Below are 187653 nucleotides of genomic sequence, written 5' to 3'. Positions count from 1 at the left end.
GCCCGCGGGCCGCTGCCTGAGAAGCGACAGTGCGTTTCTTCTTCATGATTGGCATATCCATGATCTTCATCCTTCATGATATGCCTCGCCCACGAAATTACGGATAGGCCCATTTATTCAACATAACTTCGCGTCAACCGTCGCCACTCAGGCAAAACTTGACGCCGCAATCGCCCGTGAGCAGCAGAGTCGCGCAGAAGGATTGCCAGTCTTTAGCCTTGTCGGTAAATACAGCCAGAATAAGCAGCCCGCGAGCCTCGGACTGGGCGAACCTCAGCTTCCTGCGTCCAGTCGCGACTGGTATGTCGGTGCACAGATACGAATTCCACTGTTCGAAGGGTTCGGCCGCAGTTACAAGACAAGCAGCGCACACGCACAGGCAGAACTCCAGCGGGACATGCTTGATGAAGCTCGCCAGCAGGTCGGACTCGATGTCTGGAAAAGCTATCAGGCATTGCAGACAGGCAAGCAGAACGTCGTCAACAGTGGCACGTTAGCGCAGGTAGCACAGCGCTCATTTGATGTCGCGCGGCACCGGTATGCAGCGGATGTCGGAAATATTCTGGAACTGCTCTCGGCACAGAGGGCGCTTGCCGAAGCGAAGCAGCAACGCATACATGCGCTCACTGACTGGCGCACGGCGCGGCTGCAACTGGCCGCGAAAATGGGATACCTTGACTCTCGGGATTTACCCGAAAGCCACTACTCTCCATAGCACAATCAGTGGCTTGGAAAGAAAGAATGCGGCCCACCGCTTGGGATAACACGCCTTCTCGACTTTCAATTAGATTTTTTGGACCTTGTGCAACGCGGGATCTTATCCACACATTTTGTTGCTAAGCCTGTGGACAACTCGCGCACAGCACTACCAAGTAGTTGATGCAACAGGCCAATCCTGCATCGGTGCGCCCAGGAGCATCCCCGGCCTCCGCACGCATTCCCTCACCCCACCCGCTCCCCCCGACGCAACGACTCCGGCATCCCAAACAACATAATCACCGCGCAAACCACACACATCGCACCGATCACATACAACGCCGGCGTCGTGCTGCCAGTCAGGTCCTTTACGCGCCCCACCATGATCGGGCTTACGATCCCACCAAGCTGTCCGAGCGTATTGATCAACGCAATCCCACCCGCCGCGCCTGCGCCCGTCAACAGCTTCGGCGGCAGCGCCCAGAACGCCGGAATCGACGCCACCACTCCGGCACCCATCACCGCCAACGCCACAACGAGCAAACCAGTCTGCTTGTCGAAGAGCCCGGCCGCAAAGAACCCCACCGCCGACATCACCAGCAATCCGAACACAAACTTGCGCCGCTCGCCGCTCGCATCGGACAGGCGTCCCACCACGACCATGCAGATCGCGCCGCACACATAAGGCACCGCCGTCAGCAAGCCGATCACAGTCGGATTGTGCGTTCCCGCCACCCGAATCAGATGCGGCGCCCAGAAATTCAATCCATACGACGCCACCTGAATCAGGAAGTACACCAGTCCCAACGTGAGAAAGCCCGGTGTCCTGATCGCCCCCATCAGCGAATGCCCGGTGTTGGGGTGACGGCTCTGCTGCGCAATCTGCCCGGCCAGAAAAGTCTTTTCCGCCGACGACAACCAGCCCGCATCCTCGATCCGGTCCTTCAGCAGTTTCAACACCAGGATCCCGAGCACGACGCAGGGCAAGCCACCGAGCAGAAACAGCCAGTGCCAGCCCGCCATGCCGAGCACGCCGTTCATATGTCCGATCACCAGCCCCGCAAGCGGCGCGCCGACCAGGCCCGAGAATGCGGAAGCGAGAAACAGCATCGACGTAATACGCCCGCGATAGCTCGGCGGAAACCACAGCGTCAGGTAATACAGCACGCCGGGGGCGAAGCCCGCTTCCATCGCGCCGATCACGAAGCGCAGTCCGTAGAACTGCCATTCGTTGTTGACGAACACCATCGCGGCGGTGGCGAGTCCCCACGAAATCATGATTCGCGCGATCCAGCGACGCGCGCCGACCTTGTAGAGGAAGAGATTGCTCGGCACTTCGAACAGCACATAGCCGATCACGAACAGACTCGCGCCGAGTCCATACGCGGTATCGGACAAGCCGAGATCGCTCTGCAACTGGAACTTCGCGAAGCTGATGTTGATCCGGTCGAAGAACGCGAACAGATAGCAGATCATGATCAGCGGCATCAACCGCCACGCGACTTTGCGGATGATCGCCGCGGCATCGTCCACGCCGTACTCACGGCGGCCGCTCTTGTCACTCGCGACTGCGCTCAGGTCACTCATGCTTGTCTCCAATGCCAGATTCGGCGTTGCCGTCCGGTCGTTTAATCGGGTTAGTGGGTTAATCGGGTTAATCGGTCAAGCTCAGGTTCGCGGTCGGGGCCGTGTCAGATCTGCAAAACGTATTCGGGCACGGGATGCAGATCGCAATTGCGACCCGCCTTCGCGAGTTGTCCTGGCACGTCGTGGCCGAGCAACCCGGGCAACGTGCGCGACAGCGCAATCACCTTTTGCAGATCAATGCCGGTGGGAATGCCCATTTCGTCGCACAGGTTCACGAGGTCTTCCGTGCAGATGTTGCCGGACGCCCCCGGCGCGAATGGGCAGCCGCCGAGGCCCCCCAACGCGGCGTCGAAGCGTCGCGCGCCGGCCTCGTAAGCCGCTAGCACATTCGCGAGACCGAGCCCGCGCGTGTTGTGAAAGTGCAGCGTGAGCGCGCTGGCAGGAAGCCGCTCGAGCACACGCGTGACCAGTCGCGTGACCTGACGCGGATTCGCCATGCCGGTCGTGTCTGCGAGCGTGACGCCCTCGATACCCATCTCACGATATGTATCGACAATGCCGATCACGCGGTCTTCATCGATCTTCCCTTCGAACGGGCAACCGAACGCCGTCGCCACCGACGCGTTCAGCAACACCCCCGTTCCTTTGACGTGCCGCACGATGTCGTCGAATGCCGCGAGCGACGACTCGCAGCTCATCCGCATGTTCGCGCGATTGTGCGTCTGACTCGCCGACATCACGAGGTTCAGCTCATCGGCCCGCGACGCGAGTGCGCGCTCGGCGCCCTTCAGGTTCGGAATCAGCGCGACGTAGATCACGCCGGGTTGTCGCTTGATCTGCTGGAATACGGCATCGCCGTCGCGTAACGCGGGAATCGCTTTCGGCGAGACGAACGAGCCGCCCTCGATACGTGTGAAGCCAAAGGTCGACAGTGCGTCGATCAGCGCGATCTTGTCGGCGGTGTCGACCCAGCTGGGTTCGATCTGCAAGCCGTCGCGTGGCGCGACTTCCTGCACGATCAGTTTGTCGAATGTCGCATTTGCTTGGTCGCTCATTGCACGGCTCCTTCGCGGCGCAGCCGCTCGATATCTTCGTCGGCAAAACCCAGTTCGCCAAGCACGCTGCTTGTATGCTCGCCGAGTGACGGCCCTTGCCAGCGCACTTCGCCCGGCGTGTCCGACAGCTTCGGCACGATCCCCGGCATTTTTACTTCCATGCCGCCAGGCAGTTGCGCCGGCAGCAACATGTCGCGCGCCTGGTAGTGCGGATCGGCGACGATATCGGCCACCGAATAGATGCGCCCCGCAGGCACTTCGGCGCGCTCGAGCGCGGCCAGCACGTCTTCAGTCGCGTGATGCGAGGTCCATGCAGTGATCGCCTGATCGAGCATCGTGGACTGCTTCGCGCGTCCGTCGTTATGCGCGAGTGCGGGATCGTCGGCGAGATCGGGGCGGCCGATCAGATGCATCAGCCGTTTGAAAATCGGATCGCTGTTGCCGGCGATGACGACGTAGCCGTCGTTCTCCGTGCAATAGGTATTGGATGGCGCGATGCCCGGCAACGCGCCGCCACTACGCTCGCGCACGTGACCGAGCAGGTCGTATTCGGGCACGAGGCTCTCCATCAGATTGAACACGCTCTCGACCAGCGACACGTCGACCACCTGGCCTTCGCCCTGTCCGGTCTTCACACGCAGCAACGACATGAGCGCGCCGATCACGCCATGCAGCGATGCGAGCGAATCGCCGAGACTCACGCCGACGCGCGCCGGTGCGCCGTCCACTTCACCGGTCGTGTAGCGGATGCCGCCCATCGCTTCGCCGATGGCGCCGAATCCCGGCCGGTCGCGATACGGTCCCGACTGGCCGTAGCCGGAGATGCGGACCATCGTCAGTTTCGGGTTGATTGCGTGCAGGACGTCCCAGCCGAGGCCGAGCTTTTCGAGCGCGCCGGGACGCAGATTTTCGATGACGACGTCGGCATCCGCAGCAAGCCGTTTGACGATCTCGACACCCTCTGCCGACTTCAGATTCACGCACACGGACTTCTTGTTGCGCGATTGCAGATACCACCAGAGCGAGGTGCCCTCATGCAGCTTGCGCCATTTGCGAAGGGGGTCGCCGGTTTCGGGGGCTTCGATCTTGATGACGTCGGCGCCGAATTCGGCCATGAGGCGCGCGGCAAACGGCGCGGCGATGAGAGTTCCGATCTCGACGACGCGGATACCCTGAAGGGGTCCACCCATGGTGCTGTCTCCCAAGCTGGTTTCGTGTTGAGAGACAGCTTATGAGCGGCGCGGTGGCGGCGTCCAACCGCAATTCGCCAACGACCGTTCGCGGATGGCGAACGCTCAACGCCTGGCGGCGGTGGACGGTGCTTGGTCTGCGGATGCCTCCGTGGCCTCGATCGAGCGCAAATGGTCGAACAAAAGGCGGCTTACCGGAGACAGCGCGTCGACATCGCGTACCACTAGTACGAGGCTGCGTTCGGACCAGTCGTCCTCCAGCGGAACACCGACCAAACCGAGCGGCTCGCCCATCAACTCGTACACCTTCCTGGGCAACACGCCGACGCCCATTCCGGCCTGCACCATCCGGCAGACCGCATCGAACCCCGGCACGTGGATCCGCAAGCGCAACGGCTTGCCAGCCTGCCGCGCAGCCATATGCGTGCGGGCGTTGATCGAACTCGCGGCGTGCAAGCCGACGTGATCGCCGTCGAGCGTCTCGGCGAAAGCCACACTCTGTCGCGCCGCCAGTTGATGATCGTCACGCATCACGACCATCAGCGAATCACGCCGGTAATGCGTGACCTGCAGTTCGTGCGTATCGGCGTCGCCGGAGCAGATGCCGAGGTCGGCGAGGCTATCGTCGACGGCTTCGACCACGCCGCCGCTCGGCCGCTCTTCGAGATCGAGCTTGACGCGCTCGTGCTGCAACTGGAACGCGCGCAAGTCTTCGGGAAGAAATTCGACGATTGCCGACAGATTGGCCATCATCCGCACGTAACCGCGCACGCCGCTCGCGTGTCCCGCCAGTTCGATGCCGATATTTTCGATGTCACGCAAGACGCGGCGCGCGTGGTGCAGCAGCGTTTCGCCGGCCGGCGTTAGTGTCATGCCGCGCGCGTTGCGCTGGAACAGCGTGGCGCCGACCGCCTGTTCGAGTTCGAGCAGGCGCTTGCTCGCGGCGGAGACGGCAATCGCCTCACGCTCGGCGGCCCGCGTGAGCGTGCCTTCTTCGTAGACGGCGAGAAAGAGTTGCAGCGTGGTGAGGTCGAGCCTTCTAAGCAGGTTTTTGAGGACCATGGCGGGCGCCGGGAGTTCTGTCAGTGGTCATCATCCCCTAGCTGATCGCGCACGGCTAGCACGGCCACGGTTTGGCTGTTCTCGATTTCGAACAGCGTGACGTAGCCGGGCATGCTAACGCGCTACCTGACTGTGCTGGGCACCGACGGCTTCGGCCCTCCTCTTCGCGTCGCACAAAAAAATTGTGGAAAGATTCAATCCTACCGCTTCCCAATGGGCAATGGCTTGGAGACTATCTGAAGCGTCGTCCAATCAGGCCCTTGCAAGTCGCCATCTCCCCACCGTAAAAATTCAAGTTCAAGTAGCCGATCGTCTGGATCAGCAAACAGTAAAACGCAGACCTCCGCGCCGTCTGCATCAACTAACCGCCCTTCAAATGGAAAAGAATGCTGGCCAACATGAGAAGGGCGCTGATAGCCATCAATGTGGAGTTCGATTAACGATCCATCCTTGAGAGTGGGCAGCGCACGTGCACGGTCCAAGTCAAAGAGAAGCTTGTGCCTGGCATCCGGATCGAGCCTGGAAGCTACTCCACGGATAAAATTTCTCTCATTGTCAGTAAGTTCTCTTAGCATCACTTCACCACAAAAATTGTTCCGACGTTCACTTGGCCGTCTCCCCGTACGAACGCACGGAACTCCACCGGACGCCCATCTACAGTAATCTGCTTAATAGTATTTGTACCTGGGAGCATATCTGTCCTGATCGCACTGATCTCGTCGGCCACTTGCGCCTCCGCGTGATCAAGATTGAGGCCGTCGCGCTGGGCGCGGTTTATATAGTGGTCGCGTTTGAATACGATGTCTGACGCGCTGTTGCCCGTCGTCGGCTTGCATTGCTTTGCCTCTATGGCTTGCGGTATGCCATTCTTACTGGCCCACGCCGGGTCTCTGGATATCTGAAACACCAGCCAAGCAAAGCGAGCGCCCGCGAGAATCGCACACTCCGGGCACACTGGCTCCAGTCCCAGTTCTTGAGCCAAACGCAGATTGCCCATCGCGGCAACCATCCCTGACAGTGGCGCGGCCGGGATGATCCCTGATTCTACGTTACCGAGCCATTTGTCAATTTCGTCGCCGCTGACGATCGTGTCCGGTCCAAGATTCGTCGACACCGTACCCGTTCGTGCAATCAGCACTCCATTTGCGGCATAAGTGTAGTTGACCTTCAGAGCGCGCTTAGTGTTCCCATTCTGCGGACTTGCCTCTTCGTAATAGTTGAAACCGATGAGACGGCCGCGCACGTCATAGTACGGATTCGCAGTAAAACCCAAGCCACTGAATTCAATCGGCCGATGTACGGAGTCTCGTGCCATAACTGCGAAGACATTGTCGCTCTTCCTGTCGACGATAGACCTGAAATTCCCGGTCACATCACGCGTAAGACTCCACTCGCCGGTCAGTTGACCATCAACGTACATCTGAGCAAATGACAACTGGTTCAATGTATCGAACACAAGTCCATAACTGCGAACCGGCAAATCTGCAAGCGTCGCGGCAAATCCCTTTTCCCCTGTCGAGTCCGTAGTCGGTCTTTCGCTAATGCCGATCGGATTCCCATTACCGTCATACACATATGTGCGCAGCTATCCAGGAGAAGCGACCATATACGGACGCAGACTCGTTGTGTCCTGGTAACGTACCGACATCGTCGCCAGGCCAGTGGAAGAATTAATTGAGGTCGCCCGGATGGGTCGATTGCTATCATCGTACGCGTACTGAACGTTTTTCCCGTACGGCGCGATATCACTGACCAGTCTGCCTGACGCATCCCAGCCAATCTGATAGCCCGCGTCGCTTCCCGTGGTGCGCGTCGCGCCTCCTATCGAAGAGAAATTAATGGTCGTCGTTCGCCGATTGCTGGTTATAGTTGACGCGTCAGCGCCGTACGCAAATGTCACGTTCTGCTGCGAATCAGGATGTGTTACCGCCGTCGCCCGCCCCATTGCGTCATAGGTCCAAGTCGCAACGCGCGTCCCTGTTTCGTCAACAACACCGGTTAGAGCGCTAGTAAATCTCGGATCTTCGTAGGCATAGCGGCGGACATTGCCATCAGGCCAAATGACGGAAAACGAGATTGTTGTACGCGTCATAGCTGTACTGCGTAACGTTTCCTGTCGAGTCAGACATCTGGGAAATGCGTGACTTCGCATCATAGGAGAGCCGAACAGTTATGTCGTAGTGAGCGTTCAATGCCTTTGCATGGTCGGACACGGCGATGAGCAGCCCAGCTCCGGGCGCAATTGACCCCGGAGTACTGGCATCACTATATGTAAGCGTGGCGACACGACCGTCGTGTTCCGAAACGGACTGTAGAATGCCCTTTGTGGAATAGGATTCCAGACTTCCATTAGTCAAGTCCTCCAGCGTCCAGGCCGACGCTGCTTGTGTCAGAGTCAGCGGTGTTCCATCCACAGGACGCCATACTGCCAACACTTTGCCGAACGTGACCGGGTTGCCATTTTCTCGGTATGCGGTGATCCGCGGCGGCGTGCTGTTCACGTTTGCCAGATTGAGTTGGCGCTGCCAATTGTGAACCCAAAGCGACCCAAAGCCAGCATCTGCTCTCGTTGTTGGGCGAGCCCGATAAGTTCGACTGAATATGAAAGGTCGATCGTCGCCGCTGTGAAAGTCAACTTCGCTGATCGTTGTTGCACCCGACGTCGCGTATACCGGATCGGCTACAGAGCAACTGTTATCGGCACTCACGTCATCCGGCGGCATGCCGCACCATCTGGTAATCCGCGACGGCTCGTTGACGCAGTAGTGGTTCGATAAATTGATCGGTGTATTACCCCACGCTGTTGCAAAGCAGGACGACGACCCTTGTATCGCTCCGGATCGCGAATAGAGCGGGGCGCACACGACGTCTCCACCTTCGGCATTTGCCCCGAATGTCGCTGCGAACAGTGCAAAGCAGGCGTGCGAATATGCCCACCGCCCCATTTCTGGATATTTTATTTTCCATCGTCCTTCCTATTGCTGTACTTGTTTAACGCTCAAGCACCATATGGAGATCTCACCGGATGAAAAATCAGATAACTCTTGTAATTATTAATTTCAACAGTTTCACAGCCAACGCTGCTCGCATCCTGACAAATCGCGCAAGAAAGCCGGCAAAAATCTGACAGACATTGCTGAATTACGGCGACGATGAATTCAACTGGAAGCGCGGCTAATACACGACTGATTTCTCACTGATATCTCTTCGTACCCGCTGTTCCATTGACAGCTAGCCTGAATTCTCCGCTTTCCTCGTCATCACTCTAATGCTCTCTTTGTCCACAAACTTTAATCGCCAGGCCTGCGGACACCTTGCGCACAGCACTATCAAGTAATTGATGCGGCTGATTAATCCGCCGCCGGCGCAGCCGCGTGCACTTCCGCTCCACGCGGCATGCGCGCCAGCATAAGGCACCGCCGTCATCACGGCTTTCCTCCTCAATCCTTCCACGCCGACCCAAGAATCATCGTGCAAAAATTCTCGCGATGGTAATGCGGGTCTTTCAACGCCAGCACGTCCGCCTTCACGTTGCCGAACGTCGTCTCCGGCTTGTGGATCGTGCCGTGCGCGAACGCGTCGATAATGCCTTCCTTGAAATGCGCGCCGCGCGGATGCGCATGAATCACTTCGTGACGCTGATGCTCGCTGAACTCGCTATAGGCCAGCCCCAGCACGTCCATTTCGACACCTGCCGTGACCAGTGCGACCACCGGTTTCATATGCTGCGGAATGCCGGGCGTCGTATGCAAGGCGATCGAATTCCACACCTGATCGATGTCATCCTCGCCAATGCCGTGACGCTGCAAGAAGGCGCGCGCCGCGTTCGCGCCGTCCACTTCGAAGCGGTCGTGTTCGCTGCTATAAGGCGCAACGAGTCCCATATCGTGAAACATCGCTCCGATGTACAGCAGTTCGGGGTCGTACTTCAACTGTTTGCGCTCGCCGGCCAGCGAGCCGAACAGAAACACGCGACGTGAGTGGTGATACAGCAATTCGGTTTCGGTGTCGCGCACCAGTTGGGTGGCTTCGCGCGCCATCATGCTGTCGGGAATCTGAATGCCTGCAATCGTGGTCATGTGATCTTCTCCGTAACGGGTTCGAGTGAACGGAACGCGCTTTGCCGCTGGTTGCTTTGTCGCCTGGAAGCGCGTTTGGTATGCTGGTCCGCGGCGCTTTTTCGTGCGTTTCACGCTGCGTGTCCGATGAAGTGCAGTATTGGCTAACGCGCTGTGACGGACAATCGCCGGGCACCGTTGAACACTGCCAACCACACGGTGTTGACTGCCGTGGCTGCTGATTCCGTCCACCGTCAAAGGAATTCTTTCGATGCCCACCGTCGCGATCGCGATCTTTCCTGGCGTGCAGGCGCTCGATGTCGCCGGTCCGGTCGACGTTTTTTCCGAAGCCAACGGCTTTATCGCGCCTGACGCTCGCTACGAGGTCAAACTGCTGAGCGCAGAACCCGCCCCGCTACGCGCATCCAACGGCATGACGCTAGTCGCCGACGCAACCTTCGACCAGGCCCCAGGCCCATTCGACCTCGCGCTGGTTGCAGGCGGCCCCGCGCTGCCTCACGACCCTGTGCCCGACGCACGGCTGCTGGACTGGCTGACCAACGTCGCGACGCGTTGCCACCGTTACGGCTCGATCTGCACAGGCGCGTTCGCGCTCGGCCATGCGGGATTGCTCGACGCCCGCAATGTCACGACCCACTGGCAGCATGCGGCGCAACTGGCCGCGCAGTTTCCCGAAGCACGCGTCGATTTCGACCGCATCTATCTGCGCGACGGACCGCTCGTCACATCGGCGGGTGTGACAGCCGGTATCGACCTGTCGCTCGCGCTGGTGGCGGAAGATCATGGGCCGCATACCGCCCTGGCGGTCGCCAAACGGCTAGTCGTGTTCGCCCAGCGGCAAGGTGGCCAATCGCAATTCAGTCCCTATCTGACAGCGCCGGCCGACGACACATCGCCCGTCGCCAAAGTCCAGGCGCACGTCATGCAAAAGATCAGCGAGAGCTTCACCGTGAAGCAACTCGCGGATGTCGCGGGGATGAGCGCACGCAACTTCGCGCGCGTGTTCGTGCAGGAAACCGGCGTGACGCCGCATGAATTCATCGAACGGGCGCGCGTGGATGCCGCGCGCAAACTGCTCGAAAGCAGCGGGGCGGTGCTGAAGGCCATTGCGTACGATTGCGGTTTCGGTACGGCCGACCGGATGCGCATTGTGTTTACCAAACGCATCGGCGTCACGCCGATGCAGTATCGCGAACGCTTTAGGACGGTGTGAGCACGGCCACCGGCAACGCAGGCCACCCGAACACGACGTGAGAAAATGGCAACCTTTGCCTCTGCAATGCCATCGATCACAAGGAACGACATGACCTCCTCTACTCCGATTCGCGCGATCGTCACCGGTCACAACCGCGGCCTCGGTGCGGCGCTCGCCGAACAACTGCTCGCGCGCGGCGTCACGGTGCTGGGCCTGTCGCGCTCGCGTCATGCCACACTCAAAACGCGCTTTCCTGCGCAACTCGAAGAAATCGAACTGGAACTCGCCGAGCCGGCGCGCGTAGCGCAATGGCTCGCGACCGACGCGTTGCGTGCTTTCGTCAGCGGTGCGCAAACGGTTCTGCTGATCAACAACGCGGGCATGGTGCAGCCGATTGGGCCGATCGAAGGGCAAGACCCGGCGGCCATCGCGAGCGCCGTGAGCCTCAACGTAGCGACACCGTTGATGCTGGCCAGCGCGCTTGCCGCAGCCGCTGTCGACGCGAACGACCGGCGCATCGTCCACATTTCCAGCGGCGCGGCGCGCAATGCCTATGCGGGCTGGAACATCTACTGTGCGACGAAAGCCGCGCTCGATCATCACGCGCGCGCGGTCGTGCTCGACGCTAACCGCGCGCTGCGCATCTGCTCGCTTGCGCCGGGTGTGATCGATACGAACATGCAGGCGGAGATTCGTGGCAGCAAAGAGGAACAGTTCCCGATGCGCGCGAAATTCGAAGACCTCAAGCGCAATGGGCAGTTGTCGTCGCCGGAGCAATGCGCAGCCCAACTGGTCGATTACGCGCTCAGCGACGCGTTCGGCCAGACGCCGGTCGCCGACATTCGCGAGATCGCCGGCGCAGCCTGACCAGCAACGCGGTAAGCTCGCCCTCGACCCCCGAAAAAGCTCACCTTTCACACGAAGCGGTGCGGGACTGGCGCGAGGTACGCGCCAGGTTGCTCCCGAAAACCCTCACCTTTGCAGCTTGGGGGCAGGACGCAAAGCCATGCTGGGCTTGATGGTGAAGGACCGAAATGGGCCACTCCCGCAAACCCTCACCTTTGGGTGCCGCGAGGCAGCCTGAATACGAAGGCTGGCGAGGGCATGCTGATAAGCGGGAAATTGCCTCGTCAGCCGCAGTGAATTTCGGATTAATTGCTCGTTTTCGCGCTGCGCAATGCCGTGCGAACCAGCAAATTCGCCCTTCTGTCGGCTATTCGTGGCGTTGTAAGCCCATCATTCGCGGCTTATGTGCGCCTGGCGGCTTGACGCGAACCTTGAAGGTTCGCCGGAGAGGGTTCCGCAAACGCCTGCCTGGCGGCGGTTCGAGCCGCACATGCAGGCACGGAGTTCAAAGGGTGAGCGAAACCATAGTGCTCAGGCTCACGGTTCGCAGCACGACGTTCGGCTCCTGAAAAACCTCACCTTTCGTCCGCGAAGCGAATCTGAATGACCCAACGCTGCTCACCGCCGGGTCATTCAAGCCACCAATCAGAACTTGTGACGGATACCGACAAGCGCGAGCGCCTGGCTGTCGGTCCCTGAGTTCACGCCCAGATCGCCAATCGACGCCTGTGCGCCCACCACTTTGCCGCTCGCGTTCAGCGTGTTGCCGCTCGCCTTCTGATAACCGGCCAGCGCATACAGATCGGTGCGCGCGGACAGCGCGTAATCCGCTCCCAGGTTGACCTGGTTGTAATGGGCGGAGCTCGGCCCCGTCAGCGACGTGTAGTTGTAGCCGACGCCCGCACGTACCGCCGGGGTGATCTGATAGTTGACGAACAGCGAACCGTTGTTGAACTTCGCGGTGTCGCGGAATGTGGAGAAGCCGTCGCTACCGTATTGCGTGTTCGAATACGCCGCACCGACGGTAGCCGCGCCAATCGCGTACTGGCCGCCCACGCGCACGATCTGGATCGACTTCGCGCTCGCGAAGCCGGAGTTGATCACCGTGTTGAACAGCGAATCCGAACTGCTGGTCCACGTCCGCACGTCAGCTGTGGTGGTGTTGCCGCCATTCGCGTAGAAGTAGCCAGCACCCAGTGACAGCGGGCCATTCGCGTAGGCGGCGCCGAAGCTATAGGTCTGTCCGCTGCCGCTCGCACCGGCGACACCGCCCACGCCGTACAGCGCCTCGACCTGGAAGCCGGAGAACGACGGGCTCACGTACTTGACGGAGTTGCTCACGCGCAAGCTGTTGTCGTAGTTGTCCAGATCGCCTGGCGAGCCGAACACGCCGCCAAAGTAGTTGTCTTCCGTGAGGCCTTGCACGAGGTCGACGATCGGGTCGTATTGACGTCCCAGCGTAACCGTACCCCACGTATTGCTCGACAGACCCACGACTGCCTTGCGGCCGAATTCGCGGCCGCCCTGGCCGAGCGCGCCGGTGCCGACGTTAAAGCCGTTCTCCAGTTGAAACACTGCCGCGAGACCGCCGCCGAGGTCTTCGGTGCCCTTCAGCCCCCAACGGCTGCCCGACATATTGCCGCTGCTGAATTTCACCAGCGTCGACTGATTCAGGCCGTTCGCGCCTTGCGCATTGTGGACATAGGCAATGCCGGCATCGACGATGCCATACAGCGTGACGCTGTTTTGCGCTTGAGCGCCAGCCGCGAAAAGAAGACCGGCCGACAAGGCGAAAAGAGAAAGGCGCTTCATTGTTAGAGTTCCCGTATCAATGCTGTAGTTGTTTAAAACCGTTGCAACGATACGAGAAGGATTTGTGTCGGCAAACTAACTAATTCTTCAATAGATATCAAAGTGCCGACGCGCCGCTTATCAGCGCGCGTGCATCCGCGAGATCACGCAGGGATGGCGGACCGTTCGGACAGCGCGTACTTCGAGCGTGCGATGACCTCAGCGGGAACCGGCACATGAGCGCGTCGTACCAGCGCGCCGCTACGGAACATCAGCAGATCGCCGGATTGGCAGGTGGTCCAGACTTCATCGGTCAGCGGAGTGGTGGCGATCACCGCCGTGCGGTCAGCGGGCGTGCCGCGTTCGGCGAAATCCACCGTCAGATCGCCGTCAACCAGGCGTGCGCTGGAAAACGGCCAGTGGCGTATTACGTACGACAATCGCGTCGAGCAAAAAGCAAACTGCGCGTTGCCGTTCGACAGCACGAAATTGAAAATACCAAAGGGGTTCAGCGTGCGGGTTGCTTGTTCGATGACATCGAACAGTGCGTCGATGTCGTCCGCGTTGGCGTCGGCATGCGCAGCGAAATGCGCGTGCAGGCGGTTCATGATGAAGCAGAACGCCTCTTCGCTATCGGTCGTGCCGACCGGCGTGAATGGCCCCGGCTCCCACTGCTGACCGAGTGCGTGCAGATCGCCGTTGTGCGCGAATACCCATTGCTGGCCGCGCAACTCGCGCATGAACGGATGGCAGTTCTCGACCCGCGCGCCGCCCTGCGTTGCCTTGCGGATATGCGCCACGACATTGCGCGACTTGATCGGATAGCTCTTCAGAAACTCGGCGACCGGCGATTGATATGCGGGCTTTTCGTCGACGAATACGCGGCATGCGCGGTCTTCGTAAAACGCCACGCCCCAACCATCGACGTGATGATCGGTCAGGCCGCCGCGCGCGGCAAAGCCTGTCAGCGAGAAACTGACGTCGGTGGGTTCGGCGCAGCTAAGGGCGAGCAACTGGCACATGTCCGGCCCCGCCTCAAGCTGCTCGTGCCGGGACGTGCATGATCGGCGCGATCGCATCCGCCGTTACGGCGCCGGTGCTTTCAGAAGGCTTCGCGGTCATTGCAGGTCATCCCAAGTCGATCATGTTCATTGGGAGACTAACGTGTTTCAACCGCCGCCGTTATAGCGAATCATGCTTTGCAAATGACGGGCGCGCGACTCCCGAAAAACCTCACCTTTGGCGATTTCAACCGAATTGCCGCCAATCGCCACCGTATCTCCGTCGCGCCGCCCCCGCTTCAGCTTGCCAGCTTGCGGAACGTTTCCAGCACAGCGTCGCCCTTGAACGGCTTGACGATCCAGCCTTTGACGCCCGCCGCCTTGCCGCGCTCCTTCATTGCGGGGCTGCTTTCGGTCGTCAGCATGATCACGTTGACGGTCTTGTTGGCGAGCTCGCCGCGAATCTTTTCGACCATCGTCAGGCCGTCCATATTCGGCATGTTGACGTCGCTGATCACCAGCTTGATGCCGGGGCTCGACTTCAACTTGGCGAGGCCGTCCTTGCCGTCCACTGCCGTATCGACATCCAGACCATTTTTCTTCAGAAAACCGGCCACTTCGTCGCGCACCGTACTCGAGTCATCTACCACCAGAATTTTCGACATGTTGTTTCCTTTAACCTTTGACACTACTCAGAACAGATCCAGCTCACCTGCTTCGACCATCTCGCCAACATCGCGCGTGACTTCCCTGAAGTCTTCCGGCGACCAGCTCAGGCTGAACACAAAACGTTGATGCAGCCGGACCGCGCGGCCCGTGTGCGGGTCCTTCAGCCAGTACATGAAGCACAGTTGCGGATTGCCGCTGCCGAACGAGATGTACTTGTGCTTGTGATTCACCAGCAGCGGCACTTGCACTTCGCTGCGCTGCCACGCATCGGCATCGCCGACATAGCGGTTCTTGAACGATCCCCAGACGAGATTCGTTACTTCACCGAGCACGCTATTCAGATCGCGAAAATCGGCTTCGCCTTCGGGCGCGTTGTCGATCATCCGGTAGCGATCGAGCAGATCGAGAATCGGCGCCTCTTCGGCCTGCATCGTCATATAGCCGCGACACCACGGGCTTTCCAGTGGAATCAGGCTGAACACTTCGCCGAAAATAATCCGGTCGCGCACGATGTACGGCGTGTCGCACGTGATGGTCAGGTCCTTGAACACGTCGCCGAGAATCGCCTGGGTCATGTCGGCGATGCCGCGCACCAGCGCATTCGGATAATCCTGGCTGAAAATGTATTCGTCGATCACGCGGCGCAACGGCGCCATGTCGTGCGCGACATAGGTTGCGCAGACTACCCGGCGCAGGCTTTCCGGCAGGTCGTCCATACCGGCGTCGTTATCGCGCCGCATGATGATCGGTAACTCGGGCCGCACCGCGTTGATCCGGATCGCGAGTTCCGCGCTGGCCTCGGGCGACCCTGCGCAGTTCTCAGCGAACAGCACCGCGCCGAGATCGATATTCGAGCGCAGCACCGACTGCAAACGGTTCTTGCCGACTTTCACGCCGACCAGATTGTGTTCATCGCAAAAGCGCTTCAGCGCGTCTTTGTGCATCGGGCAGTCGTCCACCACCAGCACCTTGCTGACCGGTTCGTTGCTATTCATTTTTTCCATTCTCTTGCTCAGAACAGTTCCAGTTCGCCGCTGGTTTCTTCAGTCGCGCTGGTGTCAGCGACGAAATCGATCGGTGCGTGCGCGCACACGCAGACGGTCGCGGCGAGCCGCACGCTGTCGTTAAGCGTCACCGAATACGACGACAGCAACCCCGGCTTCAGCTCATGCAGATGCGGCAAACACTGCGCGTTCAGCACGTAAGGCGTCGACATGCCGAGATCGGGGAAGTAGCTCAGCAATTCCTGGTTCATCGCGCCGCAACACAGGTTGCAGATTTCCAGGAAGACTTCCTGGAATGGTCGTTCGTCGTTGTCTTTCAGGTAGTAACGGTGCGTGGTGTCGTCTTCGTCGAAATGGAGAATCAGCAGCATTCGAAACACAATCGACGAGATGGTCAGTACGACCACCTGAGTGTTTTTCGTTGCACCGGCACTCGCGTTGGCGATCGGCGCGATCCCGCACAGATCGCTTGTGTCAATCGGCAGGCGGGCCTGTGCAGCCTTGCGAAAAATGCGATCGAAGCTGTTTTGCGCATCCGCCGAAATCACGCCGTCACCTCGTCGAGCCGCGCGTGAAACTGGTTGGCCAGCGACTCGACACTGGCAAGCGACGCCGCAATCATCTTGCCGCCGGCCTGAATATCCTGAAACGTTGACGTGGTGGTCAAATCGTTGCGATGCAGGCTGTCACGGTAGCTCTTCGACAACTCTTCGGAACGCGCGGCGAGCGAGCGCACTTCGCTCGCCACCACCGCGAAGCCGCGGCCGGCCGGGCCCGCGCGCGCCGCTTCAATCGACGCATTCAGCGACACGATCACCACATGCCGCACAATCGACGACAGCTCCTGATTCTTCGCGTGCATGTCGTGGTTTTGCGTCATCAGCGAGATCATCTGTTCGTGCCAGCGCTCGAAGGTTGCGCCGAGACTTTTCAGGCGTGCGGCTTCGCTCGCGATCTGCTGCGCCTGGCGCAACCACTGTTCTCTGTTTCCAGTCACTGCGTCGAGCGCCGCACGAAGTTCTTCGACACTCGCGGATTGCTGGGCCAACTCGTCACGCAATTGCGCGGTCAGCGCGTGCAACGCCTGTTCGACCTGTTCGTGTTCGTCGATCGCGCGCTGATGTGCCGACTGCCCGGCTTCGTGCGAGACGGTCAACGCGTGTGCTTCGGCACGCAGCCGCGTGCCCAGCCTGACGCTGTGCAGCTTGTGCGCGGCGTACGCCAGCACAGCGGCCACCGCGCCGCCCGCCAGCGCCCCCAATAAACACTGTTGGATCACAACCATTCCTTCGATGTCCGTCAGCCGGTGCTCAACTTGCGATCGCGTCGAGTGTCAGATCACCGGCTTCGTCGCGCGCCTGAACGCCCAATGTATCCACGGCGAAGCTGTCGGGCAGACTGACGATGGTCTGAAACTGACGGAACGACGCGCCCTTATGATCGTCGGTAAAACGCAGTTCGATGCTGCCGTTTTCGCGCCGCAGAAAATCGCGCACCGCGTCCATACCGACGCCCCGGCCCGATACTTCCGTCACCGTTTCCGCCGTCGAGAAGCCCGGACGGAAGATGAAGTCGGCGACGGCTTCGTCGCTCAGCATGTCGTCGGCACTAATCCAGCCGCGCTGCATGGCGATTCCGCGAATCCGTTCGAGTGCGAGGCCACGGCCATCGTCGCTGAGGGTGATCTGCAATGCGCCGCTGTCCACGCCTACTTCGACATTGATCGTGCCCGCCGCGCTCTTGCCTTGTGCGCTGCGCGCTTCGGCGGATTCGATGCCGTGGTCGATCGAATTGCGCAGCAGATGCACGAACACATTGCTCAACGTCCCGCCAGCCTGGCCTCGCAGACGGTAGCCGTTGTCGTCGATCTGTACGACCGGTGCGGGCTTGCCCAACTCACTGGCAAGTGAAGGCAGCGAATCCAGCACGCCGGAGAGTGCGTCGCGTACGCTTTCGCTGCCTAATGCGCGCAGCGTGCGGCGCAGCGAATCGCGCATCGATTGCAGTTCGTGCAGCTCGTCAGCATTGGTTTTGTCGAGCAGGCTCAGCGTCTGCTGGATGTCGTCCTTGCCGACCATCACGTAGCGGCCCGCGTTGCCCGCATCGTTCGGCTGCCCCTTCGCTTTGCGGCCCAGGCTCTGTTCGTTGATTCTCGCGTAGCTCTCGATTGCCTCGCGAACCCGCGTCAACTCCTGCATCAGATGTTCCTGATCCCACGAGCGATCCGCGTCCGGTTGGCGCAGTTCGTGATAGCTGCGCTCGGTTTCGTGCACGACGTTGGTCAGATGCTGAAGATTGTAGGTCCGCGCATTGCCTTTGATGGTGTGCATGTTGCGGAACAACTCGGCAATCGCCGCATGATCCGCTTCCGAATGCTTGCGGATGATCCGCTCGTTCTCGCTGACAAACCCCGCCGAGCTTTCAATGAAGTGATGAAACTTCTCTTCGCTAACCGCAAGAATCTCGCCGATCATATCGAGGCGACGACGCTGTTCGCTGGCCTCCGCCGCGAGCTTGCGCAGTTCGGTGACGTCGCGCACGCACAGCATCAAACGCACGATGACGTCGTTCTCATCCGTAATCGCCGACCACGTCAGATCGAGAATCTTCGCGCGGCCATCGGGCAGGTTCCGCGAAATCTCGCCGACCAGCAGGTGCTGATTGAACACGAAGTTGATGCTGTCTTCGCCCAGGCATGCGTGGGTTGCGGCTTCGATCTGCGACAGCGTGTCGGCACCGAGGTCGGTGTCACTGAACACGAGATCCATTAGCGCGCGGCCCGCGATATCCTTCGTCTCGAAGATGTCTTCCAGATACGCCGAGTATTCCGAGTGAATCACCGCGCCGTCGACCACCGTCAGGATGCCCTGCTGCATGTTCTGCAACATGGCCTGAATGTCGGCGGTTTTCTGCTTGAGTTGCGCGGAGCTCTCCTGAATCTTCGCGATCATGCCGTTGAAGGCGACGATCGAATGGCCGATCTCATCGAGCCGGCCTACCGGCACGCGGCGCGTGAAGTCCTGACTCGACGCGATCTCGCTCATCATGCCTTGCATGCGGCTGAGCGGACGCGTGATCTGGCGATAGAGCAGCGAGCCGATCGAGGTCAGCAGAATGATCGCGATGCCGGTGACCGCTGCAATTGCCGTGGTCGTGGTGGCGAGCGTCGCGTTCAGTGTCGTGATCGCCTCGTCTTTCTCGCGATTTTTCTCGACACGCAAGGTCTCGACAATGCCTTCGAGTTCATCACGATACTGCGCGACGTTGGCGAACAGATACGCTTGCGCGAGTTCGTTCTTGCCGTCGGCCTTCATCTTTGCCGTGTCGTCGATCGCGGAGAAGTAGTTCGCGAGGCTCTCGGTGGCCTGCGTGACGAGACCCTGCTGCGCGTGGCTCGCGGCCTCTTTCCCCTGCAACGCGAGTGCCTGTTGCAGCGTCGCCTTTTTCTTCTTCAACTCGTCCTGTGCCTGCGCCACCATATTGGCGTCGGGCGCGTAGACCAGCGTCATCGTGGCGAGCTGCACGTCCTTGACTTGCGACACGAGGTCGGCGGACGCGAGCGCGCTCGGCACGACACCCTCCGTCACCTTGCGCACTTCGGCCGCGCTGCCGCGCGTCTGGAACACGGCGTAGCCGCCGATCGCCGACAAGGCGACAAACATCAGAACAACCAATAGCGTAATGCGATGACGGATCGTCATGTGAACCCCCGAGGCTGGCCTTCGCGTCAGCCCTCGATCGGAGCAGCGCGTTTTATGCGAAATATGATTCGACTTGTAGCGCCGCGGAGTATTGCCGATGCATGTTACTAAGCGATGACTGAATTGGATTTTTTCAGACAATTAGAGGGTGAAATTTTTCTCTAAAGTTTTCCTTATAGATGCCGTTATTTATTGCCTTTTCCAATTCTTATGGCTATCGCGGTGCCAACAAATTTTAGCGTTGCCTGTGACAACCGCTTCAATACCGGCGCGGCTCTGATGGTGCTTAACGCATCAATTTGCGGAAGCGGATCGTAGCATCGGGCGATTTTTAGAAAAAATTTTCCGCTAGAGAAGCGCGGCTATCATTGAATTTCACTGTCAATTTCATTTGGCTGGAATAGAAGGTTTTTATTCCGTACAAATTGCTCTTGTATATGAGCAGGAAGAAATTCTTCCTCATGCGTCGTCCTTTTCCGCTGCGCTACTCGCCTTATCTTCGCGCTCCCGTATTCCCTCACCGAAGAAGTTAACGTGCGACCAAAGGTACGCACATTCTCACCTCATCGATTCCCGAATATCCTCACCTGTCGAACTCGAACGGCCCAGCCCATCGTAATAAACTGTAAGCGTGCATAAGAACCCGAAACCGCTGCCACCACCCGATTCGCTATATTGCGGCGTGTGACAGTGGCGGCGACGCCGTCCATCAATTGTCCTCATCGATCAGGGCCCAGCCATGTCCGACACGCCCATCCAGGTTTTGCTGGTCGACGACGACGCCGACTTGCGTGATCTCCTGCGCACCTTCTTCCAGCAACGCGGCATCGACATGTCCGTGCTGCACGACGCAAACCATCTGGCCCGCCGGCTCGAACGCGAGCGGCCTTCGATCATCGTGCTCGATCTGATGATGCCGGGCATCGACGGCCTCAGTGCGCTGCGCCAATTGCGCGCGAGCGGCGACACGATTCCCGTGATCATGCTGACCGCGCGAGCCGACGGCGTCGATCGTGTGATCGGCCTCGAACTCGGCGCCGACGATTATCTCGGCAAGCCGTTCATGCCGCAGGAACTGCTGGCGCGCATCCATGCCGTGCTGCGTCGGCATGCGCCACCCGCTGCCACAACCGCACCCGTCGAGAAACGCGATGCGTTGCGCTTCGGCCGTTTCCGGCTCGACTTCGCGAGCCGCACGCTATTTCGTGACGAGGAGCCGCTCAAGCTCACCGGCAGCGAATATGCGTTGCTCGAAGTGCTAGCCCAACATCCAATGGAAACGCTGTCGCGCTCCCGACTCGTCGATTTGCTGCACGGCCCTTATTCCGAAGTGACCGAACGCGGGATCGACGTGCCGGTGTGGCGCCTGCGCCGTCTGCTTGAAGACGATCCCGCTAACCCGCGCCGCATCCAGACCATACGCGGCACCGGCTATATGTTCGTACCCGGCAGCAGTGACGATGAAGAATCCCCTTAACACGCTGTTTGGCCGGCTCTCGTTGATGACGGTGAGCCTGATCGTGCTGGTGCACATCACCGCTGTGGTTCTCGTGGATAGCGAACGCGGCCAGCTAGACACCGGCCATGCACAGCGCGCGCTGCTGCTGGCGCTTGAAGCGGAACCGGGCAGACCGCTCGCGGCGTCGCAGGTATCGGAGACGCTGGGCGTGACCTATGTGAAGGGCGACGACGCGATCAGTCAGGGCTGCTCCGCGCCTTGCGACAACACGTCCGGTCCGTTCGAAAGAGATTTGCGCGCGAAGTTGCCGGCCGGCAGTCATGTAGTGGTCGATCCGTCCAACGGCACGATCTGGGTTCAGTATGCGGGGCATCCAGGCTGGCTAGTGCTGAGGAACAGTATCCTGCCGGCCCGGCGCTTCCTCGGGGCGCAGGCGGTCATGCTGGCGTTTGCCGTGATCGTTGCGTTGTTCGCTGCGTGGTATTTGCAGCGCCCGTTGCATCGGTTAGCGCTTGCGGCACGTGAATTTCGCATTGGACATCGCGCGCCGGTGGTCGAGGCGAGCGGGCCGCGCGAGGTCAGGGAGTTGATCGTCGACTTCAACCAGATGGTGCATGAGCTTGCGCAGGCAGACCGGGAGCGCGCGGTGATGCTGGCGGGTGTCGCACACGATCTTCGCGCGCCGATCACGCGCATGCAGGTGCGCGCGGATCTGCTGCCTGACGAAGCAAATCGGCGTGGCTTCCTGCGCGACGTCGAGTCGTTGTCGCGCATCGTCACCCAGTTTCTGGACTTCGCGCGCGAAACGGCCGACGCATCGCCCAATACCAGTGTCGATGCACATTGCCGCCGCCATTACGGCGATAGTCTCGCGGACGACGCCCTCGTGCGCGTCGATCTGCAAGCGGGCGATGGCTTCGGTTTGCCACTCGTCGACCTCGACCGGATTCTAACGAACCTGATTGAGAACGCGTTGACGTATGGCGATCCGCCAGTCGAAATTTCAACTTCGCGACACAACGGGCACTACACGCTGCAAGTCCGCGATCACGGCAGCGGCATTCCGGGAGGCCAACTCGACCGCGCGTTACAACCCTTCGTGCGACTCGACGAAGCCCGCAGCGGCGACGCGCATTGCGGGCTGGGGCTGGCAATCGTGCGACGTCTCGTGCGATATAACGGCGGGGCTTTCCACGCGGATAACGCGGCAGACGGCGGATTTGTCGTGTCGATGACGTTTCCGGCTTAAGCCGGTCCAGCGCTTGAGTGGTGAGCCGACTCACTGTAAGAAGGCCGCGTGATTGCTCACGCGGCCTTTTTATTTCAGCGCTTCGGATCTGTAGATCAGGCTTGGGCGACCTGATCCGGAACAACGATCGCGCCATGCGGGCCGTCGCCACCACCCGGACCGCCACCACCGCCAGGGCCACCACCGCCCGGCCCGCCGTGGTCATGAGCGCCGCCGCCCCAGCCTGGACCCGGTCCCCAAAAGCATCCACTCAAGGTTGCGCTCAGCGCGGCCACCACCGCGATTGCCAATAGCTTCTTCATATTTCTCCTTCGATGAGTTGATGGTTACGCAAAGTCACCGCGTTAGCCAAAACTTATCAATCGACGGACGATCATGTTTTACGAAGCCGTTACAAGCGCAGCAAAGCGTGACAGCGAAAGAGGAACAACACGACAGGTGAGGGCCACCGTGCAGCCTGTTCACGCTGGTTCGGTGGCGTGATGCAAAGCAGGTTCGTGCGCTCACGCTTTGTTTGCATATGGAAGAGGATGTAAGGGGTTGAGCGGTAGGGATCTCCGGTCATAGATAGATGGCTGTTTTGCGCACTCGCACTTCACGTCGGCGGCTATGCAAAGCATCCCCTGGAAATCCTCACCTTTGAAACAGGTGAAAAGCCAGCGTGATAATCGCTCACCTGATTCATCTCCTGGAATCGCTCACCTTTGCCGACACCCCCTGGAAATCCTCACCATTCAGCGTGACGACGCTCTCCTGGAATTCCTCACCATCCTGGAACGTCTCACCTTTGGGTATCCGGGAGATGGCTTGCCGGAAAAAAAAGCGCTGAGTTCATCGGGATCAAGCCGGAGGGCGATCGTCGGTACCCTTAGCGCGGCGACCGTCTCGCCTCAATCCATACGCGCGCATCTGCGTCACCGTTTCGACTTCTGAGAACCGAACGGTTCGCTCCCACGCGCCAGAGCAAACCGTTTCGCTACCTCTTCGAAGCAGGACAGGAAGCACTGCGCCGCAGCAGTCAATGGACGATCCCGGCGGACCACCGTCGATACGGTCGTTTCAGGAAACGCCTCGCCCACCCGCAATACCGAAATTTTGTGCTGCGCCACTTCGAGTCGGAAAGTGGGTTCGGTGACGATCCCAATCACATCGGTCGTTTTCAGCAACATGATGGTTGGGAAAAGCGACTGACAGCGCAAGATTCGCTGAGGTGCAGTGAGCCCTAATTGCTCAAAAAACTGGACGAATGCTTTGTCGACGTTGTCGCCCGGTTCGCACGGCAGAAGCCACTCCTGGTCTAGCAGACGCTTCAGCGTGCGCACACGCCCGAGCGGATGCCCGTGTCGCGCGACGGCGAAGAGGGGGATCGACAGAATGTCTTTCTGCTCCACGAAATCCGGCCACGGCGTGCCAGGCGCGCCGTTGACGACCGCAAAATCCGTCTCGCCGTTGTGGAGCGCACTCAAGGCGGCAGGCAGCGGCGACTCCCGGAAAACCACCGACGTGTTCGGCATGCTTTTGCGGAACTCGACAAACGCCTGCGGTGCCAGCGCGCCCGCCACCACCGACGACACCGTCATCGAAACCCGCCCGCCGCGACTCTCGCGCATGGCGAGCAATTCGTCCTGGGTGCGTCGCATATCGCTGACCAGCAGCGTGGCGCGACGCTGAAAGAGTGTGCCGTACTCGGTGAGTTTCACGCCGTTGACCGAACGCGTGAGCAACGGAACGCCGAGCAGTTTCTCGAGTTCGCGGATCGTCACGGTAATGGCCGGCGGCGAGAGCTTGAGCGCGCGTGCTGCGCCGTGCAGGCTGCCCTGTTCCACGACGCTTAAAAACACCTGCAACTGGTGAAGTTTCATGAGCCCACCGGGTATTAAATTAATTTTAACGAGTTTTATTTTTCCTGGCTTGCGGGTGCCGGTGGCTGCCGCCATTATCCGCCGAAGTGACGTTCAACGAGAGGCCGGATTCCCCGTCACGTCGCCCACATTCGATTGATTAAATTATTTCAGAGACCTCGACATGCCAGTAGAAAAATTTTTTTCGCAGACCTACGCCGAGGCTAGAGAAAAGTTCATTCAGGCAGCGGAATTCCGTGCGATGAAGTTGCACAGCGCAATCCATCCTGACAGGACAGGACCCGACGGCGAAGCACTTTCAATCGACTTCGCGCTGCATTCCCCGGAAAACGCCAGGGCGGTGCTCGTGCTGACATCCGGCACGCACGGCGTTGAAGGTTTCTGCGGCTCTGGCTGCCAGACAGGTCTGCTGAACGACAGCGCGTTACTCGACGAACTATCTGCAAGGAACATTGCGCTGCTGCTCGTGCACGCAGTCAATCCCTATGGATTTGCGCACTTGCGGCGAGTCAACGAAGACAACGTGGACCTGAATCGCAATGCGACAGATTTCAGCCAGGTTGCCGATGCCAATCCCCTGTACAAAGATCTGGACCCCCTGTTGCTGCCCGCCACCTGGCCGCCGGCCGATCTCGACAATGCAGCGCTCGGCGCGTACATCCAACAGCACGGCGAACGTACCTTGCGCGACGTCACGTCCAAAGGGCAATACGACGTCGCGGACGGCATGTTCTACGGCGGCAACGCTCCCTGCTGGAGCACGCGAGAACTGCGCGCGATCCTTTCGACCTATGTGTCGCGCTTCGACCGCCTGGCCTGGATCGACATTCATACCGGGCTCGGCCAGTATGGTCACGGCGAAAAGATTTTCATGAGTAAAGACACCGCCGAGTTGCAACGCGCACGTGACTGGTGGGGCTGCGACGTGAAGCCGATTTTCGAACCGGGCTCCGTCTCGGCCGACGCACAAGGCCCGCTGCTGAACCTCGTGTACGACGCATGTCCGGCCGTCGAGAAGACCACGCTCGCGCTTGAGTTCGGCACGCTGGAGCCGCTTCGCGTACTGCATGCGCTACGCGCTGAGCATTGGCTTTACCGGCACCCTGATGTATCCACCGATCAGGCGGCGCAGATCAGACAGGAGTTGAAGAACGCCTTTTACTGCGACGCCGCCGAATGGAAAGGCATGGTGTACGCACAGACCCGCGTGGTTGCGCTGCAGGCCATGAACGGGCTTGCGCGTCACGACTAACACTATCGCCATCCGCCGCAATTACCGATCTCGCGGATTCCTGCCAGATGCGATGGCACCGCAGGCGGAGATGTCAGCCGTTTTTTTCCACCAATAAAAGGATGTAGAAAATGAGGGGACGTTCGGTCTTGGGGGCCTCGGTTGTCGCGTTCGCCACGCTGGCGAGCAACGAGGCGCACGCCATCAGCTACCTGCAGTCGAAGCTCGTATCACTGCCTGAGTTCAATCCCGGCTTCACCGATGGCGTCTCGCTATATGGCTCCGTCGATATGGGCATCAACTATCAGACTGTCGGCGGGAAGTCATTAGTCCAGACGCAAAGCGGCGGGGAATGGACCTCGAAGCTGGGTTTCTTCGGTCGCGAAGACCTTGGCGGCGGATGGCGCGCGGAATTCAATCTGGAAAACGGCTTCACCGCGAACAACGGCGCTGTGCAGGACCCCACGTCGCTCTTCAATCGCGAATCGTGGGTTGGCATTGCATCGAATACGTATGGGCAGTTGCGCTTCGGCAAACAGATTGGCACCGGCTTGCCGCTGTTCACCGACGTGTTCGGCACGCTCTCCACCAATTCCGTTTTCACGTGGCTCGGCATGGGCGTGGTGCAAACCCCGAGAGGCTATGGCTTTAACGCGGACCTCGGGCCTGGCGCGTCGCAAATGCCGGCCCGCGTCGACAACGCGATCACCTACCTGTCCCCGACCTTCGCTGGCTTCAGCACCCAAATCATGTATGCGCCGAGCGGCGTAGCGGGCCAATCGCCTGTCGCAGCAGCGCAGGGCGCGTTGTTGCAGTGGTTCAACGGCACCGTCTATATCGCTGGCAGCTACAACCAGGTCTGGGCTCCCGGCGGCACCGCCACTGTCACTCAGAACGTGCGCACCGATCTGTACGGCGTCGGCGTGGTGTACGACAGCGGCAGCCTGGTGCTGTCCGCGTCGTTCAATCAGAATGCGCCAAATCTCGCGGGCGATGGCATTGCCCGCATCTATTCGCTTGGCGCCATCCTGCCGTTTGGACGCAATGCGGTGCTGGCGTCCGTGGTGTATCGCGATACATCCGGCGTGCGTGACTCGAACCAGAACCCGGCGAAAGATTCCGCGCTCGGTGTCATGCTCGGCTACGACTACACGCTGTCGAAGCGCACCGGGCTATATGCCCGCGCGGGGTTTATCCGCAACTACGGCATCTCCACGATTCTGCTCAATAACAACTTCCTGCCGACCCAACCCGGCACGACCATTCCCGAGACAGGCAAGACGCCAATCACGGCGTCACTCGGCATGTATCACAACTTCTGAACATGAGGCGACCGCGCAGCGCGCGCCCGCAGTTCGCGCAGCGCCTCGTGATCTGGCTATAGCATGGATCCGCCAACTTTTGCCCGCCCGCGTGGTACGTTACGGGTTGCAGCGCGATCAGTGTTCAGCGTGTTGCTCTGTTGAAAGAAGGCAGTGGCGAGACCGGCCACCGCCAGTAAGGTTGGGCTCAATGCGGTTGGGAAAGCGAGGTGTCCGCTGCTACGTCAGCAGCGGCACCGGCAGGTTTCCGTTCACAACATGAGGATCCTTTACCATGCAGAGCGAACCGAAAGACGGCGTCGATCGTCGCGACTTCATGAAGGCAGCCATTGCGCTAGTCGGCGCGTCATCCGCTCTTGCCGCGCAAAGCGGAACGGCGAACGCGCAGACAGCCAATGCGCCGCCCTCGGGCGCGACCACCAACGCCCATTCAGGCACGGTTTATACCGGCGACGTCATCCAGGGAAAGAAGGTTATCAGCAGGCTCGATGTCGACGATCTGGAGCGCGGCAAGAAGCACATGCTCTTCTTCCAGGGCGTGCAGATGCCGACCGGACAACACTGGTATGTGTCGGTCATCGTCGTGCGGGGCATGAAGCCGGGCAAACGCGTCGCCCTGATCGGCGGTGTGCATGGCGATGAAATCAGTCCGGTGCATACCATACAGACCGTCGTCAGCCAGCTCGACCCCGTGCAGATGTCGGGCACGGTGCTGGCGGTCCTCGACGTATCCCGTCCCGCACTGGAAGCCATGGAACGAAGATGGCCGAATTCCGGAAGAGGCATGGACCTGATCGACATCAACCGCGAATGGCCGGGGAACGAGAACGGCGCGAGCGCGCCTAGCCGCCATGCGGGGCTGGTGTTCAACCGGCTCCTGAGACCGAACGCCGACTACGCACTCGATTTTCATACTGGCACAACGGGTATGGACCTGACATCGTTCAATCTCGCCCGGATGGAACTACCGGAAGCGCGTGTGATGGCGGAGTTGTTCCCCATTCGCCAGATCTTCGACAACCCCGCCTATCCCACGCTACTCGCCAACGCGCTCATCAACGTGGGAATTCCCGCCATCACACCGGAGATCGGCCCGGCCCGCATCCTGGATCTCGAGATGATTCCGTTGTTTGTGGAAGGCACGATGAACGTGCTCAAGCACTACGGCGTCGTGCCCGGATCGATCGGGCGCACCGGGTCGAGCGTCGGCATCTTTATCGGCAACAGCGCACACACGGTGCTTTCGACACAGGGCGGATTCGTCGAGCTTCTGGTCAAAGTCAACGACAAGGTCGAGGCCGGCCAGAAACTCGCGATCCAGCGCAACACGTTCGGCGAAATCGTCGCGGAATATACCAGCGGCGTAGCGGGCCAAGTCACGGGTCTGCGCACAGACGCCACCGCCGAGCCAGGCATTCCTCTCGTGATGATTCTCTATCAGAGCCCCGCACGAGAGAACCCCGTGGATTACTCAGAGTGACTTCGAAGGTGCGCTCACAGCGGTGGATCGGGCCAAGGTGAGATTTTCCAGGAGAGGGCGCTGAAAGACTGAATCACTCGACGGCCCTCACTGACACCTTGGCCTTGGCCAGGCGGCGATAGACATTTCGTTGCCGCGCGATCGGCCACCAGTCGTAGAGGAAGATTTCCATCGGCCGCCAGTTGGCGACCCAGCCAAAAATCGTGAGCCCTTCAGCAAACAGCTTCGGAAAACGCGCGCCGGGGAGATTGTCTGCGAACTTGACCGCAATGAGACTTGCCGCCAGCACGGCCAGACCGATCAACAGCGAACGACGGCCAATGCGGAACAACGCGCTTAGCGATCGCTGCGCGGCGTCCGCGCGTGCATTGAAATAGCGGCCGATAGCCGTTTCGAGTTGGGCAGCCTCCTGCGAAGCGGCCTCTTGCTGCGGCAGATGCACGACAAGATGAATCGGCCGTCGGCGCGACAGGTTCTCCGTATGACTGAGGATATAAGCGTCTGCAGCGGGATCGAGGCTACGCTCGATGAAAGGAAAAGGATCGTGATTGTCGAAGAGTTGCGTAGCGCGCTCGACGCGTATCGCCACGATTTCGGCATCGGGAATAGCAGACATGGTAGGCAGCCCTCTCGTTGAGGTATCTGATTTGACCGGAGTGAAGAAGCAAATAGATCGTGGATAACTTCGTCGCAATATTTTTCTTAATAGAACCACGGGCCAGTGCCCAGCCATCACGCGGAGAAGTGGACTTGCGATTGACGCGCGTAGGGTGAGCCGCGTTGCGTTTTCGAATATAGACCGCCTATCATAGAAATAACAGCCAATAGGTAGCGATGCGGCGGCTCGACGAATAGTAATTCGAATGACCGGAGTAGCCTGAACAATAGCAATGGAACAACGTAATGACGACGCATAGACGCTGCATAGACGCTGCTGAACGAACTCCATGCCCGCAACTCATCTGTAAGCATATCTTGAGTGTTTAATTTGCGAACCTGAAAGTTGGCAGCCTTAACAGGATGATGATGTTGTACTAAGTTCGTTGATTCTGCACCCGGTCTATTGAGTCGGAAGCAGTGCGTACGGAGATCATTGGCAAATCGTTCGCAATACTTCCGTTGAGGAATGCGCATCATGACAAAAAGGTAAATCAACATGACTCCTGCTCTTCCTGGCATCGAACCGGCGGGTCTGAATCTGGTCGAGATAGCAGGACTGTTGCTCGGTGGTCTCGCGCTGTTCCTCCTCGGGCTCGAGTTCATGACGGCGGGTCTGAAATCCATTGCCGGTCCCAAGCTGGAGTCGCTGCTGGGCACGCTGACCGCGAACCGCTTTCGCGGCGTAATGGCTGGCGCGCTCGTCACCGCGCTGCTGAATTCGTCGACGATTACCACGGTGCTGATGGTCGGCTTCGTGTCAGCGGGGCTGATGACGCTCAGCCAGTCCGTGCCGATGATCATGGGCGCAAATATCGGCTCGACGATCACCGCCCAACTTGTCGCCTTCGATGTCTCCAGACTCACGCCGTTCATGCTCGCAGGTGGCTTTGTGCTGCATGCGTTCGGCAAGCGCGATCTGCTTCAGCAGATCGGCGGAGTGGTGCTGGGGCTTGGACTACTGTTTCTCGGCATCCAGTTGATGGGCGACGCCACGCGTCCGTTACGCACGTTCCAGCCGTTCATCGACGCCATGCAGAATATGGAGAACCCGCTGCTGGGCATCATAGTGGGAGCCGTGTTTACCGCCATCGTTCAAAGCTCCGCCGCGACCCTGGCCATTGTGATTGCACTCGGTGCACAGGGGCTGATGCCACTTGAAGCGGGCATTGCGTTGATTCTGGGCGCCAACGTCGGCACCTGTGGAACCGCGCTTCTCGCGTCTATCGGTAAGCCGGCCGAGGCGCGCCAGGTTGGCGTCGTGCATCTGATCTTCAATATTGTCGGTGTGCTGTTCTGGGTCTTCTTCATTCCGCAGATGGCGAATCTGGTGCGGTACATCTCGCCGTCGTATCCGGAATTACATGGCCTCGCGCGACTCGCGGCAGAAACGCCGCGCCAGGTTGCGAATACTCACACCATATTCAGCGTGGTCAGCACATTGATCCTGATCTGGTTCACGGGGCCGATCGCGAAACTGGCGCAGTTGATCGCACCCAGCCGGACCAAGAAGGAAAAACCATTGGGGGAGCCGGTCTATCTGGACACTTCGTCGCTGACGGTGCCATCCCTCGGACTGCAGCGAGTCCGTCTGGAACTGACGCGTTTTGGTGAACTGGTACTAGACATTGTCCGCAGCGGCACGACCATGGTCGGGACCGGCACCATCGAAGACATTCGACGGCTCCTGGAACAGGACAAGGAAGTTGAACGACTAGCCCCGCAGATTCTTCAATACATAGGCGTGTTGTCGCAGGTCGAGCACTCTGAGGTGGAGGGTCAGCAGCTTGTCGGACTCGCGCAGGTGACAACGAGTCTGGAAAGCATCAGCAGTATCGTCGCGACCAATCTGGTTTCTGTTAGTCAGCAGAGGCTGACGCACCAGGTCGATCTCACACGCTTGCGGGATGACGCGACGTTCCAGTTTGCGGATACCGTGATACGCAACCTCGAACGCGCGATTGCGACGATAGACGACGCGAATGAAAGCGAAGCGTCGGCCGTCGTCGACGCGAAAACGGAGATCGAGGCGATGGCGATGGCGGCTCGCCAGGCCGTACTGGCCAGACTTCAACTGGCCGACAAGCTGGATGTGCTGAGTTTCCGCCTGGTGATCGATCTGATCGAGCAGGGCAGACAGATAGCGCACTATTCGCGGGCAATTGCCAGAACCGCGAACGAACATCGCTGAGCAGTGGCAGTTGTACCGCTCTGCTGATAGCGCTGGGAGATGCTTCTTTTGTGCCCGAGATTAGGCGGCAACCTGAGCTTGAGCACGTCTGCGATACCGGTTTTTTCAGGTGCGGCTTGGAACCCTGGATATCCTCACCATCCCGCAATCGCTCACCGTAGACGCTTTGTCCACCACCGCGGCGCCTGGAATTCCTCACCTTTTCGGCGTTGAGAAGTGCGTTCAGTTTATGTTCCTGGATATCCTTAGCATTCAGAATAGGCCCACTGTAGCGCCTATTCTGAATTTCCCGCCCTTTATCACAAGGAAAACGCCGCCTGCCGACTGCACCTCGCGCGAGCGTCCGAACCGGACATCGGACTCGATTCGACGGCTATAAAGCCAGCCCCCGAAAACACTCACCTATCACGATCAGAACTTCACCTTGACCTGAAACCCAATCGTAAACGGCAGATTATCTGAAGGAATAGGCGGGATCACGATAAAGTTCGCGCCGACGCGTTTGTAGTCGAGCATCACGATCGGCGCGACCACCGGTCCCACCGAATGGTTATGGCCGAGCCCCCAGTTGCCGTAGTTATAGCCCGAGATAATCCCGCCCATCGCCGCAATCCGCACAATGCCCCAGTGCGCAAATTCAGGCGCCCAAACGCCGCCGCCGTAATACGAGGGCCGGCGCAGTGAATTGCGGAAGCCGCCCACCGTCACTGCCCATTGATTATTGAACCAGCATTCGACGCCGAGGCCCGGGTTGAACTCGTTGAAGTTGGTATTCGGATCGGGGTCGATGTGATACGAGCCGAGCATCGCGTCGACCCATATGCCGCCCCCGCACCAGTTGTCCGCATGGGCTGCCGATGCGCCTGCGAGGCTCACCACGAAAGCCACTGCTGTACGTCGGATATTCTTTTTGATCTGCCGAAAGTGCATGTCTTCTCCGCCACCAGTCGAGCGCTGATGTCATCTATGTTCTGGCCATGTGCGTGCCGTCCGTCGCGCACTGTACCTCAACCCGCGCCGACGATGTTGAGGTTGCACTCGGACGCGCGGGCACACGACGTGCGCCCGCAGCCTCGAACCATAACGATAACGGAGAACCGATGGCAAAGCGGTGAATACGCGGCACGCATTCACTTTGACAGCGGGAAAGAAGACTACAGGCCGAGATCCGACAAGCCTGGATGATCGTCGGGGCGGCGGCCGAGCGGCCAGTGATACAGGCGGTCGGCTTCGCGGATCGGCAGATCGTTGATGCTTGCATGACGGCGCGCCATCAACCCATGCTCGTCGAACTCCCAATTCTCGTTGCCATACGAGCGGAACCAGTTGTTCGAATCGTCGTGCCACTCGTACGCGAAGCGCACTGCGATGCGGTTATCGGTGAACGCCCACAGATCCTTGATCAGCCGATAGTCGAGCTCCTTCGCCCACTTGCGACGCAGCAAGCCGACAATCTCCGCGCGTCCATTCGTGAACTCCGCGCGGTTGCGCCACACGCTGTCTACCGTGTACGCAAGCGACACGCGTTCGGGGTCGCGGGTGTTCCAGCCGTCTTCCGCGGCGCGTACTTTCTGGATCGCGGTGTCGCGCGTGAAGGGTGGCAGCGGCGGGCGGGTTTCGATCGAATCGGCCATGATGGTTCCTTGGTCAGGTTGCGGTGCGTTTGGTAGTGAGAGGGGTGTTGGGTTTGTTTCGGGGGCGACCCTTGGCGGCTGGCGCTTCGAGCAGCATGTCGGCGGCAGCCCGCGCGTCGAGCGCGGCATCGGCATCGCCACTCACCAGCGCTACCGCAATCGCGCCGTCGAGCAGAATCAACCACTGGCGCGACAACTGCGCAGCGTGACGCGCATCCATGCCGGACTCAATGGCAAACGCATCGCACTCGGCTCGCACGAATTCGAGCAGACGCTCCTTGTGTTTGCGTGCGACGATCCGGATCGGATCTTCTGCCGATGCGATTTCACCGGCCGCATTCAGAAACGCACAGCCGTGAAAATCTTCCGATGCGAACCAGTCGCGCAGTACCTCAAACATGCCGAGCAGGCGCTTGCGTGCCGTGTTGCCGTGGCGCTGCGTGCCCGCGATGAACCAGTTCATCCAGCGTTCGTCGCGCCGGTCGAGTGCGGCCGCGACAAGTGCATCTTTCGATTCGAAATGGGTATAGAAGCTTTTGCGCGCGGTGCCGGATTGCCTGACAATCGCATCTACGCCGGTCGCGTGGATGCCGCCCGCGTAGATCAATGCTTCGGCGGCGGCCAGCAAACGGTCGCGGGCGCTGTCTCGCGTAGTCGATTCACTATCAGTTTCAGTAGCCATGAACGAAGGGTAGAATGATCGTTCTCCCTCGTCAAGTTCTTTGTATTCCGGCGAAGCGGGTACGTTAGCTGTTATCGTGATTGCGATAGGGTGGTCAAATCGGTCAACCGGAACAACTTCATGAGCTCATCTTTTGTCCGCACCATGCTGGCGCGCGCGCTGCCAGGCGCGCTGCTGCTAACGGCCATCGCCTGCACGCCCGTCCAGGTGCTCACGCATTCGGTCAGTCAGAACGAGGCGCGCGTGCCCGTTGGGCGCTATGAAGTCGATCCCGATCACACCAGCATTACCTTCGACATCGACCACTTTAAATACTCGCGCTTTACGATCCGTTTCGACCGCAAGCAGGGGCAGTTGGACTGGAGTCAAGGAGGTCTCGAGCGAAGCACCGCAGCGATCACGATCGACGCCGCAAGTATCGACACGAACGTGCCGTTGCTCGACAAAATGGTGAAAAGCGACAGCATGCTCGACGTGTCGCGCTATCCGGAGATCCGGTTTGCGAGCACGCATTTCGAGCGCACGGGCGAATCGCGCGGCACGTTGACCGGTGATCTGACGATTCGCGGCGTCACACAACCTGTGATGCTCGATGTCACGTTTAACGGCTTCGCGCCCGATCCGCTTACGAAGAAAGACACGCTCGGCTTTTCAGCGGACGGTCACTTCAGCCGTGCGAAATTCGGTCTGGCAACGTGGTATCCCGCCGTCGGCGACGATATTCATGTGCGCGTTCAGGCTGAGTTCGTCAAAACGCCCGCAGGCGGGTAAGCGCGATGCGGGCGTTTACGGACGGCATGATTTTCTTGCGCTAGCTCACGCGTCGGTCCAGTCGAGAATCACTTTGCCGCTCTCACCGGAGAGCATCGTGGCGAACGCCTGCTGATAGTCGTCCACCTTGAAATGATGCGTGAGGATCGGCGACAGATCCAGACCGCTTTGCAGCATTGCCACCATCTTGTACCAGGTCTCGAACATCTCGCGTCCGTAAATGCCCTTGATTTCGAGGCCTTTGAAGATCACCTGAGTCCAGTCGATCGCGGTTTGTGCAGGCGGAATGCCGAGCAATGCGATCTTGCCGCCGTGGTTCATCGCTTCGAGCATCGTGGTGAACGCGCTCGGCACGCCGGACATTTCCAGGCCCACGTCGAACCCTTCGGTCATGTGCAGATCGGCCATCACGTCGCGCAACGATTCACGCGATACATTCACCGCCCGCGTCGCACCCATTTTGCGTGCGAGTTCGAGACGGTAATCGTTGACGTCGGTAATCACGACGTTGCGTGCACCGACGTGTTTTGCGATCGCTACCGCCATGATGCCGATCGGCCCCGCGCCGGTAATCAGTACATCTTCGCCGACCAGATTGAACGACAGCGCCGTATGCGTCGCGTTGCCGAACGGATCGAAAATCGCGGCGAGATCGTCGGAAATCTCGGGCGGAATCTTGAAGGCGTTAAATGCGGGAATCACCAGATATTCGGCAAACGCACCCTCACGATTCACGCCGACGCCTACCGTATTGCGGCACAAATGCCGACGTCCCGCGCGACAGTTTCGGCAGAAGCCGCACGTGATATGACCTTCGCCCGACACGCGATCGCCGATCGCAAAGCCGCGCACTTCCTGTCCCATCTCGACAATTTCGCCGACGTATTCGTGCCCGACATGCATGGGTACGGGAATCGTTTTTTGTGCCCAGTCGTCCCACTTCCAGATATGGATATCGGTGCCGCAAATCGCGGTGCGCGTGATGCGGATCATCACATCGTTGTGCCCGACTTCCGGCTTCCTGACGTCGGTCAGCGTGAGGCCCGGTGCGCGTTCGAGTTTTGCCAATGCTTTCATCTGCGACTCCGTTCAGATCACGCCGAGTTCACGGCCGACGCGCGCGAACGCATCGACGGCCCGGTCGATCTGTTCGGCCGTGTGCGCGGCGCTCATTTGCGTGCGGATTCGCGCGCGGCCCTTCGGTACGACCGGGAACGAAAAGCCGATCACGTAGACGCCTTCCTTCAACAATGCGTCGGCCATCTTCGACGCGAGTTGCGCGTCGCCGAGCATCACCGGAATGATCGGATGTTCGCCCGGCACGAGCGTAAAGCCGAGAGCGCTCATCTTGCTGCGGAAATGCGCACCGTTTTCGCGGACGCGTGCGCGCAATTGCGCGCCTTCGTCACTGGCCAGCAGTTCGAGTACTTTCAGCGACGCGGCGGCAATGCTTGGCGTCAGCGTGTTCGAAAACAGATACGGGCGCGAGCGCTGGCGAAGCAGCTCGACGATCTCTTTGCGCGCAGCCACATAGCCGCCCGATGCACCGCCCAGCGCCTTACCCAACGTACCGGTGATGATGTCGATGCGCGACAGCACACCGCAATGTTCCGGCGTACCGCGCCCGTGGTCACCAACGAAGCCTACTGCGTGCGAGTCGTCGACCATTACGAGCGCGCCGTAACGGTCGGCGAGATCGCAAATTCCGGCGAGGTTGGCAATGATGCCGTCCATCGAAAACACGCCGTCGGTCGCAATCAGTTTGAAGCGCGCACCCGCCGCGTCGGCCTCTTTCAGTTTGGCTTCGAGATCGGCGAGATCGTTGTTCCTGTAGCGAAAACGCTTCGCCTTCGAGAGCCTCACGCCGTCGATAATGCTCGCGTGATTCAACTCGTCGCTAATGATCGCGTCATTGTCGTCGAGCAGGGTTTCGAACAGGCCGCCGTTTGCGTCGAAACAGCTTGAATAGAGGATGCAGTCGTCGGTTTGCAGGAACTGGGCGAGCGCCTGTTCAAGGTGCTTATGCACGGTTTGCGTGCCGCAAATGAAGCGCACTGACGCCATGCCGAAGCCGTCGTTGTCGAGGCCATGCTTTGCGGCTTCGATCAGGCGAGCGTCGTCGGCGAGGCCCAGATAGTTGTTCGCGCAGAAGTTCAGCACGTCCGTGCCGTTGGCGAGGCGGATGTCAGCCGACTGCGGGCTGTCGATCACGCGCTCGTTCTTGTAGAAACCGTCTGCGCGGATCTGTTCGAGAGTGCCGCGCAGGTGGGCGAGATATTGGTCACGCATGAACCAGACTCCTGATGGGTGGTGGCGCCCGCATCTGCGTCAGCTTGAGCTTCGGTGCGTCGGGCATGGGCGTCGAAGAAACGGCCTGTTATAGTCGGCTGTCAGTTTTATCGGATTTTTTCGTTTTTCCGAACTAAAATCCGGTATATCGAACAACTCTAAACGATGGGTCAGGAAATGGCAAGTTCGGGTATGCGCCGCGCCGCGGTCAATGCGGCGCTCACTTCAGGCGCCGCTTCGGTGTCGGCCACGGCAGCGCCGCCGCGCGTCGGCGAACAGATTCAGCGTTTGCGCGCCGAACGGCGGATGACGCTCGACGATCTGTCGCGCGCAGCGGGTGTGTCGAAATCGATGCTGTCGGAGATCGAACGCGACAAGGCCAATCCAACCATTGCGGTCGCCTGGCGGCTGACCAACGCGCTCGGTGTCAGCCTCGATTCGTTGTTCGCGCCGCCCAAGGCACCTGAAGCCATTGCTGTTTCTGGTCCGCATGACATTCCCACGTTGAGCGGGCACGACGCCAAATATCAGCTGCGGGTGTGGGGCCCGATTGAGTTGGCCGGCAAATTCGAGTGGTATGAATTGACACTGCAACCGGGCGGCGCACTGGTGTCGAACGCGCATGAGCCGGGTACGCGTGAACATTTAACCGTGTTGAACGGCTCGATTGAAATTGAAGCGGCCGGCACGACCAAGCGGCTGAAGGCAGCAGACACGGCACGTTATGTTGCCGATGAACCGCACGCGATCCGCAATGCAGGAAAGGGTGAGGCCAAGGCGCTGTTAGTGGTGATTCACGGCTAACTTCAGGGCTCACCGTGGCTCCGAGTTGTCGCGACTGGCCGTTTGGCCGAGGTTGCATCTAACACTGTATGTTTGTACAGTACTGGATATCGACTGGAGCCGATCATGAACAACCTGATATCCGACCCTACCGATCACGCTCTGGCCGCGCTGCGCTACCAAACCGCGGCGCGCGATCTTGAACGTATCGTGCGCAACATCGCTGCACGCTACATCGTTCAGCAGGTACCGCTCACATGGCGTTTGCTGCATGCCATCGAAGCGGAGGCCCTCGCAGACCTGGGTTTTGCCAGTCGGCACGACGCACTGATGTTGGGGCTGTTTCAGCGGCCCTCCGATCTGCCTTATCCTGAAACGGACGAAGGCGTGGATTTCGGCACGTCTACCGCGCTGCCGGCGGTGTTCGCGTTTGCTGTCAGCGCCTATGAAGAAGCCGCACGCCGTGCCGCGCAATCCACTTCAGTAGGCTCTGGTTTGAAGCGCCCACGCGCATGGGGCGGGTAAGACGACAGACGAAGGCTGTATTTTGATCGGTTGCCACATACAATAGGCGCAACTAACGGAAAGATAGATCATGTCACCTCCTCATTTGTCGGACCCCGTATCCCGGCCTGCGCCATCCACCGATCTCTTCGATCAGCAACGGGAAGACTGGCGTCGCGATCCTCAAATCGCCTTCGACGCATGGCTCGCGAAGCAGCACTTCAGGCGGTCGTCCGCGGAGGTCTATCAGGCGCAATGGGGTCTTTTCCTTGAGTGGCTGAGTGCTCGTCAGAAAAGTCTGGTTACCGTCGACACGCCAACCATTGCCGAATTCGTCGCTGGTCTGGATATACGGAAACCGCAGCGGGTCCGCTATTTACGACTAATTGAGCGGGTATTGGATCATGTTCGGGAAATCGAATCAGCTTCGACCAACCCGGCGCGTTTTATTGCTCAGGATGGCGAAGCAGCATGGCGAAACGCGCGTGACAACGATCCAACCGGCTTTCTCAGTCATACAGAGCGAACCGCATTAATCGCTCAACTGTTTGCTCCGTTGCCTGAGTTGTCCGCTGCGCAGCGCTGGAGAGAACGCCGAGATCGCGCATTGATTGCGGTCTTTCTCGGTGGCGGCCTGAAGACAGGCGAAGCAGCGTTGATTACGGTTAGTTGCGTGAATGTAGGATCGCCATGGGTGACGATTGAGGCGGCCAATCCGATGCTGACGCGCCGCACGCGGCTCGCGCCCTTCGCGACGGCCATTCTTGACGCATGGCTAACCGAGCGGCGTCTTTCGGAATTGCCAGGCAATCTGGTTTTCCCGGCGTCTCCGTCCGGGCGGCCGATGCACAAGGCCACGATGCTGCGCGCAGTCGACGCGCTGGTCGACTCGGCCGGCATCGCCGCGTCCCGACAATCGCGTGCGAGTCCACAAACGTTGCGGAACACCTTTGCGGCAGATCTTTTTGAGAGCGGGGTCGAGGCGGAACTGGTCGGGCAGTGGCTGGGATTCGTGCAGGCGGTGTCGGCGAATCGCCTGTACCGCGCGTGGCAAACATGGATGGATCAACAGGAATCTCCCGCAGATGACACACCCGACCCAGCGGCCCCTTCTTTGTCCGCACCCAGGCGTGACGGGCGTTTGACGAGGAAAACGGGAGCCGTCGAACCCTGAAAGTCCTCACCTTTCGGGTCCCGAATTTCCTCACCTTTACGCTAACGCGCTATCGGACTGCCTCGATTTGCCGTTCCGAAGCCGCCAGTGAGTCGTTAGACATAAATCGGCTGACGGCCGCCAGTCTTGATTCGCCGAGTCCCGACGAGTGGTCGCATTCAGGACACAGCAATTCGAACCGGTGATCGACCTGCGATAGTTCGGGCTCACCTTCGTCACATTTTGGACACCGGAGTGGCAGCGTGACATGACCGTCCGCTGCTGTGCCGACTGCGTTCAACTCCTCCTTTGTCAGCCGGCCTGCCTCGACCAGTGAACAAAGCAGACCAGCGATCGCCGGGTCGATACCTTGCTGGCCGCGCAAGACGGTGACCTCTTTGGTTAGCGCATCCACTTCATCCGATTGCTCGCGCAGTTGAGCATCAAGTCGATCACCCCGCGCCTTAGCAGCCGCGATTTGCTGAATAAATTCGAATTCCTTGCGACTCGCGTCACGAACGCCCGACTGGTAGGTCGCAGCCATGCTGCGCAACGAGTCGAGTTCCACCAGCATGGGCTTCACGCGTCGTTCGGCTTCGGCCACCGCGTCTTTGATTTGTTGCGCATAGTGTTCGGTACTTTGGCGCAATTCGACGTGTAAAGCGTCGATTCGATCCCGAAGTGTTGCGTTGGTCGCCTGCTCGTTATCCAGACGCTGACCCAGAGCCTCGTTTTCACGTTCAAGTCGGCGAACGGTGGCCTGCAATCCTTCCTGGTGAACATTTCCGTGCGTGGTCGCGTTTGATAGCTCGGTTTCCAGCGCGCGAACACGCTCCCACGCAGCGTCTGCCCTCATTTCACTACGCTTGATTGCTTCGTCCGATGCTTCACGGCGGATCTCGGCGTCTCTCGCACGTTGATCTGCGACGCTGAGTTGCGCGCGAATTTCCTCTCTTTCGCCGTCAAGCGTTGCGCGGGCATGCCCTACTGCTTCCTCGAACAATGCGCCGAGCAATTCACCGGCGCGTTCTTCAAGTGCTTTAGGGATCGCGCCAGCGCCGACCTTCACGCGGGACACAGTTCGGATGCGCTCCCAGAAATTGTCTATGTCTTTCGGGATATCGCTCGCGCTGCCCGTTTGAGTCAGATCACGAACCGCAGCCATGGAAGGGCGAACGCCCAAATCGAAGAAGAGCCTTTTGCATGCGTGGAGGGACAGATCTTGTCGTCGAACTCCTTGTGCTCGCATCGTTTCAAGCTCATCACGAATGGCTTGCCGTTCCTGGTCCAGATTCATATCAACCTCGATGTCGCTCGAATTGGATTGATCATAACAATTTACGTAGTATTTGCTACTGATTTGTTGGCGTGAGGTCGGTTTGGGTGGATTGCTGTTCTTTTAGGCTCGCAGTTAACCGATGAACTCATCCGCCTATGGTTTTTCCGTGAAACAAAACGAAGAATAGCCAATAAGTTGTTGTAAAAAAAGGGCTTTTATTCATTTGTTGCTGATCGCGCACTGTTTCACGCGCTTCCTTGGAGGCCAAGGTGTTGGGATGTCTTATCCGGAGGACTCGCGGGGTTGCGATTCTAGAGAGTAATAAAAGTAAACACCTTTGAACCCATGTTAAAAACGTTAACGCCACAGCAAACCCTTACCTGGCGGGCATTCTAGGGCAGGAAGGTGAAGCTTTACGGGAGACGTGGTGAGGTCTTGCGGGATGCTTGAGTGATGAGGTTCGGGGGCCTTGGTGAGGGGGTCCGGGACACAACGTGAGCGGGTTCAGGAGCCGCGCCCAGTAAGGGGGTTGGCGAAAGGTGAGGTTTTGCAGGACCCGAACGCCGTGAGTCGCCTGTTAACGCGGAAAACCTTGGGCGAAAGGCTGTGTTGCCCAAGGTGAGCGCTTTCGGGACCGTGTCGACGCGTAGTTTTTGACCTTATTTGGGCCCGGTAAACCCCATCGGTGAGTCAAGTCGGGAGAAAACGCGAACCGAAGGTGAGGTTTTACGGGACCGGGGCGCGTTTTTGCATCAATTTGAGGCAATCCGGCGGCTAAGGTGAGCTTTTCCGGGGGCGAAAACACGTCTGACGCAGTTTTCGTTTGCGACTCCGATGGGTGCCGAGTACATGGTGATTGGAAAGGTGAGCAAATTCGGGAGATCTAAACCGGTGCATCCAATCGCGGCTGACACGGCGTCGTTTTGACCGAAAGGTGAGGCTTTTCGGGAGACTTTGGAACGTGCAGAAAGCCTTGAGGTGAGTCAATACGGGAGTGAAACGGCTGAGATGGCCCGGAAAAGGCCAGTAGATGGTGATCGACCTTCATCCGGGCAGTGACTGCTGAATCCGACAGGTGAGGTTTTTCGGGAAGGCTTTAGCGGCGATCTGGGTTGCAAATTTTCGCCAAAAATCCGATTAAGGTGAGGAAATACGGGAGTAGTAGCCGTTCACGTGCAATTCAACCTAGATATAAGTGTTTGAAATCATTGGATTAATGTGGCGTGAATTGCAAAGGTGAGGGTTTTCAGGAGGTATCAACAGAAACACAAATTACCTACTGCGATGGCGAAAGGTGAGGCTTTTCGGGAGGATTTGTCGCTGACTTTCATGGCCTGCCGTCCTGAAACCCGCGTCTTCTCAAGGAGGGCGTCAGAGCAAAGGTGAGCTTTTTCGGGGGGTATTTGCTGCTCTGAGCAAGCCGTGCGGCTTGAAAGGATCCCGGCGTTGGGCTTTTTTATTGGCGTCTGCGCGGTTGTTGGCTGCGGTCGCCTCGCGGGGACGTCTGAAAGAGGCAAGTTATAAGCGCTGTATACCGCCACCCGATCGGCCGTCCCGATTGCCGGAGTGCCATGCGCGGTTTACTGGCTCTGGCGGGCTGTTGCAGATCAGGACGTCCCCGACGTGTTTACCGGCGCACTGGGAACGTCTCAGAGACGTTTACTGGCCTGCCGCGCTATGGCCGGACCCGTTGGCCTTTGCCGACCGCGTATTCCGCCGCCTGTGGCCTGCGGACTCGGCGCCGACTTGAGAAGCTGCCGCGTCAAGCTTCCTGACGTCGCGAGTTTTCCTGCGCCCTTTATGCGCTCCTCCACCCTTTCGACGGAATTGCCAATGCGATGTCGATCCTTCTCGACAAACCAGGCGTCGCGCCCGGAAAGCGCCAAATTTTTTAAGGTGAGAAGATTCGGGATCGAATTCCTCCCGATTGCACGCACTGGCTAAAAGTCCGAAATTTCGGGAGACCGCGATCTGCAAGGATCGGCCGAACCTGGCGGTAAACCGGTAAGGTGAGGGTTTTCGGGAGTCGCTGGAGGTGAGTCGCAGGTCGTAAACTCACTTCACCGGGAACGGTGAGATTCACGCTATAGACGGGTATCACCACAGCCGGTATGCTCTCGCGAAATCCCTCTCCGACCCGACGTATGGCCACTAAGCGCGCGAAGAAGACAGATGTAGTCAGCCCGAGCTCGGCCGAATTGCGCAAGGCCGTTGAGGCGATCGCGATTCAGCCGAAAAGCGGAAAAATCACGCTGCTCACCCGCAAGCTATTCAACGTGCTGCTTGCCGTGGCTCAGCAAGCGGATGAATCCGGCGACACATATCGGGCCCTGCTGTCCGACATCGTCGCCAATTCGGCGTTCGATTCCAACGACACGGCACTCGTCAAGGAGCACCTCCGGCGCATGGTGTCGGTGCAGGTCGAGTGGAGCACGGGCACATCCAGCCAGAAGCCCGGCCGCAAGTGGGGGATTTCCACGCTGATTGCCGACGCGGAAATTCTTGAAGACCCGACTACCCGGCGCGTCTGGGTGGAATTCTCGTTCGCGCCGAAGATCAAGAAAAAGCTGCTCGACCCGGTTCAGTACGCGCGTTTGAGTCTTCAGTTCCAAAGCCAGCTGCGCAGTAGCGCAGGCTTGGCGCTTTACGAGATTTGCGTCCGCTATCTGACCAACCCGAGTCATCTTACGATGCGTGAAACGTGGGAATGGTGGCGCCCTATTCTGTCGGGCACGCCAGACACGGAAGCGGGTGATGAAGCGAAGCGCGAATACAAGTATTTCAAGCGCGATTATTTGCGCCCGGCGATCGCCGAAGTCAACGCCGTTACGAATATCTTCGTCGAACTGATCGAGCATCGCGAAGGACGGCGTGTTGCTGAAATCCAGTTTCGCGTGACTGAGCGCAAGCAGCCTATGCTCGCGCTCGACGAGCATCCAAATGTGTTCGACAGCACGCTGGTCGACCGGATGGTGAAGATCGGCATCCCGTTGAAGGAAGCGCAAACGCTGTATGCCGACAGCGAAGAAAATCGGATTCGCGCTGCTTTGCAAATGACCGAGCAACGTATGCGCAGCACGTCGTTGCCGGCGGTGCGCAGTGCGCCCGCGTTGTTCAAAGATGCGTTGAAGAAAGGCTACGCGCCGCCGGTCGAAGCGCTGCCATCGGGTGGTACGGGTGGGAAGGCTGCAGTCGCCGCGCCGGCAGACGATCTTAAAGCCCGATTGCTAGGTGAATACTCGGCGTATCGTCGCAAGGAAGCGTACGCGCTGTACAACGAACAGGGTGAGTCCGAGCGAGAAATCGCGCGGCAGTCGTTTGAGGAAGATGAGTTGCCAGGACTCGGCACGCACATGCGGGACGACTGGCGTCGTCGTGGACTCGATTCGAAGATTGTCGAAACGGCGTTCTTCGACTGGCTGGCCCGTAAGACCTGGGGCGAGCCGACCGATGGTGATTTGCTGTCCTTCACGCTGAGCCAATCGCGCGCGGCGTAATCGCTTCATTCGGTAGGGCGGCGGTTGGCTGCCGCCCTACTCCATTTCCGTCGTTATTCCTGCGGTCTTACTTCAGCATCTTCTCGATCTGGCGCAGGATGTCATCCCGCTTCTCGCGCGAGAGTCCCTTCAAACGTAGCTCGATCCGGTCGTCCCCGTACGATTTGAGATCACCGACCGAGACGCCGCCGAGTTTGATCTCCATCCGTTGTGCGTAGCGTTGGCGCCCAACCGGTTTGACGCTTTCCTGGGCGCTTGCCCTTCCCTTCACGATGTCCGCAACTTGCCGGGTGCTCAGATCATCGGAGAGGATCTTGTTGATCAGACGCAGCGTTGCGTCGGCGCCGCGGGCTGAGTGATAGCGGCCCACTTGATACGCCATGTTGGAGCCGAAGCGATCCGGGCGCGCGACCATCTCATGCATCACCGGCTCGGGCAACTTGGCAATGGACAGCGCGACCGCGACGGTCGATTCGTCGAGCCCAAGATGTTCTGCGAGCTCCTTCTGACTCTGGAAATACCGATCGTCCAGAAAGCGTTTCCACACGACCGCGTTGTCGAACACCGTCTGAGAATCGCGCTGGACATTGAGGTCGTAGCCGAGCTTGTAGCTTTGGATGCCGATGGGCAGATCGATAACGATCGCCTTCACCAACTCCCTGTTCGCCTCTTTCAACGCGCGCACACGCCGGCCGCCGTCACTGACAAAGTAGGTGCCGGGGTTGTCGTAGTCGGGAATAACGTGGATCGCCTGCTGCTGTCCCTGCTTCGCCAGATTGACTGCGAGTTCGGCGATCGACGACTTCAGATAAAAATGCCGGGGATTAAACGGGCTCGGTTTAATGGTCTTGAGCGGCAATTCAATGACCTGGCTCGGGCGGTAGCCGTGTTCGACTCTCCACGCGCGGTATGCAGCCGATTCATTGGCGACGTCGCTTGGGTCGACTTCCGGTTCTGCTCTTGAGGCGACGGCCGCAATGGCTCGTTCTGCGGCTTCATTGCTCTTGGGATTGTTTTTGACCAGACCGTCGATTGCGTTCAGACGGTCCAGTGCGGTTCGCTTTTCACTGCTGGTCGTATCAGGACGTGCTTGAAAGCCTTTGGCAAATTGGGAGGGTTTCATTCAGGGTCCTTTATGCGCATAAATTTCACGGGAGCAGCGCGGCGATCTCGTTCGCGCATGCCCGGACTTCGAGAGCGGCCAGCTTCGCGCCGCGGTCATTCATCTGAAGCACTGTTTGTCCTAGGGCCATGGCCTGCTTGTAGGCTTCGCGTGTTGGAATCTGGGTTTTGAGCAGAGGGAATCCAAGCTCTTCCAGTGCACGCTTCAACTCACGCGTCAGCATCCGCTTCTCTTCAGTCTTATTGAGCAGGAAGACGGCGCGCAGATCTTCGTTCATGACCTGAGCTTGCTGGACGAGTTTGACCAATCCAATGCTCGACCAGTAATCGGCGGGAGAAGACGACGTGGGGATGACGGCTACGCTCGCGGCGAGAAGCACAACGCCGGATACTTTCTCTGTGATGGAAGGTGGGCAGTCAACCACGATGATGTCGTAGTCAGCCACAAACTTCTTGATCTCACGATGGATCTGGCTTCCCGCTTCCGAGAGGTTGATGACCGGAAAGGGAATGCCGGTATCGCCGTCTGATGAGGCGCTTGCCCAGTGAATCAGGGTGTTCTGCCCGTCCGCGTCAACGACGAGGACGCGTTTGCCTTTCTCATGAAATGCAGCGCCTAGGTGCATCGCGATTGTGCTCTTCCCGACCCCACCCTTTTGCTGAGTTACCGCGATGATTTCTGCTGCCAATATTCACCTCCTTTTTTAGACGCAAATGGATTTTACCTGGATGAATTCCTATTTCAATCGTTTTTATGTCAACAGAGGAAGAAGTAGCCATTTGGGTTAGGTTTATGCGCATAAAGCAGTGGCCTGGTGCTGAAGCAGAGGTGCTGGGCGTGGGCTTGCACTTGCAACCCTTCGACGGTGGTGCGGTGTGGGGCATGTCGTGGATGGGGGACGAGCGAGTGCTGCCGCGATACTTTCATTGAAGGAGTGCATTACTGCGTGCGACCAAAGCGTGGCCTGCAATCGCCTGATTGATGATGCTCTGATTGCGACGCGTCTCTATGACTGCGTTCGCGAGCCTTTCGAAGGTGATTGCCACGGTAGCTGCGGCATGCGTTGGGGGACTTTATGCGCATAAAGTCCTTCCCCAAGACGGGCTTTGGGTGGCTGTGAGGGTTAGATGGCGGTGCGAAACGAAGCCCATGATTGTCAGGTGCCGCACTCGATGGAAAGGCTATCGGCAGCGTCTAGATCGCGATGAGTGTCGCTCGCTATGTGGACTGCACGGCAAGCCAAGCGATAGCGCATAAGCAAACTGGCGACGTCTTCCATCAACGCGGACGCACTTTATGCGCATAAAGAATCCACCGGGCCCACTAGGACACCCCTCCCCTCTTCCGCTCAGCAGCTAAAATCCATCCGCAATTCCGAGCAATCCCAGAGCCCTCAATCCACGCCATCATGATCACCATCTATCACAATCCTCGCTGCTCCAAGTCACGAGCCACCTGCGAACTCATCACCACCTATAACGTCGCCAATGAAGCGACGGAGATTATCGAATACCTGAGACAGCCGCTGTCCGTCGCACAGATCGCGCAACTTCATGGACAACTAGGCTGCTCGGTCCGCGAGATGATTCGCGATACCGAAGCCGAATTCACAGAACTCGAACTGTCCGACGTCTCCCTGAGCGACTCGCAGTTATACGAAGCTCTGGCGAAGCATCCTATCCTTCTGCAACGGCCCATCGTCGTCCGTAACGGGCGAGCCGTGATTGGACGGCCGCCGGAAAATGTCGCTGCGCTATTCGAGTGACACGTGTGTCTGGCGGCAACGGTAGTCTCGCCGACCGCCGACCGCCGACCGCCGACCGCCGACCGCCGACCGCCGACCGCCGACCGCCAGACCGCCAGACCGCCAGACCGCCAGACCGCCAGACCGCCAGACCGCCAGACCGCCAGACCGCCAGACCGCCAGACCGCCAGACCGCCAGACCGCCAGACCGCCAACCCCCGAACCGAGTCAACTGCGCCAGACATCAAAGCAACAGCCGCAGCCCATTACGCCTTACCCGCGAGCGCTGCATCCTTCGTCACAATTTTCGTCGGAATGATACGGAGCTCGCTGAACGCGTCGGCTATACGTTGCTGTTCCGCAAGTACCTCTGCATCGACGGGCTTATAGATATGCGCGTAATGCCGCAAGCCCGCTTCGATGACGCCTGCATCGAGCCCTTGAATAGGCGCGAGTTGCGCAGCGGCTTCGCTATAGTGATCGCGCACCCACGCCCCCTCTTTGCCAACTTCCTCCATCGTGATCGCGAGCACATCGCCGTATTGCTGCGCAAAAGGCCGGGCGCTCAGGAAGAATTGATGGTGACTCACGATGCCGTCCGCGTCGGCGAGCAAGCGCGCGTTCGATTGACGCTTCGCCGCTTCGAGGAACGGATCCCAGATTGCCCACGCGTCGATCGCACCACGCTCAAAAGCCGCGCGCGCATCGGCAGGTGCAAGAAATACCGGCTGAATATCGCTGTACTTCACACCGCTCTTCTGTAGCGCTGCAACCAGAAACCAATGCACGTCCGAGCCCTTATTCAGCGCGATCTTTTTGCCCTTCAAGTCGGCCAACGTTTTTATCGACGAATCCTGATGCACGAGGATTCCTTCTGCGTGCGGTGTCGGAATTTCATAGGCGGTGTACACGAAGTTTGCGCCTGCCGCCTGCGCGAAAACGGGCGGCGCCTCCCCGACATAGCCGAAGTCGATGGCGCCGACATTTAACCCTTCGAGCAATTGAGGCCCGGCTGGGAACTCGGTCCATTTGACTGTGATGCCTAGCGGATTCAGTCGCTTTTCCAATGTGCCATGCGACTTCAGTAACACGAGCGTGCTCGCCGCCTTCTGATAGCCAATGCGAAATTCTTTCGGGTGCGCGTCGGCGGCAAAAACGGACGAGGAAACGAAGGGCAAAGCGGCGGCGGCCAGCGACGCGCCCACGCCGGTGAGAAATGCGCGGCGGGTGAGCTGCGAATGACGGTACATAAAAGTGCTCGTAAGAAAGACGGACGCAAAACGGACCGATTGACGCTGACGATAATTCGTCTGCTAGCCTGGACGAACCGATAAATTCGCATAAGCAAATCACGCGCACGACGCATTGCCACCGCCTAGCCGTGTCCCCTCCTCCCCCGCCGCATCAGGCCGCCGTGCCCCGCTACAATTCGTCATCCGCGCCTGCCCGCGGCTGCATCAATCGACAAAAGGGACATCGTGCATTTAACAACAACACTCGCGCCGTGGTCATCCCACGACACTCAACTGATTTTGTCGTGCGTACTCGGACTCGCACTGATCATCGTCTTCATCAGCGTTCTAAAACTTGCACCGTTTCTATCGATTCTGGTCGGCACGTTCGCCGCGGGTTTTGCTGCCGGTCTGCCGCTCGAAGCAGTCGCCGGTGCCTTCAGCAAAGGTGCGGGGGCGTTGCTGGGCGATGTCGGCATCATCATTGCGCTGGGGGCGATGCTCGGTGCGCTGATGGCCGAATCGGGCGCCGCCGACCAGCTCGTATCGACCATCCTCAAGCACTCCACGCCGCGCACGCTGCCATGGATGATGGCTCTCGTCGCGCTGATCATCGGCATGCCGCTGTTCTTCGAAGTCGGCCTGGTCATGATGGTGCCCATCATCTTCGTGATGGCGCGTCGTTCGCAGCAGCCGATTCTGCGCATTGCGATTCCCGCGTTGGCCGGTATGACGACGCTGCACGCATTGCTGCCGCCGCATCCGGGTCCGCTGATCGCGGTGAGCGCGCTGCATGCCGATCTCGGACTCACGCTCGGCCTCGGCGTGATCGTCGCGATTCCGGCGGTGATTCTCGCGGGGCCGCTCTATGGCATGTGGTTGTCCAAACGGATGCAGGTCACCGAACCGGAAGAAATGGGCAAACTTTTTTCGCCGGCACAAGACGCGGGCGTGCCGCCGAGCTTTGCGATTTCGCTCATCACGATTCTGTTACCCGTCGTCTTGATGTTGGGCCGCACGGTCGCCAAACTGCTGCTTCAGCCGGAGACGTTCCTATTCGACTCGCTGAATTTTCTCGGCGAGCCGTTGATCGCGCTTGGCCTTACCGTCCTGTTCGCGGTTGTGGCGCTCGGCTGGTCGCGCGGAATGGCGCGTGATCGCGTCGGCGGCATTTTGCGCAAAAGCTTGCCGCCGATCGCCGCGCTTTTGTTGACTATCGGCGCGGGGGGCGGGTTGAAGCAGGCGCTCGTTGTTGCTGGCATCAGCACGACAATCGGCAAGATTGCCGTCGGCGCGCACATGCCGCTGATTCTGCTCGCCTGGTTGATCGCGGTCGCGTTGCGCCAGGCAACTGGTTCGGCAACGGTCGCCACTACCACGACTGCCGGGATTGTGGCCCCGGTCGTCGCGGGTCTGAGCGCGACGCACAATTCGTTGATGGCACTCGCCATCGGTGCCGGCTCGGTGTTCTTCTGTCACGTGAACGATGCCGGCTTCTGGATGGTGCGCGAATATTTTGGGCTGCAATTGAAGCAGACTGTGTTGGTTTGGTCAGTGCTTCAAACCATTGTCTCTGTCGTCGGTCTGGCGTTGACGCTGGTGTTGTGGAGTGTGTTGACTTAACCGTGGATATCGCCAAGGCATCTCGTGCTTCTCGCGGATGATGTGGGAGAAGCACGTGAGATCAGCCGCGGTCGACGTTGGCAGGAATTGACGCCCGGCTGTCTATTTCAAGCCTCTGTTGCCGCATACACTGGCTCGCAAGTGAGGTGCGCCCGCACCTCGCGTCCTAATGCGGAATTCATAGCTATGCTTGAACTGAGACCGTCTTGCGAAGGATGCGGCAAATCGTTGCCGCCAAACGCGACCGACGCGATGATTTGCACGTACGAATGCACGTTTTGTGAGGTGTGCGCGCTCGCTACGCTGCGCAACGTGTGCCCGAATTGCGGCGGAAATTTCCAGCATCGGCCGATTCGCACGCGCGCACAGCTTCAGAAGCATCCCGCGCTAGCGGACCCCCACCCCGTTTCCGTCGATGAAGCGGCGCACGCGCGGTTTTTTGAGCGCTATCGGAACACGCCCGCTAGCGAGCGCTAACAGGCCCTCCCCCACCGGCACGGACGCCGACGAATCGGAATCGATATCGCGCAGCGGATATCACGAGCGTCGCCTACGTGCCTACCACGCGGCCAATTTAGCGCGTCAGCAGAAATCAATTATTGCGAAATCTGAAATCAATCACGATTTAAAAGAAATCGCGAACTCATCCACCACGACAAGACAAGCGGCCACGCCCAAGCACAATCGACGCCCTCTACCCTGCCCGGATTATTTCGAAAACTGAAAAAATGTCTTCTCGACTTCAGTATTTGTCGGCAGACACTCCATCGCTATTCTTCAGCCCATCGATCGCACCTGATCGCGACACCCAACGCTGAGGAGTAGCACCCATGAAACGCATTCTGTCCGCCCTGATCGCTTCCGTTGCCCTTTTTGCTGCGGCGTCGGGTGCAGCCCATGCTGCTGCTCCAGAGAAATGCAACGGTCCGGCATCGTATTGCAACGTGTTCTTCGGTAACTAATCAATCGGGTCACGTGGCGGCCGGGATACCGGTGCCAATCCGTTGTAAAGATGATTGTCGAAGTAAACAGGAAGGGCGCCCAGGAGTAATCGGCGCCCTTCTTTGCATTTGCTCCTGGCAGTCGCCAGAGCCGGTGAATGTGAAATTTTTCGCGCGACTAACGTGTTAAAGTGGATCGGCAGTTCGTCATTTCCCGCACGTCTTTTCCGCGGTCTCTGACGCAAAAACGCGTCCTCTCACTTCCTGACCCTGAACGGGTTCCCTTCTATCTGCGTGATGGTGGCGAGTGTCGCCGGCCGGCCCTGACCAAAACGGTCACGGATTGAGCACCTCATCCCCGGCTTCAGACAAAACAAATCGCTTTGTTTTCAACACGCGCAACAGAAGCCTGCCCTTTACTGGAGACAATCATCATGGCTGCGCCCACTCGACGCCATCAAGAGCGGGAAAGTTATCCGCGGCGTTATTTATGTTTGACAGCCGCTAGCGCCACACAGCAGCAACCGGTGGACGGCATGGCTTCCCGCCAGTCGCTCACCGTCCTTTGATGCGAGCCCCGATGGCAAATCAAAGCTCCCGTCGCTCGCAGAGCGCAACGCTTCCCGTCGCATCGGGCCGCGCAAATTATCAGGTCATGGCTTCGTCGCGACGTACCTCAAGCGGTACAGTTCCGACATTGAAAGTCGTGCGACTAAGTGACGAACGGGTGATTTACCCGTTCCAGGGGCACGCCGATCTGCCCTTTTGCGCAGACGCCGACACGGCCCAAGCGTACGCCGAGACTTACGGCTGGCAACTCGTCGACGGCGACATCGCGGTGCCGGAGTAGGTGCCCGATCAAACACCTCGTGGGAGGGCAACAAGCTCGACAGCCGGCCGCCTGAATGTGGCCGGGCATCGTGAAAGAGCCGGCAGGCAAATCCCCTACCCCGCCGCCGCCAACCGCCTAAGTTTTCCCGCCGCCGTCGATCCCACTTCCTTTGCGCCATACCTCCTTGCCGCGCTCAGATAGCTCGCCGCAACTGTGCGTCTTATCTGCCTCGGTGCCGTCGACAGCCATATCTCCGCCTGGTTGCACTTGCGCTGGCTGCCTTTCTTTCTTACGTGCAGCCACCGCTTCGTCATGCGATTTACCTGCATAGTCGAGACTCATGGCCAATCCTCCTGAAGATCAGTTGATTTCACTGTGAGCGCCGCTGTCCATCACAACACTACATACGCAATCGGTCATTTGTACCGAATCCGGCAATCGGCGCCCACCCTACACGCTCCTAAGCACGCATTTGCCTCAAATCGTCTTAAGCCGAAAGCATGCTTGATTGACAAGGCAAAAGTACCAGTTATCCACAAGGTTATTCAGTGATTCTGTGGATAACTTCTGGGCGTTCGAAGTTATCCACCGTCGCGAAAGGCGCTCTGCAGTGGATCACGCCCTTAAACCGCCATTCCATCGCCGTCCGCCGGGCTTTTGCCTATGATGGACAGTTCGTACCCTTTCGCGCGTCGAGCGCCTCACGTCAAGGAAACGAATCATGGCTTATCACATTGCAGTCATTGTCGGCAGTCTGCGTCGCGAGTCTTTCAACCGGCACCTGGCACAAGCGGTGATTTCGCTCGCGCCGAGTGACTTCACCTTCGAATTCATCGATATCGGCTCCTTGCCCCTCTACAGCCAGGACTATGACGCCGATTATCCCGAAGCCGGCAAACAGTTGAAGCAACGCATCGCGGCCGCCGATGGCCTGCTATTCGTCACCCCCGAATACAACCGCTCGATACCCGGTGTGTTGAAAAATGCGCTCGACTGGGGCTCACGCCCGTGGGGCACCAATTCGTGGGGCAACAAACCCGGCGCGGTGATCGGCACTTCCGTTGGCGCAACTGGCTCCGCGCTGGCCCAGCAGCACCTGCGAAACGTGTTGGCTTACCTCGACGTCGCCACCATGGGTCAGCCTGAGGTCTTTATCAAACACGACCCAGCGGTCATCAACGACAAAGGCGAGATACTCAACGACGGCACGCGCAAGTTCCTGCAGACTTTCGTCGACCGCTACGTCGGTTGGGTAAAAAGACATGGGAACGCCTGACGTCGCTTGATCATCCGCGCGAGGCTCACGACCTTCCCGCCTGACACTCCGGCAGCGGCCGCCGTTTCAACGGCACCGCTGCCGCATCTCACCCGCATCACACATGGTGATGATGGCCGGTCACCCGCTCCCACCCATGACGCACGGCAAGCTTGAAGCGCTCCCACGTGTTGTCGGGCGAGGTACGTTCCCAATGATCCCGAGCTTCCGGCTCGATCTCGTCCCACGCACGGTCGCGATTGCGCTCATCTGTTCCGATCTCTGCGCCATAGCGATACGCCGGTACGTAATCCTCATAACGGGCGTTGTCGGCCGCATATTGCGCGTCATAGTGCGAGCGGAAATCTTCCTCGTATTCCAGATATTCGTTTGGAATCTGGCCGCCCAGCGCGCCAGTGGGCTGCACTGCGCCGGGAACGACTTCCGTCGGCTGCATCACCGCGCCCGACCCGGCGATCGAACCGGCGGCAATTGCGCCGCGTCCGGCGTCGCCGATTAGCGGATCGACGACGGGTTCGTTGACCGGATCGACCAAGGGTCGCTCGCTGATCGGGGGCGGCACGAACGGCTCGGCGTCGGTGCTGCCCGGAGGCATCGCGTAATACGGTTGTTCAGCCGAGGTCGCAGGGCGCGTCGTGCCGGACGACGTGCTTACGCCCGACATTCCGGGCATCGCCGTGTCGGATGACGGTGTCGGCCTCACGACGTTGGACGTCGGCGGAGTGTTTGGTGTGACTGTGCCAATTCCCAATTCGTCGAGCACGGAATGTTCGCGTCGCGCTTCCGGCTGAGCCTCCCAATCGGGTGTGCGCTCGCCGATATCCACCGCACCTAGCCGCGTCAACGTGCTGTGAGCCAGTTCCGCATGCGATTCGCTGGTGGCATTGACGCACACCAGCACGGCGCCGCGCCGCATGGCTTCGGCATAGCGCGCGGTGTCCGGCGCGCGCGGGCCACTCGTGAACAGACTGGACAGGAAGCGTTCGATATTTGCCAGCATGCCTGCACCAGCCACTTCATCGGTGGCCGACGCAACAGTGGGCTCCGGATTTGCCTGCAATTCAATGGATTCGCGTGCGAAGCCAGTTTGCACAAGGGTGTCGCGGGCGCTTTCAGCTTGGGCGTAGGTGTCGAATAAACCAATCACGGTATGTTGCATGGCTGTCTCCCGACGTATCTAGGGCGGAACGAACGACGCTGAAACACGCCGTCCTCCATGCCCTTCTGCGCCGCAACGATCATGCCGGGGGGTGACGCCGGCCCCGCACCCTCCTCCGCACGCCTGCACGGCGTTCAGCCGGCAAAAAAGCGACGCATCACGTCACGCTTTTACAACCGTCGGTAAATGCCACTTGCGTCTGTCCCGCGCCGCCCACACTGGTCAATCCGCGGGATGCGTCGCCGGATTGGTACCGCTTTGCGCCACATCGCGCTGGATCGTCTCGAGCAGCTTTTCCAGCAGGCCGATATCGAACGGCTTGGACAGCACGCGCACGTCCACGCGTCGCGCGCGGTCGAGTTCTTCCGCGTAGCCGGTGACGAGAATGACCGGCAGTTTAGTGTCGAACGCCAGGACCTTTTCGGCCAGATCGATCCCGTTCAGCGCGCCCGGCATGTGGATATCCGATAGGACCAGGTCGAACGGCAGGGGCTCGCCCGTGCGAGCCTGCTTCGCGTGCGCATCGTCGAACAGACGCAGCGCGGTATCGGCGTTGAACACGCAGGTGACCTGGTGGCCCATCATTTGTAACAACGCTTCGGTCCCGGCGGCGACTTCTTCGTTGTCCTCGACCAGCAGAATGCGCAGACCATGGGGTGCGCTGCTTTCTTCCGTAACGGCTTCAACCGGGACCGCGGCTTCCGGTTCATCCGCCGCGCGCGGCAGATAGAGCCGCACCGACGTGCCCGCGCCGACCGCGCTGTCAATCGCAGCAAGCCCGCCCGAACTCTCGCAGAACGCGAAAACCTGCGGCAGCCCGAGGCCGGTGCCCATCCCCTTCGGCTTGGTCGTGAACAGCGGCTCAAACGCACGCGCGAGGACGTCGGACGCCATGCCGACGCCGGTATCTTCCAGCGACAGCTGCACGAACTCGCCGGTCAGCGGAAAACCGTCCTCGTGACGGAACACGATATTGCTGCCCCGCACGGTGAAGCGGCCGCCACTGACCATCGCGTCGCGAGCGTTCACCGCGACGTTGATCAGTGCCAACTCGAGTTCGGCGACATCCGCACGGATCGGCCACGTCTGCGCGCCGATATCCATCACGAGCGAAACCTTCGCGCCGAGCGACGCGCGCAGCAATTCGCGGCACGTCGGCAACCAGCGGTCGAGGAACAGTGTTTCAGTGCGCAATGGCTGTTTGCGCGCGACCCCGAGCAATTGCCGCGTGAGCGACTGGCCGCTCTTGAGCGCGCGCTCCATGGCCGACAATTCGCGGTCGAATCCGGTCACGCCGCGCCGTCTTGCGATCTGCACATTGGCGGAGAGGATCATCAGCAGGTTGTTGAAATCATGGGCGACGCTGCCCACCAGTGTGCCGAGCGCCTCCATCTTGCGCGACTGGCGATACGCCGATTCGATCGAGCGACGCATCGACGCCTCGGCCTGCCAGCGCTCCCATGCTTCCTCTTCGGCGCCGAGTCGCCGCAGCGACAGCCAGATCACGCACCACAGCGCGATGGACGGCATGAACATCGACAGAATCAGCACGCTCAGATGCCGGTACCACGCGGCCCAGATCGCCGACGTGCGATAACCGCACAGCACGTAGACGGGATACGAACCGACACGCCGGAACGCGACGATCAGATCGCCGTCGTCGACGTTCGAACGCATCCGCACGACGCCGGAACGGCGGCCTTGCGCAACGGCTTCCGCGAATGGCGTGTTCGACGCCATCACCGCGGGTTGGCGCGGGCGATTCGGGAAATGCGCGAGGAGCGCGCCGTCGGTGCGCACGAGGCTCATGATCATCGGCGTGCTGTCATTGCCGCCGAGCAGTTCGCGGTAGAACGCGTCGAAATAACTGGGCCGCAGCGCAACCGACACCATGCCGGCAAACGAACCGTCGGCCGCTTTCCGCTGCACGCCCATGTTGAACACCTGTTCGCCGGCGACGTGCCCCGTCATCACTTTCGACACGTTTTCCAGTTCGCGACCGCTGCGAATGCCGACGAAATCGTCGCGTCCGTCGATCGACACTACCGGCGATGGAAAGAACCGGCTGCTGGCCAGCAACGCGCCCTCGCGCCCGAAGATCGAGACGGCGGCGACCTGCGGATAGCCGCCGCCCATGGTGCGCAGCTTGTCGTGGATCTCGGCTTCGCGCGCGCGGATGCCGTCGTCGTCGAGACCCTCGGTCAACTCGATGATGCGGGCGTCGAGCGACTCGTTCATGTCGAACACTTTCAGCGCATGTTCTTCCGCGACGCGCACGGTGCGCAGCGTCATGTCGGTGGCATCGGCTTCACGCGTGCGCAAATCGCTGAGCGCCATGGCGGCGACGTAGACGCAAGGCAGCACGACAGCCGCGATCAGCAAGGCGATCAGCGTGATGCGCCGTACGTGGAAATTCTGTTCCGGCACAGAGGGAAACGACGCCCCACTCTGTGGGGGCGCGGAGAGGCTGTTCGCGCTAGGCGGCTCGAACCGGTCTGGTGTCATTGTTGATATTGCCAAAGTCGTTCGGGACCGGAATGCCGGAAGTCGGCTTCACGGCAGAAGCATAGCGCCGGAGCCAGCGAGAAGTCATTGCGATGAACGCCAGGTGCCGCAGATCGGTAATGGTCTGAATTGTATAAACAGTGACAAATCGGGAAGCGCAAACGAACACGAAAGTGTAAATGTATTTTAATATCGGTTTAATTGACCGGAATTTTTCTATAATCCGGATATAACGAGTAAATATAATTACTGAATGCAGTTTTGGCGAGTTGCTTCCGCGCACTTTTACTTCGAGAATTCTCGCCGTGGCAGAAAATCCGTCTGCATGCCCGCACGCATTTGCCCCGAGGGCAATCAGGCCATGCGTATCCCGCGTCTTCCTCGCGTCCGGTTACGCACGTTCCCCGCTCGCCCCATGCAACCTGCATTGCGCAGGCATCACCGCATTTTTCCGCTGATCGACCGATCGGCGCTAAAGAATTCGCTTCCACGTGCCGATAACACGTTAGAGCCAATTTCGCTTCCTACCTGCCCATGTCTTTGCCTATTGTGATCGCCGATGATTCTCTGCTTGCCCGCAAGGTGCTCACCAAGGCATTGCCGCCAGATTGGGACGTCGACGTGTCGTACGCGTCGAGCGGGCGCGAGGCGCTCGGGCTGTATCGCGAAGGCCGTGCGTCGGTGATGTTTCTCGATCTGACGATGCCGGACATGACCGGCTACCAGGTGCTGGAAGCGCTGCAGCATGAGGATCTGAACACCTTCGTGATCGTCGTCTCCGCTGATGTCCAGCCGATGGCCCAGTCGCGTGTGCGCTCGCTCGGCGCCGCTGCGTTCCTCGCCAAGCCCGTGACACCCGAGGCGCTTCTGCACACCCTCAAGGAGTACGGGTTGTATGCCTGAACCATTCCTCAACGAAGACCAGCGCGACGCGCTGCAGGAGGTCGCCAATCTGGCGATGGGGCAGGCCGCGACGCGTCTCGCGCGGCTGCTCGATTCGTTCATCGAATTGTCCGTGCCGCGCGTGAAGCTGGTGGCAGTCAGCGAGGCCGCGGACGCGCTGCGCGAGATGACCGGGATCGACGACACGGTGAGCGCAGTGCGCCAGGGCTTCCGCTCCGACATCAAGGGCGAGGCGCTCGTGATCTGCCGCAGCGACGGCGTGCAACAGTTATGCTCGCTCGTCAACGACCCGTATGCGCGGTCGAGCTACGAGTCGGTGAGCCAGAAAGAACTGATGTTCGACGTCGCAAACCTGCTGACGGGCGCATGCGTGTCGTCGATTCTCGACCAGCTTGGCCGCACGCCGGTGTTTTCCGCACCGGGCCTGCTCGGCGATGCGATGACGCTCGACGAAGTGTTCCAGCCGGGCGTGCTGCAATGGGAAGTCGCGTTGCTGGTCGAAGTGAATTTTGCGCTCGAAGACCAGAGCTTCCGCGCCCATCTCGTGATGCTGATGGCTGAAGAGTCGATCCGCCACATGAACGGAGCGCTCGACGAGTTGCTGTCCAGCCTATGACCGTGTCTGTCAATTCATTGAGCGACCTCGTCGTCGAGCGGGTCGGTTTTGGCATTTTCGTGATCGACCGCGACATGAACGTGCTCATGTGGAACCGCTTCATGCAGGATCACAGCGGCTTGCCGGCGGACCAGGTAGTCGGCAAATCGTTGTACACGCACTTTCCGGAACTGCCGCGCGTGTGGTTGTCGCGCAAGATCGAAAGCGTGTTTCAACTCGGCACGTTTGCGTTCAGCTCGTGGGAGCAGCGCCCGTATCTGTTCAGGTTCGACCACGACCGTCCTATCACGGGCGGGGTCGATTTCATGCAGCAGGACTGCACGTTCATGCCGCTGATGCGCGATCGCGAAGTCGTCGCCGTCTGCGTGACGATCTCGGACGTCACGCATGTCAGCATCGTCCAGCGCGAGCGCGAGGAAGCGGTTGCCAAACTCCAGGAATATGCGGATCGCGACGGCCTGACGGGCATTGCCAACCGGCGCTATTTCGAAGCACGCCTGCGCGATGAATTCACCCGCTGGCAGCGCTATGGCGGCGACATGTCGGTGCTGTTGTTCGATCTCGATCACTTCAAGAAGATCAACGACCAGTTCGGCCACGGCGTTGGGGATACGGTTTTGCGGCTGATGGCGCAGCGCGTCTCCGCCGTGCTCCGCGCGCAGGACTCGTTCGGGCGATTCGGCGGCGAGGAGTTCGCGCTGCTGCTGCCGTGCACGCCGCTCGCCGACGCAATGGTCGTCGCGGACAAGATCCGCAACGTGATCGCCGAAACGCCGGTCGAGGTTCAGGGCACGACCGTGCAGGTCACGGCGAGCGTCGGCGGCGCGGCCGCGCGGCAGGGCACGCCGTCGTATGAGGTGCTGATCAACGAGGCCGATGCGGCGCTTTACAGCGCGAAGCGGCAGGGGCGCAACCGCACGGTGGCGCTGAATTGACGTGACCTGGCGGCGACCGCTGGGTTTGCGGTGCTGCCTTCCGTCCCCGATTAAGCTGCAAAACTGCGTCGTCTCACAAAGGTTGATATACTTTTCGCCGTTTCCGGCATCCCTGCCGGGTGTTTCGCGCGTGTCCGCGCGCGCGGGCCGCCTGTCCGGCGGGTAGGCATAAAACCTCTTTAACGCCTTTCAGCAGGCGCCTCCAGCGGAGATCGTCTTGGCTGTTTCCAATCTTGTCGTGGACGACACAGAAATCGACGCCGCTGCCGCGACTTCCGGCAGCTCGTTTTATCTCGCCATGCGCATCCTGCCGGCTGCGCAACGCGATGCGATGTATCAGGTCTACGCTTTTTGCCGCGCTGTCGACGATATCGCCGACAACGACGACACCCCGCGCGCTGAACGAGCCGCCGCGCTCGAGCGCTGGCGCGCCGATATCGACGCGTGCTATGCCGGCGCGCCGCGCGCTTCGTTGCGTGCGCTGACGCGGCACATCCATACGTTTCATCTGCAACGCGAAGATTTCCACGCGATGATCGACGGCATGGCGATGGACGCCGCCGCCGACATCTGCGCGCCCGACGAAGCCACCCTCGACCTGTATTGCGATCGTGTCGCCAGCGCGGCGGGCCGTCTATCGGTGAGGATATTCGGGATGCAGGCCGAGCCTGGCCGTTTGCTCGCACACCATCTGGGCCGTGCACTGCAACTGACCAACATCCTGCGCGATATCGACGAAGATGCCGGTTTGAACCGCTGTTATCTCCCGCACGAATTGCTGGCGCGCGAAGGCATCGCGGTGACGAGTCCGCAGCAGATTGCCGACGACCCGTCGCTGCCGCGCGTCTGCGCCACGCTCGCCAAACGGGCGCTGCAACACTTTGCCGAGTCCGACGCGATCATGGACCGTGAGGCGCGCAATCAGGTGCGGGCACCGCGCATCATGTCGGGTGTGTATCGCCTGCTGCTCGATCGCACGCTCGAGCGCGGCTTCGACATTCCGCGCACCAAGGTCAGCAAACCGAAATTGCGCATGCTGTGGATCGTCGCGCGCTACGCGCTTTTCTGAGCTGATGCCCAAGCTCGTACATGTGGTCGGTGCGGGCCTCGCCGGCCTGGCCGCCGCAGTGCAACTGCAGCGGCGCGGCGCCCAGGTCGTGCTGCATGAAGCCGAAGCCTATGCGGGCGGCCGCTGCCGTTCGTACTACGACGCGAAGCTGGGCGCGACGCTCGACAGCGGCAATCACATGGTGTTGTCGGGCAATACGGCGACGCTCAACTACACGCGCGCGATCGGCGCCGCCGACGAACTGGTCGGCCCGACGCAACCCGAATATCCGTTCGTCGATCTGGCCACGCGGGCGCGCTGGACCGTGCGGATGTCGACGGGCACGCTGCCGTGGTGGATTTTCGACTCCAACGCACGCGTGCCGAACACCGGACCCGGCGACTATCTGGCGCTGATGCCCCTGCTGCTCGCCAAGCCTGGCCGCAGCGTCGCGCAGACCATGCGTTGCGATGGGCCGCTATGGGATCGCTTGTTGAGGCCGTTGTTTCATGCACTGCTCAATATCGAGCCGCGCGATGCGTCCGCGGAATTGACAGGTGCGATGGTGCGCGAAACGTTGCTGGCTGGCGGCCTCGCGTGCCGGCCGCTGGTGGCGCGCAACGGCCTCGGCAGTGCTTTCGTCGATCCGGCGTTGCGGCTTTTGCAGCATGGCGGCGCGGCGATCCGGTTGGGCTCGCGCCTGACGGATGTCGGATTCGCCGCGAATGGTGGCCGCGTGCAGGCGCTGAATTTCGTCGGCGAAAGCATCCCGCTCGACGCGAATCACGCAGTGATTCTTGCGTTGCCGCCGGAAAGTGCGTTGACGCTGGTGCCGGGTTTGCGCGTGCCGACCCGTTTTGCTTCGACCGCGAACGTGCATTTCGCGGTCGACACGCCGTTTGGTTTGCCGCCGGTCACCGGTTTGCTGAACTCAATGAGCGAATGGCTGTTTGCTTTCGACGGCCGTCTGTCGGTGACGCTCAACGCCGCCGAGCGTCTGCTCGACACACCGCACGAAGCGCTCGCGGCCACCGCCTGGGCCGAAGTGGCTCAAGCGGCCAATCTGCCTGTTACGCCGATGCCGGCCTGGCAGGTCGTGATGGAAAAACGCGCGACGTTTGCCGCGCTGCCCGACCAGGAAACGCTGCGTCCGGGCATGCGCACTCGCTGGAACAATTTGATGCTCGCGGGCGACTGGACGGCCACCGGCCTGCCCGCGACGATTGAAGGCGCGATCCGCTCCGGCCAGAAGGCCGCGGATACGTTGCTGAATGAACCGATGGAACGCCGATGAACGACTTATCTCAAGCCCAGCCGCTGGACGCTGTCCTGCCTGAATCCGCCGATGCCGACGCCGTGCTCGCCGCACTGGACGTGGAAATGCAAACGGCCGTAGCGCCCGCCGCATCGCTCGACGCCGCGATCACGCGCGCCACCGACGCGATTCTCGCTGCGCAGAAGCCCGACGGCCACTGGGTCTACGAACTCGAAGCCGACGCGACCATTCCCGCCGAATACGCGCTGCTGGTCCACTACCTCGGCGAAACGCCGAACGTGGAACTGGAGCAGAAGATCGCCCGCTATCTGCGCCGCATCCAGTTGCCCAACGGCGGCTGGCCGCTTTTCACCGACGGCGCGCTCGACGTCAGCGCGACCGTGAAGGCGTACTTCGCACTGAAAATGATCGGCGACCCGGTCGATGCCGAGCACATGGTCCGTGCGCGCGACGCGATTCTCGCGCACGGCGGCGCGGAGAACGTCAACGTGTTCACGCGGATTCTGCTCGCGCTGTTCGGCGTGGTGTCGTGGCGCGCGGTGCCGATGATGCCCGTCGAGATCATGCTGTTGCCGCAGTGGTTCCCGTTCCATCTGTCGAAGGTGTCGTATTGGGCACGGACCGTGATCGTGCCGTTGCTGGTGCTCAATGCGAAGCGGCCGCTCGCGCGCAATCCGCGTGGTGTACGGATCGACGAGGTATTCCGTGGCGCGCCGGTCAACGTCGGCCTGAACGAACGGGCGCCGCATCAGCATGAGGGCTGGTTTCGCCTGTTCCGTGGCGTGGACGTGATGCTGCGCGCGGTCGACGGCCTGTTCCCGAAAGCCACGCGCGAGCGCGCGGTGCGCGCGGCATTGGCCTTCGTCGACGAACGGCTGAACGGCGAAGACGGCCTTGGCGCGATTTTCCCGGCGATGGCCAATTCGGTGATGATGTACGACGTGCTCGGCTATCCGGCCGATCATCCGAATCGCGCGATTGCCCGCCAGTCGATCGAAAAGCTGCTGGTGATCAACGAAGACGAAGCGTATTGCCAGCCGTGTTTGTCGCCGGTTTGGGACACGTCGCTCGCGGCGCATGCATTGCTTGAAACCGGCGAAGCGCATGCCGAACAGGCCGCCGAACGCGGGCTTGCATGGTTGCGGCCGTTGCAGATTCTCGACGTGCGCGGCGACTGGATCTCGCGTCGGCCGAATGTGCGTCCCGGCGGCTGGGCGTTCCAGTACAACAACGCGCACTACCCCGACGTCGACGACACGGCGGTGGTCGCGATGGCCATGCAGCGCTCGGCGGCGCTCACGCGAACCGATGTCGATCGCGAAGCGATTGCGCGCGCGCGCGAATGGGTGGTCGGTATGCAAAGCAGCGACGGCGGCTGGGGTGCGTTCGAGCCGGAGAATACCCAGTACTACCTGAACAACATTCCGTTCTCCGATCACGGCGCCCTCCTCGACCCGCCGACTGCGGACGTGTCGGGCCGCTGTCTGTCGATGCTTGCGCAACTCGGCGAATTTCCGCAAGACAGCGAACCGGCGCAGCGCGCGTTCGCCTACATGCTGCAGGAGCAGGAATCGGACGGCAGCTGGTATGGCCGCTGGGGTCTGAATTACATCTACGGTACGTGGACGGCGCTGTGTTCGCTGAACGCCGCCGGCATGCCGCACGACGACCCGCGCATGAGACGCGCGGTGCAATGGCTTCTGTCGATCCAGAATCCGGACGGCGGTTGGGGCGAAGGTGGTGAGAGCTACAAGCTCGACTATCGCGGTTACGAACGTGCGCCGAGCACGGCTTCGCAAACCGCATGGGCGCTGATGGGTCTGATGGCGGCCGGCGAAGTCAATCACGAAGCCGTGGCGCGTGGTGTCGAGTATTTGCAGCGCGAACAGCGCGAGGATGGTTTGTGGGACGAAACGCGTTTTACCGCGACCGGTTTCCCGCGTGTGTTCTATCTGCGTTATCACGGTTATCGCAAATTCTTCCCGTTGTGGGCGCTGGCGCGCTTCCGTCATCTGACGCGCAATGGGCTCACGCGCGTCACGGTCGGGATGTAACGGATGGCTCTTTCTGCAATGCCGTCAGCCGATGCCGGCCACGGCCGTCTGCCGGTGATCGTGGTGACGGGCATGGCGTTCGAAGCGAAGATTGCGCGCGGCAAGGGCGTCGAGGTGGTGTTCGCAGCGCGCTCCGATCTGCTGCAACGTGCATTGGACGCAGCCGTCGCACGCGGGTGTTCCGGTATTGTGAGTTTCGGTACGGCGGGTGGATTGGCGCCGGACCTGAAGCCGGGCTCGCTGATCATCGCGGATGCCGTCGAAGGCCCGTTTGGGCGGCTCGAAACCGACCGGTCATGGTCGGACAGGCTTGCAGCGGCGATGACCGCAGGACCGCTCACAGGGCGACCACAACGCGGCGTTATGGCGGCCGTCAGCGCGCCGTTGATCTCCGCCGCAGACAAACACGCGCTGCATCGAGCAACCGGCGCTCTGGCCGTCGATATGGAGTCGCACATTGCCGGCGCGACCGCCGTAGCGCACGGCGTGCCGTTCGCCGTGTGCCGCGCGATCGTCGATCCGGCCTGGCGGACGTTGCCGTCCGCCGCGACGGCCGGTCTGCGCGACGATGGCAGCACAGCGCTCGGCCCGATTTTGCGGGAACTGATGCGGCAACCGTCGCAACTTGGCGCACTGATCCAGGTTGCCGTCGACGCCCGCGCCGCACGGATCTCGCTGGTCCGGGCGCGCCAGGCGATGACAGAAGCAGGCGCGCTGGATCTGGCGATTGCCTGAAAATGAGACGGCCCTCGCGGGCCGTTTTCTATTTTCGCGATGGTTTTTTTGGTTGTTGCACTCCACGTGCGTGTGACGGTATCAAGAGACCCGTTCGAGCTTCCGAAAATGGTCCGAGAAAGTGAAGCACCATAAAAACGTCGTACTGTCCGCGGTCAGTGCTGTCTACCTAAATGGACTGGCGCCCGTCATTTTCTAAAAGCAGCGACGCGCCCGCGTCAAACGCTGCGCCTCTGCGCGATCAGTGGCGCGGTGCGATTTAGGCCATCCAGCCCAATTCGCTTTCGTGTGAATTTTCGTCAAATTTCATATCAAAAATAGACTTCCGTTTGCGATAGCGGTGAAGATCAGATTCCCGTTAATCAAGGAGATTTGATAAAAATGGCATGAGACAAAGTGAATGCGGTGCGTTATCTTCAATCGCACGCACGGTCAAATAGCATTAGCGCGTGCGCGCAGTACACGCGAGAAGCCATTCAGGCGGGCGGTATATACCTGGCGCGCACCAACCTGGCCAAAGATTATGGTTCATCGCTTGTCAATGCCAGTTTCTATGAGGTGCAAGGCGAACCGCAAGCGGGTGATGTCGTGGTCATTCAGGCAACCGGCATGCACACGTCGGGACATATGGCGATGTTTGACGGGCAAATATGGATTTCTGATTTCAAACAAATGCGTGGCTTTTACCCAGGCCACGAATATCGGACGAACCGACCCGCGTACAAAATGTATCGTCACGACTGAAATGAAAAAATTTCTTTTGCTGGTATTCGCTACGCTGGTTATCGTATTGGGCGTGATGCAGCCTGCATCGGCAGTAGGGCCAAGCACCCCTGAAGCCGTTGTCAGGTCGTTTTACACCTGGTACATCGGAAAACAGGACGCACGAAACTCCCAATACTTTCAGCTAATGGACGATACGATTTACCGCTACGTGTCGAGAAACACTGTAAATACATTGAGAGACGACTATAGGCACAATCGCCTGCCAGGAGACACCGATTACTTCACGCGCGTCCAGGACCTCGATCCAAAGATATGGCTCAAAACTCTGACCGTGCATCCGGCGATTATGCTCGGCGGGGTAGCTGTCATACCGGTGACATTCGGAGTGACGTCACAGGACAGACAAGACCTCGTGGTGTTCGTCGTCAAGGACGCCGGTCATTGGAGAATCACCAAGGTTGAGGATACAGACGGATATCTGGGCTATCACCAGTACGACCCGAAAGACTAGCGAGTTCTCTCCGTGTGTTGCTTCCCCGTCCGCCCGTGCGACCTGTGCCCCCAAACCTCGGACACCGATCTAACCCTTTGAGGTGCAGTTCACCGCGCGCCGTTTTTTTTCGCCTTCAATTCAGCAGGTATTGAAATACTAGGGAAAACCCTTATGTTTGATACAATGTCAGTGTTAACCCTAGGTTAAGGGACGCAAAGCCCCAGCCAAGGTGCCTCGAACACGGAGTATCAAATGAATTTCCATACCAGAAAGTGGGTCAAGCCCGAAGATCTGAATCCGAACGGCACGCTGTTCGGTGGCAGTCTGCTGCGTTGGATCGACGAAGAAGCGGCTATCTACGCGATCACCCAGTTGGACAACCAGCGCGTCGTGACCAAGTTCATGTCCGAAATCAATTTTGTCAGCTCGGCGCGTCAGGGCGACATCATCGAACTCGGCATGACCGCCACGCAATTCGGCCGGACCTCGATCACGCTTCGCTGCGAAGTGCGCAACAAGATCACGCGCAAGAGCATTCTGACCGTCGAGAAGATGGTGTTCGTCAATCTCGACGAAAAGGGCGAGCCGGCACCGCACGGTCGCACGCAGATTCGCTACGCAGAGGAAGCGTTCGCGCAGTATCGCGAGAACTCACGGCCAGTGCCGCAAGGGACCGCGGCGGTTGAGGAAGAGCGAGTGGCTGCAGCATCGCGCAGCGAGGTAGACAGCCTGCATTGAGGTCAGTGAAACGGCGCTGAATCCGGTTGCTGTTCCCAGGCTTTTCCGCTTCGGCGCGCGATGTGCCGAAGCGGTATTTCAGTTCATTCCTGGCCTTCGTTCGGACTTTGAACTCGTCTTCGTGAGACATCCTGCCCGGGTGTTCCGTCTTCAGGCGCGTTGCGCGCCCTCCTTTCTCCGAATCCGAATGTTATTGCGCGGCCGGCGCTGCGGCGGGCTGTTTGCTATCCGCTGGGGCGGCCGCGGGTTGAGGCGCAGGCGCTGCGGTGTCTGACGCGCCTGCGGGTGCCGTAGCTGGTGCAGGCATGCCCGGCGTTGCGCCCGCTGCGCCGCTCGCCGGTGCGTCACCCGGATCGCTGTAGTTCGGCAAGTCAGACGGAGCGATCGTGGCGGCACCGGAGGCTGCATTCGGCGCTTGCGCCGCATCGCCTGGGTCCGCATAGTTCGGCAGAGCGCCCGCGGCTGGCGCACCTGCGGCCGGCGCTGCTGCGCCAGAACCACTCTGATCGTCGTAGTTCGGCAGCGGCGCGTTGTTATCACTCGTGCCGCGCAGACGCGTCAAGCGTTGCTGCGTGTAGGCATCGCGTACAAACGAATATTTGTCGAGCGCGGCCTGTTGCAGCAGGTCGGTCGCGCCCAGCAGGTCGGACCGCACACTGACGAACTGCAGCACGTACAGAGGGTTACGCACCGCGGGTTCCATGTAGTTCAACGGATTGAACTTCACGTCGACGATCAGGCCCATGCTGTCGCGCACCGTGCTCGGCCCGAACAGCGGCAGCACGAGGTACGGCCCCGACGGGATGCCCCAATGCCCAAGCGTCAGCCCGAAATCCTGGTGATGCTTCGGCAGACCGGCCGGCGTCGCCCAGTCGATCAGACCGCCAAGTCCAAACGTGGAGTTGAACGCAAACCGGACGATGTCTTCGGTCGCGTCGGTGATCTTCAATTGCAGCAGCGCGTTCGCGGCGTTGCTCAGGTCACCGAGGTTCGAAAAGAAGTTGCTCACGGCGGTGCGCAGCGGCTGCGGCGTCACCTTCTGATAACCCTTGGCCACCGGCACGGCGACGTACGTGTCCAGCCCATCATTGAATTTGAACACGGCGCGGTTCACCGGTTCGAACGGGTCGCCCGGCTTGCGGTCAGGACCGGTTGCACAGCCGGAAATCAGGCCGGCAGCGGCGAGCGTCAGCGCGGCGTTACGGAGTTGCATGCTTATATTCCTTTATTCTTCGCGCGACGTTGGCGCGGCTTGCCCATCAACACCGGTTGAAACACCACTGCACCGACCAGCGTACAGAACAGCGACAGCGCCAGAAGTCGACCCATACTCGACGTGCCCGGATGATGCGACAGCCAGAGGCTGCCAAACGCGGTCGCCGTGGTTGCCGCGCTGAACAGCACGGCGTGCGTCAGGCTCGACTGCAGAAGGCCAGTCTGGCCGTGGCGCCACGCCATTACAAAGTAGATCTTGAAGGCTACGCCGACGCCCAGCATGAGCGGCAGCGCGATGATATTGGCGAAGTTCAGCGGCATGCCGAACGCCGCGCATAGTTCCAGTGTCACGAGCGCCGACACCAGCAGCGGCACCAGTGTACGCAGCATGTCGCTGACGCGCCGCAGCGCGATCCACAGCAGGATCGCGATGGAGATCAACGCGTAGGCAGCGGCTTGCAGGAATGCCTTGATGATCAGGTCAGCCGAATGCAGGATCGAAATCGGCCCGCCGATCGCGTTCGGCTCGGCCTTCTTCACCGCGCGGACAAAGCGCGCGAGCATGGCGTCGTCGTTTGGATCGGTGCCGGGCTGGACTTTGGGTGCAATGTCCACCAGCGCGCGGCCGTCTTTCGACAACCACGTCGACGAGATTTCCTTCGGCAGATTGTCTCGGGTGATCTCGGTGGGTTGCAGCAGGTTTTCTAGCTGCTTCAGTGCGATGCGCAGCGTGTCGGACATCGCGACTTCCGCGCGGTCGCGCGTGGCGGCGTCGGCGGTGGCGAGTTTTTGCAGCGTGGCTGACAAATGCTTCGCTTCATCCGCGCCCGGGCCGGGGTGATCGTCGGCGGCGAGCGAGAGTTGATTCGACGCACGCTTGAGGGCGTCGACGCGCACGGCGTCGGTGGCTGGCGGCGAGGATTGTTGCTGCAGCGCGGGCAACAACTGCTGCGCGGCGCTCGCAATCAACATCATCTTTTGCTGCTGATCGGCGGGAATGAACGTGTTCAGTGTCGTCACGCGGCCCACTTCGGGCAACGCGCGCAAGCGCGTGGCGATCGTGCCGGCGTCAGAGAGCGAAGGCGCGAGCACATGCACGTTGTTGACTGCGGCTTCCGGCGAATCTTTCAGCGACAACAGCGTCGCCATCGACTCCGTATGCGGATCCTTCAGATGCAGCGGATTGAAGTCGAAACGCAGATGCGTAAGTATCGGCGTCGCGCCGATCACGACGATCAGCGTGCCGATCAGCACCGGCTTGCGGTGATGGTCGAGGAAGTCGTCGACGGGAGCGAGCTGCTTGAAGCCCGGCGAAGCGGCTTCGCCCGGCGGATTGAAAATCTTCAGCAGGGCTGGCAGCAAGGTCATGTTCGTGAAGTACGCGACGAACATGCCGACGCCGGCAATCTGGCCCAACTCCGACACGCCACGATACGCAGTCGGCAGGAACGAGAAGAAGCTCAGCGCGACCGCGACGGCCGCAAGGGTCAGCGGCACGCCGATGCTGTGCGCGGTGTGCATTAGCGCAGCAGACAAACGATCGTCGCGGTTGCGCTCTTCGCGGTACTTGACGCCGAACTGCACGCCGAAATCGACCCCGAGCCCGATGAACAGCACCATGAACGCGACCGAGATCATGTTCAGTGCGCCCACCATCATCAGACCGAGCGCGGCGGTGATGGCCAGCCCGACAAACAGCGTGATGAACACGGCGGCGATCATGCGGCCGGAACGCAGTGCGAGCCACAGGATAACCAGTACGACGATGAACGTACCGATACCGTTGAGCACCGCGCCGTCTTTCACCGACGCGAACTCTTCGTCTGCGAGCGGCTGCTCGCCGGTCAGACGAATCGTGGCGCCGTAGCGCGCGTCGAGGTGCTGCGAAGCAGCGATATTACGGATCGCTTTGGAGGCCGTTGCGCCGGGTTCCAGCGCGTCATAGTCGACGACCGGCTGGACGGTGACGAACGCGCGGGCCGGGTCGGTCGGCGTGCTTTTGTCGACCAGCGCGCGCCACGAGAAGGCCGCCGGTTGATTGGCCAGCACGCGGTCGAGCGTATTCGCGCTTTGCGACAGCAGGTGGCTCATGTCGCCGAGCTTCACCTGACCGAGTTGCAGCGGCAACAGCAAGCTCGTTGTCAGCGTGCCGGCAAGGCCGGCCAGGCTCGGATCATGCGCGAGCGCATTGACCAGCGGGCGCGATTGGACCAGTTGCGAGGTGGTGGACATCACCTCGTCGTTGGATAGAAACAGCAGGCCGTTGTGTTCGAAGAACGGGCCGCCTGCGGGCTGCGAGACCGCGACGAATTCCTTCGGATCGGCTTTGAGCGCGGCGGTCAGCGCATTGGCGGCGGCGTCGGCGAATTCCGGCGCGCGCGCTTCGACCACGACCAGCACGGTGTCGCCCCGATCCGGGAAGGCCTGACTCATCGCGTTTTCGAGCGCCGTCCAGTGCTTGTCGGTTTCGATGAGACGGCTGATGTCCGTGTTGATCTTGAAGTTATGCGCTACGTAGATGCAGCTCAGAACGGCGAGCACAATCGACGCGCCCAGAACCCGCAGCGGGTGGCGCACCGAATAGGCGACGAGACGGACAATAGATGACTTCAGCATGTAGGCGGACGTAGCCTTATCACGAGTGTAGTTTTAGACGAAAGTGCACAAGTATACAGAGGCGGAGCGCTGCAACCCGACTTCGGTAGCAAGTGCGACGCCTGGCGAGGCTAACCAGGGCGGGAACGCATTATCGGTATACTGGTCTATCCAGCTTTCACCATGGGCTTTATTAGCTCACTGGTGCTTACTTCTTTCAGCTCCTGGCGAACGTATGAAACGTTATCTGTCTGCTTTTCTGGCTGCGGCCGTGGTGTCCACGGCGGCTTACGCGCAAAGCGCGCCCGACGCGGTTGTAAAAAATGCCGTCGAAGGCACGGTCGCCGCAATGAAGGCCGATCCGCAGGCGCGGGGCGGCGACATGGCGAAGATTACCGAACTGGTCCAGACGCGCTTCGTTCCGGCAACCGACTTTCAGCGCACCACGCGGATCGCGATCGGCAAGGCGTGGTCGACCGCGACCCCTGAGCAGCAGAAGCAACTTTATGAGCAGTTTACGCTGCTCCTCGTGCGAACCTATGCCGCTTCGCTGTCGCAATTGCGCGATCAGGACGTGAAGTTCAAGTTCGCGCCCGTGAGCGTACCGGCCGGCGCCACCGACATCGTCGTGCAATCGCATGTGATCAGCAATGGCGGCGACGACGCAATCGACTACCGGCTGACCAAAGGTCCGTCCGGCTGGAAGATTTATGACATCAACATGATGGGCGCGTGGCTGATCCAGGTGTACCAGACGCAATTCGCCGATCAGATTTCGAAAGGCGGGATCGACGGATTGATCAAGTTCCTGACCGCCCATAACGCGCGCGGCGCAGGGTAAAGCCCCGGCCTTCTGCGGGGCGGCCGCAAAAGAAAAAGCGTGGTGTGCTGGAAAGCACACCACGCTTTTTTATGCTCCGCTGAACCTAAGGCGACGCGAAAATGCTGGCTTAAACTTCGCGTGCCGCGAGCGGCTGCAACAGCTTCGACGGCAACTTGAACTCGACTTTTTCTTCGCGGCCGTCCATGGTCGTGACGTCGACGGGACCCAATGCGCTCAGTGCATCGATCACGTTCTTCACCATCTCTTCGGGTGCCGAGGCACCCGCCGTGACGCCAACGGTTTGCACATTCGCAAACCACTCGGCCTTCACTTCCGAACCATCGGCGACGAGGTAGCTCGCCACGCCGCTTTCGCTGCCGATCTCGCGCAGCCGGTTCGAATTCGAGCTATTGGTTGCGCCTACCACCAGCAGGACTTCGACCTGCTTGCTCAGTTCGCGCACCGCCGCCTGGCGATTTTGCGTGGCGTAACAGATGTCGCGGGTATCGGGACCGACGATGTTGGTAAACCGGCGCAACAACGCGTCGATGATGCCGCGCGTATCGTCGACCGACAGCGTGGTCTGCGTGACATAAGCGAGTGGCGTGTCGAGCGGCAGGTCGAGATGGGCGACTTCTGCTTCGCTTTGCACCAGCAACACCTTGCCGGGAATCTGGCCGATCGTGCCTTCGACTTCCGGGTGACCGGCGTGGCCGATCAGAATCAGCGTGCGGCCGGCGCCGACGTATTGACGCCCTTGCACGTGCACTTTGGTGACGAGCGGACAGGTTGCGTCGAGCACGTCGAGACCGCGCGCTTCCGCGTCGCGTTCGACAGTTTGAGCGACACCGTGCGCACTGAAAATGGCCACTGCGCCCTGAGGCACTTCATCGAGTTCTTCGACGAAGCGCGCGCCTTTCTGGCGCAGGTTATCCACCACGTGGCGATTGTGAACAATCTCGTGACGGACATACACGGGGGCGCCGTGTTGCTGTAACGCGCGATCGACGATTTCGATTGCACGAACAACACCCGCACAAAAGCCGCGGGGTTGAGCAAGGATGACTCGCATAAGTTGGCGAACTCCGACTGACGCGGGTTTCGAGGAAGTCGGTAAAACTGACTTTATCGCCGCGACCATCTGATTAGTTAACGTCTTGAGGCCCGGCGAGGCCGGTACAGCAAAACCAAAACGCGCATTCTAACGCTATCAGGCGAGCTTTGCTTTTTGGGCATGTGCGCTGTGGTGGGCGCCTGCCGCAATCTGGGCTTGCGTCTGCGCGCAAGGTCGAGCGCGCGTACGGTATTGATTGCACGCTGCACCGCTTTAACGGAACCCTTAAACTACGCAGTCCTGCGGCGCATATTCGCGCTTGCATTACAAAAAGGTTTCGAGGCTCGCTGGATGGACGTCGATCAGTACGAAAATTTTCCGGTCGCGAGCGTGTTGCTGCCCAAGGCGCTGCGCGCGCCCATCGGCATTATCTATCAGGTTGTTCGCACCGCGGCTGATATCGCCGATGAAGGCGACTGGAGTGCGGCCGAGCGTCATGCGCGTCTGGCCGACTTTCAGGCGGGCCTGGACGCCGTGGCCGAGAGGCGCGCGGCACCGGTTCATCCGTTGCTGTTCGGCAAGCTGGCTGGGGTCGTGGCTCAGTACAAGCTGCCGCTCGCGCCGCTTTACGACTTGCTGCGCGCGTGTGAGCAGGATATCGATACCGGCCGTTACGCCGACCGCGCGGCGCTGCTCGACTATTGCCGCCATTCTGCGAACCCGCTCGGGCATCTGATGCTGCATCTGGTCGGCGCGGCCACGCCGGCGAATCTCGCCGACGCCGATGCGATCTGCACGGCATCGCAGTTGATCAGCTTCTGGCTGGAGGTTGCCGCCGACTGGAAAAAAGGTCGCGTGTATCTGCCGCAAGCGGATCTGCAACGCTTCGGCGTAACCGAGGCGCATATTGCCAAGGGCATCTCCGACGACAAGTGGCGCGCGCTGATGGAATACGAGGTCGCGTTTGTCCGCGAGACGCTGGTGCGGGGTGCGCCGCTCGCGTTGCGCATTCCGGGGCGCTTGGGTATCGAGCTTTGTGGCGCCGTGCATGGCGGCTTGCGCTTTCTCGAACGGATCGAGAAAGCGGACTATGACGTGTTTCGCGCGCGGCCGGTCCTCAACACGTTTGACTGGTGCGTCGTCGCTGCACGCACGCTGGTGATGTGGCTGTCGCGCCGCGTCGGCGTAGAAGTGCGTTCAATTGAGGGTAATGTTTAATGGCGGTGGTTCTGTTTGTTCTTTCGTGTGTCTCCCTGCTGATCTGGGGCGTGCTGCTGTTCGCGCGCGGCGGTTTCTGGCGTTCGCGTCCCGCTGCGCCGCTCACGGTCGCGCCGCGCGTCACGTGGCCGGCGGTGGTCGCTGTGGTACCGGCGCGCAACGAAGTCGACGTGATCGCTGAAGCCGTCACTACGTTGCTGCAGCAGGATTACCGGGGCGATTTTCACGTCATCGTCGTCGATGACCACAGCACCGACGGTACCGCCGACGCCGCCCGTGCGGCCGCCTTGCAGCTGCAATGCCCGGATCGTCTGACGGTGCTGAGCGCGAAGCCGCTGCCGCCCGGGTGGTCCGGCAAGGTGTGGGCGCAATCGCAGGGTATCGAGGCGGTCCGCACGCACGGTTTGTCCGCCGATTACCTTTTGCTGACCGACGCCGACATCGGCCATCCCGCCGAGGCACTGGTGCAACTCGTCGCGCGCGCGGATGCGGAAAAGCGCGATCTCGTGTCGTTGATGGTCCGTCTGCGCTGCGATTCGTTCTGGGAAAAGGCGCTGATTCCGGCATTTGTGTTCTTCTTCGCGAAGCTGTACCCGTTCGCGTGGGTCAACAATCCGCGCAATCGCACGGCGGCGGCGGCCGGCGGTTGCATGCTGGTGCGCCGCAGCGCGCTGGAGGAAGCGGGCGGCATCGAGTCGATCCGCGCCGAATTGATCGACGATTGCAGCCTCGCCGCGCGAATCAAGCATCGTGGCACCGGGCGTCATCCGATCCGGCTGGATGTGGCGGCGCGCAGCGTGTCGCTGCGTCCTTACGATAGCTGGCGCGATATCTGGAACATGATCGCGCGCACGGCCTTCACGCAGCTGCACTACTCACCGCTGCTGCTCGCCGGAACGCTGGCCGGCATGACGATCATTTATCTGATGCCACCCGTCGCTGCTCTGGTGTTGGGGCCATTGGGCTGGCCGGCGTGGCTCGCGTGGGCCGCCATGTGTTGCGCGTACGCGCCGATGCTCAGTTATTACCGCCGCTCGCCTTTGTGGGCGCCGTTTCTGCCGTTGATCGCGCTGTTCTATGTCGGCGCGACGTTTGCGTCGGCGGTGCGTTACTGGCGCGGTAAAGGTGGTCAGTGGAAGGCACGGGTTCAGGCGCCCGTGCAGGAACGCTGACGCGGCGCGATCGGAGCGATGTAATGAAAAACGGCGCCGAGGCGCCGTTTTTTTCATCAAGCCTGGGTCAGCATCATGTACATCTGAATGACCACGTCGGGTGAAAACGTGAACGGCACCCAGCCGTGGCCGGTGTGGCGCATGATCAACAGGCGGTCGCCGTTCGACTGCTTCTGCACGGCCATGACGGGGTTTTTCGTCGAGACGAAACGCCAGCCCGGTGGAATGCCCGGCGGCGGCTCCGGCGTCATCGATGCGCGCGCATTCGACAATTCTTCAATCAGCTTGCCAATCTGTTCTGGACGCAGCGCGACCGTCTGGTCGCCGATCGTCATCGTGATCTCGTTCTGCGCGGGACGATCGATGTTGAGCGTGGGCTGCAATTGCGGGGCGGGTTTTTCAGCGGGCTGTTGTTCTGCCGACACCGATACCGACGCTGCTTCTGCCGCCTCATTTTCAGCCGCGGCTAGTTCCACCGCCGATTCGGGCGCGACCTTTTCCGCCGCGGCCTGGGGGGCAACCGGCTCTGCTGAAGTCTCAGGGGTGTTTTCGGCCTGCTGGGCCACGACAGCGTGAATGAGCTGATCGACGCCCACTTCCAGCGCGCCGAGCTGTTCGTGAAGATTCATGCGAGTTTCTCTGGTAAGACCCAAGATTTTACCTGCTGCGCGTAGGCTTTGACCCGTCGCGACCACGGGACTTGTAACAAAATGCTTACGGCCGCTTTGGGGATTGTTTCCTGCGGAGTTCTGTGGTCATGCACGCTTCACGGCGTTACGGCTTCAGATAACCCGCTTGTCTGAACCATTCGAGCGCATCGCTCAAGCCTTCGCGATAAGGCCGCGCGCGATAACCGAGTTCGCGCTCCGCCTTCGCTGACGTGAAATACATTTTATTCTTCGACATTTTCAGACCGTCGACGGTGACGAACGGTTCGCGTTTCGTGATCTTCGCGACTGCTTCGGCGCCCATCGCCAGCGGATACAGCGGCCAGCGCGGCAAGCTTAAAGTCGGCGCCTTGCGGCCCGTCAACGCGGCGATATCGGCGAGCATCTGCTGAAGCGGCAGGTTTTCGCCGCCGAGAATGTAGCGCTCGCCGATCTTGCCGCGCTCGAGCGCCAGAAAATGGCCAGCCGCAACGTCGTCCACGTGGACCAGGTTCAGGCCCGTATCGACGAATGCGGGAATCTTGCCCAACGCCGCTTCGACGATGATCCGTCCGGTCGGCGTGGGCTTCACGTCGCGCGGGCCGATCGGCGTCGACGGATTGACGATCACCGCCGGCAGTCCGTCTTCGGCGATCATCCGCTCGACCGCGCGTTCGGCGAGCACCTTGCTGCGCTTGTAGACGCCAATTGCCTGCTCGGCCCTGAGCGGCGAGGTTTCGTCGGCGGACTGGCCGGAACTCGTCACCTTGAGCGTCGCGACGCTGCTCGTGTAGACGATGCGCTCCACGCCTTCCTTGAGCGCCGCCCGCATGGTCGCCTCGGTGCCTTCCAGGTTCGAGCGTTCGATTTCGCTCGGGTCCGGCGCCCACAGCCGATAGTCGGCAGCGACGTGCAGCAGATAGCGCACGCCACGCAGCGCATCACGCATCGACGCTTCGTCGCGCATATCGCCCACGACGATCTCCGCATTCAGCGACTCGACGTTTTGCCGGGGACTGGTCGCGCGCACCAGCACGCGCACGTTGAAACCCTTCTGCTGCGCGATACGCGCCACCGACGAGCCCACGAAACCGGAAGCCCCGGTGACGAGCACGAGATCGCGATTCTGTTCGGTCATTCTGTTTCCATTTTCCTGCGTGACGGTCGACGGATTGTACGTGTCGAGCCCGCCATATGTCGCGCCAGTCGCGTCAGGGGCGTCACGCGACCAGCCGCGCAGGCGGTCGAACCCGAGCGCGGCCCAGCAGGCTCGCCGCGACGCGTCTAGAATGCCGGCTTGAAAGACTGTCAGGAGAGGACGGCATGGCCCCGGATCTGGATCAGCGGATCGAAACGTATTACGTGCGAGTGCGCGGCACCGTGCAGGGCGTCGGCTTTCGCCACGCCACCGTGCGGCAGGCGCACGCGCTCGGTATCAAGGGATGGGTGGCGAATCTCGACGACGGCTCCGTCGAAGCGATGTTGCAAGGGTCGGCCAACCAGGTTGACCGGATGCTGTCGTGGTTGCGTCATGGGCCGCCGGCGGCGCGCGTGACGGAAGTGGCCGGCGAGGAGCGTGCGACGGAAAAGCGCTACGAGCGCTTCGAGCAGCACTGAGCGAAACGAACGTCAATCTGCGCAACGTAAAAAGGCGGCGCGCCATCATTGCGATGGCGCGCCGCCTTTTTTGTTTCATCTGCGCGCGAAGGTAAAACCGTGGCGCCTACTTCGCCAACAGCAAACTCTCCGCAAATCCCCACTCCTTTTCAATCCACTGATGGCTGCACACGAAGCCCGCATCGTCTGCAATCGCCGCCATTTCTTCGGCGCGATATTTGTGGCTGCTTTCGGTCCAGATCGTTTCGCCTTCCTTCAGCGACACCGTCAATTGCGCTGCGTGCACGTGGGCGGTGATGTCGCGCTTCGCACGTAAATGCATCTCGATGCTGCGCGCGTCCGGGTTGAAACGCGCGACATGTTCGAATGCGTCAAGCGGGAAATCGCCATCGAGTTCACGATTGATCCGCGCCAACAGATTCAGATTGAACGACGCCGTCACGCCGACCGAATCGTCATACGCGGCCACGAGGACCGGCGTCGGTTTGATCAGATCGGTACCGAGCAACAATGCGTCGCCGGGCGACAGCATGTTGCGGATATCGCGCAGAAAGCGTGTCGCCGCGAGCCGGCCGAAATTGCCGATGGTGCTGCCGAGAAACAGTACAAGTAACCGTTCGTCCGGCGCGCGTTGCTTGCTCACTTCAGCGAGACCCGCGAGGTAATCGCGCTCATAACCCACAATCGAAATTCTTTCGATGTCGCCCAGTTCGCGTCGGCACAACTGCAATGCACTGCGCGAAATTTCAATCGGACAGTAAGAAGTGGGACGCTTTTTACACAGCGCTTCCAGAATGCGCCGCGTTTTACGGCCACTCCCGCTGCCGAGTTCCGCGACGATCACGTCATGGGGAAGGTGCTCGACGATGTCCACCGCATGCTTCGCGAGCAGACTTTCTTCGGCGCGCGTCACGCCGTATTCGGGCAAAACAGTGATGACTTCAAATAGTGCGGAGCCGACTTCATCGTACAGATATTTCGACGGCAGTTCTTTTTGCGGCGTGTGACTCAGGCCTGCGCGCACGTCGGCGGCGAAGGCGTAGCGGAAGTCCGGTGAGGCGTCGAGCGATAGGGCTGGCTGGGTCATGCTGGCTCCAGTAGTCACATTCGATGAGCGGGATTGCGAGCCGGGCGGTGGCATGCATAGCGAAACCATGTTTGCCGCATGCCATGGGAAGAAGAGCGGGCGAGTCGGTTGGACTGACCGTTGCCGGCCCGGCTAGTTAATGCTGAATCAGCTGTTGCAAACGTTCCGGCAAAACAGCGTTGTGAGACTTGTTAGCAAGATTCGCGCTTGAGTCGCTTGAGTCGCCTTTGAGTCAGGCTTGTATCGCACGACCGCTGAAAATACGTGAATTTGTCTCCGCACGTGAAGTTATGTTCTAGTGCATCGACCCGCGATGCGCACGAAATAATTACAACTCGTGGAAGGGCGTGCCCGGAATCCTGGACGGAGAAAGCCGTCTAGAATGCCGGCATGCATCGATTATTCCCGAGTGCATACTTACTACAGCGCGCGAGACTCCAGCGAGACTTCACTTCCAATGACTACAACGAATGGCGCGCAAACCCGTGCTGCGCTGCGAAAAAACGTCGAGATATTCGCCCTTACAGTTCACGCCAGCACGCTGCCCGTCCACATTGATGCGACATGGACGGTGTCATGAACCAGTATGACCCAAAGCGCGGAATCGCGTTGTCTGTGGCTGCGTCCGCGATGTTCGCATTGCTATCCGCTTACGCCACCTTGCTCGCACCGCTGAGCGGCCTCGATATCTTCGCATGGCGTGTTATCTGGACCGTGCCCGGTGCGCTTCTACTCGTAGCGTTGCGCAAACGTCTGCCGATTCTCCGGCAGCTTCTTTACCGGATGGTGACCAGGCCGATACTCGGCATGGCGATGATCGTCAGCGCGGCTTTGTTGGGCGTGCAATTGTGGGTGTTCTTGTGGGCGCCGCTACATGGCAGGATGCTCGAAGTCTCGCTCGGCTATTTCCTGTTGCCGCTGACAATGGTGCTGGTAGGGCGCTTTTACTATCGCGAGCGGCTCAATGGATTGCAGTGGCTCGCCGTGTTCTGCGCGGCACTCGGCGTCGCTCATGAATTGTGGGCGACCGGCGCGTTTTCGTGGCCGACCTTGCTGGTGGCACTCGGTTATCCGCCGTATTTCATGCTCCGTCGCAAGATCAATCAGGATTCGCTTGCGATGTTCACCGTGGAAATGGCGCTGCTGCTGCCGCCGGCAATCTTCTTCGCGATCAGCGGCGGCTCGCTGTCCATGATCGCTGGCCGCATCGACATGTGGTGCCTGCTGTTGCCAGGTCTTGGTGCATTGAGCACGCTTGCGCTGGCTTCGTATCTGAAGGCGAGCCGCTTATTGCCGGTCGCGTTGTTCGGCATTCTCGGTTATGTCGAGCCCGTGCTGCTGGTGATGGTCTCGATCACGTTGCTCGGCGAAACGCTGAGCGCAGCGCAATTGGCGACCTACATTCCAATCTGGATCGCGGTCGCGCTGACGGCGTTGCATAGCGTGCGGCTCGTCAGGCTTGCTGCGAACTGAGTGGCGAACCGGTAGCGACGTCCAGGCTTACGCTTCGCGCAGCGCGATTAACGATGTGCCGCCGCGTGGGCCGGATTGATGCGCGTCGGCCCGACTTCCGCTTCGATCGCTTCGCGCAGCGCAGGGCGCCAGCCAAATCCGAACAATGCTTCTGCGAGCACGAACAACGGTCCGATCAGCAGGCCGATCACATCGTCGACAAAAGCCGGCTTGCGATGTTCGTACGCGACGTGTCCGATGAACTGGAACACCCAGCCGACCACGAAGAGGCCGACGCCAGTGACGAGCCATATCAGCGTGGATTGCGCAGCGGCCCACTGACCGAACGCGACCGACAGCGCCGACACGCAAGCCATCATCATGCCGAGCGGCACGTCGAGCACAAAATAGTAGACCGTTGCCGCAACGAACAGCACCCATGCCGGCGACAACATGAACGGCAACGAACCGGCGGTGAAAGCAGGGCGGCTCAATAGAACGGCCAGCGCGAGCACGATCATCGGAATGCCGACGAAATGCGTGGCGATATTGCGCCGGTCGCGATGATAGGCCGCGTATTGCGTCAATTGCTGTGTCAGCGTTCTCATGAATGCCGTTCCTCCGTCAAAGTCAGCATAATCGCGGGCGGCGGAATCTGAAACCATCGGGTAGCCGACAATCGTGCACGGATGTCATCTCATGACTGCAAGTTTTTTACCGAATCAGCTTGCCGCGCTGCTTGAACGCAGCGCGTGGTTTCGCGCGGCGCCTGCCGCCATGCAGGCGCAGTTGATCGAAGCGGGACGCGTCGAACGGCTGACTGCCGGCCAGCGACTTTTTACCCGTGGCGATTCCGACGACGGCCTGTATTGTGTGCTTGATGGTTTGATGCGAATCGGCGCGGCGAGTTCGGAGGGGAAGGAAGCGTTGCTCGCTGTCATCGAGCCGGTTAACTGGTTCGGCGAGATCGCGCTGTTTGATAATCGGCCCCGAACCCACAATGCCTATGCAGAACGCGATTCCGAACTGTTTCATGTTCCACGTGCCGCGCTCGCTGCGTTGCTGGAGCGCACACCGGCTTATTGGCACGTATTCGGCCTGCTGTTGACGCAAAAGCTGCGACTTGCCTTCGATGCAATCGAAGAAGCCGCATTACTTCCCGCTGCACAACGCGTGGCCCGCCGACTGTTATTGATGGCGGGCGGCTATGGCGAACCCGGCACGCTGCGGCGCGTACTCAAGGTACCGCAGGAAGATCTGGCGATGATGCTCGCATTGTCGCGGCAGACGATCAATCAGGTGCTCAAGCAGTTCGAAACGCAGCGCGCGTTGAAACTCGGCTATGCGGAAATCGAAATTATCGACGTGCGCAAACTCGGCGAACTAGCGGATCTGGAACCCGACTCGTTGCAATAACATGCTCAGTGATCTTTTTCGACAACGCCATGCCGCTGCAATGGTCCGATCGACGCGACAGGTAGTGTCGAGATCAATGTGTGCAGCGTGAAGTCGAGGTCTTCGGTCGCGATGTCGAGTTGCACGCGGACTTCTTTGCGAACCTGGTGCGTGCCGACTACATACACACCCAGCGGAGAATGAAGCAACGCGCGTAGAGACGACGTGCCAGCCAGATCGTTTGAAGGGTGAGGTAAGGTGACCTGCAGGAGCGCGCGTGTCGACGGAAAGGGGATGACGTTACTGCGTTGAACCCGTGAGTTGCCGAGCGATTGAGATGGCGTTGCTGATTGAGCCTGGTCGGCGAAGTGACAGGTTGATTGCGTGAGGGCCATGTTAGCTGGCGTTCGTTGACGCCGTGTTTAATCAGGACAATGAGAGATTAGACTTTTCCGGGTAAACGTAGTGCAAAAATTGAAGGATCACCTGAAGAAAACCTGCAGGTGTTGTTCGTGCCACGCGAAACACCAATAAAAAACGGCGAGCCATGAAGACTCGCCCTCCCTGAACGGCACAGTCCAGCTTCGATTAACACCCCACGCTTGGCCGGTGCGTGCCGAAACCGATCACATGTTATTGCGTCTTTGTCGTGTCGGTTTGTGCGCCGTCGGCTTTAGCCGGGGCATTGCTGGCCTCTTTCGCGCTCTCCGTTTTAGTCTTCACGGCGCTTGTTTTGACAGCGGTCTTCTTAACGGCTTTGTGCGTAGCTGCCGTGTGAGCGGTGGAAATCTTCTTGACGTGCGCTTTTGCCGGGGCCTTCGCCGGTGCTTTCGTCGCGGCAGCGCCTTCGTCCGCGGAACCGGTTTGCGCAGCGGTGCTCGCCTTCAGGTTCGCTTGACCAGCGGGCTGCATTTGCATTGGCTGAGCAGGTTGCGTGGGGGACGGCGCGGCCGTTTGAGCAAACGCGGTCGACACGAACAGAGCGGAAGCGAGGGCAGCGAAAAGCGTCTTCATGGTGTAACTCCGTGATGGAATCAGTTGATTCTTGTGTCGCGACTGAATTTTTTCAGCGCTGCCGGTTTAACGCTGGCGAGACGACAGGAGTTGACGACGCGATGGTGACAAAACGTAACGGGTGAAACAAGGCGGATTTCTGAATCAGCCGGGGATGGGGTGCCGCGAATGGTGCTGCGGGAACAGGCAACAGTTCCCGATTCTCCGCGAGGATCGCTTTGCCCAGAACTCTTGCTCGATGCAATGGAATTCGTGTGGGTGCCCCCGCCTTGGCTCAACTACGAACCATTTCCCTCAACATTTTTCTTGTCTGATCCTGCTCCACCAGACACTCGCAAACCCAATCCGCCATCTGCTGAAACGAAGGATCGTTGACAGCCTCTGGACCGAACTCTCGCAGTAGCAACGTTTCGATCGTCGCCCGAAACAGTTGGCGCTCATCCTCGACGCCGGCCGCCTGCATTGTGCCGACCTGCTTGCGAATTGAATCCTGAAGATCGTCTTCGCGCGACGCCGCAACGGGGTGTTGCAATGACGTGCCGGGTTGGCCGCCTTCTACCCGTTCTCCACGGTGCTTCTTCTCGGTCAACTGCTGCCGCAACAGCAGCATCGCCTGATTGAGCGTCGAAATAGGATCCATGTCGCGGGTGATTTCAGTGACGCGTTTGATTGCCCTGATAGCCCGAAAGCAACAGGTGATGTTCCTGTTCAACCGTGCTATCGGCCGTTGTCGAAGCGACTTCCGGCAACCCGGATATCTTCTCGACCACAGCGCGAACGTAATGATTGATGAGCGGATGCTGCTGGTTGAGCGCCAGCCCGCGTGTCAGTTGCTCCAGCGCGACGTCGAACCGATCGTGGCCCAGATTCAACAGGCCGTCTTTCAGAACGCGTAGTGCGTCGCTCTCGGTGAGACGATCCAGCGGTTGCCAGGTCTGTGCCGCCACCTGGAGGTCGCCGCTCATCAGTTCGAGCAAACCGAGCATGAATCGCGCGACGTGAAATTCGGGCGCCAGCGTGACGGTCTGGACGAAGTCTGTACGCGCTTCGCCATGTTGCTCCTGCCCGGCGTGGATGGCTCCGCGCAGGAACCACAGGCGGTAATCCCGTGGCCACCGGGCGAGCGTATCGTTCAGCGCGCTCATTGCGATTGCGTCGGTGCTCTGCATCGACTCGAGCACCGACGACATAGCCGCGTCGTCGCATTGTGTCAGGGGATCATATTCGTGAGTCATGGTTCTAGCCAGTGATATGCAAATGCTGGGTATTGCCGATCAGGTCGCGCAGATCGAGAAGCGCGGCACGGTGCAATTGCGAAATGCGGCCCTTCGTTAGTCCAAGAATATCGGCGATCTGTTCGAATCCCAGTCCATGAAAGTAATGGTAGCGGATGATTTTCTGGGCGCGAACGGGGAGTCGGCCCACGGCGGCATGCAGCTTTTCTCTGGTTTGCCTCCATGCAACGGTTTGATAAGCGGTTGCGTAGGGTGCCGGCTGACCCGTCGCCGCTTCGACGATGCCTGTGTCGTCGAGCATGAATCCGATTGCGAGCCCGGCCGCCAGCGTGGCGAGAACCTGAAACGTATCCGGCGCTTTGCCTGCGGTGTTTGCATTGCCGGTGGGTTCCAGCGATGCAACGCGCTCGCGCCGCACCCGCTGCCGTAGCGCAATCTGCTCCTGGCCATCGCTCAAGCGCTGGATGCCGGTCAGGACGTTGCCTCGCAGCCGGGGCGTGCAGAAGGTCCGGAACGCTACGCCGCGTTTGAATTCGAACCGGTCGATTGCCTCTAGCAGACCGATACAGGCGAACTGCAGGAAATCCTTGAACTCGACGTCGTCGCGGTGCCTGCCGGCATAGAGTTGCGCCGCAAGCGCCTGTGCGTAGGGCAGAAAGTGCGTGAATATGGCTTCGCGCGCCGGGACGCTGCGTTCACAGTCGAATGCAGTCCACAGGGCTTCTTCGACTGAAGGTATTGCGTGCACGTGGCACGTGTCCTCCTCGTGAGCGTGCTCGGCCGGCACGTTCATCTGAAGCTACCCAATACGCCGCGCAGAACCAGACCCCAGCCGTCGACCAGCACAAACATCAGTACCTTGAGAGGCAACGAGATTGTCGCGGGGGGCACCATCAGCATGCCGAGCGACAGCAACACGCTCGACACCACCAGATCGATCAGCAAAAAGGGCAATAGCACGACAAAGCCAATCTGAAACGCGACACGCAGTTCGTTCAGAATGAAAGCCGGCGTGAGTTGCAACAGGCTCACTTCAGCCGGTGTCTGCGGCAAAGGCTGTTGCGACATCTCGTACATCAGCTTGAGTTCGTCGTCGCGTACCTGGCGCAGCATGAACTCGCGGATCGGGGCCGTGCTGCTGTCGAGTGCGTACGGTAAGTCGATCTGGCCGAGCAGGAACGGTTGCAGCGCATCGTGGTTGATCGTCTGCAGAGTGGGCAGCATCGCAAACACGGTCAGGAACAACGCGAGACTGATCAGGACCGGGGTGGGCGGGGTTTCCGGCATCCCGAACGCGTGGCGGATCAGCGACAGCACGATCACGATGCGAATGAATGCCGTCATGGAGACGATTAGCGCAGGCGCGACGCTCAGCAGCGTGAGAAGAGTCGCGATGCGCACCGTTTCGGATACACCCTTGCTGTCCGCCGCGAGGCCGGATGCCGAGCCGGTCAGAGACAGCATGAGCGTGTCGGCGCCGTGGGTTGCGGGAGCGGCGGCAACCAGCCCGGTATAAAGACACGCGCAACCCGCCACGAGGAGGATGAGCCAGCTGCGCCATGCGTCGAGCAAAGTGCGGTGGTTCATGCTTCGCGTGCTCCAGCGGACAGGTCGTGCGCATCCAGTAGTTTTATACCGGTGGCATCGGCCGCGAGCAGAACGACCCGTCGATCATATTCGACCAGGTGCAGCGTCGCTCGCGGGCCGAGTCGAACGGTTTCGGCAACCGTGATCCGACGCGTACCGGTCATCCGCGGTCCGCTCCCCCTCACCCGCTGGGAACGGCGTATGACGAGAATCGCGATGACGCCGAGCGTCAGGCAGAACGCGAGCGCCATGCCGACGCGCACAAGATCGACTCCGGCCAATGCGATGCCGGTGCTGGCCGCGTGCACGGGCCTCGCTGCCGGGGCGGCGGACGCAGCATGCAGCCAGGATGTCTGAACGGTCGGGCTCATGGGCTAGCTGAAATCTCCGTGATGCGGATACCGAACTGTTCGCCGAGCGCGACGATTTCGGCACGTGCCACGGCCTTGTCGTTGAGCAGCACGTCGATGGCTTCGCCTATGCCGCGGTCGAGTTCGACCACAGAGCCCGCTTGTAGCGCCATCAGATCCTTGATTGACAGTTCGGCGGAGCCAAGACGGATATCGACTGTCACCCTGACCTCGTCGAATAGGGATAGCCGTGGACGGACCGCGTCGGGATCGTCCTGATTTGACTGCTGATCGGGAAGGTCGACCCGCATGACAAGCGGTCGACTGGAGGCGGTATTCGAGGTCATAGCGTATCTGGCCCGGTAATCGAAGTGAGTTGAATGGACAGTTTTCCAGCGCGTTGTCCAGGCGTGGCGGTTGCCACGACCGTGCGCGGCGCACCTACCGACCGTGCGAGCTCCAGCGCGACCGTTTCCGTGATCGCGCGATCGAGTCTGATCACGTCGCCGACCGCGAGCGTGGCGAGTTGCGCAACGGTCAACTCGCATTGGCCAAGCATCGCGCGTAGCGATACACGGGTGTCTTCGACGGCGGAGGTTCGATTCGACGGCAGGTGAGCTGGCGAGGTCGTCGGCTGCCGCTGATTCAGCGGCAGACAGGACCAGAGCGTTTGCGCACCGCACACAAGGGCTAGCACCGTGTCGCCCTTTGGAGTGACCAGCCGGAAGTGAGCGCCGCCATACGGTAGGTGCGGCGACATCGGGGTTTTACAGGCGTGCATGCCGTCAGTGCCCTTGAGCGCGGGTAACAGAGCACGCCGCAACGCGTCGAGGAGTTCGTCGACCAGTCGCGTCTCGACGTTCGCCAGCAATGCCGGGCGTGATTCGAGGACCGGCGCGAACCGGGTCGGCAGATCGAGAGCACGATTGGCCATGCGGGTAAGCTGACGCGGTTCCGCGAACAGCCACACGTCCGGACCGCACGTCCACGCCGATTCCTGCTCCTTCGCAGCAAACGATTCGAGAGGTTCGAGCAACGCCGCTGCCTCGACCTTCAGCGCCGGCTCGCAAAACCACGCTTCCTGCCAGGAAGCGACGGCCTTGGCGAATAGCACTTCCCCTGCGACGAGGTCACGACCACCAAGCGGGCGCCAGCGGATTGGCACGGTGCTCATCCCTGACCTCGCATCTGGAACAGTTGCATGATCATTTCATTGGCCGCGCTCAGGACCTGCGACGATGCCTGGAAACCGCGCTGGATCAGAATCAGCTGCCCAAACTCCGTCGAAAGGTCCACGTTGGACGCTTCAGTTGCCCCCGCGATCAACTGTCCCACGCCCGCGCCGCTGCTGGCGCGATAGATCGGAGGGATGGCATGGGACGCGTCGAACAGGCCGTTGCCCATCTGCAGCAACTGTTGCGGATTGGAGAACCTGGCGAGCGCAATGGTCCTGAGCGTGTCGGTTTGACCGTTTGAATACTGCAGGATCAACTGACCGTTGTCGTCGACGTTCATCGATGACAGCGTGCCAGTGGCATAACCATCCTTGTCCGATACGCGCAGACTCGACGTGCTGCCCGCCGAGAAGTTGGTGACTCCGTTCGAGAAGTCGAGCGTGACCGTCAGCGGCGGCGCGTCGACGGAGCTCAACGTGAGGTCGAGCTTGTCGCGCCCGGGCTCCGGAATGCCACCGTTGAACTGCAACGTGCCTTGCTGGACGGGCAAATTGTTTTCATCGGTGACAGTAAGCTTCCAGCGGCCTGGAATGATGGCCGAATCCGGCGCAAAGGTGATCGTGAGCGTATGCTTGCCGCCGTTCGCGTCGTAGACGTCCACATTTGGGATCGAGAAGCTGGTCGATCCCGACGACAGATTGTCAGAAAAATGGACCACGGTGGTTGCCTGCGGCGCGCTGATCTGCTTGCCCTCGAGCGAAATGGGACCGAGCCCACCCGACGACGTCAAGGCGGCGAGCCTGAGCCCTGTGGCTTTGTCCGCGATGAAGCCATCGTCGCCTACCGAGAACTGGCCGGTTCGCGCGTATCGGGTGGCGTCGCCATCGAGCAACGCGAGAAAGCCTTCGCCCTGAATGGCGAGGTCGAGAGGTCCGCTGCTCGAGTGCAGATCTCCTTGCATGAAATTCAGCGACGAGTAGCCGTATTCGACACCGCTGCCGAACTGCATGGTATTGCCCGCGCCCGGCTGGCTGCGGGCGAACTGCTGACCATAGTAAAGATCGGCAAAGCGCGGCGCCGAAGTCTTGAAGCCGGCGGTGTTCAGGTTCGCGACGTTGTTGCTGATGGTCTGCAGACCCTTCGAATAGGCCGTCAGCCCGCTCATGCCAATATAGATGCTCTCCAGCATAGGAACTCTCCGTTGAGGAACGATCGTCTAGCGGACCGAAACGATTTGCGAAATGCTGGCGTTGGTAAGGAATTCGCCGCTCGTGGTTTCAACGGTCAACTGCGGTTGCGAATCCTTGAACGACACACTTTTGACGACGCCGCTTAGAAGCGCGGCGTCGGTCTGAACATCGACGTTGCGGCCGAGCAGGCCGAGGGTTTGCGTGGCGGACTGAACGGACAGCAGGTTGTCGATCTTGTCCGTCATCTGACGCGATTGTTCGAGCGAGGTGAACTGTGCCAACTGTGAGACGAACTCGAAGTTGTCGACCGGCTTAAGCGGGTCTTGATAGGTCAACTGGGTCAGGATGATCTGCAGCAGGGACTGCATGTCGAGACCCAACGAGTCGATCCGGTTGTTCACGTCGCTGGTCGAACTGACGGGGCTAATAGGCATGCGGAAGACCTCGCAAAGAAGTTGGAACGGGTTCGACGCCGTTGACGATGAGCCGCACGCCTCGTGCGCCGTGGCTATCCAGTTCGTCGAGCGCGCGTTGGGTGAGCGTGTCGAGTTCGTCGGCCCGCGCGGCACTGACACGTAGCGCGACGCTGACCCCGCCAGCGCCGTTCATGACGGTCAGCCGGTAAGGCGCAGCGGTGCCATCAGCATTCAGCGACATAAGCGCCGGTGAGACTGGCGAGTGCATGAAGCGCGGCGTTGAGGTTGACGCTGAGGGCGGGTGCGTGACGCGGCTCTCCGTCGACACCGTCCGGCTCTGGCTCGGAGTGAGGGGCGACGGTGTTTCGAATACGGTCAGTACCGCTTCGGCGTCAGGTTGGGCGCCGCTGCCTGAGTGTTGCGCTGCCGATGTTGGTGGCAAACGAGATCCGCTGCGAGGCGCGGCGTTGAGCGAGGTCGTCGCTGCGTCCAACTTGCCGGCGCTTGCTACAAAGGCGTTGCGCGCGCCAGCGCTCGCATCGGCATTCAATGCGACTACGCTTGCAACACCCTTCTTAGCGTTGGGCTGCGTCTGTCCTGGCAGCGGGTCGCCGGTCATACGTCCCGCTTTAGCACCGGGCCACATGTCCTTTTCCATCGCGCGCAGCACCTGCTCGAACGCAGGGCGAGTGCGACCGGATGCGATGCGTGCCCCGTCACTCGACACGCCCATGTCGCGCCCCACGCTGGATGAATCGACTTTCATGAACGGCTTTCCTGTGACAGATACATGTCCTCGATCCTGTTTGCGTGTTGCTCGTCGCGCTCGCGCTCGAATTGCCGCCGCGCCCGTTCGGCGCCCGTTTTTGCGTGCTCGGCTTGCTGCTCGTGGCGTGTCATTTCAGCGCGTTGCTGTTCGACCCGGGCTGCGGCATCGCGCATGCTTTGCTGCGCCTGAATATGCTTGGCATGAACCGACGCTGCCGCGGCCGCCCAATTCGCGGCAAGCGACGGAGAAAATCCACTTGGGGTGCGCAACGCATTGCGCCATCCGTCGAGATGCGCATCCAGGTTCGCGGCGACGGCCTGCTCCTGAGTGACGCTGTGCTCGAACGTTTGCACCACGCGCAAGGTGTCCATGCGCGCCCGTTCAAGTTGCAACGGGCGCAAGGCGGCGATCTGACGCGTGGTCTCAAACTGCTGGCGCTTTTTCATAGGGATGGCCTCATGGCTTGTCCTTGAGCAACGCAGCCAACGCACGGAGCGTCGTCTCGCGCGATGTCGCCGTGTCGGAAGGCTGCCGGAGAAAGTCGACTAGCGCGTCGCGCTTGAGCAGTGCGCGGTCGAGCGCGGGATTGCTGCCCGCCGCGTACAAGGCCGACTCCACCAGCGTGCGGGACGACTCGTAGACTGCGAGTTGCATGACGGCTTCGGCCGCGAGCCGGCGTTCGTCGGGTTGCGTTACGTACTGCATCACGCGGCTGATACTGCGCGGAACCTGAATCGCGGGATAGTGACCTTGCTCCGCAAGTTCACGCGTCAGCACGATGTGGCCGTCGAGCAGAGCGCGCATCGTTTCGGCCATCGGGTCGTCGACCTCGTCGGTTTCGGTCAACACGGTCATCAGTGCGGTAATCGCACCGTTATGCCTGAGCACCCCGCATCGTTCGACGATTTTCGGCAGCGCCGCGAACACGCCAGGCGTGTAGGCGCGCACGGTTGGCGGTTCGCCCGCGGCAAGGCCGATCTCGCGCAGCGCGAGCGCATAGCGCGTGACCGAGTCGAGCAGCAACAGCACATGCGCTCCCTGCGCGCGAAAATATTCAGCGAGCGACAGCGCCACCAGTACGCTGCGTGCGCGCATGACAGCGGACTGGTCGGACGTGGCGACGACCATGGTCGAGCGCGCGCGGGTCGTCTTGGAGAGCGAGCGTTGCCAGAATTCCTCGGCTTCGCGACCGCGCTCGCCGACGAGACACAACACGCAAACGTCCGCCTCGACATGCCGGGCGAGGCTGGCCAGCAGCGTGGTCTTGCCGACGCCGCTGCCCGCGAAAATGCCCACGCGCTGACCGACCCCCAAGGTCAACAGCCCGTCGATCGCGCGGATGCCGGTTTCGAGCGGTGTGACTGGCGACAATCGATCCAGCGGCGGCGTGCCGACACCGGCAAGCGGCCACGTGGATCCGGTTTTGGGAATGGCTGGGCCGCCGTCCAGCGGGTGGCCCAGCGGGTCAATCACGCGGCCAAGATACGCAGGGCCGACGGGAATCGTCGCGCCGACGCGCGTGGCGCACACCGGATCGCCAACGCAGATTGCCGCAGCCGACGTGTAAGGCGCCAGCGTGACTCGTCCCATTTCGACCTTGACGACTTCCGCGTAGCTTTGCTGTGGCCCCGGGCCGCCGAGCGTGCAGAGCGAGCCGAGCGGCACGCCTGGGCCATCCGCCTCGACGAAGGTCGGCATTACGCGTGTGACAGCACCTGTGCGGGCGAGCGGATCGAGTTCACGCATCGCGGCGACGTAACGATGAAGCGGCGGCTGCTCAGTCATCGGCGCGCAGTCCATCGAGGGTGGTAACGATGCGCGTCATCTGTTGCGGCAGGCTCAGGTCGAGACGGCCAAGCGTCAGTTCGATCACGCAGGCGCCGGAGCGCAATTGCGGATCGGCCTTGACCGCCAGCAACGTGTGGCGGGTCAGGGTTGCGAACGTATCCTTCAACAGAACGGGGTCGGCGAAATCATCAGCGGATACTCGAATGCCGACGGCCGAACCCGCTGCAGTCTGCGCGAGATGATGACGCACGGTTTGCCCGATTAGCGCTGTATACGACGCCGGGTCGCCAATCACTTTCTCCAGCGCGGACTGGGCGACATCGAGTGCAAGGACCTCGATGACTTGCAGGCGTTCATGCAATGCCGCGAGCGCCGCTTTGACCCCGGCTTCGAGCCTGTCGAGCATGGCCGTGTGATCGTTTTCCGCGCGAGCAACACCGCTCTCGATGCCTGCGTCGATCCCGCGTTGATAGGCTTCCTGCTTGAGCGTTTCGACATGACGCGTCTGCTCCTCGTAAGCGCGTTCCAGTTCTGCAACGCGATGTTTGAGCGACTCGATCTGCCCATCGGGACGCGCGTCGCTCGCAGTGAGAGCAGCGCGTTGCTCCGGCTGCCCCGTCTGCGCGGCGTGAATGGGCGTGACGGCCCCTTGCACCAGCGGCCTGCGTCCGCTTCCTACCGTGATCTCTCCGGCCTTGAGAAGCAGACTCATGCTGCCCGTCCGATCCAGCGGCGGAGTTTCGCGTTCAACGTCGAGCGTTGAGCGGCCGGCGCGTTGCTTCGTCTGGCCGACGAATCGAACGACTGCGCGCCGACGGCGGACGCCGCGTCTCGCAAGGCGGCGCGCGCGCGTTCAGTGATGCGCCAGGTGTGCCCGTCACGAACGAGCAACGCGCGGCGCTCCGCCGGCAAAGCGTCGATCACGGCATCGCGGGCGCAATCGTCGAGGCTGAAGATGAGTCGCGACAGCACTTCGTTCGGCAGGCTCTCGGCCAGCCCGGTGATGCGTTGCGCGAACGCTGGGCCGTTGTCGTCGCTGGTGAGCTTGCCCGACTGACTCGTCTCCATGTCGGCAAAGCCCGCGGCAGTCAGGTTGCCAGGCGTTACGCGCGCCGCTTCAGCGAGCAGAGGGCGCAACTGGTCGCGCTCGTCATGCGAAAGTGCGCCCCAGATGGCTTCGATATCGTCGATCGCGCATTCGCTCAATTCGGCCACCGTGCGGCGCAACTGACGCTCGCGTGATGCGTCGTTGTCAGGCGCGGCCATGCGGACCTCCGGCGTCGGCGAGCAAAGCGCGCAAGCGGACCACATAGGCTTCGCGCTGCTGCGCGCTCAGAACTCGCGGGAGCTGACCATAATGCGCCGCCCGGTTCATTCGCGTGAAGGCGAACGCGCCAGCCGCCAGGACGATCAGCAATGCACCGGACAGGCTGGCGGCGCGATTGTCCGATAGCCAAGCGCGAATCGGTTGAGACGCGCTTGGCGGGGCCGGTGCGACGGACGCCTGTCGAGCGGGCCGGCCGATTTTCGGATCGACGGGTTCTTCTGACGCGATGGCGCGAGCATTCGAAGGGTCGGCCTGCTCGTTGGAGAGGGCAGCATCGACAGGCGCGGTTATGCCGCTATTCGCGGGCGTCGAATCCGGGGCTGCGGTCGCGGAATGCCGCACATAGATCGACAACACATCGCCGCGCGCAGCGTCGAGGCCGATCGACGCGCCGACCACCGCGCTGACACGGGCCATATCGTCTTGCGGCAAAGCTTGATCGAGCACGATGCCCACCGAGAGACGACGAATGGAGCCGGGCTGCGACACGATCTGTTCGAGGTTGCGGTCGGTTCGGGTGCCATCGTTGGACGGCGCGCCGGGCAGCGGCGGCAGGCCCGCCACTGGCATCCCGCTCGCACTCTTCGCGGCGGGCAGAGGCGACGCGGAGCCTGCCGTCTCATCGTGATTCACGATCGGACGCGTGGTGCCTGATTCGCGCGTCGTGCGTATCTGCGCGAAGTCGAGATTCGCGTCGACGCTCACGCGAGCCTGACCGCCGCTGAGGATCGGCGCGATCTGCGCAAGAATTTTCCGCTCGTACCGGGACTCGATGGCCTGTTTCAATGCGAAGTGCGGATTGTCGATCTCCGCGCTGTCGCTGCCTTTAGCGTTCGCCAGGTCACCCCGTTGATCGAGCACGGTGACATCGGAGGCGGACAGGTCCGGCACTGCAGCGGCCACGAGACGTTGAATGCCGCGCACGGTTTCGGCCGCGAGCGCCTGACCGTCGCGCATGAAGAGCGCGACCGATGCCTTGGGCCGCACCGCATCGCGGCGAAACAGCGATGACTCCGGCAGCGTCAGATGCACGCGCGCCAGATCGATCTCATCGAGCGTCATGATCGTGCGCGCCAGCTCGCCCTGCAGCGCGCGCTGGTAATTCACCTTCTGTGCAAACTCCGTCAGGCCAAGATCGGAATTGTTGAACAGCTCGAAGCCGACCGCGCCTTGCAGGCGCAGGTCGCTGCTCATCAACTTGAGGCGCAGCGCGCGGGTATCGCCCTCCGGGACGAGAATAGCCGAGGTCTTATCGTCGATCCGGTACGGTACTTTCTGCTTGTCCAGTTCGGCGACGACCGCCGAGGCGTCCTGCGGCTTCAGATCGCGGAACAGCACCTGATAGCCCGGACGCAACCAGAAATACACGACGGCCATCGCGCCGAACAACAGCAGCGATAACAGGCCCACAAGCATGAATTGCCGCTCACGCGAGGCGCTGGTGAAAAAGGTAGTCAAGCGAGACATGCTGGATTCCATCTCAGAGTTGCATTCGCATCAGTTCCTGATACCCCTCGACGAGTCGCGAGCGCACCTGCAGGGCGAATTGCAGTGACATGCGGGCCTGCTCGAGCGCCATCACGACCTGATGCGGCGGCAGATCCGCGCCGAGCGCGAAATCGGCGACCGCCGTATCGGCGGCGCGGACCTGCTGATCCACGTCTTGCAACCCGGACACCAGCAGGTCCGCGAAGCCGGACTGCGTAGCAGGCTCGATGTCCCTCGGGTTCTGCAGCGATGCAAGCGGCGGCGTGAATCCGTTGTGCCACGCAGGAGCGAGAAAGCCGGGTTCGACAGCGGCGATTTCAGCGACGCTCATGAACGGTTCCCCAATTCCAGCGCCCGCATGTACATCGAACGGGCTGCGTTGAACATCACCACATCGGCTTCGTAGACGCGCTGCGTCTGCACCATCAACGCCATTTCACCGGCATGATCGAGACCGGGGTAGGACACGAAGCCCTTCGCGTCCGCGTGAGGATGCGACGGGTCGTAGACGAGCCGAGGGGGCACGTCGAGCGTCTCGACACCGTAGGTCTGCACGCCTGCCACGCTTTGCGTCCATGCCGCACCGCTCGCATGCGCCGCCCCGGTGCCGCGGAGCGGCCCCGCGAAATCCGTCGACGCGATCTGCGGGCCGGACACAAGCCGCAACGGTTGATAGGGCACGCCGGAAGCCGTGCGCGTGGTGCTCGCGTTGGCCAGGTTCTGCGCGATGACTTCCATGCGCTGCCGCTCCACATCGAGCCCCGAGCGCGTAATGGCGAAGATCGTGTCGCTCATGCGCTCAGCCTCCCTTGATCGCAAGTTGTTCCATCTGCATCGTGCGGTCGAGCATGCCGATCAGCATCGCGTAACGGGCCGACGTTTCCGACGCGCTGGCGATCTCATCGTCGAGCCGGACTGTGTTCGACTCGAAGGGCAGCGGCGCAGCGAGGCGCGGCGTGACACCCGACACGCGCGAGAGCACGCTCGCCTGCGTGTCCCCTGGACGAAGTGCGGCAGCGTCGCGCAGCGCATCCTCGAACGACACGCGCAGCGGCGTGAAGTGAGTTGAGCTGGCGTTCGCCACGTTCTGGGCAGTGGCCGTCTGCTGGGCAAATAGACCGTCGAGCGCTTTTGCAGCGATAGCGGTTACCAGGTTGATGGTCATCGCGTCTTCCTTTTTTCTGTTACTGAACAATGATGTCGGCGTGCAGTGCGCCTGCGGCTTTGATGGCTTCGAGGATCGCGATGACATCGCGGGTGCTGACACGGCTCTTCGACAGCGCCCGCACCAGTTCCCCGACCGAGCCGTGTGGAAACGACGCGGCGACGGTTTGCCCCGGTTCGTCGACGGAAAGATCGCTATTGCCGATCACAAGGCTGCGTACGCCTCGCCCCGCGACACCGATCAGCTCCGGCTGCGATGCCGAGTACTCGGCGGTCACCGTCACGCGAATGTCGCCGTGGGAAATCGTGATCGGCGCAATTCGCGTGTCGCCGCCCGCGACCACCGTGCCCGTGCGTTCGTTGACGACGACTCGCGAGTTCTGGTCGGGCACGACGTTCAACGTCTCGACGCGCGCGACATAGCGATTGAGCGCATAGCTCCCGGCAGGCGCCCGAATCTGGATCGTTTCCGCATCGAGCGAGCGTGCGCTGCCGGGCCCCAACGTTTCGTTGATCCGCTGGGCGATCCGCTCGGCGGTGGTGGCGTCGGCGTTCCTCAGCACGAAATTCAGGTAGCCATCTTGCGTGACGAGTTCAGCACGCACCGGGACTTCGACGATGGCGCCTTGCGGCACGGTGCCGACAGTCGGATGGTTTTTCTGCCGAAGGTTGCCGTTCGCCTCGAACCGGTAGCCACCGACGGTGACCGGCCCTTGGGCGAGTGCGTAAGTCTTGCGGTCAGGACCGCGCAGCGGGGTCATGATCAGCGTGCCGCCGGACAGGCTGCGCGCATCGCCCATCGACGTGACGTTGATGTCGATGCGGTCGCCGACGTTGGCAGTAGGTGGCAGCGATGCCGTGATCATGACCATCGCGACGTTGCGGCTCTGAACCTGATCCTGTGTCAGATTCAGATCGAACTGGGACATCATGTTCATCATCGCCTGACGCGTGGCCTGGTTGCGCGGCGTGTCGCCGGAGCCGGCGAGGCCGGACACGATGCCGTAGCCGACCAGCATGTTCTCGCGCCAGCCGAGGAAGCGGCCAAGGTCCTTCAGGCGCACTTCGCTTGCGGCGTGGGCGCTGCCCGTGGCGGTGCCTGCCGCTGCCACGCACGCGAGCAGCACGCCGGCCAGCACGCGCGAGTAGAGTCGTTTCACCATAAGCCTAACCATGCGAAGAAGCGGGGGATGAGACCAGGCCTGGACCGGTCGGTGATGAAGCCTTCGCCGACGTAGTCGATCCTGGCGTCGGCGAGGCGGTTCGACTGCACCGTATTGCTGGCGCTGATATCGACCGGACGCACGCGCCCTTGCAAGTGAATGCGGGTCTTCTCGCCATTGACGTCGATGGCCTGTTCGCCCGCGACGATCAGCTCGCCGTTAGCCTCGGTCTGCGTGACATGCGCGCTGATCTGCGCGAGCAGCCGGCCAGTACGCTGGATTTGTCCACGACCGCCGTAGTTGTCGCCGAGGCCAATCTGCGCGGCATTGTTGCCGGCCCACATCGTCGAGACATTGCCCTGCACACCGACATTCGTTCTGGTCGAGGTGTCGGCGGTATTGCTTGCCGTCGAGTTTTCGTAGACGAGGATGGTGACGATGTCACCCACACGCGACGCGCGGCGATCCGAGGTCAGCGACTGGTAGGTGTCGGGCTGGTAGAGGTCGGCGGCGTGTGCCATGGCCAGCGTGCACCACGCGATGCAGATCGCCACAAAGGTTGAACATAGCTTCGATTGCATGAACTACCTCGGCGTCGAGACGGTTGCCGGCACGGCCACGATGTCGCGATTGCCGGCCGCGATCACTGTGATGCGTCCATGTGCGCCATCGGTCAAGGCGGTCCCTGTTCGCGTGACGGTTATTGCGCCGGTTTGAACCATGGTTCTGATCTGTTCGCCCCGGCTGACCTGCGCGAGGCGTTGCGTGGCGATGCTGGGCAAGAGCTCGCCGTGAGCGAGGTCGGCAGCGGCCCGCGCGAGGCGGGATTTTTCGTCGTAGTGAGCGCGGTGCAAAACGGCTTCCCGGGGGCACGCAACGGCTCGCACGCTATCTAGCGCAATAGCGTTGCCCTGGGCCACGTCACGGAGAAGTTCGAGGCAACGCGGCGGTGGTTCCGCGCCAGGGCCGCCGGTCGGGACATTCTCGAGCGATGACGAACGCTTGACGATGACCACGGCCTGCGTGTTTTGCACCTGGAGCCACGGTGCGATTGCCGGCATTTGCCGACGCGCGTTTTCCGCCAGACGCGCGGACTCGATGACCGTGCGCGAATCTGTTCCGCGCAAGCGTGCAACGGCCAGATTTGCGGCCTGCCGTTGCCACATGGGGGGAAGGGGACTCAGATCCGCTATGTCGCCGAGTCGCACCACGTCGCTTGCGATGTCGGTCACAGCGTGAAATTTCACCGCCGCCGTCACTGACGCGTGCGCGATCGAACCAACCATCATGCAGACGAGCAAGAGAGCGGCAGATGTCGTGACGCCATGAAGGCCTGGCGGTTGTCCCTTGAACATACACGTGTTGAACATGCCTAGCGTTTCAACCCGTTCGCAATCGCCATCAGCTCATCGCCGGCCTGCACGAGCCGCGCATTCGACGCATAGGCGCGTTGGTACAGCATCAGACTGACAAGCGCGTCCGATAGCGATACGTTCGACGCTTCACTGAAGCCCTGCGCCAGCGTTCCCGCGTTGTCTTCGCCGGGACGCACGCGCGAGACTGTGATGCCGTCGTCCTGGATGCGGTACACGCCGTCGCCAGCGGACTGCAGCGCGCGTACATCGGCGGGCATTACCAGTTCGATTTCGCCGAGATCGACCGGCTCGGTCTGATTCGGAATCGTCGCCTGCACCTGACCGGTGGCGGATACCGTGATACTGGACGCGTCGCGCGGCACCGAGATCATTGCCTTGAGCGGCAGGCCGTTCGGCGCCGTCAGGTAGCCATCGCCGCCGACATGCAGCACGCCACCGCGCCATAGCGTTGCCTGACCAGATTCGGAGGCTAGTTCGATGAAGCCGTCGCCACGGATGGCGAGGTCGAGCGCGTTGGCGGTCGGGCGCAATTCGCCGGCCGTGAACACATGCAGCGAAGGATCGGCGACGACCCCGGCAGCGGTGCTCACAACGTCATTCGCCGCTGCGCGATTGAGCGGCGCGGCAGCCGATGTCAGCAATTCAGAAAACGACACCGCACCGCGCTTGAACGCGGGCGTGTTCATGTTGGCGATGTTATTGGCAGTGACGTCGACTGCCGTCTGTTGCGCGTTCAACCCCATCGCACCGATATAAAAAACGTTGTTCATGCTTACATGTCTCCCAGTCGCTGTAAAACCGTGCCGACCATGTCGTCATACGCATGGACCAGCTTCTGCCCGGACTCGATGCGGCGCATCGCCTCCATCATCTGCATCATGTCGTTGCCGACTGCGACGTTCGACGTTTCGATGAAGCCCTGCACGATGTGCGCTTGCTCGCTGTCGACGGCCTGCGCCTCCTTTGCGTGGAAGAGGCTGTCGGCGCCTCGCACGAGTTGAGCCGGGTCGACGAAGGTCGCAACGCGAATCACGCTCGACGGTGTGCCGTCGTCAAGCACGGTGCCGTCGCTCGCGATCTGCCAGTTGTTCGAGCGCACCACCACGTCGCCGCCCCCCGCGCTCTGCAGCGGCCAGCCCTGAGCGGTGACGATGCGGCCGTCGGCGTCGCGCTGGAATGAGCCGGCACGCGTGTATGCCGGACCGTTCGCGGTTATCACTTCGAAGAGGCCCGGCCCGCTGATCGACAGATCGAGCGGGTTGCCGGTGTGGACCAGCTTGCCCGCCGAGAAGTCGGTGGCGATGCCTGTCGTGCGCGACGGGGTAACCGGAGATGGCGGTGCGGATTGCGCGCGGCTCTCCGCCAGCACATCGTCAAATGCAATTTGCCGCTTGTAGCCGGGTGTGGCGACATTCGCGAGGTTCTGTCCGGCCGTTTCGACGCGGCGCGTCTCCTGCGAGATCAGGCCGGTGGCGAGGGTCATGAGGTTATCCATGGGGAGTCCGGTTCAATCGACGGTTACGCGGCTTGCGGGGCCGCGGGCGATGCCTGTTGCGCGGGGCGCGAGGCCACCCGCGCAGGCGTGGCCTCGACGCTCAGCATCGCAAACGATCTCAGGCTGATGGAATGAGGCACTTCGTTCATCGACAGAACAGCAAGCCTCGGCACGACCCGCTGGGTGAAGGCCTTGAGATGGCGCCGGATTTCCGGACGGCAAAGGAGTACGGGCTTGAGGTTCTGGCGCATCATCGCGTCGACCTGGGCGGCGAGGCGGCTCAGAAAGTTTTCAGCGAGACGCGGGTCCAGCACATAGGCGCCTGATCCGTCTGAGCCTTGCAGGTTTTGCGCGATGGCATTTTCGAGCGCCGGGTCGAGAGTCAAGACGGCGAGCGCGTCGTGCTCACCCTGGATGGCTTGACAGATGCCATGGCCGAGCCGCTGACGCACCCGCTCGCTCAACGCCGCCGGGTCCTTCTCGTGGCGCCCCGCATCGACCAGAACCTCGACAATCAGGCCAATGTTGCGGATGGCGACCTGCTCGGTCAGCAGGTTTTGTAGAACGTGCTGAACATCGCTGAGCGCCAGCACGTTTGGCACGAGTTCTTCGACGAGGCCAGGCGTGCGGGTACGCAAGCCTTCCAGCATGGCGATGACTTCCGTTCGCGACAGCAGCATGGGGACGTTCGCTTTGAGGACTTCGGTGACGTGGGTGATCAGCACGGTCAGCGGATCGACGGCGGTGTAGCCGAGTGCTTTGGCACGCGGCAACTCTGACGTGTCGATCCAGATCGCGGGCAAGCCAAATGCGGGGTCGTGAGCCGCGATGCCCTGGAGCTTCTCGCCTTTATCCGACGAGTGAATCGCAAGGGTCTTGTCGGGATGCAGCGTCGCGTGACCGAAGCGATCGCCGAACAGCAGGATGCGATAGTCGTTCGAGCCCAGTTGCGCGCCGTCGCGAAACACGACGGGCGGAATCGTGACCCCCATCTCTCCCGCGTACTGTTTGCGAAACGCCCCCATGCGCTCGGCCAGCACGCTTTGCATCGGGGTCCATGCCGCAGTCAGCGCGGAGCCGAAGGACACTTCGGCGGCAGGCAACGCAGCGGCTGCGTCGGCGGGATCTGCTGAATCGGCTCCCTCGGCAGGCGGGGTGTCGCCGACCTGAATGGCGGCGCGTTTGCGGCGTGCCACCAGCCATGCGCCGAGCGCGAGTGCCGCCAGGATCAACACCGGCCATTTCGGCATGCCCGGTAGCGCGAGCAGGCCAGTCAACGCGATCATGACCAGCACGAGGATCTTGGGGAATTGCATCAACTGACGCAGCACCTCGTTGCTAAGTTCGCCGTCGGCCGACGAGCGCGTGACGATGATGCCGGTCGCGACCGAAATGATCAGCGCGGGCACCTGCGTGACGATGCCGTCGCCGATCGTGAGCAACGTGAAAGTCTGCAAGGCCTGGCCGAGCGGCATACCCATCTGCGCAACGCCAACCGCCCAGCCGCCGAGAATGTCGATCAGCAGGATGATGATGCCGGCAATCGCGTCGCCTTTGACGAACTTGCTCGCGCCGTCCATCGAGCCATAGAAGCCGGCTTCTTTTTCGAGCGCCTTGCGCCGGCGTTTGGCCTCGTCCTGATCGATCAGGCCCATGTTCAGGTCGGCATCGATACTCATCTGTTGACCCGGCATTGCGTCGAGTACGAAGCGCGCGGCGACTTCGGAAACGCGTTGTGCGCCGGTCGTGACCACGACGTACTGCACCACGATCAGGATGAAGAACACGATCAACCCGATCACGAAGTTGCCCTGCACGACAAACTCACCGATCGCCCCGATCACCTGGCCTGCCTGCGCCCCGGAGAGGATCAACCGGGTCGCCGCGATATTGAGCGACAGGCGGAACAGCGTGGCGATCAGCAACAGCGAAGGGAATGTCGAGAACTCGACGGGCCGCGACACATAGAACGTCATCAACAGGATCGTGAACGCGAACGCGAAGTTGACGATGATGAACAGGTCGAGTGCCATCGCCGGAATCGGCGTGAACAGCAGGAGCAGGATCACGACGACCGCGAATACGAGCGCCAGGTCGGAATGATCGCGCAGCCGGGACTGGAGTGTCATGCGGTCACCGCCTGTGACGGCGCGCGACGCGCCTGCAGATACACCGCCGCTGTTTCGCGATACAACTCGCCCGGCACCTCACGCTCGAGCCCGGCTTTGAAATACAGAGCGCGAGCGAAAGGCGGTGCTTCGATCACCGGCACGCCGTAAATGAATGCGAGCTTCTTCAGACGTAGCGCGAAGTCGCCCGCGCCCTTTGCGATAACGTGCGGCGCGCTCATACGGGCAGGATCGTATTTGAGGCCGATGGCGTAGTGTGTCGGATTGGTCACGACCACATCTGCGCCACGCACGGCCTTCATGCTCCGGGACCGCTGCAGCAATTCCCGCTGTAATTGCCTGCGACGCTGCTTGATACGCGGATCGCCTTCGCGCTGCTTCATTTCCTGCTTCTGTTCATGGCGGCTCATGCGCATCTTTTTCGCAAAGCCGCGCCGCACGATGACCTGATCGATCAGCGCGAACACTGTCGCTGCGGCTAGCAGCATGAACAGCAGATGCAGGCCACTCGCGAGCACGCTCTGGGCGATCTGCTTCGGCGGCAGACTTTCATGCGCGAGCGCGATAGCCGCCTCGACAATCGTGGCGCGGATGATCGCGACATAAACGACCATTTTCACGCAGGCCTTGCCAGCTTCGATCAGCGTCTGCATCGAGAAGACCCGTTTGAACCCCTGCGCGGGGTTCAATTTGCTCGGGTCCAATTTGAGAGCGCTTGGGGCGAACATCAAGCCGGTTTGCATCACGGCCGACAACAGCGTGCTACCTACCGCGACGGCGATGAGTGGCGCGACTACAAGCGCCGCCTGTGAAAGCAGCGACTCGACAGCGGTAGACAGTGCGCGCGTGCCGCCGGTTAGCGACCCAGCCTCGCTCAATGCGCGGGCGCTCAGCAAGGCGAGGCGGGTAGCCATGTCACCACCCCAGATCGATAGATACCCCACGCTTGCGAGCAGACTGACCACCATGCCGAGTTCCTGGCTGCGGGGGACCATGCCTTTTTTACGCGCCTGCTCGAGCTTGTAGGCGCTCGCCTGCTCAGACTTGTTCTGTTCCGGGTCCGCCATGGCTATTCCAGAGATGGCACGAGCGTCAGTGCATGGGTCATCAAACGCAGCGCGGTGGGTACGAGCAGACCGGCCGACAGGGTCATCATCACGAGTGTTGCGATCGTCTTGACCTGCAGGCCCAGCATCAATGCGTTCATCTGCGGCAGTGCGCGGGACAGGAAGGCAATCGAAAGATCGATCAGGAAAAGGGTGACCATGACGGCCGAAACGGCCGAGAGACCCATGCCCATCGTCATGCCGAAGTAGCCGATCAGTGCTTGCGGGCTGCCCGTCAATCCCGCGTAACCGACAGGGATGACACGCTGCAGGGTGGTGAAAAGCCGCAGCAATTCCAGATGTCCATTGGTGGCGAAGAAAAGCAGGCCGGCGACGAGCGTCAGGATCGTGCCGAACAGCGGCGCCTGGGCGCGCGAGCCGGGATCGATCACCATCGCCAGTCCGTAACCAGCCTGCACGTCGAGCACGCGGCCGGCAAACGAGAGCGCGGCAAACGCGGTTTGAAATGCGAATGCGATTGCGAGACCGAGCATCAGTTCGGTAGCGGCTGCAATCACCAGAGCCGCGCCGTTCGCGTACGCGGCGGAAGGGACGCCACGCGCCAGGCATGCGGCGAGCGCGAGCACCAGGCACACGCGCACGCGCATCGGCACCTGAGTTTGCGAGAACGGTGGCGCGAGGACGAATACCGGGCCGATGCGCAATGAGAGAAGCAGAATTCCTATGGTCCAGCTAACGCCGGCTTCGATTGCCATTGCGTTAGCCCAGACTCGGAATGCCGTTGAAGAGGGACGTGGCGAATCCGGTCAGGCGGCCAAGCATCCACGGCGCGAGAACAATCGTCACGATGGCAGCGACGGCGAGCTTGGGCACGTAGCTCAGGCTCATTTCCTGCAATTGCGTGACGACCTGGAATACGCTCACCAGAAGACCGACTACGAGCGTGGCAATCAGGATCGGCCCCGCAATGAGAAAGCTGTTCCAGAACAGCTGGGTCATCATATGAAGAGCCTGATCTGCCGACATGCACGGGTCCTTTAGATAAGGGCGCCATGATGAAGGAACAGGCATCTGTTAGGAATCAGATGGGTCCCGTCTGCTTGTCAGATGTTCTCCGCGCTTGCGTCAGATTTATGGTTGAGGCGCTTTCTATCGCGAGCCTTCGATTCGTGCCGCCTTGCGTGCCAGTGCCTGTGCAATGGTATTTCCTTGCGAGTCGACGGGACGGTTGAGAACGGTCTCGACGATTTTGCTGGCACTGTGCTGATCGCCATCATGGGCGGCTAGCAAGCTTCGCGCGAGCGCCGCTGACAGACATGCAGAATCCAGCCGCAACGCGGCCTTGGCGAGGCTGCGTGCCTCGTCGAGGTTGCCTTCTTTGAACGCCACGATTGCCAGCGCTCCCGGTACTTCGGCAAAGTTGCGGTCGACGAACCCTGCGCTCTCGAAACGTGCCCGTGCCTGCGCAAGATCACCGCTTAACAGATACGCCCAACCGGCCGCGACCCACGAGCCAGCATGGGTTTTGAACGACTGCGCAGCCGCGTCGATCTGGCGTGCGGCTTCGTTGAATTGTTGCTGATCGAGCAGCGCGAGGCCCTTGCCGAGATGTGCGCGGCTGTGGGTCGGATGCGTTTCGAGTACGCGTGCAAATAGTGCGAGAGCATCGTCGGCGTCGCCATCATTCAGTGCGAGCAGGCCGCGCATCGTCAGGCCATCGGCGGTAGTTGCCGCTCTCTCGACATAGTGTCTGGCGCCTTCGATATCGTTCGAATCGAACAACGCGGTGCCGAGCAGACCCGATATTTCAGCGCCTTCATGTGGATGGTCGGCATACAGCCTGCCGAGTGCGATGACCTCCTCAAGGCGCCCTAGATGATGGAGTGTCCGCATTTTCAGCGTGATGCCTTGGGGCAGCGCCGCTATCACTTCGTTGTCCAGCAATGCAACGGCTTCGGCGAAGCGGCCGAGCATCGCGTTCGCATAGGCATAGTTGTAGCGGACCGCGGGATCAGCTTCGTCGTTTATCAATGCTGCAAAAGCGTTGAGCGCCTCGTCAAAACGGCCGCTCGCCATGGCACACAGTCCACGCAGATTCGCCGACTTGGGTGGCACGCCAGCGAGCTTTTGCTGGCGGTCCAGCAGTTGATCGCATAACGCTAGTTGCTGCGCGTCGAATGCGCACTCCGCGGCATCGCCAAGCAGCGCGACATTGTTTGGATCGGAGTCGAGATAGCTCAGCAGCCGGGCGAGTTTCTCCGACGCTTGCGCGGCGCGATGGTCGAGGTTGGTATTCATGGCGTGAAGCTTTTTCCTGCGTGGGTCGGGAGGGCTGAAAGGCGCATTGCAAAGCCGATCTGAGCTTTCTAGCATAGCAGCGGGGTATCGCTCGCGCCACGTGAGGGCGATCTTGCGTTGGTTCGAGGCAGCATATTTAGGATGCCGTTGCACATCGGTTCAGCGCTTCTGTCATGAATTGTGTCTTTTCGATGATTTAGCTAAACAGTTTTTGAAATCCCCGGACAACCTGTTCAGGACGCGAGTCGGCAAGCCGGCCCGCTGCAAATAACGAACAGGTACGCGAGGCATTCAGATGGTAGCGATCGTCACGGGCAATGGGTTGGGCTTGCAGTCGTCTTCGGCATTGGGATTGGGCGCGCGAGGGCAGGTTGGCAGTGCGACGTTCGGGCAGACGGGGGAGCAGATTTATGTGAATGCGGCGAATGGGAATCTGGTTATTCAGGATCGTGATCAGTTGTTGCTTGGCCAAGGCGGGAACGCTTCGGTCAACCGTGCCTACAACAGCCTCGGGCAGTTCGCCGGAGACAACTGGCGCCCAGGCGGATCGCGCAAGGTGGATGACCTCACTGGCACGTTGAACTCGGCTGGCAGCAAGGTGACACTCACCGACTGGGACGGTTCGACAACGGTGTACCAGTACGACGCGTCACGAAATGTGTACGTGTCGACTGGACCGATTGGGGTCAGCGTTGCGCAAGGCGATTTCAAGCCTGGCTATTCAGACGTGACCAGCGCGGGCGCTCATGCAACGCTTTCCTTCGACGCGGCAACTCATAGCTGGCAGTGGAGCGACGGCAGCAAGCAGTTAAACGAAACCTACGACGCAAACCACGGTGGCAGACTCGTGGCGAGCCGCGACAGGGACGGTAATACGGTTACCTACGCCTACAACGCCGCGGGGCAGCTCGCGCAGGTGAGCACCGCTGGAGGCGACGTCACCTACCTCGACTACAACGCGGCAGGTCAACTGACTGAACTTCGGTCGGTCTATCGGGGGATGGGTAACAACCTCGTCACGTCGACGGCGATCCGCTACGCGTACGACACGCAAGGACGTCTTTCGCAGGTGATCACCGACCTGAGCCCTGAAGACAACAGCATCGGCGACGGTCGTGTTTTTACGACGACCTACACCTACGACGGAACGAGCAGTCGGATCGCCTCGGTCACACAGTCGGATGGATCACAGATGGCGTTCACCTATCTGCAGGTGAACGGCGAATACCGGGTGGCGACGATTGCCGAAAAGGCCGACAACGGGGTCGTCCGCCTTACTTCGCTGAGCTACGACACCGCGAAGAACCAGACGACGGTTACCGATCCGCTTGGGTACAGGCAGGTTTGGACATACGACAGTGCCGGACGGTTGACCAACATCAAGTCGACCTCGACGGTGGACGGTCAGTCGGAAAACCGGAGCTTTGGCTACGATGCAAACGGCAACCTGTCGTTGCTGAACGATGGGAGGGGAAAGACGATCTCCTTCGTCTATGACGCTGCCGGCAACCTGATCAAGCAATCGGAAAAAGCAGCCGACATCACACGGGCATATGGGGCGAACAATGAACTGCTCACTGAAACGAACAGAGAGCAGATGCCGTCGACGGAATATGGTTTTCAGTCTCAGTATTCGACGACGCGCTACGTCTATGACGTCGCAGGACATCTTCGATACGTGGTGAGTGCGGAGGGCCGCGTCACGGAGTTCCGCTACAACGCAACGGGCCAACGGGTCAGCGAAATTCACTACACGGCGGCGGCTTTCGACATCAGCGCGATGAGTCAGACCGGCGGCGCGCTGTCGGAGACGGTGATGAATGCATGGGCATCCGGCCCTGCGAATCCTGGCCAGGCAATCCGTATCGACTCGACCTATGATTACCGCGGCAATGTCGCGACGGTCACTCGCTATGAAAGCCTGCTGGCAGACGGCAGCGGCGACGCGGCGGCCGCCATCGCGCAGACACGGTACGTCTACGATGCCGCAGGCCGTCTGCTGCAGCGTTTTGCCGGCAAGCCGGGCAACGAGCAGGTCGAGGCGTTCACCTATGACGGGCTCGGGCGCCTGCTGTCCACCGTTCAGTTCGACGGCGCCATTACGCTCTACCAGTATGACGATGCGCATCACACGGTTTCCGTCCTTTTCAGTAACGGGTTGACGCGCACGTCCACGTATAACGCTGCCGGGGAATTGACCGCCGTGGTGGAGTCGGTGCAGGGCCGGGTGCAGTCGCAGATCCGGAACTACTACGACCCGAACGGCCGTTTGCGCATGTCGACCGATGCAAACGGACTGAATACTCACTACCTGTACAACGGGCGCGGTCAGTGCGTCGCGCAGATTGGGCCCGATGGAACATTGACCGAGTACGTCTATGACTCGTTAGCCGTCAAGCCGCAGCGCACGGTGACGTATGCGACCCGGCTCACGATTGCACAACTCGCATCGTTGACGAAGGCAGATGGCACACCCGCGATCACGCTGACATCCGGGGTGGTGCTCACGCTCGAATCGTCGAAGCTGCGACCGGCTGCGTCGGTCAACGACCGCTCGGTATGGGCCTTCTACCTGAACAATTTTATCGACCACACGGTGGACGCAGACGGAAACGTCACGCAGATCGAGTACGACGGTAGCGGGCGCCCCGTTGTGAAAACCGTGTTTGCAAATCGGGTCGACACCAGTACGTCGCCTGCGCAACAGCTGCCCGTTGCGGATCCGGCGAATGATCGCGTCACGCGCTATTTCTACGATCAGGAAGAGTTGCTGCGCGGCGAGCTCGACCCTGAAGGCTATTTGACCGAATACCGGTATAACGGCGCTGGGGAGCGTGTCGAGACGATCCGTTATGCCACGCCGACAGACGTCTTGTTGCGCAAGCAGGGCACGTTTGGGCAACTAATTCCCATTGGCAACGCGGCGGACATGCATGTCAGCTACGTCTACGACTCGCGAGGCCTGTTGCGTGCGGAGGTCGATGCCGAAGGCTACGTCACGAGTTACCAGTACGACGCGTTGGGTAACGTGGTGGAGCGCATCCAGGGACGACGCGTCGACCGGTCACTGCTGGATGCGCCACAGCAGCTACCTCTCAGTTTCCGCGCGGCAGCGACAGCGGCGGCGACTGTCGAAATCTGGGTGGACGGCGTGCTGGCCGGCAAGGTCACGGTTGCCGCGTCAACGGGTATGGACTATACGGTGAGCGTATCGAGCATCATCCCGCTCGCCAACCACACCATCGAGTTTCGGTTTCCAACCTCGCGACCGGTTTCGATAACGGACGTCACGCTCGGTGACGAGGTCAGAATGCGTATTCCAGTTACGCCTGGCAAGGTCGGGACGACGCAGTTCGGCGTGCGCTACACGTTTGACATGGCGACAGCGCTTGCGGCTGCCATGGTGCCCGGCGAACTGCAGCGCACGACTTACGCCTACGACCCAATGGGCCGCCTGATCGGGCGCACAATCTGGACCATCGACGGTGTGACGGAAACGGACTACACCTACGACCAGCAAGGCAATGTAACGCGCGAATCGACCGGCGATAGAGCCTCGACATACCGCTACGACGCCCAGGGACGCCTCATTGCGCAGCTAGGCGGCGAAGGCAGCGCCGCCCTCGTTGCGCTAGGCGCGAGCGCGACCCAAGGCCAGGTCGATAGCCTCTGGAAAACGTTCGGTGTGAGCTATGCATACGACGCAGCGGGCCACCGCACGTCGATGACCGACGCGAACGGCAATGCAACGTTCTATTACTACGATGCGTCGGGACAGCTTACGCATATCGTCAACCCGATGGGCGAAGTCGTCGAGTACCAGTACGACGCTTTTGGCGACGTCACGCAGACGTTGGCCTACGCGACGCGTGTGGCCGCTGGCACACTGGCCAGTCTGACGGGCGGGTTGCTGTCCGATTCGCTGCGCAGCGCGTTTGCGGCGCTTGGCAACGACGGTGATGTCACGCGTACTACGTTCAGCTATAGCGCAGCAGGTCGCCTCGTGCAGCGCACGGATGCGCTGGGTTTGAACACGCGATACACCTACAACACTTTCGGCGAGCAGATTTCGAGCGTCCAGGACATTGCTCCGACCGTTCAGGTGCTGGACGCGACCGACTATGACCGGCTCGGTCACGCGATCCGCCAGACGACCGACGCAGGTGGCCTGAACCTGATCACCCAGGCCGTTTACGACGCCTTTGGACGCGTCGTCGAATCGGTCGATGCCAATGGTGTACTGCGCAGGCAGACGTACGATCGCAACGGCAACGTGATTGTCGTCACCGACGGCGCCGGCACCCAGTCGCGCATGTCGTACGATGCGTTCGGCAACGTCCTGACCCGCACCGACGCGAACGGCAACACGACGACATGGTCATACGCGGCATTCAACCGGACGGTCACCGTGACGACCGCCGAGGGCATCAAGACCACGTCGTCCTACAACGAGTCTGGTCAGGTCGTGACGCTAACGGACGGACGTGACAACACGACGCACTACTCGTACGACCGCCACGGCAATCTGCTGGGCACGGTCGACGCAACGGGCGCGACGACCGCGCTGGGCTATGACCACGCGGGCCACCTGATCGATACGGTCGACGCGCGCGGTGTGCACACCACCTATTCCTACGACGCGGCGGGGCGCGTGCTCACGCGCTCGCTCGATCCGTCGGGTCTGAATCTGACCACCCGCTACGAATACGATGCTAAGGGGCAGGCGACCCGCGTGACGGACCCCTCGGGGGTGATCACCGAAACTCGCTACGACGCGGGAGGCCATGCGATTGCAGTGACTACCGATGCGGGCGGCCTGAACCTGCTGACTACCTTCACGTACGACGGTCTCGGCAATGTCGTCACCGTGACGGAAGGTGCGGGCAGCAGCAACCCGCGCGTCACGCTAAACGTGTACGACAGCGCAGGACGTCTGACTGGCACGATCGTCGACCCGGCAGGACTCGGGCTTACGACGAATTACGTCTATGACAGCAACGGCAATGTCGTAGCGGTGACCGATGCAGCGGGCGGCGTCACGCGTTACGTTTATGACGCAGAGGGCAGGCAGACGTGGGTGGTTGGGCCAACCGGGGCGCTCGTCAACAACGCCTACGACGCAGGAGGCCGCGTGGTATCGCGAACGGCGTTTGCGCTTGCGCTTGCCTCGGGCGAGTTGCCCCCCATCGTGTCCGATGCATACATCGCGGAGCGGCTGATGCTTCAGCCGTCGCATGACCAGACCACGCAATACGTGTATGACGCGGATGGCCGCATCCGTTATGTTGTCAACGCGCTGAATTACATTACCGAGAACGTCTACGACGCCAATGGCAATGTAATCCGTACGGTCGCTTACGCGAGCCCGGTCATGCTCCAGGGCAAGATCGCTATCGACGCAGTGACGCAGGCGCTGGCCGGGCAGGCGACACAGTCTGAGGACCGCGCGACGCGTAGGGTCTATGACGCGGCCAACCGGCTGACAGCCACGATCGATGCGATCGGTTACGTCACGTATAACCGCTTCGACGCAGGCGGCAATCTTGTCGAACGTACTCAGTACCAGACCGCCTATCCGGGTATGGACAATCCCGACGCGTCGGCGCTCCAGCTTTGGCTCACGTCGCCGGCGGTGGCGCAGCCGGCGAGCGACCGCACTACCACGTGGATTTACGACGCAGGCGCCCGGCCGGCGTATGTGATCGACGCCGAAGGCTATATCACGGAGAACCGCTACGACGGAGCGGGTCAACTGCTGGTCGCCATCCGTTATGCAGACCCCTACGAAGCGGCACGCGGGGCCAGCCAGGCGCAGGCCGCGGCGCTATTGCCGCAGACGATTCCCGCTACCGCAGCCGCGACTCGCTATGACTACGATGGCGCCGGACGGTTGACCGGCTCGGCTGACGCCACGGGCGTCGCTACGCGCTACGAGCTGGACTCAATGGGACGCGCGGTGAATACCATCGTAGCCGATGGTCAGCCCGAACAAAGTGTCACGCATGCGGTGTTCGACGCAGCCGGGCGGATGGTCGAGCAGACCCGCGCGTATGGTTCGCCGGTCGCGGCGACAAGCCGCTATACGTACGACGGCACGGGGCGCGTGATCGCGGAGATAGACCCTCGCGGCGTGGAGCTTGCGGAGCAGGACACCAGTTGGGCGCTTGCGGAGCGCAAGTCGCGCGGTTATGTCGATGCGAATGGCGAAGCGCTCGAGGCTGCGGCGCTCAGCCCGGATCAGAAGGCTAGCCTGCTGGCGCTGTATCGCACGTCGTACGCGTATAACGAACGCGGCGACCTGTTGCGGACCACGGATGCACTCGGTTACGCGCTAACCAGCACGTACGATGCGTTCGGCAACCGCGTGGCCGCCAGCGACCAGAATGGCAACGTTACCCGGTTCGCCTACGATGCACTGAACCGCGCCACACAGGTGATTTCGCCGACGGGCAGCTACGTCGTCACCGATTACGACGCGTTTGGCGACACCATCCGGGTGACGCAGGATGCGAGCGCCGTCACGCGGATGGAGTACGACCGGCTTGGCCGGCTGGTCAAGGCGACCGACGCGATGGGCTATAGCGAACTGTACGCGTACGACGGGTTCGGAAATCGTACCGGCTATACGAACAAGGTTGGAGGTCGGTTCGCCTACACGTATGACCGGCGTGGCCTGATGCTGTCTGAGACGCTGCCGGTTACCACGCGCGGCGGGCCCGTCGTCAACGCCTTCGAATATGACGCGCGCGGCAACCGCATCACGACGATTGAAGCACGGGGTCTCACCGAACAGCGCATTACCCGATTTGCGTATGACCTGCTTGACCGGCAGATCACGATGACCGGCGTGTCCGTCTACCAGGCAGGTTTTCCCGCGAGCACGACCGAGACCCAGCGTTATGACGCGCGAGGCAATCTCACATCGCTGACGGACGCAAACGGACATACCACCGCGTGGTACTACGACGCGGCGAACCGGAAGACCGCGCAAGTTGATCCGACGGGCACGCTCACCCAGTGGACGTACGACGCGGCGGGCAATGTGACCGTCACGCGGGTTTATGCGGACCCGGTAGGGGCGGCAGCCGGTCTGCAGGCTCCGGTTCCGGTCGACGCGGATCGTGTGCGCGAGACGCGCTATGTCTACGATGCGGACAATCGCCTGACGGCGTCGCGCGTGTTGAACGTGGCGACTGGCTACTTCAATCCGGACGCTGGCGCAGACCAGCGGGGCGAATATTCGATCACGTCCGGCAGCGATCTGGTGAGTACCTGGGAGTACGACGGCTGCGGCCGGGTGACGGTCGCCACGGATCAGTCGGGCAATCGCACGATGTATTTCTACGACGCCGGCGGGAACAGAACGCTTGAAATCGACGCGATCGGATTTGGCGATGACGTGCAGGGATACGGCATCGCCTATACCGTCGATGCGCGGGGCAACGTCACGCAGGAGATTCGCTTCGCGTTGCGTTATCCGGATCCGTTCAGCGTCCGCTCGTCAGCGTCGCTGATGGTCGATGCGTGGCCGCGCAGTCAAGATGACCGTATCACGACCTATACCTATGACGAGAACGGCCGACTGCTTGGCGAATCGCGGATGAATGTGCAGTTCGCCACGGTCGATGCGAACGGCAAGCTCGTGCAGTCGAGCGGGAACGCGACCACAACCTACGCGTACGACGGCGAAGGCCACCTAGTGCGCAAGATCGACGCCAATGGCAGCCAGTACGACTTCACCTACGATGCGCTTGGCCATCTGACGGCCGAGATGCTGCCGCAGTTCGCCGACTACCTTGGCCGGCAGGTGCGCGTCACCACGCTGTTCGAACACGACGGTCTGAACAACGTTATCAAGGAGACGCGCAAGGGCGAGTCGGACCAGGTGACGTCATATCTCTACGATGCGGGTGGGCGTCTACATTCGAAGATCAACGCGCTGGGCGTGGCGACGAATTTTCGCTACGACGCGACGGGCAATGTCACACAGGTCTTCTATCTGCGCAGCGACGCGGACGGACACCGATGGCTCGACTCCACCACCATCGCTTACGACGCACAGAATCGGGAAGTTTCTCGCATCACCCGAACGAGCGACGCGGCGACGGGCGCGCAGGTGTCGGCCGGCGCGCTGATCGAGCAGCGATATAACGCGTTTGGCGAATTGACGGGTAGACGCACGGGCGGGAGCGTCGCGAACAGCGAATGGCAGGAGTACGCCGATTACAACAATGCCGGCTGGGTGGTGCGCACGAACTTCAATGATGGCGTCTCGCACCTGTTCCTGTACGACCGCAACGGCAACGCGACGTTGAAGATCGAGTCGATGGAAACGGACTTGCGATATCAGGTGATCGCAACGGGCCAGGACCTCGAAGCGCTGCTGCAGAAAATCGACATGATGCAGACCTATACGCGCTACGACGCGCGTAACCAGGTCATTCAGATACGTCAGCCCAAAACCTCCGGCAGCGCGCCGCGCATCAGCTTCAGTCCGGTTGATATTCCGATCGACGGGGGGGTGTTCGCCAATACGCAACTGAGTATTGGCGGGTGGCTGCAGCCGAATGAGCGGCTGGTGTCGGGGCCGGTGCAGCAGTTGGCGGGAGGCGATGCAGGAATAGTTGGTGGAAAAGTCGAAGCCGGCGTGACCGTCAACTGGTCGTCCTCGTCGTCGGTAGAAATCGACAGTCTGTCGTTGTCCGTTCCGGGAATTCAGGCCGCTTACGGCGCGTATGACCTGTCAGCAGTCGTCACTTATCGGGCGTGGGGAAATCGATGGTCGGGTGGCCCGAATAATCAGAGCACCAGTGTGCCGTTCGATACGGGAACGGTCACGTTGCCCGCATTGATGACGATTGCTGAAGGGGACGCAACACTGAACGTGCCGTTACGCCTCGGATTTGCGACCTACAACTCGTACTATGCGTACGCAACGGGGCCGGTGAACTTCGAGTACACGGTTCAGTTGTATCTCACTCCGCGTGATCAGATTGCTGCCCCGCAGCCCATCGGCACGATATCGAAGTCGGCGAAACTTTACGATGTCAACGGCGAGAACATCTACCGGGCACCTTCGAATGTACTGAATTCGGCCGTCTCGCTGAACGTTCAGGGAAACAGCCTCACTGTCGCTCACGGCACGTTGCCAGCCGGCGCGCAGGGCATGCTTTACTATCGTCAGGCAGGATCATCGGGGGCCTTCCAGCAGATCGCCAACAGTCAGGGCAGCCAGCCTAATTCGTACAGCGCTGACGTCGGCAGTTTGCCCGATGGCGACTACGAGATGATTTTCATCGCCGCAAGCGATGGCGAGGACGGACGCGCTCCGAATACGCTGTTGCGCCGCGACAGTTATGTGGTTCATCTCGACCGCGTGGGCACGAGCGGCTCACGTGTCGAGCAGACAGCCCTGCCATACGATGAGGCAAGCACGCGTCCTGGCCTCAGCGTCGATTCGACCGGCACCTACATCTGGTCCGCTCCGCAGATTTTGAATGTCTATTCACCGGTCGATAGCGCAGGGAATCTGGTCGATCATTTCGTGGCGCGTGTGCGCGGCTCGGGTGGCACCGCCTGGGATCAGACGTTCCCTGTGTTCCGGGATCCGGGCACCGGTGCGTTGCGAGTCGACCTGTCCGGGCTCGGACCGGGCCGCTACGACGTCGAATTCGATCTGTACGACGCGGCCGGCACGCTGATGACCACGACCCGCAGCAAGGTGATATTCGCAGATGGCGAGCCTCCTTCGTTTGGCTTCGCTTACGTCAGCGATTTCACGTCGACGGTGGTGTTTCACACGCAGCCGGCCGATACCGATCACCTTGTGGTGTCCTGGGTGCAGGATGGTGAAACGAAGTACGCAACTGTGGGTCGATCGGGCGACAACGAATTCAGCTGGGATACGCTTGCCGGCGGTCTGATTCCCGATCTGCGGTTCGCCTATACCTACGACATCAAATTCACAGCCTACGATGCATTTGGCAGGCCGCTGTCGATGGGGCAGGGCGAGATCACGGTGCAGATCGGTGGGGCCGACGATACGGTGCAGGCGACACTCACCGGCAGCTCATTGCCCTGTATCTTCGAGTTCACCCCGATGGGCAACGACGGCCAGCCAGTGGCGAACGTCGATAGCCTGACGCTCTACTACCGCGAGTCTGTCCTTGAGGATGGCGACTATGAGCGTCCGTTTACCGAGGTGACGATCTGGCGCGATCCGGCGGGGCGCTTCCTGTTCGATGCTACCGCTCTGCCGACCAATACCGAATACGAGTACCGGTATATCGCCAAGGATGCGGCAGCGAATGTACTGATGGAGCGCGAAAGCTATTTCCTGACCGGCACGCGCAATAATCCGGTGACCAACGTGGATATTGTCGGCGTGATCGAACAGACCACGAAGGACATGACGATCGATCGGCTCGAGCATTACAACGCCTTTGGCGAGGTCAGTGCCGAGCGGACCGGTACGGGTTACTGGACCTACCTGTCGTACAACACGATGGGGATGCTCACGCTCAAGCGCGAACCGACCGTCAGCGTGACGCTCACGAATGGCGCGCAGATCGATATCGCACCAGAGACCTCGTTTTACTACGACCTCACGGGCAATCTGCTGGGCCTGAAGGACGCAAACGGCAATCTCTCGACCCAGCAGTGGAGCTATGGACTGGCGCAGCCAGCGGTGGCGAAGTCCTGGGACGCGATGGGCTACAGCAAGATCTCCCAGTACGACTCGGTGGGCAACCTGCGCGTGTCGACAGATGAACTGAACCGACGTACCGACTATACGTATGACAAGGGAAACCGGTTAATCCAGATCGCACGGCCGGTGCTTGCGAACGGCCAGCGTAGTATCGACCGCTACGAGTACGACAGCGCGGGCAACCGCATTGGGCACACCGACGCACTCGGGGGACGCGAGCGCACGTATTACGACAGCGATGGCCGGATCGTGCGGACCGTCAGTGCGGCGGGCCGCGAAGTCCGGTACGACTATCGGTGGGCGACGACGATCAGCTCGCTGGGGACCGTCGCGAGCGGTGGATGGATCAAAACCACGACCGATGCCAACGGCATGACCATGGTCGACCAGACGGACCTCTTCGGTCGCCTGATGATGCATGCCGATCTCGGTGGCCACGTGTTCCAATACACCTACAACTGGGCTGGACTGCTCACGCACCAGGGCGGGACCAGCGGGCAGGACGTCGACTACACGTACTACTCGCACGGCATGGTGCGTTCGATTGTCGATAACGCGTCAAAAACCCAGTCGCTTTACGAATACGACGGCGATGGCAATCGGACAGCAGAGTTTTTCCAGAGCTTCGGCGACGTCTACAAGTTCGCGCAGGCAACAGTGGAATACGATGCGCTCGGTCGTGTTACCTCGATCAACGACGACACCTACAAAGTCTTTTACGAGTACGACGCGGTGGGTAATCGTCGGCGAATGTTCGCCGAATACACCGACATGGTGGGTTACCACACGACGAACCAGGAGTATTGGTACGAATACGATGCGCTGAACCGGTTCACTGTGTCCATGGGGTCATTGTCCGGCGTACGGGCCGTTGATGCGAACGATGCGAGTGTATCGATCGTGATGGGTGCAGCGGGCGGCGAAGGCGTTCAACTGGGCTACAACGCGGCGGGCGAGCGGATGATCGCGACCTATGTGGCGGACGGACGCACGGAGCGCTATGCCTATGACGCGAATGGCTACCTCACCACGCAGACGATCAATGGAGTGGTGGCGCAGGAGCGCACCAACGATTTGCTGGGACGGGTCACGGAGTTCGTCGAGCGTGATGTGAAAAGCGGTCAGAAGGTGACGGACACAACGCGCACGTGGGACGCGGACAGCCAGCAAACCTCTGGACGCGACAATCTCGAGCAGGCCACGACCACCTATACCCGGATGGCCGACGGCACGCTTAAGGCGGTTGATCTGACGCCAGACGACCCGAATAACACGCGCACGACGTACACCTATGAATACGAATGGTGGGATGGCGCGAAGCAGTCGAAGGTGACTGGTCAGGGATCAAACCCCACTGCGCCGGGTTGGAAGCCCGCCAGTTCTTACTTCAACTATGACGTCAACGGCAATCTAAAAAGCACCTACGACGACGGTGGCGGCGATCCCGGCAACGCGCGTGCTTTCATGTACTGGACCGACCTGCGTGGACAGGTGCAGCGTCGGGATGAGCTGACTGGCGTGACGGTCGATGCGAACGGCACGATTAACGGCGCGACAGGAGACCGCAAGCATAACTACTACTACCTGAACGGCAACCGGGTCGGCAATCAGGGTAACGACGGGATCGACAACGTCGATTACGTGCAGGAGCTGGCGGGCAAGCTCGGCAAGGGCAGCGACAACCAGTTCAAGGTGTTTTCGCCGGTGAGCACCGCTGACTTCGACGAAAACTACATGGCGATCAACGGCGCGTATCCGGGTGTGAGCCCAGGGCAGTGGACGGTGCGGGATGGCGATACGTTGCAGTCGGTCGCGTCAGCGTTGTGGGGCGATTCGACGTTGTGGTACATCCTCGCCGATGCGAATGGGCTGAAGAGCGACGATGTACTGAAGGCCGGGCAGATGCTGACGGTGCCCAACAAGGTCACGAACGTGCACAACACGGCGACGACGTTCAAGCCGTATGACCCGGGCAAGGCGATTGGGGATACGCAACCGACGTTGCCAGATCCGCCGCCTCCGCCGGGGATGGGTGAGGGGTGTGGGGCGATGCTCCCGATCATTGCCATTGTGGTGGCTGTGGTGGCCACCATCGTGACGGCGGGCGCCGCCGCGATGGCGCTCGGAGCGGTTGCGAGCAGCGCTGGTGTGTTTGGCGCGGGCACGGCCGTTCTGACTGGCGGGCTGGCAGGAGCCGGAATCACGACGGGCATGGGGCTGGCTGCAGCGGGTGCGGCGGCGCTTGGTGGTGCTGTCGGTGCGATCGCCTCGCAAGGCGTTATGATCGCAAGTGGCGCCCAGAGCGGATTCGACTGGAAGGGAGTCGCTTTAGGCGCAGTTGCCGCCGGGGTGGGATCGGGTGTTGGCCAGGCGCTCCGTGGTGTGGGACTGGCGGCACAACTGAGCCAGTCCGGACAGATCGGGCAGGTGGGCCTTGGTGCGACATTAGGCGCGGGCACGTCAGGCGCGAGCCAAGGTATTGGTGCGCTGACAGGGCTGCAGCACAGTTTCGACTGGAAAGGCATGGCAGCCGGTGCGATAGCTGGCGGTGTGGGGACTGCGGTAGGGCAGACAGCGCTGGGTCAAATCCCGGTGCTAGGAAACGTCGCGGCGAGGGTGGCGGCTGGCTCTGCAGGTACGTTGGTGCGGGGCGGGAGTTTGGGGCGCAATGTTGGGGCGATCACGGCGGATGCGATTGCTTCCACGATCGGTAATATGGTGGTGAGCCAGGTGCAGGCGCAAAGCGTTGGGAAAACTGGCACCCCCTCGACAAACGGCAACGGCAGCATGAGTGCGCTGTATGGCGTCGGTGGCAACTACGACGACCTCGTTCGACAGAGCTATAACGTCAACGCCGGCGAACAGTTCGCGGGGATAGCGAACTGGGATCTGGCGTTGTCAGCCACTGCGGTTGCGGGCGGCGCTGCCGGTTACGCTGGCGGGACCATCAGTCCGTATGGCGGCACTGCATTCAACGTCGAGCAGGCGCGTATGCAACGCATAGCGGACATGCAACTCGATGCAGTCAACCCGGCGATCGTGCATGCGGCACCAGCACTGGGGGAACTCAACGTTCTGGTGACAGGTGTCGGGTCCCGCTATGATCCTGACGGCTATCCGTTACCCAATGCTGGATCTGCCGCGAGCATGGCAAAGGCCGCTGGTTCGTGGCTGGATACGCCGATAGGCGCGCTTGAAAACCTGTCACAGACGGTGCTCAAGGGTAACGCGATCATGGCCGAAGGGCTGGACGCGGTTGGCCTGCACGGGCTGGCTTCGGCGCAGATGGGGCTCGGGCAGATCATCTCGTCGTCGGTGCCGACGCGACCGTGGGAGGTGGCGCTGTCGGCGGCGCCGCTGGCGGGCGAAGTTGGGCCGGCAATGCGGGCTGGTGCGGCGATGTTCGGGCCGAAGCTGGGCGGGTGGGCGGAAAGCTATGCGGCTAAGAGCGGTATCCTGTTGTATGTGTCCGATAACGTAAGCGTGGGGCCAGTCGGCGAGATCGGGGCGAGCACTGGGAGCCGCCAAGGTGGATTTATCTTCCGTGGCGATGGACGTGCCCCAGATGTCATCTTCGAAACGGGATTGCAACCTAAAGGTCCAAATCAGGATCTCTACAGGTATGCAGCCGAAAACGTCGATAGTGTGTTTGTGAGCACGTCGAAATCGCCAAACATTGCGCGCGAGTTTGCCAGCTATCAAGGTGACGGCTACGTGTACACAATTCGGGGACAATCAGCGGGCGTGGATGTTAATGCCGTTCTTGGAAACCGGAGTCCATTCCCGCACGAGATGGAGGTTGCGGTGCCAGGAGGAGTGAGACCAACCGACATCATGGGGGGGCGATTAGTTGGGCCGGATGGAACGTTTATCGGCCCGTTCATCAAGAACCCGGGATATACAAGGTAGGCAGCATGTCTGAAATTCTTGTCTATGTCGCGGCGAGTGATGGAAGCCGCCAGCCGTGTCGACTCATCTATATAGCCAGGGGGCAGGAAGTAGCTCTGACTGCAAGTATTCCCTTTGCTGGCGAGCAGCAGTTTATCGGGCAAAATTTATTTGATGCTCTAAACAAGCTGCGCCTTCGATTAGAAGATGCTGGATATCTGCTGCTTTGCAACGCAGCCCGCAGAGATACGTATCCATCACGTGCGGTGAGGCAGATGGGCGGTGGATTCAAGGTATATGTATTGCATTCGGGGCAGCAGGCGAAACTGTCAGATCTGGTTGACGCGCTAGCTCCCGCAGAGGCTGGTGATGTTGTTAGCGTTGCAGAGCAAAGAGCGACGTATGAGCAATGGTTAAGGAGTTTGGGGTGATGAACGAGAAGAGTGCAGTGGGCGAAATTACTGCTGAGGTTATTGATGCCGCCCGGCAGCATCCGAATGGCTGGGTTTACAAGATTGAAGGTACCTTCGGGCCAGAGGACTATGTACCTCCGGAGAGTATTGTTGGCGCGTGGAAGGTCAATGAGCATGGCCAACTTACCGGCGAGTTCGTGAAAAATCCGAAGTATCAACCTGGCATGTCCAAGACCGAGAGTTGAATAAAGCGACAAACCCGGCGAGAGCCGGGTTTGTCGTATATGGAACTGGCTCAGTCGAGGCGAGGGCTGCCGCGCTCTCTGATCTGCTTCTGCGTCATAGGCCTGCCGGCGATCGTATAGTTGCGGTCGAGAGAGAGGGTGATCTTGCCGACCCTGTGATCGACGCTGAGCATGACCTGCTGGCCGGGGCGAAAGCCGATGCGTTCGAGCAGCGCATCGGTGATGAGCATCCAAGGAAAGGCGAGGCGTTGGGCCTGTTGCTGCGAGCTGGCTGTGGCGGGTTCGAGCACAAGTGCAGCGGAAATGTTCGTCGGCGGTTCAGCGCGTGCGCGACGTGGTTTAAGATTGGCAATATGGTGGTGGATCGGGTTGCGTCTACCGGTACGACGCAGTCTTACACGCAACAGGCGATTGAGAATCTGAGCGCGCAGATCGTGCCGGGTGGGTTGGGTGGCGTCACTCGCGGGTTGCCCGAGGCTCCGTACAGTAGCAGTACGATGCTGCTTGGCACATACGGTGGATTGGTCGATAGCAGTCGAGCGTCGTATGGCGGTGCCACGGCATTGTTCGGACCGTCATCGGGACTGGCGGCCTCGCAAATTGACCCTAGCCCGGCAGCCTTGGCCGACACGGGCGGCAGCGCCGAGAACTTGTTATATGCATGGGATCGGGGAAAGCAGTACGGCGCAGACGGCTGGAACGCGACAAAGCAGTTCGCGCACGACATGGTGGGCGCCACCAGCATGGATGCCGCGCGCGCGAACGGGGACGCAGGCAATTTCGGCGAAGCTGTAGTCAAGGGCACCCAGTCGTTTCTGGAAGCCGGTGTGACCGTTTTCACGTTGGGAACTGCTGCATCGATCAAAACGGGGATCACTGCGCTCGTCAATGGTGGACGCGCGGCGCTCGCGAGCGATTTGGTGGGTGGCGGTGCGCCAATTTTCAGTTCCGGTGGCTTGCTGGGTTCGCGCATGTGGGCGTCGTCGGTTGGAACCGGAGCGATTGGTGCAGTCATCAATGGAGGCTCGCAGTTTCTCCAAAACGGCACGATTAATCCGGTTGACGTTGCCGTAAGCTTCGGAACCGGCGCGGCCGGTTCGCTATACGGCAGCTTTGGATGGAACGTCGCAGTTAATGCTGCTGGTGGAGCGGCCAATACAGCAATCAATAACGTCCTATACGGGAAGAACGACAGCATTGTGGCCGCCGGATTTACGAGTGGTGCATTGTCTAGCCTCGGTTACGGCATTGGAAAATTTAGTGAGTCATGGATGAGCAGTACTCTCAAGCCGACTATCAATACCGCGAATTGGGCCGCTACTGGAATCTGGTCCAGCAGCGGATGGAACCTTTTTAGACCTAACTCTACAGCAGTAATTGGCGGAACAATTGCGGGTGGCTTGGGCCAAGAAGTGCTCGGCCCTGTAATTCCTTCATTCCCGTACGGGAGCGGCAAGAAATGATTAGATGGGTTGTTGCATTCTTGGGGGTATGGGGGATCTGTCTCGTTGGCATATACGTGGCATGGCTCGTTGGCTTGGGTATTAATTGCGCGTTTGCATCAGGTTGCCTTAGCCAATTGACTTTCCGCAGCCTATTCGCAGCCGTTAACATCAAAGGAGTAGTGGCAAGAGGTACGCTGTTGGCTATCGCATTTATTGGGATCGCTTGGTTTAGGAGGCGGGCGCAGTAGGGGTGAAGTCTTGGGCGGAATATTGGCGCGATCACGGCGGATGCGATTGCGAGCACCATTGGCAATATGGTGGTGGACCGCGTTGCAAACACATCGACCAGCACGTTGCATGGGCCGAATGGCAACGTTGATGCCCTGGTGGCCGGCGCGACCACCTATCAGCCGACATCATCGAACGTGTTCTCGATGCCGGCTGACAGCCCGGCGAGTAACAGCGCACTTTTCGGAATCACAGGCGGTTCGCTCGAAGTGCTTGATGGGCTGACGGGGGCGGCCGCACAGGGTGCGCTTGCATTCAGCGCAGCCACCGCGCCGTACAGTGCTGCGGCGACGCTCTATGGTCCGAACGTTGGTTTCTCTGCTGCCGGGATATTAGGCACAGGCGAAGGGTTCAGTTATACGCAGGGCAGCTTAGGTGCAAGTGGCACTGCCGGTTCGATTGGTTTGGCGGGCGATGATGCAGACGCGTTGAAGTACGCGTGGGATGCACAAAAGCGGCTAACCACGGATGTGCGAGGTGGCTTTGATCAGCAGGGCAGCAGTACTGCCGGACATGCCCAATATAATCTGGGGCGCTCGTGGCTTGCCGATGTTCCAAAACTTCCCGTTAATCTGGCGCTGAACGCATTCGAAGGTGGTGTTAGCCTGCTCAGCGGGGCGTTGCCTGGTACGCCGGACTATGTGCCGTTCCTTGAGGGTGCCAAAATTCCGTACAACTCGGAGGCGTCGAGTTATGCGGAGTTTGGAGTCGGGTTACTGCTCGGCGGACGGGGTGTAGGTGCAGCGAGAGAACCCAGTACCATCACTGTCTTCCGTGTTGAGGGCGAGGGCAATCGCCGGTTGTTTATCGATGAAGCTACAGGAAGCGTCTCCATTCCACCGGTATTCGCGAACAAGGGACGTGGTGATGAGCGTAACCTGTATCTGAATTTCGGTGACGAGGCGCGTGCTCAGAGTTTCCTGGGGCAAAGATTGCAACAATTCCCTGATAACACAATCAAGACTTTTACAGTCCCGAAGTCATTCGTTGATCAATTGCGCACTTCTGCAGTTGAAGAGAGCAGGCGATCAATCAACCCCGGGAAACCAGTGGTTGCCGATCCGACAAAGGCACGTGACCAGTTCGGGCTTAGTCAGCAGCAGATTGAGCAATTGCGGAGAGTTATCATTCCCGGATCTGGTAAACAATATGGTCAATGAACGACATGGTAAATCATCTTTACGAATTCCGAATGAAGCTCTTGCGTGGCGAGGGTTGTGACATGCCAGAAGGAATCGATGGGGCACATGTCGCGTGTTATGCAAGTGCATCGACATATGAAGCGGCCGTTAAAAAAGGGGTGATTGCTGCCTCTCATATGCACTACGTATTCGACAATATCGAGGGAGACGTGCGTGAAATTCCCGTGGCCTCATGGGGTGCCTATGTTGAGAAGGTCTGGCCGGAGTTTGCGAGTCACTTTCCATTTCAGGATGAGTTGCCGTCTCTTGTTGAGCAGGGAGTAGTGTTCTTCGGGCCATTTGCGGGCTTTAAGAAGTAGCCCGCTACAGATGAACAGAGTGATATTTAGCTGCTAGAAAACCCGAAGGGCCGCGCGAGCGGCCCTTCGTTCGTCTGGCTGTGATCGGGTTGGTCGTATGAGGAGCGGGTCAATCCGTGATGAACGAGTTGCGCTGTCTGATCTGCTGTGGAGTCATTTGCCTGCCCGCGATGGTGTAGTTGCGATCGGGGGCAATGATGATGTGGCCGAACCTGTGGTCGACGCTGAACATGACACGCTGGCCGGGCCGGAAGCCTGCGCGTTCGAGCAGCGAATCGGCGATCTGCCTCCAGGGAAAGGCGAGGCGTCGGTGCTGTTCCTGTGGGCAGTCTGTGGCAGGTGCCTGTTCAAGTTCAACGGAAATGCGCGTGGCGTGTTCGTCGCGTGCGCGCCGTGGTTTAAGATTGGCGTCAGCCATCTCAACTCCTTGTGTGAGTTGGTAGTGGTCAGCGGGTCGTATGGGTTGCCGCCCATGCGTCCCGCGCTTTTACTGCTTTAGTTCTCCTTCTACCGGCTTGCGCCGGAGCCGCGTCGTGTAGCGGTCTTCTTGACTGCTGTTGCGGGTCTTGCTGAATCCCAACGCCTCGTCTGGTACTTGATGATGAGGCTTTCCACGACTTCCCTGATGACGGCGCGCTCGTCGTCCGAAAGCTGTTGCGCAGCTTCGAACTGCAGGGCAAGGTCATCAGAAGGCAAACGTTCCCCCTCCTCGAAAAGTAGCCAATCTGTAGAGATGGCAAAGGTTCTGGCTATCTTGCGCAGGGCTTCGGCAGAAGGTTCGGAGGAACCGGCTTCGTAGCGTTTGATCTGCTGGACGTGGATCCCTGTTGCATCGGCCAGACCTTGCTGTGTCAGGCCCTTGTCCTTGCGCAGGGAGATCAGGCGAGCGGAGAAGCTCATCGTAGCGAACTCGATATGAAGTGACGCCATGATGGTAAGCCTCAGATTCATTGCACCCTGAGTCTTCGTCAAGTTGCTTCACTGCCGCCCCGCACGCGGTGCAGGTTTCTCCCGATTCCGCAGATACGTCAGGACCTCGCGCGGCAGATGCTCGGGCAGCAGTTTGCGACTGACCTGCTAGGGTACGGTGCGCGGGGTCCTGGGAACCTCGATGGGCGTGGCGCCGTCATTGGCTTCTAGATCTTCCAGGCGGAGATCAAGCTGTTCGATCTGGGCGGTCCAGCTTCTCGGAGCTTCGGCCGAATGCCATGCGGCGCAGCTTCGCGATCAGCATCTTCAGGTGCTCGATCTCGACCTTGGCTGTGGCCACGACGGCTGCATGCGATTCGACCGCGTCTTCCAGATGATCGATGAGGGCATCGCGCTCGCGCAGCGTCGCCTCGAGTGCTTCGATGTCGTCAGGATAAGCGCTCGTCAAGGTCATTCCTGCAGTTTACGCGGACACCGGGAGGTTTACAACGCAGAACGGGGCTCGGTTGTGCGAACGGGTTGTCGCCAGTCGATCCCCTCCAGCAGCATCGATAGTTGTGCCGGGCTCAGGCACACGATGCCACCATCGGAGCGCGGCCAGACGAAGCGCCCGCGCTCCAGACGTTTCATCAACAGGCACATGCCGTCACCGCTCCACCACACCACCTTGACCAGATCGCCGCGTCGTCCCCGGAACACAACCACATGGCCGCTGAGCGGAGCACGTTCCAGTACGGTCTGCACCTTCGCGGCCAGGCTGTTGAAACCTGAACGCATGTCGGTCACGCCAGCCGCCCGCCAGACGCGCGTGTGGCTGGGCAGACCGACCATGCTGCTGCTCCCGGCATACCGCGCAGCATGCGCAGCACCAGCATCAGCGCACTTTCGTCAGGTGCGCCTTCAATACGCACCCGGGAGTTGCCAACACTGATTTCGATGGCGCCTAACGATGCAGTGACCGGCGCCGGAATCGATGCGCGTGGCGCGACCTCGGTCAGCGCTGCGCCGACCTTTACGGGAAGCAGATCAACGGGATCGTATTCACCTGCGTGCAGTGCCCGGCGCCATTTGAACTCCAAGTTCGTGTTCAGCCGGTGTTCCCTCGCTAGGCGTGCGACCGAAACTCCGGGCTCGCTCGCCAACCTGGCGATCTCGCGCCGGAATTCGAGCGGATGATTCGGTATGCGTTTGCGGCCAGTTCTCTTCGGTGCTTCTGTTGTCAAAGTAGTCCCCACTACTCGATGTGGGTGGGGGCTACGCTGGCAAATTATCATCAGACCGTCGAGACGGTACGCTGGACTCGCTTACGAGGCAAACGATAGCCTTCGTGACGTCCTTATCCGTGTAAATCGTGACTGGAGTGCGCAGTATGAAGACGCCTGTCAAACTGGCTTGATATGTGTTGCTCGCCAAGAGGCAAACCTCATCTGTGCACGAGCTGGTGTCGAAGACCGAAAACGATTCAACGCTGAATATCGACGCAGTTGCCGGCAAGATTTATTACGTCTGGCAGGAGGTCAAGATGGGCATGTGGGCGGCCCGCAGCAAGCTCCAGCCGGTCGACGACGATGTCGGGCGGAATGGCGTGAAGGAATCCAGGCTGGCTGTCATGACTGGCGCGCAAGGCCGAGCGGCCGAGTGACGTTGGCCCGCTGATCGTCAAGGGTTCTGATCAACTCCACTCGCCTTGCGTGACTCATCTCGCTGCTCGTCGCTTGACGTCAGCGTTGAGCGCAATGGTGAGGCCATAACAGCAGACCCCCTCGCTTTCACGGTTGGCCATATGGTGGTGAACAAAGTATGACGGCGAGAAGTTCTCTCCCCGTCCTACAAACGCTACCGCCGCAGAACCGTATCCAGAGTCACTGAAACGGATTCCCCACTACCCCCGGCTTCGCATCCGGCTCGTCTTTCACTTTCGCAGGCAAATTGTTCTGAGCCTGCAAGCTCGCAACAATCGCATCCACCGCTTCCTTCAATGCGAGCGCCGCCTTCAATCCACGCTGATCCTGCGTCAACTCCAGCGTGCCGTTCAGCACGACACGTGTCGTTCCATTGGTCAACGTGAGCGCATCGCCCTGAATGTTGAGTACGTCGTCATCGTTCGAATAGGGTTTAAACACCTTTCAGTCCTCCCGGTCGCTGATCTTTGAGGTTTTCCGGAATGCCCGGAAAGCGGATGCCCGATGCTGCTTCGAGTTCGTGAATCGTCCTGATGTCGTAACGGTTGGTCGATACATTGTCCACCACCACCGCGAACGCCAGTTGCCGCGAAGGCACGTAGACGACCTTGAATAACTGCGTCGGCACGAACACGCGCGTCGGTCCAATGGTCTGCAGTTGCTGGCCGTTAAAGATCGGGCCCGTGACCACGTACGTATCGTCGTATGACATCGCAATCTTGCGAACCGACGACTCGATACGCGCCCACAGTCGCTGATTGTTCTCGCGGTTTTGCGGCACGATATTGGCCAGTGAGAACGATTGTGCCATCGCCTCCTCATTCCAGCGATTACCCGCCGGACTCATATGCCCGCGATCGAAACCGCTACGCTTGTAGTCCGCGAGCGTTGCGCCTTCGCCTTCGGGCAAACGCGCGTCTTCGAAAAACTTGTTGGTGCGCACCATGTCTTTCGCCGCTTCGATATGGTCGCGCGTCAGATGTTCGGCGGACCACAACGGACCATGGGTAATGCCCGAATGCAGAACGGCGAAATCGCTATAGCAAAGCATGCGCGTTTTCGGCGCCATCTTCTGATTGGTCAGAGTGGGCCATTGCGCATTCGGTGTGAACTGGGTGCAGGAGGGCGCCGCGCTGGCGTGAGCCGCAGCGGCAAAGAGCAGACAGGCAAGCCACTTCTTCATGTGTCGATCAGTCGGGGAATAGGGCGCAAGAGTATAGCGTTGCGGACCCAGATCGAGTGACCGGAAAATGCAAGGCCAGAAACAGAAGAGAGAAGCGGATGACGTCGCGCGATGGAAGCGGACCGGATGTGCGAACCGGAATCACGCGGACAAAAAAATGGGCCGCTTTGCAGCGACCCTAATGCGTGGAGTTCTGACTCTACGGACGCAAACTTAAGATTGACTTAAATCCTGGCGCGAGAAGAGTCGATGTGTGAGTTAGCGCACGAATGCACGAATGCACGAATGCACGCATCACAAAGGTAGGGTGCAGCCGGGCGATCATTACCTGATTCAACGCAGGCATTTTCGACCGATAAAACCCGGCGTAGAAGAGAGCGCAATAACCTAATTACCGAACACGCTATTTTCAGCGCGGACCGTTTGGCGATCTACCGCTTGCAACCGCCAGAATCCACTCGCCGGCGCGCGCGTGGGTAGCGCGGTCCATGCGGCGGCGCCTTGCGCGGCGCTCACGCGCTGTTTGCGGTCGACGTGCAGGCCTCGCAGCGTACAAAGCGGCGCATCCGTGCTGGGCGCACACAATGTCGTGACGCCATTGTCGTCGTGCAATTCGCCCCACGGGGGCAGATCGATCCCTTGATGCGCTTCTCTCGACCACCGGTGTTCGTCGGTGTCGAGCCATAAGACCGCATAGTCGTGGCTGACGGTGGGATCGGAACCGTTGATCAGGATGGTCAGTCGCATGTCAGTTCCGTACAGATTGCGAGATGATGCTTTATCAGTCTATTGCCGCGACGCCCGTTATTCAAGGCAAACGTCTGATGATCCGGTCCCGAAAAAACGAACTCTCGACGCGTGATGGGTTGCCTGCGGCGTTACGATAGCCGTCGTCGTGACGACATCTTCGGAGGCATGCAATGCAGCTTCGATTTTTGCAAATTGCGCTGGTGGCGGGCTCGCTTTGCGCAATGGCCTCCGTCGGTGTTGCAGCGGATAACGTCCCCTTCTCCGCGCCCGCGCCGATTGTCTACGTGGCCGATTTCGATCTCGATGTGTCGAACGTCACCCCGGATAGCGGTCCGGGACAGCGGCTGCGTCGTTTGCGTGGCTTGCTGCCTGACGGACCCACCCCCATGGGACAGGATAAGAACCCGCAGGATCATGGGAAACACATCGTGAACGAGATGGCCGACGCGCTGACGGAGGACCTGAAAAGCGGTGGCGTGGACGCGCGCCGCATCGCACCCGATCAACCGTTGCCCGCCGAAGGATGGCAGGTGCGCGGCGTGTTTCTGAGTGTCGATGAGGGGAATCGTCTGCGCCGCGCGATGGTCGGTCTCGGCGCGGGTCAGAACGACATTCAGGTGGCGGTATCGTGCGACAGGCTCGGTGGCGCGAATTTACCGCCGCTCTATCAGGCCGTCGAACAGGCGGCCAGCAGCGATAAGCCGGGTGCGGTCATCAAACTGAATCCGTATGTGATCGCGGCCAAATTCGTAATGGCCTCGGGCGATGAGAAAAAAACGATCAGGAAGACGGCGCAGCAAATCGCGGATGCGGTGATCGCGAGGCTGCATGCCACGGCAAAGTAGCGCGCTGCGTTAATGCACCTGAGTTGCGCCCGACTGGTGTTTTAGTTGCATCTGAGTCGCGCCTGACGCGTCGCAGCAGCGCACGCGTGTTTCAATCGCACTGACAACGTACGTGGAAGCCGCGTCAGCCAAACCACCGGGCTAAGGCAAGCGGCGCTTCACGCGCCAACTACTGTGCGTGGAATCGACCGCCAGCAGCAGCCAGTGCCGCGCATCCACAGGATGACGCCTTTGCGTCGCATAACCGTCGACGGTCAGTTCAAGCTCGTCAAACGCCCGCCGGTGGCAAGTGGCATGGGCACCGGAGCCGTCCGCGAATTCGACGATCGCAGCCGCCGCGCGGGCCGGTTCGGGCAAATGCTCGATGCGCACCGAGCAGCCCGGATAAAGGTGCGAGTCGGCAACCTGGATCTGGATGGATTCGGACATGAGCGTGCCCTCCGGACGCTGGGGCGAAGCGAGCGTTTAGCAACGCCGCTTCGCGCAATGAAAACCGGATCAAAGCATAGCACCGCATGAAACGGTGGCAGTGCAGCAAATCTGCAGAAAATCTGGATTAACCAACCCGTACGTACGGGATCTGCAAGCGCTGCTTACAGGGCGCCAGTTGATCAATATTCGCTGCATGCTTCGCGCTATCATGCTGATCTAACCATGACGAACAGTGGAAACAGCAGCCAAGATGGCCAAAGAAGAACAGACCGGAGCGGGACGCAAGCAGGCGAAATCACGAGGCGCCGAGCAGGACGCCGCCGCGTTGTCGCGGGCGCAGGGCGTCGACACCTCAGACACCCTCGATTCCGCCGATGAAGAAAGCACCAGCGGATCGACCTATCTGGTGCCGGGCCTTGAACGCGGCTTACGAATTCTCGCTGAGTTCAGCGCGCGCGAGCCAGTGCTCGGCGCGCCCGAGTTGTCCAAGCGGATCGGCATTCCGCGCACCACCACTTTCCGTTTGCTGCAAACACTCGAAGCACTTGGTTTTCTCGAGCGGGTGAATGGCGACCGCCATTTCCGGCTGAGCGTCGCCGTGCTGCGGCTTGGCTTCGAATATTTGAGTTCGCTCGAATTGACCGATGTGGGCACGCCGATTCTCGAACATCTGCGCGATGCAACCGGTCTTAGCACGCATTTGCTGATTCGCGATCAACGCGACGTGGTGTTCGTCGCAAAGGCGCAAACACACGAGCCGATGTTCAGTTCGGTGAAGGTGCATGTGGGCACGCGCTTGCCGGCTCACGCCACCGTGCACGGCCAGGTGTTGATGGGCGATCTGACATTCGACGAATTGCGTCAGTTGTATCCCGAGCCGCAACTCGAGCGCTTCACCGAACGTACGCCCGCTACCGTTGAAGAACTCGACGAGCGGATCCGCGAAAGTGCGGCGCTCGGCTATGCGTTGAGTGAAGCGTCGTTTGAACGGGGTATTTCGGTGGTCAGTGCGCCGGTGCGCGATCAGACCGGCAAGATCGTGGCCGCGCTGACCGTGACGATTCCGCGTTCGGATATCGGTGAGGCAGAGGAGCGCGATCCGCTCGTCGCCGCAGTGTGCCAGGCGGCCCTCGATTTGTCCGAGCGTCTGAGCTATCGACCCCGAGCGGATGATCCGACGGCGGCTCACGCTCGTCGCAAACCCGTGTCGGCGAACTGATCTGCGCAGACGGGCCAGGCTGGCATGCCAACCGGGCCCGTCTGGTTCACTCCGTCACGTCGTTATCCGCTCAGAACGAGTGGTGAATACCGCTCAGCAGAATCGTCTGGTTTCGTCCATTCGACACACCTGCGGTAAAGAATGCGGCGTCCGTGTTCGACCCCGCGCGCATGTACAGCGCGTTCACATACAACTGCGTCGACTTCGACAGCGAATAATTGTCGCCGATCATGAACTGCGTCCAGCGATGTCCCGCGAGCGTGGTCGTCGCGGCGCCGCCAGCCACGGTGTTGAACGGCGTGAACTGATAATTCGCGCCCGCATCGTAGCTCTGATACGTGTCCGAATATCCCGCCGATTCCAGCTTCACCCGCGTGTAAAGCGCATGCACCAGCAGCTTGCCGAACTGGTATGACGCGCCCGCACCCATGTTCTGCACTTTGTCCGCGACATAGTTCGCCGCCGCGACGCCCTGAAAGGTGCCGAGGCCGGTCGTGACGATCGACGGCGTGCGGTCGTTTTCTGCGGCATACGTTGCCCCCGCCTTGAATGGGCCGTTCGCATAGGTCAGCGCGAAACTCAAGGTTTTGCCCGTGGCGAAATTCGTCGTGTTGCCGAGCCCCATCATTGCGCCGACGGTGAAGCCGCCGAAATTAGCCGAACGGAATTTCATCGAGTTGTCGTACGGCACGACGCCCGTGTCGGCGAGCGAGTCGATGTTGCCCGGGTGGAACGCGTACCAGCTCGCGGCCAGATACGCGTTGCTGAGCGGACCCAGCACGTCGAAACTGAACGGCGTCTGATGGCCTAGCGTAACCGTGCCGATGGTGTCCGAACTCAACCCCACATACGCCTGGCGATTGAACAGCGTGCCTGCTTTGGCCATCGCCCCCGTGTTCGTATAGAAACCGTTTTCCAGCTGGAAGACCGCCTTCAGCCCGCCGCCCAGGTCTTCGACTCCCTTCAGGCCCCAGCGGTCAGGCTGCGTGTTGCCCTGCTCCATCATCCATTTCGAACTCCCACCCACATTGCTGACATACGCGATACCGGCATCCAGGCTGCCGTATAGCGTCACACTGCTCTGCGCCCATGCGCCCGTCGTTGCGCAGATTGCCGTCAAGCCGGCTGCAATGATGTGCTTCACCGTTGGTTCTCCTGATCATGCGACCTTGGTCTTGCCAAGCTGTCGTCCCTGATCCTTGCATTGGGGTTATTGCCGTTCTGGTTTTATCGCGCCAAAACTGCATCGCTTTATGTTCCACCTATGGGCGTTTGTATCGCCTATGGAAAAGTATAGTGAGTCTTAAACGAGTCAAAATAAATTTTCGGACCCCGTACAAACCCGCATAAAGGGCGCGGATTTGTCTGCGAATTTGAGCAAACCCAAGCCACCAAAGGCTCTGAAACGCATAACGAGATCCCCGCCAATTCACGCAATGCCGTGTTGCGAACACCACAGTCGGTGTTTTCCCCTACGGCGCCAGATTTTTATTTTTTCTGGCTAAAGCCGCTCCTATAATTATCCATACACGAACTGATGTTCCTTGTATGGAACATAGAGCTTCAGGAGAAGGCGAGAAATGACTGATCAATGGCGCTGCGCCGGCCATGCCGGCGACCTGTCCGAAGACGCGCCGCTCGAGTTCAAACTCGACGGCACCGAAATCGGCATCTACAAAGTGGGCGACGAGCTGTATGCGCTCGAAAACGTCTGCCCCCATGCATACGCGTTGCTGACGCAGGGCTTTGTCGACGGCGACACCGTTGAATGCCCGCTGCACGAAGCCGTGTTCCATATCCCGACCGGCAAATGTCTGAAAGAGCCCGGCGGCCGGGACCTGAAGATGTACTCCGTACGTCTGGCAGGTGAAGAAATCCAGATCAAGGTGGCATGACATGCGAGAGGTAGCCGTGAACTTCAATCCTTCCCTGAAGCCGTGGCTTGCGCCGCAGCCGAATAACGTCGCCGGCAAGGGCGTGATCGAGAAGCCGGGCGAGACCGGCAACCTGATCTGGCAGAACCGCAAGGCCGAGCCGACGCAATACGAAAACGACTTCGGCGATGCGCTCGAAAAAGTTTTCGAAGCCGGCGCGATGGAGTTGCAGGAAGTCGCAGACGGTTTGAACCGCGTTGGCTTCCGCACGCCGGAAGGCGAGCCGTGGGACGCCGAGCGCCTCGCCGCCGAATTCCGCCTGCTCGCCGACTAGGCGCGCTTTCCCGAACACGTTTCATCGCATCCGTATCCGGAGTCTCTTCATGACGTCCCCCGCTACAACTCAAGGCTCAGCCGACCCGATCCAGTCCTATCTGGACAAAGGCCTGCGTAACTACTGGTATCCCGTTGCACCGAGCTGGCAAGTCGGCGACGCGCCGGTCGGCATCACGCGACTCGGCGACCAGATCGTGCTGTGGCGCGACAAGGAAGGCAAAGTCCGCGCGCTGGAAGACCGCTGCCCGCATCGCGGCGCGCGCCTGTCGCTTGGCTGGAATCTCGGCGGCAGCGTCGCGTGCTGGTATCACGGCATTGAAATCGACGGCACGGGCACCGTGCAGCGCGTGCCGGCTGTGTCGGCGTGTCCGCTCGAAGGGACGAAGTGCGTGAAGTCGTATCCGGTCGAAGAACACGCCGGCGCGATCTTCCTGTGGTTCGGCGACGAAGCGCATCAGGAACCCACGCCGCTCAAGCTGCCGGAAGAACTGGTCGGCGAGGAGTACGCGAGCTTTCTGTGCATGTCGAACTGGAAGTGCAATTACCAGTACGCAATCGACAACGTGATGGACCCGATGCACGGCGCGTATCTGCACGCGACGTCGCACTCGATGGCCGAAGGCGACAAGCAGGCCGACATGCGTGTGCGCAAAACCGAAACCGGTCTGATGTTCGAAAAGGTCGGCCAGCGCGACGTGAACTTCGACTGGGTGGAACTCGGCGAAACCGGCGCCCTGTGGATGCGCCTCGCGATCCCCTACAAGAAGAAGTTCGGTCCGGGCGGCAACTTCGGGATTATTGGCTTCGCGGTTCCGGTCGACGGCGACAACTGCCAGGTCTACTTCTGGCGTACCCGCAAGGTGCAAGGATGGCAGCGCGATGCGTGGCGCTTCCTGTATCGCAATCGCCTGGAAGGTCTGCATTGGGACGTGCTGGAGCAAGACCGCTATGTGCTGGAAAGTCTCGCGCCGAATGCCCGCGACCATGAGTTCCTTTATCAGCACGACGTCGGCATGACGCGTGTGCGCCGCATGCTGCGCCAGCGCGCGCAACAACACTTCGCCGATCTCGATGCGCATCGCGCTCAAGTGCAGGCGCAAGCGGAAGCCGGCCAAACCGCCGAAGCAGGCCACAGCCATGCATAACGACGCGCTCGCAGCGCTCAATGGCCGGCGCGTGCTCGTGACGGGCGGCGCGCGCGGTCTCGGCGCGGCGTTCGTCCGCGCGCTGGTACAGGTCGGCGCAAAGGTGGTGTTCGGCGACGTGCTGCATGAAGAAGGCCAAGCGCTCGCGGTATCCCTGAGCGAACAGGGTCATGCAGCAACCTATCTGCCGCTCGATCTCGCCGATCCCGAAAGCATCAAACAATTCGCGGAGCAGGGCGCAGCGCAGCTCGGCGGTCTCGACGCGCTGATCAACAACGCAGCGATCACCAACTCGGGTGGCAAGTTCGCCGACGAGTTGTCGGTCGAAACGTGGGACGCCGTGATGAACGTCAACGTGCGCGGCGTCTGGTTGATGAGCACCGCCGCGCTGCCGTTCCTGCGCGAGTCGGGCCGCGGCAGCATCGTCAATATCGCGTCGGACACGGCAATGTGGGGCGCGCCGAAGTTGCTGGCTTACGTCGCAAGCAAGGGCGCGGTGATCTCGATGACCCGCTCGCTGGCGCGTGAATTCGGCACCCATCAGGTGACCGTCAACGCAATCGCGCCGGGCCTGACCGAAGTCGAAGCCACCGCTTACGTGCCCGCCGAGCGTCATCAGTATTACCTGCAAGGCCGCGCCCTGACGCGCGCTCAAGTGCCCGACGACGTGACCGGGCCCGTGTTGTTCCTGTTATCCGATGCCGCGCGCTTCGTCACTGGCCAGTTGTTGCCGGTGAACGGCGGCTTCGTGATGAATTGATCTTGTCGAATCGAAAGGAGAAAGAGATGGCGGATGCCGATATCGAACGCAAATCGTGGGAACAACCCGCGGAAGCGAGCTTTGGACAATGGCTGGACAGCCGCGTCGCGCGTCTGGAAACGCGTCGCTATGACTGGGACGCGCTGAAGTTCCAGGCCGACTACGACCCGAAATATCGCCGCGCGCAAATGCGCTACGTCGGCACGGGCGGCACAGGCGTCGCGAAGGACATGAACACGGTGCCCGCAGGCGGCTTCACGTTTTCGACGATGGTGATCCCGGCGGGCAACATCGGCCCGAGCCATATTCATAGGGATGTCGAAGAAATTTTCTTCGTGCTGCGCGGCAAGATGAAAGTGGTCTGCGAGAAAGATGGTGAGACGTGGGAAGCCGTACTCGGCGAGCGCGATCTGATCTCGGTGCCGCCGGGCGTGTATCGCACGGAAATCAACATCGGTGAAGAAGACGCGCTGATGTGCGTGATGCTCGGTTCGCCTAAGCCGATCACGCCGACGTATCCGCCGGATTCGCCGCTGGCCACGCTGAAGCGCTAAGCCTTTATCAAAAGTTGCCGCTGTAAAAACTCCCGCGAAGGAAATCATGTCCGCAGTCCCGTCCGTTACCGTCGATCAGCACGCGTCGCTCGAAGCACGCGTCGCGCGCTTCCCGGCGCAGCAGGTCGAGTTGGCGTCGCAACGTGTGCTGAGCTATCGCGAGGCCGCAAGCGCCAACAGCGAAGCATTGCCGCTCGTGCTGTTGCACGGTATCGGCTCGGGCGCGGCATCGTGGGTGCAGCAGTTCGACGGGTTAGGCGCGAGCCGTCGCTTGCTCGCGTGGGATGCGCCGGGTTATGGCGCATCGTCGCCGGTCGACGCTGAGTCGCCGGTGGCTACGCACTACGCCACTGTATTGAAGGACTGGCTCGACGCGCTCGGCATCGAACGATGCGTGCTGGTCGGGCACTCGCTCGGCGCGATTATCGCTGGCGCGTTTGCTGCGGCTCACTCGCAGCGCGTGGCGGGATTGCTGCTGTTATCGCCTGCTGGCGGTTATGGCGCGGCATCCGCCGACGTGCGCGAAACGAAACGCGACCAGCGCCTCGCCATGCTGAACGAACTCGGCCCGCAAGGGCTCGCCGACCAACGCAGCACCAATATGTTGTCCGCGAACGCAAGCGACGAAGCCCGCGCGTGGGTGCGCTGGAACATGGCGCGCGTGATTCCGCATGGCTACGCACAGGCGACGCATCTACTCGCCAACGCCGATCTCGCCAGCGACCTCGCGCGCTTCAAAGGCCGCATCAACGTGGTAGTCGGCGCGGACGACAGCATCACGCCGCCCGCAGCCTGCGAGCGAATCGCCCTGGCTGCGGGCACCCAATTGCAGGTCGTGCCGCGCGCGGGGCACGCCGGTTATATCGAAGCACCCGCCGCGTACACCGCGATCATCGACACGTTCAGCCGCATCAGCGGCGGACAACGGAGCCAATGAATGACGCCCGACACTCTCAACGCCGAGCGCGACGCGGACGACGACCGCAACGACACCAGTAGCGATGGCGGCTACCGCGTGCCCGGTCTCGAACGTGGTTTGAAGATTCTGACGGAGTTCTCGCCACGCGAGCCCGTACTCGGCGCGCCGGAATTGTCCCGGCGCCTGAAGATTCCTCGCACGACGGTGTTCCGTCTGCTGCAAACGCTCGAATCGCTCGGCTTTCTCGAACGTGCTGACAAAGACCGCAACTATCGGTTAGGCGTCGCGGTGTTGCGACTCGGCTTCGAGTATCTGAGCTCGCTCGAATTGACTGACCTCGGTCTGCCGATCATCGAAGCGCTGCGCACCGAAACCGGTTTGACGACCCACATCGTGATTCGCGACGGACGCGATGTCGTATTCGTTGCGAAAGCACAAAGCCATGCGCCGATCTTCAGCTCGGTAAAGGTCAATGTCGGCACGCGTCTGCCTGCTTATGCAACGACGCATGGTCAGGTGCTGATGGGCGACATGACGCTCGACGATCTGAAGAAGCTCTATCCCGAACCAGAGCTGGAGCGCTTCACGAAACAAACGCCCGCGAACGTCGAAGATCTGTATGAACGTGTTCGCGACGACGCGCAGCGTGGTTTCGCGATCAGCGAGTCGTCGTTCGAACGCGGCATTTCGGTGGTCAGCGTGCCGGTGCGCAACGACACGGGGCGCATCGTCGCGGTCATCACGACGACGATTCCGCGTCACGAGATCGACGCATCGCTGCTCGACAGCGGCCTGATCGACAAGGTCCGCCGCGCGGCCGACGAACTTTCGCAGCGCCTTAACTATCGGCCGAAAAATGGGCCGAACGCGGGCAGCAAATATATGAAGGCATTGGGGCTCTGATGATCCAAATCGATTTGACCGGACAGGTAGCGGTGGTGACGGGCGGTTCGTCCGGCATCGGCCTCGCGACTGCCGAGCTGTTTCTGCAGGCGGGTGCATCGGTTGCGATCTGCGGCCGTAACACCGAGCGTCTCGCGCAGGCGGAAGCGGCGCTGAAAGCGAAGTTTCCCGATGCACAACTGCTCGCGCAAGCCTGCGACGTGCTCGACGCCGACGACGTCAACGGGTTCGCGCAAGCGGTGCAAACACGCTTCGGCGGCACTGACATGCTGGTGAACAACGCCGGCCAGGGCCGCGTGTCGACATTCGCCAACACGACCGACGACGCGTGGCGCGAAGAACTCGACCTGAAGTACTTCAGCGTGATCCGTCCGACCCGCGCGTTTCTGCCGATGCTGCGCGACGCCGCCGGTGCGGGTAACGCGGCGATTGTCTGCGTGAACTCGCTGCTCGCGCTGCAACCGGAGCCGCATATGGTCGCGACTTCGTCGGCGCGGGCGGGCGTGCAGAACCTGATCAAGTCGCTTGCCGTGGAACTCGCGCCGCAGCGTATTCGCGTCAACTCGATCCTGATCGGCATCGTCGAATCGGGTCAGTGGCGCCGCCGTCACGCTGCGCAAGCGCAGCCGGGCCAGAGCTGGGAAGACTGGACCGCCGAACTGGCGCAAAAGAAAAACATTCCGCTGGGTCGCTTCGGCAAACCCGAAGAGGCCGCTCAAGCGCTCTTTTATCTGGCTACCAAACTGTCGTCGTACACGACCGGCAGTCACATCGATGTTTCTGGAGGCGTTGCACGACATGTCTAACAAAACTACCGTTGGCGAACTGATCGCCGCTTTCCTCGAGCAATGCGGCGTTCAAACCGCATTCGGCGTGATCTCGATTCACAACATGCCGATTCTCGACGCGATTCACAACCGCGGCAAGATTCGCTATGTCGGCGCACGCGGCGAAGCCGGCGCGGTGAATATGGCCGACGGCCTCGCGCGGGTGTCGGGCGGTCTTGGCGTGGCGTTCACCAGCACCGGCACCGCAGCGGGTAACGCGGCGGGCGCGATGGTCGAAGCGCTGACGGCGGGCACGGCATTGCTGCACGTTACCGGTCAGATCGAAACTGAATATCTGGATCAGGACCTCGCGTATATCCACGAAGCACCGGATCAATTGTCGATGCTGTCGTCGATCTCGAAGGCCGCGTTCCGCGTGCGTTCGGTCGAGACCGCACTGCCGACGATCCGCGAAGCCGTACGGGTTGCGCAAACCGCGCCGAGCGGTCCGGTCAGCGTCGAAATTCCGATCGACATTCAGGCTGCTGAAGTCGAATGGCCCGTCGATCTGGCCGCGCCGCACGTCACGACGCTCACGCATTGCAGCCAGCGCGTTGCGCAACTGGCTGAACAACTGGCGAACGCGAAGCGTCCGCTGTTGTGGCTCGGCGGTGGTACGCGTCATGCGGCGAAAGCGGTCGAGCGTCTGGTGGCGCTGGGCTTCGGCGTCGTGACCAGCGTGCAGGGCCGGGGCGTGCTGCCTGAAGATCATCCTGCGACGCTCGGCGCGTTCAACGTGCACACGGCGGTCGAGAGCTTCTACAAGACGTGCGACGCGCTGGTGGTGGTCGGTTCGCGTCTGCGTGGCAATGAGACGCTGAAGTACAAGCTCGCGTTGCCGCAACCGCTGTATCGGATCGACGCCGACGCGCTCGCCGACAACCGCGGCTATCGCAACGAGATGTTCATTCACGGCGATGCATCGGCGGTGCTCGAAGAACTCGCGACGCTGCTCGAAGGGCGCCTCAAGGTCGATCCGAAGTTTGCACAAGACCTGGCTGCTGCACGCGAAAGCGCAGTTGCCGATGTGGGCAAGGGCCTCGGCCCGTACAAGCGCCTCGTCGATGCACTGCAAGCCGCAGTGGGCCGCGACTACAACTGGGTTCGCGACGTCACGATCTCGAACAGCACGTGGGGCAACCGCATGCTGAAGATCTTCTCGCCGCGTGCCGGCGTGCACGCGCTCGGCGGCGGTATCGGCCAGGGCATGCAGATGGGGATTGGCGCGGCGCTCGCGGGCAATGCGGCGAAGACGGTGTGCCTGGTCGGTGACGGCGGCCTGATGGTCAACGTCGGCGAACTGGCCACGGCCGTGCAGGAAAACGCCAACGTGATGATCGTGCTGATGAACGACCAGTGCTACGGCGTGATCCGCAACATTCAGGACGCGCAATACGGTGGTCGCCGTTGTTACGTCGACCTGCATCAGCCGGATTTCGCGCAGTTCTGTGAAAGCCTGAAGCTCACGCACTACCGTATCAAATCGCTGGATCAAGCCGACGCGATCATTCGCGAAGGCATTGCGAAGACCGGGCCAGTGCTGGTTGAAGTGGACATGCTGTCGGTCGGCTCGTTCGCTACCGCGTTCGCGGGGCCGCCGGTCAAGGAACGGGAGCCCGTCCATGCGTGACGCCGGCTACGCGGGGCATCACGCACCCGTCGATGTCGCGATGATCGGCTTCGGCGCGATCGGCCAGGCGGTGTATCGCTCGGTTGCCGCCGATCCGACCGTGCGGGTGTCGCACGTGATCGTGTCGGAGCGTCATATGGCGTCGGTACGCGCCGTGGTGGGCGACTCGGTCGATGTCGTCACGTCGGTGTCCGCATTGAGCAGCCAGCCGCATTTCGCGCTGGAATGCGCGGGTCATAGCGCGCTGGTCGATCACGTGGTGCCGTTGCTGAAAGCCGGTACCGATTGCGCGGTAGCGTCGATCGGCGCGCTGTCCGACATGATGCTGCTCGACGCATTGTCCGCCGCCGCCGATGAAGGCGACGCGACGCTCACGCTGTTGTCCGGCGCGATTGGCGGCGTGGATGCGCTGGCAGCAGCCAAGCTCGGCGGCCTCGACGAAGTGCTGTACACGGGCCGCAAGCCGCCTACCGGCTGGCTCGGCTCGCCCGCCGAACTGGTCTGCGATCTGAACGCGCTTACCGAAGAGATGGTGATTTTCGAAGGCAGCGCGCGCGAAGCGGCGCGGCTCTATCCGAAGAACGCCAACGTGGCCGCGACGATTGCACTGGCCGGTTTGGGCCTCGACCACACCACGGTCCGCCTGATCGCCGATCCGACCGTGACCCGCAACGTGCATCGCGTGGTGGCGCGCGGCGTGTTCGGCGAGATGTCGCTGGAAATGTGCGGCAAGCCTTTGCCGGACAACCCGAAGACGTCCGCGTTGACCGCGTACAGCGCGATTCGCGCGCTGCGCAATCGCGCCGCCCGCTGCGTGATTTGAGACCTGATTCAAGACGCGTGATTCAAGACCTTAGCTGAAGAGCAAACCGGAACGACCGACATGACTCACTTCGATACCAGCCTCGTGCCCAACGGCGATATTTTCATCGGCGGCGAATGGCGGCAAGGGCGTGGCAACCCGTACAAAAGCCTGTATCCGGCGGATCAGTCGGTCAACATGGAAATCTCGACGGCCAATGCCGACGATGCCCGCGACGCCGTTGAAGCGGCCGATATCGCGTGGCGTAAAGCGGACTGGTCGGGACTCAAGCCGCATCAACGCGCGCTGATTCTGTACCGCATCGCCGATCTGATCATGGCGCGTCACGAAGCGCTCGCGCAATTGCAGCGTCGCGACAACGGCAAGCCGATTAACGAAACGCGCGTGCTGGTGGCGAGCGCGGCGAACACGTTCCGCTATTTCGCGGCCTGCCTCGAAACGCTGGACGAAGAAGTCACGCCGTCGCGCGGCGACTATCTGACGATGAGCATTTACGAGCCGATCGGCGTGATCGCGGCGATCACGCCGTGGAATTCGCCGATTGCTTCGGATGCGCAGAAGCTCGCTCCCGCGCTCGCGGGTGGTAACGCGGTGGTGTTGAAACCGGCTGAAGTCACGCCGTTGACCTCGTTGGCGTTGGCGCGCATCTGCGAAGAGGCGGGTGTGCCGAAGGGCGTGGTCAGCGTGGTGCCTGGCAAAGGTTCGGTGATCGGCGACGTTCTCGTGCGCCATCCGCTGGTGAAGAAGGTGTCGTTCACGGGCGGCAGCGAAGTGGGCCGCGGCATCGCGCGCATCGCAGCGGACAAGCTGATGCCCGTGTCGCTCGAACTCGGCGGCAAGTCGCCGACCATCGTCTTCGACGACGCCGATCTCGATCACGCGGTGAACGGCGTGTTGTACGGCATCTTCAGTTCGTCGGGCGAGGCGTGCATTGCAGGTTCGCGGTTGTTCGTGCAGCGCTCGATTTACGACGCGTTCATGAAGCGACTGGCCGAAGGCGCACGCAAGCTGCGCGTCGGCGACCCGTCGCGGACGGAAACGCAAATGGGTCCGCTGATTACGGCAGCGCATCGCGAAACCGTCGAGCGTTATGTCGCGCTAGGTCTCGAAGAAGGCGGCCGTCTGCTGTGCGGCGGCGAGCGTCCGGTCGGCGATGGTCGCGAGCAAGGCACCTACTTCCAGCCGACGATCCTCGAAGGCCTGACGAATAACGCGCGCATCTGCCAGGAAGAAATCTTCGGACCGGTGCTGGTGGCGATGCCGTTCGACGACGAAGCATCGCTGCTGAAAGAAGCGAACAACAGCATGTTCGGCCTTGCCGCCGGCATCTGGACGCGCGACTACAAGCGCGCTTACCGGACCGCCCGCGCGCTCGAAGCCGGCACGATCTGGATCAACACCTACAAGCTGTTCTCGATCTCCACGCCGTTCAGCGGCTGGAAAGAGAGCGGCATGGGACGCGAGAAAGGCCGACTTGGCATCCGCGAATACATGCAACAGAAGAGCCTCTACTGGGGCTTGAACGACGCGCCGCTGGCGTGGGCGAACTAAGCAGACAAGATACGCAAGAGGCACGTTATGACGATTCTCGGCATTGAACAGATTATTTACGGCGTGACAGATCTCGCCGCCTGCCGCTCGTTTTTCGCGGACTGGGGTTTGAAGGAAGTCGAGCACGACGCCACGCACGCGCGCTTCGAAACGCTGAACGGCTGCACGATTCTCGCCGTCGATGCGAACGACCCGTCGCTGCCGCCCGCGTTCGAAGAAGGTCCGACGTTGCGCGAAGTGACGTGGGGTGTGGCGACGCAAGCCGAACTCGACGAATTGCGTGGCCGCTTCGCCGGTCAGCCGGGCCATTTCGAAACTGAAGACGCAGTCGGTTGCATCGACCCTAACGGTATGGCGATTCGCGTCGAAGTGACCCGCAAGCGCGCGCTGGACGTGCACGGTTCGCCATCGAACGTGTGGGGTCAAACGTTGCGCGTCAACCAGCCGTCACCCATCTATGAACGCGCCGAGCCGGTCGAAGTCGGCCACGTCGTGTTCTTCACGAACAAGCTCGCGGAACAGGAAAAGTTCTACCAAGAACTGCTCGGCTTCGAAATGTCGGACCGCTATCCGGGCCGTGGCGCGTTCATGCGTTGCGCACCGCACGGTGGCCACCACGACATTTTCCTGCTCGCGTTGCCCAACGGAAAGCGCGGACTGAACCACGTCGCGTTCACCGTGCGCGACATCCACGAAGTGTTTGGCGGCGGCATGCATATCAGCCGCTGCGGTTGGGATACGCAACTCGGGCCGGGACGTCATCCGGTGTCGTCGGCGTACTTCTGGTACTTCCAGAACCCGGCTGGCGGTCTGATCGAGTACTACGCCGACGAAGACCAACTTACGCCCGAATGGCAGCCGCGCGATTTCGAACCGGGTCCGACGGTGTTCGCCGAATGGGCGATCGACGGCGGGATCGACGGCAATACGCGGCGCCAGAAAAACGCGAAGGCGCCGGAAGGCAAGTTCATGACGGAGCGCAAAAATGACTGATGCTGCTACTGCAAAGGCGCAAGCCGCCCATGCCGAACTCGAAGCGCCGCGCACGATCGTCGTGATCGGCGGGGGGCAGGCGGCTGGTTGGGTCGTGAAGACGCTGCGCAAGGAAGGCTTCGACGGACGTCTCGTGATGATCGCCGACGAAGTGCATCTGCCTTACGAACGTCCGCCGCTGTCGAAGGCCGTGCTGGCCGGCGAAGCGGATATCGACACCGTGCGGCTCGTGAAGCCCGACGATTTCGACGCGCTGAATGTCGAAGCGTGGCAGCCGGATTGCGCGAGTTCGATCGATCGCGAGCAGCGGATCGTGCGCACGCAATCGGGCCGTGAAGTGCAATACGACCGGCTGGTGATCGCCACCGGCGGCGCGGCGCGCAAGCTGCCGGATTCGTTGGTCAAGACCTCGCACGTTGCCTATCTGCGGACGCTCGACGAAGCCGTCGCACTCGGCGAGCGTCTGCGTTCGAGTCAGCGCGTGCTGGTGGTCGGCGGCGGCTGGATCGGCCTGGAAGTGGCGGCGACGGCGCGCAAACTCGGCGTCGACGCAACGGTGGTGGAAGGCGCCCCGCGCCTGTGCGCACGTTCGTTGCCGCCGATGGTTTCCGACTTTCTGCTGGCGTTGCATCGTGCGAATGGCGTGGATGTGCGCTTGAACGCGTCGCTCGCCAAGCTCGAAGATCACCCGAATGACGCGAACCGCATTCGCGCCACCTTCGCGGACGGCTCGACGCTGGACGCCGACTTCGCCGTCGCCGGTATCGGCCTCACGCCGCACACGGCGCTGGCCGAAGCAGCGGGCGTGAAGGTGGACGACGGCATCGTCGTCGATCACTTCGGCGCCACCGACGACCCGCGCATTTTCGCTTGCGGCGATGTCGCGAATCATCCGAGCGCGTGGCTCAAGCGCCGCGTGCGGCTCGAATCGTGGGCCAACGCGCAGAACCAGGCGATTGCCGCCGCCAAGGCATTGCTCGGCACCTTCGAACCGTACGCGGACATTCCGTGGTTCTGGTCCGATCAGTACGACGTCAATCTGCAGATCCTCGGCGACATTCCGGGCGACGCGCAACTCGCCGTACGCGGCGATTTGCCCGGCAAACGCGCGACGCTGTTCCATCTGGAAGACGGCGCGATTCGCGGCGTGATCGCGATCAATACGCCGCGCGAACTGAAACTGTCGCGCAAGTGGATGAACCAGGGCCGCACGATCGACCTTGCCACCCTGACCGACGCCTCGACGGCGCTTGCCTAACCACATCTACGGACGGCACTACGGCATGAGAACCATCGACAACACATTGGGGGACCGCAGCAGCGCCGGTGTCTCAGGCCCCGTGACCCGGGGCTCGATCATCGCGCGTCTGGAGCGGATGCCGGCGAATGCGATGCAGGTACGCGCGCGTATCCTGATCGGTCTCGCAACGTTCTTCGACGGCTTCGACGTGATCGCGATCGCGGCCACACTGCCGATCCTGATTGCGAAGTGGCAACTGACGCCGTGGGAAATCGGCTTTCTGATCGGCTCGGGTTCGATCGGTCAGTTGATCGGCGCCTTCGTGTTCCCGTGGTTTGCGGAGCGCAATGGTCGTGTGAAGGCGATTGCGTTGAGTTCGGGGATTATCGGCATCACGAGTATCGCGTGCGGTTTTGCGCCGACGTTCGCCGTATTCGTCGCGCTGCGCGTGATTCAAGGTTTAGGGCTCGGCGGCGAATTGCCGGTGGCCGCGACTTATATCAACGAGATCAGCCGTGCACATGGCCGTGGACGGTTCGTGCTGCTGTATGAAATTGTTTTCCCGGTTGGGCTGCTGGCCTCGAATGCGTTGGGTGCATGGATCGTGCCGCGCTTTGGTTGGCAAGCGATGTATTTCATCGGCGGCATGCCGTTGATTCTGTTCTTCGTGCTGCGCAAGCTCGTGCCGGAATCGCCGCGCTGGCTCGCCGAGCGTGAGCGGATGGTTGAAGCCGACGCTGCGGTGCTGGCATTCGAGCGTGCCGCTAAAGGCCCGTTGCCGCCTGTCACGAATTCAGCCGAGTTCGACGCGATGGCGAATCGTCATCCTAAGCGCCGGATGTCGGATCTGTTCGGTCGCGCGTATCTGAAGCGCACGCTGGCCGTCGCCATGTTGTGGATCACCTGCGGGTTCATCCAGTACGGTCTCTCGACCTGGCTGCCGACGATCTATCGCACCATCTATCACGCGCCGCTGCAACTCGCGCTGAACCTGGCCGTGGCGGCTTCGGTGCTGGGCGTGATCGGATCGTTGACCTGCGCGTTGCTGGTCGACAAGGTGGGGCGTAAGCCGATCATCAATGTGTCGTTCGTCGCATGCGCGGTTTCGTTGTTGCTGGCGGGTGTGTTCCACGCGTCGTCGGTGTATGTGGTCGCGACGTTCTGCGCGTTTGCGCTGGGCTTCCTCGCGTGCGGGTTTATCACCGCTTATGTGTACACGCCGGAGTTGTATCCGACCAGCATCCGTGCGATGGGCTGTGGTGTTGGCGGCGCGTGGCTCAAGGTCGCGGCAATCTTCGCACCGGCGATCGTGTCGAAGACGATGATTGGCGGTAACTTGCAGGTGGCGTTTTATATCCTCGCGGCTGTGCCGTTTGTCGCGGCGCTGGCGGTGCACTTTCTTGGGATTGAAACCAAGGGCAAGGTGCTGGAACAGCTCGAGGCTTGAGGCTGACGCTTTGACACGCGGGCGGAGGGTCAACGGCTTCATGCGGTGTAACGGGTAGGGAGAAAGGCGCAGCCGGGTGCTGCGCTTTTCTTTTGCGGCTTGCATCCGCGCCCGTTTGACCGTCGCCTCTACTGATAACTCATCGTAAAAGTAGCCACCGCATTCGCGGTCCCAGGGGTGACGTTGGTCGCGGTCTTCACATAGCGGGCAGTCAGCGGAATCGTCAAACTGCCATTGCCCGATTCTCCGGCGAACCATTGATTCGTATTGCCGGGCACATTCGAATCAGGTCCGAATTTAAGAACGGTGGTCCCGTTCAATATCTGCACAGCGACGCCGGAGGCCGTTGAAGCCGCGGTGAGCGACAGCCTGTCGGACACGTTGGCGGGCGACCTTTGGTCGGTGAGCGTCACGTAGATACTGGACAGGACGCCCGCGTCTCCACCAGAACACCTCAGTGCGATATTGAACGGTACGGCCGGCGAGGTGCTGCCCACTCCCCCGAAATTGCGCGCAGGCACCGCGCCTAGCGATGCCTGGATAGAGGAAGAGGACAAACTGCAAGTGGGAGATTGTTTGATTTCGAGTGGCAGCGGGATTGAGTGGCTCGCGGTGGAAATGTTCATACGCGCGACGACCGCGTTGTTTATTTTTAGGGCCATCCAGGAAGTAGGCAATTGATAATATCCAGGATACATCGTACCTGTTTTGACTAACTCCAAACGATAGTAACCACCCCAACTCCATTGAGCGGAGGAAGTATTTGGCACGGAGACGGTACCTGTTATAGGCAAATAGCCAGTTCGCATTCCATACTGCGATGACGCCGAATAGATACGGCCGCCGATCCCAGGAATACCGATATTCATCGTATTGAAGGCACCGGGCGTGCCGGTGTAATCGAGCGTGATCGGGCCGGGGCAACTGTCGAGACCGGTGCCCCCCGTCACGTACGGAAGATCAACGAACGCGAGGAGAGTCCCGTTCGGCAACGATGCGGCGTTGTTGACCACTTCGAGTGGTTGCGTGACGGTGAACCATCCGAGAATCAGGTTGAAGGGCGAGCACGCCGACGCAGCCGATGAAAAGCAGACGAGCGACGCCGCCACTATCAAATACTTGAGGATTTTCACGAGATCAATTCCGTTGGGAAAGCCGCAATGCAGCCAATGGTGTGGTGGAATACGCGATCAATCGGCATTGAAAAAATGGTCGACGTAACTCGAGAGAAAAATCGAACCGCAGCCATGTCGCGCGACTTCACAGTCCGATCTATCGGCATATCGCACTCACCACGCTGTAAGAAGCTCTCATCGTTTTGTCGATTTTGGGAAGCGAGTAATCCGCCGAGCAATGGTCTCCCGCGTCGCTGCCCCAGTTCACGATCACCCGGCCGGTCTCGCTCTTCAACCCGCGCGCAATCACACGTCCCGATTGCGCGATCGTGCCGATACTTTTTCCCTGCTCGTCGAGGACGTCAGCACCGAACGGCGCTGGCGTGCCGTTGGGCATCTGAATGCCGAGGATCGCGGCCCGTCCGGGGTTCTCCGTCTCGAACCTCAGTCGCACGATCGCGCCAGCGGTGGGTGCCACCGATTGCTGGGTGGATTTCAATTCGACATCGATAGGCAGGCCCTTGGGATCGATCTCGATCTGATTACGCGTGAACGGACTGAGGCTCGATACGATTGCATGTCCCCACGGGTCGATGCGCAATCCGCTGCCGTTCGTGACGCGCGCACCGGCCGTGTCTTTGGCTTCCACAATCGCCAGCGTGTCGCTCATGGTCGGCGTAAAAGCCACGCCGCCCGCGTAGCCGACTACCCCTCCACTCACGCTGATGCTGCCCTGACTGTAGTTTCGGCTTCTGCTGGCACTGCCGCTGACCGACGCAAATGGCGCGGTGTACGCGACATTGGCACCCGCGGTGGTGTTGCTGGCCGCGCCCGCATTGGCGCCGCTGTGGCTCGCATTCAGGCTGTAACCGATTGCGCCATCGCCACCGAGCGAGCCCGCGAGCGTTTGCGTCGCCATGGCAGGCGATGAACCTGAGCCGCTCTGCAGCGACGTTGTCGAATACGGTGCTTGCGGATGGTTGCCGAGCGGGATGCCGAGTGTCAGCATGACGCGGTTGTCCCATTTGCTGCTGCGCGTATTCAACTGACGCGAGAATGCCATGGTGTAATTCAGCCGCTTATAGCTGTTGCTGTAGCCCGCCTGCCATTGCGTGTCGGTACCGTTCCGATCCCAGTAGTTCTGGCTGCTGCCCGACATATAGAACGAGCCGTAGCCGGCGGGCAGTTGCTGGTTCACCGTCAGCTGAAGTCTGGCGCGTTGCGTGCCGCTGGCCGCATAGCCCATGCTGCGCTCGTCCAGATCGCGCAGCGCCATGGCGTCCGCGAGACCGAGATAGCCGCGGCTCGAATAGCGGTAGGCCGCGATTGACAGATTCGTGTTCGACGGCTCGACCAGCTTGCTATAGCTCAGCCGCAAGCTCTGTCCGTTGCGGTTGGGTTCGTGCTCCAGGTGCGCCGACGCCTGGGTGAGGTCGACGCCAAAGGCGCCATAGCGGGTGTTGAGGGCAACTCCGAGTTGCGCGGCCAGATAGTCTGGACTCGCTACGAATCCGCCATAACCGGTGATCAGGTTGGTGAAGCCATGCTGAACGGTGGTCTGGAACAGGACCGGATGAATGCCGACTGTTGGATTGCGGTACTGGCCAAGCGTGGCGCTGAAACGGGTGATACCCGGCCGTAGCGCATTGACTGCCGCGGCGTAAGGCACCGTCGACGTGCGCACCGTGCCGTCCGCCTCGGTGATGATCACGTCGAGGTTGCCGCCATAACCGGTCGGGTACAGATCGTTGATCTCGAACGCGCCTGGGGCGACCGTCGTTTCATACAGCAGGTTGCCGTTCTGACGAACCTCCACGCGTGCGTTGCTATTGGCCATCCCACGGACTATCGGCGCATAGCCTCGTTGCGAGTCGGGGTACATGCGGTCGTCGCTGGCCAGTTGCACCCCGCGAAAACCCACGCTGTCGAACAGCGCACCGTCGGTGAACGCATCACCCACGGTCAATTGACTCTTGAGGTGCCTGATCGAACGTTGCAGGTTGGTCTGCACACTTTGATAGTGGGTGCCAGCCTGGTTGCTGGAACTCAGACTGCCGTTATGCCGGAAACGCCATGGCCCCATGTTGATGCCGGCGTTCACGCCCACATAGGTCTGGGCGGAGCTCACGCCATTCGCGCTCGCGTAGTACGTGTTGGCGTCGTATTGCAGGCGTGCGGCCGTGACACCGTCATCCCAATGAGCGGGCTCGACATACCCACGCGCGGTGCGCGCGAGCGCGACTTGCGGCACGCTGATGTCGAGCCGCTGCTCGCCGTTGTCGAAGCTCGCGGTGGCGTCGGGAATCAACGAACCGAGCGTGACGCACTCGCCTGCCTGTGCCGCCAGCAGACGTGCGCCGGCTTTGGCCGGCAGCTTCATCAGATCGACGCCGATTCGTTCGAGTAGCGCCCGATCGAAGCAGACCTGCGCGTCGGGGCTTTCTGTGCTCAACTCGCGCAGCCGGATTTCGGCGAGACCGAGCCACACACCGTTCGCGTAGATATCGGCACGATAGTCGCCGGGCAACGCGACATTGCCTTTGTTGAACCGTGCAATGTCCACGCTTTCGCCGCGTGAGCGCTGGAGGAACTGGTCGTTGAACTCGACCTCGGCGACTTGAAGCGGGGCTGCCGGATCGCCGGCGGCTGCCCACGCATTGGCGCTGGCAAACAGCGACAGCACCATCGTGCTGATGGGTGACAACTGTGACGGAAAAGGTCGAAAAGGACTGCGTTGCATGACGACGGCTCCTGGCGGCGAACGAACTTGACCCTGCCGCCTTGGCAGCATTCAGATGGCAAATTTTGGAAATACGAGGAGTCAGCCGGATCGGGCTGACCGGACAATCATTTCGTGTTTGACGGGGCCAGCGTGGCTTCGCCGTTAATCAGGCCACCGTAGTCGTCGATGGCTTGATAGCTCACCCTCGCGGTTGTGCCCGCTGCCGCTTCGCCTGAAAGAGGCAACTCACGTGTCTGACCGGGATCGATCATCGCGCCTTCGTCGAAGTTGGCCGTTTTGCCGTCGCCGACGAGTTTCACCGACGCGAAGGACACGTGGTACGGCGTGGGATTGCGCGCCTCAAGCAAACTCCGCTCGCCAGCGTGGATGAGGCGCCAGCTGATCTGCGCCGGCGCTTCGCTCGCGCTGCCTTTGAGGCCCGCAGGACGGAAGAACATCTTGATGCGGGTACGAAAAGCCATTTGCAGGAGATTGGCTTCAGCCGCAGCGGCGGATGGCTTCGGAGGAACCTCGAGCACGTTCAGCCAGAACACCGACTCCTTGTCCTGCGGTAGCGGTTCACCGGTGTACAGAATGCGCAGCGTCTGCCCTTTGCCTTGATCGATCCGCGCGAACGGGGGGCTCACCGTAAAAGGCACCGTGATCGCGGAAGGCGCCGCGGTCGAATCCCCGTTGTCGAGCCACGCTTGCGTCAACGCGGGTGATTCTCCGCTGTTGGTCAACTTGATGGTTTGCTCGGCCTCGCCACCGTGATACACGATGCGGGTGCCGGCAATCACCACGGAGGCCTGCGCGTGCCACGCACTCGCCATAGCGAGCGCCACTGCGCCTGCGCGCAGCAGAGTACTTAACGCTCTTTTCAAAGCCATGGTTGGTTTGCTCAGAAAGGAAGGATAGGAAGCTGCGCGGAGCGATCGTGCCATTCGCTCCGCGACTCTGTGTTGATGCAAACCGCTTATTGATAGGCGAGGGTGTACATCACAGTCGAATTGGCCGCGCCAGCCGTTGCGACGCCGGTCGCCACGTACTCGGCGAAGTACGAGAGCGTCGCGCCGCCACTGGTCAGCGTGACTGCCTTCGAGTTTTGCGACGCGTCTGCGTAGCCAGCCTTGATGGCGGTGAAGTCCGAGTTGAGCAAGCCAATCTGAACGTTTGTCGCGCCCCCTGCGGTCAGGATCAGATTGCCTGTCGAGGCGTTGGTGGTCGCGCCGGGTTCGAAAAACGCATGGACCGTTCCCGATGCCGGGGTGCAGGCCGACAGCGAGATATTGAACGGCGTGCGGCCAGCGGTCTGGCCTGCGCTTGCCAGTGACGATGCCGATACCTTCGGCAACTGCACCACGAAGTCTTTCGCGCCCGCGCCATTGCCGTTGATCGTGCAGGTCTGCGCGGTGATGCTTCCGTTAAACGTGATCGTGCCGTCGGCCGCGTGCGAGGCAATGGGCAACGCGATAATCATTGCAGCAGCCGCCGCTAGCTTGACGAGGCGAATCGATTTCATTGCAGTTCCTTCGATTTAATAATTGAAATTTATTTAGATAAAATATGCCGCTGATGAAGGCGGCACATATTGAATTGGCCTGCACGCAATAACTTGTTTTCGCGTGCGCAATCGCGATGAAAATCGGCGTTCAAATTTTGCTCGCATGCCGGCCATCGCGGCTTGGCTGGCGCGGGATTCTGAACGCCGCAGCCATCGAAATGGGCCTGTGGTTCGAAGTCGAGATGGTCGTTGAACGAGGCTGTTCGGGAAATCAGAAATGCCTTAAAAAATCGGGCGCTTTTCCAAATTAAGTATATTCGGCACGAAGCGGTCGGCGATTTCTGAAAGCTATGACGGAAATTGCGACATTTCTCTTTGTAAGTCGGAAATTTCGCAGTTTCAAAGGGAATTGGGAAAAGCGGGATAGGGTCAGCGTCACCAGGATCAGAGTGGCTGAACGGGCCTGACGACTCAGTCGAGCGCAGACGCACAAGGAAGGAATCGCCGCACATGAGCGGAATACAAAAGCGACTCGCAGGCTGAGACCCGCGACGTGAGTCGCGGGTTCGTTATTACATCGATCACAACGCCTTGCGATACACGACGAACCCCGAGCGGTCAGCCACTTTGTCGTAAAGCTTCATCGCGGTGTCGTTCGTCTCATGCGTCTGCCAATAGACGCGCTGCGCACCGTCCGTTTTGGCCCGGACATAAACCGCTTCGATCAGCGCACGGCCTACGCCTTTGCCGCGCTCGGTGTCGAGTGTGTACAGGTCTTGCAGGTAGCAGATCGGACCCGCCATCGTGGTGTGACGGTGATACAGAAAGTGGACCAGACCAAGCAACTGACCGTCGCGCTCGGCGATCATCGCGTGCATAGGCTCGTAGCCGTCAAAGAAGCGTCCCCATGTGATGTGCGTGATCTCGCGCGGCAGTGCCGTCTCGCCGGAGCGGCCGTAGAACGCGTTATACGCGTCCCACAGCGGAAGCCATGCGTCGAAGTCTTCAGGGATAACGCTGCGTATTTTCAACATGTCCGACATGATCTGAATTCCTCGATAAAGATTGCCAATTATTCACGACGTCGGGAAACGATTGCCCCGGGCCCGCGATGGCATAAATACATCGTCCGGAAAGGCCGCTGCGTTTATGACCAGTAGATAACACCCAGCCGTTTGCCGTGCACGAGCGTGTCGCCGGTCCCTCAGTGGCAGTGTGTGGATCGACCGCAATTGCTCGGGTAGCAGGCAACTTTCAGCGCCACGCATCTTGTGCCACATCTTGGTGTAGCGTGCAATGCGCTGCGCGCACAAAAGTGCGCCGGCGTCCTGGTCAAGAAAAGAAGCGAGACGTGCGGGGGAAGAGAAAGTGGGAGACAGGCGCGCGTGGCTTAAGCCTGTTCGCATCGCGCGGCGCACAGGCTGGCGATACCCGCGCGTACGTTTGTCACGCGCATTCGATCCCCGCAGCTCGATGGCTTAGGGCGAGAGTCTGGCAGAAGGAAAGAGGAACCGGGGTGAGCATGTAACGGGCGCCGCGCGAATGGGGCGCCCCCACACGATTAGACATCAGACAGGCGGTGGTCTCCGCGCGCCGCCGCGTCAGTGCTTACGATTCGATGTATGACGAAGTTGATCGCGGACTTTCTTTGCCGCGAAAAGCGGCACGTAATCGAATACGCGCGCTTCATGCCGGTAAGTGGCCAACGTGTCCGCGTACATGCGCGACACTGTTTCCGCGGGTGTATCGGTCTCTTCAGCGATGCTTCTGACCACTTCGTCTATATCGGGTTCAGGCTGCGACATCAAAATCTCCGGATGGGCCGGCGGGTTGGGGAGGGGAGTACGGGGGGCAACAGCTGTCCATTACAGGATGCGATCCGCCGGCACGCCAATTGAATCGATCTATCGCGCGATCTGATTCACAGAGATTATTTTCTTGCTTTGCGATCAAGCCGCGCGCAATGGGCGGTAGCGGAAAATCAATGGATATAGCGTTGACGGAGGTCAGAAAAGGTGGCTTTTAAGCCCGCCGCTGGTGCAGGGCGGTGCGATGGTGCGTGGCTTTTCTTGACCCCGTGCGGTTGCTTCCGGTGACTACCTGATTAAGGCGCCGCATCCGTTTGTGAACGTCTTCCCTCTTGCTCAAGCCATGAGCGGAAAAGCTCGACCAGTTCGTTCGCGGATTTTCCCTCCGGAACATACGTGCAATAACTCCGCGACTGCAAACGAGGACCGGCAAATGGAGTAACAAGGCGGCCGGCCGCAAGATCGTCTGAAGCGAGCGCGGTCGGCCCCATCGCAATGCCTATTCCATCGATCGCTGCCTGCAAGGTCAGATAAAAATGGTCGAAGGTGAGTGTGGCAGCGGGTTTGAGCGTAGAAATGGTTGCGCTCGTCAGCCAGTCCGGCCAAAGCCGCGGAAGGCTCGATGTATGCAGCAACGTGTGGTGCCGCAAATCGTCCGGCGTGCGCAGCGGCAATCGTTGCAACAGCGCGGGACTGCAGACCGGAAGCCTTTCTTCGGACAGAAATGGCCGCATCGAGTAACCGTAGAACGTGTCCGGACCGCCCCGAACGATGATGTCGTAGTTCTCCTTCAAACTCTCCAGCGGTTCGTTCGAGGTGTCCACGTCGACATCCACACCGGCGTGTTCGGCGCGGAAATGCGCCAGCCTCGGTATCAGCCAGCGCAAGGTGAAGGTGGCCGGCGCATTGACTGTGAGGGTTCGCGAGACCGTGTCGGGGAAGCCGTATCGGGCGGTTGCCTGCGAGAGCCGCTCGAACAACGGGCCGATCTCCGCCAGATACGCCTGCGCTGCTGGAGTCAGCGCCACGCGCCGGTTATGGCGCTCGAACAGCGGCGCGCCAAGCCATTCTTCAAGCAAACGCACGTGCTGGCTTATCGCGCCGTGAGTGACGTGCAATTCGGCGGCGGCTTCCTTGAAGCTGCCGAGGCGACCTGCGGCCTCGAAGGCCCGCAATGCATTGAGCGGGGGCAGGAGTCGTTTCATTCGCAAGAGTTTATCTAACGCGAACAGGGAATTTATCTGGTTTGTAGCGGGGCTACAAGATAGATATTCTTTCCACCTCGGCTCCTATTTACCACGCGGAATCAGCATGCTCAGTTATACCGGCGGTCTCGTCCTCATCGCCGCCCTGCTTCACGCCAGCTGGAACGCGATGCTGCATGGCAATCGCGACCGCTTTCTTTCGATGACGTGGATGAGCATCGCCATCGCAACGGTCTCGACGCTCGTGGTCGCATGCGTGCCGCCGCCGGCTCGCGCGGCGTGGCCGTATATCGTCGCATCGGGGCTCGTGCATATCGTCTACAACGTCAGTCTCGTGCGGTCGTATCGACGTAACGACCTCGCGCACGCGTATCCGATCGCGCGCGGCTCGTCTCCGCTGCTGGTCACGCTCGGCGCGGCATTCTTCGCGCATGAGGCGATCGGTCCTCTGCACGCGTTAGGCATTGCGCTGATCTCGGGCGGCATTCTCGCGATCGCGTTGCAGGGGAGCCATGTGTCGCGCGCAGGTGCGCTGGCCGCGCTAACCACTGGCGCGACGATTGCGCTGTATACGGTGATCGACGGTATTGGCGTGCGTTTGTCTGACGGTCAGGCGCTTGCCTACACCGCGTGGATGTTCCTGTTTTACTGGCTGATGCCGCTGCTGTTCGTCGTGTCGCGTGGATCGGCCGCGTTGTGGACGCCGATGCGGACCGCGCCGATGGCGGTAGGGTCTTCGCTGGCCGGCGGGCTGGTGTCGATTGGTGCGTACGGCATTGTGATCTGGGCGATGCAGTCTGGCGCGATGGGCGCGGTGTCTGCATTGCGCGAGACGAGCGTCGTGTTTGCGGTGCTGATCGGGCGCGTGTTGTTGCGGGAAGAGGTGAGCGGGAAGCGCTGGCTAGCGTGTGTAGTCGTCGCGGCGGGCGCGGTTTGCCTGGGGCTTTGATTCAGCACGGATGCACGCCGCACCGCACCGCGCATCCATCTGACCCGCCAGAACGTAGTAGCTATTAACACCGCTACGTTTGAGGCCTTCGTCATGCGCCGTATTGTCCATGTCGCCGCCGTCGCTGCGGCCGCAACCGCGGCCGCCATGCTGCTGCTGTCCATCACCGGCTGTTCCAACGATCCACCGAACCCGAATCCCCGGGCGAACCAGCCGCTGTCCACGGTGCCGGTCGATTTGCCGCGCTATATGGGCCGCTGGTACATCATCGCGAATATTCCGTATTTCGCCGAGCGCGACATGCTGGGTAGCCGCGCGGAATGGAAATTGCGCGCCGACGGCAAGATCGACGATTCGTACTACGCGCGCAAAAAGAGCTTCGATGCAGCGGAAAAGCATTATCAGTTCCTCGACACGCCGGTGCCGGGCAAGGACGGCGGCGAATGGAGCGTGCAACTGTTCTGGCCGGTCCATGTCACGCAACTGACGCTCTACGTGGACCCTGACTACCGCTATACGATCCTCGGCTATCCGGACAAAAGCCTCGGCTGGATCTTCGCGCGCGAGCCCGATATCAGCGACGACATGTATCGCTCGCTGCTTGCCCGGCTCGACGCCATGGGCTACGACACGTCGCGTTTCCGGCGCGTGCCGCAACGGCCGGATCAAGTGGGCAAAGCAGGTTTCTCTTCTCCCGGTGACAAGGACTAGCCTGGCATCGCATCCGATTCCAGCGTTCTCGCGTATAACCCGCATCGCCATAAAGTGAGAGTCGCATGTCGCCACCTGCCGCTGTCGTGATTGCCCTGATCGGACTTGTCGTGATCTTCAGCGCCACGTGGGCGTGGCAGTTGAAGACCGCGAACGCGGGCATGGTCGACCCCATCTGGGCTTATTCGCTCGGCCTCGTTGCCGTGCTGTATGCCGTGCTCGGCACCGGCGACCCGTTGACCCGGGCGCTGACCGCGCTCGGCGGGCTGGTGTGGGGCACGCGACTCGGCACGCATTTATGGAAGCGCAACTTTGGCAAGCCGGAAGACGCGCGTTATCACCGCTTCCGCGAACAATGGGGCGATCAGGCCGCCAGCAAGATGTTCTGGTTCTTCCAGTTGCAAGTCGTGATCTCGATGTTGCTGTCGATCGCGTTCCTCGTGCCGTCGTACCGCGCGACGCCACCGTCTACCGGATGGCTGGTGCTCGCTGTCGTGTTGTGGATCGCGTCGGTGGCGGGCGAGGGGCTGGCCGACCGGCAGCTTCAGCGCTTCAAGGCGGACCCGGCCAATCACGACACGGTTTGCCGGGTCGGCTTATGGCGTTACTCGCGACATCCGAATTATTTCTTCGAATGCGTGCATTGGCTCGCGTATATCGCGTTGTCGATGGGTAGCACGTGGGCCTGGTTCACGTTGTTGCCACCCGTGCTGATGGCGTTCTTGCTGCTGAAGCTTTCCGGCATTCCGTTGCTCGAAGAAAGCATGGCGAAACGGCGTCCGGGTTACGCCGATTACATGCGCACCACTAGCGCGCTGATTCCCTGGCCGCCGCGGCACTGAAGAAGCTCGAGCACGCTTTCAGCCTTTAGATAAATCGACAATAACGCCAACGGAGTCAGCCACATGAGCCTGTCAACGACCGATCACACGATGCCGCCGTCATCGCCCGCCGACACTCGCGATGGCTGGCTGATCCACAGTTGCGAGCGCGGCTGGCTGCCTGACGGCGTGATCCGCTTCGGTATGCGGCAGTTGATGCGGCAACGCTTGCGCGACGAAGCGATCAACAACGGCGAGTTGCGTGCGCAACGGCTGAACCGTCTACTCGACGATCTGCGCGCGAGTCCCATTGCAATCGAAACGCAGGCCGCCAACGCGCAGCATTACGAGGTCCCCGCAGCGTTTTTTCATGCCCATCTCGGGCCGCATCTGAAGTACTCGTGTTGCCTCTATCCGACCGGTAACGAGACGCTTGCGCAGGCGGAGTCGGCCATGCTCGAACGCTACGCCGAACGCGCGGAGCTGGCTGACGGTCAGTGCATTCTCGATCTGGGTTGTGGCTGGGGGTCGTTGTCGCTATGGCTGGCGGCGCGATATCCGCATGCGCGCATTGTCGCGTTGTCGAACTCGCACGGACAGCGTGCGTTCATCGAAGCTCGCGCGGCGGAGGCGGGCTTGCGCAATCTAACGGTGGTGACGGGCAATATCGTCGATTTCGAATTCGACGACGCGCAGCTTCGCGGTGGCTTCGACCGTGTAGTGTCGATTGAAATGTTCGAGCATATGAAGAACTACGGCCTGTTACTGGAGAAAATCTCCGGCTGGATGCGCGACGGTGCGAAGCTGTTCGTGCATATCTTCGTGCATCGCACGCTCGCCTATCACTTCGACGTTCAGGACGGCAGCGACTGGATGTCGAAGTACTTTTTCACCGGCGGCACGATGCCGTCAGAAGCGCTGCTGCTGAATTTTCAGGACGATCTGCGAATCGAACGTCAGTGGTGGGTGAGTGGCACGCACTACGAGCGCACCGCGAATCAATGGCTGGCCGCGCTCGACGCCGCGCGTGACCGCGTGATGCCCATGCTCGTGGATACCTATGGAGCGACAGACGCTGCGGTCTGGTTACAGCGCTGGCGGATGTTTTACATGGCGGTGGCCGAATTGTTCGGTTACGCGAACGGGAATGAATGGGGCGTTGGGCATTACCGGTTTGTGAAGCGATAAACGAAGGCCGGGCTGTCGTGTTTAAGACCGATGCGCGCCGGTCTTTCAATCAGATTTCGATTTCGCGTTTCTCACGCACCCCCAGCGAAGCCGCGCCAAAGCAACGACAATAGCGCTCTATCCGATACCGGCACCTTTGCGTTCCCGATGAACGCTCCTCATCTCGCGCGATCAGAAATAATCTGAAACAACCATTTAAGCGCGTAGCGGAATAAAACGGCAAACTGAAGCGTTAGCTCAATACCGGCAGCGCATCCGGACTCTGCTCCCCTAGGAGCCGTTTTTTCAAACAGCTTTCGCAGCATTGAATTCGCGGACGGACCCATCATGAATTCCCATGCCGACTCTCTGGCCGATTCGACCGGCACGCCAGTGCCGACGCGCTATACCAGAACAGCCATCACGCTGCACTGGCTGATCGCGCTGCTGATCATCTGCAACGTCGTGCTCGGCCTGAGCGCAGATTCGTTGCCCGACGACTGGGTGCGTCCGGTGGTCGATACGCACAAGTCGATCGGCATCACGGTACTGGGTCTTGCGCTGCTACGCGTGTTGTGGCGTGTGTCGCACAAGCCGCCGCCGCTGCCGCGCGAGTTTCCATCTTGGGAAAAAATGGCTGCGCATGTCGCCCACTTTCTGCTGTATCTGCTGATGATTGCGCTGCCGTTGTCCGGCTGGCTGCACGATTCCGCGTGGAAAGACGCGGCCACGCACCCGATGCGCCTCTTCAATCTGTTCCCGTGGCCGCGTATCGGCTTCGTGATGAATCTCGATCCGGCGCTGAAGGAAAGCTTGCATTTGCATGACCGCTTCGGCGCATTGCATACGTGGCTCGGTTACGCGCTTTATGCATTGCTCGCGATGCATATCGGCGGTGCGCTGAAGCATCAGTGGATCGATCGTAAATCGGTTCTGAAGCGCATGGTGCCGTGAGCGGCTCGTACGGCATCAAGTGCGGCTTCAAGACTTCCTTCCACCCGTTGCAGCAACAACAAACCCGGCAGCCACTTTGAAGAAAACCCTTGAACAGGCCCTCGCTCTTGCGTCGCCGCGCATTGTGCCGCGACACACGACGCTGTCGAGCACGCTGATTCATTTCAGTGTCGTCGCCTTGTGGCTGCTGCTGTTCGCCCGCGCGTTCTTCCTGAAAGGCGCGCTGGCCTGGTCGACCGGTATTGCGTACGTGGTGTACGACACGTTGCTGCTCGCGTTCGTCACGTGGAAGTCGCTGCCGTTGATGCGCCGCACGCCGCCGCTCGACGCTGACCGCGACCAGCGCCACCTGCCGGACATGGGGGTGATCGTCGCGTCGCATAACGAAGCGGCTGTGCTGCCGGTCACCCTTGCGGCATTGCTGCGGCAGACGCACGGTCCCGCGCAGATTGTGATTGCCGACGACGGCTCGACTGATGCCACCCGCGAACTCCTCGCCGAACGCTTCGGCCTCACCCCTGCTGCCGACGGCGTGCTGAGCGCCGCCAGCGCGCTGTACCCGAACCTGTTCTGGCTGCGCGTGCCGCACGGGGGCAAGGCTCGCGCGCTGAACGCCGCGATCACGGTCATGAACACGGAAACCGTGATGACCGTCGACGCCGACACGCTACTCGACGACGACGCCACCTACGCGATGCGCGCCGCGTTCGCCAGCGAGCCGAAGCTGGTCGCCGCCGCCGGCATTCTGGTGCCGGTTTGTGGCAAATCGGTGTCGGGCCGCGTGTTCCAGTGGTTCCAGACCTACGAGTACATGCGCAACTTCATCGCCCGTTTTGCATGGATGCGCGCCGACAGTCTGCTGCTGATCTCCGGCGCGTTTGCGTCGTTCAGGCGGGATGCGCTGGTCGACGTCGGTGGCTTCGATCCGCAATGTCTGGTCGAAGACTACGAACTGATTCACCGCTTGCGCCGCTATTCGGTCGACCACGATCTTGGCTGGGACGTGCGGGTAGTAGGCGACGCCCATGCGCGCACCGACGCGCCGGACAACCTCGGCAGCTTCTTGCGGCAACGTCGCCGCTGGTTCGCGGGCTTCCTGCAGACGCAATACTGGAATCGCGACATGACCGGCAATCCGCGTTATGGCACGCTCGGCATGCTGATGCTCCCCGTCAAGGCGATCGACACGATGCAGCCCATTTATGGTCTGACGGCGTTCGCGCTGCTGCTCGGCTTTCTGTTCGGCGGCCATGGTGCGATCGTGGTGTCGATCTTCAGCGTGATCGGCGTGAAAACGGCGATCGACCTCGCGTTTTACCTGTGGAGCATTCACCTGTATCGCCGCTGGACGGGCGAGCGCAGCGGCAACAGTCTGGGCATGGCGATGCTCGCGGCGGTGGCCGAACCGTTCACTTTCCAACTGATACGCCATGCCGGTGCGGCGCTCGGCTGGCTGCAATTCCTGCGCGGCGGACGCACGTGGGGTGTGCAGCGGCGTTCGGGCCTGGTGGCGCCCGACGAGCGTTAGCCGGCACGGCGCGTTTTCTAAAGCATTCAAACGAGCCCCTCGGCGAGCACGCAGCATGGAAGCTGCTGCTGCTGGCACGGCGCGTGCGCGCCGGGGTGGAGGCGCCCTGCATCGGGCCGCCCTGCCGCCATCCGACCCATGCGGTGGCCGCTTCTAGTAGACTGGCGACGATGCCGCCCTTCGTCAACAGGGCGACGACCTACTATCCGCCCGTGCACGGAGACTTCACGTATGCATGCTGTTCCACCGCTCGAACAAGACATCGTCGATGCAACCGTCGATGCGCCGCCTGCGCAAGCAGCGTCGCAACATCCCGCTCATACAGCGGCTCCTGCGCATGCGCCGGGCGTCGCCGTCAACGACGCGCCGGTGCGCGATCTGCGCCGCGTCGGCATTCACCCCGACTACTGGTATCCGCTCGCATGGTCGCATGAAGTGAAAGCGGGTAAGACTCACGGCGTCACGTTCGCGGGCGACCCGATCGTGCTGGCGCGCACGGAATCCGGCAAGGTGTTTGCGCTGGAGGACCGTTGCGCGCATCGACAGGTGCCGTTGCATCAGGGTGTCGTGGACGGCGAGTCGATTCGTTGCGGTTATCACGGCTGGACCTACGACTGCTCGGGCAAGTGTATCGACGTGCCGTATCTGGGCCGCGAGCGTTTGCCGAATGGCGTGCGCTCCTACCCCTGCCAGGAACTCGCAGGCTTGATCTTCGTATTTCCCGGCGATGCCGCACTGGCCGAGCAACGCCCGCTGCCTGACCTTGGCTCCGTCGCAGACAAGAAGTACAAGACGCGCCGCTTCGGCCGTCCGGTGAATTGCCATTATTCATTCATGCACGAGAACCTGATGGATATGAACCATCAGTTTCTGCACCGCAAGCAGATGGGGCAGATGCGTGCGCGTTCGCTGGGTCGGCGGCGCGGCGAAGGGTGGGTTGAAGTCGACTACACGTTTGCGCGTATGGCCGGCCAGCAGCCAATTGGCGAGGCGATCGTGTTCGGTCAAAGCCGTAAAACCGGCGGCGACAACGACAAAGATGTGATGACGATCCGCACCGAGTATCCGTATCAGACGTTGAAAATTCGTACGTCCGAACAGACGCTGGTGATGGACCTGTGGATCGTCTACGTGCCGCTCGACCGCGAACAGCGCACCAATCGCACGTTCGGCCTGCTGTCGATCCGCAAGCCCGGCATTCCCGGTGTGCTGAATCTCGCGTGGCCGCTGCTGGTGTGGTTCACAGAACGCATCTTCAAGGAAGATCGCGAGATCGTCGAAGCTGAACAGCGCGCCCATGACTCGCAAGGCGCGGACTGGAATCACGAGGTGTTTCCGGTCATCAACGAACTGCGCGCGTTGCTGCGCGACGGCGGCGCGCCGGACCTGGTAGTGGGCGCAGGCATGAGCGACACATCCGTGATCCGTTTCTGGGATTCGCGCCAACGCAGTCCGTTAGCGAAAACCTGATATTTGGGTTTGTCGACGCCGCGAGGGACCGTACAATCATCGGCGACGATGAGCGGCGTGCCCCAGCGGCGGCCCAGAAACCACACCGTGTGATTTCCGGGTTTGAAGTCCGATAACAATAAGCGCAACGCGCAGACTCATCGAGCGGGACATCCGCAAAGATAATCAATCGCCTGAGAGAGAGGCCCATTCGATGAGTACCGAACTGCATGCAGTCGTGCCTGTTGTCGTGTGTCTTGTGGGTCTGGTCACCGTGGTCATCGTGGCGCTTGCGGTGGCGCTCGTGAAGGGCGGCCCGAAACAGCCAGTCCCGCTCGCGTCGATCAACGAGCCTTTCAAATCCGTCGACACCTCCGATTTACCTCCCGCCGAACACTTCACCGCACGCGATAACACGGCGCTCGCCTACCGGCACTATGCGGCCCGGCCGGCGTTGGTGCGCGGCAGCGCGGTGCTGATTCACGGTTCGTCGGCGAGCGGCGTCAGCATGCACACGTTGGCAAAAGCGCTCGCGGCTTCTGGCTACAACGTCTACGTTCCCGACATGCGCGGACATGGCGACTCTGGCCGGAAAGGAACGATTGCGTACATCGGACAACTCGAAGACGATCTCGGCGATTTTCTCGACGCGGTTCAGCCGGACGGACCGCGCACCCTGGTCGGCTTCTCTGCTGGCGGCGGGTTTGCGCTGCGTTTCGCGAGCGACGCCCGGCAGCTGGCCTTCGACCGTTACGTGCTGCTCGCGCCGTTCATCCATCAGAACGCACCGACTACGCCGCCTGCCGTTGGCGGATGGGCGAACCTCGGTATCCCGCGCGTCGTTGCGCTGACGTTTCTCAACGCGCTGCGTATCACGCTCTTCAACCATCTGCCCGTCGTCGCGTTTGCGTTGGCACCGGAAGCTGCCGCGCGACTCACGCCGCGGTATTCATACAACCTGATGCAGAATTTTCGACCGCACCACAACTACCGCGCCGATATTCGCGCGACGCGGCGGCCGCTCGACGTTCTGGTCGGCGCGAACGACGAAGCATTTCACGCCGACGCATTTGCCGGTGTATTCGAGGAAGCGGGGCGGGTCGTGCCGGTCACGATCGTGCCGGAGGTCGGCCATATTGGCCTGACGCTCGAGCCACTGGCGGTAGCGACGATTGTGGCGGCGGTCTTCGAGCGCGGCAGCGAGGCTGTTTTCATCGACGATCGATCGCCTCGGCGAAGAATTAGATCATCTCCGCACGGTAGGCAATCCGGCGCGCTTGAACAGCGATAATGGCAACTCATGCACATGGGTTTGTGCGAATCGGGATGCGCGACGCTCACGCCCGTGTACCATTTCGCTTTTTCCCCTCTTCAAGAACGCTCGTGACCACGCAACACATCTCTACCCCGTCGAAAAAATCGCTGACTTTGCTTCAATTGCTGGGCCTCATCGGCGCTGCAGGTCTGATCGCCGCCATCGTGCTGAATCAGTTCGTCTAATTACGCCGCCGAGCCGTCGGATCAGGCTCGCGGCCTTATGCCGGCAGTTGCTGGCTTCATCGATATTCCGATTGCCATGTACAAGAAGGGCGTAGCCGTAGAAATCCAGTTTTCTCCCGAGCGACTCAACGACGGCGCGGGCGATCCCTACTGGATCGATCTGACTCAGGCCGAAGCGCAAAGCCTGCTGGAAAGCCTGCAAGCGCGCGTTGCCAGCGGCGGCGGGGGCACGGACGCTCCGCTGGTCGTCAGCCTCGATAAAACGCCGGCATCGCACGCGGCCAGCCCGGCTGAAGCGGCGCCCGATAATACCGCTTCAGCGGATGACTTCAAGCAGTGGGTCTGCGTGATCTGCGGCTGGGTCTACGACGAGGCCACCGGTTTGCCGGACGAAGGTATCGCGCCGGGCACCCGCTGGGCAGATGTCCCGGCCGACTGGCGTTGCCCGCTTTGCGACGTGGGCAAGGAAGATTTCGCGCTGGTCGAGTTTTAACGGCCTGCGCGGCGCATCAGGCGGTTCCGTCCGGATAGTCCGCACCTTCAGTTGACGTCTTCCATGTATCGAAGTCGCCGCGCATGAAGTCCAGCTTCTTGTACGCCAACTCGAGCGCCATCTTGCCGAGCAGCAGACGCAACGGCGGTTGATCCGACAGCGCGGCGTCGATGATCGCCTGGGCGGCGCGCACCGGGTCGCCAGCCTGCTTGCCGCTGCGCTGTTCGGTCTGCTTGCGGCGCACGCCGGCCGTGTCCGCATAGTCGTCGATCACGGTCCCCGACTGCTTGATGGACGGACCCGCCCAGTTGGTGCGGAACGGGCCCGGTTCGACGATCAGAACACCGATACCCAGCGGCTTCACCTCTTGCGCCAGCGATTCCGAGAGACCCTCGACCGCGTATTTGGTCGCGTGGTAATAGCCGGTCGCCGCAAAGCTCGTAATGCCGCCAATCGACGACACGTTGACGATCAGACCACTGTGCTGCTCGCGCATGATCGGCAACACGGCCTTCGTCATGTCGACCAGACCGAACACGTTGGTCTCGAACATCGCGCGAACGTCGTCGTCTTCGCCTTCCTCGATCGCCGCCAGATAGCCGTAGCCCGCGTTGTTGACGAGTGCGTCGATGCGGCCGAAATGCTCTTTTGCCTGCTTGACGGTCTCTTCAACCTGGGTCCGGTTGGTGACGTCGAGCGGTAAAACCAGCGCGCGGTCGCCGTGTCCTTCGGCAATATCTTTCACTTTCGACGGGTCGCGCGCGGTTACGACGGCGCGCCAGCCACGCTCCAGTACCAGCTTCGCCAGCTCGCGGCCGAAGCCAGTTGAACAGCCTGTAATCAGCCAGACGGGATTGTCTCGATTCATCATTTGGGAAACTCCTCGATGGTCTACGGCGGGTGAATACTCGGACACGACCGTGCGATGTGCGTTGCCGGTCATGTTTGCAACTGTTTGATGGCGGTGCTCAGCGTGAAGCATGGCCTGTCGCCGCAGGGTCCCGGCGACTCGGGCATAGCGAGCTGATTGAAGGCCCGTGGGAGAAATCGTGTATCGACGCGTATCGCCGCGAGCAAAATCAAAAGACTAGCTTAACTCTCTTTGACGGGACGGGCTTGCGACGAATGCATTAGCGACGGTGACGCTAAATGCTGATTGTTAAACGGCAGCATTCAAATGGGCATGGCTGGCGAATGAATGAACCGGCATGTATCAATTCTCCGTGGCGACTGTTCTGCTTTGCTACGGAGTCTTCGTTCGTTTCGTCCACGTTCTGGGCGTACCCTGGTTCGACAGGTTGACGCGCTCAATCTGCATTCACCGCGCCCGCACCGTTCGCGTGTACGAAGCGATCATCGTCGCCAACTCCTGCGCGGCGGGCGTCAGCGGAATCGCCGCGCGTTGCAGCAGACAGACGTTCTGCTCGACCGCTTTCTCGCGCACCGGAATCGACGTCAGCGTGCCCGACAACGGCCCGCGTTTCACCACGACCGACGACTCCAGCGACAGACAATCCGTTGCGCCCACCAGGTGCAACGCCTCGTACAACCCCTCCACGGTCGCGATGATTGTCGGCGGCGGCAAACCGTGGCTTTCGAACAGATGGTTCAAACGGTTGACCTGCGGATCGTCGGTAAGATTCGGCGAGCGCGTGGCGACCCACGTGCAGTCAGCGAGTTCGGCGAGCGAGGTCGCGCCCGCTTTCGGATGACCCTGCCGGCACACGATCACCGGATCGGACGGATACAACGGCGTCACCGACAGATCAGCCGTGTCCGTATGCCTGGACACCAGCGCTACGGCGAAGTCCAGCGTGCCTTCGCGAATCCACGAAATCATCATCCGCGACGTGCCGGTGCGCAGATGCACGGCGACCCGTTCGAAGCGCGTGCGAAATTCCATCAGCACCGGCGCGGACGCATCGACGAGCGGCTCGGTAGTCATGCCGAACGTGACTTCGCCGACATAGTCACCACGCAATTGCTGCACTTCCTGTTCGGCCCGCTCGCATTCACCGATGATTGCCCCCGCCCGCTGCAATAGCCGCTGACCCAGCGCTGTCAGCGTGATGCCGCGATTCGTGCGCGTGAATAGCGTCGCGCCCAGCATCGATTCGAGGTTCTGCAACTGCTGCGTGATCCCACTCTGCGCAATACCCAGCGCCCGCGACGCCGCGCGAATGCTGCCGTGCTCGGCAACCGCCGTGAAAGCGCGCAACTGGGAGATCGTCAACGCCATGCGCGTGTTCCGTCGAGTGATCGGTAAAAGTGATCATGATAGTCCGAATGGGACTTTCTTTGAGGCGCAAACACGACTTACGATGCTGGTGATCCAGCCCGCAACCACTCTTCGCCCCATGAAAATTCCGCTGATGATCCTGAGCGCCGCGCTGACTTTCAGCAGCGGTGCGTTCGCCGCTGAGTCGACCACCCTGCGTCTGGGCATCGACCCCAGCTATCCGCCAATGGACGCCAAGGCACCCGACGGCACGTTCAAAGGCTTCGACGTCGATCTCGGCAACGAGATCTGCCGACGCATTCACGCCCGCTGTCAGTGGGTCGAACTGGAGTTTTCGGGGATGATCCCCGCGCTCCAGGCGCGCAAGATCGACGCGATTCTTTCGTCGATGGCGATCACCGACAAGCGTGAACAACAGATTCTGTTTTCATCGAAGATATTCCAGTTCAAGTCGCGTCTGGTCGCGCGGCAAGGTTCGCCGCTCGCGGGCCGTGCGAACGCGTTGGCCGGCAAGCAGATCGGCGTGCAATCGGGCACGCAGTTCGAGGCATATGCGTTGAAGAACTGGGCGCCAATCGGCGCGCATGTGATCCCCTACAAGGGACAGGACGAAGTATTCGCGGACTTGCAGAACGGACGCCTCGACGGCGCGTTGCTCGGTTCAGTGGAAGCGGACATCGGCTTTTTGCGCACGCCGGCGGGCAAGGGCTTTGCATTTGTCGGCGAGCCGCTGTCAATGGGTGATCGCGGCGTCGGCATCGGCCTGCGCAAAGACGAAACAGCGGTACAGGCGTCGATCAATGCAGCCATCGCGTCGATGCTCAAAGACGGCACGTACGCGCAGATCGCGAAGAAGTACTTCGACTTCGATCCGTACGGTAACTGATTCTCTTATTTCCTACTCTTCTTCCGCAGGCTTTCCGCTCATGAACAGGCAATCGATTCCGCTTCTATCGCCGGCTATCGGCACGCACCGCGAGCTGGTGTCGTTTCATTTTGGCCCGGAAAATAGCGGGCAAAAGATCTATATCCAGTCGTCGTTGCATGCCGATGAAACGCCTGCGATGCTGACGACCGTGTTGCTCAAGCGGCGCCTGATCGAGCTGGAAAAGCAGGGCTTGCTGGAGGCGGAAATCGTGCTGGTGCCGGTGGCAAATCCGGTCGGTCTCGGTCAGTACGTGCTGGGTCAGTTTCTTGGACGTTTCGACTTGGGCAGCGGCAAGAACTTCAATCGACACTTCCTGCAATTCTCGAAACTGGTTGCTCGCGCGAAAGAAGCATTGGGTTCCGATGCGAAAGAGAACCGCCGAATCGTTCGCGAGTTGATCGCCGCAGAACTCGCCGAACAGAAGCCGCTGACCGAATTCGAGTCGCTGCAACTGGCGATGCTGAAGCTCTCGTTCGATGCCGACGTGGTGATCGATCTGCATTGTTCGCTCGAAGCCGCGATGCACGTCTATACGAGCGAGGCGGCATGGCTCGAGTTCGAGCCGTTGTCGCGCTATCTCGGCGCGCAGGCGTCGTTACTCGCGACCAATTCAGGCGGTGAGTCGTTTGATGAAACGCATAGCCTGTTGTGGTGGACGTTGCAGCAGCAGATGCCTGCCGACAAGCCGGTGCCGAACGGCACAATTGCCGTGACGGTGGAATGTCGCGGTCAGCGTGACGTGTCGTACGAAGTGGCGCAGGAAGATGCGGACGCGATTGTCGATTACCTCGTGTGGCGCAAGGCGATCCGGCTTGACGCGAAGCCTTTACCGGCGTTGTCGTCGCCCGCAACGCCGCTCGCCGGCAGCGAGCAGTTTTACGCACCTGTCAGCGGGATTCTCGTGCATCGCGCGAAAATCGGCGACACGATTCGTGTCGGTCAGGCGCTATTCGATATCGTCGACCCATTGACCGACGAGACCACGACGATTTGCAGCAACACAGAGGGCGTGCTTTATATGCGACGTGCGATTCGCTTCGTGACGACGGGCGCGCCATTAGGACGTGTGACTGGAACGCGCGCGTTCAGGACGGGCGTTTTGCTGGGCGCGTAAAGCCTTCTGCTGGCCGACGACTGAAAACAACGGACGCGTTTCTGTAAATCAGAAACGCGTCCGTTTTTCATGGCGTTGCTACGCGGCTATTTTCTTCCGACCAGATAGGTCACGCCATTCGGACCATAGCGCTCCGAATGGGCTTCATTCGCCCGCAAGTGAAAGACGTCGCCAACCTTGTACGTGCGTTCTTCATCACCGACACGAATGTGCATATCGCCTTCGACAATCAGCGCCTTTGCTTCGAAGGGATGCTGGTGGACATCCATCGTGATATTGGCTTCGCGTGTCACCAGTACAGCCTCGGGGAAGCCGTCTTTCGTCAGGCTTTCGGTGAAAGTGGTGCGGTTCATGGAGTCACCATCGTGGGGAATAGTGAAGCCGACTTTAACGCTATTCACCGGATTGTGCAGAAGCCTGCAGGGCTTCGATCTAGTGGCCTTGCCTGCCGCTTGAAGCAGCCGCTCAACCGAAGCCCGGAGTGACACGCGCTTAACTTGCCGCCAACACCGGCGCCACTGCCGCCGGATCGCTGATACTCGGCCGCCCGTTTTCGACGTGCCCGGCCAGACGACGCGAGAAGCTGGCGTCGTCATTGCTCGTCACCGTCAGGTCGTACCAGTGATGGCTCGACGCTAGCACCCACGCTTCCTCGATGGGCAAACCGGCTGGCACGAGCACCGGACGCACACGCGCACCATACGCGTTATCCGTCACCGTCAAACGCGCAATGCCGCCGCCGCTATTGCTGAACTTCAGGAACACATTGCCGTTCGCCACATCGTATTGCACGATCACTTCAGGCTGCGCCGGCTTGTTGCCGAGATGCAGCCCGGCGATATGCGTCGTCTGCGAACTCGCCTGGGTATTGCCCGCGAACTTGCGCACGAAACCGTTCGGGCCGAATACTTCGAACGTGTACACGCCGTTCGTCGTTGTCAGATCGAAAGTCTCGCTGAGCGATTTGCCCGCTTCAACGGTATAACGCCACGGACCATCCGTGCGATTCGTCGCGTACACATAGAAGTGCGCGCCCTGCTCGCCGGTGTTGGCAAACGTGATGTCGAAGGTGTTCTTCGACGCATTCGCCGCGCCATTCACATGCAATTCGTACGGCAATGCGCGTGCGAAACGAATTCCGCTTTCCTGCGGGTCGATCGCGCCGGGCGTGGCCGGAACGGTCGGCTTCGGCTGCGTCGCGCACTGGTTGTCGGCGATGCTCTTGTAGTTGCTCGTGTCCGGCAGCGGCGGCACCTTCGAGTCCGGCGTGCGGAAGTCGAACGCGGTGGTCAGGTCGCCGCACACGGCGCGACGCCATGCGGTGATGTTCGGCTCATGCACGCCAAAGCGCGTTTCGATAAAGCGGATCACCGACGTATGATCGAACACCTGCGAACACACGAAACCACCCTTGCTCCACGGCGACACGATCGTCATCGGCACACGTGGGCCGAGGCCGTAAGGGTAGCCGTCAGCGGTGTAGCTGCCGCCGCGCAGCGGATTCACCACGTTGTGGATTTCGCCTTCGGTGCTGACTGTCGACTGGCCTTGCGCGGGCGTCGTGGGCGGTTGCGGCGGCACGAGGTGATCGAAGAAGCCGTCGTTCTCGTCGTACATGATGAACAGCACGGTCTTGCTCCACACTTCGGGATTCGACGTCAGCGCATCGAGAATTTGCGACGTGTATTCCGCGCCGTATGCGGGCGTATATTGCGGATGCTCCGAATACGCGGCCGGCGGACACAACCACGACACTTGCGGCAGCTTGTTCGCGAGCACGTCGGCCTTCAGGTCGTCGATCGTGCGCACGGTTTGCGCGCGTTCGTACAGCGGCGAACCCGGTTGCGCGTTGATGTAGTTCGTGAAGTTCTGCAGGATGTTGGTGCCGTAGTTGCCGTTCAGCGGATCGCTGCCGGTCAGCCCCTGCTGGTAGATCTGCCACGACACGCCGGCGGCCTGCAGGCGTTCCGGGTAGGTCGTCCACGAGAGCAACTGATAGCTCGGCGGACCGTCGCCGTCCACCCAGTCGTTGTTGTCGAGTAGCGGACCGCCCATCGTGCCGCTCGGATCGACCATGCCGGTCATCAGGTACGCGCGGTTCGGGTGCGTCGGTCCAGGCAGCGACGCGAAGTACGCGTCGCAAACGGTGAATGCATCGGCCAGCGCATAGTGGAACGGAATGTCGCTGCGCAGGTGATAACCCATCGTCATGTCGGTCTTGTTGGCCGGCCACTGATCGTAGCGGCCGCCATCGATCGCATACTGCGTCTTGTACCACGAGTGATCCAGATCGCCGACGCATTGCGCGCTGGTGGTCGCTGTGTTCAGATGGAACGGCAGCACCGGCTTGGTCGCATCTTCCTTCGACGGCTGATACCAGACCGGCTTGCCGCTCGGCAGCGGAATCGGGAAGCGGTCGTTGTAGCCACGCACGCCGCGCAGATGGCCGAAGTAATGGTCGAACGAACGGTTCTCCTGCATGAACACGACAATGTGCTCGACATCGCGGATCGTGCCGGTGCGCGAGAACGCGGGCACGGCAAGTGCGTTGCGGATCGACTCGGGCAGCGCGGTCATGGCGGCGGCAGCGCCAGCCGACGAAGCCACGGTCTGCAGGAAACGGCGACGGCTAGTTGATGTCATCGAATATCACCTTCTGCGGGGGGAAAGAATGGCGCGTCATGCGCACCGGTGGAATTGGGTCGATTACCTGGTTATCAGGTCAGTTGCTGCGCGCGCTGTCGCCCGGTGCGTAATGCATGACCGGGGCGATCTGCTGGTTGTCGGCAGCGAGATTGGCCTGCATGGTTTGCGCGACCGGATCGGACGCGAGGGCGGGGTCAGCCGCGAACGGCGCGGACGCATCGGGTACGAATGCTGCAGGCAGGCTCGGCACGCTTTGCTGCGCGGCGTCATTGGCGGCGATGCCCTGCGATGAAGATGAAGGCGATGAAGTGGCGGAAGACGTCGTGGTGGGGGAGGAATCATCCGCGCCACAACCGGTCAACGCGATGCTCGATGCGACGGTCGCAATGGCAACTAAAGCGGCGCTGGCCAGACGTTTGTCTCTTTTCATCTCTTCATCCGTTTTTTGTGAAAGCGCGTGCAGTCTCCAATCCTTTCAAGAAATAATTGTGAAACGTTTGCGAGTAGTAAAACTTTCGCTAGTTCGTCGGTTATTCGAAAGGAAATGGAAAGTAACGGGAAGGACAATGGTCATCGGAACGCCATTTGCCTGACATCGAAGCATTCGAGAAATTAATGGTTAGGCATAACCACTTATTCCATGACACGCATAGAACGAGCTTTCGACCTCTCACGTCTTGAAGATGAATGGCTGGAAGCCGACGGCTTCGGCGGTTTCGCGTCGGGTACCGTGGGCACGCTGCGCACACGGCGCTATCACGCGTTGCTGCTCGCCGCGACGCACGCGCCGGGCGGCCGCACGGTGCTCGTGAATGGCGTCGAAGCATGGCTTGAGGCGGGCGGCCAGCGTTATCCGTTGAGCATGCAGCGCTATGTGCCGGATGTGATCTACCCCGACCTGAGCGCGAGTCTCGCCGCGTTCGACACTGAACCGTGGCCCACCTGGCGCTTCCAGCTCGATGCGCATACGGAGGTCGTGGCCGAAGTTCTGGTCAGCAAGGCAACCCGCGAAACGGTGTTGCGCTGGCGTATCGAGAATGACGACCAGGTGGATCAAATGAGTGCGGCCGTTTTAAAGGTGCGCCTATTGCTGTCGGGTCGCGATTACCACTCGCTTCATCATCAGAATTCCGCGTTCAATTTCAATGCGCAAATCAGTGACGATTCCGCGTGCGTGAATTGGCAACCCTATGGCGATTTACCGGCTATTCATGCCGCCACGAATGGCGCCTATGCGCATGCGCCCGACTGGTATCGAAACTTTTGCTACGTCCGTGAGCAGGAGCGCGGGCTCGACTTCAGCGAAGATCTCGCCACGCCCGGCGTGTTCAGCTTCAATCTGGCCGATGCTGACGCGGTGATGATTCTCAGCGCGTCGAGTGCGACGATGGAATCGACGCCGCCTTGCGTGAACGCGCAGACCGCCGCCGGCCATGCCGCCGAGCTCGCGAGCATCGAGCAGCAACGCCGAGAGAAACTGGGCTCGCGCCTGCAACGTTCCGCGGATGCCTACGTCGTCTCGCGTAACGAAGGCCGCACGATCCTCGCGGGTTTCCCGTGGTTCACCGACTGGGGCCGCGATACCTTCATCGCCATGCGTGGGTTGCTGATCGCGTCGAACCGGCTCGACGAAGCCGAAGCGATTCTGCTCGAATGGTCGGGCACGCTGTCGGAAGGCATGCTGCCGAACCGTTTTCCCGACTATGGCGACACACCGGAATTCAACTCCGTCGATGCATCGTTGTGGTTCATCGTCGCCGTCCACGACTATCTGGCGACGCCGCATGCGAGCGTATCGACGCGAGCACGTCTTCAGCAGGCGGTCGAAGCCATCCTCATCGGCTATACGAAGGGCACGCGCTTCAATATCCAGGCAAGTTCTGAAGACGGGTTGCTGCGCGCAGGCGTCCCCGGCGTGCAGCTCACGTGGATGGACGCGAAGGTCGGTGACTGGGTCGTCACGCCGCGTATCGGCAAGCCGGTCGAAGTGCAGGCGCTGTGGATCAACGCGTTGCGCATCGCAGCAAGGTGGAATCCGCAATGGCAACAAGCTGCCGAGCGAGCGTTGCAAGCGTTTCGTGAACGCTTTATCGATCCGTCCACGCAGGCGCTGTTCGACAACGTCGACGTCGATCACGTCAATGGCACGACCGATCGCTCGATCCGCCCGAATCAGATTTTCGCGGCAGGCGGTCTGCCGTTCCCGTTACTCGACGCCACGGCGGCGCGCGCCGTCGTCGCTCAGGTCGAGGCGCAGCTACTCACGCCTTTGGGCCTGAGAACGCTCGCGCCATCCGACCCCGCGTATCGTGGCCACTACGGCGGGCCGCCGCTCGCCCGCGACGGTGCCTATCATCAAGGGACGGTGTGGCCGTGGTTGCTCGGCCCGTTCGTCGAAGCATGGCTGAGGGGCCACGGCAACACAGCAAATGCCTGCGACGAAGCCAGATCACGCTTTCTCGTGCCGCTTTACGCGCATCTCGATCACGCGGGCCTCGATCACCTCTCCGAAATCGCCGACGGCGATGCTCCGCATGCGCCTGCCGGCACGCCGTTTCAGGCGTGGTCGCTCGGAGAATTGCTGCGCGTGGAACGTCTGCTTGCCGGGTTGAAGCCCACGGCTGCGTAAACCGCGCTACGATGTGTGTCCCACCGCAAGCCTGATGCAAGGACGTTGTCATGCCACCGCTGCGCGCTGCCAATCTGCTCGCCACTATCGAAGGTTCCCGACTGCATTCCGCCGACTGCGCCCATTGGCAACGCTGGGGGCCGTATCTAAGCGAGCGTCAATGGGGCACGGTTCGCGAGGATTACAGCGCAGACGGCACCGCGTGGGACTCATTCCCGCACGACCATGCGCGTAGCCGCGCGTACCGCTGGGGCGAAGACGGCATTGCCGGATTCGGCGACGACAAGCTGAGCTGGTGCGTATCGCTCGCGCTGTGGAATCGCAAAGATCCGATCCTGAAGGAGCGCCTGTTCGGCGTCACGAATTCGCAAGGCAATCATGGCGAGGACGTTAAGGAGTTGTACTTCTACGTCGACGGCACGCCCACGCATTCGTACATGCGGATGCTCTATAAGTATCCGCACGCCGCTTATCCGTATAACGACCTCGTGCAGGAAAACGGTCGCCGTGGTGGCGACATGCCGGAGTACGAAGTTCTCGACACCGGCGTGTTCGACGATCTCCGCTATTTCGACGTTCACGTCGAATACGCGAAGCATGCGCCCGACGACATCGTGATGCGCGTGACGATCGAGAATCGCGCAGACCAGGCGGCGTCGCTCGATGTGCTGCCGCAGATCTGGGCGCGCAATTCGTGGTCGTGGAAAGAGAACAAGGACAAACCGTCGCTGGTCGCCGGTACGGGTCACGACGGCAGCGTTCACCTCGTGGGTCGTCAGCATGGTCACGAGCCGATTGTCGTGACGGCGTGGTCGAAAGACGCGCCGCAACTCAACTGGCTTTTCTGCGAAAACGACACGAACGTCAAGCGCCTTTTCAATATGGAAGGCACGGGTCCGTTCAAGGACGGCTTTAACGATTACCTCGTGCACGGCGATCAGCAGGCTGTGCGTCATGACGCGGGCACCAAGGCCGGCGCGCATGCGGCACTCGAACTGGCTCCGTATGGACGAGCGGTTGTGTACCTGCGCTGGCGTCCCCAGTCGGCTCCCGACGACGTGCAATTCGACGCGGATGCCGTTTTCGCGCGGCGTATCGCCGAGGCCGACGAATTCTATGGCGCGTTGCAACACGAGATCACCGATCCCGATGCGCGCCTCGTGCAGCGTCAGGCGCTCGCCGGCATGCTGTGGTCGAAGCAGTACTACCAGTACGACGTGCAGCGCTGGCTCGAAGGCGATCCGCTGCAACCTGCCCCGCCTGCCGGTCGCAAACATGGGCGGAACGCCGACTGGCGGCATCTGTGCAATGCGGACATCGTGTCGATGCCGGACAAGTGGGAGTACCCGTGGTACGCGTCGTGGGACCTCGCATTTCATGCCGCCGCGTTCGCGCTGATCGACCCGGCGTTTGCAAAGCGGCAATTGCTCCTGCTGGTGAAAGACCGCTATCAGCATCCGAACGGCCAGCTACCCGCTTACGAATGGGCGCTCGGCGACGCGAATCCGCCGGTGCATGCGTGGGCCGCGTGGCGCGTCTATGAGATCGACCGGGCGCTGACCGGCAAGGCGGATCGCGATTTCCTCGAACTCGTCTTTCATAAGCTGCTGCTGAATTTTTCGTGGTGGGTGAACCGCAAGGACGCCGACGGTCACAATATTTTCCAGGGCGGCTTTCTCGGACTGGACAACATCGGCATCTTCGACCGCTCGTCGCCGCTGCCAACCGGCGGCCATATCGATCAGGCCGACGGCACCGCATGGATGGCCGCGTATGCGCTCGACCTGATGCGTATCGCGCTCGAACTCGCGTACGCGAACCATGTGTTCGTCGATATCGGCGTGAAGTTTTTCGAGCACTTCCTGTATATCGCCGAAGCGGTCAGTTGCGACGACGGCTGCGAAACGGGACTCTGGGACAGCGAAGACGAGTTCTTCTACGACAAGCTGCGCCTGCCCGACGGCAGCAACATTCCGATGCGTGTGCGTTCTATCGTCGGGCTGATTCCGCTGTTCGCGGTGCATGTGCTCGAAGAACGTTTGCACGACGGCTTACCGTGTTTGCGCGAGCGGCTCGCGTGGTTCCTCGAACATCGTCCGGATCTGGCGAAGCTGGTATCGCGCTGGAACGAACCCGGCAAGGGCAATGCGTTGCTGATGTCGCTGCTGCGTGGGCATCGGATGAAAGCGCTGTTGCGGCGCGCGCTCGACGAAAGCGAATTCCTCTCCGATCATGGCGTGCGCGCGCTGTCCCAATACCATCGCGACCACCCGTTCGTGTTCAACCACAACGGCGATAGCTTTACGGTGAAGTATTTGCCGGCGGAGTCCGACACGCGCGTATTCGGCGGCAATTCCAACTGGCGCGGTCCCGTGTGGATGCCGGTGAACTATCTGCTGATCGAATCGTTGTACGAATTTCACCGCTATTACGGCGAGACTTTCCGCGTTGAATATCCGACGGGTTCGGGCCAGAAGTTCTCGCTTAGCGAAATCGCCGACGAACTCGCGCGTCGCGCAACCACGTTGTTCCTGAAGAACAAGGACGGCGAGCGTCCTGTGATGGGCGCTTATCCGCTGTTGCAGGCCGACCCGCGTTCGCGCGATCTGATCCTGTTCCACGAGTATTTCCACGGCGATAACGGGCGCGGTGTCGGCGCTTCGCATCAGACCGGCTGGACCGGGTTGGTTGCGTTGCTTCTGCAACCGCGCGTGATGGCCGCATCGGGGAATGTGCCGGTAACAGGCGAGCCGGACGCGGCGCCTGCTTCGACATCGCCCGCCACTGCGCCGGTTCATGCGCCCGAACCGGCCACCGTTGAAGCAGTTGCAGCGACCAGGTAGCGCGCTTCGATCCCGACGCATCAGCACGGCGCGTGAAGTACAGAACGCGAGGTTACATAAGCCCTACAACCTCGCGCGTCGCGTACTCGTGCGATCGTTTTTGAACTGTGTGGGTTCGTGCGTGGTCTTTCATGTACCGCCACGTTTGTTCCATTGGCTTCCTTAAGTGAATCCCATGTCGACTACACCGAACACCCAAGCTTCCGATCAAGCCACTTCCACCCAAACACCAAGCTGCAAGGTCAGTGCAAGTCCGCACGACGCGCCAGCGTCGCCGGCCGGCAAGCGGCCCGCGCCGCCGTGTACGCTGGTGATCTTCGGCGCGGGCGGTGATCTGACCAAACGTCTGCTGATGCCCGCGCTTTACAACCTTGCCGTCGATGGCCTGCTCGACGGCGGCATGAAGATCATCGGCATCAATCACGGTGAGCGTGAAACGAGCGCGTGGCGCGACGACCTGCATCAGTCGCTCGAGCAATTTGCCGCCGACAAAGCCAGCACCTTCCACGCAGGCAAGCTCGACGACAAAGCGTGGGATTGGGTCGCGCAACGCCTCGAATACATGGCGGGCGAATTCGAAAGCGACGATACGTTCACGAAGCTCAAGCAGAAGCTTGATCAATCGTCGGGTGGCAACGTGATTTTTTATCTCGCTGTGACGTCGCGTTTTTTCAAGCCGATCGTCGAGCATCTCGGTAAGGCCGGTTTGCTGAAAGAAGGCGATGGCGATCATGGCGGCTTCCGCCGCATCGTGATCGAGAAACCGTTCGGCACCGATCTCGCTTCGGCGCGCGATCTGAACGAACATATCCTGTCGTACGCGAAAGAAGAGCAGGTGTATCGCATCGATCACTTTCTCGGTAAGGACACCGTGCAGAGCATTCTCGCGGTGCGTTTTGCGAATGCGCTATTCGAGCCGGTATGGCGGCGCGAATATATCGACAGTGTGCAGATCACCGCCGCCGAAACGATCGGCGTGGAAGGGCGCGGCAAGTTCTACGAGCAGACCGGCGCGTTTCGCGACATGCTGCCGAACCATCTGTTCCAGTTGCTCGGCATGGTCGCGATGGAACCGCCCAATTCGTTCGACGCCGAAGCCGTGCGCGACAAGAAGGCCGACATCTTCGACGCCATCCAGCCGCTCACTCCCGACGACGTCGTGTTCGGACAATACGAAAAAGGCCCCACTGGCGTGGGCTATCGTGAAGAACCGGACGTCGCGCCCGATAGCTCGACGGAAACCTACGCCGCAGCACGTGTGTTCGTCGAGAACTGGCGTTGGGCCGGCGTGCCGTTTTATCTGCGCACGGGTAAAAGGCTCGCTGCGCGTCGCACGGAAATTTCAGTGCAACTGAAACCTGTGCCGTTCCGCCTGTTCCGCGATACGCCGGTCGACGCGCTCACGCCGAACGTGCTGACCTTGCGCATCGATCCGGCGCACGGCACGAGCTTCGACTTCAATGTGAAAACGCCGGGGCCGGTGATGCAGATCGGCGCGGTGCAGTCATCGTTCGATTACAACGACTTCTTTACCGAGCGCGCGAACGTTGGCTATGAGACGTTGCTGTACGACTGCATGCTCGGCGACGAGACGCTGTTCCAGCGCGCGGACAGCATCGAAACGAGCTGGAGCGCGGTCGACGACGTGCTGCATCCGAAAACCGGCGGCGCGGTACCCGTGCATGGTTACGCGTCCGGCAGCGAAGGCCCGGCGCAAGCAGATGCACTGCTCGCGCGCAACGGGCACGCATGGCGTCCGTTGAAACAGAATCCAGTCGAGAAGAAGTAACTCCAGTATTGCCTCAACATAATCGGGGGACACCTTGGCGACACGTAAAACTGCACGCAGCACAACCAGTCAGCCCACGAGCAAGGCAGCAAGTAGCGCGAAAAAAGCACGCGGTACCGAGCGGATTCTCGCCATCGACGTGGGCGGCACGGGCCTGAAGGCCGCGATCATCGACGCGGACGGGCAGATGAAAACCGAACGCGTGCGCGTGGCGACGCCGCATCCTTGTACGCCAGCGCAACTGGTCGACGCGCTGTTCGCTCTGGTAACGCCGCTGGTCGAACAGGAGCCGCCCACGTTGATGTCGATTGGCTTTCCTGGCGTGGTCCGCGATAACCGCATCCTGACCGCGCCGCATTTCGGCGTGGAAGGCTGGCATGACATCGCGCTCGCGGATTCGCTGGCGCAGCGCCTGGGCGGCTTGCCGGTGCGCATGATCAACGACGCCGAAATGCAGGGCTTCGCTGCAATCGAAGGAAATGGCCTCGAATTCGTGCTGACGCTCGGCACAGGCGCGGGGACCGCGATGTTCCGCGACGGCGAGTTGATGCCGCATCTCGAACTCGCGCATCATCCGGTCAGCAATAAAGGCGTGGCCTACGACGAATACATCGGCGACGCCGCGCGCGGAAAGGTCGGCAACAAACGCTGGAATAAACGCGTCGAGAAAGTGATCGGCATTCTCGATTCGCTGGTTAACTATGACAAGTTGTGGATTGGCGGCGGCAATGCCGCGCGTCTGAAGTTCGATTTGCCGGCCAACGTGGCGACTGTGTCGAACGACGCGGGCATTGAAGGCGGCGCGCGCCTGTGGCATCCGAAATCGGTGCGCGAGACGCGGCAGTTGCCGGAAGCGAATCAGCGCACGGGCCATTTCAAGTAGCCCGGTTTCGACCCGCCTGCCTGCCGCGCCTGAGCCCGCCTAGCGCGCGGCGTCTCCCCAGCGATACTGCACGCTGGCTTCGTCGAGTTGCGTCTTGATCTGCGCATCGAGCACCAACTCGGAAGCCGCGAGCGTATCGCTCAATTGTTCCGCACGGCTCGCGCCGATAATCGCCGACGTAATCAGCGGATTGGCCAGCACCCATGCGAGCGACACGCGCGTCAACGATTCGCCGGTCGGCGCGACGATTGTTTTCAATTGTTCGATGGTCTCGAATTCGCGCTGATGCCAGTAGCGCTCCTGGTACATTGCGCCAGCCTTACCAACCGTTTCGGTGAAGCGCCCGCTAGCGGGCGTCGCGTTCAACTGATGCTTGCCAGTCAGCAAGCCGCCCGCCAGCGGGTTGTAGGGGATCACGGCCAGTTGTTCTTCGCTAGCCAACGGTAGCAACTCCCGTTCGATTTGCCGGAACAACAGGTTGTAGCGTGGCTGCACCGAGACGAAACGCGCCGTGCGTAAAACATCCGCGCGTCCCAGCGCGCGGGCGAGCCGATAAGCAAGGAAGTTCGATACGCCGATGTAGCGCGCTTTTCCCGAGCGCACGATCACGTCCAGCGCTTCGAGCGTTTCGTCGAGCGGCGTGTTCGCGTCGTCGGAATGGAGCTGGTAGAGGTCGACGTAATCGGTGCCGAGCCGGCGCAAAGACGCGTCGATAGCATCCAGCAGATGTTTGCGTGACGCGCCCTGATCCCACGCCGCCGGTCCCATCTTGCCGACGGCTTTGGTCGCCAGAATAAAGCGCTCGCGTTTGCCCTTCAGCCAACGCCCGACGATTTCCTCCGTGCGCCCGGCAATATTCTCACCGCCGCCGAGCGGATACACATTGGCTGTATCGATGAAATTCACGCCGGCATCCGCCGCCGTGTCGAGAATGCGATGCGAAACGTCTTCTTCAGTTTGCAGACCAAAAGTCATCGTGCCGAGACACAGGCGCGAAACGGTCAGGCCAGTGTGGCCGAATTTTCGGTATTGCATGGTCAACTCCGGGATGGACGGGACACCGACGCGGTGCAGTGTTGCAAAAAGGATAAACGGTGTCGCGATTTAATGCGCTGTACCACGACCGCCTGATGTTATTTGTTTGAAAGATTTGGCGCTGCAGTTAAATAACAAGAAGCCTTATTGCAATTACGTATTCATTCATTAGACATTACAACAAAGTAATAAAACCAGCTCGCGGCTATTCAAATGTTTACAAATACCCTTCGCTCGTAAGATTCTGAAACAATTTCATTGCGCGAGGTAACGCGCGCCGCGATTGTAGGGATTTACTGCGTGTGGAATGATATCGATTCTCATTTAAAAAACTAGCCAGCTATTCCGTCATCGGGTGCTCGACGAGCCCGACCGGCAGCCAGCCAATTGCGCTTTTGTCATCTATCTCATGGCATACATGCAAGATCGGCAGGCGCACATCTGACGGGATTTCCATGTTCAACCACACGCCGCTCGCGACTGCGTTAGCGCTAGCTTTTGCCATTCCATTTGCAACACCCGCAGTCGCGCAGACCGCGCCCCAGACTACGGCGCAGTCCGCATCGGACAATGCGACGACCGGCGCAAACGCAACCACCGACGCAACGAAAACAACAACAGCGACGGACAGCGGAACGCTGCCGACTATCGGCATCGCCGCGCAATCCGAGCAACAGGACTTCCAGGCAGAGCGCTCGAACGTCGGCGCCAAGACGCCGACCGCATTGCGGGACATTCCGCAAACCGTCACGGTGATCAACAAGGACGTCCTCGCGTCGCAAGGCGCTACGTCGTTTCAGGATGCGCTGCGCAATGCGCCGGGCGTGACGATCGGCGGTGCGGAAGGCGGGCAGATCGGCAATAACATCAACCTGCGTGGCTTCACCGCGCAGAACGATATCTACCTGGACGGCTTTCGCGATCGCAACCAGTACTATCGCGACACCTTCGACCTCGAAGAAATCGAAGTGCTGTATGGCCCGTCGTCGATGCTGTTCGGCCGGGGCTCGACCGGTGGCGTGATCAATCAGGTCAGCAAGAAAGCGAATCTGAAAGACTCGGCGGAAATCTCGACGACGGTCGGCACCGACGACCACTACCGCACGTCGGTCGACGTGAACCACAAGCTGAACGATACGTCCGCGATCCGCCTGAACGCGTTCGGTCAAAGCATCGGTTCGACGCGCGACGTAATGAAGAACAAGGACTTCGGCGTCGCGCCGGAAGTGCGTTTCGGGATCGGCACGCCGACCGAAGTCACGCTGTCCGCGCTGATCCAGCACAACCACGACATGCCCGACTACGGCATCCAGGCATTGAACGGCCGCCCTTCGCCGGTGCCGCGCAACACGTTCTACGGTTTGACGTCCGACCGCACGATCCAGGATGTGCAGACGTTCAATGCGTCGATCAAACACAAGTTCTCGGACGCGCTCACGTTCACCAACCAGACGCAGCTGTCGCACTCGATGACCGACGCGCGCGAGACCGCGCCTCAATCGGTACTGACGGGGCCGCTGGCGACGAGTCCGGCGTTGAGCAACGGTAATTTCACGTCGCTGCCGCCGTCGGAATTGTTCATCAAGTTGCAGAGCCATGATCGTGTGATCGAGAACCACTCGATCTACAACGACACGATGGTCGAATACAAATTCGACACCGGTCCGATCAAGCATGACTTGATTACCGGCATTGAACTCGGCCACGACAGCTACACGAACCAGGCCTACACGCGTAACAACCTGCCGGTCGTGACGATGCTGGACCCGGCGATCATGTCGTCGCCCGCGGGTGTGACCACGACGGTCGGCAACTTCGCCGATTCGGGATCGAACGAAATCGCGGCGTATGCGAACGACACCATTTCGCTCAATCAGCACTGGAAGGTGATTGGCGGCTTGCGTTGGGATCGCTTTCAGGCGCAGATCCACAACTCGACCAGCCTGCCGGCCTATGCGACGCAGACGAACTTCTTCACCAGCGTTCGCGCGGGCGTGATTTATCAGCCGACCGACTGGCAGTCGTACTACGTGTCGTACGGTACATCGTTCGACCCGTCGCTCGAAGCGTTGACGTTGACCAATCTGACGCAGAACCTCGCGCCGGAGTCGACCAAGTCGTATGAAGTGGGCGGCAAGTGGGATCTGCTGGGCGGCAATCTGTCGGTGAATTCTGCGTTCTTCCGCGAGGAAATGGACAACGCCCGTACGCAGGTTTCGACGACCGAGTACGAACTCGACGGCGACGTTCGGGTGGACGGCTTCCAGGCTGGCGTGACGGGTCACATCACCGACAAGTGGCAGATTTTCGGCGGCTATACGTACATGGACGCCACCATCCTGAAGGCCGCCGACGGCACGCAAGGTCACACACCGGCCAACACCCCGCACAATACGCTGACGCTGTGGTCGACCTACGCGATCACGCCGCACTGGGAAATTGGCGGTGGCCCGACCTACATGTCGCCGCGCTACGCGTCGAACACGAACTATGTGCGAGTGCCGGGCTACACGCGTTGGGATGCGACGGCTGCATATCACGCGAAGAAATACGATGTGCGCCTGAACCTGCTGAACATGACGAACAAGGAGTACTTCGACGCGCTGATTCCGTCCGACGGTGGCCGTTCGGTGCCGGGTATTGGCCGCACGCTGCTGGCGACGTTCGACTACCGCTTCTGATACACGCCAGGCGGATGCGTTAGGCTTACCGGTTTGCTTATTGGTCTGATATTGGTCTGGCTAACTTCGGTAACCCAGACAACCCGGTCCACCGGTAAGCCGACACAAAGGAAACACAATGTTGTTGCATATTCCGAATGTACTGGACGCCGAGCAGTTGCGCTTCGTGCGTGAACGGCTCGATCAGGCGGGCGACGCCTGGGTGGATGGCCGCGCGACCGCCGGTTACCAGGGTGCGCCAGTCAAACGCAACCAGCAGATCGCCGAGTACTCGCCCATTGCGCGCGAGTTGGGCGATGTGGTTGTCGGCGCAATCGAACGCAACCCGCTGTTCATCAGCGCGGTGCTGCCGAACCAAGTGTATCCGCCGCTGTTCAACCGTTACGAAGACGGCATGCATTTCGGCAGCCATGTCGACGGCGCGGTGCGGGTGCTGCCCAATGGCGTGAAGCTGCGCACCGATGTGTCGGCGACGCTGTTCATCTCCGACCCGGACGATTACGACGGCGGCGAACTCGTCATTGAAGACAACTTTGGCGTACAGCAGGTAAAGCTGCCGGCCGGTGACATGATCGTCTATCCGGCCACCAGCCTGCATCAGATCACCCCGGTCACGCGCGGTGTGCGCGTAGCCAGTTTCTTCTGGGTGCAAAGCCTCGTACGTAGCGACACGCAGCGCGCGCTGCTGTTCGATATGGACACCGCCATTCAACGTCTGAATGCAACCCAGGCCGACGATGCGGCACGCCGCAGTCTGGTCGGCTGTTATCACAATCTATTGCGTACCTGGAGTGAAACGTGAGCGTACCCGAGACTATCGACCTTCAAGCGGCTGTTGGCACCGACCACGCGACGCATGCGCCGCATCGGCTCGACAGCGATGAGCTGAAGTCACGGCAGCGGCGCTCGCGGCGCGCGATTTTCGTCAAGTGGCTGCGCAAGGTGCATGGCTGGGTAGGTTTGTGGGGCGCGGTTCTGGGCCTGCTGTTCGGTACCACGGGTTTCTTTCTGAATCATCGGGGTGGGCCGCTCAGAGTGTCGACGGGGGAGCCGCAGGTGTCGACGGTGCAGGTGCCGGTGCCGCAACCCGCACCCGACACGCCGCGCGAACTCGGCAAATGGCTCAAGCACGAACTGAAGCTGGCCGGTAATCCGGGGCGCGTGCAGAAAGAGCCGGCGCATCCGGTCGCGTGGGGCGACCGCAGCGTCGTTCAGCCCGAACATTGGCAATTGAACTTCGCGTCGCCGCGAGAAAATACGTCGGTCGAGTACTGGGTCGGCAATGGTTACGTGACGGTCAAGCGCAGCGAAAATACCTTCCTCGCCATGCTGACTAACTTGCATAAAGGTGTCGGTCTGAGCATCGGCTGGGTGTTGCTGATCGATACGCTCGCGGGCAGTCTGATTCTTTTGTCGCTCACGGGCGTGCTGCTGTGGACCGAGTTGAACAAGCGCAAGACGGTCGGAGTCGTGTTGGTGTTGGGGTCGATCGCCGCTGCCGTCTGCATGAGCATGATGTAAGAAAGTCGCTTCTTTGACGATGTGAACACCGGTCGGCGCGCAGGTCGCCCGATCGGGAAGTTCGCCTTGTTCGTGCAATGCGTCAAGGTATGTTTTACCGTCAATTTCGTCTTACGCGCTGTCGTCGCCCGCTGCGGCCAAGGCGGCCCGGTCAAACATCTGTCTCGAGCGCGAAAACCCTGCTGGGTCAGGCGTTTGACGCGCCCACTCTCCTTCCTTCGTCACGCTGCTCCATGCGAGAATCGCGCTATACCAATGGCGTCGTTATCGTTAGTGGTCCGTGTGAGCCGGGCACCGCTTTTGCAACAGCGACCCCGCACGACGACTATGACCCCCCGCGTGAAGGAGATCGCGTTGAAAGAGCCGGACCGCTTCCTGTCGGATGTATCGCCCGTCGGCCTCGGCGTGCCGTCTTTTCTTGCCGGCGGCGGCGAACTGGGCGCATTGATCCGCGCCTATGACTGGAGCCAGACAGCTCTCGGTGAACCCGAAAGCTGGCCGCAAGGGTTGAAGATCGCGATCCGCATCATGCTCACGTCGCGGCAACCGATCTGGATCGGCTGGGGCAAAGAATTACTGTACTTTTACAACGATCCCTACAAATCGATCATTGGCGGCAAACATCCCGTTGCGCTGGGTCAGCCTACGCACGCCGTGTGGCGCGAAATCTGGCCGGACATCGAGCCGCTGTTGAACACCGCGCTGGCCGGTGCCGAAGGGATTTTCGTCGAGCAGAAGCTGCTCATCATGGAGCGCAACGGCTTTCCCGAGGAGACGTATTACACCTTCTCGTACAGCCCGATTCCTGGCGACGACGGCGAACCCGGCGGCATTATCTGCGCGAACAGCGACGATACCGTGCGCGTGGTCGGCGAGCGCCAACTCGCGTTGCTCAAGGAACTCGCGGCGGCCAGCCCCGATGGGCGCGACTGGCGCGACGCGTGTCAACTGAGCGCGGCAGCGTTGTGCACCAATCCGCAGGACCTGCCTTTTGCGTTGCTGTATGCGGCCGCTCCCGGCAGCGATACGGCGACGCTGGTCGGCACCTGTGGCATCGAGCCAGGGCATCCCGGCGCGCCCGAGTCGATGCGTCTGGATGACGGCTCGCTGTGGCCGGTCGCCGATGTGTTTACGATTGCGGCGCCGCAGCTCGTGCGCGATCTGACCGGGCGCTTTGGTGCCGCGCTGCCGAGCGGCCCGTGGCACATCGCACCGGAACAGGCGGTGATCCTGCCGGTGTCGCCGGGAAGTGACACGACGCATGCCGTGGTGCTGATCGCGGGTCTGAATCCCTGCCGTCTGTTTGACGATGCGTACCGCAGTTTTCTGACTCTGGCCGCTGGCCAGATCGGCGCGGCGATCGGTTACGCGCAGGCTTATGAAGAAGAGCGGCGGCGCGCGGAAGCGCTGGCGGAAATCGATCTTGCCAAGACGACGTTCTTCTCCAACATCAGCCATGAATTCCGCACGCCGTTGACGCTCATGCTCGGCCCGCTCGAAGAATTGCTCGCCAAGCCGCAGCTCGCGGATCACGCTGACGATCGCGCCCGCAACACCGGTCTCGATGACCGCGCGCTGATCGAGATCACGCATCGCAATGGCTTGCGTCTGCTGAAGCTCGTCAACGCGCTGCTCGATTTTTCGCGAATCGAGGTGGGGCGCATGCAGATTCATACGCAGCCCACCAACATCGCGTCGTTTACCGCCGAACTCGCGTCGCTGTTCGAGTCGGCGATCCAGGCAGCCGGACTGCAGCTCGAACTGGACATTCCGCCGACACCCATCATTGCGCGGATCGACCGTGAGATGTGGGAAAAGGTCGTGATGAACCTGCTGTCGAACGCGTACAAGTTCACGTTCTTCGGCACGATCCGGGTCGCGGTGCGCGCGGCTGACGACGGCGGCGTCGAAGTCAGCGTGACGGATAGCGGTATCGGTATTGCGCAGGAAGAAGTGCCGCGTCTGTTCGAGCGCTTTCACCGCGTGGCGGGTGCGCCCGGCCGTTCCGTCGAAGGCAGCGGGATCGGACTTGCGATGGTGCAGGAGCTGGTGAAACTGCATGGCGGCAGCGTGCGGGTCGACAGCGAGTCGGGCAAGGGCGCGTGCTTCACCGTCGCGTTGCCGCGCGTCGCCGTGTTGCCGCAGACCGACGACGAAGCCGTGCACGCCGCGATGAGCCAGCACGCGCGAACCTATGTCGACGCCGCGTTGCGCTGGAGCCCGGAGAACGAAATCTTCGCCGACGAAGCGGCGCAGAACGCGCCGGAGCCCTCAGGGCAAACCAGGCCCGAAGGCGCATCTGCCGAGCCGGCGCGGCTGCTGGTCGTCGACGACAACGCCGATTTGCGCGACTACATGAGCCGGATTCTGCGCGCCGCAGGCCACCACGTACGTGTCGCCACCGACGGCGAAGCAGCGCTCGCGGCGGCCCGCGCAGAGCCGCCCGATCTGGTGCTGTCCGACGTGATGATGCCGCGCCTCGACGGCTTCGGACTGTTGCGTGAATTGCGCGCCGATCCTGTATTGCGCGAGACGCCGGTCGTGATGCTGTCGGCGCGCGCGGGCGAAGAGGCCCGCGTCGACGGAATCGAGCAGGGCGCCGACGACTACCTGACCAAGCCGTTTTCAGCGCGCGAACTGTTGGCGCGCGTGGCCGGCAATCTGCAACTCGCGCGCTTGCGCCGTGAGACCGAGATGAAGCTGCGCGAGGAATCGCGCACGCTCGAAATTCTCAACCGCGTCGGCGCGACCGTGGCCGCTGAACTCGACCTCAAGCGCGCAGTGCAGATCGTCACCGACGCCGCGACGGAACTGACCGGCGCGGCATTCGGTTCTTTCTTCTACAACGTCCTCGACGACCAGGGCGGCAGCTACATGCTGTACACGCTGTCCGGCATACCCCAGGATTCGTTCGAACGGTTTCCGATGCCGCGCAACACGGCCGTGTTCGCCCCCACCTTCATGGGCGAAGGTATCGTGCGTTCCGACGACATCACCCAGGACCCGCGTTACGGGCACAACGCACCGCATCGCGGCATGCCCAAGGGTCATCTGAAAGTGCGCAGCTATCTGGCGGCGCCAGTGCAATCGCGCGGTGGCGAAGTGGTGGGCGGGCTGTTTTTCGGGCATCCGGAAGCCGGTGTATTCACCGAACGTTCCGAGCGGATCGTGGCGGGCATCGCCGCGCAGGCCGCGATTGCGATCGACAACGCGCGTCTGTACGAGGCCGCGCAACGGGAAATCGCCGAGCGCGGCAAGGCGCAGGATGCGTTGCGCGATCTGAACGAGACGCTGGAGCGTCGCGTGATCGAGACGGTGGCGGATCGCGACCGTCTGTGGGAACTGAGCGAAGACCTGCTGGTAGTGGCCGATGTCGAAGGACGCTTGCAGCGCGTGAGCCCCTCGTGGAGCAGCATGCTCGGCCATAATCTGCACTGGCTGAAGTCGCGTTCGTATGCCGATCTGGTTCATCCCGACGACATCGGCATCGTCAGCATGCATCTGGCCGAACTGCGCCGCACGGGCGTGCCGGTGCGCTATGAAAACCGCTTCAAGCGAATTGACGGCACGTGGCGCTGGGTGGCGTGGACGCTCGCACTCGACCCCGACAGCGAGCGCATTCACGGCGTGGGCCGCGATGTCACCGCCGACAAGGAAACCACCGAGGCGCTGCATCACGCGGAAGAAGCGTTGCGCATGGCGCAGAAGATGGAAGCGATCGGCAAGCTGACAGGCGGCGTTGCGCATGACTTCAACAATCTGCTGCAAGTGATCGGCGGCAATCTGCAACTGCTTGCTAAAGACGTGGCCGGGTCCGAGAAACCTGAGCAACGGGTGCGTAATGCACTCGCCGGGGTCGCGCGTGGCGCCAATCTCGCTTCGCAATTGCTCGCGTTCGGGCGGCGCCAGCCGCTGGCGCCGAAGGTCGTCAACCTGGGCCGCTTCGTGCGCGGTCTCGACGATATGCTGCGGCGCGCGCTGGGCGATGGTGTCGAAATCGAGACCATCGTATCGGGCGGATTATGGAATACGCTGGTCGATCCGTTCCAGGTCGAGAATGCGCTGCTCAATCTGGCGATCAATTCGCGCGACGCGATGAGCGGACACGGCCGGCTCACGATCGAAGCCGGCAACGCCGCGCTCGACGATGTTTACGCCAAACGCAACGGCGAAGTCACGCCGGGGCAATACGTGATGCTCGCGGTCACGGATACCGGGGCCGGCATGGCGCCGGAAATCCGTGAGCGTGTGTTCGAGCCGTTCTTCACGACCAAGCCGGAAGGCCAGGGCACGGGGCTCGGCTTGAGCATGGTGTACGGGTTCGTCAAGCAGTCCGGCGGGCATGTGAAAATTTACAGCGAACAGGGGCACGGCACCACGATCCGCATTTATCTGCCGCGGGTTCGGCAGGAAGAAGATCTCGAAACGAACATCGATGCCGGTCCCGCGAAGGGCGGCACGGAAACGATCCTGGCCGTCGAGGATGACGAGGAGGTCCGCGCCACGGTGGTCGAAATGTTGTCCGACCTCGGCTATCGCGTGCTGAAAGCGAAAGATGCGCAAAGCGCGCTGGCGATTATCGAAAGCGGCGTGCCGATCGACCTGCTTTTCACGGACGTAGTCATGCCCGGCCCGTTGCGTAGTCCCGAACTCGCACGCAAGGCACGCGAGCGTTTGCCGACGATTGCGGTGCTGTTCACGTCGGGCTATACGGACAACGCGATCGTGCATTCCGGGCGACTCGATGAAGGCATCGAATTGCTCAGTAAGCCATACACGCACGAAGCGTTGGCGCGCAAGGTCCGCTATGTATTGCAAACGCAGAATCCCCAGGCTGCGGAGCTTGCCGAAGTCGAGCAGGAACGTTTGCAGATTGATCCACCGCTTACGTCGGCGAGTGCCGACAGCTTTACCTCAGAGGCACGCATGCGAATTTTGCTGGTGGAAGATGATGAATTGATCCGCTTGAGTACTGCGGAATTGTTGCGCACGTTCGACTTCGACATTTTTGAAGCCGAAGGCGAGCAGGACGCGAAGCGAATACTCAGCGAACACGCGATCGATGTGATGCTGACCGACGTGGGCCTGGCGGGCAAATCAGGCGTCGATCTGGCAATGGACGTCTGCCGCGAACGCTCCGATCTGCGGGTGATCTTTCTGACGGGCTACGATCTTGTGCTGACACCCGAGCAACGCGAAGTTTTACCGCACGCCATTTCGCTGCGCAAACCCTACGAACTGATGAATCTGATCGACGCGTTGAACACGCCGCAAAGCTAAGTCGTCGGGCTGCACGGCACCTTGCAGGATTGCGAGCGGAACCTCAGCCGCTCGCGCTAGAATCCTCGCAAACTGCTACGCGCCAGGCCCTGGCGGACTCTGCCGATGACCACCCCTGCCAATCCCGTCGACGCCGCACTGGTCACGCGACGTTCGATCCGCGCATTTCTTCCCACGCCGGTGCCGCGCGCCGACATCGAAGCGATTCTCGAAGCCGCCAGCCGCGCACCGTCGGGCACCAATACGCAGCCGTGGAAGGTCTATGTGGTGACCGGCGAGTCGCTCGTGCATCTCTCGCGTAGCCTCGTCGCTGCATACAACGATCCGCAGCGCGACGCGCTGTATCGGGAGGAATATCGGTACTATCCGCAGCGCTGGGTGTCGCCGTATATCGACCGGCGCCGCAAGGTGGGCTGGGATCTGT

General features: G+C 60.9%; 170 protein-coding genes and 1 pseudogene (1 of these 171 cut by a window edge). 80 read left to right on the top strand and 91 right to left on the bottom strand.

Annotation, left to right across the window (positions count from 1 at the left end; all coding sequences use genetic code 11):
* Positions 1 to 103 precede the first annotated feature (103 nt).
* Complete coding sequence (locus tag LMG28727_RS23680; protein ID WP_201644754.1) at positions 104 to 715, top strand: TolC family protein; 612 nt, start codon at positions 104 to 106, stop codon at positions 713 to 715.
* A gap of 227 nt (positions 716 to 942) precedes the next feature.
* On the opposite strand, the gene LMG28727_RS23675 is transcribed toward LMG28727_RS23680, so the two are convergent.
* From LMG28727_RS23675 to LMG28727_RS23640, 8 genes are all read right to left on the bottom strand, one after another.
* The gene (locus LMG28727_RS23675; RefSeq protein WP_201644743.1) at positions 943 to 2283 is read right to left on the bottom strand and encodes an MFS transporter; all 1341 of its coding nucleotides are present in this window, start codon (positions 2281 to 2283) and stop codon (positions 943 to 945) included.
* A 104-nt stretch (positions 2284 to 2387) separates the two neighbouring features.
* On the bottom strand, positions 2388 to 3338 hold the full coding sequence (locus tag LMG28727_RS23670) for a hydroxymethylglutaryl-CoA lyase (RefSeq protein ID WP_201644742.1): 951 nt from the start codon (positions 3336 to 3338) through the stop codon (positions 2388 to 2390).
* Complete coding sequence (locus tag LMG28727_RS23665; RefSeq protein ID WP_201644741.1) at positions 3335 to 4528, bottom strand: CaiB/BaiF CoA transferase family protein; 1194 nt, start codon at positions 4526 to 4528, stop codon at positions 3335 to 3337. The genes LMG28727_RS23670 and LMG28727_RS23665 overlap by 4 nt, the downstream gene beginning before the upstream one ends.
* A 105-nt stretch (positions 4529 to 4633) precedes the next feature.
* A complete protein-coding gene (locus LMG28727_RS23660) occupies positions 4634 to 5590 on the bottom strand; it encodes a LysR family transcriptional regulator (protein WP_201644740.1) in 957 nt (318 codons plus the stop codon).
* Between the two features lie 200 nt (positions 5591 to 5790).
* The gene (locus LMG28727_RS34815) at positions 5791 to 6165 is read right to left on the bottom strand and encodes a DUF6984 family protein (protein ID WP_407945863.1); all 375 of its coding nucleotides are present in this window, start codon (positions 6163 to 6165) and stop codon (positions 5791 to 5793) included.
* Positions 6165 to 7163, bottom strand: a complete 999-nt coding sequence (locus tag LMG28727_RS23655; protein WP_201644739.1) for a hypothetical protein — start codon at positions 7161 to 7163, stop codon at positions 6165 to 6167. Before LMG28727_RS23655 ends, LMG28727_RS34815 begins: the two co-directional genes overlap by 1 nt.
* Before the next feature lie 478 nt (positions 7164 to 7641).
* On the bottom strand, positions 7642 to 8313 hold the full coding sequence (locus tag LMG28727_RS23645; RefSeq protein ID WP_201644737.1) for an RHS repeat domain-containing protein: 672 nt from the start codon (positions 8311 to 8313) through the stop codon (positions 7642 to 7644).
* Positions 8314 to 9030: 717 nt separating this feature from the next.
* Complete coding sequence (locus tag LMG28727_RS23640) at positions 9031 to 9669, bottom strand: HD domain-containing protein (protein WP_201644736.1); 639 nt, start codon at positions 9667 to 9669, stop codon at positions 9031 to 9033.
* Between the two features lie 250 nt (positions 9670 to 9919).
* Between LMG28727_RS23640 and LMG28727_RS23635 the strand changes: the two genes are divergently transcribed.
* Positions 9920 to 10882 (top strand): GlxA family transcriptional regulator, encoded by a 963-nt coding sequence (locus tag LMG28727_RS23635; RefSeq protein ID WP_201644735.1) that lies wholly within the window; start codon positions 9920 to 9922, stop codon positions 10880 to 10882.
* A gap of 90 nt (positions 10883 to 10972) precedes the next feature.
* Complete coding sequence (locus LMG28727_RS23630; protein ID WP_201644734.1) at positions 10973 to 11731, top strand: SDR family oxidoreductase; 759 nt, start codon at positions 10973 to 10975, stop codon at positions 11729 to 11731.
* Between the two features lie 624 nt (positions 11732 to 12355).
* On the opposite strand, the gene LMG28727_RS23625 is transcribed toward LMG28727_RS23630, so the two are convergent.
* From LMG28727_RS23625 to LMG28727_RS23595, 7 genes are all read right to left on the bottom strand, one after another.
* Positions 12356 to 13522, bottom strand: a complete 1167-nt coding sequence (locus tag LMG28727_RS23625; protein ID WP_201644733.1) for a porin — start codon at positions 13520 to 13522, stop codon at positions 12356 to 12358.
* Positions 13523 to 13665: 143 nt separating this feature from the next.
* Positions 13666 to 14523, bottom strand: coding sequence for a class II glutamine amidotransferase (locus LMG28727_RS23620; protein ID WP_201644732.1), 858 nt, complete (start codon positions 14521 to 14523; stop codon positions 13666 to 13668).
* Between the two features lie 278 nt (positions 14524 to 14801).
* Positions 14802 to 15167 carry a response regulator gene (locus LMG28727_RS23615; RefSeq protein ID WP_074770931.1) on the bottom strand — a complete coding sequence of 122 codons (366 nt, stop codon included), beginning with the start codon at positions 15165 to 15167 and terminating at the stop codon, positions 14802 to 14804.
* Positions 15168 to 15194: 27 nt separating this feature from the next.
* The gene (locus LMG28727_RS23610; RefSeq protein ID WP_201644731.1) at positions 15195 to 16166 is read right to left on the bottom strand and encodes a chemotaxis protein CheX; all 972 of its coding nucleotides are present in this window, start codon (positions 16164 to 16166) and stop codon (positions 15195 to 15197) included.
* A gap of 17 nt (positions 16167 to 16183) precedes the next feature.
* A complete protein-coding gene (locus LMG28727_RS23605; RefSeq protein ID WP_201644730.1) occupies positions 16184 to 16723 on the bottom strand; it encodes a hypothetical protein in 540 nt (179 codons plus the stop codon).
* Complete coding sequence (locus LMG28727_RS34585) at positions 16720 to 17454, bottom strand: methyl-accepting chemotaxis protein (protein WP_268960528.1); 735 nt, start codon at positions 17452 to 17454, stop codon at positions 16720 to 16722. The genes LMG28727_RS23605 and LMG28727_RS34585 overlap by 4 nt, the downstream gene beginning before the upstream one ends.
* A 31-nt stretch (positions 17455 to 17485) precedes the next feature.
* Positions 17486 to 19876, bottom strand: coding sequence for an ATP-binding protein (locus LMG28727_RS23595; protein WP_201644728.1), 2391 nt, complete (start codon positions 19874 to 19876; stop codon positions 17486 to 17488).
* A 739-nt stretch (positions 19877 to 20615) separates the two neighbouring features.
* On the opposite strand from LMG28727_RS23595, the gene LMG28727_RS23590 reads away from it, so the two are divergent.
* Positions 20616 to 21353 carry a response regulator gene (locus LMG28727_RS23590; protein ID WP_201644727.1) on the top strand — a complete coding sequence of 246 codons (738 nt, stop codon included), beginning with the start codon at positions 20616 to 20618 and terminating at the stop codon, positions 21351 to 21353.
* On the top strand, positions 21337 to 22584 hold the full coding sequence (locus LMG28727_RS23585; protein ID WP_201644726.1) for an ATP-binding protein: 1248 nt from the start codon (positions 21337 to 21339) through the stop codon (positions 22582 to 22584). The genes LMG28727_RS23590 and LMG28727_RS23585 overlap by 17 nt, the downstream gene beginning before the upstream one ends.
* A 95-nt stretch (positions 22585 to 22679) precedes the next feature.
* Here LMG28727_RS23585 and LMG28727_RS23580 read toward each other — a convergent pair whose 3' ends face one another.
* Entirely contained in the window at positions 22680 to 22886 is a 207-nt protein-coding gene (locus LMG28727_RS23580; RefSeq protein WP_201644725.1) for a hypothetical protein, read from the bottom strand.
* A gap of 307 nt (positions 22887 to 23193) precedes the next feature.
* Between LMG28727_RS23580 and LMG28727_RS23575 the strand changes: the two genes are divergently transcribed.
* Positions 23194 to 23517: a hypothetical protein gene (locus LMG28727_RS23575; protein ID WP_201644724.1), complete on the top strand. Its 324-nt coding sequence runs from the start codon at positions 23194 to 23196 to the stop codon at positions 23515 to 23517.
* Here the strand turns inward: LMG28727_RS23575 and LMG28727_RS23570 are convergent.
* Complete coding sequence (locus LMG28727_RS23570) at positions 23499 to 24521, bottom strand: LysR family transcriptional regulator (protein ID WP_201644723.1); 1023 nt, start codon at positions 24519 to 24521, stop codon at positions 23499 to 23501. The two genes, LMG28727_RS23575 and LMG28727_RS23570, sit on opposite strands and share 19 nt — an antisense overlap.
* A gap of 88 nt (positions 24522 to 24609) precedes the next feature.
* Here LMG28727_RS23570 and LMG28727_RS23565 point away from each other — a divergent pair, with 88 nt between their 5' ends.
* The 3 genes from LMG28727_RS23565 (at position 24610) to LMG28727_RS23555 (ending at position 28479) form a co-directional block, all read left to right on the top strand.
* Positions 24610 to 25698 carry a M14 family metallopeptidase gene (locus tag LMG28727_RS23565; RefSeq protein WP_201644722.1) on the top strand — a complete coding sequence of 363 codons (1089 nt, stop codon included), beginning with the start codon at positions 24610 to 24612 and terminating at the stop codon, positions 25696 to 25698.
* 110 nt (positions 25699 to 25808) lie between these two features.
* On the top strand, positions 25809 to 26999 hold the full coding sequence (locus LMG28727_RS23560; RefSeq protein ID WP_201644721.1) for a porin: 1191 nt from the start codon (positions 25809 to 25811) through the stop codon (positions 26997 to 26999).
* Between the two features lie 274 nt (positions 27000 to 27273).
* Positions 27274 to 28479 carry a succinylglutamate desuccinylase/aspartoacylase family protein gene (locus LMG28727_RS23555; RefSeq protein ID WP_201644753.1) on the top strand — a complete coding sequence of 402 codons (1206 nt, stop codon included), beginning with the start codon at positions 27274 to 27276 and terminating at the stop codon, positions 28477 to 28479.
* Between the two features lie 73 nt (positions 28480 to 28552).
* Here the strand turns inward: LMG28727_RS23555 and LMG28727_RS23550 are convergent, their stop codons facing one another.
* Entirely contained in the window at positions 28553 to 29095 is a 543-nt protein-coding gene (locus LMG28727_RS23550) for a hypothetical protein (RefSeq protein ID WP_201644720.1), read from the bottom strand.
* Between the two features lie 540 nt (positions 29096 to 29635).
* Between LMG28727_RS23550 and LMG28727_RS23545 the strand changes: the two genes are divergently transcribed.
* Positions 29636 to 31327 (top strand): Na/Pi cotransporter family protein, encoded by a 1692-nt coding sequence (locus LMG28727_RS23545; protein ID WP_201644719.1) that lies wholly within the window; start codon positions 29636 to 29638, stop codon positions 31325 to 31327.
* Between the two features lie 411 nt (positions 31328 to 31738).
* On the opposite strand, the gene LMG28727_RS23540 is transcribed toward LMG28727_RS23545, so the two are convergent.
* The 3 genes from LMG28727_RS23540 to LMG28727_RS23530 all read right to left on the bottom strand — a co-directional run bounded on the left by LMG28727_RS23540 (position 31739) and on the right by LMG28727_RS23530 (position 33643).
* On the bottom strand, positions 31739 to 32257 hold the full coding sequence (locus LMG28727_RS23540) for a hypothetical protein (RefSeq protein ID WP_201644718.1): 519 nt from the start codon (positions 32255 to 32257) through the stop codon (positions 31739 to 31741).
* Positions 32258 to 32481: 224 nt separating this feature from the next.
* Positions 32482 to 32961 carry a nuclear transport factor 2 family protein gene (locus LMG28727_RS23535; RefSeq protein ID WP_201644717.1) on the bottom strand — a complete coding sequence of 160 codons (480 nt, stop codon included), beginning with the start codon at positions 32959 to 32961 and terminating at the stop codon, positions 32482 to 32484.
* Positions 32962 to 32974: 13 nt separating this feature from the next.
* Positions 32975 to 33643, bottom strand: a complete 669-nt coding sequence (locus tag LMG28727_RS23530) for a TetR/AcrR family transcriptional regulator (protein ID WP_201644716.1) — start codon at positions 33641 to 33643, stop codon at positions 32975 to 32977.
* A gap of 120 nt (positions 33644 to 33763) precedes the next feature.
* Here LMG28727_RS23530 and LMG28727_RS23525 point away from each other — a divergent pair, with 120 nt between their 5' ends.
* Positions 33764 to 34414, top strand: coding sequence for a YceI family protein (locus tag LMG28727_RS23525; RefSeq protein ID WP_201644715.1), 651 nt, complete (start codon positions 33764 to 33766; stop codon positions 34412 to 34414).
* A 45-nt stretch (positions 34415 to 34459) separates the two neighbouring features.
* Here LMG28727_RS23525 and tdh read toward each other — a convergent pair whose 3' ends face one another.
* Positions 34460 to 35491 (bottom strand): L-threonine 3-dehydrogenase, encoded by a 1032-nt coding sequence (tdh, locus tag LMG28727_RS23520; protein WP_201644714.1) that lies wholly within the window; start codon positions 35489 to 35491, stop codon positions 34460 to 34462.
* A gap of 12 nt (positions 35492 to 35503) precedes the next feature.
* A complete protein-coding gene (locus LMG28727_RS23515) occupies positions 35504 to 36703 on the bottom strand; it encodes a glycine C-acetyltransferase (protein WP_201644713.1) in 1200 nt (399 codons plus the stop codon).
* A 165-nt stretch (positions 36704 to 36868) separates the two neighbouring features.
* Between LMG28727_RS23515 and LMG28727_RS23510 the strand changes: the two genes are divergently transcribed.
* From LMG28727_RS23510 to LMG28727_RS23500, 3 genes are all read left to right on the top strand, one after another.
* Positions 36869 to 37507 (top strand): helix-turn-helix domain-containing protein, encoded by a 639-nt coding sequence (locus LMG28727_RS23510; protein WP_407945862.1) that lies wholly within the window; start codon positions 36869 to 36871, stop codon positions 37505 to 37507.
* 105 nt (positions 37508 to 37612) lie between these two features.
* The gene (locus LMG28727_RS23505) at positions 37613 to 38011 is read left to right on the top strand and encodes a DUF2471 domain-containing protein (protein ID WP_201644711.1); all 399 of its coding nucleotides are present in this window, start codon (positions 37613 to 37615) and stop codon (positions 38009 to 38011) included.
* A gap of 70 nt (positions 38012 to 38081) precedes the next feature.
* Positions 38082 to 39164 carry a tyrosine-type recombinase/integrase gene (locus tag LMG28727_RS23500; RefSeq protein WP_201644710.1) on the top strand — a complete coding sequence of 361 codons (1083 nt, stop codon included), beginning with the start codon at positions 38082 to 38084 and terminating at the stop codon, positions 39162 to 39164.
* 49 nt (positions 39165 to 39213) lie between these two features.
* On the opposite strand, the gene LMG28727_RS23495 is transcribed toward LMG28727_RS23500, so the two are convergent.
* Positions 39214 to 40440: a DNA-binding protein gene (locus LMG28727_RS23495; RefSeq protein WP_201644709.1), complete on the bottom strand. Its 1227-nt coding sequence runs from the start codon at positions 40438 to 40440 to the stop codon at positions 39214 to 39216.
* A gap of 2126 nt (positions 40441 to 42566) precedes the next feature.
* Here LMG28727_RS23495 and LMG28727_RS23490 point away from each other — a divergent pair.
* Positions 42567 to 43919, top strand: a complete 1353-nt coding sequence (locus LMG28727_RS23490; protein ID WP_201644708.1) for a replication initiation protein — start codon at positions 42567 to 42569, stop codon at positions 43917 to 43919.
* 67 nt (positions 43920 to 43986) lie between these two features.
* On the opposite strand, the gene LMG28727_RS23485 is transcribed toward LMG28727_RS23490, so the two are convergent.
* Together LMG28727_RS23485 and parA are read right to left on the bottom strand one after the other, a co-directional pair.
* Positions 43987 to 45042 carry a ParB/RepB/Spo0J family partition protein gene (locus tag LMG28727_RS23485; RefSeq protein ID WP_201644707.1) on the bottom strand — a complete coding sequence of 352 codons (1056 nt, stop codon included), beginning with the start codon at positions 45040 to 45042 and terminating at the stop codon, positions 43987 to 43989.
* A gap of 25 nt (positions 45043 to 45067) precedes the next feature.
* The gene (parA, locus tag LMG28727_RS23480) at positions 45068 to 45730 is read right to left on the bottom strand and encodes a ParA family partition ATPase (protein ID WP_042326592.1); all 663 of its coding nucleotides are present in this window, start codon (positions 45728 to 45730) and stop codon (positions 45068 to 45070) included.
* A 720-nt stretch (positions 45731 to 46450) separates the two neighbouring features.
* Here parA and arsC point away from each other — a divergent pair.
* Positions 46451 to 46807, top strand: coding sequence for an arsenate reductase (glutaredoxin) (gene arsC, locus LMG28727_RS23475; RefSeq protein ID WP_201644706.1), 357 nt, complete (start codon positions 46451 to 46453; stop codon positions 46805 to 46807).
* 245 nt (positions 46808 to 47052) lie between these two features.
* On the opposite strand, the gene LMG28727_RS23470 is transcribed toward arsC, so the two are convergent.
* Positions 47053 to 48036: a sulfonate ABC transporter substrate-binding protein gene (locus LMG28727_RS23470; RefSeq protein ID WP_201644705.1), complete on the bottom strand. Its 984-nt coding sequence runs from the start codon at positions 48034 to 48036 to the stop codon at positions 47053 to 47055.
* 228 nt (positions 48037 to 48264) lie between these two features.
* Here LMG28727_RS23470 and LMG28727_RS23465 point away from each other — a divergent pair, with 228 nt between their 5' ends.
* From LMG28727_RS23465 to LMG28727_RS34680, 4 genes are all read left to right on the top strand, one after another.
* The gene (locus LMG28727_RS23465; protein WP_201644704.1) at positions 48265 to 49641 is read left to right on the top strand and encodes a GntT/GntP/DsdX family permease; all 1377 of its coding nucleotides are present in this window, start codon (positions 48265 to 48267) and stop codon (positions 49639 to 49641) included.
* Positions 49642 to 49827: 186 nt separating this feature from the next.
* Positions 49828 to 50118: a DUF1272 domain-containing protein gene (locus tag LMG28727_RS23460; protein ID WP_201644703.1), complete on the top strand. Its 291-nt coding sequence runs from the start codon at positions 49828 to 49830 to the stop codon at positions 50116 to 50118.
* Between the two features lie 353 nt (positions 50119 to 50471).
* A complete protein-coding gene (locus LMG28727_RS34580; protein WP_268960526.1) occupies positions 50472 to 50603 on the top strand; it encodes a hypothetical protein in 132 nt (43 codons plus the stop codon).
* A gap of 547 nt (positions 50604 to 51150) precedes the next feature.
* Positions 51151 to 51432: a DUF6723 family protein gene (locus LMG28727_RS34680; protein WP_201644702.1), complete on the top strand. Its 282-nt coding sequence runs from the start codon at positions 51151 to 51153 to the stop codon at positions 51430 to 51432.
* 117 nt (positions 51433 to 51549) lie between these two features.
* Here LMG28727_RS34680 and LMG28727_RS23450 read toward each other — a convergent pair whose 3' ends face one another.
* A complete protein-coding gene (locus LMG28727_RS23450; protein WP_201644701.1) occupies positions 51550 to 51756 on the bottom strand; it encodes a hypothetical protein in 207 nt (68 codons plus the stop codon).
* Positions 51757 to 52135: 379 nt separating this feature from the next.
* Between LMG28727_RS23450 and LMG28727_RS23445 the strand changes: the two genes are divergently transcribed.
* Positions 52136 to 52690: an NADPH-dependent FMN reductase gene (locus LMG28727_RS23445; protein WP_201644700.1), complete on the top strand. Its 555-nt coding sequence runs from the start codon at positions 52136 to 52138 to the stop codon at positions 52688 to 52690.
* A 97-nt stretch (positions 52691 to 52787) separates the two neighbouring features.
* Here LMG28727_RS23445 and LMG28727_RS23440 read toward each other — a convergent pair whose 3' ends face one another.
* Positions 52788 to 53849, bottom strand: a complete 1062-nt coding sequence (locus LMG28727_RS23440) for a hypothetical protein (RefSeq protein ID WP_201644699.1) — start codon at positions 53847 to 53849, stop codon at positions 52788 to 52790.
* Between the two features lie 222 nt (positions 53850 to 54071).
* Entirely contained in the window at positions 54072 to 56354 is a 2283-nt protein-coding gene (locus LMG28727_RS23435; RefSeq protein WP_201644698.1) for a hybrid sensor histidine kinase/response regulator, read from the bottom strand.
* Positions 56355 to 56888: 534 nt separating this feature from the next.
* On the opposite strand from LMG28727_RS23435, the gene LMG28727_RS23430 reads away from it, so the two are divergent.
* The 10 genes from LMG28727_RS23430 (at position 56889) to LMG28727_RS23385 (ending at position 65878) form a co-directional block, all read left to right on the top strand.
* Entirely contained in the window at positions 56889 to 57257 is a 369-nt protein-coding gene (locus LMG28727_RS23430) for a response regulator (RefSeq protein WP_201644697.1), read from the top strand.
* Positions 57250 to 57873, top strand: a complete 624-nt coding sequence (locus LMG28727_RS23425) for a chemotaxis protein CheC (protein WP_201644696.1) — start codon at positions 57250 to 57252, stop codon at positions 57871 to 57873. The genes LMG28727_RS23430 and LMG28727_RS23425 overlap by 8 nt, the downstream gene beginning before the upstream one ends.
* The gene (locus tag LMG28727_RS23420) at positions 57870 to 58808 is read left to right on the top strand and encodes a sensor domain-containing diguanylate cyclase (RefSeq protein WP_201644695.1); all 939 of its coding nucleotides are present in this window, start codon (positions 57870 to 57872) and stop codon (positions 58806 to 58808) included. The genes LMG28727_RS23425 and LMG28727_RS23420 overlap by 4 nt, the downstream gene beginning before the upstream one ends.
* A 217-nt stretch (positions 58809 to 59025) precedes the next feature.
* Positions 59026 to 59877, top strand: coding sequence for a presqualene diphosphate synthase HpnD (hpnD, locus tag LMG28727_RS23415; RefSeq protein ID WP_201644694.1), 852 nt, complete (start codon positions 59026 to 59028; stop codon positions 59875 to 59877).
* Between the two features lie 4 nt (positions 59878 to 59881).
* Positions 59882 to 61150 carry a hydroxysqualene dehydroxylase HpnE gene (gene hpnE, locus LMG28727_RS23410; RefSeq protein WP_201644693.1) on the top strand — a complete coding sequence of 423 codons (1269 nt, stop codon included), beginning with the start codon at positions 59882 to 59884 and terminating at the stop codon, positions 61148 to 61150.
* The gene (gene shc / locus LMG28727_RS23405; protein WP_201644692.1) at positions 61147 to 63186 is read left to right on the top strand and encodes a squalene--hopene cyclase; all 2040 of its coding nucleotides are present in this window, start codon (positions 61147 to 61149) and stop codon (positions 63184 to 63186) included. The genes hpnE and shc overlap by 4 nt, the downstream gene beginning before the upstream one ends.
* Before the next feature lie 3 nt (positions 63187 to 63189).
* Complete coding sequence (locus tag LMG28727_RS23400; protein WP_201644691.1) at positions 63190 to 63921, top strand: phosphorylase; 732 nt, start codon at positions 63190 to 63192, stop codon at positions 63919 to 63921.
* Positions 63922 to 64317: 396 nt separating this feature from the next.
* A complete protein-coding gene (locus LMG28727_RS23395) occupies positions 64318 to 64665 on the top strand; it encodes a CHAP domain-containing protein (RefSeq protein ID WP_201644690.1) in 348 nt (115 codons plus the stop codon).
* A gap of 1 nt (position 64666) precedes the next feature.
* On the top strand, positions 64667 to 65158 hold the full coding sequence (locus tag LMG28727_RS23390; RefSeq protein WP_201644689.1) for a DUF3828 domain-containing protein: 492 nt from the start codon (positions 64667 to 64669) through the stop codon (positions 65156 to 65158).
* 234 nt (positions 65159 to 65392) lie between these two features.
* On the top strand, positions 65393 to 65878 hold the full coding sequence (locus LMG28727_RS23385) for an acyl-CoA thioesterase (protein ID WP_201644688.1): 486 nt from the start codon (positions 65393 to 65395) through the stop codon (positions 65876 to 65878).
* A 190-nt stretch (positions 65879 to 66068) separates the two neighbouring features.
* Here the strand turns inward: LMG28727_RS23385 and LMG28727_RS23380 are convergent, their stop codons facing one another.
* Together LMG28727_RS23380 and hpnN are read right to left on the bottom strand one after the other, a co-directional pair.
* The gene (locus tag LMG28727_RS23380; RefSeq protein ID WP_201644687.1) at positions 66069 to 67091 is read right to left on the bottom strand and encodes an MlaA family lipoprotein; all 1023 of its coding nucleotides are present in this window, start codon (positions 67089 to 67091) and stop codon (positions 66069 to 66071) included.
* Between the two features lie 2 nt (positions 67092 to 67093).
* Entirely contained in the window at positions 67094 to 69709 is a 2616-nt protein-coding gene (hpnN, locus tag LMG28727_RS23375) for a hopanoid transporter HpnN (protein ID WP_201644686.1), read from the bottom strand.
* Positions 69710 to 69923: 214 nt separating this feature from the next.
* On the opposite strand from hpnN, the gene LMG28727_RS23370 reads away from it, so the two are divergent.
* Complete coding sequence (locus LMG28727_RS23370; protein WP_201644685.1) at positions 69924 to 70529, top strand: MlaC/ttg2D family ABC transporter substrate-binding protein; 606 nt, start codon at positions 69924 to 69926, stop codon at positions 70527 to 70529.
* A gap of 109 nt (positions 70530 to 70638) precedes the next feature.
* On the opposite strand, the gene ispH is transcribed toward LMG28727_RS23370, so the two are convergent.
* A complete protein-coding gene (ispH, locus tag LMG28727_RS23365; RefSeq protein ID WP_201644684.1) occupies positions 70639 to 71583 on the bottom strand; it encodes a 4-hydroxy-3-methylbut-2-enyl diphosphate reductase in 945 nt (314 codons plus the stop codon).
* Between the two features lie 333 nt (positions 71584 to 71916).
* Between ispH and hpnC the strand changes: the two genes are divergently transcribed.
* Together hpnC and LMG28727_RS23355 are read left to right on the top strand one after the other, a co-directional pair.
* Positions 71917 to 72783 (top strand): squalene synthase HpnC, encoded by an 867-nt coding sequence (gene hpnC, locus LMG28727_RS23360; protein ID WP_201644683.1) that lies wholly within the window; start codon positions 71917 to 71919, stop codon positions 72781 to 72783.
* A complete protein-coding gene (locus LMG28727_RS23355) occupies positions 72783 to 73955 on the top strand; it encodes a glycosyltransferase (RefSeq protein ID WP_201644682.1) in 1173 nt (390 codons plus the stop codon). The genes hpnC and LMG28727_RS23355 overlap by 1 nt, the downstream gene beginning before the upstream one ends.
* A 56-nt stretch (positions 73956 to 74011) precedes the next feature.
* On the opposite strand, the gene LMG28727_RS23350 is transcribed toward LMG28727_RS23355, so the two are convergent.
* Complete coding sequence (locus tag LMG28727_RS23350; protein WP_201644681.1) at positions 74012 to 74584, bottom strand: hypothetical protein; 573 nt, start codon at positions 74582 to 74584, stop codon at positions 74012 to 74014.
* A gap of 145 nt (positions 74585 to 74729) precedes the next feature.
* Positions 74730 to 75740 (bottom strand): hopanoid-associated sugar epimerase, encoded by a 1011-nt coding sequence (gene hpnA, locus LMG28727_RS23345; RefSeq protein WP_201644680.1) that lies wholly within the window; start codon positions 75738 to 75740, stop codon positions 74730 to 74732.
* Between the two features lie 185 nt (positions 75741 to 75925).
* Here hpnA and LMG28727_RS23340 point away from each other — a divergent pair, with 185 nt between their 5' ends.
* Positions 75926 to 76219 carry an acylphosphatase gene (locus LMG28727_RS23340; protein WP_012428825.1) on the top strand — a complete coding sequence of 98 codons (294 nt, stop codon included), beginning with the start codon at positions 75926 to 75928 and terminating at the stop codon, positions 76217 to 76219.
* A 106-nt stretch (positions 76220 to 76325) separates the two neighbouring features.
* Here the strand turns inward: LMG28727_RS23340 and egtD are convergent, their stop codons facing one another.
* Complete coding sequence (gene egtD, locus LMG28727_RS23335; protein WP_201644679.1) at positions 76326 to 77306, bottom strand: L-histidine N(alpha)-methyltransferase; 981 nt, start codon at positions 77304 to 77306, stop codon at positions 76326 to 76328.
* 576 nt (positions 77307 to 77882) lie between these two features.
* On the opposite strand from egtD, the gene rarD reads away from it, so the two are divergent.
* The gene (gene rarD, locus LMG28727_RS23330; protein ID WP_201644678.1) at positions 77883 to 78779 is read left to right on the top strand and encodes an EamA family transporter RarD; all 897 of its coding nucleotides are present in this window, start codon (positions 77883 to 77885) and stop codon (positions 78777 to 78779) included.
* Positions 78780 to 78826: 47 nt separating this feature from the next.
* Here rarD and LMG28727_RS23325 read toward each other — a convergent pair whose 3' ends face one another.
* On the bottom strand, positions 78827 to 79366 hold the full coding sequence (locus LMG28727_RS23325; RefSeq protein WP_201644677.1) for an Mpo1 family 2-hydroxy fatty acid dioxygenase: 540 nt from the start codon (positions 79364 to 79366) through the stop codon (positions 78827 to 78829).
* A 91-nt stretch (positions 79367 to 79457) separates the two neighbouring features.
* Here LMG28727_RS23325 and LMG28727_RS23320 point away from each other — a divergent pair, with 91 nt between their 5' ends.
* On the top strand, positions 79458 to 80174 hold the full coding sequence (locus LMG28727_RS23320) for a Crp/Fnr family transcriptional regulator (protein WP_201644676.1): 717 nt from the start codon (positions 79458 to 79460) through the stop codon (positions 80172 to 80174).
* A 5-nt stretch (positions 80175 to 80179) separates the two neighbouring features.
* On the opposite strand, the gene LMG28727_RS23315 is transcribed toward LMG28727_RS23320, so the two are convergent.
* From LMG28727_RS23315 to LMG28727_RS23170, 30 genes are all read right to left on the bottom strand, one after another.
* On the bottom strand, positions 80180 to 80548 hold the full coding sequence (locus LMG28727_RS23315; protein ID WP_236592278.1) for a hypothetical protein: 369 nt from the start codon (positions 80546 to 80548) through the stop codon (positions 80180 to 80182).
* A 238-nt stretch (positions 80549 to 80786) separates the two neighbouring features.
* Positions 80787 to 81167, bottom strand: coding sequence for a hypothetical protein (locus LMG28727_RS23310; RefSeq protein ID WP_201644675.1), 381 nt, complete (start codon positions 81165 to 81167; stop codon positions 80787 to 80789).
* A 274-nt stretch (positions 81168 to 81441) separates the two neighbouring features.
* The gene (locus LMG28727_RS23305) at positions 81442 to 81879 is read right to left on the bottom strand and encodes a hypothetical protein (RefSeq protein ID WP_201644674.1); all 438 of its coding nucleotides are present in this window, start codon (positions 81877 to 81879) and stop codon (positions 81442 to 81444) included.
* On the bottom strand, positions 81821 to 82402 hold the full coding sequence (locus tag LMG28727_RS23300; RefSeq protein WP_201644673.1) for a tetratricopeptide repeat protein: 582 nt from the start codon (positions 82400 to 82402) through the stop codon (positions 81821 to 81823). Before LMG28727_RS23300 ends, LMG28727_RS23305 begins: the two co-directional genes overlap by 59 nt.
* Positions 82403 to 82406: 4 nt before the next feature.
* Positions 82407 to 83150 (bottom strand): sigma-70 family RNA polymerase sigma factor, encoded by a 744-nt coding sequence (locus LMG28727_RS23295; RefSeq protein WP_236592276.1) that lies wholly within the window; start codon positions 83148 to 83150, stop codon positions 82407 to 82409.
* Positions 83151 to 83191: 41 nt separating this feature from the next.
* Entirely contained in the window at positions 83192 to 83989 is a 798-nt protein-coding gene (gene fliP, locus LMG28727_RS23290; protein ID WP_201644672.1) for a flagellar type III secretion system pore protein FliP, read from the bottom strand.
* On the bottom strand, positions 83986 to 84360 hold the full coding sequence (locus LMG28727_RS23285) for a flagellar biosynthetic protein FliO (RefSeq protein ID WP_201644671.1): 375 nt from the start codon (positions 84358 to 84360) through the stop codon (positions 83986 to 83988). The genes fliP and LMG28727_RS23285 overlap by 4 nt, the downstream gene beginning before the upstream one ends.
* Positions 84357 to 84650, bottom strand: a complete 294-nt coding sequence (gene fliN, locus LMG28727_RS23280; protein WP_201644670.1) for a flagellar motor switch protein FliN — start codon at positions 84648 to 84650, stop codon at positions 84357 to 84359. Before fliN ends, LMG28727_RS23285 begins: the two co-directional genes overlap by 4 nt.
* A 32-nt stretch (positions 84651 to 84682) precedes the next feature.
* Entirely contained in the window at positions 84683 to 85513 is an 831-nt protein-coding gene (locus LMG28727_RS23275; protein ID WP_201644669.1) for a FliM/FliN family flagellar motor switch protein, read from the bottom strand.
* Positions 85510 to 86703 (bottom strand): flagellar hook protein FlgE, encoded by a 1194-nt coding sequence (locus LMG28727_RS23270; RefSeq protein ID WP_201644668.1) that lies wholly within the window; start codon positions 86701 to 86703, stop codon positions 85510 to 85512. The genes LMG28727_RS23275 and LMG28727_RS23270 overlap by 4 nt, the downstream gene beginning before the upstream one ends.
* Positions 86704 to 86730: 27 nt before the next feature.
* Positions 86731 to 87138, bottom strand: a complete 408-nt coding sequence (locus tag LMG28727_RS23265; RefSeq protein ID WP_201644667.1) for a flagellar hook assembly protein FlgD — start codon at positions 87136 to 87138, stop codon at positions 86731 to 86733.
* Entirely contained in the window at positions 87128 to 87886 is a 759-nt protein-coding gene (locus LMG28727_RS23260) for a hypothetical protein (protein ID WP_201644666.1), read from the bottom strand. Before LMG28727_RS23260 ends, LMG28727_RS23265 begins: the two co-directional genes overlap by 11 nt.
* Complete coding sequence (locus tag LMG28727_RS23255; RefSeq protein WP_201644665.1) at positions 87883 to 88335, bottom strand: hypothetical protein; 453 nt, start codon at positions 88333 to 88335, stop codon at positions 87883 to 87885. Before LMG28727_RS23255 ends, LMG28727_RS23260 begins: the two co-directional genes overlap by 4 nt.
* A 10-nt stretch (positions 88336 to 88345) precedes the next feature.
* Positions 88346 to 89674: a FliI/YscN family ATPase gene (locus tag LMG28727_RS23250; RefSeq protein ID WP_201644664.1), complete on the bottom strand. Its 1329-nt coding sequence runs from the start codon at positions 89672 to 89674 to the stop codon at positions 88346 to 88348.
* A complete protein-coding gene (locus tag LMG28727_RS23245; protein WP_201644663.1) occupies positions 89667 to 90389 on the bottom strand; it encodes a FliH/SctL family protein in 723 nt (240 codons plus the stop codon). Before LMG28727_RS23245 ends, LMG28727_RS23250 begins: the two co-directional genes overlap by 8 nt.
* A complete protein-coding gene (locus LMG28727_RS23240) occupies positions 90386 to 90943 on the bottom strand; it encodes a hypothetical protein (protein WP_201644662.1) in 558 nt (185 codons plus the stop codon). The genes LMG28727_RS23245 and LMG28727_RS23240 overlap by 4 nt, the downstream gene beginning before the upstream one ends.
* Positions 90930 to 92471 (bottom strand): flagellar basal-body MS-ring/collar protein FliF, encoded by a 1542-nt coding sequence (fliF, locus tag LMG28727_RS23235; RefSeq protein WP_236592274.1) that lies wholly within the window; start codon positions 92469 to 92471, stop codon positions 90930 to 90932. Before fliF ends, LMG28727_RS23240 begins: the two co-directional genes overlap by 14 nt.
* A gap of 13 nt (positions 92472 to 92484) precedes the next feature.
* Positions 92485 to 92823 carry a flagellar hook-basal body complex protein FliE gene (fliE, locus tag LMG28727_RS23230; RefSeq protein ID WP_201644660.1) on the bottom strand — a complete coding sequence of 113 codons (339 nt, stop codon included), beginning with the start codon at positions 92821 to 92823 and terminating at the stop codon, positions 92485 to 92487.
* Positions 92820 to 93287, bottom strand: coding sequence for a flagellar basal body rod protein FlgC (flgC, locus tag LMG28727_RS23225; protein WP_201644659.1), 468 nt, complete (start codon positions 93285 to 93287; stop codon positions 92820 to 92822). Before flgC ends, fliE begins: the two co-directional genes overlap by 4 nt.
* Positions 93288 to 93291: 4 nt before the next feature.
* The gene (locus LMG28727_RS23220; protein WP_201644658.1) at positions 93292 to 93657 is read right to left on the bottom strand and encodes a flagellar basal body rod protein FlgB; all 366 of its coding nucleotides are present in this window, start codon (positions 93655 to 93657) and stop codon (positions 93292 to 93294) included.
* Positions 93658 to 93676: 19 nt separating this feature from the next.
* Complete coding sequence (locus LMG28727_RS23215; protein WP_201644657.1) at positions 93677 to 94819, bottom strand: flagellar basal body P-ring protein FlgI; 1143 nt, start codon at positions 94817 to 94819, stop codon at positions 93677 to 93679.
* Complete coding sequence (locus LMG28727_RS23210) at positions 94813 to 95400, bottom strand: flagellar basal body L-ring protein FlgH (RefSeq protein ID WP_201644656.1); 588 nt, start codon at positions 95398 to 95400, stop codon at positions 94813 to 94815. The genes LMG28727_RS23215 and LMG28727_RS23210 overlap by 7 nt, the downstream gene beginning before the upstream one ends.
* A gap of 3 nt (positions 95401 to 95403) precedes the next feature.
* On the bottom strand, positions 95404 to 96108 hold the full coding sequence (locus LMG28727_RS23205; RefSeq protein WP_201644655.1) for a flagella basal body P-ring formation protein FlgA: 705 nt from the start codon (positions 96106 to 96108) through the stop codon (positions 95404 to 95406).
* 83 nt (positions 96109 to 96191) lie between these two features.
* Positions 96192 to 96965 (bottom strand): flagellar hook-basal body protein, encoded by a 774-nt coding sequence (locus tag LMG28727_RS23200; RefSeq protein WP_201644654.1) that lies wholly within the window; start codon positions 96963 to 96965, stop codon positions 96192 to 96194.
* A gap of 2 nt (positions 96966 to 96967) precedes the next feature.
* Positions 96968 to 97690, bottom strand: a complete 723-nt coding sequence (locus LMG28727_RS23195) for a flagellar hook-basal body protein (protein WP_201644653.1) — start codon at positions 97688 to 97690, stop codon at positions 96968 to 96970.
* Positions 97691 to 97713: 23 nt separating this feature from the next.
* Complete coding sequence (locus LMG28727_RS23190; RefSeq protein ID WP_201644652.1) at positions 97714 to 99819, bottom strand: flagellar biosynthesis protein FlhA; 2106 nt, start codon at positions 99817 to 99819, stop codon at positions 97714 to 97716.
* A complete protein-coding gene (locus tag LMG28727_RS23185; RefSeq protein ID WP_201644651.1) occupies positions 99816 to 100886 on the bottom strand; it encodes an EscU/YscU/HrcU family type III secretion system export apparatus switch protein in 1071 nt (356 codons plus the stop codon). The genes LMG28727_RS23190 and LMG28727_RS23185 overlap by 4 nt, the downstream gene beginning before the upstream one ends.
* A 2-nt stretch (positions 100887 to 100888) precedes the next feature.
* A complete protein-coding gene (locus LMG28727_RS23180) occupies positions 100889 to 101641 on the bottom strand; it encodes a flagellar biosynthetic protein FliR (RefSeq protein ID WP_201644650.1) in 753 nt (250 codons plus the stop codon).
* A 4-nt stretch (positions 101642 to 101645) separates the two neighbouring features.
* Complete coding sequence (locus LMG28727_RS23175; protein WP_236592272.1) at positions 101646 to 101888, bottom strand: flagellar biosynthetic protein FliQ; 243 nt, start codon at positions 101886 to 101888, stop codon at positions 101646 to 101648.
* Between the two features lie 147 nt (positions 101889 to 102035).
* Positions 102036 to 103184, bottom strand: a complete 1149-nt coding sequence (locus LMG28727_RS23170) for a tetratricopeptide repeat protein (protein WP_201644648.1) — start codon at positions 103182 to 103184, stop codon at positions 102036 to 102038.
* A gap of 295 nt (positions 103185 to 103479) precedes the next feature.
* Between LMG28727_RS23170 and LMG28727_RS23165 the strand changes: the two genes are divergently transcribed.
* Genes LMG28727_RS23165 through LMG28727_RS23155 form a run of 3 tightly spaced genes read left to right on the top strand, consistent with a single transcriptional unit; the run spans position 103480 to position 118438 of the window.
* Complete coding sequence (locus LMG28727_RS23165; protein WP_201644647.1) at positions 103480 to 117801, top strand: scabin-related ADP-ribosyltransferase; 14322 nt, start codon at positions 103480 to 103482, stop codon at positions 117799 to 117801.
* Positions 117802 to 117806: 5 nt separating this feature from the next.
* Positions 117807 to 118211 (top strand): hypothetical protein, encoded by a 405-nt coding sequence (locus LMG28727_RS23160; RefSeq protein ID WP_201644646.1) that lies wholly within the window; start codon positions 117807 to 117809, stop codon positions 118209 to 118211.
* Positions 118211 to 118438: a hypothetical protein gene (locus LMG28727_RS23155; RefSeq protein WP_201644645.1), complete on the top strand. Its 228-nt coding sequence runs from the start codon at positions 118211 to 118213 to the stop codon at positions 118436 to 118438. Before LMG28727_RS23160 ends, LMG28727_RS23155 begins: the two co-directional genes overlap by 1 nt.
* Positions 118439 to 118488: 50 nt before the next feature.
* Here LMG28727_RS23155 and LMG28727_RS23150 read toward each other — a convergent pair whose 3' ends face one another.
* Positions 118489 to 118668 (bottom strand): hypothetical protein, encoded by a 180-nt coding sequence (locus LMG28727_RS23150; RefSeq protein ID WP_201644644.1) that lies wholly within the window; start codon positions 118666 to 118668, stop codon positions 118489 to 118491.
* 18 nt (positions 118669 to 118686) lie between these two features.
* Between LMG28727_RS23150 and LMG28727_RS23145 the strand changes: the two genes are divergently transcribed.
* The 3 genes from LMG28727_RS23145 (at position 118687) to LMG28727_RS23135 (ending at position 121672) form a co-directional block, all read left to right on the top strand.
* On the top strand, positions 118687 to 119901 hold the full coding sequence (locus LMG28727_RS23145; protein WP_201644643.1) for a hypothetical protein: 1215 nt from the start codon (positions 118687 to 118689) through the stop codon (positions 119899 to 119901).
* Between the two features lie 296 nt (positions 119902 to 120197).
* Positions 120198 to 121331: a hypothetical protein gene (locus tag LMG28727_RS23140; protein ID WP_201644642.1), complete on the top strand. Its 1134-nt coding sequence runs from the start codon at positions 120198 to 120200 to the stop codon at positions 121329 to 121331.
* On the top strand, positions 121328 to 121672 hold the full coding sequence (locus tag LMG28727_RS23135; RefSeq protein ID WP_201644641.1) for a hypothetical protein: 345 nt from the start codon (positions 121328 to 121330) through the stop codon (positions 121670 to 121672). The genes LMG28727_RS23140 and LMG28727_RS23135 overlap by 4 nt, the downstream gene beginning before the upstream one ends.
* Before the next feature lie 109 nt (positions 121673 to 121781).
* On the opposite strand, the gene LMG28727_RS23130 is transcribed toward LMG28727_RS23135, so the two are convergent.
* The 5 genes and pseudogenes from LMG28727_RS23130 to tnpA all read right to left on the bottom strand — a co-directional run bounded on the left by LMG28727_RS23130 (position 121782) and on the right by tnpA (position 123837).
* Positions 121782 to 122090 (bottom strand): hypothetical protein, encoded by a 309-nt coding sequence (locus LMG28727_RS23130; RefSeq protein WP_201644640.1) that lies wholly within the window; start codon positions 122088 to 122090, stop codon positions 121782 to 121784.
* 89 nt (positions 122091 to 122179) lie between these two features.
* Complete coding sequence (locus LMG28727_RS23125; protein ID WP_201644639.1) at positions 122180 to 122602, bottom strand: helix-turn-helix domain-containing protein; 423 nt, start codon at positions 122600 to 122602, stop codon at positions 122180 to 122182.
* A gap of 233 nt (positions 122603 to 122835) precedes the next feature.
* A pseudogene (locus tag LMG28727_RS34930) lies at positions 122836 to 123056 on the bottom strand (transposase domain-containing protein); the annotation flags it as partial.
* Positions 123057 to 123085: 29 nt separating this feature from the next.
* A complete protein-coding gene (gene tnpB, locus LMG28727_RS23115) occupies positions 123086 to 123433 on the bottom strand; it encodes an IS66 family insertion sequence element accessory protein TnpB (protein ID WP_201644638.1) in 348 nt (115 codons plus the stop codon).
* The gene (tnpA, locus tag LMG28727_RS34575; RefSeq protein WP_201644637.1) at positions 123385 to 123837 is read right to left on the bottom strand and encodes an IS66-like element accessory protein TnpA; all 453 of its coding nucleotides are present in this window, start codon (positions 123835 to 123837) and stop codon (positions 123385 to 123387) included. Before tnpA ends, tnpB begins: the two co-directional genes overlap by 49 nt.
* A 206-nt stretch (positions 123838 to 124043) precedes the next feature.
* Between tnpA and LMG28727_RS23105 the strand changes: the two genes are divergently transcribed.
* Complete coding sequence (locus LMG28727_RS23105; protein WP_236592270.1) at positions 124044 to 124244, top strand: hypothetical protein; 201 nt, start codon at positions 124044 to 124046, stop codon at positions 124242 to 124244.
* 220 nt (positions 124245 to 124464) lie between these two features.
* On the opposite strand, the gene LMG28727_RS23100 is transcribed toward LMG28727_RS23105, so the two are convergent.
* The 3 genes from LMG28727_RS23100 to LMG28727_RS23090 form a co-directional block, all read right to left on the bottom strand.
* Positions 124465 to 124725 (bottom strand): hypothetical protein, encoded by a 261-nt coding sequence (locus LMG28727_RS23100; protein WP_201644636.1) that lies wholly within the window; start codon positions 124723 to 124725, stop codon positions 124465 to 124467.
* Entirely contained in the window at positions 124718 to 125467 is a 750-nt protein-coding gene (locus LMG28727_RS23095) for a DNA/RNA non-specific endonuclease (protein WP_201644635.1), read from the bottom strand. Before LMG28727_RS23095 ends, LMG28727_RS23100 begins: the two co-directional genes overlap by 8 nt.
* Positions 125468 to 125854: 387 nt before the next feature.
* A complete protein-coding gene (locus LMG28727_RS23090; protein WP_074770858.1) occupies positions 125855 to 126214 on the bottom strand; it encodes a DUF3564 domain-containing protein in 360 nt (119 codons plus the stop codon).
* Positions 126215 to 126387: 173 nt separating this feature from the next.
* Between LMG28727_RS23090 and LMG28727_RS23085 the strand changes: the two genes are divergently transcribed.
* A complete protein-coding gene (locus LMG28727_RS23085; protein ID WP_201644634.1) occupies positions 126388 to 127062 on the top strand; it encodes a DUF4410 domain-containing protein in 675 nt (224 codons plus the stop codon).
* 141 nt (positions 127063 to 127203) lie between these two features.
* On the opposite strand, the gene LMG28727_RS23080 is transcribed toward LMG28727_RS23085, so the two are convergent.
* Positions 127204 to 127491, bottom strand: coding sequence for a hypothetical protein (locus tag LMG28727_RS23080; protein WP_201644633.1), 288 nt, complete (start codon positions 127489 to 127491; stop codon positions 127204 to 127206).
* 253 nt (positions 127492 to 127744) lie between these two features.
* On the opposite strand from LMG28727_RS23080, the gene LMG28727_RS23075 reads away from it, so the two are divergent.
* Positions 127745 to 128713, top strand: a complete 969-nt coding sequence (locus LMG28727_RS23075) for an IclR family transcriptional regulator (protein ID WP_201644632.1) — start codon at positions 127745 to 127747, stop codon at positions 128711 to 128713.
* 70 nt (positions 128714 to 128783) lie between these two features.
* On the opposite strand, the gene LMG28727_RS23070 is transcribed toward LMG28727_RS23075, so the two are convergent.
* On the bottom strand, positions 128784 to 129857 hold the full coding sequence (locus tag LMG28727_RS23070; protein ID WP_201644631.1) for a porin: 1074 nt from the start codon (positions 129855 to 129857) through the stop codon (positions 128784 to 128786).
* 436 nt (positions 129858 to 130293) lie between these two features.
* Here LMG28727_RS23070 and LMG28727_RS23065 point away from each other — a divergent pair, with 436 nt between their 5' ends.
* The 14 genes from LMG28727_RS23065 to LMG28727_RS23000 are packed head-to-tail and all read left to right on the top strand — an operon-like array spanning position 130294 to position 143715.
* Positions 130294 to 130608, top strand: a complete 315-nt coding sequence (locus LMG28727_RS23065; protein ID WP_074770853.1) for a non-heme iron oxygenase ferredoxin subunit — start codon at positions 130294 to 130296, stop codon at positions 130606 to 130608.
* Between the two features lies 1 nt (position 130609).
* Complete coding sequence (locus LMG28727_RS23060) at positions 130610 to 130921, top strand: recombinase-like helix-turn-helix domain-containing protein (RefSeq protein ID WP_201644630.1); 312 nt, start codon at positions 130610 to 130612, stop codon at positions 130919 to 130921.
* Between the two features lie 49 nt (positions 130922 to 130970).
* Complete coding sequence (locus LMG28727_RS23055; protein WP_201644629.1) at positions 130971 to 132068, top strand: aromatic ring-hydroxylating dioxygenase subunit alpha; 1098 nt, start codon at positions 130971 to 130973, stop codon at positions 132066 to 132068.
* On the top strand, positions 132061 to 132828 hold the full coding sequence (locus LMG28727_RS23050; RefSeq protein WP_201644628.1) for an SDR family oxidoreductase: 768 nt from the start codon (positions 132061 to 132063) through the stop codon (positions 132826 to 132828). Before LMG28727_RS23055 ends, LMG28727_RS23050 begins: the two co-directional genes overlap by 8 nt.
* 26 nt (positions 132829 to 132854) lie before the next feature.
* Positions 132855 to 133382 (top strand): cupin domain-containing protein, encoded by a 528-nt coding sequence (locus LMG28727_RS23045; RefSeq protein WP_201644627.1) that lies wholly within the window; start codon positions 132855 to 132857, stop codon positions 133380 to 133382.
* A 46-nt stretch (positions 133383 to 133428) separates the two neighbouring features.
* Positions 133429 to 134319, top strand: coding sequence for an alpha/beta fold hydrolase (locus tag LMG28727_RS23040; RefSeq protein ID WP_201644626.1), 891 nt, complete (start codon positions 133429 to 133431; stop codon positions 134317 to 134319).
* Entirely contained in the window at positions 134320 to 135204 is an 885-nt protein-coding gene (locus LMG28727_RS23035; protein WP_201644625.1) for an IclR family transcriptional regulator, read from the top strand.
* Positions 135204 to 136010 carry an SDR family oxidoreductase gene (locus LMG28727_RS23030; protein WP_201644624.1) on the top strand — a complete coding sequence of 269 codons (807 nt, stop codon included), beginning with the start codon at positions 135204 to 135206 and terminating at the stop codon, positions 136008 to 136010. Before LMG28727_RS23035 ends, LMG28727_RS23030 begins: the two co-directional genes overlap by 1 nt.
* Positions 136003 to 137661, top strand: coding sequence for a thiamine pyrophosphate-binding protein (locus LMG28727_RS23025; protein ID WP_201644623.1), 1659 nt, complete (start codon positions 136003 to 136005; stop codon positions 137659 to 137661). The genes LMG28727_RS23030 and LMG28727_RS23025 overlap by 8 nt, the downstream gene beginning before the upstream one ends.
* Positions 137654 to 138484 carry an aspartate dehydrogenase gene (locus LMG28727_RS23020; RefSeq protein ID WP_201644622.1) on the top strand — a complete coding sequence of 277 codons (831 nt, stop codon included), beginning with the start codon at positions 137654 to 137656 and terminating at the stop codon, positions 138482 to 138484. Before LMG28727_RS23025 ends, LMG28727_RS23020 begins: the two co-directional genes overlap by 8 nt.
* A 60-nt stretch (positions 138485 to 138544) precedes the next feature.
* Positions 138545 to 140035, top strand: a complete 1491-nt coding sequence (locus LMG28727_RS23015; protein ID WP_201644621.1) for an aldehyde dehydrogenase — start codon at positions 138545 to 138547, stop codon at positions 140033 to 140035.
* A gap of 27 nt (positions 140036 to 140062) precedes the next feature.
* Positions 140063 to 141028, top strand: a complete 966-nt coding sequence (locus LMG28727_RS23010; RefSeq protein ID WP_201644620.1) for a VOC family protein — start codon at positions 140063 to 140065, stop codon at positions 141026 to 141028.
* Positions 141021 to 142286 (top strand): NAD(P)/FAD-dependent oxidoreductase, encoded by a 1266-nt coding sequence (locus tag LMG28727_RS23005; protein ID WP_201644619.1) that lies wholly within the window; start codon positions 141021 to 141023, stop codon positions 142284 to 142286. Before LMG28727_RS23010 ends, LMG28727_RS23005 begins: the two co-directional genes overlap by 8 nt.
* Positions 142287 to 142311: 25 nt before the next feature.
* Complete coding sequence (locus tag LMG28727_RS23000; RefSeq protein WP_201644618.1) at positions 142312 to 143715, top strand: MFS transporter; 1404 nt, start codon at positions 142312 to 142314, stop codon at positions 143713 to 143715.
* A gap of 128 nt (positions 143716 to 143843) precedes the next feature.
* On the opposite strand, the gene LMG28727_RS22995 is transcribed toward LMG28727_RS23000, so the two are convergent.
* The 7 genes from LMG28727_RS22995 to gcvA form a co-directional block, all read right to left on the bottom strand.
* The gene (locus LMG28727_RS22995) at positions 143844 to 144848 is read right to left on the bottom strand and encodes a fimbrial protein (RefSeq protein WP_201644617.1); all 1005 of its coding nucleotides are present in this window, start codon (positions 144846 to 144848) and stop codon (positions 143844 to 143846) included.
* A 139-nt stretch (positions 144849 to 144987) separates the two neighbouring features.
* A complete protein-coding gene (locus tag LMG28727_RS22990; protein WP_201644616.1) occupies positions 144988 to 147570 on the bottom strand; it encodes a fimbria/pilus outer membrane usher protein in 2583 nt (860 codons plus the stop codon).
* Between the two features lie 107 nt (positions 147571 to 147677).
* Entirely contained in the window at positions 147678 to 148442 is a 765-nt protein-coding gene (locus LMG28727_RS22985) for a fimbria/pilus periplasmic chaperone (protein ID WP_201644615.1), read from the bottom strand.
* An 86-nt stretch (positions 148443 to 148528) separates the two neighbouring features.
* On the bottom strand, positions 148529 to 149032 hold the full coding sequence (locus LMG28727_RS22980; protein ID WP_328811204.1) for a fimbrial protein: 504 nt from the start codon (positions 149030 to 149032) through the stop codon (positions 148529 to 148531).
* Positions 149033 to 149637: 605 nt separating this feature from the next.
* The gene (locus tag LMG28727_RS22975) at positions 149638 to 150099 is read right to left on the bottom strand and encodes a GNAT family N-acetyltransferase (RefSeq protein ID WP_201644613.1); all 462 of its coding nucleotides are present in this window, start codon (positions 150097 to 150099) and stop codon (positions 149638 to 149640) included.
* 558 nt (positions 150100 to 150657) lie between these two features.
* Positions 150658 to 150861 carry a DUF3562 domain-containing protein gene (locus LMG28727_RS22970; protein WP_201644612.1) on the bottom strand — a complete coding sequence of 68 codons (204 nt, stop codon included), beginning with the start codon at positions 150859 to 150861 and terminating at the stop codon, positions 150658 to 150660.
* A 299-nt stretch (positions 150862 to 151160) separates the two neighbouring features.
* Positions 151161 to 152069 (bottom strand): transcriptional regulator GcvA, encoded by a 909-nt coding sequence (gene gcvA, locus LMG28727_RS22965; protein WP_201644611.1) that lies wholly within the window; start codon positions 152067 to 152069, stop codon positions 151161 to 151163.
* Positions 152070 to 152175: 106 nt separating this feature from the next.
* On the opposite strand from gcvA, the gene LMG28727_RS22960 reads away from it, so the two are divergent.
* The 9 genes from LMG28727_RS22960 to LMG28727_RS34675 all read left to right on the top strand — a co-directional run bounded on the left by LMG28727_RS22960 (position 152176) and on the right by LMG28727_RS34675 (position 161641).
* Entirely contained in the window at positions 152176 to 153018 is an 843-nt protein-coding gene (locus LMG28727_RS22960; protein ID WP_201644610.1) for a DMT family transporter, read from the top strand.
* A 93-nt stretch (positions 153019 to 153111) separates the two neighbouring features.
* Positions 153112 to 153729, top strand: coding sequence for a lipocalin family protein (locus LMG28727_RS22955; RefSeq protein ID WP_201644609.1), 618 nt, complete (start codon positions 153112 to 153114; stop codon positions 153727 to 153729).
* Between the two features lie 65 nt (positions 153730 to 153794).
* On the top strand, positions 153795 to 154571 hold the full coding sequence (locus LMG28727_RS22950; RefSeq protein WP_201644608.1) for a DUF1295 domain-containing protein: 777 nt from the start codon (positions 153795 to 153797) through the stop codon (positions 154569 to 154571).
* A gap of 63 nt (positions 154572 to 154634) precedes the next feature.
* Positions 154635 to 155738, top strand: coding sequence for an SAM-dependent methyltransferase (locus tag LMG28727_RS22945; protein WP_201644607.1), 1104 nt, complete (start codon positions 154635 to 154637; stop codon positions 155736 to 155738).
* Between the two features lie 327 nt (positions 155739 to 156065).
* Positions 156066 to 156671, top strand: coding sequence for a cytochrome b (locus LMG28727_RS22940; RefSeq protein WP_201644606.1), 606 nt, complete (start codon positions 156066 to 156068; stop codon positions 156669 to 156671).
* 76 nt (positions 156672 to 156747) lie between these two features.
* Entirely contained in the window at positions 156748 to 158199 is a 1452-nt protein-coding gene (locus LMG28727_RS22935) for a glycosyltransferase family 2 protein (RefSeq protein WP_201644605.1), read from the top strand.
* Positions 158200 to 158430: 231 nt separating this feature from the next.
* Complete coding sequence (locus LMG28727_RS22930; protein WP_201644604.1) at positions 158431 to 159669, top strand: aromatic ring-hydroxylating oxygenase subunit alpha; 1239 nt, start codon at positions 158431 to 158433, stop codon at positions 159667 to 159669.
* A 193-nt stretch (positions 159670 to 159862) separates the two neighbouring features.
* On the top strand, positions 159863 to 160939 hold the full coding sequence (locus LMG28727_RS22925) for an alpha/beta hydrolase (protein ID WP_201644603.1): 1077 nt from the start codon (positions 159863 to 159865) through the stop codon (positions 160937 to 160939).
* 285 nt (positions 160940 to 161224) lie between these two features.
* Positions 161225 to 161641, top strand: a complete 417-nt coding sequence (locus tag LMG28727_RS34675; RefSeq protein ID WP_201644751.1) for a rubredoxin — start codon at positions 161225 to 161227, stop codon at positions 161639 to 161641.
* A gap of 16 nt (positions 161642 to 161657) precedes the next feature.
* On the opposite strand, the gene LMG28727_RS22910 is transcribed toward LMG28727_RS34675, so the two are convergent.
* Positions 161658 to 162512 carry an oxidoreductase gene (locus tag LMG28727_RS22910; RefSeq protein ID WP_201644602.1) on the bottom strand — a complete coding sequence of 285 codons (855 nt, stop codon included), beginning with the start codon at positions 162510 to 162512 and terminating at the stop codon, positions 161658 to 161660.
* A 447-nt stretch (positions 162513 to 162959) separates the two neighbouring features.
* A complete protein-coding gene (locus tag LMG28727_RS22905; RefSeq protein WP_201644601.1) occupies positions 162960 to 163880 on the bottom strand; it encodes a LysR family transcriptional regulator in 921 nt (306 codons plus the stop codon).
* A gap of 118 nt (positions 163881 to 163998) precedes the next feature.
* Here LMG28727_RS22905 and LMG28727_RS22900 point away from each other — a divergent pair, with 118 nt between their 5' ends.
* Both LMG28727_RS22900 and LMG28727_RS22895 read left to right on the top strand, forming a co-directional pair.
* On the top strand, positions 163999 to 164766 hold the full coding sequence (locus LMG28727_RS22900; protein WP_201644600.1) for a transporter substrate-binding domain-containing protein: 768 nt from the start codon (positions 163999 to 164001) through the stop codon (positions 164764 to 164766).
* A gap of 40 nt (positions 164767 to 164806) precedes the next feature.
* Complete coding sequence (locus tag LMG28727_RS22895; protein ID WP_201644599.1) at positions 164807 to 165922, top strand: succinylglutamate desuccinylase/aspartoacylase family protein; 1116 nt, start codon at positions 164807 to 164809, stop codon at positions 165920 to 165922.
* Positions 165923 to 166008: 86 nt separating this feature from the next.
* On the opposite strand, the gene LMG28727_RS22890 is transcribed toward LMG28727_RS22895, so the two are convergent.
* From LMG28727_RS22890 to LMG28727_RS22880, 3 genes are all read right to left on the bottom strand, one after another.
* On the bottom strand, positions 166009 to 166275 hold the full coding sequence (locus tag LMG28727_RS22890) for a cupin domain-containing protein (RefSeq protein ID WP_201644598.1): 267 nt from the start codon (positions 166273 to 166275) through the stop codon (positions 166009 to 166011).
* A gap of 139 nt (positions 166276 to 166414) precedes the next feature.
* Entirely contained in the window at positions 166415 to 168565 is a 2151-nt protein-coding gene (locus LMG28727_RS22885) for a phosphocholine-specific phospholipase C (protein WP_201644597.1), read from the bottom strand.
* A gap of 79 nt (positions 168566 to 168644) precedes the next feature.
* The gene (locus LMG28727_RS22880) at positions 168645 to 168998 is read right to left on the bottom strand and encodes a hypothetical protein (RefSeq protein WP_201644596.1); all 354 of its coding nucleotides are present in this window, start codon (positions 168996 to 168998) and stop codon (positions 168645 to 168647) included.
* A gap of 210 nt (positions 168999 to 169208) precedes the next feature.
* Here LMG28727_RS22880 and LMG28727_RS22875 point away from each other — a divergent pair, with 210 nt between their 5' ends.
* The 4 genes from LMG28727_RS22875 to LMG28727_RS22860 all read left to right on the top strand — a co-directional run bounded on the left by LMG28727_RS22875 (position 169209) and on the right by LMG28727_RS22860 (position 176712).
* On the top strand, positions 169209 to 171197 hold the full coding sequence (locus LMG28727_RS22875; RefSeq protein ID WP_201644595.1) for an amylo-alpha-1,6-glucosidase: 1989 nt from the start codon (positions 169209 to 169211) through the stop codon (positions 171195 to 171197).
* Positions 171198 to 171247: 50 nt separating this feature from the next.
* The gene (locus LMG28727_RS22870; RefSeq protein WP_201644594.1) at positions 171248 to 174040 is read left to right on the top strand and encodes an MGH1-like glycoside hydrolase domain-containing protein; all 2793 of its coding nucleotides are present in this window, start codon (positions 171248 to 171250) and stop codon (positions 174038 to 174040) included.
* 175 nt (positions 174041 to 174215) lie between these two features.
* A complete protein-coding gene (gene zwf, locus LMG28727_RS22865) occupies positions 174216 to 175829 on the top strand; it encodes a glucose-6-phosphate dehydrogenase (RefSeq protein WP_201644593.1) in 1614 nt (537 codons plus the stop codon).
* Between the two features lie 124 nt (positions 175830 to 175953).
* The gene (locus tag LMG28727_RS22860) at positions 175954 to 176712 is read left to right on the top strand and encodes an ROK family protein (RefSeq protein WP_201644750.1); all 759 of its coding nucleotides are present in this window, start codon (positions 175954 to 175956) and stop codon (positions 176710 to 176712) included.
* A gap of 39 nt (positions 176713 to 176751) precedes the next feature.
* Here LMG28727_RS22860 and LMG28727_RS22855 read toward each other — a convergent pair whose 3' ends face one another.
* Entirely contained in the window at positions 176752 to 177747 is a 996-nt protein-coding gene (locus LMG28727_RS22855; RefSeq protein WP_201644592.1) for an aldo/keto reductase, read from the bottom strand.
* A gap of 455 nt (positions 177748 to 178202) precedes the next feature.
* Here LMG28727_RS22855 and LMG28727_RS22850 point away from each other — a divergent pair, with 455 nt between their 5' ends.
* The 5 genes from LMG28727_RS22850 to LMG28727_RS22830 form a co-directional block, all read left to right on the top strand.
* Complete coding sequence (locus tag LMG28727_RS22850; RefSeq protein ID WP_201644591.1) at positions 178203 to 180428, top strand: TonB-dependent receptor; 2226 nt, start codon at positions 178203 to 178205, stop codon at positions 180426 to 180428.
* A gap of 118 nt (positions 180429 to 180546) precedes the next feature.
* The gene (locus LMG28727_RS22845; protein WP_201644590.1) at positions 180547 to 181230 is read left to right on the top strand and encodes a Fe2+-dependent dioxygenase; all 684 of its coding nucleotides are present in this window, start codon (positions 180547 to 180549) and stop codon (positions 181228 to 181230) included.
* Positions 181227 to 181949 (top strand): PepSY-associated TM helix domain-containing protein, encoded by a 723-nt coding sequence (locus LMG28727_RS22840; RefSeq protein WP_201644589.1) that lies wholly within the window; start codon positions 181227 to 181229, stop codon positions 181947 to 181949. The genes LMG28727_RS22845 and LMG28727_RS22840 overlap by 4 nt, the downstream gene beginning before the upstream one ends.
* Positions 181950 to 182276: 327 nt before the next feature.
* Entirely contained in the window at positions 182277 to 187229 is a 4953-nt protein-coding gene (locus LMG28727_RS22835; protein WP_201644588.1) for a response regulator, read from the top strand.
* Between the two features lie 105 nt (positions 187230 to 187334).
* Positions 187335 to 187653, top strand: partial view of a nitroreductase gene (locus LMG28727_RS22830; protein ID WP_201644587.1) — the beginning only. The gene runs 371 nt beyond the window's last position; the window shows 319 of its 690 coding nt (coding positions 1-319); it begins with the start codon at positions 187335 to 187337; its stop codon lies off the right edge, out of view.

It is taken from the genome of Paraburkholderia metrosideri, assembly GCF_904848625.1.
Lineage (GTDB): Bacteria > Pseudomonadota > Gammaproteobacteria > Burkholderiales > Burkholderiaceae > Paraburkholderia > Paraburkholderia metrosideri.
This window is presented reverse-complemented; position numbering and strand designations above follow the sequence as displayed.

What these genes read in the sequence shown, in the direction of transcription:
- LMG28727_RS23340 (WP_012428825.1), top strand. Translation starts at nt 75,926, where the DNA reads ATGGCCCCGGATCTGGATCAGCGGATCGAAACGTATTACGTGCGAGTG.
- LMG28727_RS23390 (WP_201644689.1), top strand. Translation starts at nt 64,667, where the DNA reads ATGAAAAAATTTCTTTTGCTGGTATTCGCTACGCTGGTTATCGTATTG.
- LMG28727_RS23250 (WP_201644664.1), bottom strand. Translation starts at nt 89,674, where the DNA reads ATGACTGAGCAGCCGCCGCTTCATCGTTACGTCGCCGCGATGCGTGAA.
- LMG28727_RS23200 (WP_201644654.1), bottom strand. Translation starts at nt 96,965, where the DNA reads ATGAACAACGTTTTTTATATCGGTGCGATGGGGTTGAACGCGCAACAG.
- LMG28727_RS22940 (WP_201644606.1), top strand. Translation starts at nt 156,066, where the DNA reads ATGAATTCCCATGCCGACTCTCTGGCCGATTCGACCGGCACGCCAGTG.
- LMG28727_RS23020 (WP_201644622.1), top strand. Translation starts at nt 137,654, where the DNA reads ATGCGTGACGCCGGCTACGCGGGGCATCACGCACCCGTCGATGTCGCG.
- LMG28727_RS22990 (WP_201644616.1), bottom strand. Translation starts at nt 147,570, where the DNA reads ATGCAACGCAGTCCTTTTCGACCTTTTCCGTCACAGTTGTCACCCATC.
- LMG28727_RS23135 (WP_201644641.1), top strand. Translation starts at nt 121,328, where the DNA reads ATGAACGACATGGTAAATCATCTTTACGAATTCCGAATGAAGCTCTTG.
- tnpB (WP_201644638.1), bottom strand. Translation starts at nt 123,433, where the DNA reads ATGGTCGGTCTGCCCAGCCACACGCGCGTCTGGCGGGCGGCTGGCGTG.
- LMG28727_RS23595 (WP_201644728.1), bottom strand. Translation starts at nt 19,876, where the DNA reads ATGACGATCCGTCATCGCATTACGCTATTGGTTGTTCTGATGTTTGTC.
- LMG28727_RS23150 (WP_201644644.1), bottom strand. Translation starts at nt 118,668, where the DNA reads ATGCTCATCACCGATGCGCTGCTCGAACGCATCGGCTTTCGCCCCGGC.
- LMG28727_RS23630 (WP_201644734.1), top strand. Translation starts at nt 10,973, where the DNA reads ATGACCTCCTCTACTCCGATTCGCGCGATCGTCACCGGTCACAACCGC.
- LMG28727_RS23525 (WP_201644715.1), top strand. Translation starts at nt 33,764, where the DNA reads ATGAGCTCATCTTTTGTCCGCACCATGCTGGCGCGCGCGCTGCCAGGC.
- LMG28727_RS23440 (WP_201644699.1), bottom strand. Translation starts at nt 53,849, where the DNA reads ATGCAACATACCGTGATTGGTTTATTCGACACCTACGCCCAAGCTGAA.
- LMG28727_RS22910 (WP_201644602.1), bottom strand. Translation starts at nt 162,512, where the DNA reads ATGATGAATCGAGACAATCCCGTCTGGCTGATTACAGGCTGTTCAACT.
- LMG28727_RS23300 (WP_201644673.1), bottom strand. Translation starts at nt 82,402, where the DNA reads ATGACTCACGAATATGATCCCCTGACACAATGCGACGACGCGGCTATG.
- LMG28727_RS23240 (WP_201644662.1), bottom strand. Translation starts at nt 90,943, where the DNA reads ATGGCCGCGCCTGACAACGACGCATCACGCGAGCGTCAGTTGCGCCGC.
- LMG28727_RS23170 (WP_201644648.1), bottom strand. Translation starts at nt 103,184, where the DNA reads ATGAATACCAACCTCGACCATCGCGCCGCGCAAGCGTCGGAGAAACTC.
- LMG28727_RS23310 (WP_201644675.1), bottom strand. Translation starts at nt 81,167, where the DNA reads ATGAAGACGCTTTTCGCTGCCCTCGCTTCCGCTCTGTTCGTGTCGACC.
- LMG28727_RS23640 (WP_201644736.1), bottom strand. Translation starts at nt 9,669, where the DNA reads ATGACCACGATTGCAGGCATTCAGATTCCCGACAGCATGATGGCGCGC.
- LMG28727_RS23505 (WP_201644711.1), top strand. Translation starts at nt 37,613, where the DNA reads ATGAACAACCTGATATCCGACCCTACCGATCACGCTCTGGCCGCGCTG.
- LMG28727_RS23470 (WP_201644705.1), bottom strand. Translation starts at nt 48,036, where the DNA reads ATGTACCGTCATTCGCAGCTCACCCGCCGCGCATTTCTCACCGGCGTG.
- LMG28727_RS23260 (WP_201644666.1), bottom strand. Translation starts at nt 87,886, where the DNA reads ATGAAAGTCGATTCATCCAGCGTGGGGCGCGACATGGGCGTGTCGAGT.
- LMG28727_RS22905 (WP_201644601.1), bottom strand. Translation starts at nt 163,880, where the DNA reads ATGGCGTTGACGATCTCCCAGTTGCGCGCTTTCACGGCGGTTGCCGAG.
- LMG28727_RS23675 (WP_201644743.1), bottom strand. Translation starts at nt 2,283, where the DNA reads ATGAGTGACCTGAGCGCAGTCGCGAGTGACAAGAGCGGCCGCCGTGAG.
- LMG28727_RS23165 (WP_201644647.1), top strand. Translation starts at nt 103,480, where the DNA reads ATGGTAGCGATCGTCACGGGCAATGGGTTGGGCTTGCAGTCGTCTTCG.
- LMG28727_RS23010 (WP_201644620.1), top strand. Translation starts at nt 140,063, where the DNA reads ATGACGATTCTCGGCATTGAACAGATTATTTACGGCGTGACAGATCTC.
- LMG28727_RS22850 (WP_201644591.1), top strand. Translation starts at nt 178,203, where the DNA reads ATGTTCAACCACACGCCGCTCGCGACTGCGTTAGCGCTAGCTTTTGCC.
- LMG28727_RS23530 (WP_201644716.1), bottom strand. Translation starts at nt 33,643, where the DNA reads ATGGCTACTGAAACTGATAGTGAATCGACTACGCGAGACAGCGCCCGC.
- LMG28727_RS23215 (WP_201644657.1), bottom strand. Translation starts at nt 94,819, where the DNA reads ATGGTGAAACGACTCTACTCGCGCGTGCTGGCCGGCGTGCTGCTCGCG.
- LMG28727_RS23045 (WP_201644627.1), top strand. Translation starts at nt 132,855, where the DNA reads ATGGCGGATGCCGATATCGAACGCAAATCGTGGGAACAACCCGCGGAA.
- LMG28727_RS23635 (WP_201644735.1), top strand. Translation starts at nt 9,920, where the DNA reads ATGCCCACCGTCGCGATCGCGATCTTTCCTGGCGTGCAGGCGCTCGAT.
- LMG28727_RS22980 (WP_328811204.1), bottom strand. Translation starts at nt 149,032, where the DNA reads ATGATTATCGCGTTGCCCATTGCCTCGCACGCGGCCGACGGCACGATC.
- hpnA (WP_201644680.1), bottom strand. Translation starts at nt 75,740, where the DNA reads ATGACCGAACAGAATCGCGATCTCGTGCTCGTCACCGGGGCTTCCGGT.
- fliF (WP_236592274.1), bottom strand. Translation starts at nt 92,471, where the DNA reads ATGTCTCGCTTGACTACCTTTTTCACCAGCGCCTCGCGTGAGCGGCAA.
- LMG28727_RS22970 (WP_201644612.1), bottom strand. Translation starts at nt 150,861, where the DNA reads ATGTCGCAGCCTGAACCCGATATAGACGAAGTGGTCAGAAGCATCGCT.
- LMG28727_RS23275 (WP_201644669.1), bottom strand. Translation starts at nt 85,513, where the DNA reads ATGAGCACCGTGCCAATCCGCTGGCGCCCGCTTGGTGGTCGTGACCTC.
- LMG28727_RS23220 (WP_201644658.1), bottom strand. Translation starts at nt 93,657, where the DNA reads ATGACCATCAACCTGGTAACCGCTATCGCTGCAAAAGCGCTCGACGGT.
- gcvA (WP_201644611.1), bottom strand. Translation starts at nt 152,069, where the DNA reads ATGAAACGACTCCTGCCCCCGCTCAATGCATTGCGGGCCTTCGAGGCC.
- LMG28727_RS23035 (WP_201644625.1), top strand. Translation starts at nt 134,320, where the DNA reads ATGACGCCCGACACTCTCAACGCCGAGCGCGACGCGGACGACGACCGC.
- LMG28727_RS23445 (WP_201644700.1), top strand. Translation starts at nt 52,136, where the DNA reads ATGGCTTATCACATTGCAGTCATTGTCGGCAGTCTGCGTCGCGAGTCT.
- LMG28727_RS23205 (WP_201644655.1), bottom strand. Translation starts at nt 96,108, where the DNA reads ATGATGGTTGGTTCGATCGCGCACGCGTCAGTGACGGCGGCGGTGAAA.
- LMG28727_RS23030 (WP_201644624.1), top strand. Translation starts at nt 135,204, where the DNA reads ATGATCCAAATCGATTTGACCGGACAGGTAGCGGTGGTGACGGGCGGT.
- shc (WP_201644692.1), top strand. Translation starts at nt 61,147, where the DNA reads ATGAACGACTTATCTCAAGCCCAGCCGCTGGACGCTGTCCTGCCTGAA.
- LMG28727_RS23535 (WP_201644717.1), bottom strand. Translation starts at nt 32,961, where the DNA reads ATGGCCGATTCGATCGAAACCCGCCCGCCGCTGCCACCCTTCACGCGC.
- ispH (WP_201644684.1), bottom strand. Translation starts at nt 71,583, where the DNA reads ATGCGAGTCATCCTTGCTCAACCCCGCGGCTTTTGTGCGGGTGTTGTT.
- LMG28727_RS23140 (WP_201644642.1), top strand. Translation starts at nt 120,198, where the DNA reads ATGGTGGTGGACCGCGTTGCAAACACATCGACCAGCACGTTGCATGGG.
- LMG28727_RS22875 (WP_201644595.1), top strand. Translation starts at nt 169,209, where the DNA reads ATGACACGCATAGAACGAGCTTTCGACCTCTCACGTCTTGAAGATGAA.
- LMG28727_RS23000 (WP_201644618.1), top strand. Translation starts at nt 142,312, where the DNA reads ATGAGAACCATCGACAACACATTGGGGGACCGCAGCAGCGCCGGTGTC.
- LMG28727_RS23590 (WP_201644727.1), top strand. Translation starts at nt 20,616, where the DNA reads ATGTCCGACACGCCCATCCAGGTTTTGCTGGTCGACGACGACGCCGAC.
- LMG28727_RS22885 (WP_201644597.1), bottom strand. Translation starts at nt 168,565, where the DNA reads ATGACATCAACTAGCCGTCGCCGTTTCCTGCAGACCGTGGCTTCGTCG.
- LMG28727_RS23325 (WP_201644677.1), bottom strand. Translation starts at nt 79,366, where the DNA reads ATGAGAACGCTGACACAGCAATTGACGCAATACGCGGCCTATCATCGC.
- LMG28727_RS23175 (WP_236592272.1), bottom strand. Translation starts at nt 101,888, where the DNA reads ATGATGACCCAGCTGTTCTGGAACAGCTTTCTCATTGCGGGGCCGATC.
- LMG28727_RS22880 (WP_201644596.1), bottom strand. Translation starts at nt 168,998, where the DNA reads ATGAAAAGAGACAAACGTCTGGCCAGCGCCGCTTTAGTTGCCATTGCG.
- LMG28727_RS23005 (WP_201644619.1), top strand. Translation starts at nt 141,021, where the DNA reads ATGACTGATGCTGCTACTGCAAAGGCGCAAGCCGCCCATGCCGAACTC.
- LMG28727_RS34580 (WP_268960526.1), top strand. Translation starts at nt 50,472, where the DNA reads ATGAAACGCATTCTGTCCGCCCTGATCGCTTCCGTTGCCCTTTTTGCT.
- LMG28727_RS23645 (WP_201644737.1), bottom strand. Translation starts at nt 8,313, where the DNA reads ATGCCGCCGGATGACGTGAGTGCCGATAACAGTTGCTCTGTAGCCGAT.
- LMG28727_RS23435 (WP_201644698.1), bottom strand. Translation starts at nt 56,354, where the DNA reads ATGACACCAGACCGGTTCGAGCCGCCTAGCGCGAACAGCCTCTCCGCG.
- LMG28727_RS23565 (WP_201644722.1), top strand. Translation starts at nt 24,610, where the DNA reads ATGCCAGTAGAAAAATTTTTTTCGCAGACCTACGCCGAGGCTAGAGAA.
- LMG28727_RS23560 (WP_201644721.1), top strand. Translation starts at nt 25,809, where the DNA reads ATGAGGGGACGTTCGGTCTTGGGGGCCTCGGTTGTCGCGTTCGCCACG.
- LMG28727_RS23615 (WP_074770931.1), bottom strand. Translation starts at nt 15,167, where the DNA reads ATGTCGAAAATTCTGGTGGTAGATGACTCGAGTACGGTGCGCGACGAA.
- LMG28727_RS23185 (WP_201644651.1), bottom strand. Translation starts at nt 100,886, where the DNA reads ATGGCGGACCCGGAACAGAACAAGTCTGAGCAGGCGAGCGCCTACAAG.
- LMG28727_RS22895 (WP_201644599.1), top strand. Translation starts at nt 164,807, where the DNA reads ATGAACAGGCAATCGATTCCGCTTCTATCGCCGGCTATCGGCACGCAC.
- LMG28727_RS23585 (WP_201644726.1), top strand. Translation starts at nt 21,337, where the DNA reads ATGAAGAATCCCCTTAACACGCTGTTTGGCCGGCTCTCGTTGATGACG.
- LMG28727_RS23155 (WP_201644645.1), top strand. Translation starts at nt 118,211, where the DNA reads ATGAACGAGAAGAGTGCAGTGGGCGAAATTACTGCTGAGGTTATTGAT.
- LMG28727_RS34680 (WP_201644702.1), top strand. Translation starts at nt 51,151, where the DNA reads ATGCGAGCCCCGATGGCAAATCAAAGCTCCCGTCGCTCGCAGAGCGCA.
- LMG28727_RS22925 (WP_201644603.1), top strand. Translation starts at nt 159,863, where the DNA reads ATGAGTACCGAACTGCATGCAGTCGTGCCTGTTGTCGTGTGTCTTGTG.
- LMG28727_RS23500 (WP_201644710.1), top strand. Translation starts at nt 38,082, where the DNA reads ATGTCACCTCCTCATTTGTCGGACCCCGTATCCCGGCCTGCGCCATCC.
- LMG28727_RS23125 (WP_201644639.1), bottom strand. Translation starts at nt 122,602, where the DNA reads ATGGCGTCACTTCATATCGAGTTCGCTACGATGAGCTTCTCCGCTCGC.
- LMG28727_RS23450 (WP_201644701.1), bottom strand. Translation starts at nt 51,756, where the DNA reads ATGAGTCTCGACTATGCAGGTAAATCGCATGACGAAGCGGTGGCTGCA.
- fliP (WP_201644672.1), bottom strand. Translation starts at nt 83,989, where the DNA reads ATGAACCACCGCACTTTGCTCGACGCATGGCGCAGCTGGCTCATCCTC.
- LMG28727_RS34675 (WP_201644751.1), top strand. Translation starts at nt 161,225, where the DNA reads ATGTACAAGAAGGGCGTAGCCGTAGAAATCCAGTTTTCTCCCGAGCGA.
- LMG28727_RS23085 (WP_201644634.1), top strand. Translation starts at nt 126,388, where the DNA reads ATGCAGCTTCGATTTTTGCAAATTGCGCTGGTGGCGGGCTCGCTTTGC.
- LMG28727_RS23075 (WP_201644632.1), top strand. Translation starts at nt 127,745, where the DNA reads ATGGCCAAAGAAGAACAGACCGGAGCGGGACGCAAGCAGGCGAAATCA.
- LMG28727_RS23320 (WP_201644676.1), top strand. Translation starts at nt 79,458, where the DNA reads ATGACTGCAAGTTTTTTACCGAATCAGCTTGCCGCGCTGCTTGAACGC.
- LMG28727_RS23625 (WP_201644733.1), bottom strand. Translation starts at nt 13,522, where the DNA reads ATGAAGCGCCTTTCTCTTTTCGCCTTGTCGGCCGGTCTTCTTTTCGCG.
- LMG28727_RS22845 (WP_201644590.1), top strand. Translation starts at nt 180,547, where the DNA reads ATGTTGTTGCATATTCCGAATGTACTGGACGCCGAGCAGTTGCGCTTC.
- rarD (WP_201644678.1), top strand. Translation starts at nt 77,883, where the DNA reads ATGAACCAGTATGACCCAAAGCGCGGAATCGCGTTGTCTGTGGCTGCG.
- arsC (WP_201644706.1), top strand. Translation starts at nt 46,451, where the DNA reads ATGATCACCATCTATCACAATCCTCGCTGCTCCAAGTCACGAGCCACC.
- LMG28727_RS23380 (WP_201644687.1), bottom strand. Translation starts at nt 67,091, where the DNA reads ATGCAACTCCGTAACGCCGCGCTGACGCTCGCCGCTGCCGGCCTGATT.
- LMG28727_RS23580 (WP_201644725.1), bottom strand. Translation starts at nt 22,886, where the DNA reads ATGAAGAAGCTATTGGCAATCGCGGTGGTGGCCGCGCTGAGCGCAACC.
- LMG28727_RS23245 (WP_201644663.1), bottom strand. Translation starts at nt 90,389, where the DNA reads ATGAGTCTGCTTCTCAAGGCCGGAGAGATCACGGTAGGAAGCGGACGC.
- LMG28727_RS23610 (WP_201644731.1), bottom strand. Translation starts at nt 16,166, where the DNA reads ATGAATAGCAACGAACCGGTCAGCAAGGTGCTGGTGGTGGACGACTGC.
- LMG28727_RS34815 (WP_407945863.1), bottom strand. Translation starts at nt 6,165, where the DNA reads ATGCTAAGAGAACTTACTGACAATGAGAGAAATTTTATCCGTGGAGTA.
- LMG28727_RS23270 (WP_201644668.1), bottom strand. Translation starts at nt 86,703, where the DNA reads ATGCTGGAGAGCATCTATATTGGCATGAGCGGGCTGACGGCCTATTCG.
- hpnC (WP_201644683.1), top strand. Translation starts at nt 71,917, where the DNA reads ATGGACGTCGATCAGTACGAAAATTTTCCGGTCGCGAGCGTGTTGCTG.
- LMG28727_RS23370 (WP_201644685.1), top strand. Translation starts at nt 69,924, where the DNA reads ATGAAACGTTATCTGTCTGCTTTTCTGGCTGCGGCCGTGGTGTCCACG.
- LMG28727_RS23195 (WP_201644653.1), bottom strand. Translation starts at nt 97,690, where the DNA reads ATGGATAACCTCATGACCCTCGCCACCGGCCTGATCTCGCAGGAGACG.
- LMG28727_RS22900 (WP_201644600.1), top strand. Translation starts at nt 163,999, where the DNA reads ATGAAAATTCCGCTGATGATCCTGAGCGCCGCGCTGACTTTCAGCAGC.
- LMG28727_RS23210 (WP_201644656.1), bottom strand. Translation starts at nt 95,400, where the DNA reads ATGCAATCGAAGCTATGTTCAACCTTTGTGGCGATCTGCATCGCGTGG.
- LMG28727_RS22930 (WP_201644604.1), top strand. Translation starts at nt 158,431, where the DNA reads ATGCATGCTGTTCCACCGCTCGAACAAGACATCGTCGATGCAACCGTC.
- LMG28727_RS23460 (WP_201644703.1), top strand. Translation starts at nt 49,828, where the DNA reads ATGCTTGAACTGAGACCGTCTTGCGAAGGATGCGGCAAATCGTTGCCG.
- fliN (WP_201644670.1), bottom strand. Translation starts at nt 84,650, where the DNA reads ATGCGGGTCGACCTTCCCGATCAGCAGTCAAATCAGGACGATCCCGAC.
- LMG28727_RS23660 (WP_201644740.1), bottom strand. Translation starts at nt 5,590, where the DNA reads ATGGTCCTCAAAAACCTGCTTAGAAGGCTCGACCTCACCACGCTGCAA.
- LMG28727_RS23130 (WP_201644640.1), bottom strand. Translation starts at nt 122,090, where the DNA reads ATGGCTGACGCCAATCTTAAACCACGGCGCGCACGCGACGAACACGCC.
- LMG28727_RS23355 (WP_201644682.1), top strand. Translation starts at nt 72,783, where the DNA reads ATGGCGGTGGTTCTGTTTGTTCTTTCGTGTGTCTCCCTGCTGATCTGG.
- LMG28727_RS23350 (WP_201644681.1), bottom strand. Translation starts at nt 74,584, where the DNA reads ATGAATCTTCACGAACAGCTCGGCGCGCTGGAAGTGGGCGTCGATCAG.
- LMG28727_RS23080 (WP_201644633.1), bottom strand. Translation starts at nt 127,491, where the DNA reads ATGTCCGAATCCATCCAGATCCAGGTTGCCGACTCGCACCTTTATCCG.
- LMG28727_RS23400 (WP_201644691.1), top strand. Translation starts at nt 63,190, where the DNA reads ATGGCTCTTTCTGCAATGCCGTCAGCCGATGCCGGCCACGGCCGTCTG.
- LMG28727_RS23190 (WP_201644652.1), bottom strand. Translation starts at nt 99,819, where the DNA reads ATGACACTCCAGTCCCGGCTGCGCGATCATTCCGACCTGGCGCTCGTA.
- LMG28727_RS23555 (WP_201644753.1), top strand. Translation starts at nt 27,274, where the DNA reads ATGCAGAGCGAACCGAAAGACGGCGTCGATCGTCGCGACTTCATGAAG.
- LMG28727_RS23315 (WP_236592278.1), bottom strand. Translation starts at nt 80,548, where the DNA reads ATGGCCCTCACGCAATCAACCTGTCACTTCGCCGACCAGGCTCAATCA.
- LMG28727_RS23040 (WP_201644626.1), top strand. Translation starts at nt 133,429, where the DNA reads ATGTCCGCAGTCCCGTCCGTTACCGTCGATCAGCACGCGTCGCTCGAA.
- LMG28727_RS23550 (WP_201644720.1), bottom strand. Translation starts at nt 29,095, where the DNA reads ATGTCTGCTATTCCCGATGCCGAAATCGTGGCGATACGCGTCGAGCGC.
- LMG28727_RS22945 (WP_201644607.1), top strand. Translation starts at nt 154,635, where the DNA reads ATGAGCCTGTCAACGACCGATCACACGATGCCGCCGTCATCGCCCGCC.
- LMG28727_RS23160 (WP_201644646.1), top strand. Translation starts at nt 117,807, where the DNA reads ATGTCTGAAATTCTTGTCTATGTCGCGGCGAGTGATGGAAGCCGCCAG.
- LMG28727_RS23495 (WP_201644709.1), bottom strand. Translation starts at nt 40,440, where the DNA reads ATGAATCTGGACCAGGAACGGCAAGCCATTCGTGATGAGCTTGAAACG.
- LMG28727_RS23255 (WP_201644665.1), bottom strand. Translation starts at nt 88,335, where the DNA reads ATGAAAAAGCGCCAGCAGTTTGAGACCACGCGTCAGATCGCCGCCTTG.
- LMG28727_RS22950 (WP_201644608.1), top strand. Translation starts at nt 153,795, where the DNA reads ATGTCGCCACCTGCCGCTGTCGTGATTGCCCTGATCGGACTTGTCGTG.
- LMG28727_RS23015 (WP_201644621.1), top strand. Translation starts at nt 138,545, where the DNA reads ATGACTCACTTCGATACCAGCCTCGTGCCCAACGGCGATATTTTCATC.
- LMG28727_RS22855 (WP_201644592.1), bottom strand. Translation starts at nt 177,747, where the DNA reads ATGCAATACCGAAAATTCGGCCACACTGGCCTGACCGTTTCGCGCCTG.
- LMG28727_RS23665 (WP_201644741.1), bottom strand. Translation starts at nt 4,528, where the DNA reads ATGGGTGGACCCCTTCAGGGTATCCGCGTCGTCGAGATCGGAACTCTC.
- LMG28727_RS22985 (WP_201644615.1), bottom strand. Translation starts at nt 148,442, where the DNA reads ATGGCTTTGAAAAGAGCGTTAAGTACTCTGCTGCGCGCAGGCGCAGTG.
- LMG28727_RS23540 (WP_201644718.1), bottom strand. Translation starts at nt 32,257, where the DNA reads ATGCACTTTCGGCAGATCAAAAAGAATATCCGACGTACAGCAGTGGCT.
- LMG28727_RS22870 (WP_201644594.1), top strand. Translation starts at nt 171,248, where the DNA reads ATGCCACCGCTGCGCGCTGCCAATCTGCTCGCCACTATCGAAGGTTCC.
- LMG28727_RS22975 (WP_201644613.1), bottom strand. Translation starts at nt 150,099, where the DNA reads ATGTCGGACATGTTGAAAATACGCAGCGTTATCCCTGAAGACTTCGAC.
- LMG28727_RS23180 (WP_201644650.1), bottom strand. Translation starts at nt 101,641, where the DNA reads ATGGCAATCGAAGCCGGCGTTAGCTGGACCATAGGAATTCTGCTTCTC.
- LMG28727_RS22955 (WP_201644609.1), top strand. Translation starts at nt 153,112, where the DNA reads ATGCGCCGTATTGTCCATGTCGCCGCCGTCGCTGCGGCCGCAACCGCG.
- LMG28727_RS23430 (WP_201644697.1), top strand. Translation starts at nt 56,889, where the DNA reads ATGTCTTTGCCTATTGTGATCGCCGATGATTCTCTGCTTGCCCGCAAG.
- LMG28727_RS23425 (WP_201644696.1), top strand. Translation starts at nt 57,250, where the DNA reads ATGCCTGAACCATTCCTCAACGAAGACCAGCGCGACGCGCTGCAGGAG.
- LMG28727_RS22890 (WP_201644598.1), bottom strand. Translation starts at nt 166,275, where the DNA reads ATGAACCGCACCACTTTCACCGAAAGCCTGACGAAAGACGGCTTCCCC.
- egtD (WP_201644679.1), bottom strand. Translation starts at nt 77,306, where the DNA reads ATGACCCAGCCAGCCCTATCGCTCGACGCCTCACCGGACTTCCGCTAC.
- LMG28727_RS23420 (WP_201644695.1), top strand. Translation starts at nt 57,870, where the DNA reads ATGACCGTGTCTGTCAATTCATTGAGCGACCTCGTCGTCGAGCGGGTC.
- LMG28727_RS23485 (WP_201644707.1), bottom strand. Translation starts at nt 45,042, where the DNA reads ATGAAACCCTCCCAATTTGCCAAAGGCTTTCAAGCACGTCCTGATACG.
- LMG28727_RS23265 (WP_201644667.1), bottom strand. Translation starts at nt 87,138, where the DNA reads ATGCCTATTAGCCCCGTCAGTTCGACCAGCGACGTGAACAACCGGATC.
- flgC (WP_201644659.1), bottom strand. Translation starts at nt 93,287, where the DNA reads ATGAGCGACACGATCTTCGCCATTACGCGCTCGGGGCTCGATGTGGAG.
- LMG28727_RS23095 (WP_201644635.1), bottom strand. Translation starts at nt 125,467, where the DNA reads ATGAAGAAGTGGCTTGCCTGTCTGCTCTTTGCCGCTGCGGCTCACGCC.
- LMG28727_RS23385 (WP_201644688.1), top strand. Translation starts at nt 65,393, where the DNA reads ATGAATTTCCATACCAGAAAGTGGGTCAAGCCCGAAGATCTGAATCCG.
- LMG28727_RS23065 (WP_074770853.1), top strand. Translation starts at nt 130,294, where the DNA reads ATGACTGATCAATGGCGCTGCGCCGGCCATGCCGGCGACCTGTCCGAA.
- LMG28727_RS22960 (WP_201644610.1), top strand. Translation starts at nt 152,176, where the DNA reads ATGCTCAGTTATACCGGCGGTCTCGTCCTCATCGCCGCCCTGCTTCAC.
- LMG28727_RS23545 (WP_201644719.1), top strand. Translation starts at nt 29,636, where the DNA reads ATGACTCCTGCTCTTCCTGGCATCGAACCGGCGGGTCTGAATCTGGTC.
- tdh (WP_201644714.1), bottom strand. Translation starts at nt 35,491, where the DNA reads ATGAAAGCATTGGCAAAACTCGAACGCGCACCGGGCCTCACGCTGACC.
- LMG28727_RS23490 (WP_201644708.1), top strand. Translation starts at nt 42,567, where the DNA reads ATGGCCACTAAGCGCGCGAAGAAGACAGATGTAGTCAGCCCGAGCTCG.
- LMG28727_RS23050 (WP_201644628.1), top strand. Translation starts at nt 132,061, where the DNA reads ATGCATAACGACGCGCTCGCAGCGCTCAATGGCCGGCGCGTGCTCGTG.
- LMG28727_RS23285 (WP_201644671.1), bottom strand. Translation starts at nt 84,360, where the DNA reads ATGAGCCCGACCGTTCAGACATCCTGGCTGCATGCTGCGTCCGCCGCC.
- LMG28727_RS23090 (WP_074770858.1), bottom strand. Translation starts at nt 126,214, where the DNA reads ATGCGACTGACCATCCTGATCAACGGTTCCGATCCCACCGTCAGCCAC.
- hpnE (WP_201644693.1), top strand. Translation starts at nt 59,882, where the DNA reads ATGCCCAAGCTCGTACATGTGGTCGGTGCGGGCCTCGCCGGCCTGGCC.
- LMG28727_RS23620 (WP_201644732.1), bottom strand. Translation starts at nt 14,523, where the DNA reads ATGTGCCAGTTGCTCGCCCTTAGCTGCGCCGAACCCACCGACGTCAGT.
- LMG28727_RS22835 (WP_201644588.1), top strand. Translation starts at nt 182,277, where the DNA reads ATGACCCCCCGCGTGAAGGAGATCGCGTTGAAAGAGCCGGACCGCTTC.
- zwf (WP_201644593.1), top strand. Translation starts at nt 174,216, where the DNA reads ATGTCGACTACACCGAACACCCAAGCTTCCGATCAAGCCACTTCCACC.
- LMG28727_RS23025 (WP_201644623.1), top strand. Translation starts at nt 136,003, where the DNA reads ATGTCTAACAAAACTACCGTTGGCGAACTGATCGCCGCTTTCCTCGAG.
- hpnN (WP_201644686.1), bottom strand. Translation starts at nt 69,709, where the DNA reads ATGCTGAAGTCATCTATTGTCCGTCTCGTCGCCTATTCGGTGCGCCAC.
- LMG28727_RS23515 (WP_201644713.1), bottom strand. Translation starts at nt 36,703, where the DNA reads ATGCGTGACCAATATCTCGCCCACCTGCGCGGCACTCTCGAACAGATC.
- LMG28727_RS23670 (WP_201644742.1), bottom strand. Translation starts at nt 3,338, where the DNA reads ATGAGCGACCAAGCAAATGCGACATTCGACAAACTGATCGTGCAGGAA.
- LMG28727_RS23570 (WP_201644723.1), bottom strand. Translation starts at nt 24,521, where the DNA reads ATGGCGGCAGCCACCGGCACCCGCAAGCCAGGAAAAATAAAACTCGTT.
- LMG28727_RS23060 (WP_201644630.1), top strand. Translation starts at nt 130,610, where the DNA reads ATGCGAGAGGTAGCCGTGAACTTCAATCCTTCCCTGAAGCCGTGGCTT.
- LMG28727_RS23510 (WP_407945862.1), top strand. Translation starts at nt 36,869, where the DNA reads ATGGGTCAGGAAATGGCAAGTTCGGGTATGCGCCGCGCCGCGGTCAAT.
- fliE (WP_201644660.1), bottom strand. Translation starts at nt 92,823, where the DNA reads ATGAGCGTCGCTGAAATCGCCGCTGTCGAACCCGGCTTTCTCGCTCCT.
- LMG28727_RS23575 (WP_201644724.1), top strand. Translation starts at nt 23,194, where the DNA reads ATGCAAAGCATCCCCTGGAAATCCTCACCTTTGAAACAGGTGAAAAGC.
- LMG28727_RS23055 (WP_201644629.1), top strand. Translation starts at nt 130,971, where the DNA reads ATGACGTCCCCCGCTACAACTCAAGGCTCAGCCGACCCGATCCAGTCC.